At 32.7% G+C, this 230,686-nt stretch carries 218 protein-coding genes, 5 tRNA genes, 1 other RNA gene and 1 pseudogene (2 of these 225 only partly in view); 118 read left to right on the top strand and 107 right to left on the bottom strand.

Features of this window, described 5'->3' with window-relative positions; translation table 11 throughout:
• From IPJ91_01475 to IPJ91_01440, 8 genes are all read left to right on the top strand, one after another.
• Positions 1-52 carry the end of a PQQ-like beta-propeller repeat protein gene (locus IPJ91_01475; protein QQR93810.1) on the top strand. Its footprint begins 2,468 nt before the window's first position, so only the last 52 of its 2,520 coding nucleotides appear in the window; its start codon lies off the left edge, out of view; the stop codon is at positions 50-52.
• A gap of 11 nt (positions 53-63) precedes the next feature.
• A complete protein-coding gene (locus IPJ91_01470; protein ID QQR93809.1) occupies positions 64-1,191 on the top strand; it encodes a DNA repair exonuclease in 1,128 nt (375 codons plus the stop codon).
• Between the two features lie 9 nt (positions 1,192-1,200).
• Positions 1,201-3,339 carry an AAA family ATPase gene (locus IPJ91_01465; protein QQR93808.1) on the top strand — a complete coding sequence of 713 codons (2,139 nt, stop codon included), beginning with the start codon at positions 1,201-1,203 and terminating at the stop codon, positions 3,337-3,339.
• 58 nt (positions 3,340-3,397) lie between these two features.
• A complete protein-coding gene (locus tag IPJ91_01460) occupies positions 3,398-5,017 on the top strand; it encodes a hypothetical protein (protein ID QQR93807.1) in 1,620 nt (539 codons plus the stop codon).
• Positions 5,018-5,041: 24 nt separating this feature from the next.
• Positions 5,042-5,458, top strand: a complete 417-nt coding sequence (locus tag IPJ91_01455) for an NUDIX domain-containing protein (protein ID QQR93806.1) — start codon at positions 5,042-5,044, stop codon at positions 5,456-5,458.
• A gap of 10 nt (positions 5,459-5,468) precedes the next feature.
• The gene (locus IPJ91_01450) at positions 5,469-6,089 is read left to right on the top strand and encodes a hypothetical protein (protein QQR93805.1); all 621 of its coding nucleotides are present in this window, start codon (positions 5,469-5,471) and stop codon (positions 6,087-6,089) included.
• Between the two features lie 220 nt (positions 6,090-6,309).
• Positions 6,310-7,110, top strand: coding sequence for a ParB/RepB/Spo0J family partition protein (locus IPJ91_01445; GenBank protein QQR93804.1), 801 nt, complete (start codon positions 6,310-6,312; stop codon positions 7,108-7,110).
• A gap of 20 nt (positions 7,111-7,130) precedes the next feature.
• Positions 7,131-7,520, top strand: a complete 390-nt coding sequence (locus IPJ91_01440) for a hypothetical protein (protein ID QQR93803.1) — start codon at positions 7,131-7,133, stop codon at positions 7,518-7,520.
• 8 nt (positions 7,521-7,528) lie between these two features.
• Here IPJ91_01440 and IPJ91_01435 read toward each other — a convergent pair whose 3' ends face one another.
• Complete coding sequence (locus IPJ91_01435) at positions 7,529-9,469, bottom strand: DEAD/DEAH box helicase (GenBank protein QQR93802.1); 1,941 nt, start codon at positions 9,467-9,469, stop codon at positions 7,529-7,531.
• 85 nt (positions 9,470-9,554) lie between these two features.
• Between IPJ91_01435 and IPJ91_01430 the strand changes: the two genes are divergently transcribed.
• From IPJ91_01430 to IPJ91_01390, 9 genes are all read left to right on the top strand, one after another.
• Positions 9,555-10,199, top strand: coding sequence for a superoxide dismutase (locus tag IPJ91_01430; protein QQR93801.1), 645 nt, complete (start codon positions 9,555-9,557; stop codon positions 10,197-10,199).
• Between the two features lie 59 nt (positions 10,200-10,258).
• Complete coding sequence (locus IPJ91_01425; GenBank protein ID QQR93800.1) at positions 10,259-12,628, top strand: hypothetical protein; 2,370 nt, start codon at positions 10,259-10,261, stop codon at positions 12,626-12,628.
• Between the two features lie 96 nt (positions 12,629-12,724).
• Entirely contained in the window at positions 12,725-13,459 is a 735-nt protein-coding gene (locus IPJ91_01420; GenBank protein ID QQR93799.1) for a hypothetical protein, read from the top strand.
• Between the two features lie 12 nt (positions 13,460-13,471).
• The gene (locus IPJ91_01415; GenBank protein QQR93798.1) at positions 13,472-13,990 is read left to right on the top strand and encodes an RpiB/LacA/LacB family sugar-phosphate isomerase; all 519 of its coding nucleotides are present in this window, start codon (positions 13,472-13,474) and stop codon (positions 13,988-13,990) included.
• 27 nt (positions 13,991-14,017) lie between these two features.
• Complete coding sequence (locus IPJ91_01410) at positions 14,018-14,725, top strand: triose-phosphate isomerase (protein QQR93797.1); 708 nt, start codon at positions 14,018-14,020, stop codon at positions 14,723-14,725.
• A gap of 6 nt (positions 14,726-14,731) precedes the next feature.
• Positions 14,732-15,475 carry a hypothetical protein gene (locus IPJ91_01405; GenBank protein ID QQR93796.1) on the top strand — a complete coding sequence of 248 codons (744 nt, stop codon included), beginning with the start codon at positions 14,732-14,734 and terminating at the stop codon, positions 15,473-15,475.
• Positions 15,476-15,503: 28 nt separating this feature from the next.
• Positions 15,504-16,337: a transketolase gene (locus tag IPJ91_01400; protein ID QQR93795.1), complete on the top strand. Its 834-nt coding sequence runs from the start codon at positions 15,504-15,506 to the stop codon at positions 16,335-16,337.
• A 6-nt stretch (positions 16,338-16,343) separates the two neighbouring features.
• Positions 16,344-17,348: a hypothetical protein gene (locus tag IPJ91_01395; GenBank protein ID QQR93794.1), complete on the top strand. Its 1,005-nt coding sequence runs from the start codon at positions 16,344-16,346 to the stop codon at positions 17,346-17,348.
• Between the two features lies 1 nt (position 17,349).
• On the top strand, positions 17,350-19,251 hold the full coding sequence (locus tag IPJ91_01390) for a hypothetical protein (protein QQR93793.1): 1,902 nt from the start codon (positions 17,350-17,352) through the stop codon (positions 19,249-19,251).
• Between the two features lie 4 nt (positions 19,252-19,255).
• Here the strand turns inward: IPJ91_01390 and IPJ91_01385 are convergent, their stop codons facing one another.
• Positions 19,256-19,918 (bottom strand): hypothetical protein, encoded by a 663-nt coding sequence (locus IPJ91_01385; protein QQR93792.1) that lies wholly within the window; start codon positions 19,916-19,918, stop codon positions 19,256-19,258.
• A gap of 88 nt (positions 19,919-20,006) precedes the next feature.
• The gene (locus IPJ91_01380; GenBank protein ID QQR93791.1) at positions 20,007-23,789 is read right to left on the bottom strand and encodes a hypothetical protein; all 3,783 of its coding nucleotides are present in this window, start codon (positions 23,787-23,789) and stop codon (positions 20,007-20,009) included.
• A 150-nt stretch (positions 23,790-23,939) separates the two neighbouring features.
• Here IPJ91_01380 and IPJ91_01375 point away from each other — a divergent pair, with 150 nt between their 5' ends.
• Positions 23,940-24,491 carry a hypothetical protein gene (locus tag IPJ91_01375; protein QQR93790.1) on the top strand — a complete coding sequence of 184 codons (552 nt, stop codon included), beginning with the start codon at positions 23,940-23,942 and terminating at the stop codon, positions 24,489-24,491.
• Positions 24,492-24,557: 66 nt separating this feature from the next.
• Here the strand turns inward: IPJ91_01375 and IPJ91_01370 are convergent, their stop codons facing one another.
• The gene (locus IPJ91_01370; GenBank protein ID QQR93789.1) at positions 24,558-24,989 is read right to left on the bottom strand and encodes a DeoR family transcriptional regulator; all 432 of its coding nucleotides are present in this window, start codon (positions 24,987-24,989) and stop codon (positions 24,558-24,560) included.
• A 75-nt stretch (positions 24,990-25,064) separates the two neighbouring features.
• Positions 25,065-26,444: an aspartate--tRNA(Asn) ligase gene (gene aspS / locus IPJ91_01365; protein QQR93788.1), complete on the bottom strand. Its 1,380-nt coding sequence runs from the start codon at positions 26,442-26,444 to the stop codon at positions 25,065-25,067.
• Positions 26,445-26,863: 419 nt separating this feature from the next.
• On the opposite strand from aspS, the gene IPJ91_01360 reads away from it, so the two are divergent.
• A complete protein-coding gene (locus IPJ91_01360; protein ID QQR93787.1) occupies positions 26,864-28,477 on the top strand; it encodes a DUF559 domain-containing protein in 1,614 nt (537 codons plus the stop codon).
• Between the two features lie 32 nt (positions 28,478-28,509).
• Here the strand turns inward: IPJ91_01360 and IPJ91_01355 are convergent, their stop codons facing one another.
• Positions 28,510-28,890 (bottom strand): hypothetical protein, encoded by a 381-nt coding sequence (locus tag IPJ91_01355; protein QQR93786.1) that lies wholly within the window; start codon positions 28,888-28,890, stop codon positions 28,510-28,512.
• Between the two features lie 173 nt (positions 28,891-29,063).
• Between IPJ91_01355 and mraZ the strand changes: the two genes are divergently transcribed.
• From mraZ to IPJ91_01340, 3 genes are all read left to right on the top strand, one after another.
• Positions 29,064-29,492, top strand: a complete 429-nt coding sequence (mraZ, locus tag IPJ91_01350) for a division/cell wall cluster transcriptional repressor MraZ (protein ID QQR93785.1) — start codon at positions 29,064-29,066, stop codon at positions 29,490-29,492.
• Positions 29,492-30,508 carry a 16S rRNA (cytosine(1402)-N(4))-methyltransferase gene (gene mraW, locus IPJ91_01345; GenBank protein ID QQR93784.1) on the top strand — a complete coding sequence of 339 codons (1,017 nt, stop codon included), beginning with the start codon at positions 29,492-29,494 and terminating at the stop codon, positions 30,506-30,508. The genes mraZ and mraW overlap by 1 nt, the downstream gene beginning before the upstream one ends.
• 64 nt (positions 30,509-30,572) lie before the next feature.
• Complete coding sequence (locus tag IPJ91_01340) at positions 30,573-30,944, top strand: hypothetical protein (GenBank protein QQR93783.1); 372 nt, start codon at positions 30,573-30,575, stop codon at positions 30,942-30,944.
• Positions 30,945-30,949: 5 nt separating this feature from the next.
• Here IPJ91_01340 and IPJ91_01335 read toward each other — a convergent pair whose 3' ends face one another.
• The 3 genes from IPJ91_01335 to IPJ91_01325 form a co-directional block, all read right to left on the bottom strand.
• Positions 30,950-31,369, bottom strand: a complete 420-nt coding sequence (locus IPJ91_01335; GenBank protein QQR93782.1) for a DUF559 domain-containing protein — start codon at positions 31,367-31,369, stop codon at positions 30,950-30,952.
• A gap of 65 nt (positions 31,370-31,434) precedes the next feature.
• Positions 31,435-32,742: a DNA mismatch repair protein MutS gene (mutS, locus tag IPJ91_01330; GenBank protein ID QQR93886.1), complete on the bottom strand. Its 1,308-nt coding sequence runs from the start codon at positions 32,740-32,742 to the stop codon at positions 31,435-31,437.
• A gap of 48 nt (positions 32,743-32,790) precedes the next feature.
• Positions 32,791-33,987 carry a hypothetical protein gene (locus tag IPJ91_01325; protein ID QQR93781.1) on the bottom strand — a complete coding sequence of 399 codons (1,197 nt, stop codon included), beginning with the start codon at positions 33,985-33,987 and terminating at the stop codon, positions 32,791-32,793.
• 63 nt (positions 33,988-34,050) lie between these two features.
• Between IPJ91_01325 and IPJ91_01320 the strand changes: the two genes are divergently transcribed.
• The 10 genes from IPJ91_01320 to gltX all read left to right on the top strand — a co-directional run bounded on the left by IPJ91_01320 (position 34,051) and on the right by gltX (position 42,993).
• Complete coding sequence (locus IPJ91_01320) at positions 34,051-34,353, top strand: hypothetical protein (protein QQR93780.1); 303 nt, start codon at positions 34,051-34,053, stop codon at positions 34,351-34,353.
• Between the two features lie 27 nt (positions 34,354-34,380).
• Positions 34,381-35,331 carry a glycosyltransferase gene (locus IPJ91_01315; GenBank protein ID QQR93779.1) on the top strand — a complete coding sequence of 317 codons (951 nt, stop codon included), beginning with the start codon at positions 34,381-34,383 and terminating at the stop codon, positions 35,329-35,331.
• Positions 35,332-35,488: 157 nt separating this feature from the next.
• Positions 35,489-36,505: a pyridoxal-phosphate dependent enzyme gene (locus tag IPJ91_01310; protein ID QQR93778.1), complete on the top strand. Its 1,017-nt coding sequence runs from the start codon at positions 35,489-35,491 to the stop codon at positions 36,503-36,505.
• Positions 36,506-36,529: 24 nt separating this feature from the next.
• On the top strand, positions 36,530-37,849 hold the full coding sequence (locus IPJ91_01305; protein ID QQR93777.1) for an ATP-grasp domain-containing protein: 1,320 nt from the start codon (positions 36,530-36,532) through the stop codon (positions 37,847-37,849).
• A gap of 2 nt (positions 37,850-37,851) precedes the next feature.
• Positions 37,852-38,604 (top strand): hypothetical protein, encoded by a 753-nt coding sequence (locus IPJ91_01300; protein ID QQR93776.1) that lies wholly within the window; start codon positions 37,852-37,854, stop codon positions 38,602-38,604.
• Positions 38,605-38,653: 49 nt separating this feature from the next.
• Positions 38,654-38,734: transfer RNA gene (locus IPJ91_01295), tRNA-Leu, on the top strand.
• A gap of 134 nt (positions 38,735-38,868) precedes the next feature.
• Entirely contained in the window at positions 38,869-39,534 is a 666-nt protein-coding gene (locus IPJ91_01290) for a response regulator transcription factor (protein QQR93775.1), read from the top strand.
• A gap of 385 nt (positions 39,535-39,919) precedes the next feature.
• Entirely contained in the window at positions 39,920-40,240 is a 321-nt protein-coding gene (locus IPJ91_01285; GenBank protein ID QQR93774.1) for a PLDc N-terminal domain-containing protein, read from the top strand.
• 473 nt (positions 40,241-40,713) lie between these two features.
• Positions 40,714-41,301 carry an ATP-dependent Clp protease proteolytic subunit gene (locus IPJ91_01280; GenBank protein ID QQR93773.1) on the top strand — a complete coding sequence of 196 codons (588 nt, stop codon included), beginning with the start codon at positions 40,714-40,716 and terminating at the stop codon, positions 41,299-41,301.
• Positions 41,302-41,415: 114 nt separating this feature from the next.
• Entirely contained in the window at positions 41,416-42,993 is a 1,578-nt protein-coding gene (gene gltX / locus IPJ91_01275; protein ID QQR93772.1) for a glutamate--tRNA ligase, read from the top strand.
• Between the two features lie 330 nt (positions 42,994-43,323).
• On the opposite strand, the gene IPJ91_01270 is transcribed toward gltX, so the two are convergent.
• Positions 43,324-43,932 (bottom strand): Ltp family lipoprotein, encoded by a 609-nt coding sequence (locus IPJ91_01270; protein ID QQR93771.1) that lies wholly within the window; start codon positions 43,930-43,932, stop codon positions 43,324-43,326.
• A 334-nt stretch (positions 43,933-44,266) separates the two neighbouring features.
• Here IPJ91_01270 and IPJ91_01265 point away from each other — a divergent pair, with 334 nt between their 5' ends.
• On the top strand, positions 44,267-44,434 hold the full coding sequence (locus IPJ91_01265) for a hypothetical protein (GenBank protein ID QQR93770.1): 168 nt from the start codon (positions 44,267-44,269) through the stop codon (positions 44,432-44,434).
• A gap of 167 nt (positions 44,435-44,601) precedes the next feature.
• Here the strand turns inward: IPJ91_01265 and IPJ91_01260 are convergent, their stop codons facing one another.
• The 8 genes from IPJ91_01260 to IPJ91_01225 all read right to left on the bottom strand — a co-directional run bounded on the left by IPJ91_01260 (position 44,602) and on the right by IPJ91_01225 (position 50,982).
• Positions 44,602-45,543 (bottom strand): hypothetical protein, encoded by a 942-nt coding sequence (locus tag IPJ91_01260; protein QQR93769.1) that lies wholly within the window; start codon positions 45,541-45,543, stop codon positions 44,602-44,604.
• 187 nt (positions 45,544-45,730) lie between these two features.
• On the bottom strand, positions 45,731-45,892 hold the full coding sequence (locus tag IPJ91_01255; GenBank protein QQR93768.1) for a hypothetical protein: 162 nt from the start codon (positions 45,890-45,892) through the stop codon (positions 45,731-45,733).
• A 149-nt stretch (positions 45,893-46,041) separates the two neighbouring features.
• The gene (locus IPJ91_01250; GenBank protein ID QQR93767.1) at positions 46,042-46,491 is read right to left on the bottom strand and encodes a hypothetical protein; all 450 of its coding nucleotides are present in this window, start codon (positions 46,489-46,491) and stop codon (positions 46,042-46,044) included.
• A 233-nt stretch (positions 46,492-46,724) separates the two neighbouring features.
• Entirely contained in the window at positions 46,725-46,940 is a 216-nt protein-coding gene (locus tag IPJ91_01245) for a hypothetical protein (GenBank protein ID QQR93766.1), read from the bottom strand.
• A 235-nt stretch (positions 46,941-47,175) separates the two neighbouring features.
• Complete coding sequence (locus IPJ91_01240) at positions 47,176-47,622, bottom strand: hypothetical protein (protein QQR93765.1); 447 nt, start codon at positions 47,620-47,622, stop codon at positions 47,176-47,178.
• A gap of 352 nt (positions 47,623-47,974) precedes the next feature.
• Positions 47,975-49,177, bottom strand: coding sequence for a hypothetical protein (locus tag IPJ91_01235; protein QQR93764.1), 1,203 nt, complete (start codon positions 49,175-49,177; stop codon positions 47,975-47,977).
• Positions 49,178-49,545: 368 nt separating this feature from the next.
• Positions 49,546-50,019: a hypothetical protein gene (locus IPJ91_01230; protein QQR93763.1), complete on the bottom strand. Its 474-nt coding sequence runs from the start codon at positions 50,017-50,019 to the stop codon at positions 49,546-49,548.
• Between the two features lie 273 nt (positions 50,020-50,292).
• Entirely contained in the window at positions 50,293-50,982 is a 690-nt protein-coding gene (locus tag IPJ91_01225) for an amino acid racemase (GenBank protein ID QQR93762.1), read from the bottom strand.
• A 130-nt stretch (positions 50,983-51,112) separates the two neighbouring features.
• Between IPJ91_01225 and IPJ91_01220 the strand changes: the two genes are divergently transcribed.
• Positions 51,113-51,964, top strand: a complete 852-nt coding sequence (locus IPJ91_01220) for a site-specific integrase (GenBank protein ID QQR93761.1) — start codon at positions 51,113-51,115, stop codon at positions 51,962-51,964.
• Here IPJ91_01220 and IPJ91_01215 read toward each other — a convergent pair.
• The gene (locus IPJ91_01215; protein ID QQR93760.1) at positions 51,947-53,806 is read right to left on the bottom strand and encodes a tRNA uridine(34) 5-carboxymethylaminomethyl modification radical SAM/GNAT enzyme Elp3; all 1,860 of its coding nucleotides are present in this window, start codon (positions 53,804-53,806) and stop codon (positions 51,947-51,949) included. The two genes, IPJ91_01220 and IPJ91_01215, sit on opposite strands and share 18 nt — an antisense overlap.
• A gap of 45 nt (positions 53,807-53,851) precedes the next feature.
• Here IPJ91_01215 and IPJ91_01210 point away from each other — a divergent pair, with 45 nt between their 5' ends.
• Complete coding sequence (locus IPJ91_01210; protein QQR93759.1) at positions 53,852-54,562, top strand: class I SAM-dependent methyltransferase; 711 nt, start codon at positions 53,852-53,854, stop codon at positions 54,560-54,562.
• A 26-nt stretch (positions 54,563-54,588) separates the two neighbouring features.
• Here IPJ91_01210 and IPJ91_01205 read toward each other — a convergent pair whose 3' ends face one another.
• On the bottom strand, positions 54,589-55,041 hold the full coding sequence (locus tag IPJ91_01205) for an RNA methyltransferase (GenBank protein QQR93758.1): 453 nt from the start codon (positions 55,039-55,041) through the stop codon (positions 54,589-54,591).
• 26 nt (positions 55,042-55,067) lie between these two features.
• A complete protein-coding gene (locus IPJ91_01200; protein ID QQR93757.1) occupies positions 55,068-55,910 on the bottom strand; it encodes a CPBP family intramembrane metalloprotease in 843 nt (280 codons plus the stop codon).
• Positions 55,911-56,429: 519 nt separating this feature from the next.
• Between IPJ91_01200 and IPJ91_01195 the strand changes: the two genes are divergently transcribed.
• The 21 genes and pseudogenes from IPJ91_01195 (at position 56,430) to IPJ91_01095 (ending at position 81,467) form a co-directional block, all read left to right on the top strand.
• A complete protein-coding gene (locus IPJ91_01195; protein ID QQR93756.1) occupies positions 56,430-61,466 on the top strand; it encodes a hypothetical protein in 5,037 nt (1,678 codons plus the stop codon).
• Between the two features lie 386 nt (positions 61,467-61,852).
• Positions 61,853-62,110 (top strand): hypothetical protein, encoded by a 258-nt coding sequence (locus IPJ91_01190; protein ID QQR93755.1) that lies wholly within the window; start codon positions 61,853-61,855, stop codon positions 62,108-62,110.
• 11 nt (positions 62,111-62,121) lie between these two features.
• A complete protein-coding gene (locus tag IPJ91_01185) occupies positions 62,122-62,658 on the top strand; it encodes a hypothetical protein (protein QQR93754.1) in 537 nt (178 codons plus the stop codon).
• A gap of 22 nt (positions 62,659-62,680) precedes the next feature.
• Positions 62,681-63,055: a hypothetical protein gene (locus IPJ91_01180; GenBank protein QQR93753.1), complete on the top strand. Its 375-nt coding sequence runs from the start codon at positions 62,681-62,683 to the stop codon at positions 63,053-63,055.
• A complete protein-coding gene (locus tag IPJ91_01175) occupies positions 63,052-66,240 on the top strand; it encodes a leucine--tRNA ligase (protein ID QQR93752.1) in 3,189 nt (1,062 codons plus the stop codon). The genes IPJ91_01180 and IPJ91_01175 overlap by 4 nt, the downstream gene beginning before the upstream one ends.
• A 26-nt stretch (positions 66,241-66,266) precedes the next feature.
• Positions 66,267-66,827 carry a Sua5/YciO/YrdC/YwlC family protein gene (locus tag IPJ91_01170; protein QQR93751.1) on the top strand — a complete coding sequence of 187 codons (561 nt, stop codon included), beginning with the start codon at positions 66,267-66,269 and terminating at the stop codon, positions 66,825-66,827.
• Positions 66,827-67,483 carry a hypothetical protein gene (locus IPJ91_01165; GenBank protein QQR93750.1) on the top strand — a complete coding sequence of 219 codons (657 nt, stop codon included), beginning with the start codon at positions 66,827-66,829 and terminating at the stop codon, positions 67,481-67,483. The genes IPJ91_01170 and IPJ91_01165 overlap by 1 nt, the downstream gene beginning before the upstream one ends.
• Entirely contained in the window at positions 67,471-68,625 is a 1,155-nt protein-coding gene (locus IPJ91_01160; protein QQR93749.1) for a tRNA-guanine transglycosylase, read from the top strand. Before IPJ91_01165 ends, IPJ91_01160 begins: the two co-directional genes overlap by 13 nt.
• A 135-nt stretch (positions 68,626-68,760) precedes the next feature.
• Positions 68,761-69,441, top strand: a complete 681-nt coding sequence (locus IPJ91_01155; protein ID QQR93748.1) for a hypothetical protein — start codon at positions 68,761-68,763, stop codon at positions 69,439-69,441.
• Positions 69,438-69,683 (top strand): hypothetical protein, encoded by a 246-nt coding sequence (locus IPJ91_01150; GenBank protein ID QQR93747.1) that lies wholly within the window; start codon positions 69,438-69,440, stop codon positions 69,681-69,683. Before IPJ91_01155 ends, IPJ91_01150 begins: the two co-directional genes overlap by 4 nt.
• An 87-nt stretch (positions 69,684-69,770) precedes the next feature.
• Complete coding sequence (locus tag IPJ91_01145) at positions 69,771-70,085, top strand: hypothetical protein (GenBank protein ID QQR93746.1); 315 nt, start codon at positions 69,771-69,773, stop codon at positions 70,083-70,085.
• 52 nt (positions 70,086-70,137) lie between these two features.
• Positions 70,138-71,154 (top strand): annotated as a pseudogene (gene tsaD, locus IPJ91_01140) (tRNA (adenosine(37)-N6)-threonylcarbamoyltransferase complex transferase subunit TsaD).
• A gap of 56 nt (positions 71,155-71,210) precedes the next feature.
• The gene (locus tag IPJ91_01135) at positions 71,211-72,779 is read left to right on the top strand and encodes a tetratricopeptide repeat protein (protein ID QQR93745.1); all 1,569 of its coding nucleotides are present in this window, start codon (positions 71,211-71,213) and stop codon (positions 72,777-72,779) included.
• Positions 72,780-72,796: 17 nt separating this feature from the next.
• Positions 72,797-73,354 (top strand): nucleotide exchange factor GrpE, encoded by a 558-nt coding sequence (locus IPJ91_01130; GenBank protein QQR93744.1) that lies wholly within the window; start codon positions 72,797-72,799, stop codon positions 73,352-73,354.
• 27 nt (positions 73,355-73,381) lie between these two features.
• Positions 73,382-73,999, top strand: a complete 618-nt coding sequence (infC, locus tag IPJ91_01125) for a translation initiation factor IF-3 (GenBank protein QQR93743.1) — start codon at positions 73,382-73,384, stop codon at positions 73,997-73,999.
• 18 nt (positions 74,000-74,017) lie between these two features.
• Positions 74,018-74,218: a 50S ribosomal protein L35 gene (locus tag IPJ91_01120; GenBank protein QQR93742.1), complete on the top strand. Its 201-nt coding sequence runs from the start codon at positions 74,018-74,020 to the stop codon at positions 74,216-74,218.
• Positions 74,219-74,222: 4 nt separating this feature from the next.
• Positions 74,223-74,567, top strand: a complete 345-nt coding sequence (gene rplT / locus IPJ91_01115; GenBank protein QQR93741.1) for a 50S ribosomal protein L20 — start codon at positions 74,223-74,225, stop codon at positions 74,565-74,567.
• Between the two features lie 8 nt (positions 74,568-74,575).
• Positions 74,576-74,980, top strand: coding sequence for a hypothetical protein (locus IPJ91_01110; protein ID QQR93740.1), 405 nt, complete (start codon positions 74,576-74,578; stop codon positions 74,978-74,980).
• 108 nt (positions 74,981-75,088) lie between these two features.
• Positions 75,089-76,117, top strand: a complete 1,029-nt coding sequence (gene pheS / locus IPJ91_01105) for a phenylalanine--tRNA ligase subunit alpha (protein ID QQR93739.1) — start codon at positions 75,089-75,091, stop codon at positions 76,115-76,117.
• A gap of 210 nt (positions 76,118-76,327) precedes the next feature.
• The gene (pheT, locus tag IPJ91_01100; GenBank protein ID QQR93738.1) at positions 76,328-78,739 is read left to right on the top strand and encodes a phenylalanine--tRNA ligase subunit beta; all 2,412 of its coding nucleotides are present in this window, start codon (positions 76,328-76,330) and stop codon (positions 78,737-78,739) included.
• Positions 78,740-78,989: 250 nt separating this feature from the next.
• On the top strand, positions 78,990-81,467 hold the full coding sequence (locus IPJ91_01095; protein QQR93737.1) for an ATP-dependent Clp protease ATP-binding subunit: 2,478 nt from the start codon (positions 78,990-78,992) through the stop codon (positions 81,465-81,467).
• A gap of 72 nt (positions 81,468-81,539) precedes the next feature.
• Here the strand turns inward: IPJ91_01095 and IPJ91_01090 are convergent, their stop codons facing one another.
• Complete coding sequence (locus IPJ91_01090) at positions 81,540-82,226, bottom strand: thioredoxin domain-containing protein (protein ID QQR93736.1); 687 nt, start codon at positions 82,224-82,226, stop codon at positions 81,540-81,542.
• 88 nt (positions 82,227-82,314) lie between these two features.
• Here IPJ91_01090 and IPJ91_01085 point away from each other — a divergent pair, with 88 nt between their 5' ends.
• The 7 genes from IPJ91_01085 to IPJ91_01055 all read left to right on the top strand — a co-directional run bounded on the left by IPJ91_01085 (position 82,315) and on the right by IPJ91_01055 (position 90,760).
• On the top strand, positions 82,315-82,761 hold the full coding sequence (locus IPJ91_01085; GenBank protein ID QQR93735.1) for a DUF1003 domain-containing protein: 447 nt from the start codon (positions 82,315-82,317) through the stop codon (positions 82,759-82,761).
• A gap of 281 nt (positions 82,762-83,042) precedes the next feature.
• Positions 83,043-84,296, top strand: a complete 1,254-nt coding sequence (locus tag IPJ91_01080; GenBank protein QQR93734.1) for a tyrosine--tRNA ligase — start codon at positions 83,043-83,045, stop codon at positions 84,294-84,296.
• 111 nt (positions 84,297-84,407) lie between these two features.
• Complete coding sequence (locus IPJ91_01075) at positions 84,408-84,794, top strand: hypothetical protein (protein QQR93733.1); 387 nt, start codon at positions 84,408-84,410, stop codon at positions 84,792-84,794.
• Positions 84,795-85,114: 320 nt separating this feature from the next.
• The gene (locus tag IPJ91_01070; GenBank protein QQR93732.1) at positions 85,115-86,443 is read left to right on the top strand and encodes a M20/M25/M40 family metallo-hydrolase; all 1,329 of its coding nucleotides are present in this window, start codon (positions 85,115-85,117) and stop codon (positions 86,441-86,443) included.
• A gap of 19 nt (positions 86,444-86,462) precedes the next feature.
• Positions 86,463-87,698 carry an aminopeptidase gene (locus IPJ91_01065; protein ID QQR93731.1) on the top strand — a complete coding sequence of 412 codons (1,236 nt, stop codon included), beginning with the start codon at positions 86,463-86,465 and terminating at the stop codon, positions 87,696-87,698.
• Between the two features lie 541 nt (positions 87,699-88,239).
• The gene (locus IPJ91_01060; protein QQR93730.1) at positions 88,240-88,905 is read left to right on the top strand and encodes an ABC transporter ATP-binding protein; all 666 of its coding nucleotides are present in this window, start codon (positions 88,240-88,242) and stop codon (positions 88,903-88,905) included.
• A 169-nt stretch (positions 88,906-89,074) separates the two neighbouring features.
• Positions 89,075-90,760, top strand: a complete 1,686-nt coding sequence (locus IPJ91_01055) for an FtsX-like permease family protein (GenBank protein QQR93729.1) — start codon at positions 89,075-89,077, stop codon at positions 90,758-90,760.
• Positions 90,761-90,893: 133 nt separating this feature from the next.
• Here the strand turns inward: IPJ91_01055 and IPJ91_01050 are convergent, their stop codons facing one another.
• Positions 90,894-91,295 (bottom strand): hypothetical protein, encoded by a 402-nt coding sequence (locus IPJ91_01050; GenBank protein ID QQR93728.1) that lies wholly within the window; start codon positions 91,293-91,295, stop codon positions 90,894-90,896.
• A 246-nt stretch (positions 91,296-91,541) separates the two neighbouring features.
• Here IPJ91_01050 and IPJ91_01045 point away from each other — a divergent pair, with 246 nt between their 5' ends.
• Entirely contained in the window at positions 91,542-93,626 is a 2,085-nt protein-coding gene (locus IPJ91_01045; GenBank protein QQR93727.1) for an ATP-dependent DNA helicase RecG, read from the top strand.
• 83 nt (positions 93,627-93,709) lie between these two features.
• Here IPJ91_01045 and IPJ91_01040 read toward each other — a convergent pair whose 3' ends face one another.
• On the bottom strand, positions 93,710-94,171 hold the full coding sequence (locus tag IPJ91_01040; protein QQR93726.1) for a hypothetical protein: 462 nt from the start codon (positions 94,169-94,171) through the stop codon (positions 93,710-93,712).
• Between the two features lie 101 nt (positions 94,172-94,272).
• Between IPJ91_01040 and IPJ91_01035 the strand changes: the two genes are divergently transcribed.
• A complete protein-coding gene (locus tag IPJ91_01035) occupies positions 94,273-96,075 on the top strand; it encodes a M3 family oligoendopeptidase (protein QQR93725.1) in 1,803 nt (600 codons plus the stop codon).
• Positions 96,076-96,538: 463 nt separating this feature from the next.
• Here the strand turns inward: IPJ91_01035 and IPJ91_01030 are convergent, their stop codons facing one another.
• Positions 96,539-97,111: a hypothetical protein gene (locus tag IPJ91_01030; GenBank protein QQR93724.1), complete on the bottom strand. Its 573-nt coding sequence runs from the start codon at positions 97,109-97,111 to the stop codon at positions 96,539-96,541.
• A 216-nt stretch (positions 97,112-97,327) separates the two neighbouring features.
• Between IPJ91_01030 and IPJ91_01025 the strand changes: the two genes are divergently transcribed.
• Positions 97,328-99,934 carry a DNA gyrase subunit A gene (locus IPJ91_01025; protein QQR93723.1) on the top strand — a complete coding sequence of 869 codons (2,607 nt, stop codon included), beginning with the start codon at positions 97,328-97,330 and terminating at the stop codon, positions 99,932-99,934.
• A gap of 11 nt (positions 99,935-99,945) precedes the next feature.
• Here IPJ91_01025 and IPJ91_01020 read toward each other — a convergent pair whose 3' ends face one another.
• Positions 99,946-100,536 carry a hypothetical protein gene (locus IPJ91_01020; protein ID QQR93722.1) on the bottom strand — a complete coding sequence of 197 codons (591 nt, stop codon included), beginning with the start codon at positions 100,534-100,536 and terminating at the stop codon, positions 99,946-99,948.
• Between the two features lie 120 nt (positions 100,537-100,656).
• On the opposite strand from IPJ91_01020, the gene IPJ91_01015 reads away from it, so the two are divergent.
• Genes IPJ91_01015 through IPJ91_01005 form a run of 3 tightly spaced genes read left to right on the top strand, consistent with a single transcriptional unit; the run spans position 100,657 to position 106,441 of the window.
• A complete protein-coding gene (locus IPJ91_01015; protein QQR93721.1) occupies positions 100,657-103,941 on the top strand; it encodes an ATP-dependent helicase in 3,285 nt (1,094 codons plus the stop codon).
• Between the two features lie 12 nt (positions 103,942-103,953).
• Positions 103,954-105,825 carry a hypothetical protein gene (locus tag IPJ91_01010; protein ID QQR93720.1) on the top strand — a complete coding sequence of 624 codons (1,872 nt, stop codon included), beginning with the start codon at positions 103,954-103,956 and terminating at the stop codon, positions 105,823-105,825.
• Positions 105,826-105,871: 46 nt separating this feature from the next.
• Complete coding sequence (locus tag IPJ91_01005) at positions 105,872-106,441, top strand: RsmD family RNA methyltransferase (protein QQR93719.1); 570 nt, start codon at positions 105,872-105,874, stop codon at positions 106,439-106,441.
• A gap of 7 nt (positions 106,442-106,448) precedes the next feature.
• Here the strand turns inward: IPJ91_01005 and IPJ91_01000 are convergent, their stop codons facing one another.
• The 4 genes from IPJ91_01000 to rpmH form a co-directional block, all read right to left on the bottom strand.
• Positions 106,449-106,796: a hypothetical protein gene (locus IPJ91_01000; GenBank protein QQR93718.1), complete on the bottom strand. Its 348-nt coding sequence runs from the start codon at positions 106,794-106,796 to the stop codon at positions 106,449-106,451.
• A gap of 205 nt (positions 106,797-107,001) precedes the next feature.
• Complete coding sequence (locus IPJ91_00995; protein QQR93717.1) at positions 107,002-107,418, bottom strand: hypothetical protein; 417 nt, start codon at positions 107,416-107,418, stop codon at positions 107,002-107,004.
• 77 nt (positions 107,419-107,495) lie between these two features.
• Positions 107,496-108,791 carry a tRNA-dihydrouridine synthase family protein gene (locus IPJ91_00990; protein QQR93716.1) on the bottom strand — a complete coding sequence of 432 codons (1,296 nt, stop codon included), beginning with the start codon at positions 108,789-108,791 and terminating at the stop codon, positions 107,496-107,498.
• A 4-nt stretch (positions 108,792-108,795) separates the two neighbouring features.
• Positions 108,796-108,981, bottom strand: coding sequence for a 50S ribosomal protein L34 (gene rpmH / locus IPJ91_00985; GenBank protein QQR93715.1), 186 nt, complete (start codon positions 108,979-108,981; stop codon positions 108,796-108,798).
• 163 nt (positions 108,982-109,144) lie between these two features.
• On the opposite strand from rpmH, the gene IPJ91_00980 reads away from it, so the two are divergent.
• The 7 genes from IPJ91_00980 to IPJ91_00950 all read left to right on the top strand — a co-directional run bounded on the left by IPJ91_00980 (position 109,145) and on the right by IPJ91_00950 (position 116,662).
• Positions 109,145-110,032, top strand: coding sequence for an alpha/beta fold hydrolase (locus IPJ91_00980; GenBank protein ID QQR93714.1), 888 nt, complete (start codon positions 109,145-109,147; stop codon positions 110,030-110,032).
• Positions 110,033-110,270: 238 nt separating this feature from the next.
• Complete coding sequence (locus tag IPJ91_00975; GenBank protein QQR93713.1) at positions 110,271-112,412, top strand: polyribonucleotide nucleotidyltransferase; 2,142 nt, start codon at positions 110,271-110,273, stop codon at positions 112,410-112,412.
• 125 nt (positions 112,413-112,537) lie between these two features.
• Positions 112,538-112,851: RNase P RNA component class A (rnpB, locus tag IPJ91_00970), an RNA gene on the top strand.
• Between the two features lie 13 nt (positions 112,852-112,864).
• On the top strand, positions 112,865-113,173 hold the full coding sequence (locus tag IPJ91_00965) for a hypothetical protein (GenBank protein ID QQR93712.1): 309 nt from the start codon (positions 112,865-112,867) through the stop codon (positions 113,171-113,173).
• A 153-nt stretch (positions 113,174-113,326) separates the two neighbouring features.
• Complete coding sequence (locus IPJ91_00960) at positions 113,327-113,878, top strand: LemA family protein (protein ID QQR93711.1); 552 nt, start codon at positions 113,327-113,329, stop codon at positions 113,876-113,878.
• Positions 113,879-113,919: 41 nt separating this feature from the next.
• Positions 113,920-115,917, top strand: a complete 1,998-nt coding sequence (locus tag IPJ91_00955; GenBank protein QQR93710.1) for a DUF2207 domain-containing protein — start codon at positions 113,920-113,922, stop codon at positions 115,915-115,917.
• 34 nt (positions 115,918-115,951) lie between these two features.
• Positions 115,952-116,662: an N-acetylmuramoyl-L-alanine amidase gene (locus IPJ91_00950; protein QQR93709.1), complete on the top strand. Its 711-nt coding sequence runs from the start codon at positions 115,952-115,954 to the stop codon at positions 116,660-116,662.
• On the opposite strand, the gene IPJ91_00945 is transcribed toward IPJ91_00950, so the two are convergent.
• Both IPJ91_00945 and mutL read right to left on the bottom strand, forming a co-directional pair.
• A complete protein-coding gene (locus IPJ91_00945; GenBank protein QQR93708.1) occupies positions 116,649-117,254 on the bottom strand; it encodes a DUF192 domain-containing protein in 606 nt (201 codons plus the stop codon). The genes IPJ91_00950 and IPJ91_00945 overlap by 14 nt on opposite strands.
• 18 nt (positions 117,255-117,272) lie before the next feature.
• A complete protein-coding gene (gene mutL, locus IPJ91_00940) occupies positions 117,273-119,093 on the bottom strand; it encodes a DNA mismatch repair endonuclease MutL (GenBank protein QQR93707.1) in 1,821 nt (606 codons plus the stop codon).
• Positions 119,094-119,184: 91 nt separating this feature from the next.
• On the opposite strand from mutL, the gene IPJ91_00935 reads away from it, so the two are divergent.
• Positions 119,185-120,357 carry a hypothetical protein gene (locus IPJ91_00935; protein ID QQR93706.1) on the top strand — a complete coding sequence of 391 codons (1,173 nt, stop codon included), beginning with the start codon at positions 119,185-119,187 and terminating at the stop codon, positions 120,355-120,357.
• A gap of 20 nt (positions 120,358-120,377) precedes the next feature.
• Here IPJ91_00935 and IPJ91_00930 read toward each other — a convergent pair whose 3' ends face one another.
• The 14 genes from IPJ91_00930 to IPJ91_00865 form a co-directional block, all read right to left on the bottom strand.
• On the bottom strand, positions 120,378-121,112 hold the full coding sequence (locus tag IPJ91_00930) for an SDR family oxidoreductase (protein QQR93705.1): 735 nt from the start codon (positions 121,110-121,112) through the stop codon (positions 120,378-120,380).
• Between the two features lie 15 nt (positions 121,113-121,127).
• On the bottom strand, positions 121,128-122,885 hold the full coding sequence (locus IPJ91_00925; GenBank protein ID QQR93704.1) for a hypothetical protein: 1,758 nt from the start codon (positions 122,883-122,885) through the stop codon (positions 121,128-121,130).
• Positions 122,886-122,976: 91 nt separating this feature from the next.
• Positions 122,977-123,345, bottom strand: coding sequence for a YraN family protein (locus IPJ91_00920; protein QQR93703.1), 369 nt, complete (start codon positions 123,343-123,345; stop codon positions 122,977-122,979).
• Positions 123,346-123,420: 75 nt separating this feature from the next.
• Positions 123,421-123,720, bottom strand: a complete 300-nt coding sequence (rpsP, locus tag IPJ91_00915; protein ID QQR93702.1) for a 30S ribosomal protein S16 — start codon at positions 123,718-123,720, stop codon at positions 123,421-123,423.
• 185 nt (positions 123,721-123,905) lie between these two features.
• Positions 123,906-124,592: a ribonuclease III gene (gene rnc, locus IPJ91_00910; GenBank protein ID QQR93701.1), complete on the bottom strand. Its 687-nt coding sequence runs from the start codon at positions 124,590-124,592 to the stop codon at positions 123,906-123,908.
• 209 nt (positions 124,593-124,801) lie between these two features.
• A complete protein-coding gene (nusB, locus tag IPJ91_00905) occupies positions 124,802-125,248 on the bottom strand; it encodes a transcription antitermination factor NusB (GenBank protein ID QQR93700.1) in 447 nt (148 codons plus the stop codon).
• Positions 125,249-125,256: 8 nt separating this feature from the next.
• Complete coding sequence (gene rpmF, locus IPJ91_00900) at positions 125,257-125,433, bottom strand: 50S ribosomal protein L32 (protein ID QQR93699.1); 177 nt, start codon at positions 125,431-125,433, stop codon at positions 125,257-125,259.
• Positions 125,434-125,526: 93 nt separating this feature from the next.
• On the bottom strand, positions 125,527-127,293 hold the full coding sequence (locus IPJ91_00895; GenBank protein QQR93698.1) for a hypothetical protein: 1,767 nt from the start codon (positions 127,291-127,293) through the stop codon (positions 125,527-125,529).
• Positions 127,294-127,599: 306 nt separating this feature from the next.
• Positions 127,600-127,671, bottom strand: a tRNA-Glu gene (locus IPJ91_00890).
• A 21-nt stretch (positions 127,672-127,692) separates the two neighbouring features.
• A complete protein-coding gene (locus IPJ91_00885; GenBank protein QQR93697.1) occupies positions 127,693-129,057 on the bottom strand; it encodes a transcription termination/antitermination protein NusA in 1,365 nt (454 codons plus the stop codon).
• A gap of 154 nt (positions 129,058-129,211) precedes the next feature.
• Complete coding sequence (locus IPJ91_00880; GenBank protein ID QQR93696.1) at positions 129,212-129,802, bottom strand: hypothetical protein; 591 nt, start codon at positions 129,800-129,802, stop codon at positions 129,212-129,214.
• A gap of 112 nt (positions 129,803-129,914) precedes the next feature.
• Positions 129,915-130,505: a hypothetical protein gene (locus IPJ91_00875; GenBank protein ID QQR93695.1), complete on the bottom strand. Its 591-nt coding sequence runs from the start codon at positions 130,503-130,505 to the stop codon at positions 129,915-129,917.
• Positions 130,506-130,512: 7 nt separating this feature from the next.
• Positions 130,513-131,550 (bottom strand): type IV pilus assembly protein PilM, encoded by a 1,038-nt coding sequence (gene pilM / locus IPJ91_00870; protein ID QQR93694.1) that lies wholly within the window; start codon positions 131,548-131,550, stop codon positions 130,513-130,515.
• Positions 131,550-132,278: a type II secretion system protein gene (locus tag IPJ91_00865; protein ID QQR93693.1), complete on the bottom strand. Its 729-nt coding sequence runs from the start codon at positions 132,276-132,278 to the stop codon at positions 131,550-131,552. The genes pilM and IPJ91_00865 overlap by 1 nt, the downstream gene beginning before the upstream one ends.
• A 253-nt stretch (positions 132,279-132,531) precedes the next feature.
• On the opposite strand from IPJ91_00865, the gene IPJ91_00860 reads away from it, so the two are divergent.
• From IPJ91_00860 to IPJ91_00825, 8 genes are all read left to right on the top strand, one after another.
• On the top strand, positions 132,532-133,095 hold the full coding sequence (locus IPJ91_00860) for a winged helix-turn-helix transcriptional regulator (GenBank protein ID QQR93692.1): 564 nt from the start codon (positions 132,532-132,534) through the stop codon (positions 133,093-133,095).
• A 13-nt stretch (positions 133,096-133,108) separates the two neighbouring features.
• A complete protein-coding gene (locus tag IPJ91_00855) occupies positions 133,109-133,573 on the top strand; it encodes a HEPN domain-containing protein (GenBank protein ID QQR93691.1) in 465 nt (154 codons plus the stop codon).
• Positions 133,570-133,926: a hypothetical protein gene (locus IPJ91_00850; protein ID QQR93690.1), complete on the top strand. Its 357-nt coding sequence runs from the start codon at positions 133,570-133,572 to the stop codon at positions 133,924-133,926. The genes IPJ91_00855 and IPJ91_00850 overlap by 4 nt, the downstream gene beginning before the upstream one ends.
• Positions 133,927-133,952: 26 nt before the next feature.
• Positions 133,953-136,730 (top strand): hypothetical protein, encoded by a 2,778-nt coding sequence (locus IPJ91_00845; GenBank protein ID QQR93689.1) that lies wholly within the window; start codon positions 133,953-133,955, stop codon positions 136,728-136,730.
• A gap of 74 nt (positions 136,731-136,804) precedes the next feature.
• Entirely contained in the window at positions 136,805-138,268 is a 1,464-nt protein-coding gene (gene secD, locus IPJ91_00840) for a protein translocase subunit SecD (protein ID QQR93688.1), read from the top strand.
• 12 nt (positions 138,269-138,280) lie between these two features.
• Positions 138,281-139,183 (top strand): protein translocase subunit SecF, encoded by a 903-nt coding sequence (gene secF / locus IPJ91_00835; protein QQR93687.1) that lies wholly within the window; start codon positions 138,281-138,283, stop codon positions 139,181-139,183.
• Between the two features lie 106 nt (positions 139,184-139,289).
• On the top strand, positions 139,290-139,793 hold the full coding sequence (locus IPJ91_00830) for a type II secretion system protein (protein QQR93686.1): 504 nt from the start codon (positions 139,290-139,292) through the stop codon (positions 139,791-139,793).
• Between the two features lie 70 nt (positions 139,794-139,863).
• Positions 139,864-140,469, top strand: a complete 606-nt coding sequence (locus tag IPJ91_00825; protein ID QQR93685.1) for a hypothetical protein — start codon at positions 139,864-139,866, stop codon at positions 140,467-140,469.
• Positions 140,470-140,497: 28 nt separating this feature from the next.
• On the opposite strand, the gene IPJ91_00820 is transcribed toward IPJ91_00825, so the two are convergent.
• The 3 genes from IPJ91_00820 to tadA form a co-directional block, all read right to left on the bottom strand.
• Complete coding sequence (locus tag IPJ91_00820; protein ID QQR93684.1) at positions 140,498-141,721, bottom strand: type II secretion system F family protein; 1,224 nt, start codon at positions 141,719-141,721, stop codon at positions 140,498-140,500.
• A 32-nt stretch (positions 141,722-141,753) separates the two neighbouring features.
• Positions 141,754-142,806 (bottom strand): PilT/PilU family type 4a pilus ATPase, encoded by a 1,053-nt coding sequence (locus IPJ91_00815; GenBank protein ID QQR93683.1) that lies wholly within the window; start codon positions 142,804-142,806, stop codon positions 141,754-141,756.
• A 62-nt stretch (positions 142,807-142,868) separates the two neighbouring features.
• Positions 142,869-144,881: a Flp pilus assembly complex ATPase component TadA gene (gene tadA, locus IPJ91_00810; protein ID QQR93682.1), complete on the bottom strand. Its 2,013-nt coding sequence runs from the start codon at positions 144,879-144,881 to the stop codon at positions 142,869-142,871.
• Positions 144,882-145,018: 137 nt separating this feature from the next.
• Here tadA and IPJ91_00805 point away from each other — a divergent pair, with 137 nt between their 5' ends.
• From IPJ91_00805 to IPJ91_00795, 3 genes are all read left to right on the top strand, one after another.
• The gene (locus tag IPJ91_00805) at positions 145,019-145,744 is read left to right on the top strand and encodes a hypothetical protein (GenBank protein ID QQR93681.1); all 726 of its coding nucleotides are present in this window, start codon (positions 145,019-145,021) and stop codon (positions 145,742-145,744) included.
• Between the two features lie 288 nt (positions 145,745-146,032).
• A complete protein-coding gene (locus IPJ91_00800) occupies positions 146,033-148,012 on the top strand; it encodes a DNA gyrase subunit B (GenBank protein ID QQR93680.1) in 1,980 nt (659 codons plus the stop codon).
• Between the two features lie 115 nt (positions 148,013-148,127).
• The gene (locus tag IPJ91_00795; protein ID QQR93679.1) at positions 148,128-148,784 is read left to right on the top strand and encodes a YdcF family protein; all 657 of its coding nucleotides are present in this window, start codon (positions 148,128-148,130) and stop codon (positions 148,782-148,784) included.
• On the opposite strand, the gene IPJ91_00790 is transcribed toward IPJ91_00795, so the two are convergent.
• Both IPJ91_00790 and IPJ91_00785 read right to left on the bottom strand, forming a co-directional pair.
• Positions 148,779-148,973: a hypothetical protein gene (locus IPJ91_00790; protein QQR93678.1), complete on the bottom strand. Its 195-nt coding sequence runs from the start codon at positions 148,971-148,973 to the stop codon at positions 148,779-148,781. The two genes, IPJ91_00795 and IPJ91_00790, sit on opposite strands and share 6 nt — an antisense overlap.
• 47 nt (positions 148,974-149,020) lie before the next feature.
• Entirely contained in the window at positions 149,021-149,857 is an 837-nt protein-coding gene (locus IPJ91_00785) for a hypothetical protein (GenBank protein QQR93677.1), read from the bottom strand.
• A 228-nt stretch (positions 149,858-150,085) separates the two neighbouring features.
• Here IPJ91_00785 and IPJ91_00780 point away from each other — a divergent pair, with 228 nt between their 5' ends.
• The 12 genes from IPJ91_00780 to IPJ91_00725 all read left to right on the top strand — a co-directional run bounded on the left by IPJ91_00780 (position 150,086) and on the right by IPJ91_00725 (position 161,148).
• A complete protein-coding gene (locus IPJ91_00780; protein QQR93676.1) occupies positions 150,086-151,585 on the top strand; it encodes a hypothetical protein in 1,500 nt (499 codons plus the stop codon).
• 106 nt (positions 151,586-151,691) lie between these two features.
• Complete coding sequence (locus IPJ91_00775; protein QQR93675.1) at positions 151,692-152,072, top strand: cupin domain-containing protein; 381 nt, start codon at positions 151,692-151,694, stop codon at positions 152,070-152,072.
• Positions 152,026-152,832 carry a hypothetical protein gene (locus IPJ91_00770; GenBank protein QQR93674.1) on the top strand — a complete coding sequence of 269 codons (807 nt, stop codon included), beginning with the start codon at positions 152,026-152,028 and terminating at the stop codon, positions 152,830-152,832. The genes IPJ91_00775 and IPJ91_00770 overlap by 47 nt, the downstream gene beginning before the upstream one ends.
• Positions 152,822-153,961 (top strand): redox-regulated ATPase YchF, encoded by a 1,140-nt coding sequence (gene ychF, locus IPJ91_00765; protein QQR93673.1) that lies wholly within the window; start codon positions 152,822-152,824, stop codon positions 153,959-153,961. The genes IPJ91_00770 and ychF overlap by 11 nt, the downstream gene beginning before the upstream one ends.
• 127 nt (positions 153,962-154,088) lie before the next feature.
• Positions 154,089-154,364, top strand: a complete 276-nt coding sequence (rpsF, locus tag IPJ91_00760; protein QQR93672.1) for a 30S ribosomal protein S6 — start codon at positions 154,089-154,091, stop codon at positions 154,362-154,364.
• 75 nt (positions 154,365-154,439) lie between these two features.
• Positions 154,440-154,970, top strand: a complete 531-nt coding sequence (gene ssb, locus IPJ91_00755) for a single-stranded DNA-binding protein (protein ID QQR93671.1) — start codon at positions 154,440-154,442, stop codon at positions 154,968-154,970.
• Positions 154,971-155,004: 34 nt separating this feature from the next.
• Positions 155,005-155,253 (top strand): 30S ribosomal protein S18, encoded by a 249-nt coding sequence (locus IPJ91_00750; GenBank protein QQR93670.1) that lies wholly within the window; start codon positions 155,005-155,007, stop codon positions 155,251-155,253.
• Positions 155,254-155,371: 118 nt separating this feature from the next.
• Positions 155,372-156,022, top strand: coding sequence for an alpha/beta fold hydrolase (locus tag IPJ91_00745; GenBank protein ID QQR93669.1), 651 nt, complete (start codon positions 155,372-155,374; stop codon positions 156,020-156,022).
• Positions 156,023-156,170: 148 nt separating this feature from the next.
• Complete coding sequence (locus IPJ91_00740; GenBank protein QQR93668.1) at positions 156,171-157,790, top strand: hypothetical protein; 1,620 nt, start codon at positions 156,171-156,173, stop codon at positions 157,788-157,790.
• Positions 157,791-157,823: 33 nt separating this feature from the next.
• Positions 157,824-159,188 carry a S41 family peptidase gene (locus IPJ91_00735; GenBank protein QQR93667.1) on the top strand — a complete coding sequence of 455 codons (1,365 nt, stop codon included), beginning with the start codon at positions 157,824-157,826 and terminating at the stop codon, positions 159,186-159,188.
• A gap of 66 nt (positions 159,189-159,254) precedes the next feature.
• Positions 159,255-160,586: a trypsin-like peptidase domain-containing protein gene (locus tag IPJ91_00730; GenBank protein ID QQR93666.1), complete on the top strand. Its 1,332-nt coding sequence runs from the start codon at positions 159,255-159,257 to the stop codon at positions 160,584-160,586.
• A 187-nt stretch (positions 160,587-160,773) separates the two neighbouring features.
• Positions 160,774-161,148 (top strand): hypothetical protein, encoded by a 375-nt coding sequence (locus tag IPJ91_00725; protein QQR93665.1) that lies wholly within the window; start codon positions 160,774-160,776, stop codon positions 161,146-161,148.
• 301 nt (positions 161,149-161,449) lie between these two features.
• Here IPJ91_00725 and IPJ91_00720 read toward each other — a convergent pair whose 3' ends face one another.
• The 17 genes from IPJ91_00720 to dnaB form a co-directional block, all read right to left on the bottom strand.
• The gene (locus tag IPJ91_00720; GenBank protein ID QQR93664.1) at positions 161,450-162,595 is read right to left on the bottom strand and encodes a tyrosine-type recombinase/integrase; all 1,146 of its coding nucleotides are present in this window, start codon (positions 162,593-162,595) and stop codon (positions 161,450-161,452) included.
• Positions 162,596-163,121: 526 nt separating this feature from the next.
• Positions 163,122-163,787 carry a hypothetical protein gene (locus IPJ91_00715; GenBank protein QQR93663.1) on the bottom strand — a complete coding sequence of 222 codons (666 nt, stop codon included), beginning with the start codon at positions 163,785-163,787 and terminating at the stop codon, positions 163,122-163,124.
• A 190-nt stretch (positions 163,788-163,977) separates the two neighbouring features.
• A complete protein-coding gene (locus IPJ91_00710) occupies positions 163,978-165,345 on the bottom strand; it encodes a hypothetical protein (protein ID QQR93662.1) in 1,368 nt (455 codons plus the stop codon).
• A gap of 40 nt (positions 165,346-165,385) precedes the next feature.
• The gene (locus IPJ91_00705; GenBank protein QQR93661.1) at positions 165,386-168,598 is read right to left on the bottom strand and encodes a right-handed parallel beta-helix repeat-containing protein; all 3,213 of its coding nucleotides are present in this window, start codon (positions 168,596-168,598) and stop codon (positions 165,386-165,388) included.
• A gap of 146 nt (positions 168,599-168,744) precedes the next feature.
• On the bottom strand, positions 168,745-169,767 hold the full coding sequence (locus IPJ91_00700; GenBank protein ID QQR93660.1) for a hypothetical protein: 1,023 nt from the start codon (positions 169,765-169,767) through the stop codon (positions 168,745-168,747).
• Between the two features lie 53 nt (positions 169,768-169,820).
• Positions 169,821-170,768, bottom strand: coding sequence for an RluA family pseudouridine synthase (locus tag IPJ91_00695; protein ID QQR93659.1), 948 nt, complete (start codon positions 170,766-170,768; stop codon positions 169,821-169,823).
• Positions 170,765-171,661 carry a hypothetical protein gene (locus IPJ91_00690; GenBank protein ID QQR93658.1) on the bottom strand — a complete coding sequence of 299 codons (897 nt, stop codon included), beginning with the start codon at positions 171,659-171,661 and terminating at the stop codon, positions 170,765-170,767. The genes IPJ91_00695 and IPJ91_00690 overlap by 4 nt, the downstream gene beginning before the upstream one ends.
• 112 nt (positions 171,662-171,773) lie before the next feature.
• On the bottom strand, positions 171,774-172,757 hold the full coding sequence (locus IPJ91_00685) for a hypothetical protein (GenBank protein ID QQR93657.1): 984 nt from the start codon (positions 172,755-172,757) through the stop codon (positions 171,774-171,776).
• Positions 172,758-172,821: 64 nt separating this feature from the next.
• Positions 172,822-173,391: an elongation factor P gene (gene efp, locus IPJ91_00680; GenBank protein ID QQR93656.1), complete on the bottom strand. Its 570-nt coding sequence runs from the start codon at positions 173,389-173,391 to the stop codon at positions 172,822-172,824.
• 275 nt (positions 173,392-173,666) lie between these two features.
• Positions 173,667-174,089: a hypothetical protein gene (locus IPJ91_00675; GenBank protein QQR93655.1), complete on the bottom strand. Its 423-nt coding sequence runs from the start codon at positions 174,087-174,089 to the stop codon at positions 173,667-173,669.
• A gap of 69 nt (positions 174,090-174,158) precedes the next feature.
• On the bottom strand, positions 174,159-174,302 hold the full coding sequence (locus IPJ91_00670; protein ID QQR93654.1) for a hypothetical protein: 144 nt from the start codon (positions 174,300-174,302) through the stop codon (positions 174,159-174,161).
• 130 nt (positions 174,303-174,432) lie between these two features.
• A complete protein-coding gene (locus IPJ91_00665; protein QQR93653.1) occupies positions 174,433-175,056 on the bottom strand; it encodes a hypothetical protein in 624 nt (207 codons plus the stop codon).
• 31 nt (positions 175,057-175,087) lie between these two features.
• The gene (locus tag IPJ91_00660) at positions 175,088-175,453 is read right to left on the bottom strand and encodes a hypothetical protein (protein ID QQR93652.1); all 366 of its coding nucleotides are present in this window, start codon (positions 175,451-175,453) and stop codon (positions 175,088-175,090) included.
• A 63-nt stretch (positions 175,454-175,516) separates the two neighbouring features.
• On the bottom strand, positions 175,517-176,281 hold the full coding sequence (locus IPJ91_00655) for an aquaporin family protein (protein QQR93651.1): 765 nt from the start codon (positions 176,279-176,281) through the stop codon (positions 175,517-175,519).
• Between the two features lie 98 nt (positions 176,282-176,379).
• Positions 176,380-178,458, bottom strand: coding sequence for a beta-propeller domain-containing protein (locus IPJ91_00650; protein ID QQR93650.1), 2,079 nt, complete (start codon positions 178,456-178,458; stop codon positions 176,380-176,382).
• Between the two features lie 76 nt (positions 178,459-178,534).
• On the bottom strand, positions 178,535-179,551 hold the full coding sequence (gene prfA / locus IPJ91_00645; protein ID QQR93649.1) for a peptide chain release factor 1: 1,017 nt from the start codon (positions 179,549-179,551) through the stop codon (positions 178,535-178,537).
• A gap of 97 nt (positions 179,552-179,648) precedes the next feature.
• Positions 179,649-180,965, bottom strand: coding sequence for a replicative DNA helicase (gene dnaB / locus IPJ91_00640; protein QQR93648.1), 1,317 nt, complete (start codon positions 180,963-180,965; stop codon positions 179,649-179,651).
• 166 nt (positions 180,966-181,131) lie between these two features.
• Between dnaB and IPJ91_00635 the strand changes: the two genes are divergently transcribed.
• Complete coding sequence (locus IPJ91_00635; protein ID QQR93647.1) at positions 181,132-182,019, top strand: HemK family protein methyltransferase; 888 nt, start codon at positions 181,132-181,134, stop codon at positions 182,017-182,019.
• A 32-nt stretch (positions 182,020-182,051) separates the two neighbouring features.
• On the opposite strand, the gene IPJ91_00630 is transcribed toward IPJ91_00635, so the two are convergent.
• On the bottom strand, positions 182,052-182,606 hold the full coding sequence (locus tag IPJ91_00630; protein QQR93646.1) for a hypothetical protein: 555 nt from the start codon (positions 182,604-182,606) through the stop codon (positions 182,052-182,054).
• 27 nt (positions 182,607-182,633) lie between these two features.
• Positions 182,634-183,386: a class E sortase gene (locus IPJ91_00625; protein QQR93645.1), complete on the bottom strand. Its 753-nt coding sequence runs from the start codon at positions 183,384-183,386 to the stop codon at positions 182,634-182,636.
• Positions 183,387-183,744: 358 nt separating this feature from the next.
• On the opposite strand from IPJ91_00625, the gene IPJ91_00620 reads away from it, so the two are divergent.
• Both IPJ91_00620 and IPJ91_00615 read left to right on the top strand, forming a co-directional pair.
• Positions 183,745-184,176 (top strand): DUF4430 domain-containing protein, encoded by a 432-nt coding sequence (locus tag IPJ91_00620; GenBank protein QQR93644.1) that lies wholly within the window; start codon positions 183,745-183,747, stop codon positions 184,174-184,176.
• 44 nt (positions 184,177-184,220) lie between these two features.
• Positions 184,221-184,751 (top strand): hypothetical protein, encoded by a 531-nt coding sequence (locus tag IPJ91_00615; GenBank protein QQR93643.1) that lies wholly within the window; start codon positions 184,221-184,223, stop codon positions 184,749-184,751.
• A 291-nt stretch (positions 184,752-185,042) separates the two neighbouring features.
• On the opposite strand, the gene IPJ91_00610 is transcribed toward IPJ91_00615, so the two are convergent.
• Positions 185,043-186,326, bottom strand: a complete 1,284-nt coding sequence (locus tag IPJ91_00610) for a hypothetical protein (GenBank protein QQR93642.1) — start codon at positions 186,324-186,326, stop codon at positions 185,043-185,045.
• Between the two features lie 130 nt (positions 186,327-186,456).
• Here IPJ91_00610 and IPJ91_00605 point away from each other — a divergent pair, with 130 nt between their 5' ends.
• Both IPJ91_00605 and IPJ91_00600 read left to right on the top strand, forming a co-directional pair.
• Positions 186,457-188,592, top strand: a complete 2,136-nt coding sequence (locus IPJ91_00605; GenBank protein QQR93641.1) for a site-specific DNA-methyltransferase — start codon at positions 186,457-186,459, stop codon at positions 188,590-188,592.
• Positions 188,593-188,604: 12 nt separating this feature from the next.
• Positions 188,605-190,938, top strand: a complete 2,334-nt coding sequence (locus tag IPJ91_00600) for a DEAD/DEAH box helicase family protein (protein ID QQR93885.1) — start codon at positions 188,605-188,607, stop codon at positions 190,936-190,938.
• A gap of 231 nt (positions 190,939-191,169) precedes the next feature.
• Here the strand turns inward: IPJ91_00600 and IPJ91_00595 are convergent, their stop codons facing one another.
• The 9 genes from IPJ91_00595 to IPJ91_00555 all read right to left on the bottom strand — a co-directional run bounded on the left by IPJ91_00595 (position 191,170) and on the right by IPJ91_00555 (position 202,959).
• Entirely contained in the window at positions 191,170-192,792 is a 1,623-nt protein-coding gene (locus IPJ91_00595; GenBank protein QQR93640.1) for an ATP-binding cassette domain-containing protein, read from the bottom strand.
• A 40-nt stretch (positions 192,793-192,832) separates the two neighbouring features.
• Complete coding sequence (locus IPJ91_00590; GenBank protein ID QQR93639.1) at positions 192,833-194,086, bottom strand: MFS transporter; 1,254 nt, start codon at positions 194,084-194,086, stop codon at positions 192,833-192,835.
• A gap of 14 nt (positions 194,087-194,100) precedes the next feature.
• Positions 194,101-194,568 carry an HIT domain-containing protein gene (locus IPJ91_00585; protein QQR93638.1) on the bottom strand — a complete coding sequence of 156 codons (468 nt, stop codon included), beginning with the start codon at positions 194,566-194,568 and terminating at the stop codon, positions 194,101-194,103.
• 4 nt (positions 194,569-194,572) lie between these two features.
• Positions 194,573-194,959 carry an HIT family protein gene (locus IPJ91_00580; protein QQR93637.1) on the bottom strand — a complete coding sequence of 129 codons (387 nt, stop codon included), beginning with the start codon at positions 194,957-194,959 and terminating at the stop codon, positions 194,573-194,575.
• Positions 194,960-194,993: 34 nt separating this feature from the next.
• The gene (locus IPJ91_00575; GenBank protein QQR93636.1) at positions 194,994-196,289 is read right to left on the bottom strand and encodes an MFS transporter; all 1,296 of its coding nucleotides are present in this window, start codon (positions 196,287-196,289) and stop codon (positions 194,994-194,996) included.
• A gap of 78 nt (positions 196,290-196,367) precedes the next feature.
• Positions 196,368-197,837, bottom strand: coding sequence for a hypothetical protein (locus IPJ91_00570; protein QQR93635.1), 1,470 nt, complete (start codon positions 197,835-197,837; stop codon positions 196,368-196,370).
• Positions 197,838-198,043: 206 nt separating this feature from the next.
• Positions 198,044-198,370, bottom strand: coding sequence for a 50S ribosomal protein L31 (gene rpmE / locus IPJ91_00565; protein QQR93634.1), 327 nt, complete (start codon positions 198,368-198,370; stop codon positions 198,044-198,046).
• Positions 198,371-198,442: 72 nt separating this feature from the next.
• The gene (locus IPJ91_00560; protein ID QQR93633.1) at positions 198,443-201,508 is read right to left on the bottom strand and encodes a hypothetical protein; all 3,066 of its coding nucleotides are present in this window, start codon (positions 201,506-201,508) and stop codon (positions 198,443-198,445) included.
• Between the two features lie 125 nt (positions 201,509-201,633).
• Positions 201,634-202,959, bottom strand: coding sequence for a hypothetical protein (locus IPJ91_00555; GenBank protein QQR93632.1), 1,326 nt, complete (start codon positions 202,957-202,959; stop codon positions 201,634-201,636).
• Positions 202,960-203,128: 169 nt separating this feature from the next.
• On the opposite strand from IPJ91_00555, the gene IPJ91_00550 reads away from it, so the two are divergent.
• On the top strand, positions 203,129-204,745 hold the full coding sequence (locus tag IPJ91_00550) for a L,D-transpeptidase family protein (GenBank protein QQR93631.1): 1,617 nt from the start codon (positions 203,129-203,131) through the stop codon (positions 204,743-204,745).
• Between the two features lie 99 nt (positions 204,746-204,844).
• A complete protein-coding gene (locus IPJ91_00545; GenBank protein ID QQR93630.1) occupies positions 204,845-205,768 on the top strand; it encodes a hypothetical protein in 924 nt (307 codons plus the stop codon).
• Between the two features lie 38 nt (positions 205,769-205,806).
• Here the strand turns inward: IPJ91_00545 and IPJ91_00540 are convergent, their stop codons facing one another.
• Positions 205,807-206,664: a class I SAM-dependent methyltransferase gene (locus IPJ91_00540; GenBank protein QQR93629.1), complete on the bottom strand. Its 858-nt coding sequence runs from the start codon at positions 206,662-206,664 to the stop codon at positions 205,807-205,809.
• Between the two features lie 180 nt (positions 206,665-206,844).
• Here IPJ91_00540 and IPJ91_00535 point away from each other — a divergent pair, with 180 nt between their 5' ends.
• Positions 206,845-207,705 (top strand): glycosyltransferase, encoded by an 861-nt coding sequence (locus IPJ91_00535; protein QQR93628.1) that lies wholly within the window; start codon positions 206,845-206,847, stop codon positions 207,703-207,705.
• A gap of 99 nt (positions 207,706-207,804) precedes the next feature.
• Here the strand turns inward: IPJ91_00535 and IPJ91_00530 are convergent, their stop codons facing one another.
• Entirely contained in the window at positions 207,805-208,350 is a 546-nt protein-coding gene (locus IPJ91_00530; protein ID QQR93627.1) for a hypothetical protein, read from the bottom strand.
• A gap of 469 nt (positions 208,351-208,819) precedes the next feature.
• On the opposite strand from IPJ91_00530, the gene IPJ91_00525 reads away from it, so the two are divergent.
• From IPJ91_00525 to IPJ91_00515, 3 genes are all read left to right on the top strand, one after another.
• Entirely contained in the window at positions 208,820-208,963 is a 144-nt protein-coding gene (locus tag IPJ91_00525; protein ID QQR93626.1) for a helix-turn-helix transcriptional regulator, read from the top strand.
• A gap of 70 nt (positions 208,964-209,033) precedes the next feature.
• A complete protein-coding gene (locus IPJ91_00520; GenBank protein QQR93625.1) occupies positions 209,034-209,723 on the top strand; it encodes an amino acid racemase in 690 nt (229 codons plus the stop codon).
• 3 nt (positions 209,724-209,726) lie between these two features.
• On the top strand, positions 209,727-210,308 hold the full coding sequence (locus IPJ91_00515; protein QQR93624.1) for a hypothetical protein: 582 nt from the start codon (positions 209,727-209,729) through the stop codon (positions 210,306-210,308).
• Here the strand turns inward: IPJ91_00515 and IPJ91_00510 are convergent.
• Together IPJ91_00510 and IPJ91_00505 are read right to left on the bottom strand one after the other, a co-directional pair.
• A complete protein-coding gene (locus IPJ91_00510) occupies positions 210,295-210,654 on the bottom strand; it encodes a hypothetical protein (GenBank protein QQR93623.1) in 360 nt (119 codons plus the stop codon). The two genes, IPJ91_00515 and IPJ91_00510, sit on opposite strands and share 14 nt — an antisense overlap.
• A 146-nt stretch (positions 210,655-210,800) precedes the next feature.
• Positions 210,801-211,409 (bottom strand): DNA-3-methyladenine glycosylase, encoded by a 609-nt coding sequence (locus IPJ91_00505; GenBank protein QQR93622.1) that lies wholly within the window; start codon positions 211,407-211,409, stop codon positions 210,801-210,803.
• Positions 211,410-211,472: 63 nt separating this feature from the next.
• On the opposite strand from IPJ91_00505, the gene IPJ91_00500 reads away from it, so the two are divergent.
• Positions 211,473-211,658 carry a hypothetical protein gene (locus tag IPJ91_00500; GenBank protein QQR93621.1) on the top strand — a complete coding sequence of 62 codons (186 nt, stop codon included), beginning with the start codon at positions 211,473-211,475 and terminating at the stop codon, positions 211,656-211,658.
• Positions 211,659-211,864: 206 nt separating this feature from the next.
• Here IPJ91_00500 and IPJ91_00495 read toward each other — a convergent pair.
• A tRNA-Gln gene (locus IPJ91_00495) sits at positions 211,865-211,938 on the bottom strand.
• Between the two features lie 219 nt (positions 211,939-212,157).
• Between IPJ91_00495 and IPJ91_00490 the strand changes: the two genes are divergently transcribed.
• The 3 genes from IPJ91_00490 to IPJ91_00480 all read left to right on the top strand — a co-directional run bounded on the left by IPJ91_00490 (position 212,158) and on the right by IPJ91_00480 (position 213,848).
• Positions 212,158-212,595 carry a hypothetical protein gene (locus IPJ91_00490; protein ID QQR93620.1) on the top strand — a complete coding sequence of 146 codons (438 nt, stop codon included), beginning with the start codon at positions 212,158-212,160 and terminating at the stop codon, positions 212,593-212,595.
• Positions 212,596-212,633: 38 nt separating this feature from the next.
• Positions 212,634-213,314: a hypothetical protein gene (locus tag IPJ91_00485; GenBank protein QQR93619.1), complete on the top strand. Its 681-nt coding sequence runs from the start codon at positions 212,634-212,636 to the stop codon at positions 213,312-213,314.
• A 201-nt stretch (positions 213,315-213,515) separates the two neighbouring features.
• Positions 213,516-213,848, top strand: a complete 333-nt coding sequence (locus tag IPJ91_00480) for a hypothetical protein (GenBank protein QQR93618.1) — start codon at positions 213,516-213,518, stop codon at positions 213,846-213,848.
• A 12-nt stretch (positions 213,849-213,860) separates the two neighbouring features.
• On the opposite strand, the gene IPJ91_00475 is transcribed toward IPJ91_00480, so the two are convergent.
• The gene (locus IPJ91_00475; protein ID QQR93617.1) at positions 213,861-214,517 is read right to left on the bottom strand and encodes an SdpI family protein; all 657 of its coding nucleotides are present in this window, start codon (positions 214,515-214,517) and stop codon (positions 213,861-213,863) included.
• Between the two features lie 38 nt (positions 214,518-214,555).
• A complete protein-coding gene (locus IPJ91_00470) occupies positions 214,556-215,365 on the bottom strand; it encodes an SDR family oxidoreductase (protein ID QQR93616.1) in 810 nt (269 codons plus the stop codon).
• A gap of 77 nt (positions 215,366-215,442) precedes the next feature.
• On the opposite strand from IPJ91_00470, the gene IPJ91_00465 reads away from it, so the two are divergent.
• Positions 215,443-215,856: a DUF1801 domain-containing protein gene (locus IPJ91_00465; protein QQR93615.1), complete on the top strand. Its 414-nt coding sequence runs from the start codon at positions 215,443-215,445 to the stop codon at positions 215,854-215,856.
• A 105-nt stretch (positions 215,857-215,961) separates the two neighbouring features.
• Here IPJ91_00465 and IPJ91_00460 read toward each other — a convergent pair whose 3' ends face one another.
• From IPJ91_00460 to IPJ91_00390, 15 genes are all read right to left on the bottom strand, one after another.
• Positions 215,962-216,129: a hypothetical protein gene (locus IPJ91_00460; GenBank protein ID QQR93614.1), complete on the bottom strand. Its 168-nt coding sequence runs from the start codon at positions 216,127-216,129 to the stop codon at positions 215,962-215,964.
• On the bottom strand, positions 216,126-216,308 hold the full coding sequence (locus IPJ91_00455; GenBank protein ID QQR93613.1) for a hypothetical protein: 183 nt from the start codon (positions 216,306-216,308) through the stop codon (positions 216,126-216,128). The genes IPJ91_00460 and IPJ91_00455 overlap by 4 nt, the downstream gene beginning before the upstream one ends.
• A 585-nt stretch (positions 216,309-216,893) precedes the next feature.
• Entirely contained in the window at positions 216,894-217,484 is a 591-nt protein-coding gene (locus IPJ91_00450) for an NUDIX hydrolase (protein ID QQR93612.1), read from the bottom strand.
• Positions 217,438-217,908 carry a DUF559 domain-containing protein gene (locus IPJ91_00445; GenBank protein QQR93611.1) on the bottom strand — a complete coding sequence of 157 codons (471 nt, stop codon included), beginning with the start codon at positions 217,906-217,908 and terminating at the stop codon, positions 217,438-217,440. The genes IPJ91_00450 and IPJ91_00445 overlap by 47 nt, the downstream gene beginning before the upstream one ends.
• Positions 217,909-217,965: 57 nt before the next feature.
• Positions 217,966-218,841: a VOC family protein gene (locus tag IPJ91_00440; GenBank protein QQR93610.1), complete on the bottom strand. Its 876-nt coding sequence runs from the start codon at positions 218,839-218,841 to the stop codon at positions 217,966-217,968.
• 58 nt (positions 218,842-218,899) lie between these two features.
• Positions 218,900-219,166: a YdeI/OmpD-associated family protein gene (locus IPJ91_00435; protein QQR93884.1), complete on the bottom strand. Its 267-nt coding sequence runs from the start codon at positions 219,164-219,166 to the stop codon at positions 218,900-218,902.
• A gap of 209 nt (positions 219,167-219,375) precedes the next feature.
• Positions 219,376-219,576: a DUF4287 domain-containing protein gene (locus tag IPJ91_00430; protein ID QQR93609.1), complete on the bottom strand. Its 201-nt coding sequence runs from the start codon at positions 219,574-219,576 to the stop codon at positions 219,376-219,378.
• 12 nt (positions 219,577-219,588) lie between these two features.
• Positions 219,589-220,041: a VOC family protein gene (locus tag IPJ91_00425; GenBank protein QQR93883.1), complete on the bottom strand. Its 453-nt coding sequence runs from the start codon at positions 220,039-220,041 to the stop codon at positions 219,589-219,591.
• 21 nt (positions 220,042-220,062) lie between these two features.
• On the bottom strand, positions 220,063-220,326 hold the full coding sequence (locus IPJ91_00420; protein ID QQR93608.1) for a hypothetical protein: 264 nt from the start codon (positions 220,324-220,326) through the stop codon (positions 220,063-220,065).
• Positions 220,327-220,360: 34 nt separating this feature from the next.
• Entirely contained in the window at positions 220,361-221,290 is a 930-nt protein-coding gene (locus IPJ91_00415; GenBank protein QQR93607.1) for a sodium:calcium antiporter, read from the bottom strand.
• Between the two features lie 172 nt (positions 221,291-221,462).
• The gene (locus IPJ91_00410) at positions 221,463-222,827 is read right to left on the bottom strand and encodes a deoxyribodipyrimidine photo-lyase (GenBank protein QQR93606.1); all 1,365 of its coding nucleotides are present in this window, start codon (positions 222,825-222,827) and stop codon (positions 221,463-221,465) included.
• A 3-nt stretch (positions 222,828-222,830) separates the two neighbouring features.
• Complete coding sequence (locus IPJ91_00405; protein ID QQR93605.1) at positions 222,831-223,199, bottom strand: hypothetical protein; 369 nt, start codon at positions 223,197-223,199, stop codon at positions 222,831-222,833.
• Positions 223,186-223,347: a hypothetical protein gene (locus IPJ91_00400; GenBank protein ID QQR93604.1), complete on the bottom strand. Its 162-nt coding sequence runs from the start codon at positions 223,345-223,347 to the stop codon at positions 223,186-223,188. Before IPJ91_00400 ends, IPJ91_00405 begins: the two co-directional genes overlap by 14 nt.
• 25 nt (positions 223,348-223,372) lie before the next feature.
• Entirely contained in the window at positions 223,373-224,122 is a 750-nt protein-coding gene (locus IPJ91_00395) for a molybdopterin-dependent oxidoreductase (protein ID QQR93603.1), read from the bottom strand.
• Between the two features lie 84 nt (positions 224,123-224,206).
• Positions 224,207-225,484, bottom strand: a complete 1,278-nt coding sequence (locus tag IPJ91_00390; GenBank protein ID QQR93602.1) for a hypothetical protein — start codon at positions 225,482-225,484, stop codon at positions 224,207-224,209.
• Positions 225,485-225,576: 92 nt separating this feature from the next.
• Between IPJ91_00390 and IPJ91_00385 the strand changes: the two genes are divergently transcribed.
• Positions 225,577-226,518, top strand: a complete 942-nt coding sequence (locus IPJ91_00385) for a hypothetical protein (protein QQR93601.1) — start codon at positions 225,577-225,579, stop codon at positions 226,516-226,518.
• A 109-nt stretch (positions 226,519-226,627) separates the two neighbouring features.
• Here IPJ91_00385 and IPJ91_00380 read toward each other — a convergent pair.
• The 3 genes from IPJ91_00380 to IPJ91_00370 form a co-directional block, all read right to left on the bottom strand.
• Positions 226,628-226,698: transfer RNA gene (locus tag IPJ91_00380), tRNA-Gln, on the bottom strand.
• 8 nt (positions 226,699-226,706) lie between these two features.
• Positions 226,707-226,790, bottom strand: a tRNA-Leu gene (locus tag IPJ91_00375).
• Between the two features lie 152 nt (positions 226,791-226,942).
• On the bottom strand, positions 226,943-227,596 hold the full coding sequence (locus IPJ91_00370) for a hypothetical protein (GenBank protein QQR93600.1): 654 nt from the start codon (positions 227,594-227,596) through the stop codon (positions 226,943-226,945).
• A gap of 172 nt (positions 227,597-227,768) precedes the next feature.
• On the opposite strand from IPJ91_00370, the gene IPJ91_00365 reads away from it, so the two are divergent.
• Positions 227,769-228,206 carry a hypothetical protein gene (locus IPJ91_00365; GenBank protein ID QQR93599.1) on the top strand — a complete coding sequence of 146 codons (438 nt, stop codon included), beginning with the start codon at positions 227,769-227,771 and terminating at the stop codon, positions 228,204-228,206.
• Positions 228,207-228,237: 31 nt separating this feature from the next.
• Here IPJ91_00365 and IPJ91_00360 read toward each other — a convergent pair whose 3' ends face one another.
• Both IPJ91_00360 and IPJ91_00355 read right to left on the bottom strand, forming a co-directional pair.
• Complete coding sequence (locus tag IPJ91_00360; GenBank protein QQR93598.1) at positions 228,238-228,696, bottom strand: hypothetical protein; 459 nt, start codon at positions 228,694-228,696, stop codon at positions 228,238-228,240.
• Between the two features lie 85 nt (positions 228,697-228,781).
• Positions 228,782-230,686, bottom strand: partial view of a hypothetical protein gene (locus IPJ91_00355; GenBank protein ID QQR93597.1) — the 3' portion only. The gene runs 681 nt beyond the window's last position; the window shows 1,905 of its 2,586 coding nt (coding positions 682-2,586); its start codon lies off the right edge, out of view; it ends in the stop codon at positions 228,782-228,784.

Genomic DNA, 230,686 nt, shown 5'->3' with positions numbered 1-230,686 from the left:
AGATACAAATAAACTATACAAAGTGAAGTTTGAAATACCAAGTTATATTTAAATAACTATATATTGAAAATCATACACACTTCCGACATTCATATTGGAGCAAAATTTGCTTGGATGGGAGAAGGCTCATCAAAACACAGAAATTCGATCAAAAGTAGTTTAGAAAGAATTGTAGATTTAGCAATAAATGAAGCTGTGAGCTTTATAATATTTGCTGGAGATATTTTTGACACTTCGTATCCTTCCGATATAAGTATAAATTTTTTTCGCGACCAACTATATAGACTAAGTGATAACGAAATAAAGTCACTCATCATACCAGGGAACCATGATTTGCTTGAAGAATCTTCTGTTTGGACAAATGAAGTTTGGAAAAGTGACAAAAACATTTTTGTTTTCAAAGATAATACTCCAAAATTTTTTGCTGAAAGTAAGGTATGGATTTACCCCAGCGTAATAAAGAGCAAAAAATCAAAAGTTTCCCCACTTGCACCAATTGTTTCTGAAATAAATAAGAATGCCATTGAAAATGATCCAAACTTTCATATAGTTATAGCTCACGGTTCGTTAAATTTATTTGGAATTTCTGACAACTTTCCAATTTCTAAAGATGAGATTGAAAAAACAAAAGCAGACTATATAGCTTTGGGAGATTGGCATTCTACTTTGGATATAGGCACAAATGTGAAGGCGTACTATTCTGGCTCTCCTGATTTTATAAATTACTCTGAAAAAGGAAGTGGGAATGTTTTATTGATTGAATTTGAAAATAGTGATTACAAAAAAATTGTAAAAGTAAAGATTGTACCAATCAATTCAAGAGAATTTATTTCTCTAAAACTTGATCTTGATATCTTTGATACTGCAGAAAAAGTTTCTGCAAAAATCAAAACCTATACAAACAAAGAAAAGAGCAATGTAATTACAATTAGTTTTGTAGGGGTAAGTAAAAATGGGATTAATTTAGAGGAAGTTATCGAGCAAATCAGAAATGAATTTTATGTCATCAAGTATACTGTGAAAGAGGAGCCATATACTTCTATGAACTTTGATTTTGAACATTTATTTGAAGAAGGAACTATATCTTCAGAATTTATCAAGCTACTTCAACAAGATATTGAAAATAATCCTGACAACATGGATCTAGCAAGAGCTTTGAATTTAGGTATCAAGTTATTGAAAGGAAATTAAGTTACAAAAATGAAATTTACTAGTTTGCATCTTCAAAACTTCAAAAGGTTTGCTAATTTTACAGTCAAGTTTAATTCGCTTGAGATTATTTACGGTGAAAACGAGAAAGGGAAATCGACTATAATTGCAGGAATACTTTCTGCACTCTTCGTTGATGCATCAACAAACTCGAAAGTCTTTTTTGAAAAAGTTAAGCATTGGAAAAACGAGATGAAACCAATTGTGGAATTGGAATTTGAGTATGAAGAAAAAAAGTATAAACTTAGTCGTGATTATAATCAAAAAGCAAGTAAATTGACAAATTTGACTGACAATATTGAAGAAAGTTCAGCAGATCAAATTAAAAAGAAGATAGATACCTTTTTGGGAATACAAAATGATTTTATATATCGTGCTGTCGGAATTTTGAATGGACATGAAATGTCAAACTTAGATGATGTAGCCAAAATCAATGATGCCTTGAGTAAAATTGCCTCTGGAAACAAAGATGAAGGTGATATCAATAAAGTTATCTTGAATATTTCAAATGAAATAAATGATTTGACAAGAGGAGTTAGCCGTGCTTCCAATAATCCTGGACCTATCAGGCAATTAGAAGAAAAAATTGCAAAACTTGATTCAGATATAGATATATCAAAGTCTCAATTTCAAAAGTATATAGAAAGTATAAAAATCAAGGATGAAAGTAGTTTGAGACTTGATAAAGTTAAAGAAAGAATTGAAGTCTTAGCTAAATCACTAGAAAACAATAGTATTCTTGAGGCTGGTAAACAAAAGCTATTTGAAAATGAGAATCTCGTGAAAGTAATTCAAAAGGAAATATCTGAGGTTAGTCTGTTGAAACAACAATTTGCTGAACTTGAACGAGATTTAAAATCGATTGATTTTGATATTGATACTTTCAAAAGAAATGAACTAGAGATTGCCAGCATCAAAGAGAAAATTGAGATTACTAAAAATGACATCACCGACTTAGAATCTAAGTTGAATAGTAAAAAAACTTATTTCGAAGAAAGTAGTAGATTTAAGCAGAAAGAAAATAAACTTATACTTTTAACGGGATATTCATTTACAATTATAGTAAGTATATTTTTAATTATTTTGAAATGGTGGCCATTGTTAATTGGAAGCATTATCTCTATCCTGATTTTACTAACTTATCAATTTCTAAATAAAAGGACACCTAAACTTGATAAAGGAAGCCTATATGATCTAGAAGATAAAATTTCCGACAAAAAAAACAACCTGAAACAACAAGAAGTTAACTTAAAAGATTTATTTAGGGAGATGGGTATTTCTTCAGAAAATGAATTTTATGAGAGGAAAATACAAATAGAGTCAAAAGAAGAAAATATCTATCAAATATCAAATTTCCTTAATAACAAAATACAAGCCTCTAGTTCTGAGAATTTAGTTCAAAATGTCGAAAGCTATCTAGTCGAAAAGAAATCTGAACTTGATAACCTTCTGTTGAAAAAAAGAGAAATTGAAATTAGTGAAGTTGAAAAGTATCGAGATTATGAATTTAGTTCTGAAAGAAGAGTTGAAATTGATACTGAACTTGATAATTTATATGATGAAAAGGCAAAACTAGAAGAACAAAAAGTTATTGCGAAAACTCGTATCAATGATAGTGAGATAAACCAAGAAAAGATAAATTTGCTTGAAGAAGAATTGTTATACAGCAAGGAAATTTATGAGAAGTATAGAGAAAAACTTCGCAGTTTGGAACTTGTCAGATTTTACCTTGACAAAGCTAAGAAGAATACTTCCAAAACTTTATCTACTTTATTGAAGCTTGAAATTGATAAGTACTTACCTAGAATTACAAACAACCAATATACTGAATCTAGGTTAGATGATGAATTCAATTTACAAGTATTTTCAATTATTAAGCAAGATTGGCTTACTACAGATGTTTTGTCAGTAGGTGCAATTGGTCAAATTTTTATGCTATTGAAGATTGCTTACTTTAAAATGTTGACAAATGAAAAGCAATCTCCTATCATTATGGACGACCCATTTATTACATTTGATGATACTAGGAAGCGAGAATCTTTAAATATATTGAAGGAAATCTCTGAATCAAACCAAGTCTTGATCTTTACTTGTGACAAATCACTACCCATTACACAAAACATTGTATAAATATTTTTTTCTGAACTTTTCGATCCTTTTGCTTTTTTTTGCCTTTTCCATCAGTCTAATGGCACAAAGTGTAAATGACCTAGATACAAAATTGATCGAAAAGCAAAGTGAACTCAATAGTTTATCAACAAGTTTGGATGAATTGACCAACGCTATCAATACTATAAGTACTTCTACAAATATAACTCAAGGTGAACTAAACGCAATTGATAAACAAGTAAATGAATTTCAGAGTTTAGTTAATGCAAAGATAAGTGAAATTGATGCCTTAAATCAAGAAATAATTTATAAGGAGAATGAAATTAGAGATAAATTGAATCAAGTTAATTTCAAGATAAATAAAATTTATAAACTATCAAAAATAACTGCCAAAGAATCCCTATACTTTGATTTGAAAGTAAGCCCAAATTCACAATACACAAAAAATCTTATATATACTGATATTAACTATGTAAATCAAGCAAGTATTGAGATTGACAAGATCAAAAGCTTAGTTTCCTCATCTGAAGAGATTAAATCTAAGTTGATGAGTACTATAGTTGATCTAAATAAAAAAAGAGATGAAATCTCTGTAAAGCTAGCGAATATAAAAGCACAATTAAACCTACAAAGTCAAACTAGATATCAGGTGATATCTCAAATAAACTCTTTGAACAAAGACATTTTAAATATTACCGAAGAACAAAAAAGGATTCAGAAAGAAGAGGCTGAGAAATTATCTCAACCAGCACCAATACCTATAGACGTACAGACTTTTGTGAACGGTGAAATTTATTTTAGTGGTAGGGGTCGTGATTTGTATGATGGTCATGGAGTAGGTATGTCACAATGGGGAGCTTATGGGGCTGGAATCGAAGGCTTTACAGCACATCAAATATTACAAAAATACTATACTGGAATTAGCATTGAAAAATATAATGCAAATTTTGAAGTTACCGTTCCTGGATATGGGACAATGGATGTTGAAACTTATCTTGCAGGAATTGGGGAGGTTCCAAGTACAGCATGTGATGCCAATCAAGCAAATGGTTCTTGGAATTGCTGGCCTAAAGAAACTATAAAAGCTCAAGTAATTGCAGCTAGGACTTATGTGATTGCACATTTACAAAAAGTAGGCTCTGGTGCAACAGTATCAAATGGTCCAGACTTTCAAGTCTATGTTGGAGGTAATGCAAAGGCTTGGGCAGTAGAGGAAACTAGTAAAGAAGTTATTAAATATAATGGAGGTCTAGTTACTGCTGTATATTCTGCAAGTCATCAAGGACAAAGTGAGAACAATGAGCTTGTTTTCACCAGGGCTTCAGTAGCCACAACAAAAGAAGGACTTGTTGGTACACCTTATCCTTATTTGAGATCAGTAAATGACTCAGCCTTTGCATATAGAAATCAAACTTACAATTTTAGCTGGAACACAATTGCCTTTACAAAAGCAAAAATTGGAGAAATTTTTCAAACTTTAGGCAATATTGACATTGGAAATTTACAACAAATAGAAATTTTTACTGGTGGATCAAACAGGGTATGGGCAGTTGGGTTGATTGGCGATAAATCTAAAAAATATGTAGCAGGTTGGAGGTTCAAAAGTGAAATAAATGATTATATATTTGAAAATTATCCTGAAAGTCAAAGATCTTATTTATATTCTACGGAATTTAGATTGGTTGAAGTACAAAATTGATGTAGAACTTGATATAATCTTCTAATGTCTAAAACCAGTTGTAGAGGAATAATAATCAAAGATAATGCAATTTTACTTGTCAAAAGAGTTTTGTACAAAAAAATTTTTTATGTTTTACCCGGAGGTACAGTAGAAGAAGGTGAGACTTTTGAAGAAACACTTACTAGAGAAGTAAAAGAAGAAACAAATTGCACCGTAGAGATTGTTGAATTTTTGTTTCAGTTAAATTCAAAGGCAGCACAAAGAATAAGCAGAATATATCTTTGCAATTACATTGAAGGTACCCCAGAATTACGAAAGGATTCGGTTGAATACGATAGGCAAAGTAAAAAAAACAAATATATACCGACATGGTATCCATTGATGCAAATTTTCAAAATAAATATCTTGCCTAAGGAAGTGAAAGATTATTTACTGCAGAATTATATATTGAAAGTATAATTTTAAATTTATGAGCAACGAAACTATCGAAGAAGTAAAAAGAATTTTTCCGAAGAGAAAGAATTCTTTATCTACTTGCGAAAACCCAAAAGTCGATTTCGAATCTCAAAATAGGGATGAACAAGTTTATATCTTGTCCAGAGCAGCATTTGTAACGAATCTCGGGTGGATAATTGGTTCTATTTTGGAATTAATGTTTCTAGCTATAATTGTATTTATTTTAACTAAGTTGAAAATTCCTTATTTAGGTGTGGTTCCAATTCCTTATATTATAATAATTATAATTCTTGGCTTTTCACTTATATTGGACAACATTGTGACGCATTGGATTAGATGGTTTTACAATTTATACATTGTGACAAATGAAAGAATAGTTGATTATGACTTTACACCTGGAGGTACTTTCCGAATAGCTGAAGCAGGCTTACTAAATATTGAAGATGTTTCTCAGACTCAAAGTGGATTTTTGTCAAATCTTTTTAATTACGGAAATTTGCGAATACAAACTGCATCCGAAAAATCTTTTTTTCTTATGGAGAGAATTGCTAATCCTTCATATTTGAGAGATAAAATACTTGATCTCAAAGATGCAGTACAAAAAGATCACCAACATTATGAGCATAAACAGTGAACAAATAATCATTCTTGCGATAAAAGTAGTAGTTACATTGATATCATTGTTTTATATTTTTCTTGCATTAAATTCATTAAGACAATTATATCTTGTACACAAATCTCTAAAAACAAAAACTGGTACTTTACTGATTTTTTTGAAAAGTATTGTAATTGTCTTGCTTGTAATCTTCCTAATTCTTCTAATAATAGCATAGATAAAAGTATTAAAGTAGTTGATGAATACAGATTCATATATTCAAAAATTGAACATAACTGACATTGTGATAAATGAATTAGGCCAGATTCCTAAATATTCAACCTTGGAGCTAGAAAATGATGCTTATGATATCAAAAAGAAGGATAGTACTGTTCCTTTTTTAGTCAAATCAATAGCTAATCAAAAGTATGAACTTATTGCTTCTGCAAAAAGATACAAAATTGCACAAATAGCTGGTTTTTCTATTTTAGACGCTATAGATATATCTATTGAAAATTATAATTTACTTGAATTGGCGATTGTGCAAAATCTTCAAGAACTTGATTTAAATATATTTGAAGAAGCAGAATTACTAAAAATATTGGTTCAAGGGCGAGACATTGATGTATACAATTTAGGGCTTAGAGTTAGCTTATCTGATTCGTCGATAAGAAACAAAATTAGATTATTGGACTTGCAAGACGAGATCAAAATGGCTGTTTTAAAAAAACAAGTATCGGAGGGACATGCTCGAGCTTTAGTCGGCATAAAAGATAAAAGTAGCCGAATGCTTGCTTTTGCTACTGTTAAATCCAAAAATTTAACAGTCAGGCAGGTTGAAAGCTTGGTTAAAACTATCAATCAAAATAAGAAGAGTAAAGTTTCTTTAAATGCTAAAGGTATAGAATTAACGAATAAATATGCAAAGCAATTATCCAAACGAACAAATGTAACTTGTAAAATCAAGGCAAATAGATTTTCCGAAGGTGGAAGTATTGTGATTAAATATAAAAACGAAGAGATGCTTAAAAATATTATGAAGTTAATATCTGTGGAGTAGTTTTAATTTTTTTCTAAAAGTTGAATAAGAACATCTCAATAAAAAGCATATTGGTACTTATTTTCGCAATTGTAGTGATTGTTTATAGTCTGAATCTAACTTTGCACACTATAAGAAATGGACTTGCAAGATACGATATTTTGCAAACTGAAAGAAACAATTTGTCAAAATTATTAGAAAAAAATACTCAACTAAAAAACGAGTTGCTACTAGCAACAAAGGTTGAAAAGAAACAGTCTGAAGTACTTGAGAAATACAATATAATTGATCCTGAAGCAAGAATTTATATAGTTGAATTTCCACAAGAGATAAAATACATTGATCTACACACAGAACTCGAGAAATATAATCAAGAAATAGATAATGAGCCAAAAATGCAAAAATGGCTTAGAAAACTTATCAAAAAATAGCTTTTATATCATTTGTTAGAATTCATTTTTGCTATTTCCTCTTCTAAAAGCTTCAAATACATTCCATAACCAATTAAATTGATATTACCTGATTGTTCTTTACCCAAAATATTTCCTGCCCCTCTAATCTCTAGATCTCTACTTGCAATTATAAATCCTGAGTTGAGAGAAGATGACCCAACTAATACTTCTAATCGCTTTGTATAATTCTCCTCATCTTTTTTAAATTTAAATTTACGGTGCTTGGTCGTTGGAAATTTTATAACTTGCCTATAGTCAGGCTTTTGTTTATAAAAGAGATAGCAATATGCTTGACTTTCCGATCTTCCGACTCTTCCTCTAAGCTGATGTAGCTGAGACAGCCCAAAGTTTTGAGCATTGTTGATAATGATAGTATTTACATTTGGCATATCTATCCCATTTTCAATTATAGTAGAACAAAGTAAAATATCATATTTATAATTATAGAAATCTTCCATAGTTTGTTCTAAATTCAAATTGACTTTCTCGTGCAATACATTGTTTTCCGAAAAAGCTACTGCTATTCTTAATTTGGGTACTAATTTTTCTAACTTATGTTTGATCGTAAATATAGTTTTGATATCATTATGAACAAAGTATAGTTGTCCTTTTCTTTTCAATTCGAATTCTATTGCATATTTCACGATATTCCAATCAAGTTCATACAAAAGTGTCTTTATATCCTTTCTACCTAAAGGAGGTGTTGAGATAATTGAAATATCTTGTATCTTTGACAAAGCTAGGGATAGTGTTCTAGGAATTGGAGTTGCACTCATAGACAAAATATGAACTCCAAACCTTAGTGACTTTAGTTTTTCTTTTTGTCTAACTCCAAACTTTTGCTCTTCATCTACAATCAATAATCCTAAATTTTTGAACTTTACATCATTTGACAAAAGCCTGTGAGTGCCAATTACTATTTCAACTTTGCCATTTCCGAGGTTTTGAATATTATCAAAATTTTCTTTAACAGAATGAAATGAAGAAATCATCGATACTTTTATGCCAAACTTTTTGAAGCGATCATAAAATAGTTTGTAGTGTTGAGCAGCTAAAATTGTTGTTGGACAAAGCATTGCAATTTGAAAACCTGATTCAACAACTTGAAAAGCAGCTCTCATAGCTACTTCCGTTTTCCCAAAACCAACATCTCCAACTAAAAGTCTATTCATAGATTTTTGTGAATGTAAATCTTCTTCAATGTCTTGAATAGACTTTTCCTGATCATAAGTTAAAGAATATGGGAAATCGTCACAAAACTCTGTATATAATTCTGTTGTAGTCAAAATGTTTGGTGCATCAGTTAGGCTTCTCAGTGCATCTTGAAGGACAAGCTCCTTCGCAAACTTCGCAGTATCTTCCTTGACTTTTTTCAATATTCTTTTCCACTCACCACCAGATAATTTCGTGACTTTAGGTTTTATACCTTCTGGTCCAAAATATCTTGTGAGTCTATGTATTTGAGAATAATGAACAAATAACTTATCCTCAGCTGCATACTTCAATTCAAAGTAAAATTCACTTCTCTTCATTGTAATTCCTATATACTCAGCCACGCCATTATCTTCATGAACCAAGTAGTCTCCAGGTTCAACTTGTAGTTGTAAATAAACTATAAAATCAATCCAGTTCTCAAATTTATTGATCGCTGCAGAGATTGCATCTTTTGAATGCAATTTCGTAAACTGTTCAAATGCAGATTTACTTTGTTGGAGTTCAAGATACTTTTGCTTAAGTATGTCATCAGATTCATCGTTGACATCTATAACTTTGCAAAATTCAAGTTCTTGATCAAAAAATGAAACTACATACGGAAGTTCCGTTAACTTTGGCCAAAATTTTATAATATCACCCTTTACTTCAAATTCAGCATAATCTGATACATTCTCCACTTTTGTAAACTCTAGCTTCAACAATGTTTTTTTCAATTCATCAAATAAAAGCACGGGAAATTATATCAAAGACTTGTGTTATAATTATTGAAAATTATTAGCTATCTTGATATAAATAAATATGTTAAATCTAACACCGTTACCTAAATTACCCAAATCCTATTCCAATGTTATAAGCGAGCAAGTAGTTTTGTGGCATCATGACAAGCATCAAGCAGGTTATGTCACTAAATTCAATGACATAGTAGAGCAACTTGAGAAATCGGACAAATCAGCATCAAATGCAAATTATTCTGAGTTTGGAGAACTCAAAAGAAGACTTAGTTTCAATCATTCTGGAATTATACTTCATGAAAATTATTGGGAGGTTTTTGGAAACAAAGAGGATTTTACGGAAGTGAATTACGAGGACTTTGCAATTTACTCCAAAATTGTTGATGACTTTGGAAGTTATGATTTATGGAAGGAAGACTTTATTGCAACTGGAAAATCATCTTTGGGTTGGGCAATATTATTATTTGATAATTTTACTCAAAAGTTGATGAATGTTTCCGTCGATTTTCATAATAATGGAGCAATATGGGATTCTGAATTAGTAATGTGTTGTGATGTATTTGAACACGCATATTACAAAGATTATGGTCCTGATAGAGCAAGTTATCTTGAGAAATTTATTGAGAATTTAGATTGGCAAAGAATTGATGAGATCTTTGGATTTAGTTTATGCCATAATCACACAAATGATTGTCATTGTGATTGTAACTAATTCTTAACTCATACATAAATGAAATTCAAGTTTATAAATTAACTTAATCAAGCAATAAAGTGAACTATATCTATACTATACAAGATTCACAATTTAAAGAGAATTTTCCCAAACTTTCAAGGTCATATGAAATTCTTGCATTAGCAGAGTTTAATATTTTGGGAAGCTTCATAATAAGTAAAGAAATAGTTAAACATATTTTTCAAAAAACCGACTTGGAAGGATTTTGGATAGAATCTGTGAAAAGGTTTGATGTAGCGAAGCTACAACCAAAAGATTTGCAAGGATTTGCGACAGAATGTGTCAAAAGGATTTCTAATTATACCTTTGACGACAACTTTTTTGAACAATTAAATAAAGCTTACTCTGATGTTTCCGGCTTTTTAGACGCTGCAGTCAGTATAAACCAGGTAACAAATTTACAAAAAATTACAGTGAAGGCTGATAATGTCAAAGGAACAGACAATATTATTGTAGAACTTACGAAGTCTATCTTGCAAGATTTTGATCCAGAAGCATTATACTTCAAGTTCAAAAATGCAGTAAATTTCTTTGAAACTAACTACGACTTTCTTGTCACAAAATCTGTTCAACCTGAAGTTTCAGGTTATGCATATAACTTCGAATTAATAAATAACCTTAAAGATAGATACACTATAGAAGCAACATACGGACTGTCTACCTTGTTAGATAGAAAGGAACTGATCCCAGATCAATACATATGGGATACAGATGAAAAAAAAGTAACGGAAAAGTTTCTTTCGAAACAAGAGGAAATGGAAATTTTGGTAAATAGCGAGGAAAAAATAAAGAAAATCCCTATTTCAAAAAATTGGCAAGATAAACAAAAATTGGATGATAAGTTTATCAACAAGATAGCAGAAAAAGTTGACTTTATTAATGATGAAATTACAAAGTTATTTAAACTTAAATGGGTTTATGAATCTGGAAAACTTTATGGTTTGGTTCTTGAAGATTTAGGTGGATTGGACCCAGACTACAATTTATCACACTTGGCAAATCAATCAACTGAGAACCTTTCCTTATCAAGTAGTTTAAATAATGATGATGAAAACGATTTAGAAAATCTAATTGATTTTGATACTGAATTTCAAGATGCTCCTGTTGTAGAAAAAGACACAAGTATTTTTGATAATAACTTTGATAACGAGTTTATAGATGTTGAAAGAAATGTCAATGGTAAATTTGAAACAAAAACTATGATTAGTGACAGGGACAGTTTGCCTCTACAAACAAACAAGTCTGCGTTTCAAATCCTATATCCCAATAAATCAAAGACGACTAGTCCTCGGATTTTAATAAATAAAGATTCTCCTAATACTCAACCTGATTTAGGATTAGCAGAAAATCGTTTGGCTTACGAAAAAACAGATTCAGTTTATCAGGTATTGGCTAATAACTTAGAGCGTAAGGTAAATAATGAAGATAGTGATTTTCCTCAACCTGTCGAAGCTCTAGATGCAAATGAAGTTTTTTCTGAAAATTTCGCACAGGCCAAAGAGAATACAACTGAGTTTCATGAATCTGTCCTTATTGAAAAAATCGACAACAAAGAAATACCAAACAGCACAAAGGAATCTACTTTACCACAGAAAGTAGAAGTGGCAGAATCTACAAATACTCTTCGTAGACCTTTGAAAACAGCTACCAAGGTATACTTGAATTTGAACGGTAACGATAGACTCAGCGTGGATGAAGTTATACATTCAGATGGAGCATTTTTTTCTTTTGATACAGAAAGTGTCGATAACGAAGGTTTATCAATTATTTTGTCAAATAATTCACAAATTTACAACCCTAAACCAATTGTATACAAAGTTTCTGGATTAAATAAATTTATCAACTATTCAATCAACATACCTTTTGAAATTGAGAGGCAATTTAATTCTGTGTTAAGCGCTCGAAATCTTGATAATAATAAAAATTTGTTTGTTGTAATTCCAAATATTAAAACTAGCGAAGAACTAGTAAATATAAAAAGAACAATGTCTTCTATCGGACTTAGGAGAAGTTCTAACTTTAAGCTTTATATTTCTATCGACAATTTAGCTGCATTTCATAATCTAAGTCAAATAGTAGGAGATGGAATTGATGGTATAGTTGTGGATTTATTGGAATTAGGCAAGATTGCAATTGGTTCTAACGCAAGTGGAGATGCTTTTACCATCTATGATATTGAAACTCTTGGGATAATAAATTTTCTAAAAGATACGCTGAAAATTGCAATGAGCTCAAAAATTCCAGTTATTGTAAATTTTTCTGCAGTTAGTGGTGATAATATGTCGGTCAATTTGAAGAAAATAATCAACATTGGCATTCATGGAATAATTGTTTCTAACATTGATTTAACTGAAATAAAAGAGAGTATAGGTAAAATTGAAATTGAAAATTTGGTACAAAAAAAGTAAACTTTGTATTGAAGTTAGTAAAAACATATTGAAATTATTTATCCAATAATTTAGAATAAATTAAATCAGCAATATAAATTTTTAAACCTTAATATCATGAATAAAAAAACTGCCCTACTTATCGTATTTCTTATTGTTGCTATATCACTTAGTACTTTTTTTGCTTGGCAAATTTTTCAAAAATCAAAGACCGACACAAATGAACGAAATACAAGTACTAATTCATCTGCATCTTCTAGTATGCTAACGAAAAGTCAATCTTCTTATACTTCTAGTGCAAATAGTCTGTCAGGAAGCACGATGTCAAACTCGACTATATCTCTTTCTCAAACATCAAGTTTACATTCTTCCAAATCTTCTTCAAGTGAAACATCTATAAACATTCCTGAAGGCAAGGTAAGAGTATACTTTACAAAAAATGGATCAATCTTTGACTATGTATTGAGAGACTCAAGCAGTACAGATCCACTAGATAAAGTTGTTGATGCTATGAGCGCAAAGTTTCGTGGTCCAACAACAGAAGAAAAAAGTATGGGCTTTCAAAAAGATATAACAATGAATGGAGAAGGGAAGTGTTATGATACAGCTGGTAATTTATTGCAAGATTTAAATGGCAACCCATATATCTGGACACTGTCGCAGAAGGATTGGAAAGTCTATGTCAAGATGTGCAAGGATGTAGTACTTGGAGGATCAGTATCTGATAGTGTATTACAAGAGTCTATAAAAAAAACTGTGACAGATAATTATTCAGGAGTTACAGTTGTCATTTTGAACAAAGATGGAAACTGCCTTTTTGATGCAAGCGGATTAAATCAATGTGGTCAATAAAATTATTAAACCATGATATATATCGGAGCTGATCATCGTGGCTGGAAACTAAAAAATCAACTAGCAGAATTGCTACAAGAGGATTTTGGAATGAATCATATCGCAGATAATGGTGCTTATGCCGAAGATTTTGGTGATGATTATGTATATTTTGGCAAGAAGGTTTGTGAAAATGTCCAACAGGACAATTTTCATTATCTAAATTTATCAGTATTAAGAGACAAGTTTGATATTCATTGGCCATCATATGGGATTTTGATTTGTGGCTCTGGCGAAGGCATGAGTATCATTGCAAATAAATTCAAAGGTATACTTGCTTCACTAAGTCTAAATAGCAAATCTGCTGTCCTTGCAAGACAACATAATAATGCTAATGTACTTATTTTACAAAGTTTTGAAGAAGTAAATCCAACCATTTTATACCAAACAATTGTAAAGCCCTTTTTACAAACTACATTTGAAAATGAAGAAAGACATTTGAGAAGAGTTTTGGAAGTTATTGATTATGACTTCAATCAAAGAAACATATAGTTAACAAATATTCTTATTTGATAAAAGATGTTTATACTGAACTTAAAAAATTATAAATTAACAAATAGAACATATGAGGTTATTGATAAATTAAATGTTTTATTACGAAATTTTTCCAATGTAAATTTTCTAATAGCACCAAATATTATTTCAACTAGATTTTATGTTGAATTACTTGATAAACTAAATTCAAATATAAAAGTTTTGGGGCAACATGCAGATTTTATAGATACACCCAAAAGCACTGGCTTTATTAGTCCAGAATTACTTAAAAATCTCGGAACTTGGGGTACGATATTAAATCATGCCGAACATAATATCGATACAAATATACTTAGACATACTGTGAAGATATGTAATGAACTAGATCTCAAGACGATTGTATGCTTTGATGATGTTTGCAATACTGTAAAATATATAAGTTTGCATCCTACTTTTATATCTTATGAACCACGAAGTTTGATAGGCGGAGGCAATTCATTTTCATCAAAAAGTGTGATTGATCAAGAGATGCAAAATCTGATGTATTTGAAATCAAAATTTGATGAAGACAAGATAATTCTTGGTGCAGGTATCAAATCTGAGAATGATTTTATCAAAACATATGAACTGGGCTTTGCTGGCGTTATGATTTCAAGTGTAGTAACTGAGAACGAAGATTTTTTTGGCAAACTTGAAGAATTATTAAATTATGAAAATATGTATAGCAAAAGTTTTGCTAAGTCAATTTTGTAAATGAATATGTCCATACAAGAGAAAATAGAGAACATAAAAAACTTTTTACCCAAATCAAAGATTGTACCTTCTATATTATCAGATGATTCAGATTTTGTAGAACATGAGCTTCTTCGATATATGGATTACTTTGATGAGATTGAATTTGATGTTGTTACACAAGATTTTACAAAGATAGTAAATACCAAGCAATTTGACACGACACTAAGTATAAATGAATACAGTGAAGCCCTGCTTGAAACAGAACTTAGTAGTACAATAAAGCCGTATTTTCATTTAATGTCAAATAATTTCTTAGAGCTGCTTGAAGCTATAGATCCGATTGCTTTTGCAAATGCTGGATTTATTGTGCATCTTGATTCAAGTATATTTTCAAATTCATCTTGGATTCAAAAGTTTTCGAGATTTGATGATTGGGAAATTGGTATAGCTTTGAATCCTGATTCTGATGTAGAGAAATTACGCGAGATAAAGACTAAATGGAATGAATTTTGGCATGGATATGGTGAAACAAGAAAACTTTTTGACTTCGTTCAAGTTATGACTGTAGAACCTGGAGCTCAAGGAAAAGAATTTACACCTAGTCAATTAAGAAATATTCCAACAATCAAAGAACTTTTCAAAGAAGCCATTATCAAAGTGGATGGTGGGATAAATTTACAAAATTTAACAAGTCTTTCAAATGGTGAGCTTGATGCAATGAAATCTGTAAATGTTGCTATAGTTGGAAGTTATTTTCAAACTAATTAAAAAAGGCAAGTATCAAAATTTTCAACTAGTGTTTGACGAAAAACTTTTTAAAAACATCACGAAAAATATTCGCAAAAATATATTGATATCAACTCATTTAGCAGGAAGCGGTCATATAGCTGGCCCTTTGGGTGCCGTTGATTTGCTCGCATATTTATTTTTTTATGTATTGCGAAATCCTTTGTTGAAGAATAAGATTGTGGATTTGGAAAATAAAGTATTTGAAGATAAATTTATCTTAAGTGCAGGTCACTATGCTCCGTTACTTTATTCCATCCTAGCCGAGATAGGTTTGATAAAATTTGCTGAATTGAATAACCTGCGGTCTCTTGGTTCCATTTTGCAAGGTCATACCCATAGAAACTTAGATTATTTTATTGAAAATTCTTCTGGAAGCCTCGGTCAAGGAGTTGGTTTAGCGGTGGGTGAAGCTATTTTTTACAAAAAAACGAACAAAAAAAATCAAGTGTTTGTTTTGATATCTGATGGCGAAATGAACGAAGGTAGTGTTTGGGAATCCTTTTTGATTGCAAGTAAGTTCAAACTTGATAACTTAACTATAATTATTGACAGAAATAATATTCAACAATCAGGAAGATCAAATCATATACTTCCTTTAGAAGATCTAGAAAAAAAACTTATTGCTTTTGATATGAATGTATCAAAATTAAATGGAAACGATATTCATGACATTATCAAAGTATTTAGCCATTCGAACTTTTCAAATCAACAACCAAATGTACTATTATCATACACTACGGCAGGAAAAGGAGTTAACTTTCTTGAGAATAACTATGAATGGCATTCAAAAGTGTTAACTAAATCAGAATTAGAATTAGCTGTAACCGAGCTTGAAAATTAATTTACTATGTCTTTAAAATTATTACAAAATAGTACAAAATCTTCGCGAGATGGATTTGCAGATGCTCTTGCAGAATTAGCAGGAAATCAAAATGTTTGGGTAATTTCTGCAGATTTAGAAAAGTCATTAGGACTTACAAAATTCAAAGAACTTGCACCAGATAGGTTTGTAGAGTGTGGAATAGCAGAGCAATCCGCTGCTACTGTAGCTGCTGGCATTGCCATGGCAGATCCAAACAATATCGTTTATTTTGCATCATTTGCAGAATTCCTTCCTATGAGATGCGTGGATCAAATACGAATATCTATAGACCAGCAAAATCTAAATGTGAAACTTATATCCTCACATGTAGGATTGAGCTATGCAGCTGATGGGATGAGTGTTCAAGTTTTGGAAGACCTTGGTGTTATGCAAAGTTTTGTAAATATGCAAATTTTTTCTCCTGCTGATTATACAGAAGCAAAAAGTTTGACATTGCTTTCTGCAAATGAGTTAGGTCCAACATACATTCGCCTAAATCGCGAACCAGAAATTGCAATAGAAGTAAATCCTAGAGAACAAAAGTATAATTTGGAATATCCAGAAAGATTAGTTTTTGAAAGTCATCAAACTAATGAGAATCATAAGAAAAAAATCTTGCTAATAGCTCACGGTACAATGGTTGGTGAATCAATGAATCTTGCAAAATTAATTGATGAAAAGTTTGGATATCCAGTTTCAATATACAATTCATCAAGAATAAAACCTTTACTTGATAAAGATATCGCAAATTTAGTTTCAAATTTTGATGAAGTATATGTATTGGAAGAACATAATAGAATAGGTGGACTTGGTACAACTATCGCTGGATTTCTTGCTGAAAAATCATTGCTACAAGGCAAGATTTTTCGTATAATTGCACTTGATAGATATGGCGAAAGTGCAAGAACTACTGCTCAACTGAGAAAACACTTTGAATTTACAGCGACAGAGATATTTGATAGATACTTTTGTTCAAATTCATCAAGATAATATGAATAAATTTCAGATACTTTCTACAAAAACAAATATACAACTAAAAAAATTAGAGTTATTTTGGATCAAAAAAAATAAAATCCGAAATTTGTTTAGTATTTTGGTGATAATTTTTGTCTCACTATTTGTAGTAGCAACTAAGTATGAAAAGACTGTAAATGCTGCAGGTCTTTCAAATATGGTGATAGCTCAAGGAATGGATTATGCAAAATGTCAAGAACAAGGTGCAAGCAAGCCGTGGTCAAAGTGGATAGCTTATTCTGGACCTACTTTTGATACAAAAGAATTTGACAATTTGACAAGTATTGGTGATATAGCAATAAACTGGTTTACTATACCTTGCAAAGACACTATAGTTGTACCTGAAAATGAAATAGATGACTTTTTAGAAGCATATTACCCAACTTTCTATATACCCAATTATGCTTCTTACGATAGGACATCAAGTGGAGATTTTGTAATTACAGATATAAATGGAAGTAGTACTATTGGATTTATGGGAAATACCATGGCTAGTTTGTATCAAAACAAACCTGTCTCAACAGAGTACTTTGCAAATCAAACTTTGGCAAAGATAAACCCTGTGAAGTATACTGATGCTGCAGCTATTTTACCTAAATTTGTAACTTCTACAGGAGCCGAAATATTACAAGCAACTTCTAAAGCTTCAAGCTTAACTGTAAGCATTGCTATTAGCATTGTAATAATAATTATTATTATAGATGCATTGGCTATACTATTTAGGAAGAAAATCAATCCTGGAGCCTTAATAAGTCTATTAAATGGTATTCCTAGTCTTATAGTTGCTATTCTATTGATAATTTTTAGCTACCCTATTTCAGCACTTATATTAGATTCCGGAAATTTACTTACAAGTGGTTTACAAAGTTATGTATTTAACCAAGTTAAATTAAATGTTCCTGCAGGAGGTCTGCTTATTCAATATTCAGATAGTAAGAGTAATTCAGTTACAGTAAATATTCCCGATGTATATAATGGTATGAGTATAGGTCAAATATATGATGGTCAAACATATGTAAGTCTGTCTAAAGAAATTGACGATTATTTTCAATATCTAAGTGCAAATAGCTTGAATGTTTTCAATGTATTCGGAGTTGGTAATATTGGAGGCAAAATTGATACATTGTTTACCAGTAATAGTGCCGGCAGTATTGAAATATCGCCTATTCAACTTGGAAATACTGAGTTAACCGGCGTTTTGGTCCAGATGCTTAATAATATGCTTTCAGGATTCACAGGGGATAAGACAACTAAAACAACACCTCCTAGCCAATCTAATCCTGGGACTATGCCAGCTGGTGTGTCTGGTTCAACAACTACACAAGCTCCTTCTACTTCAAATACTATAAACTTTAGCGCAAATAGCCCAGGTGGATTGATTGCATTTATACTTGCTGCAGTAGCATTTTTTACAATGTTTAAGATATTTTTTGCATTAATCAAGTCTTTTGTTTACATACTTTTTTTGCCAGTATTGGCACCTTTATACTTTATTTCATCTGCTTTGCCAGGTCAAAATAAATTGATAACTAAATGGTTTAAGTCATTATTAGCTTCAGTACTTACATTTCCTATTTTTTATGCAGCTTCGATATTGATTGTATTTTTAGGTGCTGGATTTATTTCCTCCACGTCCAATCTGAATTGGTTTCCTACTGGTCTTGGTATTACAGGGAATACTGGCTCATCTACGATCAATTTGGTATACAGCTTAGCAGCATATGGTATATATTTGATGTTACCAAATTTACCAAAAATGATAGAATCAGCATTAGGCAGTACAGGATCTAGTTTTGATAAATATGGTTCATCAGCTATAGGTCAGACAAGATCAGTTCTAAGGAAGATCCCAATAGTGAATATGGTACCTGGTATATAGAGATTCATTGTGTTAATATATCTCGAAGAAAATCTGCATGTTCTGGATCTATTATTCCATTCAATACCAAGAAATTGACTAATTCTTTATGATAATTATTTTTTACTTCTTGTTCTCTTACTTTCAGTCCTTGATAGGTTCTGATAGTTTCAGCATCGATCCTAGCATTCTGATCATCAGAAAGCCGTCCGTTACTTCGAATCTCTTGGATATCTTGTTCATCAAAAAAAGGGTTATTACGGTTAGTAAGCATACTTAAAGCTGCAACACTGTTGCTAGACTTTGGAAGTGCTCCTTTAATCTGATTCATTACATCTTCATCACGCATTCTTTTGATAGGGATGTTATTAATCTCACTTCCAATTTTAACCCACTCAAGAACTTGATCTTTCAATATTTCAAGTTCCACATTCAAAGTATCCAAATCATTACGATCTGCTGTGGCTTCAGTAAAAGCAGGAATAGCACCTTTGATAATATTGACAGCTCCTTTAAATTGATTTGGAAAAACAACATAAGTAGAAAGTCCAAGTAGAAGAGCCAATAGTAGTGCTGTTGTAGTTCTTGGTGTCCGAGGAGTTTCTACATTATCAATATCCCAAACGTTATGCATTGCTTCTGTCAAAGTCAGTCCTGTTCCAACATTATCTAATTCACGTGGAAACACTGATTGTATTAAACGGACAGTTTCCTTAAAAGAACTTTTTCTCATAATATTAAATATTTACTAAGTTAGGATATATATTTTCATAATTTTACTCCTTGCCATCAAATTGCTTCAATACTTCCTCCCTTTCCTTTGTTGGATCACCTACTTTTCCATAACCCAACCTTCTTAAAAGATTGTTCATACTTCTTATTGCTGGACCAACCAATCCAAGTCTATATATGTTGTTCAAGCTCTTTGCAGCTTCAATATCATATGCAAAAAAGAAACTCCAATAAGTCATGTTGAAAAGAATTGAGTTGATAACAAACTTTAGTGAGTCTTCAGGAACTTGAACTGGCAAGGATGTCGAAGTGTCTGTAAATAAACTTCTTGCATCTTTTATATTTGGTATATTTGCAATGGAACGACGTAAAACAGTTGTTAATAATTTTATAGGAATACTAAGTACATCGGGATAAACTTTGTAAGCTAGTATATTTACCAATGAGATCACACTCCCGATAAGTCCTTGTCTTTTGAATAATGTACCTAGCTCACTATATGGAGTTAGACTATATGCAATTGGTGTAATTTGCTTAATACCCAATATTCCTTCATAACTATTTAGCTTACGAAAAGCTGCAGATATCTTACTTACCATAGGAATTGCAACAACTATTGCAACTAGTGGAGAGTTAACAATTCCAAGCAAGCCTTCTGTCACCATCGAGTGACCAAAGGCTAGTATCACACTATTTATCCCACCGAAAAGACCTATGACTGAAGCTCTGGCTAGTATATCTGAACTAAATCTACCTAAAGTTAACCCTATTTTTTCAAAATTGTTACTACTTTTTATGTCTTTAACTCTATCTACTACTGCTGATTCCTTCAACCTTACAAATGGCCCCATAAACAAAGATATCAAAGTCATATATGTAAAGATTGTACCTAAAGGAAATAATGATATATTAGCAGACATGATCGGATCAGCTATACCAAAAAAACTTTCAATACCAGACAAAATAGTTTTTACTACATTGGTATATAAGAAAACAGATAGAAATGGTGAAGCTATAGCTACTATGAGTTGTTGAGGATCTTTTGGATCTGGTAATATATCTCTAAAAAGAGATGCAAAGTTTTCTTTTGAAAATACTTGTACAAACCCTTGTCCCAATGCATTCTTTAATTTGGCCTTATCAAAGAATCCTTTTGCAGCTTCAGCAGCAAACTCACCCTTATTCCTTAAATAGGAGTTACCATAAACTGCATAAGCTTCTAGTGATTTTGAAAAGTTCTTCCATGTATAGTCTAACTGAGCAAACAAAATTGTGGCTGCGGTTTCTTTGGATATTCCTAGATAACTATATTCATAGTGTTTATCTCCACCTACTGTAGCAAAATCTAGTACAGATAGAACGACTATCAATGATGTAAGCTTATTTACTGCTGCATCAAAAAAACCCATAACATTAGCATTGATTGATTCTACAATGTTAGATATCTTATATGATGGATCTGCACCAGTCAATCTTTCAAAAAATGTGGCAATAACTGGTAGCATTTTTTTATAAAAATCTGTTCTATTTGTTGAATTTACTATATCACTAATTCTAAAAATAATTCCAGGGATAGAATCTCCTGCATCAGGAAATATATATGCTCCAATTTCATCGTCATAAAATATTTCTATTAAAGATGGATCAGATTTCAAAGCTATAATGAAATCTTCTATAGAGTGATATTTAATATCACCTAACTTTAGTTTCTGCCTGTCCTCGATAAACTTTTTTATAGCATCATGCATCACATCCTTTTTAGCTCCATAATTAACTACATACCGGGTTAATCTTACGGTAAGTTGCTGCTTTGTCAAGTATGCAAATGCATTTTCCTGCCATTGCCTAACTGCAGAAACCAATCCAAAAGAAGGATCAAAAGCAACTCTTTTGCCTTGCGCTCTTGCATCTACTATTGAATCTAAGTAACCAGATGTCAAAATATGTTGTATAGCTGCAGTATATCGCCATATCAACTTATCAGGATTCAAATCAACCATATTTAGAATACCATAAGGCAAATAACCATATTCATTTCTAGATCCTAACATCAAACCGAACAGATATGGTGAGACTTTTTCTAAATCTGAATCTGAAAACTTCGACCTTACAGAAACGAGTTCAAGAAAATTTCGTCCAGAAATATAAATATCCTTTTCACTTTTTCTAATTCTACTTATGTTATCAGCGCTATCTGTAATATCGCCTAAACCAATCTGTAAGGTGTAACCTTGTTGCCCTTCTGTTACCAAAAATGGAATATTATTTTCTTTAAGTAACTCAAGAAGACTCAGAATTTCATCATAAAATGTATTTGACGATCCTGTTGCTTTGAAGCCGGGGGCAACAAATATTCCACATGACTCAAGAAAATGTTTCAACGGCGAATTTGGTCCATAATTAATTATACGAAATGCATCAAAAACTTTCTCATAAGCAGCCATTAGTTCTGATGTTTTTCCTCCATAATTTTTAACGATATCTGATGCAATAGCACTTGCAATTTCAGTTGGTCTCATTGTCCCCTGTCGACCCAAGATAGTAGCTGTCTTTTCCAGTTTAGGTTCCCTTATAGCTTTGACAAACCCTTGATAGCCTACCCCTGTATAAACATTAAAGTTTTCATTAACAAGATGCTCAATTACTGGCTCTCTTCCATGAAGAGACAAAACAAAGTTGTTTTTCCCCTCTTCATCTCCATCAAAGGCAACGTCAACCAAAACACCATACCGATCGCTCCGGTTTTCAGGTGAATTAACTAAGTAGTCCACAAGATCAGGAAGATTCAAAGCTTTTCCATCAAGGGTTGGTCTGAGTCTACGGTTTAGACCTCTTATTGCACCTTCAGAGATAGATCGAGTAAACAAATCATGCAATCTATGAGATTCTTCAATCTTTTTTAAGGCTGAAGTATATCCAACTCCACCCCCATAACTGGGAAATATTTTGTTTAATACTTCCTGAACAATGACTAAAAGAGTTAAAGGTACTGGTTGAGCTGATCTCTCGTCATGAACTAAGCTATCTCCAGCAGACATAAGAGTCTGCATATTGACAATTAATGCATCGTTTACATGTGCTCTCAACAATCCATTTAAACGACCTATCTCATGCAGGCCATATATTATATCTCGGATATTGCAAGTCGATTCAATAGTAGTAACAGAAAGTCTTGGATCATTTTCGGGGTCTACTCCCAAAGAAGATTGGCAATCTTTGCCAAGCCTAGTTAAAAGCTCAGATCTATTTCGGTCAGCATTTGAAAATAAAACACTTAGATTAGTCAAATCAAAAGCAACTTTTTCAGGAATGTGCCAAAAAATTGCAGTATAGCCAGGCTTCGACTTGTAGGATTTATATGCTTTATGAGGTATGGTGAGATCTAATTCCCCAAAATCAAAAAAAAGTGCTTCTTCTAACTTCTTTTGTTTACTAGAATCACCCTCAAATAAGGATATAAGATATTTAGCATGATCTCCATATGTCGTAGATTCTCCAACTTTCTTAGCTATTTCATTTATCCTGCCATCCAATCCGACGGCACTATGAGTCAAAGCATCAGATACCAAAGGTATTATATCAATAAAATACAGAACTGCCTCTAATTGCTTCCGAATATTCTTGTCTTTCGCTCTTTCGGCTGCTCTCATAATTGTCGAAATACTTTCTGGTGCCCATCGAGGGACAGGTAGATTTGCATCCATTGAGTCTCCAAGAAAGGACTTTACTTCAGCAAGAATTTTTTCTGGATCACCGGAAGAGCCTGGCAAATATTTAACCACCTCATGCGATCCATATGTATTTTCAGGTCCTTTAATAAACGGCATTCAAACAAGTATATGTAAATAATAGCGTATAGATTATAACAAAAAGAGTTGATATTTACCAACAATAAATATAAAATCAAACATGAATTGTATGCCATCTTTTCTACAAACTTTACAACAATGACATTTACTTTTTTCACTAGCAAAAACATGTTTAAAATTTTTAGCCTTTACCTTGTCATAAATGCTATTTTTTTTGGTCAAATATATGCAGTTCCACCAGTGTTGACTATTGATAGTATTTGCAACGGATATGTTGATGCTACTTATGGAAATGATCCAAAAAGAGCATTAGACAAGTCAAGAGATCTTCAATACTGTCGTATATGTTTATCTGAAAATTCAGCACCAGGAAATACAAGTACTACTTCACCAACAGGCAATACTCAATGGACTTCAGCTGGATGTATATATTCAAATTTAGTAAATGCAGATAATGCGAAAAACAATATTACAACCTCTATACTTAGAATCTTTATACCAATTATACTTCTTATGGTCTTTGTAAAAATAGTTTTAGCTGCTATGAATGCAAAAACAAAGGATAACAAGAGTGAAACTTTCAAAGAAATACAAGATGCAATTCTTACTGGAATGCTTGTAATAACTATGCTAGTATTCGGTCTAGCAGGTATCCCATTTTTTATGAGAGAACTGCTTGGTCTTAGTCCTTATTTGAATGACCTACCAATTTTGATATAAAAAGAGCTTTTGATTCTAGAATTAGAATCAAAAGCTCAAAACAAGTTGATAAATTATCAAGTTTCATCAATCCTTCAAACCAAACTTTCTTCCTTTTCCAGCACCCATTCCAAATATCAAACCTTTTTGTTCTAGATCTTTCAAGTCGCGGAACGCGGTCATAGCTGATATGTTGAACATTGTACAATATTCTCTTCTCACAATATTTGGATACTTTTTGAGATAAGTCAAGATTTTGTATTGTCTCGAATTTAGAGTTTTGAAGACATTTGGCAATTTTTTATCTTCTTCTTTGATACTATCCAAAATTTCGTTTAGATTATCTGCAAAATTATCAAATTCAACATTTAGGTTGTATAGAAAACTTTCAAACCATTGTCTTTCTTTCGCATTCATGTCAGGAAATATTACCCTCGCTTTTTCCTGTAAATCTTTGTAAGAAGTTTTGAATTTTTTCAATTCATCAGTGATTTGTTTTTTTGTATTTGTGTCATTCATAATTTTGATTATAACACACGTATCTAGATATGCAAGTATTTATATACCACATATGTAAGTTTCATTCAAAATCTTCTAGTTTGTATCAATTCCCCAACTCTTTTCTGACTTCATTGGATATCCCGCTACCCGATTTAGATCACAAGGGAAATTTGTAGCTTCTCTGATATTATCAAGTTCAAATATTTGCTTGGTCAGTCGTTCTAAACCAAAACTAAATCCAGCTTCCGCAGGCATACCGTATTTGAATGCTTGAAGGTAGTGAACATAATGTTCAGGTTTCAATCCTTGTGCAATTAAGTTTGTATAAAGTTTTTCAAAGTTGTGAATTCTATGCGTACCAGACAACCACTCTAAACCTCTGCATTCGAGATCAAATGAAAGTGATTCATCAGGATCAGCTGTTTTATCAGTAACTGAATCTACCGTTCCAACTTCATTGTTCCAAGTATAAAAATTCTTATCCCTTTTGAAGTTCAATAGCCAAACAAAATCACTGTCAAACTTTTCTAGAATATACTTTGCAATTTCCCTTTCATCTTCAGGTTCCAAATCAAGTTCTTCACGATTGGCAGATTTGCCAGTTCTTTCTTCAATTATTTGCAACGCTTCTTTAACTTTCACTTTTGGAAATCTGCCAGAAGGTAGTTTTGGTAAATTCACACCATGGATTTTCAAATCTGCAACATTATGCTCTGCAATATAGTTGACGATGTCTCGAACTACTTGTTCTATGACTTGCAAGACTTCATCATAATTATTGACGAAACCCATTTCTCCATCCATTTGAACAATTTCCATAAGATGTCTGCTAGTATTGTGTTTCTCAGCACGAAATACTCTTGCTATAGTAAACACTCTTTCAAAAACTCCAGTCATAATTTGTTTGTAGATCTGAGGAGATTGTGCTAAGTATGCCTTTTCGCCAAAATAATTAACTTCAAAGACTGATGCTCCTGATTCGGATGGCACTCCTATCAAAACCGGTGAAACAAACTCTGTAAATCCTTGCCTCTCCATAGATTCCCTAAATGCTTTCATACATGATGCTTGAACTCGAAAGATAGCTTGCTGTTTAGGATGTCGAAGTACAATAGATCTAAGATTCAATGCAGTATCTAGTTCTACATTCAAGTCTTCTTTTGAAATATCGACTGGACTAGGGTAGGTAACTGGATTCAAGACAGTAACTTTTGAATTTGAAACTTCATATCCATACTTTGATTTCTCATTCTCTATAGCTTTACCTTCAATTTGAATTATTGTGCCTGTATATAAGTTATCAAGTTTACGCAGTTCTTCAGCATCTTCAACTACACATTGTGCCAGACCTCCTCTATCTCGAATAATGATAAAACCAAATTTGCCAAGATCTCGTACATTGTGCAGCCAACCTTGCAGCATGACTTCTTGACCTGTATTTTCTTTAAGTTGTGATGTGAGTGTTCTTTGCATAATTTTGAATACTTGGAATTAAGTTATAGTGATATTTTTTATAACAAAAAAAGGCCTTTACAAAATACTGAAACTTTCAATACTTTGTAAAGGCGAGATTAAAAATGTAATTCGCGGTGCCACTTTACTTTTGGATTATAAATAATCTAATCTTTCTCAATTATTTAATTTGTACTTTCTCCCTAAGTTGTCACTAACTTAGATCATAAAAATTATGTCAACCTAGTTGAAAAACCAAAGATTTTCCAACTACAATATCATCGAATGACATAGTCAAAGACAATATTGTTGGTTGACAAAGTCATTGTACCAAAAAAGAGGTATAAGTCAAGCATTTTTTGAGAAATATTGTAACTTTATCTAAAATAAGTTAAACCCCTATGGAAGTGGTATAATTTTTGTGTAAATTATTGAAACTTATGAATGTTATAGACAGCGGCAAAAAAACAATATTCGTTGCAATGTCCGGAGGAGTTGATTCTTCAGTAGTTGCAGCACTTTTGAAATCAAATGGAGATAATGTAGTTGGAGTTTACATGAAAAATTGGTCAGGTGAAGATTTTGGAATTCAAACTGATTGTCCATGGGAAAAGGATGTAGAAGATGTGAAGTTAGTTTGCGACAAACTTGGAATTGAGATGAAGATATATAACTTTGAAAAAGAATATAGAGAACAAGTTGTAAATTATTTTTTTGATGAATATAGAGCAGGTAGAACTCCAAACCCAGATATACTTTGCAATAGTAAAATCAAGTTTGGAACTTTTCTAAATAGAGCATTAGAGGAAGACGCTGATATGATCGCAACAGGACATTATGCAAGAGTAAAGTCAAGTACTGACAATATCACTCCAAATTTGGTGGCCTCCCTGTCAAGGGAGGTGGACAGCGAAGCGGGACGGTGGGTTAATTACAATACAAACTTGACAAAATTAAATAGACATCACAAACGAGCAACTAGGTCTGAAAATCATCTTTGGTATGACTTCTTATCAAAACTAGAAAATTATAAATTTACAAGACAAAAACCAATAGGAAATTTCATAGTAGATTTTTATTGTTCAAAATATAATCTTGCAATAGAACTTGATGGTGCAGAACACTTTACTACTGAAGGTTTAGAATATGATAAAGTAAGAACGAATTATTTAAATAGTCTAGGAATAAATGTTTTAAGATTTGAAAGTAATGATGTAGAGTATAATTTTGAAATTGTTTGCACTAAAATTAAAAATTATTTAACCTCCCAAATTTCGCAAAGCGAAATTTACCCTCCTTATCAGGAAGGCCCAACTGTAGAATTTGCTAATGTAAATAATCAATCTAAATCTGTTGAATATTTTTTACTAAAAGGTTTGGATCAAAACAAAGATCAGTCTTATTTTCTGTCTGATCTAAATCAATTTCAGCTTAGCAAAACACTATTTCCAATTGGTCATTTACAAAAAAGTGAAGTTCGAAAATTAGCAGAAGAGTTTGAACTTCCAATTGCAACAAAGAAAGATTCTCAAGGAATTTGTTTTATAGGAGATATTGATGTTGCTCAGTTTTTGAGGAATAATATCGCTTATAAACCTGGAATTATAGTAGATGAAGACAGTGGGCTTAAAGTAGGTGAGCATGATGGGATTGCATTTTATACTATAGGTCAACGAGAAGGTCTGAATAAAATCAAAGTAATTTCGCCACATCAAAAACCATATTTTGTAAGTAGCAAGAATTTAGAAAAAAATATTTTGTATGTAGTTCAAGGAACTGATAATCCGAAGTTATATAAAAATAGTTGCCAACTTGAAAACCTTCATTTCATAAATTCAAAATTATTCTCCTCCATTGGAGGAGTGTCCGAAGGACGAGGTGGGTTGGTTGATCTTGAAGTTGAAGTTCGCTATAGAGCAAAACCTGTTCGAGCAACATTAAACTTAGAAAATAATGAGCTAAACTTCGCAGAACCAGTTCGTGGAATCTCTTCAGGTCAAAGTGCAGTTTTCTACAATGGCGAAGTTTGCTTCGGAAGAGGGATAATTCAATAGCAAAATCTCAAATTATCCTCCCTTGTTGCATATCAAAAACCTTCTGGTAATTGGTATATCTTTTTTGGGTCTCCCTTTTCGAGATGTGCACCTAACGCAAACAAATTCGTCACAAGCTTTTGGTAGTCTGAAAGATTCGAGTTCTTCTCAAAATCATTAATATTCTCTTTCAAATAATGTTTAATCAGAGTATGCATGTGTTCAGGTAAATACATCAAAGAGGAATCTAACGTAACCCCAGCATTTCTGATTGAACTTCCAGATGCCTTTCCTGGTTGAGATATCTTACGTAATAACTCAGAATGTGTATAAGCGAGATTTAACGCCTCTTTTTCTCGCTGATCAACTCCATCCGTAAATATTTCACTTACAGGCATAAAATATTTTTTGGTTTTATTTCGTTTATATAGCATATTTAAAAAATCCTATATGAATTAAATTTCATATAGCAAAAAGAAAATATTTTAGTAATTATACTATAATGAACTGCATTTTGCAAATAAAATAAAATTTCAAAAAAACTATTATTTCTCTTGACATCATTTTCAGAAACTACTAAAATGGTTACCAGTGGTGATAAGTGGTGATGCTCATCGGAACTCAAGATTCTATTCTTGGCGACAAAAACAGAATAGCTATGCCCAAAAAGTTTTCCGATGAGCTTGGAAATAAACTTATCTTGACCCGTGGCTATGATAATTGCTTGATCGTAGTGAACGACAAAAACTGGAATAAACTTATCTCACAATTTGAAGCGGTTCCATTTTTGAATAGTGATGTAAGAGATGTAAGGAGATTTTTGATAGGTTCTGCAATAGAAGTTGAGCTTGATAGTCAAAGAAGATTTGTGCTTAGTGAAAATTTGAAAACTTATGCAAATCTGACAAAAGAAGTTTATTTCGTAGGACTTGGAGATTGGGTCGAAGTTTGGGACAAAACAATATGGAGTAAAAGAATGAATGAAATGAATTCAACTGAAATAGCAAACAAAGTTTTTGAAGTTATAAAATCCTGATGCATATACCTGTAATGCTCAAAGAAGCAATTGACAATCTTGATTTTTCAAAAAATGGGATTTGGATTGATTGTACGCTTGGTGGAGGTGGTTATTCACAAAGTATAATTAGCAAATTGCAAAAAATGCCGCTCCTTGGAAGGGTAAGTGAAGCTCGGGGTGGGTTAGGGAATATTCTTATTTCATTTGATCTTGATCAAAGTGCGATTTCAAACTTTGCAAATGAATTAGAAAAGCAAGGATTTAAGTTAGTCGATAAATTGTATTTCGGAATAAATAGATCTGAAATATTGATTTATAAGGTTTTAAATAATGGCTTAGAAGTAATCTTAGTTAATGAGAACTTTGCGAAAATAAAGGAAGTTATTGAATTTTTGAAACTAGATAATATTTTGAATAATTTAAAAATTAGAGGAATGGTTGCAGATTTAGGTTTGAATTCTGATCAACTTGATAATGAATCAGGATTTAGTTTTCAAAACTTAGATCAAGAACTTGATATGAGATTAGATAGAAACAGCAATGTCAAGGCTTTGGATATTTTGAAAATGGCTAGTGTGGATGAGTTAGTGAGACTGTTTGAAAAGTATGCAGATCTAAAAGGAAGTTACAAATTTTGTAAGCTGGTAAAAGATAGAATTAAAGACAACCGGGATCTGAAAGTAGGGGGCTTAGTTGAAATAATAAATATTGCTTTTGGCAAAAATAATGCAGTTAAGTTTAATTTGCATAGCAAAGTTTTTCAAGCGTTGAGAATAGTTGTAAATAGCGAATATGATAATTTAGAAGGATTGTTGAGTTCTGGATTTGAAGTATTAGGTAAATTTGGAGTATTTGAAGTAGTAACTTTTCATTCTGGTGAAGATAGAATTGTAAAGCATTTTTTTAAATCCTTTGAGGAACAAGGTTTGATCGGCAACGATCTGAAAGATCAACCTATAATCCCAAATGAAATTGAAGTTGAGAGTAACAACAGATCAAGATCAGCAAAATTTAGATTCGTAATAAAAAAGTAAGTTTCATAATCTCCCTCACGGGAGGGATCGACAAAAGTCAGTATTGGTAAGAAAAAAGTTTAAAATGTCACTTTATTTTCAACACAACACAACATTCATTCCAAGAAAAGTTCAGGAACAAACAAGGAAAGAAACCGAGAGAAAGCAACTTGCCCAACACAAACTCGTACGCCTTGCTATAGCAATTTTTAGTTTGATGATAGTGATGCAAATGTCTGTTTTTGCTGTTTTTGCAACCAAAGGAGAGGAAATTACAAAATTACAAGCTCAGCAAGTGAAACTTAATCTCGAAAACAAGGAATTAGAGTCAAAGATATATAATTTATCTTCAATTGAAAATCTACAAAATTTCGCAAGTGATATGAAGCTAGAAGTCTCCAAGAAAATTGTAAGTATCAAAGTTGATAGTGTAAATAATGTTGCATTGGGACAATAGGTGAATTATTCCTTTCCTTTTAGGAAAGGTGTCTCGCTTTGCGGGACGGATAGGTTAGTAGAATTTACTATAATTTGATTTAGATATTCATCAAGAAAGCTATATGATTTGAGAACATCAGAATTTGTTATTCTAATTATCTTTATTCCATATCTTTTTACATATTCATCCCTTATTATATCTTCATTACCCCTAAATTCGTGAGTTTCACCATCTACTTCAATATTTGTTTTTAACTTTTTGGAATAAAAATCTAATATATATGGTCCAAAACAAATTTGTCTACTAAAACCGTATCTATACTTTTTATTCAGAATCTTCAGAGCTACCCAAACAAAAACTTCATACTTATTCATAATTTTTCTATTCTGCCTTGCAAACTTAATGCTTGGTTTATAAATTATATGTTTGTTTTTTGCAATCATGTTTTTAACCTATCACCCCTGCGGGGAGCTTTCCTAACAGGAAAGCAACTTTCAAAGAAATCATTTTACTCAAACAATCCCATTTGAGGAATTTTTTCTGAATTTATTTTTTTATTTACTACCTTTTTGACTTTATTTTGACTATCTTCAAAAGATTTCAAAATTTCCTTAGCATTATTTATAACTTCATTTGGCATTCCTGCAATTTCTGCAACATGAACCCCGAAAGATTTCTGCGCTTTACCAGGAATTATTTTATGCATAAAAATCACTTGATCATTTTTTTCAGCAATTTGAACGGAATAATTTGAAATACCATCATACTTTTTCTCAAGTTCAGTAAGTTCTAGATAGTGCGTTGCAAACAAAGTTCTGCACTTCAGATTTTCGTAAATATACTTCATGACTGACCAAGCTATAGCAACTCCATCAAAAGTCGAAGTTCCTCGTCCAATTTCATCTAAAATCAAAAGTGAATTTGAAGTCGCATTATTCAAAATATTTGCAGTTTCATTCATTTCAACCATGAAAGTTGATTCACCTTTTGACAAATTATCACTTGCTCCAACTCGAGTAAAAACTCTATCAACTAGACTTAGCTCACAACTTTCAGCAGGAACAAGACTTCCAATTTGAGCCATTATAGCTAAAAGTGCAACTTGCCGAATATATGTGGATTTTCCAGACATATTTGGACCTGTCAAAATCATCATTGAGTTTTGACTATTCAGATTTAAATCATTCGAAGTAAAGTTTTCAACTAGTTTTTCAACTACTGGATGACGATTTGAAGTAATAGCTAGTACTTGCGATTTTTCAGTAAATATAGGTCTTGTGTAATTATTTTCCTTTGCAACTTCTGAAAAAGAAAATAAAGTATCAACTTCTGCTATAATTTGTGATACTTTTTGCAAAGTTTGAATATGTTGTATAAATTCTTCTCTAAACTTTAGAAATAATTCTTTTTCTAAACCAATCAACTTTTCATCTGCAGTTAAGATTTTCTGCTCCATGTCTTTCAATTCAGAAGTTATATATCTTTCACCCCCAGCAATAGTTTGTTTGCGGATATAATTTTCTGGAACTTTTGAAGTTTGCGAATTTGATACTTCTATGAAATATCCAAAAACAGAATTAAACTTCACTTTCAAGTTTGATATTTGTGTTTGAGTAATTTGTTCTGCTTGATAATTTAATATCCAATCTTTTGAATTTGTTGAAATATTTCGAAGTTCTGCAATTTCAGAATTATAATTATCTTGAAAAATATTTCCTTGATTTATCTCAAAACTTGGATTTGAAAGTAGGGATGAGCTAATTTTGTTTTTAATTATATTTAATTCATCAAAGTACTTAATTAATTTATTTAATATTAAACCTTCTTTTAATTCGCCTTGCTTATTTTCAGAATTTAATTTAGTTTAAGTTTGAATTAAATTTAATATTTCAGATATAGAACCATCTAGTGCTACAAAATCTTTCGGTGAAATTGTTTGAAGTCCAATTCTTCCGCAAATTCGCTCTATATCATAAATATTATCCAGCGAATTTGAAATAACTAATTTATTATCATTATCTAGTTTCAAAAAGTTTTCGACATTATCAAGTCTATTTTGGATTTGAGCTAAATTTGTCAAAGGTTTCAAAACCCAACTTCGAATCAGTCTTTTTCCCATCGGAGTTTTAGTTTTATCCAAAACTCCAAGCAAAGTAGTAGGTTTATCTGAATTTAAGTTTGATAAATTTATAGGTTCAATAAGTTCCAGACTTCGTATAGTTGCAAAGTCAAAATTCATATTTTCTGAAAAGTTATCAAAAACTAGTTTTGTGATATGGCTAAGTTCAGTTTTTTCACTAGTTTTGACATAATTCAATATAACTCCAGCTGCACCAATTGCAATTTTATAATTTTCAATACCAAATCCAACTAAATTTGCAAGTTTGAAATGTTGGATTATATTTTTATAGCTTATATCAAAGTCAAACTGGAATTCTTCGATCAAAGTAAGTCTTGTTTGGATGATCGGAGTAAGGAAGTACTTCAGTTTTTCTGGAAGTAATATTTCTCTTGGTTGCAAAGTTGAAATTTTGTCAATTATTTTACTTGGTAGTTTATTTTGAGCTAAATAATTTTGACTAGTTTCAAGTTCTATAAGTTTGAATTCTCCAGTTGAAAGTTCAAGATAACTCAAACCCCAAACAATACTGTTTTTATACTTAGAATAATTCAAAGCTAGAATAAAGTTTGATTCTTGTTCTTGTAAATTTTTCTCGTCAATCAAAGTTCCTGCTGTTACAACTTTTGTAACTTCCCTTTTCACGATTCCCTTGGCAAACTTGGCATCTTCCATTTGCTCAGCAATTGCAACTTTGTAACCTAAATTTACAATTTTTCCTAAATATTGGTTCAGCGCGTGATGTGGAATTCCAGCCATTGGTCGTTTTTTCTCACCTTTATCTCGACTTGTCAAAGTTAAACCTAAAACTTTACTCATTTCACGAGCATCATTATCAAAAACTTCGTAAAAATCTCCCATACGAAAAAATAAGATACAATCAGGGTATTTTGATTTCAGATCTAAATATTGCTGTTCTGCTGTAAGTTTTGGTGTAGACATTTGCCAAATTTTAGCACAAACAAAAAATGTTTGACAAATGATAGAGAAGTGATATAATAGGATATGGGAAAGTTCAAGAATATATTTAACTCTGTTATTGTGATAGTTATGTGTGCAGAATTAGGTTTAGCTGTAATCCGAGAAGTAAGGTACTTTAATGAAGCTCGCAAGATTACTTCAGGTGAGAATTGTATTCCATGGGGTGATAATGTTGCTTTCTATAGGCAAGGCAACGGTGCTTTAGGTATTACAACCTGGGCAGACAGTAAACCTGGAAGTTATGGACTAGCAGCTAATGAAGTAGATTCCGCACAAGTTGATGGGTTAGGTGTGCGGTTGGGAACACAACGTTGCAAGGAAAAATAAATTTTCCTTTTCTGCTATAATTTCGATATGCTTTCAATTATTATCACTGCTTGGCGCGAAGAAAAAACTATAGGAAACTTGATCTCTTGCATACTAAATCCTACTTTTCTAAACTATTTCCAAGATAACTTTGAACTAATCTTAGCTTGTCCAGATGATGAAACATATAATGCAGCAATGTATGAAATTAAAATGCTGTCAAGTAGAGTAGATTCCACAAAGTGGAGGACTGGAGGTTTAGAAAATAACTTCATCCATATCAAAGACGAAAAAAAAGGAAAACCTGCTGCACTAAATCAATGCTTCAAAATCGCAAAAGGTGAGTTTTTATTTTTGACTGATGGTGATCTGACTTACTTATCCGAAAATGCTATAGTTGATCTTCACAATAAATTGAAATCTAATGATAAACTTGGTGCAGTTACAGGTCATCCAATATCAGCTGATGAAAAAAATACATTATTTGGATATTGGGGAAATTTGCTTGCCGACACTGCAAATGAAGTTAGAGTTCGAAAAAGCGAAAGTAATAAGTTTTTCCCAGTTTCAGGCTACAATTTCATGATGAGAAATTTCAAATTAGAATTACCTTCAGAAGTACTTTCAGATGACGCTTGGATGAGTTATAAAATAAAGGAACTTGGATTTGAAATAGGATATGAAGAAAAAGCACTTTGCAAAATAAAGTATCCTCAAAATATGAAAGATTGGTATAAACAAAAAGTTAGATCGCTTGGAGGTTATGTCCAACTTCACGAACTTGGTATAATAAACAGTGCGAATAAGTCTCGAAGTTTTTGGGGAGAAATTGCGCTTGCAACTTATCCAATCAAATATGCAAAAAATGTGAAGGAATTTATTTGGAGTTTGCTACTATATCCAACTAGACTTTGGCTTTGGATAAAAATATTTTGGGAGAGAAAAATCATCAAAAAATCATTTGCCAAAACTTGGGTTAGGGTAGAAAGTACGAAATAGCAATTACAATCCTTCCTCTTAGGAAGGTGTCGAGCTATGAGCGAGACGGAAGGTTATGAAAAAAGTATAAACATTAAAAACACAGTTAAAGGTGTTAGTCATTTTGTAATTGAACATGGAAATATTGCAAATATAATTCAACCTCTCAAAAAAAGTTATGAACATTTGGAAATATCAAAATAATTATAAATACCAAATTGAGAAAGAGTTTCAATTAGAGCTTGATGAAACAAATACTAATTTTGTAACTAATCTTAATGCTGAAACTTTGAAAGAAATTGATTTTGAATTGGATAATTTGGTATTTTGGAACGAAACTATAAATCCTACAAATTCTTTTAAAGATCGATCTCTACTTTATCAAATTTCATATTATTTTCAGCAATTTGGAAGTAAAGATAATTTGCACTTTGCAATTTCAAGTTCTGGAAATGCTGCAATTGCTGCTGCAAATATCTGCAAAAAGTATAATATTAAGTTAGATATTTTTGTTTCAGATAAGTTGAATATTGGGAAACTTGAAAAGTTAAATAATTTCAAATCTGAGTTTATACAAATTCATCAAAGTTCGAAAGCGAAATCTGATTGTGTAAAGTTTTGCAATGAAAATCAAGTTTTGAATCTTCGAGCTTCAGAAGATGACATTGCAATTGAAGGTTACAAAAGTTTGGCTTATGATATATTTGAACAAAATTTAGATTTTGACAGCATTTTTATTACCTGCAGTTCAGGTACTGCTACATTGGGAATATATGAAGGAATGAAGGAAAAGCTTGATCTTGAGGGGCATTTATTGCCTCAATTTCACATTATCCAAACTCCTGTTTGCAGACCTATTGCGTCAAATATAATCGATCTCACAAACAAAGAATTGGGTATAGATGAAGAAGGAAGTCTTGTAACTTGTGTTGTTGACAAAGTAGCCAAGAGAAAAGATATTGTCACGAAACTTGTATTAGAAACCTCTGGAACTGCCTGGATTGTTGATAATGAAGACCTTGAGAAATCCAAAGCTTCATTAGATAGACTGTCACAGCACTTGATCTTGGAAGATAAGGCCAATATTTTGAATGATCTCACTTGGAATGCACTTTCTAGTTTTGCTGGTACTATGAGAGCAAAAGAAAAGGGATGGGATTTCAAAAACCCTTTGATTATAATTTCAGGCATATAAATTGGATTGAATAAAACTTTAGTTTTGAATATTGACACTTTCATAAAACAAAATAATTATCATGTTTTTTATCTTTGCAATGACCCTGAACGAGGTTTGGGTTTGAACTTCATTAGTGATAATTTTCATATTGTTTGTATCGATCATACAGATGTTTTTGAGAAACTTGATTTAGAATATCCAGGTCAACATTTTTGCTTAGAAAAGTTTACAAAGAATTATAATTCAATTTACAGAAGCACAAATGAACTTTTGAACAATTCTGATTCAATGGACTTTATAGATAGTTTTGACGGAGAAAAATACATTCAAGTCTTCAAAGTTTCACCTCAAATTGAAAACAGATGCAAAGATCTAAATTTGAGATTATTGAATAATTCTGCAAAACTTAGCCAATACTTTGAGGATAAGTTTAATTTGACAGATGTTTTGACAAATGCAAACTTAGATGATTTCATTCCGAATACTTACTTGACTGACATTTCTCAAGTTAGTTATGAAAATTCTAAACATATCGTTGTTCAACTAAATCGTGGCCATACTGGTGATGGCACTTGGATAATAAAGTCAAATCATGATTTGGAAGAAATTAAGGAGAAACTATTTCATGCCGAGGTGAAGGTTACTGAATTTTTAGAAGGCATCCCAGTTAATGCGAATGGCATTGTGACTCGGAATGGAACATATGTTGGAGGTTTAAATCGTCAAATTCAAGATAATACCAATAAAATCGCACCGCATCCCGGAGTTACTTTAGGAAATAGTTATGATTTAAGTTTTTTAAATAGTGAAACTAAAAGTAATATAATAAGTTTAATTCAGAAATTAGGAGATTTCATGTCTACGAAAGGTTACAAAGGATTTTTTGGAATTGACCTCATGATCCTTCCTCCTATGAATATACTGAATGATAATGAAGGGGCAGGTTTAATTAAAATTATTGAAATAAATGCAAGACAAACAGCAAATGTTGGATTTTTCAATGAGTTGCAATTTAGAAATAATATAAGTCCAACTTTGTCGGAACTAAATCTTGCTAGTTTTTTCAATATCAATACTTCTGGAGATGTTGATAATTATAACAATATAAACTTTTCAAATTTTGAAGCTGGACAAATTATAATCAGAAATTATTTAGGTAGAAGTATAAATTATTCTGATTTGAAGTTAGACAAAGAATTTGATAAATTCAAAATTCACAAAAGAAACGATAATCACATTATAAAAGAAGAACAGGAGATATTTCGAATGCAAAGTTTTTCTGAAAATCCACTAAATGAAAACGGGGACATTCGAAATAATTTGTTTGATTATATTGCAAATAAATTGGAGCTAATAAACTAAAAATGAAAATTTCATCATTGTCAAAAAACACAGAAAAGGTAATAGATGGTTATATCAATCTTAATTTAGGGAATAAAAAAGTTAGATGTCCATACTACATTAATTCAAAACACACAAAAATGGATTTGCGAACTTTAGTTGGAAAGGGAAATCCAAACGAAATCGAAGATGAAGTAAAAATATGGGCTCAAATTATGAAGTTTGATCTAAATAATTCTAGTGAATCACAAATTCGAGAATTTATGCAAAAGTTTGGAATTGGTGTTGATTGTTCTGGATTTGTCGCACATATATTGAACACCGAACTTAAGAGCAGAGGCATGAAGAGTTTGAAACACATTTTGAAATTTCAAAATAATGATGTTCGAGCCAAATTCTCAAGACTTCTAAAGGAAGTTGAATTTATCTCAGCCAATACTTTGACAAATGAATCAAACAGCGTAAAAATTAGACTAGATGAAGTCCAACCGCTTGATATGATAAGATTGCATTCAATTATTCCTGGTGGATTTCATATAGCACTAGTTACCAAAGTTGAAAACAATGAAATCACTTACATTCATTCATCAAAATTTTATCTTGATGAAAATGGTGTTAGATATAGTAAAATACGAATAACAAATCTAGGTTCAGAAGATTTGTCAGATCAGGAGTGGGTTGATGTAGATAAAAATGGAAAAAACTGGATAAAAGAAGAGTACGAGACAAACAAGGAAGATTCTGGTTTTAGAAGATTGAAGATATTTTCAAATTGAATTCATCTACACGATCAAATGTTAAGTAGTGTATATTATTGTATATATTGCCGAGGTGGCGAAATGGTAGACGCACTTGCCTTAGGAGCAAGCGCCGAAAGGCATGCAGGTTCAAGTCCTGTCCTCGGTATTCATGCTTCAAATACACTTTCTTCATTGAATCTTCATAAATAGTTTCTAAAATTTCACTGATATTTAATAAAATCTTTTTAACTCTGTCTATTTAATTTGCAAAATTATGACAGTATTAATTATTTCAAAACTATGAAAATACTTTATGCAGAAGATGAAGTCAAAATAAATATGTTGGTTGAAGAAGCACTTCAAAAAGAAGGTTATACAGTCGATGCTTGTATGGATGGAGAAAAGGCATACAAGTTATTTTGGCAAAATGATTATAACTTGGTGATTTTAGACTTAATGATGCCAGGGCTTACAGGCAGTGAAGTTATGAGGAAAATAAGAGAAAAGAACAAAAAGGTTCCTATATTGGCTTTAACTGCATTGAGTGATCTTGAGACAGTAACAGAAAATCTTGACAGTGGCTTTGATGATTATTTAGTGAAACCATTCAAAATTGAGGAACTAAAATCTCGTATTCGTGCTTTACTTAGAAGAAGTACAAGTGGTGAGACTATTTTGTCTCATCAAGGCTTGACTCTTGATCCGGTCAATAAAATTGTAAAACTTGATAATGATGAAATTGAACTAACCAGCAAAGAGTACAAAATCTTAGAATTACTTCTCAGACACAAAGGCAAGTACTTCAATCAGCAAGAACTGATAGATAATATTTGGGATATCAGTGCAGATATTGCAAGTAATTCTGTTGCTGTACATATAAAGAACTTAAAAAGGAAGGTTGAAAGAAAAAAAGACAAAATCGAAATCATTACATCTAGTAGAGGATTTGGTTATAAAATTGGTTAAAATTTCTCTTGATATTTTACAAAAATTGTAGTATAAGTAATTAAACTCATAACTTGTCTAAAGGTAGAGATATCTTTAGAGACTATACAAATATGTATAATATTTTCGCAGGAATAGTTGGTGGTGGCTACAGGTTATTTGCAGGAATAACAGGTGGTAATTACAGGTTATTTGCAGGAATAACAGGTGGCAACTAAACACCTATCTGAAACTATTCAATCAACAGATAAATTTTTCCATTTTCTAAGAAACATAGGTTTTATTGTTCCGTCTGCTTTTAGCTAAACCAAAGTCATTTTCTAAGAAATTTTCGACTTGTAGACAATATTTTATGAACTTTTATAAAAATTACTCCATGTTTTTTTAAGTGTGGAGAAATAATAATATGAAAAAAATACTTACTCTTTCAACAATAATACTTACACTTTTCATTCCGGTTGTCTCAGCACGAACTTTAAATACTGAAGATACTGTTGGGATACTCTTTTTTGCTGCTTATTGTATATTTATAATCGCTATGCTAATTTTTCAAATTGTAGTTTGCTTGTGGGTATATAGAGACGCGAAAAAGCGTATGCCAGAAAATGCTACACTTTGGCTAATAGCTGTTTTGGTAGGAAATATTTTTGGATTCATAGTTTACTTAATAATTAGAAAAGATCATCCAGTTATCATAAATCCGTCATCAACTGAAACAATAGCTTAACGACATTTTTCATTAAGGTTTGGGAGTATCAGAATGTCATATTGACAAGCACAGTGATTTCGGTTTTTGTGACTTCTTAAATAGCAGATAAGTAAGATAGTATTGTTATTGCAGTTTTGTTAGCAAATGTACTGCTATCATACCACTATACGGATATTTATTATAACTATGATATTTTCTTTTCATTTTTCTTTGTAATTATTCCTTTCTGAACATATTAGAGATGCTACAAGCGATTTCTTCAAAATGATATGCTATATTGCTCATTACCAAACTTATAGGACATTATGACCTTATTTATATATTTAATGATCCCAAAGGACCATCTAATTATATAAAGCTCAAACTTAACGAAAGTTTTTTAGCAATCAACCTTGCATTTTGCTAAAGCGTCGGTTATAATTTTGAACGATGCTTTGTTCAAAGCTTTTTATAGCATCAAATATTCAATAATTTATATTAAATTCTAAAATATGTCAACAGTACTCATACCAAATGTAATTGAAAAATCACGAGAAGGCGAGCGAGTTTATGATATTTATTCAAGACTTCTCAAAGATAGAATCGTGTTTGTAGGTGGCGAAATTGAAGATACTATGGCGAATTCTATAATAGCTCAATTACTTTTTCTAGAAAAAGAAGCACCAAACAAAGATATTTTTATGTATGTAAATTCACCAGGTGGTCATATACATTCTGGCCTTGCAATTATTGATGCTATGAATTTGGTCAAATGTGATGTTGCTACAGTAGGAATGGGAATGTGTGCAAGCATGGGTTCAGTTATACTAACTGCTGGGAAAAAAGGCAAAAGACACATGTTACCAAATGCAGAAGTTATGATACATCAACCCATTGGTGGTGCAGAAGGACAAGCAAGCGACATAGAAATCGCAGCTAAGCATATAATTCAAACCAAGAAAAAGTTAGTTGATTTTTATGTAAAACAAACCGGTCAAAAGGCGGAAAAAATTTCTCAAGATATTGATCGTGATTTTTGGATGAATGCAGAAGAAGCTGTGAAGTATGGAATTGTTGATAAGATAGTGGAAATTAAATAACAAGCAATTTGTTTAATATAAAACACTTAGAAGCTCATCTAAATATGGTGAGCTTTTTTATTTGATGTTATAATCGTTTAAATCATTTATGTTACAACTATTATTCTAACTTTTATGACAATCACTCGTTTCGCACCATCACCTACTGGAACTCCTGAATCAGTCCACTTAGGATTTGTCATCCGAGCTTTATGGAGTTATGCTTGGGCAAAGAAAAACAATGGTAAATTTATATTGAGAATTGAAGATACTGATCAGGTTCGTTCAAGAAAAGATACAGAAACTGCAATTATAGATATTTTGAGTGATTTCGGAATTAAGTATGATGAATTGTTTCGTCAGTCAGATAGAATTGCAAGGTATCAGGAAGTTGCAAGAAAGTTAGCTGAAATTGGAGCTGCATACTATGACTTTGATTCTGAGAAAAGAACTAAAGAAGAAATAAAATCTAGCTATTCTCATGCGATTAAAAAAGAAGATAATGAAGAAGTTGCTGAGGAATTTATGAAACTAAAAGAAAAACCTCAAGCAAGAAAATTTGCAGATAAATTTAAATCTGAAAATAATTGGCAGGAATATCTCAAACTTTGTGATGAGAAAATTAAAAATGGTGAATCTTTTGTAATTCGTCCAATGATTCCCTACTCTGGAAAAGTTAGTTGGGAAGATGTGATTTTGAAAAAGAAAGTTGAATTTGATTTCAAAGAAATTCAAGATTTAGTTTTACTCAAGTCAGATGGGTTTCCGACTTATCATCTTGCTGTTGTGGTTGATGATAGTGATATGCAAGTTACTGATGTGATGCGTGGTTTTGAATGGCTCTCAACTACTCCTATTCATTTGTTTCTTTATGACAGCTTAAACCTAACAAGACCAAACTTTTGGCATTTTCCAGTTATAATGGATCCAAGAACTGGCAAGAAATTTAGCAAACGTGATTTAGAAGGAATGTTTGGAGTTATGCCATGGTTGAAAAGTGGTTATTTGAAAGAAGCATTGTTAAATTATCTAATGTTGCTAGGTTGGGCACCTAAAGCTATAAAGAATGAAGCTGGAGTTGATGTTTATCCTGAAATATTTAATTTAGAAGAGTTTGTCAAGCAATTTGATGTAGATGGAATTCAAAAAGCAAATCCTACATTTGATCAAAAGAAAATTGATTGGTTTCAAGGAGTTTATATTCGAAAATTGACAATTGAAGAACTTAAAAGTGAGATCAAAAATTACGTCACAAAATTTGAACCTGAGAATATAGATCTTTTCACCCCTTCAGTCTCGCAAAATCGAGACATTAAAATTTTTGATGAAAAGCTTAAATTATTACAAGAAAGAACTACTTTACTTCAAGATTTTGTAGAAGAGTTAAAACTATTTGAAACTAATCCAGATTATACTAAGCTAAATTTGAAAGAAATAAAAGGTTTAGAAAATAAAGATAAAGCTTGGTTTGAGAAATATTTGCAAATTATAGAAAAAGATATTTTGGATTTTAGTTTGAGTAAAGAAGATTGGGTTGCGAAAGTAAAAAAAGTCGCAGAAGAAAATGGAGACAAAGCGCAAGATATATTTATGTTACTTCGAGTAATTCTTTGGGGAAAACAATTTTCACCACCTTTTCCTGAGACTATGTGGTTGATTGGGGAGGAGAAGTGTAAGGAAAGGGTCAAGCAGTTTAAAATGTTGCCGTTGTAAAATAATAAAAATTTGTTTCGTTATTTTAATTCTTCAACAACTTTCTTGTAAAAATTTTCAGAAAAATATGTCGGACAACGTTTCCGAATAAACGAAGTTCGTTTGAAACTTAGTGAAAACGAATTTGCGAAAATGCCGAGCCGAGGCATTTTCCGTTTATTCGGTGTTGTCCGAGGGTTTGATTTCTTTCCTTAGCTTTAAAATCTAAAAAGAGAAATCAAAAGCGCAACGTCCCCTTGAGTTCTCTTTTGTGAAATTATAAAAGATAATTTTTTGGCACTTTTTATCTCAATTCGCATTTTTTAACTCCATGGAAAAACAATAGACACACTAATCATTGAGATGCTGAATGGCATAGTCTGCCTCTACTTTTGTAAACTTTGCTCCATATTCTGAAATGAGCTGGTCACGAACTGCTGCTGTCGATAAGTGCATAGTATCTCGGTAAGTTTTTGCTTGAGAAAGCGCATTTGCGTTCCAATCAGCTTTTACATTATCAATTGCATATTGTGCGGCTTCTTTTGGAAACTTTCCACCATACTCTGAAACAAGCTGATCGTAGACGCCCTGCTTTGACAAGTGCATTGTGTTGGCATAAGTTTCTGCTTGGCTCAAAGCAGATTTATATTCAGCTGGCACGCTTTCTGCTACTTTAGTGTCTGCTTCAGCTTTTACATCTGCAGTAGACTTAGCCTCTTGTACATTGTTAGTGGTGGACGAGCTGTCAGAAGTATTTTTTGTTTCATTGCCACCCATAGCGCTTCCAATAATTCCAATTCCAATAATAATCAGTATACCAGTTATGACTTTGTGCCTAACAAACCAATTTCTCAAATCTGCGCCACAATGTTTGCATTTCTTTGCGCCAAGCTGAATAGCTTCTTTGCACGAAGGACACTTTATGGTCTGTCCTTGCGACTGTTCGTTGGAGTTTTCCATAGTAGTATTTGTTAAAAAATTATTAAATTAAAAATAAAAAGTTCCAAAAAATTTTCCTTATTAAAACTATTTCACAAAAGAGAATTTCGGACAACACTAGGTTATACGAACTTTGCTACATTATACACTAATATTTTTGCTATTTATAGTGTATTAATTATAAATCTGTCAGAATCACTAATCACGAAGTTCATCGAAATATTGAAGGTAAAGAGATACTCGCCAAATACTATTCGTGCTTATTTCTCGTGTATCAAAGACTTCCTTAAAGTTTTTATTGGGTTTAGCCATTGCGTTTTTAAAATTGAAATGACCTACGTCAGGAGAAGATGGTTTGTTTCTTTTTCTAGAAAAGTATGAACTCAAAGACATACATGATTTTGAGAATGCTAGAATAGATGGCTTTCAAGGAAGACCGAATAACTCAAAGTTAGTTGTATACAACCTCGAATCGCGAAGAATAGTAGGTGAGATTGAGGGTTTGAAAGTTAGAATGGAGTAGGGATATTGTTTATATATCCTATACTAAACTGCTAATCTTTATTTCAAACTTATAACAATTTGTGCATTAGCCAAATTTAAAATAACGCAACATTGACTTGACAATCCAATATGCTTTTAGCAGTAAAGTTCAATAGAAGTTTTTAGGCGTACTTTAAAAACATCTTCTTACCGTATTCTTTTTTGAAGTATTTTCAAAGTTAAAAATACTGCCAAACTAAAATACAATAGTAAAAATGATATTGAGTTACTTTTCAAAAACAGACCAAAGGCCTCATTGTTGAAATTCATAAAATAATATCTATATAAGAAATCCAAAATTGATAAACTTGAGAAAGCAATTAGGTATTTCCAAATATCAATCGTTTTATTAAATATTACTTTGTACTTGTTCAAATATGCATAAATCGATATTAGAATAATAAAAAGAATTACAAACATATTTATTATACTGAAAACCAGGTGAATTTGACCTGCAGTTGTTAACTTTTGATTCATATCTATAAATCCATTGAAATTATCACCTTCCCATACTTTATGCGTTTTAATATTAAAGAAAGTTGCTATGCAAAGTGATAAAAACAAGACAGCCTTAAAACGCCACTGCTTAAAGAATTTCTTAATAAACTCTTTATATTCAAACACTAGTTTAGCTGTGCTATAGTTTATTAACGGTAACAGGATTAAATCGCCTATATATATTGTTGGCACAGCTAGCAGTGGATAGTCTACTTTTGAATTCGTTAAAAATGAACCGTCTTTTAAAGACAAAACAAAGAAACTAACTATTCCAAACATCAAGGTTAGAATAGGTGCAAAAATTAGCTTGTTTACTTTAAAGATGTCTTGCACATTATTAGATAAAGACAACTCGTATTCATTACGAATATTTGTTTTTATAAGAGCTGTATTAACTATATAAAACCGATAAGGTATTAAAACTGAGAACAAAAATGTAAATAGCACAAAAAAATATACTAAGTCGTTTGCTAATATGAAACATAAAAAACTAAGTAAAAGTGAGTAAATAGAACCCATGAAAATAACCAAAATTGAAATAAAGTATCGTGGTTTCATCACTTCATAAGCTATGAAATCCGGACCAAACATTTTGTTACAACTTTTTTCTAAAATGTTTATTCTTGTTGCATTTATATATATTGATTCTAATTTACTAAGTAAGCATGACAATAAATAATACATAAGAATTGCAAAAAAAAGAAAAATTGTAAAGTATAACCATTGTGTATCAAGTGTAAATTGATTGAGATTTTTCAAGAATGCTCCTATATCTTTATCAAAAAAAGATGTAACCTATGACACCTAAAGATACTGCAAAATACAAAGATAGGTAAGTTGCGTATTTTTCATATGTGTGTATATATGATTTATTGTAGGAATGTCTTCTTTCATACTCTTCCAGATTGACTTCCTTAAAGTTTTTGTTAGGTTTAGCCATTGCGTTTTATAAAATTGAAAGGACCTACGTCAGAATTACTGATATGAGAGATCATTACAACCCTAGTTCAATACAATAAGAAACAAAGTACTTGTAGAAAGTAAATCCAAACCATACAAATCCTGCCAAACAATCATTATTTATAGACTCTACTTCACTTCAACCATTTCTATCTTGACAACCGGATAACATAATCCTCCATCATTACCACACAAAAGTCGATTGCTCATCAATCCTTTAGCAACAATGTTTTTATCCAATAGCTCTGCTAGATTTTCGTTCTTTCCATAACGGAGATAAATTCTACCTATTGCAGAAGATTCAATAAAGTATCCTTCTGGTGCGTCTGCAGATATCGTGAGATCAGCCTTATGATATTGAACCAATCCAGAAATTCTCAAATCACCTTGAAAGTAATTTTGGACAAAAAGATAAACAATTGTAATTAGAAGAAATATTAGTAATGCACTTAAAAATGTAATAAATGTCTTTTTCATAATGATATTATACCAATTTATGTTAGTAATTACAAAACATGTTTGAATATTTACAATCTGATACATCCCATCTTCCGTCATTTCAAAACCTAGTATTCTCAAGTTCCGATTGCTGAGATTACTTTCAAGCTATTATAACCCAAATTCTTGCACAGTTTCTTGCTTGAAAATATCGTCATTTGTTACATCTCCAATCTTAGAATCTATTTCATCAACAAGTTTGTTCGGGATATAATCTTTTCTTTGAAAAAGCAGAACACCCATCATGTCAAATAATATAGCATCAATGTTTTGTAATTTTTCATAAGTAGTAAGTAGGTACTTAAAATTTATTTCTATTTAAAATGATCACTATCACTAATAAGTGGACCATTCAAAGTTCTGAATTTCTTTTTTGTATTCCAAATTTTGACTAATTCATGAAAGTTTTTATCTGGTTCTAACATCAATTTGGCTAATTCATCAATTTCTTCAAAATCTTTTTCAGTCAATTTATCAAATTTGAAATAGATATAACTAGGCATTTGATTATAAAGAATTTCGTTATTCATTAAACTATGAAAATCATAAAATATTGCCCAAAGAACTGGCATAAGTCCAACAGAACCATCTGCATTTCTAAAGTTGTTGGCATCTAGTTTGCCCCCTCTTATTCCGAGCCATGTATCTGCTGCCCAATCAACTTTTTCGCAGGCATATCATACTGGTCAAAACCAATAGTACTGTCAAAAAATCCATCAGCGTCAAAAGTAATCCATTTTTGTTTATCTTTATCCCAGTATTGATTTATCCAATGATCCCAACTGCCTTTGAAAAATAGGGGGCAAATCCCGAACGGACTCTGCAAGGGACACCTTTTGACTTTAAAATTGAAGCCATAAGTATTGCCACAAAACGACAGGTGACAACAATTTTATTTTCAACTTTTCTGTCGGGCAAAAACCCTCGGTCATCAAATCTTAATAATTCTGCAATCATTGAAACGGTAGTAGGCAAAATATCATCTTCACATCTCAATCTATGCCAAGGATATCTTTTCATATCCCCATATCGTAAATCCCTGTTAGATTTTGTGTTGCCTTCTTTGAGTGTAACGCGATGAATAACTTGATGACTGATTAAATTGCCCAGTTCTTTGACATCATCTGGAAGATTTTGAAGAAATTCTTTGTAACAGCCCGGGTTAGTAAATGTGCCGAATTGTAAGTAATGATTTATGATTTTTTTGTCCATAATATTGATGAATTAGCAATCTATATAAATTTTTACCTTCACATTATTTTCTTTTTATTCCTGATTCAAATTATATATAACGTTTGCGGATATGAGAAGTTGCGACCAACGGGAGCAAAAATATGGGTAAGGGGCGAGCCGAACCCCGAACCGCATACACTGTGTTATACGCCCCGACGACCGAAGGGAGGAGAGCGCAGCGGGGCGCGACTGAAAGGAGCGAGTTCAAAAAATATTTTTCATTCAATTTCATTTTGACAGGCTTTTTATTCAATAATCATAAATTTGTTTTTTGTTTTGGATTTTGGGCGGAGGGGTTAGGGGTGAATGCCAAAAAACCAAAACTCCTTATTTATTCATGATTATCTGAATTTAATTTATCACCTCTCTTTAATTCCTCCCATGAAGTAAAACGAATAATATCACCATTCTCAAGTTCAATTCTTAGTCGTCTAGGTTTTTTCTCCATTTGTTCTTGTATAAATCTACCGGATTCTCCTATTGCATGATTAGTATAAACATCAAAACTTGCTTGTTCTCCTGTATCTTCATTTATGACAGTGCAAGGAATCATTACACTATCATTTTTTCTGTCCTGCTTATCAAAGACATTTTCTTCCAAATTTCCTTCAAATTCAAAAATTCCACTGGGACTACATACGAAAAATCTTACTTCGTCAGAAGTAATTGAATAAATATCTCTGGAGTCACCTAAAGCTTTATAAGCGCCAATATCTCCTGCGGAAAAAGGGTAATCAATTCTGTGCGTATGATAATCTGCAACCAAATCAGGGAAACTTCTATATGTTATAACACCAGTATCTTTGCTCATTCCTTGGACTAAAAAATACCTTCCTTGCTGATCTACGACTAAGTTCTTTTCAGCTTCGTCTTCAGTTTGAGTAAAAAATTGCGAGAGCTCATTAAGCGTTGGTTCACCCTCAAGCAAAAATGTTCCTCCGTAAGGAAGTTTCCTAATGATTCCCGATGCTTCTTCTAAACTCATTTTTCGAGATTCCATGGCTGAATAAAGTAGTTCTCTCTGAAATGCTAAAGCAGAGGCGAAAAGTACTGACGATAATCCTTCAGTGAAAGGCTTGGGCTTTCCGGTTCCATAAACATAGTCAAGCATTTTGGTAAGATCATCTTTTGAAAATTGTTGGGTAAAAGCCAAATCATCTAAAACTTTTCTAATATCTTGAAATTGCATTGCTAAAACTTCTTCGCCATTTTCTACTGCCGCATCAATATCAAGCCCACCTTCAGAAAAAGCCTTAATATCTTGTTGTAATTCAATCATTTGAGAAATATTCAGAACAGTTTGAAGCAAAACGGAAGGAGGTAGCTTTTCCAAACTATCAAGAGTAACCAGATTTCCTTCCTCTTGATAAAGGGCAATACTGTCGTATGTAAAAGTTTGTCCAAACCTTTCAAAGTGAATATCACTATTCCTTTTGAATGACAAAACTGGTGGTTTAGGACCACTTTCTGTTACTTCTGGTTGTATGCCAGTTTTAATATCATCTATTGGTGGAGTGTAATCTTCAAATCCCATAATTATGTTTAGTTAAATTATAAACCATTTTCGGAGCGATAGCGGAGAAAATACCGCTATCCCCATCAGCATAAATAAAAAAACAAATTTATTCCTCTTTTTAAAAGTCTGTCAAAATTCCTTACTATAAGAAAAATATTTTTTGAATTGCGTATAACGTTTCTGAGTATCGGAAGTTTTTTGCCGGATTTCTCAGTATTTACGTGTATCCTAGCACTTTTGTTTATTTACTGGAAGACATTCAGTTTCAGCATATTTGTTGGCAAAAAACTTGGGTGGAACAAAATGGACAGTCTTTATCTTTATTATTGAGTCCATTTTGTGGAACCGGATACTCAGTGTTAGGCGATGTAATTCAAAATTAATTTTTATTCTGGTATATTTATGTATATGTAATCAATATATGTATTTTTGAGGCTTCCTGTATTTCCAGAATATGAACTACCCTTAATTGAATTTTTACTTGGATAGGTAATATGAATATCGATATTTAATCCATTATATGATTCAAATGGTTCATTTTTACTTCCAATAACCCATATCGAATGTTCTGCATTCACTTCATATGCATTAGCGTTAGATATATTCATCTTTTTCGCTAAATCATATGCACCAATCTTTTTATCAATTACTGATATTTGTAAATTTTGATAATTTTCTGAATGCGAGTGTGTGGTAATTTTGTAAATATCTTTACTTAAATTTAATAATTCATACAGTTCAGAAGGAGTTTTATTAACTAGATTATTATTGGAAGATATCATGTTAATTGCTTGATAAACAATATCAACTTCATTTTTCTGCGTCGAATTGTTATTACAGCCTGATAAAAAGATACTCATAATTGTTATAGTGATTAAGAATAATAAAGTATGTTTCATAGTAAAAAGTTTTAAATTAATTTTGAATTATTTCGCCTAACGTTCCAGTATATGCGATGTTCCGCTACACCATTATTTTATCATTTTAAAAATTGTAGCGGAATATGGGTGAGAGCCTGCAAGGCTCTCACCGCATATACTGTGTTATATGACCCGAGCGTAACGCAGTGAAGCGAGAGCGCAGTGGGGCTTTAGCGTATTTTGATGGCAATTTTATAATAATTTTAAAAACTTTTATTTTAATAATTCCTCAACAGTTGCATCGGCAAATATTTTCATTGTGTCGAATATCTTTAAGGATGGATGTTGAGGGATTAATAATTGGAGGTCTGTGCATGCCAACACGACACAATCAACATTTTTCTTTTCAAAATCAGAAATAATTTGAATAAGTTCATCTCTATCTCTGTTATTCTGCATTCCAGTAACAAGATTAAGAATAAATTTACCCATTTTCGCTTGTTGAAAATCGTCTGGAGTTTCGTAACCAATTTTATTCTCAGCGAAGGCATTCTCGTATAATTTATTCTTAATCGTCGCAGAAGTAGAAACAATGCCTACTTTATTCAAATTATTTCTCTTGAGGAATTTTACCGTTTCTTCCACGATACTTAAAACAGGAGTATCGACAGCGTCCCTGATCTCTTTGATAAAAACATGCAAAGAATTACACGGCATAACAATAAAATCAGCACCAGCTTTTTCTAGTCTTTTTGCCTCTTCAATTAAAAAAGGAGGTATTCTTTCAAATCCAATGTTTTTAGCAATAGCTTCTTCTTCAATTTTGTATGGCAAAGGGACGCTGGCGATTATGATTGAAGGCCTATGAGTTTTGTCTTTTTTCTGGCACGAAAAAACTACATCTAGGTAAAATTCCGATGTTGTTTCTGGTCCAAGACCTCCAATTATTCCTACTGTTTTCATAATAATATTGTATCTTAATAAAAGTTTTTAAAACCTTCGTTTTTTATTGCCATCAAAATATGTCATATAACACTAGGTTATACGAACTTTACTAGATTATACACTAATATTTTTGCTATAATAGTGTATTATGAATCCGCCAGAGTCACTAATCACGAAGTTCATCGAAATATTGAAGGTAAAGAGATACTCGCCAAATACTATTCGTGCTTATTCTTCCTATATCAAAGACTTCCTCAAATATTTTGCAAACAAAGAAATTAATAGCATTTCCGAAAGTGACGTATTACAATATATTTGCTACAAAATTAATGAACAGAATATTTCTCAGTCTGCACAGAAGGGTATCATTAGCTCAATAAAATTATTTTATAAATATGTACTTAAACTGGAAATTCAAATTGATTATATTTATCCAGATAGACGAGTTTATAAATTGCCATTTGTTTTATCAGAGGAAGATATCAAGAAGATCATACAAAGCATCAAAAATATAAAACATCGGGCAATAGTTTCCCTGATTTATAGTGCAGGATTACGAGTATCAGAACTAGTGAAGATGGAAATAGCGGATATTGATTCCAAAAGGATGACAATATTGATTCGTGGAGGGAAAGGTAATAGAGATAGAGAAGTTATGTTATCTTCGAACATCTTATTATTGCTTCGAAAGTATTATGTAAAATATCAACCTAAGAAATATATTTTTGAGGGAAGAAGTGGTGAAATGTATAATGTAAGAAGTGTACAAGAAGTTTTTAAAAATGCATTATTGAGTTCCGAAGTAAATAAGCCTGCGAGCGTTCATACTCTTAGGCACTGCTTTGCAACGCATTTGATAGAAAATGGTATAGATATCCGGGTGGTTCAGGAGTTATTGGGTCATAAAAATATAAAAACTACACAAATATATACACATATTACTGATGCTCATAAAAGGAAAATTCAAAGTCCAATTGATAGGTTAGAAATTAACTTTTAGTTTTGTCAATTGATAAAGTCCATCTTCCGTCATTTCAAAACCTCTTTTGGCATAATATTCTCTAGTTCCAATCGCTGAAATTACTTTCAAGCTATTATAACCCAAATCTTTCGCAATTTTTTTTGCTTTTTCAATCAACTTAGTCCCAAGTCCAAGATGCTGAGCATCGCCAGAACTATCTTTGCTAATTTCCAAACTTGGACCATAAACATGAATTTCTCGAATCATGGCAGAAATATTATCAATAGGCAAACTCAATCTTAAAAACCCAGCAATAAAATCCCCCTTGCCCCCCTTTTTCAATGGGGGCTTTACATATTCCAAAAACAATTCTTTTGAAATTGTAGTTTGATATTCAACTATTTTCAATTCCAAATCGACAAAAGTTACTTTTTCCTGTTTAATTTCTCTTGCTCTGATATTTTGATCTTGCATATCATTATCTTGCATATACTTCTCAACGACTTGTCTTAAGTTAGTAAGTTTATTTCCAGCTTCAATTTCTTGACTTGGTATATCTCGAATAATACGAGTTAACCTTACATATTCTGGAGTTTCTGCAATCATTTGAGCGATTAATTCAACCAATTCTTGAGTTTCATAAGGTCTCCAGTTTCCGGCTTTATACTCATTCTCAAGTTCAGTATTTGCAATCAAACTTGTTGGGTAAATTTTTATTTCATCTGGAAGAAAGTGAGGATCATTAACGAGTAACTTATAACTTTCCAAGTCTAGCTTTGGAGTTGCACCAAGTAAATTTGGCATCATATGAACATGAATTTTAAAGCCCCAAAGTCGAAGTAATTCAAAAGCTTTCATAGCATCTTCAATATTCTCACCTCGTTTATTCAAACTTGAAATTTCATCATTTAGGATCTGAATTCCTAGTTGAACTTTTGTAGCACCAAGTTTTCGTAAAGTCAAAACTTCTTTTTGTGTAATTCTATCTGGTCTAGTTTCAAAAACTAAACCCACGCATCTACATTTACCTTTCGAATTTCGATTTTGTTCTTCAAACAAAATTTCCCATGTAGGAGAATTCATAAAATCTCCTGCAACAACATTTTCTTTTTCCCACGCCTTAAATTCTTGAGTTTGGAGAAGTTTGTTGTATTCAATAAAATTAGTTTTACTTTTATCAATTAAAGAGTTAACCCCTTCTGTCCTGCTTTGCTGGACACCTTCCCATGTGAAGGAGTAATTTTTCCTAATATCATCATTAAAATCATTTTCAAATATCTCACTTATATCTTGCTTTGTCATTAACCTCTCATCACAAATTCCATCTCCAAAATCATTCATAGCCTTGAAAAGATTGTAAGTAAACCATAGTTTATAATCTTCTTTATAACTCGTCCAAGTTCCACCAAGTACAAGCATTTCGACTTTGTCGGTTGGATGACCTATATTTTGCAAAGCTTTAAGTCTATTCCAAACTTGAGCGTATGGAGAAAACCTGAACATCAGAGCTCTTTGAGCTCCAGGTTCAGTTGCGATATAACTTTTTGGCATCCGAACATCATTTGGACAAAATATACATTGTCCAGGGCAAGCATAAGGTTTAGTCAGAACCGTAACTGTAGTAACTCCTGATTCAGTTCGCATTGGTTTGAGTTTGATTGCAGATTTGAGAGATTCTAATTCGTTTTTCAAAACCCCTTCAGGTTCGCTTCGCTCGCCAGCTTCCCCAAGGAAGCAATATTCACCTTTTACCCTTAGCAATACATCAATTTCTTTCAATATGTCATCTTTGCTGAATGTTGAATTTCCATCTCGACTATATTTTCTAACTATTTTGATATAACTCGCAGTATCTAGTTCGTTTTTCTCAAGTAGGCTCAAAAGTTCTGATATAATTTCATGAAGTTGGGTTTTGTTTAAGTCAGAATGAAAAATAATTTGTATTTAAATCCAAAATCAGCAAAAGAATTTTCAGATAGCCGTTATGCACCATGGCAAGGTTGGTATGAATTGATGCCTTATTTTAACATAATTCAAGCAGATGATACTTCAAAACCCCTTCCGACTTTCAGCCACCTTCCACAAGGAATGAATAAAAATATACTAGACATTGGATCTGGAAACGGTAGATTTCTGAACTTTTTGATTGATAATAATATTAGTTTTGAGAATTATACAGGAATTGATTATTCTGACACTTTGCTTGAGATTTCAAAAGAAAAATTTAATTTACCAAATGTTAAATTTCTTAAACAAGATTTCACTTCGGAAAGTTGGGAAATATTGCAAGATCAGAAGTTTGATATCAAAGTTGGTTTTGGAGTTACACATCATTTAGAAAGTGAAACAGCGAGGGACAATTTCTTCAAAAATATCAAAAATCATTCAAAAAATGGCACATTACTTATACTTAGTTTTTGGGAGTTTTGGAAAATACCTAGACTTATGAAAAAAGCAATTGAAATAAGTCCAAATCTATATAAACTGGCTTTTGGAAATAATGAAGCTGAAAGGATTTGTTACAAGTGGGAAGAGGAAGATATCGAGAAATACTTTGTAGTAAATAATTTTCAAATTGAGAAAGAGTTTGAAATGGATTGGAATAGATACTTTATTTTAAGTAGTATTACTTCTTGAATTTAATTGATATTTTTAAGGAAGATCTAATTTTTCATCGCAACATACGCAACAATTGCAAAGCTACTTCCTACATTGAAACTTTCTTTCATACCTTGCATTGAAATTTTCACTATATAATTGGATAACTTTAAAACTTCTTTATTCACACCATCTACTTCGTGACCAAAGACCAAAACATCATCATCCCTAAACTGAAACTTATTAAGTTCAACTGCACTTTCTCCAGTTTCTATACTAATAATTCTTTTTTCTGCTGACTTTAAATTATTAACTAATTCAAGCACATCTTTATGATATTCCCAACTTACAGATTTTTCTGCACCAAGTGAAGTTTTTGCTAACTTTGGATGTTCTGGAGTTGCAGTAATTCCACAAAGATAAAGCTTTGAAATTCCCAGCCCATCGCTGGTTCGAAATACTGACCCAACATTATAAAGAGATCTTATGTTATCAAGAATTACTTCAATTTTCTTCATATCATTTCATATATTTAGCTAACTACTCAAGTAATTAGTAGCTCCAAAAATGCCACCAATGTGCCAATTACAATTACAATTGCAAAATTGTGTAGCACATGAGCTACGATTGAATAAATCATTCCATATCTCATTCTGATGTATCCAAATAAATATCCTAACCACAGCTGCGTCAAAGTAATTATCGGTATAAACAAATATAAATACCATGGCATTGGCTTATAATTCAAAATATGTATAAGCCCAAATATTATCACCGACAAATAAAAAGGCACAAAGAAATACTTTGTATACAAATTTGTAATAAATGAATTTACAAATTTAAGATCAAAAAAAATGTACTTTAAAAAAACAAATAAAAACAAAAATGTTAATATGCCTACTAATAAGATTATTATACTTATGTTTGTTTGACTTAATGAAGTATATCTTTTGAAGAGAAACCCACCTGTAATAGGTATTAAAAAGTAACTAACAAATAATGCAAATGAAATTGCTTGTTGAGTTTTATCATTTTTCAGATGTAGCCTAAAGATTAATTCCTCAAAAATTGGAGCAATAATTACAATAAACAATAATCCTAACAAAAGAATTATTATGTCGTTTAAAAGTCGGCTAGGATCACCAAAAATATCATTTCGAATAGATAACTGATTTTGAAATTCAAAGTTCGCTATAAAAGCTATAATTGCCAAGGCTGTTAGTTGAAACACTGCAACAAAAAACGTAATAAACTGCCCCAAGAAAAATGTGCCTGAAAATTTCAATAACTTTTCAGACATAGAACTGAATTCTACATTATGCATTAAATTCTTCGGTCTAAATATATTGACAAAAAAATCCTTAAAAAAACTGAATTCTTGTTTCATAGCAACATTATATATTCAAAAGCTTGATAATTCAAATTGCAAAAACCTGCTTTTGAAGGTAAAAAATGTATTGATAGTTCGATTATTTTCGGACAAAAAACTTTCAGTTAAAAATGAAAATAGGACAAATAATAATTTAATATTAAAAAGTGTAGACCAAAAATTATTTACTGTCTTGTGATAACTTGATAGATCATTTGTAACAGAGAAATCATTCTATGGTCATCAAAACAATTGAATTGCGCATTGTTATCAAACTTTTGATTTGATAATATTTGAAAGCAAGAGTTCTGACATGAGTTGAATTATTCAAAAAACCATAATATAAGTTTTAACGACAACTGCAATACACTTAGTATTACATTGTTAAATTATCAAGGAACCCTAATCAACCTCTTGTCAATTTTAGCTTATCAAATTTAACAATGAACTTATACAGAAAGTTCATTACTTGATATTGCATCAAATATCTTTTAAAATAAAGCAAATACTTTTAGCCACACCTCAACAATTGCCTATATGAAACTAATTAAAATCACAGCACTAATTTTGATTATTGTAACCGTCTTTTTCACTGCATCAAGTAAACTAAACGAAAAGATTACTGCTGATGGTTCAACGACAACGGCTGGTATTGCTATATCTGTTGAGTATGATGGCAATTCTCCTTTTGACATAGATGATTTAATTGGAAACGATAGTTCAGCAAACAATTACAGAGTACGTGCTGGACAACTTATAGTATATAAAATTGATTTAAACTTAGTTGATTCGACGGGTAGTACTCAAGAACCTTATGCAAATCTAACTGCTACATTAAATCCACTACCACTAGGATATATTTGGACGGAAATACCTGTAGGGTGTAATCTTGGTTCAGGAGGCTCATTAACTGGAGATGGCATAAACACTCAGTCAATATTGATATGCAATACTGGGATTAGAAACACCGGTGAAATTACTTCTGTATACGGTAATGTGCGCGCTTTACCTAGTATAGTTGAGGGGACAACTATTACTTTAACTGGTACTGCATCAGCTACAGGAGCAACGCATGTCACAACTGCATCAGCACCTACAGTAACAGGAACTGCTACACCTAAAATTGATTTACAAAAAGGAAGTATAGAATATAGAGGTACAAAGTTGAAAGATGGCGTAGCTGGAACACTTTGGTACTATGGAATAGGTGTCAAATTGAAACCTGGGTCAGAAATACCTCAATTACCAATGACATTTACAGATGATATTTCAGGAATTAGCCCCAATGCAGAACTTGATGCATGTGGCGTAAGTACTTTTCAAGTCCAATATTTTCCATTTGGCAAGATTGGCAATTACTCAGGATCAACTGCGACAAATGCTGTCGAAGATTCAGGTACAATTACTTGTACTCCTAGTCTTGGAGATGCACAAATTATCAACATATCAATTTCTAGTACTCATACAAATCCTTCTACATTTCCAACTGTTGCAAAAAACGGGAATACTCTTTCAAGCAATGACATGTGGATTGTTTCTGACTATATAGCAATATTTATACCATTTACTGATCTAAATATCAATCCATCAACTGGTAACTATGAACTTGCAAATGTATTGAATATGTTTGAAAACTTTAGTCCGGTTGGCTTAAACTCAGGCAATGCTAACTTTGGTGGAGCTGGTGATCCAGGAACAGGTCTAACAAATGAAGATACACTTAATACTTCTTTGTATGGTTCAGAAAATGGATATGTAAATGTAATTACATTACCTCCAGGTGGTATAGTTGCCAAAAGAGATTATAAATATGTTGATAATATTAGCACTGCAAATTTGATCAGTGATGGTAACTTAACCGCTGGTTATCTATCGAGTATTGTGCCCGTTGGTTCGACAGATGCATCTGGAGATGGTGTTGTTCCAAGAGGTGGATTGTATTCTAGCAAAAATATTTTTTATCCAAATGGAAAAATGACTTATATTGCCGGTAGTATGTTATGTACCAAAATCGATAATAGATATGTAGAGGTCTACCCAATATCAGGCCATACTGCTGAAGGAGCAATAGTACATGTAGACAATCCGTCCCTACTAGATAGCTTCACTGATGTCATAGTTCAATATGGCACAGGAGGAGTAAATGGAGTAGGTATAAATTGGGCTAATGACAGTGCTATAATGTCAGCAAATTGCGAAAATAATCAGTCAACTGATGGATTATGGTACTCGGATTTAGGTTCTGTACCCGGTGGTAGTGCTGCAATTACAAAAATTAGAGTTCTATTTACCGAAGATTATACCATTGCTGAACAATTAAATTATCAAGAACAAGTCAGCAATGCTTCATTCGTTTTAGAAGTCCCTTATATCGTGAAGTCTACTGCCCCCTTAAATCAAAAAGTTGCCAATCACTTTGGGTTTAAAGACGCTGCATTACAATGGCAACCTGTAAATGGAGGTTGGATTGACAGCAACTATAATGTTGATACCGCACTTGGAAATGGTCTTGGTGACAGAATTACTGTAGTAGGTGCAAAAGTTCGTGTGAATAAGACTATAACAGATAGTGCTAAGAAAGATGATACATTGACAACAGACCAAGAGGCATTCTGGATGTTATGGCCAAACACTGAATCTATGGGTGCTACTCCACCTGGATTTGCACAAAATGTGGTACTGACAGATACCTTACCACAAGGGATAGCTTATATACCCGGAACAGCTTTATGCAACTTACCTATATCAATGGTTTTTCAAATAGCACCTATAAATTGCGAACCTAGCATTACTTACAATGTTGATGGTACTAGTACTCTCACTTGGAACTATGGGGATGTAGAAGTTGGTAAACTATTCAAATTTATTGCTTTCAGGACTGACATCAGCAATTTGATTCCTAGTGGAACTATGAAAACAAATAGTGCCCTAATATCTGCCGAGAATGATCCTTCTATGGAATCTTGGCGAACATCAACGGCTACATTACAAGTTATAAACACATCTGCATTTGCAGTTGAAAAGTCAACAATCAAGCCAATTGTTGAGCCATTAGATACAATTGAGTTTTCGTTGGGCATGACGAATCCGGGTCAAAATCCTGTACCTAGTACTGATCTTATAGATTGGCTTCCTTGGAACGGAGATCAGAGAACACCTGCTACAAATTATCATGGAACAACTATACTACAAAGTATATCTTACGAGTCAGGAGTTGTTCCTACAAACATACTCTTCACGAAACATGACAGAAGCACCCTGTCACTACCTAATGACCTTGATCCGATCTCTATCAACCCAGCCATTGTTTGGTGTACTCAATTGCAATTTGGAAATATAGGATGTCCAGCTACATTAAATGAAGTAACCGGGTTAAGAATTCAAACTGGTTTACTAAATGGAGGTGATAGTTCTATATACAAATTAGTTATGAAGCCTCAGACTAATTCTCCAAATATGAATGGTGATATTTTCACAAATCAATTTATACTTAGGGCAAGCGGACTTGCTTTACCTGCGGTATCAAATAATGTTTCTGTTCAAGTGCTTCTTGGAGAAATTGGAGATTATGTTTGGGTTGATAGTAACTTTAATGGGATAATCGATAGCGGGGAATTACCATTAGCTGGAGTACTTGTAGAGCTGATAGATATAAATAATACAGTTATTGATTCTGTTGTCACTGGGAATGATGGATTATATTTATTTGAAAATTTAGTACATGGAGATTATAAAATAAGATTCACGCCACCAGCTGGTTATACTTATACTTATCCAAATACTGGTAATGACACTGAAGATTCAGATGCTTCACTTGCAAATGGTATAAGCCAAGTTATTACTTTGGATATCGGTGAGTCAGATATAACTATTGATGCTGGATTTGTAGGTAGCAGTCCTAGCATTTCAGTCGTCAAAAGGATAAATGGCGATGATGCAAATTCTACTCCAGGACTATCTTACGAAGGTGGTTCTCAGCTAAACATTACATTTGAAATTACAAATACAGGAAATACAATTTTAAATAATATTCTTCTTGAAGATAATGTATTAAGCGAATCAGATATTAGCTGCCCCAAAACTACATTGATTCCTCGAGAATCTATAACATGTACTAGTGTATTTACTTTACCTAATAATGCAGGGCAACATACAAATATTGCAAATGTCACCGGCACACCCCCTACATTGCCAAATGGGAATCAGCCTGCAAATGTTACTGATTCTGACCCAGCAAATGCATTTGTACCAGCATTACCTGGAATAAGTTTAATCAAGTTGATAAATGGTAATGACGCAAATATTACTCCGGGAATTTACGTGTTACCGAACACTCCTTTAACTATCGAGTATCAAGTTGCAAATACTGGCAATGTTCAACTAAACCATATAGTCATAGCAGATGACATGATTGCTACTTCTCAAATCAATTGTCCTAGCAATGTACTTGCTGTGGGTGGAACCATGACATGTACTGCGAGCTTCACATCTCCAGCAAGTGGTATTCAGCATACCAATAGTGGGACTGTAATGGGAACTCCATCACCTACACCTAACAACTTACATCCGTCACCTATTAGTGACAGCGATCCTGCGAATGCATTATCTATCAATCCAGCTATAAACATTATCAAAAGAATAAATGGTGAAGACGCTAATGTAGAACCTGGAATATATATCAGTGCCGGAACCTTGATGGAAATTACATTTGAAGTAACTAACATTGGTAATATAACATTGAATGATATTGTAGTTTCTGACACTCATATAAATACTAGTGAGATCAACTGCCCCAAAACTATATTACTACCTATGGAGAGCATGATTTGTACAGCTACACTAATAGCTCCAGAAAATGGTCAGCATACAAATACAGGAGTTGTTACAGCAACACCATCCCCACTTACTGATGGTACGGTTCCTGATAGTATATCTTCAGATGATCCTGCGAATGCAATGGTTTCAAGTCCTAAGATAGGTTTGCTTAAGAAACTGATATCCTCGACTGATTTAGGTTCGAATCAATTCAAAATTAAATATGAATTAAGATTCAAAAATGTGGGAAATATGAAGTTGCATAACTTACAAGTTAAAGATAACTTGAGATTAGCTTTCCCAGTACCAATAGAAATAAGTAATGTTGTCGCAACGACTGATAATAATTTTCAAATAAATTCTCTTTACGACGGAGTAACAGATGACAATGTTTTGATTGGTACAGATAGTTTAGGGATATTAGAAGAGGGAGTTATAATCATTACTCTTGATCTCAAGATTGTGGGTACTAGTAGAAGTGTATTTTGGAATTCTGCAACAATAAAAGGCACTTCTGATCTGAGTGAGACCGTAATTGATATTTCAGATGATAATACAGAAAATCAAAGTGGTTACAATGGAAATAACAATAATGTGGGAACGGATCAACCAGATGACCTGAATAATAGAACCAATTCAGGTAATATTTTACCTAACAGATTGAATGATCCTACTCCAGTTCAATTTGAGATAAAACTAGCTGATACTGGAAAGAGAAATGTTATTTTCCTTTATCTAAACCCTTTGTTTAAATTATAGAAAAAAAGTTTGACATATATTTTATATCGTTGTTATAATAAGCACACTTTCGGAGGCCATGAATAATTATGTTGTAGTTTTTACAAGATAGAATAAATGGGAAACTCGCCGAATTTTAGTTCAGAAAGAAAGGTTAGACATAACTTATTAGACTCTGACAAGCTTTAAGTAAATTACTTGTAAAACAAATATACAAACTCAGAATACAAAAATGAGTTTCAAGTGAGACAAGTTACTTTCAATTTGGAAAGGTGAATTTGATTGTTAATTTTAAATACTGATCTCAAACTAAGGGTGGTACCTTGGAAATATTATTAAATTTTCAACCCTGGAGTATATGTTCTAAATTTAGTTTAGGATATGTATTTCAGGGTATTTTTTATATATTGAACAACAAACTAACTGAAATAGCTGGCTGGTATGGAGTAATTGCAACTTTGACAGCTTACACTATCAACAGCTGGCTTATCACGAACAAATTTGAACAAATTCCACTTGTACTACTAGCTATTTTCTTGAATGTTACTGCAAGTACAGGAATAATAATTGATACATTGAAAGACAAGAATCCACAACCGATAGTTATAAATATTTGTTGGATCATTATTACACTAGTATCTTTAGTCCAAATATTAACTAAGTGACTCTTTAACACATGAGCAAATCACGAATAGCAACTTTGATAGTAATAATTTTCATACTAATTATCATCATCATATATATAATTATACGAATATTAACTTCTAGTCTGTTTGATACTGAAAACAAAATTGGCATACCAAACTTTGACAAAAGTAATTTTGTGTTGGCAAATGAAGTAGAGAAAGTTTCTCTGTATGCGAAAGGCACTGGAGATCCAAGCAGTTATTATCAAGATTATTTTGACAGTATAAGAGTATTTCTTAAGTCTAATCTAAACAACGATATGAAAATTTCTGAACTTAAACTGATAAAAGAGAGTAAATATCTTGCTAAGAATAATAGTAGTGAAAAGCAAGATGATAATTCTTATGTAGTCTTCACTCTTGGAGAAAAGATGTGGAATACTGATTGTGCAGTTTTATACTTTGAAGGTAAAATGCAAAAGCTTGAAGTAACATCCTCAGATTGGATACCACCTCCATCCGATGCTTACATGTGCAAGGGTTTTAATGCTCCAGAGAATTTAGCTGAGATTTTGCAATATTTATAAATTAAGTTTTTACATTACCAATATGAGTATATTAGAAAAAATTCAAAAAATCATTACTCCAAAACCATCTTTTTATATACGAACAACTATGGGCCAAAAGCAAAAGATGAAATCAATAATTGGCTGCACATCAAAAGAAATAGTAAGTATTATGCAACAAACTTTGAACAATAACTTTGACGACCTTGGTATAGTAAAAGATACTTTTAAACAAATTACTACTATAGAAGATTTTGACAAGCTAAACAGGGAAGTTTTTGCCTCTGATGCAAAGTTTATAAAGCTTCATAACGATGAAGTAGGTTTTTATTTCGAAATATCAGATCAAACAACTACTATTGAAAAATTTTGGCAAAAAATCACTCAATCCTTTGAAACAACAATTAAATCAACATGACAAACAAATTCCCACACCAACAAATTGACTCCAAATGGAGAGAAGTTTGGAAAGAACAAAGACTTTATAAGCCAAACCTAAAGTCAGAAAAAGATAAATATTATGCACTTGTTGCCTTGCCTTATCCTTCTGGTTATGGACTACATGTAGGTCATATGTATTGCTTCAATCCGGTTGATATTTTAGCTAGGTTTGAACGAATGCGTGGCAAAGAAGTAATATTGCCCATTGGTTGGGATAGTTTTGGGCTACCTGCCGAGAATTATGCTATAAAAACTGGTATTCATCCAAATACAACAACACAAGAAGCCATAAGTAATTTCAAACGGCAACTAGATTTGGTCGGATTCTCTACAGACTGGGAAACTCATGAACTTGCTGCTCATTGGGAAAACTACTATAAATGGACTCAATGGATTTTCTTGCAAATGTACAAAGATGGTTTAGCATATAGAGCAAATGCTCCTGTAAACTGGTGTCCTAGCTGTCAAACAGTCCTCGCAAACGAACAAGTTATAAATGGAAAGTGTGAAAGATGTGAAAGTTTAGTTCTTCAAAAAGATATGGAACAATGGTTTATGAAGATAACGAATTATTCTGAAAGACTTTACCAAGATTTGGATGAAGTTGACTGGCCAGAGAGCACAAAAGCTGCACAAAAGAACTGGATAGGCAGATCTGAAGGTGCAGAAGTTGAGTTTCAAATCTTTCCTTCTAGGAAGGTGACGGAAGCGGAAGGTTCTAACGATGGAAATACTCTCAAAGTTTTCACGACTCGCCCAGATACAATTTATGGAGCAACTTTTATGGTAATTGCTCCTGAGCATGCTATGCTCGTTGAAATGCAAGATTTTATAACTAATAATCAAGACATTATAGATTATAAAAATCAAGCAAAGTTGAAATCTCAACTGGAAAGAGAATCTCAAATAAAAAAAACAGGAGTTGAAGTGAAAGGTATAAAGGCTATAAATCCAATGACAAAAGCTGAAATTCCCATATTTGTTGCAGATTATGTACTAAATACTTATGGAACCGGAGCCATAATGGCAGTGCCTGCTCATGATGAAAGAGATTTTGAGTTTGCAACAAAATACGGATGTGATATAGTTCAGGTCATAAAACGAATAGATGCAAAAGGAAATCTCGGCTGTAATAATCCTAATTGTAATAACTGCAAGGATAATTGTGAGTGTGAAGTTGATAGGTGTGAGAAACTTCCATTTTTGACAGATGATGAAAATTCAAGATTGATCCATTCAGATATATTGAATGGACTAACTGTTCCTGAAGCTAAAAAAAGGATTATAAAAGAATTTGAAAAACTTGGAATAGGTAGCACAAAAATAACTTATCGACTTCGTGATTGGTTGATCTCAAGACAAAGATATTGGGGTTGTCCAATTCCAATAGTTTACATTCCTGTCACTGAGGATAATTCCCAAAACAAAGATTATAATGAACTCAAAGAAGTAACATTTGATGGTAAAAAATACTTTGTAAAACCAGTTGATGAAAAATATTTACCACTCAAACTTCCAACTGATGTTGAATTTAAACCAACTGGAGAATCTCCAATTGCATATTCAGAAAGTTACAAAAAATTAGCTGAAGAACTTTACGGAGTAGGCTCTCGATTTGAATTTGACACTCTCGATACATTTATAGATTCAAGCTGGTATTATATGAGATATATGTCAGTAAATGACGATACAAAGGCTTTTGATAGTGAACTTTGTAATGCTTGGTTACCAACAGATCTATATATGATTGGTCCAGAGCATATAGTTTTGCACTTGATGTATTCTAGGTTTTTTACGAAATACTTTTTTGACAAAGGATTGATAAATTATTCCGAACCTTTTTATAAAATGAGACATCAAGGCATGATTCAAGGTCCTGATGGTAGAAAGATGAGCAAGCGATGGGGAAATATCGTGAATCCTAGCACAGTTTGTGAGAAGTATGGTGCTGATACATTGCGTGTTTATGAAATGTTTATGGGTCCGCTTGAGCAAAGCAAGAATTGGAGCGAAGAAACCGTAGTTGGAGTGAGAAGATATATTGATAGAGTTTGGAATTTTGCTGAACAATTGGGAAATACTAATGTCAAAGATAGTTATTCAGAAAAGGCTCAAGAAGTAATTCAAAAATATAATTTAACTTTTGAATCAATAAAAGAATCTGAAATTAGAGATGCCAGAAGAATTCAAGTTGAAGGTTGGTATGATAATAATATAAGTCCTGAAACTGGAATTGATATAGAAATTCTAAAAAATATTCAAGGAATGATAGTTCCTGATGAAAGTACCGATTTAACAAACATTATTCCAAGGTTTGCAAATTCCAACAGAAAAATCAGTTTAACAATTAAATCAGAAGGAAAAGTTATAGGTTGGTTAAGTAGCTTTCTATCTCAAGATAAAAATCAACATAGGAAACTAGTTCTATACATAGATAGAGATTTTAGAGCTAAAGGAATTGGAGGTGTTGCTATGGAAGTTATAATAACTAAATTTGCAATTCATGATTTGTATCTTGAGGTAGTTAGTGGAAACAATGCGATTAACCTTTACCGAAAATTCGGGTTTGTAGAATGTGGAGAAGACAAGTATATGTTGAAAGATAATGTTCATTATTTGCCAGTCATTAAAATGGTACGCTATGTCTCAACTCCAAAAGTCAAAGCAGAATTACAGAAATTGATCAAGTATGTAACTACAAACATTCCGGAATTGAAATTCAATACTTGTGTTGCTGAGTTTATGAAGTTCCAAAACTTGATTGAACAAGAAGGTATGACTATTTCAATTGATGACTTTTTGACTTACATGAAATTACTTGCACCGTTTGCACCATTCATAACTGATGAAATATACAATAATTTAACAATTAATATTGCTTCTTCTGTGGAATCTGTTGATCTAAGCGAGACTGAAGAGGTTAGTATTCATCAAACAAATTGGCCAACTTGGGATGAGAAACTTATATCTGAAGAGAAGATGGTAATAGGTGTACAAGTTAATGGAAAGCTAAGGGGAGAGCTTGAGTTGAGTGTAGATGATGACGAATTAAGTTTGAAGGAAAAAGTTATGCAAGATATGAATATAGCTAAATGGTTGCAAGGGGTAGAAATCAAAAAGTTTATCTATGTCAAAGGTAGAATTGTTAGTATAGTTATTTAAATGATTTTTACTGGTAATCTAATATTATGATTTTTAGTAAGTATAAAGTATTTGCCGGTCCAACTGAAACTGTGCCTGGATTATTTTGCAGGTATAGTGATCATAATTCAATTCAAACAATCTTTGAAATCAAAAAAAGAGATTATTCAAAACCATTACTTATACTTAGCAATTCACTTGATAAAGTAATTGAACTATATCAGCTGAATAATTATCAATTGGACTTCATACACAAAAATAATGTCAGCGACATGACATTTGTTGTGCCATTGAAAAGTCTCGTAGAAGTTGATAGTCATTTATTTATGGTAGATGGTTTGAAAAGATATTCTGGTTTTAGAGTCACACATGTTAAATGGTTGTCAGAACTCATCAACGAAATTGGCTTGATTGCTCAAACATCATTGAATCATTCTGGAGAAGATCCGATTATGAATTCTCATGACATACCACAAGATATAAGAAGCCAAATAGATTTTATTTATGAATTTCACTACAAATCTTTGCAAAAACCTTCAACAATAGTCAAACTTTTTGATAACCATTTTGAAATTGTAAGGTTAGGAAATGCTACAATTATTGAATAATGTTTTCACTGAAGTATACTCAAAACTTTTTCACAAATTCAGGTAAAGTCAAACTAATTCTTGCAAATCAAGATTCTTCCTTGCCAACTTTAGAAATAGGTGGTGGACACGGAGAATTCAGCAAATTTTTGAAACCTCACTCAATTATTCTAGAAAAAGATATCGAACTTGCTACAAACCTCAAAAAATATTATCCAAAGCTGAATATTTATAATGTTGATTTCTTTGATTTTGAATTGCCAGATTTTGATTATCAAGTACTTTCTAACTTGCCTTTTGCATTTACTTCAGAAATTTTGACTAAATTGATGAAAAATAGTCATTTTCAATATGGGGTTTTTATAGTTCAAAAAGAAGTTGCTGAAATGTTTATGGGAGTTTTTCGCAATAATCTAAAATCAATTGTATATCAAAATTATTTTGGCTTTGATATTCTGATGGATTTATCAAAAAATGATTTCAAACCAAAGCCAAGTGTTGAAACTCAGGTTATCAGAATCTCAAGGATAAAAAATCCGTTGATTTGTGGTAATATGGAACTTATCAAATTTGAAAAGTTAGTTAGAGAAATAGGCAAAGCAAGAATTGGAGAAGGTGATTTTTTGAAATACATCCGAAAAAATCTACGACTTTATACAGTCATATGTATCAATTGAAAAATAATTTCTCAACCCAAAATCCACCATTTTTCATGCCTGATGCAACTTATGGAGTTGTAAATTCAGTTTCTTGGTCAGATCTAAAACAAATTGGAACTTCTGCAATTGTGACAAATACTTTGCATAATTATCTAAACTATTTGAATAGAACTGGTAGAGATATGAGTTTAGAAGAATTGAAAAATTTAACGAATTCTCAAAAATATAACTTTAGGAATTTGACAAATTGGCAAGGTGGAATTTTAACTGATTCTGGAGGTTTTCAAGCATATAGTTTCGCAAAAAGAGGTTTAGGAAGAGTAACTGACGAGTTTTTCAAATTTAGCTCACCGATTGACAAAAGTATCCATAAACTAACACCAGAAAAATCAATTGAAATTCAGTTTGCACTTTATTCTGATGTCATAGTTGTACTTGATGATCCTCTTGAACCAGATTCTGAAATAGGTAGGATAAAATCATCAGTTGAAAGAACTGTTCGTTGGGCGAAGATTTGTAAAGATTATTTTGAAAAAAGACTAAAAGAAATAAATGAATTTGATAATAATTACAAACCTCTTATTTTTTGTGTAATTCAAGGTGGAGGAAATTTTGAACTAAGGAAATATTGTTTTGATAAACTTGCTGCAATCGGATTTGGTGGTTATGGTTGGGGAGGTTGGCCACTTGATAAAGATGGAAGTTTTTTGGATGAACTTGCTGAGTTTAATGCAGAACTTGTAAATAGCTTGAATTATGTTTTGAATGTGTCTCCAATGAAGAAAGTTTATAACTATGCAATGGGAGTAGGTGCGCCTCATGACATTATAAAATGCTTGAAGTATGGTTATGATCTTTTTGATTGCGTATTGCCAACTAGAAACGCAAGGCACGGGACTATTTATACTTGGAATGACTCGCTCTGTGATCATTGTAGTAATAATTCATCTCGTTCTAGTTTTGAAACAATCAGGATAAATTCAGCCAAATATGAACATGATGACAGAATGATAAATCCTAACTCAAAAAGTGAAGAACTTAGAACAACTAGTTTCAAATATCTAAGACAATTATTCAAAATCAAAGATAGTAATGCATTTAGAATTGCAAGTTTGCAGAATTTAGAGTTTTATAATGAGTTGGTTGAAAAATTTTGTTAGAATTTTGCAAATATATATAAAATCTTCATCATGTTCACATTAACTTTTCTCCTAACTTACCTATTAACTAGCGTAATACATCGCAATCTTATTAAACATTTAGACTTCAATGTGAGCTACTTTATTATTACAATCTTGAATTATATTTTATTTATCTCGATAGGTTTAATGTTTTTCGGTAAAAATGCAGCTATAGCAATCTCAATGTCAGTAGTTTTTGTTATTGCAGAATACTCGTTTAGTTATATTTATCACTTATTTCAAAAACACAGATTATATAGTTATGCCGATAATTCATTTGATTTGATTAAATATGCAAGCTTAGTGAATATTGGATATTATGCTGGAGGCGTTTTATTAATTATTGCAACAACTAATAATTTTATACCATCTGCAATTAAATTAAATATAAATCCAAATCAACTAATAATTCTCAAACTTCTTCTTTTGCTATTTTCAATAATGATTGCAACAATTTTTCTACTAAGTAAGTTTTATAATTTAGACAATGAAAAATTGAACTTACAGTTTAGATTTAGCAGATATTTTCTAAGTATAATTTTACCAATTATATTTTTGGGGGTATTTTTAACAAATATCTCAACCAATTTTTTATTTATATTTCTTATAGGTAGCGTTACCGGATCAATAGGAGAAGGTGCTCTTGGTAATACAATTAATTTAATAGTTAGTAAAAGGTATAAACATTGGGAATATTTCGATTATCCAATAATGAGAAGATATACATCAATATTAATGTTGCCTGTTTGGGGAATTGCTGCGGTTATAATATTTATGTTTATCAATATTTTATGAATCTTCAACTAACACACCTACATTCCGAGTTTGATAAGTTACACGAACTGCATGGTGATACAAACTTCAATTCAATATATGGAGCTGGTTGCACAGAAAATCCAAAATATGTTTTTGTCTTCATGAATCCAACTGCGAAAAATATTAGTTCACACAAAAGCTGGACAGGAATTCAGGCACCTTGGATTGGAACTAAAAATGTTTGGAAATTATTTCAAAGAGTTGGGATGTTAAATGAATAATATTTTAAGAATACTCAAAATAATGATGCTTGGACAGCAGAATTTGCAAAGTCATTGTATAATTATTTAGCTGAAAACAAAGTTTATGTGACAAATTTGGCAAAATGTACACAAATTGATGCCAAGCCGTTGAAAGATAAAGTGTTTAGAAATTATTTAGATTTGATGTATCAAGAATTATCAGAACTTAACCCAAGTAATACAATGTTATTTGGTAATCAAGTAAGTTCGATTGTTTTGAATAAAAGAATTTCAGTAAGTAAGTATCAAAATTTAGAATTTGAAATGTTAAATATTGGAGAAAAAGAAATAAAATGTTTTCCAATGTATTATCCTGTTGGAATGGGAATGATGAATATGCCAAAAGTAATAAATTCACTAAAGTTACTTATTGGCAAATGATTTTACAAAAATAATATTAACTAAATAGTTTGAATTTTTCATAAGATTTTTTATGCTAATTTTAGGAATCGAAACAACATGTGACGAAACTGCTGCATCAGTTGTTGAAAATGGTCAAATAATTTGGTCAAATATAATTGCTTCCCAAGCTGACTTGCACGCAAAATATGGTGGAGTTGTGCCTGAAATTGCTTCACGACTTCACCTCGAAAGATTACCAATAGTTATAGATGAGGCTTTACAACAAGCTAAAGTAATTATTGATAATATTGATGCTATCGCAATTGCGCGAAATCCCGGACTTCCACCTGCACTTTCAGTTGGCTATGCTTATGCTTCAGGACTTGCATTGTCAGTAGATAAACCACTTCTCGAAGTTGATCACCTCAAAGCTCATGTTTGGGCAAATTTTCTTGAATTCAAAGAATCTGATAATGTTGTTGCAAATAATAGATCTAGCATTACAAAGAAGTTGCCAAATCAAGCTCTTTGTCTTCTAGTCTCTGGTGGACACACTCAGTTGATATTACTCAAAAATGTAGATAATAAATTTGAACTGGAAATAATAAGTGAAACTGTAGATGATGCAGCATGAGAATGTTTTGACAAAGTTGCTAGAGTCCTTGATCTTTCATATCCTGGAGGAGTAAACTTAGAAAAATTGGCAAAACTTGGAGATGAAAATAAATTTGAATTACCACATCCTATGACCGGGAATGGATTTGAAGAAAATTTAAACTTTAGTTTTTCAGGTTTGAAAACTCATGTAGTAAAGTTAGCGAAAGAATTGAAAGAAGTTGAAAAACTTGAAGAAGAAAAAAGTAATGTAGCAGCAAGTTTTCAAAAAACTACAGTTGATATACTTTGTCAAAAAACTTTGCAAGCTGCGCAAAAGTATGGTGCCTCTCAAATTTATCTCGCAGGAGGAGTTGCAGGAAACACTAAACTTAGAGAAACTATGACTAGAGTAATGAATCAATATGATATAAAAGTAAGTTTTCCACCTCAAATACTCTGCACTGACAATGCTGCAATGATTGCTGGATTTGGATATCTTTTAGTTAATTAAACATTCAGAGAAATTTTGATTTAAAAGTATCCAACTTTTTAGTATTATTTCATCATATGAAAATGAAATTCAAAGCATCAAACTTCAAAAGCATTTTTTTTATATTTTTGATTTTAATAATAGTTTTCGGCTTCATAATTGGCACTGCTATTGTTCTCACGAGAGACAAAAATGTAATCACAGAGACGAATTATGATGATATAGCAAATGAATTATTGAAAAAGTATGATTACACATCAGCTGCCAAGGTTCTTGCAGAAGGCATCCAAAAACATCCTAACGACACGAACCTTTATCATAATCTAGCTAACATTTACTTAACTAAAAATAGAACAGATGATGCATTGCAAGTATTGAAACTTGGATTAGAAAAAAATCCTTCAAGTCTAACCTTGATGATGGAGATTCTTGACATCTATTATTTAGAAAATGACATGTCTAATTTGAATTTGTATTCAAAGAAGTTTTGGGCAAATGTCAACATTGAGAATGTTGAAAATCTTGTGAAAACAACTGATCTAAGTAAATCCGCATATCTTTACTTTTACTCTATGAAGGATTCAGATTTTGATGCTGCAAAGACAAATTTGAACAAAATAGTTATTGACTATCCTTCTTATATCAAAGGAGAATTTGAAAGAGAAATTTTTATAGTTTTAGCATTATCAAATTATACTATCCCTACTACAGCAATAAGTTATTTAGATAAAATTGAGGCAGGATATGTAGATGAAGAAGTTATTGAACTAAGAAAGTTATTTGAAAATCAAGAAATTAGCCAAAATGAAAAACTCATAAATATTGCAAGATATATGGCCAATCATTCGTTATCTATCCTTGCAAAAGATATAACTGAAAAATTTTCTGCTGAAAATCCGGAGTATTATGGTGGATTTTTGATAAAAGGTATAGCTGAATATCAACTTAATAATTTTCAAGATGCTATAAATGATCTAACAAAAAGTTTTGATTTAAATCCAACACCAGAATCTCAAATCTATCTTGCACAAGCTTTGGAAAAAGTAGGCGAGACTCAAAAGGCAATTTCGACTTACGATAAAGCTATACTCATGGATAGTAACAATGCAAATTTGAAAATTTATGCTGAAATGCTATTCCGAGCAAATCTCTACACTCAATCTGCAAATGTTTACAAAAAGATGAATTTTGCGAGCAAATCAAAAGATGATTTTGCAAACTATATGCGACTAAATTATATATTATTCAACAAAGTGAATGATTATGAAAATCTTTATAGAAACTCTGATGATATTCTTCGGTTTTGGCAAAATGCTGATGGGTATACAGAAAATTATTATTTAATTAAATTCTATAATATTTGGTCTTCCTATCAAATAAATGTTCTAAAAGAAGAAAATAAAAGCAATGCATCTTTTTATATCAAGGTTTTTCAAGATTTGTCAAATTTGGATAAAGAATATCCAGACATGGCTATACTGAACTATTATATTGGCATAATTTACAAAGATATGTTAAAATTTTCAACTACTGCTGATTCAATTGATGAGATATCAAAAGCATACAAAGCAAGACTTGAAAAAGTTCTAGATCTTGACAATACAGGTGAATTTGCAGCTAAGGCTGAATCCTTACTTAAACAATAGTTATAATTAATACTTTCATGGATGATATAAATTGTAATACGAACTTAGACTTTGATCAAACCGAACCAAATAATCTTCCATTAGACCAGACATACTTAGAGAAAAAGGTTGCTGATTTAGAGAAAAATTTGGAAGAGGAAAAGTATCAAAAGTTGAAAGCTTTAGCTGATTGTGATAATTTGAGAAAAAGATTTGAAGAAGAAATTGCAAAAGCAAGAAGTTTGGGAAATACCTTAATTTTTTCAAAACTATTGGAATTGTCAGATGATATAGAAAGAATAAGAGAGAAATCAGCAAACGAAGAGGATGTCCAAAAAGTAGTGCAAAATTTTGATATTTTGGGGGAAAAGATATTTCAATTTTTACATAATCAAGGAATAGAAGAGCTGCATATAAGTGAAGGTGATAAATTTGACGAAGAGAAAATGGAAGCTATAAGCTTGGTTGATGTAGATGAAGAATCAAAAGATGATACTGTGAGATTCATTGTACAAAAGGGTTATATGATGAAGAGTACAAATACAACGCTGAGACCTACGAAAGTTATCGTTGGTAAATTTAATTATTCAAATTAATGACAGGTAAATATATAATTAACATTAATGTATAAGAGTAACAATTCATTCTCAAATAATTTCAAACAGAATTCGAATTACAAAGGAAACAATTATAATCCGAACTATAAACCAAGATTCAACAAGCCATTTAAAGCTAGAGAAAATACATATGGTTTTAATAGAAACGAATATATTTTGGCAACAGAGGTCAGAGTAATTGATAGTGATGGAGAGAATTTGGGGATTTTGTCTACAGATGAAGCAAGAAGAATTGCAACTGAACAAGAACTTGACTTAGTTGAAATTTCTGCAAATGCAAAGCCACCTGTTTGTAGGATTGTGAGTTGGGATAAATTTCGATATGAAGTAAAAAAGAAACAATCTGAACAGAAACAACATACAACTGAAACAAAAGTTTTATGGATAGGGATTAACTCATCATCAGGTCATTTGGACCAAAAGATTGAAAGAGCCATTGAATTTACAGAGAAAAGAATGCCTGTGAAAGTAGAAATTCGAGCTAAAGGAGGAAGAATACCGCAAGGCAAATTTCAGGAGATAATGGATAAAATCCTTGAAAAACTGAAAGATAATGTTAAAATAGATCAACCTCCAAAATTTGAAGGTAATAGGAGATATACAGTTATTTTTTCAAAGAAATAGTTTTACAAAATTATCAAGATGAAACAAAAAACGCACAAAGGTCTTTCGAAGCGATTTCGAGTTACAGGCTCCAAAACAGAACAAAAACTTATGCATAGTGGTCAATTCGACAATCATCATTTGAAAGGAAAGAAGTCAGCACTGAAAAAAAATCGAATGACTGGCGATAAATCTCTAACAAAGACTGCACAAACAAAAACTATAATTAAATGGATATAAAAAAATGAGAGTAAAAAGAGGCATTTCAGCCCATAGAAAACACAAAAAAATACTAGGATTGACGAAAGGCTACTTAGGATCAAATCACAAGTTGATCAAAAGAGCAAAAGAAGCAGTATTGCATGCCGGAGATTATAGCTTCAGACATAGAAGGAGACGAACTTCTGTATATAGAGAAAGATGGATCAAAATGATTTCTGCAGAATTAACAAAGTATGATATGAGATATAGTGAATTTATAAATAAGCTTGGAAAATCTGATTTCAAGAGATTGAACAGGAAAATTCTTGCTACCCTAGCTCTTGATAAACCTGAAGTTTTTGGTGAAATAGTAAATAATGTAAAATAATTACTAAGATGACTACTAGAAAGGAAGAAAAACAACGCGAAAAACAAGAAAAAGTAGATGAAATAGTTCGCTTGTTTACAAATAATGTACAGCGTAAACCAGATTTATTGGAACTAGAAGCACATAGCTTTAATACAGGCGAATTAATAAATCCTGGAACAAAAGGAGTTCGAAAAGTTTTTAGTGAAGCTATAAATAATTTAGCTAGAATAGCTGCAGAATTTATTCTTTTGAATAGTTCAGTAACTTACAGACAATTGTTGCAAATACCTCCTGAGTCGTTTGAAATATTGGGGGAGGGTATAGATAAACTCACAGATCCTAAAGGAATAGAACATAAACCTACAACAAAATTTCAATTAATGCTACTAAAAGCTTTGGGAGCAAAATTAAGGGAATTGAATTTGATATAATATAATCGAATATAGTCGGTAGCTCGACTACACTATGTTGAGACTAAGGATCCCGCAACTGCGGGATTTTTTTGTCTATTGAAAGGTTTTATTGTTATAATCACCGCCATGTCAGAAACAACTGAACTACAAAATAAAGTAAGCCTCATAGACACTATTTCAGAACTAGATACCTTCGAAAAAGATACAATCGGTCCACAATCCGAACTAATGAAAAAGTTCAAAGATCTTACTCAGTTACCTGTAGAGCAAAGAAAACTGCTTGGAAATGAATTAAACAATCAAAAAAAATTGTTGCAAAATATCTTTGATACAAAGCGAGAAGAGCTAAAGAAGAAAGAATTGTCAATACAGCTATCTACTTGGAAGGATATAAGTCTTGCAATTCCGCAACATAAGATTGGCAAACTAAATCCACTCACACAAGAAAGATGGAAGATTGAAGATATTTTCCAAAAAATGGGTTTTGAAATTGCTTATGCTTTTGAGGTAGATAGTGAATACAACAATTTTGAAGCTGTAAATATACCTGAAGGTCATCCAGCAAGAGATAGTTGGGATACACTTTTTACAAATGTTGACAAAAATGTTTTGATAACTCATACTAGCTCACTTCAAAATAGGATATTGAAAGAGTTCGCTACGAAAATCGATGCACTTGAGAACGGATTTCTTGGAACTGCAGGTATTGGAAAATGTTTTCGACATGAATCCACTGATGCTCGACATGAACATACTTTCTTCCAGTGTGAAGGTGTCGTAGTAGGGAAGGGAATTAGGTTTAGTGATATGATAGGTATCTTGAAAACTTTTTTTGAAGCCTATTTCGAGAAAGAAGTTGAGATCAGAATTAGCTGTGATTACTTTCCTTTCGTTGAGCCCGGAAACGGCATTGAAATTAGATGGGATAATCCAAGTGAAAATATTTTGAAAATAACGAAAGGTACTGGTTGGTTGGAAGTTCTTGGTTGCGGAATGATTCATCCAAATGTTTTGAAAATGGCCGAGATTGACCACGAGGTTTATTCCGGCTTCGCTTGGGGTTTTGGACTTGAAAGATTGGTAATGATAAAGTATGCAGTCGATGATATTAGACTTTTTCATTCAGGAGACCGAAGATTCTTGGATCAGTTTTGAAAATGATTAAGTGCTAGACGCTTGATATATCATATATTTATCAAGTAAGCTAAGTCAGAGTTTATGTAATCAGCATTCAAGTTCCAAATACTTCACAGACCTAGCTAAGTGCATTATGATTATTGTAAATTATAGAATAGAAGGAAAGTAAATAATATTTAGTATCAAATAGATTTTATCTAATATTTTATATTTAATTGTTATATAAAAATGCTTATTTCAAATAACTGGTTAAAAACTTATATCCCGAAACTTACTAACGACACAGAAGAATTTAGAACACAAATAACACAAAAACTTGCAGAAGTTGAGGGATTTACATTCAGAAATGATAAATTGAACAAACTTGTTGTTGGAGAAGTACTTGAAGTTAGCGAACATCCAAAGTCAAAGAAGCTTCATATCTGCAAAGTTGACATTGGAAATGAAGCTGTGGACATTGTTTGTGGAGCCACAAATGTAAGAAGCAATTTGAAAGTCGTCGTTTGCAAAGTAGGCGGTAGTTGCTTGAATGAATTTGGAGAGAAGTTTGATATAGATGAAGCTGAGATTGCAGGAATCAAGAGTCAAGGAATGATTTGTTCTGAACGAGAACTTGGACTTAGTTCGGAGCATAATGGTATACTTGAACTGAATAATAATGAAATTGTAGGTACTGAATTAGTTACCGACGAAGACATCAAGGGCGAATTCAACCCTGATATAGTTTATGAAATTGAGAATAAAAGTTTGACACATAGAGGCGATTGTTTTGGGATAAAAGGTATAGCTAGAGAAGTCAATGCAATATTAGAATTAGATAATTTTGCAGAAATTGAATACAAGCTTCCTACAAAAACTACAAATCTTGATTTGGAAATCGAAATACAAACAGATAATTGCAAAAGATTTTCAGGAATAGTGATAAAAGGTGTCAGAGTTGGGCCATCACCAATTTGGTTGATGGATAGACTTGCTTCAGTTGGTATGAGACCGGTGAATAATATAGTAGATGCTACGAACTTTGTAATGATGGATTTAGGACAACCGATTCATGCTTATGATTACAGTAAAATCAAAGGAAATAAATTGATTGCAAGAGATGCAAATCTTGATGAGAGCATTCTTACATTAGATAATGTTAGAAGAGATTTGAATGAATCAATGATGTTGATTTGCGATGGTGAAAATACTCCAGTTGGCATTGCTGGCATAATGGGTGGCATGGATTCAGAAATTAGTAATGAAACAAGAACTATACTAATTGAGGCTGCGAATTTTGAAATGTTCAATATCCGAAGAACAAGTAGAACTCTAGGACTGAGATCAGAGGCATCAACTCGTTTTGAGAAGGGCCTTGACCCAGAACTTACAGTGCAAGCAATAAATGAAGTTGCTAGTTTGATAGTAGATATCGCAGGGGGAGAGGTTGCATCTGAAATTATAGATATTTATCCAGAGCCGATGAGTGACAAGTACGTGGAATTTGACTTCAATAGAGTATCGAGATTTCTTGGTATTAGTATGGACAAAACTGAGGCAATAAATAAGCTAAAATCACTAGGTATCAACACAGATCACGCAGCATATGTTAATGTCGATGGAGTCAACCCAGTTTTGAATACCAACTTTGTGACACTTCTTATTCCTACTTGGCGAAGAGATATAAACATTGAAGAGGATATACTTGAAGAAATTGGGAGGTTGTATGGTTATAATTTGATAGAGCCAACAATACCAAAGCGAAATGCTACTCCAGTTAAAACAAGCGATGTATCAAAACTGGAAAGGAAGTTGAAAACTTTCTTAATTGGACAAAGTTTTGATGAAATGTTAAGTTATACATTTGTAAATGATAATCTTTGGGAAAATAGCAACCTGAACTCAAACAGCCTTATACAAGTTCTAAATCCTTTATCACCGGAACTCAACAAATTACGAGATACACTTTTACCATCATTATTGGAAAAAGCAAGTATCAACAGGAGAAGGTTTGGATTTGAAGAAATAAATTACTTTGAACTTACAAGAATTGTGACAAACTCTATGATCGAGTCAAATGGAGTAATAAGAATACCTTCTCAACCTTGGAAACTTGGATTGCTAACTACAAATAAACTAGAGCAATTGAGTCATTATGTTCAAGAAGTTTTGGACATTAGTAATATATCTGACAATTATGAAATTGTAAGTTTTACTGAACTAGGAGACACGGATGATATACAACTTATCTTCAATCCATCACAAGCTGGAATTGTAAGAATTGGAGAAGATATTCTAGGTTACTTTGGTTTGGTGAACCCCCAAGTTAGCGAGAATTTCAAACTGAATGAAGTTGGACTTGCAGAATTGGATTTGGAAAAGATGCTGAAATATAGTGAGCGGAATAATCTGAATTTCAAACCAGTCAGTACCGAAGCTATCTCACAAGACATAACATTCGAAGTAGGAGACAGGTTTCAGATAAAGGAGCTAGTAGACTTCATAAAAGATAACTTTTTTGACATTGAAGTATCTCAAGTAAGTAGATTTGATAAAGATACCAAACATGCTGTTACAGTTAGAGCAACTTCTGAAGATAAGAATATAGTAGACTTGATAACAAAAGAAGTTGTAGAAAAATTGGGAGCACAAGTTGGATAAAATGAGTAACAACTATTTATTGTCAATTCACTTTACCTTTAATTATAAAGTTTGATTTTGAAGAAAATTGCTTACTGTATAGTAAAGCTAACTTGCTAAATCCATTATTTTATTTGAAACAATTTGCATTAGCACTGCTTCTTTGTGATTGCTAGTTTTTTACTTCCATTCTTCAAAAATAATGATAAAATTAAAATTAGATGTAATTTTACATTCAATTTATCAAACAATTTACTTTATTTAACAAGCTATGTTTCAATTCAATTTACTAGACCTTTTCTCAGATAGGGCAAAAGAAGCAATTCAAAACGCAGCCAAATACGCACTTGACTTTAGAATGCCATTTATAGATACAGAACATCTGTTGTTGGGAATTTGTAGTGATGATGTTGTAGATAGAGTATTGAATGATTTAGGAACATCATCTGAAGCTATAAGAAACCGAATAGAACCAAGCCTGACTCCTGGCAATGCAACGAATGCAAATCAAATTGAGATTTCACCTCGTGCAAAACAGGTTTTGGAACTTGCTATACAAAATGCAAGAAACTTGAATCATAGGTATGTAGGACCCGAACATATTTTGATAGGATTGCTTGAAGAAAATGAGGGGTTGGCTGCACAAGTCTTGAAGTCTTTTGGACTAAACCTTCCTGAAGTTCGAAACGCAGTAGAAAAAATAGTTGGAGCTGAAGAACTAAAGAAAAAAGAAGTTAGTGAAACGCCCACAATTGACAAGTATAGCCGTGATCTTACAGCACTTGCAAAGGCAGGGAAAATTGATCCAGTTATAGGAAGAAGCAAGGAAGTCACTAGAGTTATACAAATTCTTAGTAGAAGAAAAAAAAATAATCCGGTTTTGATTGGTGATCCTGGTGTGGGAAAAACTGCAATTGCTGAAGGTTTGGCACTTAGGATTTCTAGTGGAAATGTTCCTGAAGTCTTACTTGACAAAAGGGTTATGGCGCTTGATCTCGGGATGCTTGTTGCTGGTGCTAAGTTTCGAGGTGAATTTGAAGAAAGAGCGATGAAGATTCTTCAAGAAGTTCAGAGAGCAAAGGGAAAAATTATTTTATTTATCGACGAGCTTCATACAGTTGTTGGGGCAGGTGACAAAGAAGGTGGACTTGACCTAAGCAATATAATGAAACCACCATTAGCTAGGGGTGAGCTTCAGATGATTGGTGCAACGACGATTGATGAATATAGAAAATATATAGAAAAAGACGGAGCCTTGGAAAGAAGATTTCAACCAGTTCAAGTTGATGAACCAACAATTGAAGAAACTATAGCGATTTTGCGAGGAATCAAAGACAAGTATGAATCCCATCACAAAATTGAAATTACTGATGAAGCTATAGTTGCTGCTGCTGAATTTGCTGAGAAATATATTCAGGACAGGTTTATGCCGGATAAAGCAATTGATCTTATCGATGAAGCTGCAAGTAAAGTTAGGTTAGAAAAAATGGTAAAGCCTGAAGATTTGAAGAAGGTTGAACATGAGATAGGAAAAATGGAACAAGAAAGAGAAAGTCTTACAGTTTCCCAAAAGTTTGAAGAAGCAGCCGCTTTGAAATTGGAAATAGATGAAAAGCAAAAAGAGATTGAAAAATTGACACAAGAATGGATGAAAGTTCGAGGAACTGGAACTCCAAAATTAACTGAAGATGATATAGCTGAAGTTTGCTCAATGATCACAAAAATTCCAGTTAGTAGACTTAAACTTGACGAAAAGTTGAAACTAATTAATTTAGAATCAGATATTCACAAAAGATTGATAGGTCAAAACGAAGCTGTTCAAGCTGTCGCAAGTGCTATTCGTAGAGCCAGAGCTGGTTTGAAAAGTCCAAGTAGGCCAATTGCTAGTTTTCTATTTCTTGGCCCAACTGGGGTAGGTAAAACAGAACTTGCAAAATCAGTCGCTGCTGAAGTATTTGGAAGTGATGAAAATATAATCAGAATTGACATGAGTGAATTTAGTGAAAAATTCACTTCAAGCAAACTAATTGGAGCTCCTCCAGGTTATGTTGGTTATGATGAAGGTGGACAATTAACTGAAAAAGTTCGTAGAAATCCTTATAGTTTGATCTTACTTGACGAAATAGAAAAGGCAGATAATGAAATCTTCAATACTTTACTTCAGATTCTTGAAGATGGAAGATTGACTGACGGAAAAGGTAGAACAGTTAGTTTCAAAAATACTATAATTATTGCAACAAGCAACTTAGGTTCTGAAATTATTCAAGATTATTATAAATTTGGGAAAGTAAGTAATGCATTGGGTTTCAAAGTTAATGAAGATACGGACAATATCGAAGCGAAAAAAAGTAAAGTTACAAAAAATGATAACCCTAAATCAACTTGGGATTTTGTAGTCCAAGAAGTCAGAGAAGACATAGACAAATTTTTCAAACCAGAATTTATAAACAGACTTGATGGGATAATTATTTTCAAGCCACTTGCAAAAGATGAAGTACAACAAATAGTTAGGCTAGAACTCGACAAAGTAGTCAAAAACTTAGTATCTCAACATTTTGATATGAAATACGATGAAAAAGTCATCGAACAACTATTGGAAGATGGATTTAGTGAGGAATTTGGAGCAAGGGAAATAAGAAGAGTAATTCAAAGAGAAGTAGAAGATAAAATCGCAGAAGGGATTTTGCAAGATGAAAATGACTTTGAAGTGAAAGTTGGAAAAGGCAAGCTAAAAATTAAAAAGATATAAGAAACCATTTGCTGATAATATCGACAAATTTTTTCAATATTGTCAGCAAATTTTGAAAGAATAAATCACACTTTATAAATTCTTTAAAGCTTCATCTATAACTTTGCTTATACCTTCTAAATCTTGACTAGAGCTTTTTACAAGCTTCCCATTTACAAACCAACTTGGAGTCCAAGATACACCAAGTTTATTTCCTAGATCTATATCTTTTTGAACATTTTGTCTATATTTTGCAGAGTTCATGCTATTTAGAAATTCTTCCTTATTTACACCAAATTCTTCTGCCCAAAGTCCAAAATTATCTAGCGTGAAAGTGACTTCTCCCATATCTGTACCTTGTTCGACAAAAAGTTTGTTTGCATACTTCCAAAAAGTATCAGAGTTTGATAAACGAAACACTGTCTCAGCAGCTTCGGAAGCATCAACTGCAAGTTGACCATGAGATGGCAAAGGAAAATGTCTAAATCTAAACTGCACTTGATCTTTGTACTTTTCATAAAGTGCAGGTTCAATTGTCATATTTGCATATCTACATGCAGGGCATCGAAAATCACTAAAAATATCTACAATTATTTTAGGATCATTCGTCCCTTTTGTTATCTCAGACTTTGTGGCGTTCAATTCAGTTAGAACTTCTGAATCTTTATTTCCATTTCGAGAAATTAGATAATATATACCAAGTATTGACAAGATCACTGTCAAAAGTACCAATATCTGTGGTAAGTATTTTCTTAATTTATCCATATCTTTTTTATGCATATAATTTATAATCAAAATATTTTAGCACATACAAACTTTCTAATAGTAATAATTTGCAGTAAAAGTAGAATTTTCGTAAAATCAATATATGTTCAACCAAGAAAAACAAAGTCAAAAATCTGAAATTTTAGCTGATAAGGTTGGTCAAATACTTGGCAGTTGGAAATTTTTGATAATACATACTATATTTATCGCTTTTTGGATTATATTGAATTTGGTTTTGATAGCATCCGAAGCCAAAATTACAATTGATTCTCAAACCTTCCAAATTTTGAATTTAATTCTGGCAGTAGAATCAATGACTTTCATGCCTCTATTACTTATTTCTCAAAACAGACAGGAAAAAAGAAATCAAGTTCGTGATGATGCTGACTTTATAGCTGATTTGAAAGCCGAAAAACTTATAGAAAAAATAGAGTTTATAATTGAAGAACTGGCGAAAAAAGATAAACTCGAAATTCCACAAGAAAAGAATATAAAAGTTGATGAGGTTTTGGATGGGAGGATTCCGTTACCAAAAGTAATAAAGGTATAAAAAACTTGTTGCTAGTTTGTCTCAACGAAGCAAATTTTTCCTGTTTATGGACAAACCAAGAAGTTCAAAAGTGATCCTTTAAGACAATTTACACAAATTAATTATGAATTTAGCAAAAGATTTGTTGATACTTAATAATTTGTATAAAATAATTTACAAGAGTTACACTATTTGAACAAAAGTTAGTTTACATTTTTATACACTTTGAAACTATCACTAAACACTAATCAGTAAGCACTAAATAAATTGTCAAGCATATAAACATGCTACAATCAATAATAATGTCAAAAGATCTTACAACTCTAAAATCATTAACTCAAGAAATACTTGGAGAAGATAGACTTGCCGAACTTCTCAATCAAATTGCAAACGGTGAAAAAGTTTATCATTATATAGGCTACGAAGTTTCAGGTAGACCACACATTGGGCATGGGATACTAGGTATGATGGTTATAAAAGAACTTCAAAAACTTGGCATTCACTGTAGAATTTTCATTGCAGATTGGCATGCTTGGATCAACGGAAAACTTGGTGGAGACTGGGAATTGATTCAAAATACCGGAGTTGGACTTTTCAAAGAATATATGATTGCTGGAGCAAAATGCGTTGGCGTTCAGCTTGATGGAGATAATCCACTTGAATTTATAACAGGATCTGAACTTTATAGTGGAGAATATTATAAAAATAATCCTGACAAAATTCCTAATAATTTAAATGCCTCCCTCACAAGGGAGGATGTCTTAGTGACAGAGTCACAAAACAGGAAAGTTGCTCAAGATAAAGTTCTATCTCCACTTACATACTGGGAAACTCTTATAAAAGTCAGTAAAAACACAACACTTGCAAGAATTCAACGAAGTATAGATATCATGGGTAGGACTGAAGGGGAGGTTGTGAACTTCGCAAGTCTGATTTACCCTCCACTTCAAGCTGCAGACATCTTCTTTATGGACAACAAAATTGTCCACGGAGGTATGGATCAAAGAAAAATACATGTAATTGCAATAGATGTAGGAAATGAATTGGGGTTCAAACCTGTTGCTATACACCATGCATTGATACTTGGATTGCAAGCACCATCAACTGAAACGCTCCAGAAGGTCAAGAAAGGCGAGGAAATCTCTGCAACGGAAATTAAGATGAGTAAAAGCAAAGCAAGTACTGCAATTTTCATGGATGAGAACGAAGAGGAAATCAGAAGCAAGCTAAGAAATGCTTATTGTCCCGAAGGTGATGATACTCTCAACCCTATACTTGACTGGTGTGACAAGATTATTTTCAAACTTGATAATCCAAAATCAAAATTAAATAAGAAATTGGAAATAAAAAGAAAATTAGAATGGGGGGGTGATCTGACCTATACTGATTTTGCAACTTTGAAAGAAGACTTCCTAGCAAAGAAACTACATCCCGTAGATTTGAAAATTGCAGTAGCTGATTACTTTGTAGAACTTTTGCAACCAGCACAAGAGATTTTGAATAAACCTGGAGTTTTGAATATGAAAGAAGAGATAAAAGCAAAAACGGGAAGATAAAATTTGTTTTTGTTATTAAACCTATGTCCAAACAAACTCTTATCATCATCTCAATTTTTATAACAATACTCTTTTGGACTAATGTTAGCTTATTTTGTAGTTAGAGATAATATGCAAGCTCAATCCAAAATTTATACAACAAAAAATGGAATTGAATATAGCTTGATAAACTCTACAAATGAAATACAAGGAAATTGGAAAGTTAGTAAGCTAGAACGTGCTACTGAAACTTATAGGGGTGGGAGTTTGAAATTTGAAAACAATCAAGTAAACTGGCAGTTTTGCAATATAAGTGGTGGTAAAGTTGAAAGTGTGAGTAGTGGAAAAATCGACATTCCGCAAGCTATGAGTACTTTGATGTATTGTGAAGAGCAAATTTTAAACGATTTAGACGGACTAGTTGCCGACATAAATTCAACTTACTTGGTTTCAAAAGATGGCAAATTATTACTTTTAGAAAATCCTAAGTTTAATGTAGTCTTTGAAAAGGAAAATTGATCATGTATGAAATTCCTGTTGAATTAAAGATTTTATATAAACACTGGGGCAAGCATACTAATTTTCGTTTGAAAAGTAACTACAAATTTCACAACAAACATCTAGAATCTGAACTAAATTATTTCGCAGAAGAAAGAATCAAAATTTGGATAAAAAAAGATATTTTGAAGTTAGAACAACCTTGTAGTAATGATAAAAGTTTTCAAATATTTGAACTTTGTAATACCTTATTTATATTATTCAATAATGCAAATTACAGCGAAAAGTAGTATAATTTTTATCTATTCTAATCAAAAAAGTTTTAACAATTATTAACCATCATGCAAACATACCAAGCATTACTCCAGAAATTTATCTCATTCAAAACAATATCAAACGATACAAATATGCATGTTGAAATGATAAATTGTGTAACTTGGCTCAAAGAACTATTTGATAACGCAAACTTTGATACTGAAATATGGTCAGGATATGGAAATGACATACTCTTCGCAAATTACAAATCAAAAAAACCTAATGCTAAGACTATTTTGATATACGGACATTATGATGTTCAGCCAGCTGATTTAACTGATGGTTGGGATTTTGAACCATTTGAACTACATGAAAGTGAAGATAGGCTTTTTGCTAGAGGTGTTATAGATGACAAGGGTCAACTTTTGATCCATATTTACACAATATTGGCACTACTCAACAAAAACCAATCCTTGGATTTCAATATAAAGTTTCTTATTGAAGGTGACGAAGAAACAGGGAGTGATAAACTTGAATCATGCATTATTCATGAAAAAGACAAACTCACTGCAGACATAGCAATTGTCTCAGATGGCGAACTTAGAGGAATTGATAATCCAACAATTTCAGGTGGATATAGAGGGTTTTTGAATATGAGTATAAAAATTTTAGGTTTAAAAAATGATTTACATTCTGGTATTTATGGAGGACTAATACCAAATCCAGCAATCTTCCTAACCAAAGCTTTGAGCGATCTTATCAACTGGGACAATAGCCTCAATTTACCTGGCTTCTATGAAGGAATAGTACCTCTCACTTCTTTCGAAGAGACAGCAACCTCTGAAAATATACCTACATTCGAAGAAATTTATGAATTAACCGGCACACCTTTCTTAGTCGGAGAACTGGGTTACAATTACTTGAGAAGGACAGGATTTCGACCTACACTGCAAATTTCTGGTATTAAGGCAGGGTTTGTTGAAGATGGTTATAAAAACATTATTCCTGCTACTGCTGAAGTGAAGTTAAATATCAGATTAGTTGAGGGTCAAAACGAAAGTAAGATCGGACGTCTTTTAGAAGATTACTTCTTAGATAGATTAAATGATTTCCATTTGACAATAGATGTAAGGGAGGGTGCTAATGCAACTAAAATTAATTTTGATAATAAATATTTTCCAGAAATTGAGCGTTGCATCTCGAATGTTTATAAAATTAAACCTACTATAAATTACTCTGGTGGTTCTTTACCAGTTTCTGGCTACCTAAAAAAACATATAACTGAGAATTTGTTCTTCCTGAATTTGGCAAATGAAGATTGCAATATGCATGGAGTAAATGAAAATTTTCACAAAAGATCACTGCAACTAGCTCTTAGCCTATCAAAAGAACTATTTACAAATATATTTCAATAAAAAAAATATACTTTTCATTATGTCAACATACACTCCAAACCAACAAATACTATCAAACTTTGCAAATTTACTAGTCAACTTTGCCTTGAATTCTGGCGAAGGCATCAAAAAAGGTGATGTAGTAAATGTTTTGATGAACGAACATGCGAAACCAATTTTATTTCATGTTCAAAAAGCTATTTTAGAGAGTGGTGGACATATGTTACTCACTTACTTACCAGCCGAACTTGAGAGGGATCGAGATGAAACTAGGTTATTTTTTGAGATTGCAAACGAAGAGCAATTGAACTTCTTTCCAGAAAATTATATACAAGCTAAGATCAATCTCATTGATCATCTTATCTTTTTTTATTCAACAAATGATCATCATTACTACGATGGTATAGATCAGACCAAGTTGGCAATAAGAAGTAAAGCATGGAAACCATATACGGACTTTAGAGATGACAAGGAACTGGATGGCAAGTTTACTTGGACTTTGACAGATTACCCGACGCCTGCAATGGCTGAAGCTGCGAATATGTCTCTTCAGGAGTATTGGGAACAAATCATCAAAGCATGTCACCTAGATTTAGATAAAGATGAATGCATTGAGAAAAATAAAGAGAGCTTAAATCAAATAACTTTACTGAAAGATAAAATAAATAGTTTAAATATAGATACCATACATATTACAGGGACAGATATGGACTTGACTGTAAAAATCGGTGAATCAAGAAGATGGCTTGGTGGAACAGGAAGAAATATTCCTAGCTTTGAAATTTTCACTAGTCCCGATAACCAAGGAGTTGATGGTTGGATTAAGTTCAATCAGCCATTGTATAGACTTGGACAAATAATTAATGGTATAGAATTGCACTTTGAGAAAGGAAAGGTTGTCAGATATTCTGCCAAAGAGAATGAAGAAGCGCTATGTTCAATGCTTGAAACTGATGAAGGAGCAAGCCGTGTTGGAGAAATCAGCTTAACAGACAAAAGATTTTCAAGAATTGATAGAATTATGGCTACTACTTTGTATGATGAAAACTTTGGGGGAGAATTTGGAAACACACACTTGGCAATTGGGAAAAGTTACAAAGATACATACTCAGGAGATTTCGCAGATCTAACTGAAGAGAAATCTGAAGAGCTAAGATTCAATCAGTCAGCGATACATGTAGATATCATGTCAACTACAAACCGCAAAGTTACTGCGATATTGAAGAATGGTGAAGAAATTTTGCTTTACGAAGATGGCGAGTTCAAGATACTATAGCGTTTTTGTCTATTAGCACAGGAAATTCATTTGAAATTCAAAACACATAATACAATGTTTTGACAAGACAAAGAAGTTTTGAATTTATTTACAAATCTATAGATAAGACAAAAGTTCCAAGTCTGTACCCAACAGTAGTTGGAGTTATTGAACACAAAATCAACTTTTACTTTTGATAAGTGAAAGTATACACTACATTGTTATCTTTACTTTCAATTTAGTATCTTTGGTGCTTAGATATCTACTGTTCTAGGAATATTTATGTGCTATAGATTGTATCTGGTAGTTTATAAATTTGCCTCAAACAAAAAGATTTTACATTTTGATTGTATTGATTTCGTGAGTGATGATCTTTATCATACAGAAGTTACCCAATTTACCTTATAGGAACAGTTGAAAGATAATCGTTTCGCAGTCCAACAGAATCGCAATAAGAACTTAGTTTTGACTTGTTCCCCCCTTTTCATATATATTATATATAAAGATATAGTCTTATATTTCTAATAGATAATTTTGGCTATTTTAAAACAAATCATTAAGAATGCTACAAATTCGAAATCTCTCAAAAACTTACAAAGTTGCAAAAGTTGAAGTTCATGCTCTTCACAATATAACTCTTGAGATTGAACACAATGAATTTATCGCAATTGTCGGACCTTCAGGTTCAGGTAAATCAACTTTGATGCAAATGATTGGTGGAATTGACAAACCGACTTCTGGAGAAATCTCGGTTAATGGAAAAAACATAGCAGAACTGAATGATTCTCAACTCTCAGAATATAGAAACCTGACAATTGGCTTCATTTTTCAAATGTTCTATTTGCAAAATTACCTTACAGTTTTGGAAAATATACAAGTTCCTTTATTTTTTAGAAATATTACTAAATCTACAAGAGAGCTAATGGCTATTGAAGTTGCAAAGCAAGTTGGGATTGCAGATAGGCTAAATCATTTGCCAAAAGAACTCTCAGGCGGTCAAATGCAAAGAGTAGCAATAGCGAGAGCTATAGTAGGAAAGCCACAAATCATACTAGCTGATGAACCCACAGCAAATATAGACAGAACAAATAGCGATGAGGTTATGAAACTCTTCAGAAAGATTCATAATGAAAGTAACTCTACAATAATAATTGTAACACATGATGAAAAAATAGCTGAAAGTTGTGATAGGATAATTCGAATTGAAGATGGAAAGCTAACTACTTGAAACTTAGTTAGCACGAATTTATTTGAAATATCAATAAAAAGTACTAATGTAAAAATGTGTTTGTCTGCACACTAAATAGTGAATTGGCTTAAACTTTATAAACTCAAAAATGACACTTTCTATAATTATTATTAATATTACAATAATTACATAGATTTTCAAAACTAATATGATGAAAATAAAGGATTCATTTTCTATATCAACAAAAAAATTCAAAACAAAAAAACTCTCCAATATATTTTCAGGGTGTATTGTAATAATTGGAGTATTTATATTGACCAGCGGAGTAATCTTGTTGAATTCTATCCAAAAAGTTATTGAAGATGCACTAAAAGATATAGGTGACAAAAAAGCATTGGTTGCAATCTCACGAGTGACTTGCAACAATCCCTATGAACTAAATAGTTTAGTACACAGTCAATATGAGATAGATACAAATGGAGACAACTTTCAATGTACAAATGTTCCTTTATCATTTAACGAGTTTTCTTTTTTAGGAAAATACAATCCTATTGCATTCTACGAGTCAACCGTCACTTTCATAAACAAAAACAAGCTTACAGAACAAAATCCAGATCTCGAAAACCATAATCTAGTAACAAATATATCCCCTAGATTTGATGTACTAAATATATATACCGTTGATGATAAAAAGGCTTACATTTCAGCTGGGTCATATTTGTATACATATGAGACAAGTGGAGTATATGGTCCTGAATGGGGCATAAAGATATATCCCGATAAAGTATTTTTGGAATCTTTCCTATTCAAAGGTCAAACTATCCAAGAAAATGAAAGTAGGATTTTAGATGCCATAATACCCGAAAAGCTTTTAGCTAAAATTGATCCAGAATACAGCAAACTTTACATAGAAAATTATACTAAACCAACAAATGGAGGCATACCTATGGAAGATCTGAGCTCGATTAAAGATAAAATAAGCATCTTAAACAAAGCAAAAGAACACAATATTGGTAGAGTTATGGATATTGCAGCATTAGTCCCAAGTACTATATCTTCAACAAGAGACAAGAATGAACAGGGCATCTCAAGTGAATTCGTTGATAGTTATGAAATTCTTGATAATAGATTTAGTATAAGGATAGTTGGATACGATAGTTCAGATGAAAGTCATATTTTATTATTAGCTTCACAAGCTAGGAATAATGAAGATTTTGAAAAGTTTCTAAAAGAATATACATTAACTTGGAACAAATATTATATTGAATTTGCAAATACTCAAAGCAAAGAAAGTTTTCTAAATGATTATAGATTGAATAATGATGATTTTGGTTTCTCTGACATGGATATTCAAACGCTCGGTAATAATGTAAATATGAATGGCAAAGAATATACCGTAGCGAATGTGACATCCAAGTTTACCAGGACGAAGCAACTTTTAGATATGATTGAGAGATACCCTGTTAGATATATCGGGACATTTTTTTTATCTATCGCAATGATATTGATATTCATTATCTTAATGAGGTCTGTAACAGAAAGTACAAAAGAAATTGCAATATTTCGATCTTTTGGCGCAAGAAGACTTGATATAGCTGCTATATACTTTTCTTATTCTATACTACTTGTCACTATAAGCTTTTGTACAGCAGTTGTTTTGAGCTATGTACTAATGGTATACTTAAACACATCTAATATAAAATATGTACTAGAATATGCATTAAGAGCATTACTGAAAGATACCCAACTTGGAAACTTTAGCTTAATAAGTTTTCCACTAGCGAAAATTGCTGTGATATATGGAATTACAATGATTATGACAATGTTCACATCATTTTTGCCAATAATGCGAGCTATGAAAATCCAACCAATAGTTGCTATAAGAAATGAATAGATTATTTAGAAACATCAAAAAGTTAGGCAAGAAAGAAAAGGTTACAAAAGCCTTTAAGTGGATAATGGCTATCACAGGAATACTGCTGTTAGCCGTAATTCCTCTACTTTCAGTTTTTGCAGGCTAATGAAGATTAGAAGCCTAATTCTGCTTTGACTTCATCTTTTGTAAAAGTTTTGGGCTTGTCGAACTTTTTGTCTTCAACTCTTTTTTTGAAGAACTTTGATTTTGAAGGACCTATCTTTTTTGTCTTGTCTTTATTATGACTATGGTTTTTAGCATATTTGTCATTTTCGTTATACTTTCTGAATGATTGTCCAAATCTAGGGTTTTTCATATCTGAACCTTGAGTTGATTCTTGAAGTTTGTTATCTTCAAAACTAACCTTTTGATCCTTCATTCTTTCGCTGAATGATTGCTTTGTTGAACTAAACTTCTTGTTTTTATCTACTTTCTTTTTATATGACCCCTTCAACGATCCTTTTGGAGGATTGAATGAAGTGAAATCAATTTGTCCCATTGTGGTATGACCCATATTTTTCAATCATCTCAATTTAGCTTGAGGCTAAACAAAGATCAATTATAAACATTGTTTTATGAAAAGAGTATATCGTAAAAAAAGAATTTTTTCAAAGTTACTTAAAGAAGGTACAAAGCTTGATATCAAAACACTTTCAGTTTCTCACCTGAATAAAACTAAATACACTCGTTTGAAAGAAAACTCAAATTTGTTAGAATAATTTTGATGAATTTGCAGACCCCAATATACAAACTTCCACTTATGAACACTGAGTCCGTTTCAGCCATGAACAGTATAGGTATATTTGATGCATTTGACTTATTGAAGTATTTTCCGAGAACATACATGGATACTAGAAATGTAAAAAAAATTAAAGATATTGAAGAAGACGAGAATTGCTCTTTCATTGTGAAAGTTACGAATAATAAGCTCATTCGCACAAAGTACGGAAAAAGTTTTGTACTTACACAAGTAGAAGATGAAGACTATTCAAAGGCTGAAATATATTGGTTCAATCAAACTTTTATGTTGAAGGCTTTGGAAGTAGGGGAATACTACATAATGTATGGGAAACTAGCAAAAAACTCAACATTGAAATTAATTAAATTGCAAATCTCAGAATTTGAGAAATTGAAAGATGGTAGAAAATCAATGCATTTAGCAAAAATTACTCCAATATATAGAGAAACCAAAGGTATTTCAAGTAAACTTATCAGAAGCAAGATTCTTTATATATTGAAAGAATTAAGTATAAACGAATCAACTATACTTTCTAAGGCAAACATTATTCCAGATCATCTAAGCACACAAGTCAGGATTGACAATAATTTGATTAATTATCAAACAGCGATCTCAAACATTCACTTTCCCAAGAGTTTCGATATGCTTGATAAAGCAAAAAGGAGATTAGGCTTTGACGAGATATATCACATTCTTAAAAAAGCATATGAGCTGAAAAGCGAGAGAACAAAAATACAGGCAGTCAATATAAAGTTTAGTAATAGTAATTTTGAGAATTTGAGTGTAAAAGAATTTTTGTATAATTTGGATAATTATATAAACTTACCTTTTCAACTAACAAAAGACCAACAAACCTCACTAGAAGAAATATTGACAGATATAGCTAAGTCAACCCCGATGAGCCGTTTACTGCAAGGAGAAGTAGGTAGCGGAAAGACTATATTGTCTGCTATAGTTTCGTTTTTAGTACTTCAAAACTCACTGGATGTAGCTTTTTTATGCCCAACAACTTTGCTTGCTAAACAACATTATGAGAGTTTTGTCAAATTCAAAGATGCCCTGAAATTTAGCTTTGACTTTGATATAAATCTTGTAACTAGCATTGTAAGTAAATCTAAAGTTAGTAAGATTGACAAAAAAAATGACAAATCTAAAAGAACTCCAACTCTTTTCATTGGAACTCATGCAATTTTGTATCAAGCAGAAGAGAGACTGTCTAATGTAGGACTAGTTATCATAGATGAACAGCATAGATTTGGTGTAGAACAAAGAGAAAAACTTTTGAAATTTGAAAAAAATGGAAACCAAAATAGTAAAAAGTTTGTTCCTCATTACCTTATGATGACTGCAACTCCGATTCCTCGTTCAATTGGAGAGGTTTATTTTGCTGACCTTGATATCTCCAGAATCAATTCCCTACCATCAAAAAGAATACCAATTAGTAGCTACGTTGTGCCTGAAAACAAAAGAGTTGATTCATATAGTTGGATGAAGAATGAACTGCAAAATGGTGGTCAAGCATATATTATATGTCCGATTATTGAAGAATCTGAAACTTTGGATCTAAAAAATGTCAAAAAGGAATACGAGGTAATCAAAGGTGAGTTTGAGAATTTCAAAGTCGCTCTATTACATGGAAAACTGAAGGAGTCCGAAAAACAAGATATTCTTGAAAGGTTCAATGACCAACTTATTGACATCTTGGTAACTACACAAGTCATCGAAGTAGGAATTGACATACCGAATGCAAACATTATAGTTATAGAATCTGCAGAACGATTTGGACTTGCTCAACTTCATCAATTGAGAGGTAGAGTAGGTCGGGGAGATCGTAAATCTTATTGCCTCTTGTTCAAAACTCCATCTAATTCGACTCAACCTGCAGATGATTTTGAAATTTCCGAAAAAGAACAGATTCAAAATCTTCGTTTAGAGTATTTTTCGAATCATTCTAATGGGATGGAGCTTGCAGAATATGACATGCTAAATCGTGGAGTAGGGGACATCGCAGGCCTTGAACAATCTGGAATTCCAAAGTTCAAATTTGCAGATATCATGGATTTAGAATTAGTCAAACAAGTCAAAAAAGCGATTAAGAATGAATAGTGTGATAACTTTCTGTAATTATGATTAAGGTGGACTTAAATGACTCAATATAATTTATAATGCCATATTATTGAAAATAATATTTATCTAACTTTTGCAAATATCCGTCTAGCAATAAATATACTCAAAACTGCTATAAATGTTGGAACTAACAGATCGGGTAGTGAATTTTCTCCCAAAAAATACCTCAAGAACGCATATCCAGTTGCTACAATGGAAATCAAGAATCCCAGACATTTCATTTCACTCATGACTATAAATCCTATCACAAGTATCAACAGTACATATTCATTTGGCGTGTCCAAAACTTTCCATTGTAGTATTAGTGATATCAAACTCGATGAATGGTCACCAAAAATGAAATAGGTATACAACCTTGACAGTAACAATGACAATGGAACTGCCAACAAAGCTAGGATAGATATCTTCAAAGTTTTTTTTATGATAGAATAGACAAATATCAAAAGCACTACACCGACAATGGCAATCCATCCATTCGTTGATACTAAACTTGTAATTTGTTCAAGAATTTGTGTGACATTCATATACACATTATTTCAATATTGTTAAATGAATGCAATTATAAATTGACCATACCAAGAAAACCTGTCAAAGGTATTTTTATTTAATTATGATAACGAAAATAATGGACACAGACAACCTCGAAAAAGTCATGAAATATAGCTGGAATCTGAACCTACTATTTGACTCATATAACGATCCAGCTATTGATTTGGAATTAGAAAATTTGCTCAAAGGTTCTTCTGAATTTAAAGATAAATGGCATTTATACTTTGCAGAAAACACGAAGTATTGTTTGGATAGTGTGTTGGAATCTATCTTGGATTATGAAGCATACATATCAAAGTTCGGCATCACAAAAGCAGAACTTTATGCAGCTTTATTTTTGGAATTGAATCAAAATTCCAACGAAGCAAAGCTCTTGGACAAAAAGGTAGAAGCTACAAGAGAAAGAGCAAACAACAATACGATTTTTTACTTGCTTGCTATTTCTAGATTACCAAAGGAAGTTCAAATACAAATTTTGAATTCATCTGCATTTGCGAAATGGAAACACTTTTTGAACCGCTGTTTTACTGAAGGCGAACATTTGTTGAGTGAAAAAGAAGAGAAAGTATTGAATATGAAAGAATCCACTAGTAGGACAAATTGGATCAAGCTTACTACCGAATTAATTGATAACGAAGAGATGATAAGTTTGGATGAGTCAAATCAAGAAGTAAAAATGCCTTTCAATACTTTATTAAGTTTAACGACCTCAACGAATAAATCTGCCCGTGAACTTGCCATCAAAAATGTAGTTCAAATATTTGAGAAACATTCCAGTGTTGCTACAGCAGAGTTAAACTCAATTTTGCAAGACAAAGCGTCAACTGATGAACTGAGAAATTTTCAATTTGTTGATCAAGAGAGAGTTTTGGATGATGATCTTGAGAAAGAAATTGTCGATACATTGATTCAAGTTGTAAGTGAAAATTTTGATATTTCACAAAAGTTTTATAAATTGAAATCGGAATTGCTAGGCAAAGAAAAATTGGAGTATCCTGAAAAATCGATACCTATATCTGGAGTAGCTGATGAAACTTACGATTATACTGAAGCTTGCAGAATCGTTAGAAAAGTATTTGATAATCTTGACAGCGAATTTACAGAGATCTTTGATGATTTTCTAGACAGTTCTAGGATAGATGTGTATCCCAAAAAGGGTAAAGGTGGAGGAGCATTTTGCATGACAACCACTCCAAGTTTACCTATATGGATCATGCTAAACTACACAGGCAAACAAAGAGATATTTTGACTATAGCACATGAAATGGGTCATGGGATAAATGGTACTTTCACAAATCGTAAATACACAGACGACCCTTTGAATGCAAGTCATAGTACATGTACAGCTGAAGTTGCTTCAACTTTTTTTGAAGACTTTGTACTTGAAGAAATGAAAAGTACTCAAAAGCCAGAAGAGCTACTCTCTCTCAAATTTAGGCGACTAGATGATGAAGTTTCTACTATTTTTAGACAAATAGCTTGCTATAAGTTTGAACTAGAATTAAATGAAACTTTTCGTCGTACAAAGTATCTCAGCAACGAGGATATTGGCAGTATTTTCAAAGAGCATATGAAATCATATCTTGGAGAAAGTATAAATCTTGAAGGTTATGAGAACTTCTGGATACATTGGTCACATATTCGGATGCATTTTTATGTTTATAGTTATGCTTTCGGCCTTCTTGTTAGCAAGATTTTACAAGCTAAAGTCAGGGAGAATAGGCAGAATATACAGATGATCAAAGAATTTTTGAGTGCGGGTTCTGATAGATCGCCTAATCAGATACTTTTGGGATTAGGGATTGACTTAAGGGACAAAGCCACATGGGCAGTTGGACTCGAACAGATAAGGGCTGATGTAGAGTCTATTGACTTGTAGTGGATTTGTTACTAGTTTCACATCACATTTGCATTCATTCTACCATAAATATAGCCAACCCACAAAACCTACTCAATCAAGAATTTTAATATGACTGATTTGTCTAAATCTCATAAAGGGTCATGTTACTAAATTTAGATTACGTTAGATTATTCCTTCTATTATCATTTTACCCAATCAAGCCTTTTCATAATTAAATTTATAACCTTTGACAAGTACTAATACCTATAATACTGATCAACTAATAGTTATATCACTATACCAATCAAGCTGAAAATAAATGCATTTAATTGATCAATGCGATAGTTTTACTCATGAATAGATTTCTGTACTTGAAGTTATTTTCAAAAAGTCTCAATATAGATGTTATGATGGAGATTATAATGACCTCTCTAAAGATAGTTGAGATGGTTATCTCTAAATTAGCTGGATATTGTAGTTTAATCGAATTGAACTTCAAAAATTAGAAAATAAAGTTTACAATTCTCAAAACAAGGTTTTCACTTCCTGTATCTACCAAAACATTTGATTTAGTATAATTCTGTGGATCATAGTCTTGCACACCTCCAACTTCTCCATTATCAATTATACTACCTGAACTCGTAGATCTAGAATTTGAGGAACTTATAGATGATGTCGTCGAAGTGTCCGAAGATACTATGCTTGTAGCTGAGCTTGTTGAACTAGATGTATTTGAAATTGGGCAAAACGACTGATCAATAGAACAATAGCAATCGTCTTTATCCAGCTGACCATCACGATTTGAATCAATTGCAGGAATTATATCCTGTATGACTACTTCTGGGAATGCTTCACAAGGATGTTGAGTGTGATCGTTTGTACCTTCTCCATCTATAGAATCATTGTCAACTTCAATTAAGTTGAATCCACAACTTCCATATACATTAGAATTATTTACATGACAAATCCAAGTCTTGTGATCGTCATTACTCTTCCCATATACGATGTCTAGTGGTCTTAAAAAACTAAGGAGCATCAAAAATACAAATAAATTTAGACCAAAAAGTATTGGCATACCTGAAAAATTGCGTAATTTATTTCTGATCATAAAGATATAAACTACAGATATAACTTGGGGTATTATCTCGGTAGAGATGAGTTATTGTATTTAAATTATAACATACTTATGCAACTTGGCAATATATCAGGAGAAAGTACCTAATCTTGGGATTATAAGATGCAAATTGAAAGAGTTTGAGTTATAATCAAATTTGTAATTTGAGTCAAAAATATGGATACAAATACCCAAACACAAACAAACACAGAAAAAGGCATCATACAAACTTCAATCGTTGATGAAATGAAGAAAAGTTATATAAACTATGCTATGAGCGTCATAGTTGCCAGAGCTCTTCCAGATGTCCGAGATGGTTTGAAACCTGTCCAAAGAAGAATTTTATATGCAATGTGGAATTTAAATATGATGCCGAAGACTGCATACAAGAAATCAGCTCGTGTCGTTGGAGATGTAATTGGTAAATATCATCCACATGGAGATACTGGAGTTTATGATGCGTTAGTGAGAATGGTTCAAGATTTTTCACTGAGGTATCCACTTATAGATGGCCAAGGTAACTTTGGCTCAATTGATGGTGATGGAGCAGCTGCTATGAGGTATACTGAGGTTAGAATGGATGGAAATGCTGTACCAATAATTTCTGAAATTGATGATAAAACTGTTGATTTTGGACCAAATTATGATGGAAATTACGAGGAACCGTTGGTATTGCCTGCAAAATTACCAAATTTACTTTTGAATGGTGCAGAAGGAATTGCAGTTGGTATGGCAACAAAAATACCACCACACAATGTTTCTGAACTTCTTGCTGGGATTATAGCAACTATCAAACAAGGTAAAGCCTTCACTCAAGATAGTTTTGATGAAAACTACGCAAAAGGTATCAAAGTTACTTCTGACTTAGAGAAACTGAGTAATAGTCGGTATCACAAATTTGATTCAGAAATTACTATTGATGATCTATTTCAAGTAATTCCAGGACCTGATTTCCCAACTTCTGGAGTTATATATGACGCTCGTGAAATCAAAAACATGTATGCAACTGGTCGTGGAAGAGTTCTGATGAGAGGAATCGCAAAAATAGAAGAGAACAAAGGTGGAAAATTTGAAATAATCATAACAGAACTTCCATATCAAGTAAATAAAGCTCGTTTAGTTGGAAGAATTGCAGAACTAGTCAGAGAAAAGAAAATTGAAGGAATTTCGGACATACGAGACGAAACAAACAAACTTGGAATTCGAGTTGTGATTGAACTGAAAAGAGAAGCTAAACCAAAAGTTATTTTGAATAATTTATTCAAATATACTGAACTTCAAAAAACTTTCAATACAAATTTACTTTGTTTAGTCAGAAATGAACCAAAAGTTTTGAACTTGAAACAGTTTATGGAATTGTTTGTAGAACATAGACAAGAAGTTGAAGTCAGGAAACATGAATTTGAACTTGCAAAATCACAAGAAAGAATTCACATCTTGGAAGGTTTGATGATTGCTTTGAGTCATCTTGATGAAGTTATAAAAATAATTCGAAATGCCGAATCAGCTGAAGTTGCGAAAGGTCAGCTTATGCAAAAGTTTGAGCTAAGTGAAATTCAAGCAACAGCTATTCTTGATATGCAACTAAGAAGACTTGCACAACTTGAAAGAGGCAAGATTGAAGATGAATACAATAAACTCAAAGCAAGAATTGATGAAATCATAGAATTACTTTCAAAACCCGAAAAATTGTTGAGATTAATTTTGGTAGATTTTGAAAAACTTGCAACAGAATTTCAAGATAAAAGGAAAACGAAAATTATCAAAGGAACACTTGATGTCATGAGTGAGGATGAACTTATTCCGGAAGAAAAAGTTATAGTTACACTTTCAGAACAAGGATATATCAAAAGAATGAAAAGAGATACTTACCAAGTTCAGAATCGTGGAGGAAAAGGTAAAGTAGGTATGGAAGTTCGAGAAGAAGATGCGGTTTTACATATACTTTCTTGTTCAACTCACGACTATGTGATGTTTTTCACAAACAAAGGCAGAGTATTTGAAACGAAGGTTTATGATATACCTGAGTTTGGTAGAACTGCAAAAGGTCAGAGTATAGTAAATGTAATAAATCTTGAAGTAGGGGAAAGAGTTACTTCAATGCTAACTCATAGTAATGGCAAATTTGTAGATGAGGATATAACTCAAGAAGGTGAAGAAAAGGTTGAGGCTAAAAAAGATTATAAATTTTTGTTTTTTGCAACAAAGTATGGAACTGTCAAGAAAACTTCAATTGAAGAATATGAAAGTATAAGACAAAATGGTTTAATCGCTATCAAGCTTGACAAAGATGATGAACTAGTTTGGGTGAAACCAACAACAGGCACAGATACTTTGCTACTCGTGACCAAACTTGCGAAATCGATACATTTTCAAGAAAAAGATGTAAATCCAACAGGCAGATCCAGTATGGGAGTTATAGGAATCCGCTTTGCAAAAGAGGGTGACGAAGTGATATCTATGGATATAGTTCGAACTCTTGAGAATGTTATGCTGACAGTTACTGCAAATGGCTTTGGAAAGATCACCCGATTAGATGAATTCAAAGTACAAAATAGGGGAGGAAGTGGAATTTTTGCTCATGATGTAGATACAAAAACAGGCAATTTAGTAGCTGCTAGGATAATGGATCATCCAGATAAGGAGCTACTTATCACTTCTGAACTTGGGCAAATGATAAGGATACCACTAAAAGGTCTTCGAGAGTTAAATAGGCAAACAAAGGGAGTTCATCTGATAAGACTGGCTGCAGGGGACAAAGTTGCGGCAGTAGCTGTAGTGTAAGAATAGTAATATCAGTTTTTACTAAAGTAGGTACCTGGCATTTGGATTTCCCCCAATGTTGGTTCAGGAATGCCATCATTAGGATATTCCGTCTCTGTCTCAATCAAGCAATACCCATCATTCATAGGAATTAGTCTACCAACAAAAGGAAGCAGTGCTTTATTTAGATTAAAACTTAGTTGTATATTTGTAAATATTGATTCCGCTAAACCCAAAGAATCGAGAATCTCCATCGGTTTAAGTTTTGAGCTCTTGAATATATCCGGCAATACAAAGCCTAACCCTTCCTCTAATACTGCGCTCATTTTTTGCAAAAGTACTCTTTTAACCTCAAAGTGCATTGCTTGATTATGTATCATAATTTGCTCAATAAACTTACCTAATTCTACATCTTTGCCATGACGGCAGAGTTCATAAAACTGAACGAACACAAAAGCTGATGTAATGTTTCTATCTGCCTCCATTAATTCACCCCTTAATACTTTTGTTAATGTTTCTAGAAGCGGATTATATCTACTGAAATAAAAATCAGCCTGAGATTTTTTAATTTTCCACTGATTCTCAGCAAAAAGTTCTGCCAATGGACCTTTACTTTCTGTCATTTGAATTTTTCATGCTTTCTAACTAACTAGAAAACACCAATATTTAAACAAGTATGTGATACTATTGTATCACAACTAGTTCACCTTGTAAAGTCTACAGTTTCTTGCGATACTTTTTTCGTGAATCCAAATCAATATCTCGACAACTTTCAAACCCAACTTTCCAAACTAACTGGATCCCAAAAAGAAGCAGTTGAAACTATAAATGGTCCAGTTTTGGTTCTTGCAGGTCCCGGATCTGGAAAAACTACTGTACTAACTCTGCGAATTGCAAATATGCTACTTCACGACATAGAACCAGAAAGAATTCTTTGCCTGACTTTCACCAAAAATGGTGCTACAAATATGAAAGAGAAGCTGAAGAAGTTAATCGGAAATGATGCAAGTAAAGTTACAATTACAACTTTTCATGGATTTTGCTCAAGTTTGATTGCAAGGTACGACGAATTATTTCCAGAATTGAAAAACTTTGAAATGATAGATGAACTAGGACTTACTCAAAGTAGAATTTTGAGTGAGATTTTGAAATCAAAGTATTACCAAAGATTCAATGATTCTGAGTTTGGAGTAGGTCCTGGAAAAATCTTGGGAATGATAAGCGACTTCAAAAGAGAATTGATAACTCAAAAAAGCCTTGAAGATGAAATTATCTTTTTAAGCAAAGAATATGATAGTGCAAAAGTAACTTATGAAGCAAAAGAAAAAGTGGGAAATAAGTTGGTTATCAACAAAGAAACCTTGCTGAACTTGAACAGAAACTTGTCAACCTTGGTAGAATTTGCTGATATTTATGGAAAATATAATACTAAATTGAAAGAATTAAAATTGATAGACTTTGATGATGTGATTATTGAAATTTTGAATAAACTGAATGAGCCTGAATCTGAACTAAGACAAGCACTCCAAGAAAACTTTGAATATTTACTTATCGATGAATATCAAGATACAAACAAAGTTCAAAATGAAATTGCATTCAAACTTGCTAAATCATGGTTGGATAATCAGGATGGAAATATCTTTGTAGTTGGCGATGATGATCAATCAATATACAGATTTCAAGGTGCAAATGTAGATAATATCAAAGACTTTCTAGATCAATTTGCTGAAGCTAAAGTAATAATTCTGAATGAAAACTTTCGAAGCATTCAAGAAATAATTGATACTTCAAGAGCCTTGATCGAAAATAATACTCACAGTTTAGATAAGTTAGATAATAAATTTCAAAAAAACTTTGTTGCAACAAATTCTAATTCCGGAGTTACGCAAAAAATTAATGTAAAGTTTTATAATTTTTCTTCATCTCACGCCGAAGAAGATTTCATTCTTTCAAAATTGGTTGAAGAGCTTGATCAAGCAAAACCAGACTTTTCAAAGTATGCTGTAATTTATAGAAAGACCAAACATAGTCAAAATCTTATAGAACTACTTCGAAGAAGAAATATTCCGTATAAGATTCAAAGTGATGAAAATTTGATAAAAAATGCAGAAATAAATAACTTTTTAAAATTAGTAAGGTTTAGTGTGAATATTTTACAAGCTGACAAACAGGATTTATTTGAATTATTAAATTTAAACTATCTAAATTTTGACCAAGTAAAAGTTTTCAACTTATTCACAAAACTTAGCGACAAAAAATATAGGGAAGTTAGTTTAATTGACGCTTTGAATGATATAACCAGTGAATCTCAAAACAGCCTTTTTGATAAAGATAATTTGGACTCTCAAGTTTTGAATCTGATAGAAAACTTTCTCAAACTTCATAAAGAAATTGAAAATAAAGATGCAATTGAATTTTTGATTGATATTTTGAATTTCAAGTTTACAAATCAAACTTACTTTGAATTTTTGAGTAATAGTAAGGATTTTAATAACCTGACAAGCGATGCGATTTATAAACTAAATTTAGTTAATAGTTTTATAGATTTATGCAAAAAGATAAAAAGTAACTTTGGAAAAGTTACTGAAGATTCTGACAATGAAGATGAAGCAAAAAGTAATATTTTCAAAACAGACAATTTACTTTCAATTTTGACCGAAATGCAAGATAGAAATCTTTACTTCAAAGCTGAAGAGATAGATCTGAACGAAAACTCAGTTAAACTACTTACAGCACATGGTTCAAAAGGTTTAGAGTTCGAAACAGTTTTTTTGCTACATTGTGATGAAAGTTCTTGGAATAAATCTTTGAAAGATCTGAAGATCAGACTTGGAAAAACTGGAGACAATCTAAATACTATGGAAGAGGAAGAAATCGCTAATCTTGAAGAAAAAAGAAGACTTTTTTATGTTGCAATGACAAGAGCGAAGAAAAATTTGATTTTGATTTCAAGTAAATTGGATGAAAATGACAAAGCAAGAAATGAGATAAGTTTTATAACTGAAATTGAAAATAAACTGAAAGTTAAAGAAAATTATAATGCTTTTGAAAGAATTGATGATATTGAAATCAAAAAGATTGAAGGTAATCTTGCAGCAATAAATTTGACTAGAAATATTGTTACTAAGGATGACCTGGGTTTGAAAAGTGAGAATACTTTTAGCAAAGAAGAATATCTGCTATGGTTAAACTCAAGAAAGAAAAATCTAACTTTATCGGCAACTAGTTACAATAATTATCTTGAATGTGAGTATAAGTTCTTTTTGGAAAATATAGTCAAAATTCCTCAACATGAAAGGTTTAATATTGGAAATGTATTTCATAAAACTATGGAACTTTGGTTTCAAAGTTATATAAATAATAACGCAAATCCAGGATATGATAAATTAGTTGAAATTTTCAATGATGAATTGGAAAACAGTGAAGTAAATAAATTAGAATTAGAAAAATACAAAAGTTATTGGCAAAAAATTTTGCAAATTTACTATGATAGTTATGCAAAATCATTTGAAAAACCTAAATTTGTTGAATTATGGCTGAGTAAATTTGAATTAAATGGGATAAGTTTAGTTGGAAAAACTGATGCTTTATTTGAAGATGAAAATAATTTAGCTTTAGTTGATTTCAAGACCGGAAACAAGCATCACTCAAGAAGTAAAGATGGAATACTCAAAACGAACCTAGAAAGCAGAATTGATCAAATTGAATCAGACACTACAAGAAGCTATATGAAGCTGAAAAATCAGATGTACTTTTATAAACTTCTTGTCGATGCAGACAAAAGATTTGAAAGTGAATTGAAAACCTTCATATTTGACTTTATCGAACCAAAAGACATGAATGAGTTAATTCCAAGTTGTGATAGAATAGAGTTTGAATTTTCTCGTGAAGAAGTTGCAAACTTTACTAACTTTTTGAAAAGTATCATAGCTGAAATTTTGACAAAAGTTGAGTTTGGGAAAACGAGTAATAGGTCGGTTTGTCAAAAGTGCCAGTTTTATGAACATTGTTGGAAAAATATAAATTAAACTAAGAAAGATATGTCTTCATACAAAACTAGATCTACTGCACAAGTGTTTTTATTAGTATTTTTTGGCATCCTCAGTTTCATATTTGCAATACTACTTGCAAAAACTTCTACTTCGTTTGCAAAAGAAGAGATCCTAAATCTTGATACTAATGAAACTTACAGTAACAATGAGATCACACTTGGTTATGACACTGCAGAAGCGAATCGAGTCGTATACAAAGGTAAACTCCATGTGCCAAGACTTAGACAAAAAAGCATGATCATGTATATAGATGACTGCCTAGAAAGTATGAAACTAAATGGTGAAGAGGTAAATTTGGTTGATTACTTCAGAACAGAACAACTATGCTATTCAAACGAAAACATGCCTGTTTTTTTTACTGACAATTTGCCATCTGGAGTAAGTAATGTAGAATTTACAGTGAAAAACAAGCAAGGTGGAGTCGCATTGTACTTGATGAATTCGAGGTCTGATTTTGTGTATAGTGCTTTATTCTTTCTATTAGTTTTGTCTGCTTCATCATTTACCTACCTTTTATCTCTATTTATTTTCAAAGATAGAAACTATGGATTTGCTGTTGCATTATTTATAGCAATAGGACTTGGGTATTTAAGTATAACGCCTTGGCATGCAAGAACACATGATGTGCACGGACATCTAGAATTTATCCAGATCTTAGAAAGAGGAGATTTCCCAACTCCAACCTCCTGTTGGGAATGTCATCAACAACCACTCTACTACCTAATATCAGCACAAGCAAATAATTTATCCAGTTTACTAGGCATCAATGGTTTCAACGAACAAAATTTGATTTTACAATTACTTAGCTTAGGCTTTTTTACTTTGTTTGTATTGTTTGGACTTGCTACTCTTGAGCTAGCATTTAACAAAATCAATACTTCAACAAAACATGCCTATATTCTCGGTCTTCTGTTTGCCTTATGGCCAAGTGGCATTCTACATTCTGTGAGAATAGGAAATGACTCAATCGTATATGCAACTATTGCTATATCTACTTACTTCCTATATAGGTGGTATATAGAAGATAGATCAAAGTACTTGAGAATTGCAATGATTGCATCGTTTATAGCTGCTGCTTCGAAAGTAACTGGGATTGTAATGATGCCAACGATACTTGTTGTTATGACTATTAGGTACAATCTTTTTGCGCATTTGCATTTACTCAAATATCTTGATTTGAAAACTGCATTTAAACCAATTTTTAAGTTTCTGAAAAAAACTTGGATACTAATTTCAGTATTTATATTCTCTACCTTAGTTATAACTTTTGGTCCAACATTTTTGTCAACCAATGGAAAAGAATTTACTCATATGAATGAACCTGGTAACGAGAACTTTAAAATGCAAAAAGATATGAAGTACTTTGTCTACTTTGATTTGAAAGAGTATCTTACAACCCCAACTTTCCATACTTGGGATGATTGTTGTGGAAGAAATAATTTTTGGGTAGCAATTCCCAAAAGCTCTCTTTTTGGCGAATTTGGTATAAGTAACGAATTTAATAAAAGTATCATGACAAAAGTTATAAATTTATTGTCATTTGGACTCATAGTTTGTGGCTTGATTCAATTTTATCATTTGATGCAACAAAAAGATTTGATACTAGATTTACTTCCAATACTGATGGTTTCTGCTTTGTTGTTTGCAAGCGTTATCTACTTTAGATGGCAATATCCTTACTATTCCAATCAAGATTTTCGATATATGTATCCATTTCTGATTGGTAGCATATCAATACTAGGTATAAATGATCACACTAAGCACAAGAGCGTCATAAAAAAGATAGATTTATTGAGTATACTTATGATATTAAGCATTCTTATATTTTTCTCTAGTGCTATAATGTCAACCAAATACTAGCTTATTGGTTTCATCTATTTACAGTTTACGATGAAGTATCACAAAGATGCTTAGGATAATAACAGGAACAGCCAAAAACACAATGCTAGAAGTACCTAGTTCTGCACGACCTATGATGGACAGGGTCAAAACTTCAGTTTTTGACCAGTTAAACTTTTTGATAAATGAGAATGTAAGAGTGCTTGATCTATATGCAGGTTCTGGAGCGCTTGGTTTAGAATGTTTGAGTAGAGGAGCAAAGTACTCAAAGTTTGTTGAAATTACAAAAGAAGGAGTTCGAGCTATTTGGCATAATGCTGAGAAATGCAAATTTGACAAGGCCAAGTATTGGGTAGAGAAAGCTGATGCACTTGAATTTTGTTTTGATACTTTGCATAGAAATTATAAACTCAAAACAGATGATGAGAAAGAAGTATACAATTTGATATTCGTTTGTCCACCACATATAGACACAAACGACGAAATACTTAGATTAGCTGGAAAGCTATTGGAAGTTAATGGGTTATTAGTTGCTGAATGTCCATCAGAGAAAAGTTTAAATCAAAGCATTGAAAATCTGAAGTTTATTGAACTGAGACAATACGGAGGAACAAAGATATACTTTTATACTAAGTAATATGTATCTAGTGAAAGTTTGATAGATTTGGAATGATAGAACTGAAAACATATTGCCATTTAAATGTATACTCTCTCTTTAAGTCATCTAATTCTGAATGATGCTTCACAATTCGAGCATTTTCAGCTTTTGCAATTACTTTACTTCTAAAATTTATAAGCAATAAATTGATTAGGACACAATTACTACTATCAACAACTTGAATAGGTACAGATTTAGATAATTTCTTTTTGTCATATTCTATGAAAAGCAATGTACCTTTTGGAAGATGTAGTTTTACTTTTTCTGACTTTCCATCTGGGTTCATTTGATAGCATACAAGTTTACCATCATCATTGAAATAATGACTAAACATTAGAAAGTTTTGGTAAAACTGCAAAAAGTTTTGTGAATGCATATGAACGAAAATGATTGGGGAGTTGTTGATAATTTAAGTCACATAATTATAGCACTCAAATCGCAGATGTCAACTATTGGTAACTTATAACAAATTCCTATAACCCTGTAGCACTTGCTTTACCTCCTGACTTGAACTAGACAAAACTAACTGCTTTCGAAGTTCAATGACCTGCAATGAATTCTTTCAATTCAGCTTCTCTAGCAATGGGGATTTGGCCAGCAAAATTCAACAGTACTTTTGTCGCTTCATCACTAATTGGTATGCCTATACCTCCAAATACTTTTAGTAGATTTTCATTTTGGCTAACTGTTGCTAACGCTTTTCCTTCTTCAAAACTCGAAAAATTGCTAGATGGCACTTTAGCTGCAACAAGTTTTAGACCTCCTAACCCTAGAAATAGTGTCTCCAATGCCTTCCCATGTCCACAGAATTCAACTAAGGCAAATGTATCTCCATTTCCACTAGGATCAGATTTCAAAATTATTTGAGCATCTGCATGAGTTAGTATAACTTTTTCACAACCATGAAGAACATATGCGCCGAACCTAACAGTGTCTACTAGATTAAGTCTTTTCATATATTTTATGTCGACAGTTAGAGCAGGATTATTTAAAATATCATCATGATTATAACATTTAGTGAGAATCTGTCAACCTATTTGTATTTTGTTGCATTAGAGTTATATAACACTTGCTTTACCTCCTGACTTGAACTACACAAAACTAACTGCTTTCGAAGTTCAGATGCATTCGGAATGTCTTTTATATACCAACAAAGAACCTTTCTCATTGAAAAAAAATTAGTCTGAATACTCCCTGTCCCACTAACAGGGTCAATACTCTGCGAAGCGGAGAGCGGGTTAAAGTTATCAAAAAGTTCACAATGTTTCATAATTTGTTCAAACTTGTCAATTGCCTCATCTTGCCTCCCTGCTAAAGTCGATACTTCCCACAAAGCGAAGGGAGAGTTCAATGCATTTCTGATCTGTCTAAATATTTCAGGTTTTCCATAACTTCCCCTTCCAATTAGTAATCCATTAGCTTTTGTAACCTCCACACAACTATTAGCAGATTCTGCTGTTCCTATGTCTCCATTTGCAAGTAGTGGTATGTTTCCTTGTTGACATAGTTCAACTGCATTGGCAATTTCTTCCCAGTTTGCACTTCCTGCGTAAAGTTGTTTCAAAGTTCTTCCATGAAGTGCTATAAGATCTGGCTTTGCTTCGAGAATCTGTGGAATCCAAGTTTCAGTTTCAGGTTTATCATAACCAATTCTAGTCTTCACACTAACTGTCAAGTTTGTAGAATTTTGAATAACTTTTTTGAAATCAATTTCCCAACTAATTGCCAACTTTATAACTAGCTTTAATAACTTCGACCAATTTATACTAGGCAAAGGTGCAGGATTTGAATAAGTAGAATTTATTCTTCTGTAAGTTAAATCAGAGATAGCGGCTAATTTTAATATCTCTAAATTTTCAAGTAATTCATCATAACTATGAAGCTTAGAAATAATTGGAATAATGTCATTTTGAAAGCTTGATCTTGCTCTTTTGACTTCTGCAATGATTTGTTTTGCAATTTCTGGAGTTCGGATCAAACCAGCTCCAGCTCCACGATCTGAGATTTTTTTAGCTGGACAACCCATATTTACATCCACTCCATCAAAACCTAAAATGTAGCAAAGCAATGCAGCAGGAAAGAAGTACTCAATTTCATGACCATAAATTTGAGCTAAAATTGGCCTTTGAAATTCTGTGTAACGAAACGCATTCCAAAGTTTAGGAACTGCAAGTGAAAGCCCATGGACATTTTGAAATTCAGTGTAAAGTAGATCCACATCCCCTTCTGCCTTGCACATTTCTCGATATGCGCAATCCGTAATTCCATCCATTGGAGAGAGTCCAAAAATATATTTTTTCTCAGAAAGCAAAGGTAGAATGAAATTCACAGAATTATTTGATACGAGCGTTGGGAGTCTTTTGCTTCAACCTATATTCATCTGAAATAGTAAGTATCTTTCTGCCTTTTGCAAGTCTTCTTTTCAATACATCTCTTCCACCCTTCGTCGCTATCCTAGCCCTAAACCCAAGTTTTTTGAGTGCTTTAAGTGTATGTGGTTGATATGTTCGTTTTGTCATTTGGCAAATTCATTCCTTATTTTACAATGGAATCGATGATTCAATAAATTAGCTTACCCATTTTAGCATGAAACTGAAAAAGTAACAATACAAAATTATCAAAAAATCAGATACTTCAAATACTTCACCTATAAATCATTATAATTGATAGAATATCTTTGACATGAAAGATATTGGTAAAAAAATAAGTAGAAAAGATACGAAATTAAAGTTGATATTTCTTGGACTCAGTTTAGTGGTTTTCTTTGTTATTATATGTAGCAAAAGTACTTTCAAGCAGGAATATGACTATATAGAAACAAACATTTCAAAGCAAGAAGTGAGAGACCTTAGCTACCTAGACGAGAACTTGAGCGAATCAGATATTTCTTCGGCATCACTGACAGCAGATGGTTCTGAAGCACAAGTTACTTTATTTACTGAACGATTTGAGTTAATTGATGGGCAGTATGCCTATATAGCAATTCCAAGTAACTTGAATGGTGAAGAAACTGCTAAAGTTGTGATATTCTCTCACGGCTCTGGTTCTGAAGTTACAAACGATATTGGGGATCCATTTGTACGAGGACTGCAAGAATATGGAGAATTCTTTAGCCAAAATGATTTTATTTTTCTAGCATCAAATCAACATGGCGATAATTGGGGAAATAAAAATTCAATTAATGACATTACCAGTCTCCTTGAATATATAAACAGTGAAGTTACCAACATTAGGGAGATCTACTTGATAGGCTACAGCATGGGAGGCCTTCCGACTATGAATTATGCAACTACATTTCCTGACAGGGTCCAAAAAATTGCACTTCTTGCCCCTACTATAAACTTTGATGAGTGGAGTAAAGATAGAGTGGATAAAACTTTGGAAATTCCAATCAAGATTTGGCACGGCACAAAAGATGTAAATATACCTATATATGATTCTTTGAGCTTTGTAGAAACTATGCATAAATATGGGAAAGATAATGTCGAATTCAAAGAACTGTATGAACAAAATCACTTCAGTATTGATGTAGAATATAAAAATGAAATATTACATTATTTTTTGCAGTAATTATCTGTCGGCTGTTATAATAAACTAGATAGCTACAAAGCTAAAGATCGAATTTGACAACAATTTTAGCTTTGCATAGAGTTATCAATTTCAGACTAACAACTATTTAATCTTTATTCACTTTAAAAATAGTATTTCAATATCCAAATAATCTAATTGTAAGTTATCAAAAATTATAACAATGATTTTATTTGTGTATTGAGTAGCAATATTATTTTGAAGCGAAAATACAAAAAAAATGTTAAACCAAATTATTACTCACACAGCCTCAGTCAACAATCAAAATCTCAAGTTTGAAACAGGCAAACTTGCTTTCAGAACAGACAGTTCAGTATTTGCAAGCGCAGGAGACACTACAGTTCTTGTAACCTTGACAGTTGACAAGAAAAAATCAGATGCAGATTTCTTTCCCCTTACCGTAGAATTTGTCGACAAACATTATGCAGTTGGTAGGATTAACCAAAATAAATTTATAAAAAGAGAAAAACAATCAGATGATAGTATTTTGAAGGCTAGAGCAATTGATAGGGCAATTCGACCATTGTTTCCTAAAACATTCAAGCAACCAGTACAAATTATCATTACACTCTTGACATTTGATGGAGTAAACGATCCAATCGTGCTTGCAATGAATGCAGTTTCTGCTTGTATAATGAATTCTTCAGTCCCATTTTCAGGACCAATTGCAACTGTAAGAGTTGGCAAAGTAGGTGATAGTTTGAAAGTCAATCCAACTACTCTAGAGATGAAAGATAATGAAATAGATTTATTGTTTTCAGGTTTTAGTGAACAAGTTTCCATGATTGAGGTAGGTGCAAATCAAATTGGAGAAGAAACAATGAAAAAAGCTTTTGATATTGCTATAGATGGATTTTCGGTGATGGAACGGTTCCAAAAGGAATTTGTAGAAAAAGTGCAAGCTATAGCAAATAAGAAAAAACTTTCAGTTGTAACAGAAGAAGTTAACTATCATAGTGTCATTGAAAAGCTAGGTTTGACCGATGAAGAGTTTGAAAGGGACCTTAAATTAGCGCTATATACTGATGACGACGAAGCATATACTATCAAAATTGATGAGATCAAAAACAATCTAGTGGCAAAGAGAGATAATTTGCCTGATGATATAAAAAGTGAAATAAGTAATGTTGTGATTGACGAACTTATTTTTAAAAATTCTAAGAAGATTACAAGACATGGCATACTATCTGAAAAGAGGAGATTGTCAGGCAGAGAAATGGATGAAATTCGAAAAATAACAATTGAAGCTGGTGTACTCCCTATAGTTCATGGGTCAGCTCTTTTTTCACGAGGTATAACACAAGCTATGAGCATTGTAACTCTTGGCTCACTGCAAGATTATGAAATTGCTGAAACATATCAGGGTGAAGAAGAAAGGTATTATATGCATCATTACAATGGACCTTCTTATTCTTTAGGTGAAGCAGGAAGATTTAATTTGTATCCTGGAAGAAGAGAGATTGGACACGGTGAATTGGCGGAAAAAGCTCTAAGACCAGTAATACCTGAAATAGCTGCGTTTCCATATGTTATCAGAGTCGTATCCGAAGTTTTGTCTCAATCTGGAAGTAGTTCAATGGCTTCTACATGCGGCTCAACAGTAGCTCTCATGGATGCAGGAGTTCCTATCAAAGCTCCTGTTGCTGGAATTGCTATTGGTCTTGTAGTTGATGACAATAATATGAATAATTACAAACTAGTTGTTGACATGGCAGACAAGGAAGATTTTTTTGGAGATATGGATTTCAAAGTTACTGGTACAAGAATGGGAATAACAGCCATCCAGATGGACAATAAACTTGGTGGAGTAGATATAAAAATCATTAAAGAAGCTCTTGATCTTGCATACTCAAAAAGAATTGAGATACTTGAAAAAATAGAGGAAGTCTTGGTTGCACCTCGCGAGGTCTTGAAGGATAATGCTCCCCAAGTTAGACAAATACAAATAAACCCAGATAGAATAGGTGAACTTATAGGTCCAGGTGGAAAAAACATCAAAGGAATTACTGAAAAAACTGGAGCTGAATTGAATATTGACGATAATGGCTTAGTTACAATTATGGCAAATTCCAAAGAGTCGTTGGTAAGTGCATTTGACATGGTTGATGGCACTGTAGGCGAACCTGAAGTTGGAAAAGAATATGAAGCACAAGTAGAGACGATCAAAGAATATGGAGTTTTTGTAAGTTTCAGAGGTGGTAATACACAAGCACTTCTTCATATATCTGAGTTTCCGAAGATTCTTGGACAAAATGGACTGCCAATGACCAAACAATATAGAGTAGGTGAAAAAATTCAAATAATCGTCAAGGGAAAAGATAGAGAAGGCAGGTGGAGTATAGGTCTAGTAAATCATGACTAGTGTTTACAGTAATTTCGAATACATTGGAACTTTCGAATATATTTGAATATACCTGTATTAGACTGCAATGTTTTTTGATATTTAATATATTGTCCAAAAGTAGTACTTTGCTGTATAATCAACATCAGCTCATTCAAGCAATCACGGCCCATAATAATGGGGTGAGGAAAGTCCAGACATCAACTTTGTGGTTGAAAGTAATTTGAACCATTTGCACTGTGGAAGATTAGAATTTTTTTAATTGACACAGCGGGGAGTAATCTTCGGGAGAAAAGGGCAACAGAAACATACCGCCTTCGGGTAAGGTTGAAATCGTGAGGTAAGAGCTCACGCATTATTGCAGCAATGTAATAGTGGGGTAACCCCTGCAAGATGCAAGACTAAGTCGCTCAGAGAAATGATTGCATAAACAGAATCTGGCTTATGAATGAGCTATAAAATTTACCAAAAAAATGAAAAAATTCTTCAAGCTAGCAATTATTTTCATTCTGACTTTAATTGCATCGATCTTTACAACATTTGCCAATCTGATAATGATAACAAGTCTAAATAAAGAAATAGGTTATATAGGAGGAGCTGTTTTACAATTAATTATTCAAACTGTTCTTTTTCTTACTAGTTATATTTCAATGATTTTATCAGTTAAGAAGTTAGACATTGACTTAATTGCCAAAGTTTCAATTTTGCTAGTTTACTTTATAATTCTCATTTTTATAGCACTATTTATAAACTTATTGTTCTTGGTTGGTGCAAACACATAACTTCAAATACTAAAGAATGCCAATGATATTCATGTCATTCTATTGCAAAAGGATGTATAATTAACTTGGTTCAAATTTTATTTAAAAAAAATTAGTTCTGTTATATATTGTTGTAGGAAAGATCTTCAGCAATTAGACAGAAGATAGAAATTTATGCCATTACTTATAGCACTCGGAGTCATCATTTTACTTTTTGTATTTTTTGCAATTGCAACTTACAACAAACTTGCTACTGCAAGGCAGTTAATAAAAGAAGCTTTCGCTGGCATTGATACAATGCTCAAGAAACGATTTGACATGGTTCCAAATTTAGTTGAAACAGTGAAAGGCTATGCGAAACATGAAAGTGAGGTCTTTGAAAAAATTGCACAACTTCGTTCTGGTTATATGAATGCACAAACTCAGGATGAAAAAATGGAAGTTGCCAATCAGTTTAGTTCAACTTTGAAAACACTTTTTGCAGTTGCAGAAAATTATCCCGAATTGAAGGCAAATACAAACTTTCAACAGTTACAAACTACTCTTGAAACTATGGAAACAGAAATTGCAAACAGTAGAAAGTATTACAATGGAACTGTAAGAAATTACAATACTTCACTAGTTACTTTTCCACAAAATATACTAGCTGGGATGTTTGGTTTTAGAGAAGAGAAATACTTTGAAACTCCTGAAGAAGAGAGACAAAATGTATCCGTGAAATTTTAATCTCTGAGTAGATACTTTTACTTTGTCATAACCTTTATAATATGAAACAAGTTCGAATACTTAGAATTGTCGTTGGGATAATGTTCTTTTTTAGTTTTTGTATACTAGCTACAGGCCTTTTATTTTCAAACCCAAAATCCTCAAACACGGTCAATGTAATTTCTAGATTCTTGAGGTTACCTGGACAAAGTTATTGTTATGAAAGTTCACTTAGTAAGTCTACTTCATCAGATGTAGATACAATACACAAAGTAGTCGTTAATGCTGAATTAAACCAAGATGGAAGTTTCACCATTGATGAAAAAATTCAAATATATTTAAATGATGGGAAGCACGGAATATACAGATATATTCCAACTTTGACTGAAGGAGTTTTTTTTGAGAATGGTCAAATCTCTTACTATGTTGCAAGGGCAAATATTGACAATCTTCAAGTGTATCGTGAAAATGCAAATGACCCAGTTATCTATCGCACTCAAACCTCAGAGATATGCAATAAGTCGGGCATATCTGCTGCTCAAACTTTTGAGTATGCAAGAATCGGAGATGAAGATGCAACACTAAGCAAAGGTCTTTATACTTATCATGTAAAGTATTTAGTACAGGATGGATTGATAAAAACACCGACAGGTAATACTGCTTTGTATTGGAATTTTTGGGGAAATAAATGGAATGCATACGTTCAAGAATATACACTAAATCTTAGTACACCTAAAAACTTGAATCTATCTGAAAGTAACTGCTATACAGGACTTTATGGAGAAACTGGTAGTCAGAATTGCGATATACAAACTTTGGGTAATACAATTTCTTATAATGTAGATGATTTGAAACCTTACGAAGGTGTAACTATCCTTGCTAGTTTCATAGAAGACTCAGGATCTAGTGCACTTGCTGTGAATGTAGGAAAAAAGCTTGAAAATTCTCCAAATACTATATTTCAACTCATCATTGATATTCTTGTAATTTGTACATCGTTTTTACCAATTGCTGTTTCATCCCTGATTCATAAACTTACAAGTTCCAAAGCATCAGACAATGTAATAGTTCCAGAATATACGCCTCCTTCAGATCTATCCCCTGCTCAAGCAGGAGTAATGGTAGATGAATCCGCAGGTAAATCTGATTTGGCTGCAATTATTATTTCATTGTGTGTAAAAGGTTGGATGAAAATAAAAGAAGATAAAGGTCCTTTCGGAATAGGAAAGTCTTATTCATTTATGAGCATACCTGATACATCAGTTGAATCTAGTGCAAAGAGTAAAATACCTCTTTCTCTTGAAGAAGAATCTCTTTACTATTACATTTTTAATTCAAAGCAAAATCATCAGATAGGAAATTTCATCAATCAAATAATAGATTCAACATGGCAACTAGATACTGTACACACTAATATTCAAGAGGTGAAATTGAATGATTTGAAATATACTGATTTTCCACAAATGTATCAAACATTGCATTCAAGTTTATATTCATGGGCAATTTCCAAAGGTTATTTCAAAGAATCTCCAAGTTTATTGTTCCAAAAGTTTGGAGTAGGTTTTGCGATATTGATATCTGTCGTTACCAATTTTTTTATTCCAAATATAATCTCAGTTATAGTACTTATACCATCAGCTATTTTTGCTATATATTTGCTGAATAAAATTAGTGTTGTAACTGAAGTTGGTAAGCGAATTCAAGAGAAGGTAAAAGGATTTAAAATGTATCTTGGCACAGCTGAAAAAAATCAAATTGAATTTCTAAATGACCCAAATAAACATGATATTGAAACATTTGAAAAGTATCTTCCATACGCCATGGCATTAGGAGTTACCAAGATTTGGACTGATAAATTTCAAGATACATTTACTGAACCACCAACATGGTATGTTGGAACGAATTTGATAAACTTTAGTGCATTTAATGCTACAGACTTCACAACAGCTCTATCAGATTCCTTATCTACAATATCATCTACTGTAAGTTCATCAACCGGCAACGGAGGAGGTGGTTTTTCCGGTGGTGGCGGAGGGGGCGGCGGTGGTGGTAGTTGGTAATTTGAATAATTACGATAAAGTTTAATCTCAAATCATGAATATTAATGAACTAGACATTAAAATATTTGAAACTCCGACATGGTATTTGCAAATATCCGAATACCTCAAGTATTTTTTTAATGACATTACTAAAGAAGACTATGCAAATGAAATATGGGTAGAAGAAAAAAGGAAATTTACAAATATTATTGCCGACTTATTGAATGAAGATAAAATCTCTTTAGGTGAAACTGGTCCTAATCATGACTTAGATAGAACCGATATCGATACCGTCGTGATCCATCATACATTAGGAGAAGAAAACGCTACTTATGAATATTTGAATGCACTTTCATTATTGCGTCTTTATGTACCAGAATTCTCAAGACCTTCCAAGGATTACTTTGGTACGCCTATTTGCTCCAATCATATATACAAAGGTAGGCAGACATTTCTTGGTTATCATTATTTAATCTGGAATGATGGCTCGTTTGAACAAATACTAGAAGATAGTTATGTCGGCTGGCATGCTGGTGATTGGAATATGAACTGTAGAAGTATAGCAATTGCTCTTGTAGGAGACTATACATGTAAATATCCAACGAATGAGAGCATCAACACACTCGATAAGATACTCTACAAACTGAAAAAGAAATATAATATTTTAGAAGTACTTGGACATTGTGATGTACTTGTAGGCGCCAATGGTCCAGGCGAGACTTTTCATGGACCCAATGGTTGGCGTAACGAACTTACAAATCTATAAGTATATGTGACCCGATTTGTATATTTAGTTTATTATTCAGATCTTGCTGAATCTCAAGAACATACTTTGTGGGCTTTGTACTTGAAACACCTGCTAGATTCAGTGGAGTTGCATCTGCTATATTTACTACTTGGTAATTTTCATCCATAAATATAATTGTTAGTGGTAAGTATGTGTCTTTCATCCAGAAATTTCTGACCTGATTATCCGAAAAGGTAAAGAGCATACCATAATTTACCGGTAGCTCTCTAAATTCCATCATTCCTTCATTTTGTTCTGAAGTGTTTGTAGCAACAGCAATTTGAATCTCACTATCAGCAATTTTTATTTTCTTATCAAAGCAGGTTACTTGCCAAGATCTATCATCATTACATATACAATCTGATTCAACTCGCATAGAGGCACAAGCAACTGTACTATTGTGGATATATGCCAAACTTTGCATACTCCTTATATATTCCTGTCGCAGTTGGTATGTACGAATTTGTGAACCATATTTGTTCCACATAAGGTAAGAAAGAAAAATTACAATCAAAATAATGTAGACAATGATTTGAATTTTTTGTTTCGTTGTATACTTTGGTATTTGCATATAATTTATCATATTTTTTTACCCAACTCTTCCAAACTTTTTCTCAAGTTCATACTTAGTGAGTTCCCAAATAACAGGTCTGCCATGTGGACAGGAATAGGGCTTTGCTGTTTGAAATAATTCTAAAACTAGCTCATCTATCTCAAAGCGAGACATTTTGTCTCCACCTCTATACGAACCATGGCAAGCTATTGTTGCCATTAGTCTATCATAAACCTCTTCCAATTTCACAATTTTATAATCAATCAAATCAGACAAAGATTCAACAACTAAGTTTTGTAGATCTTTTGTAGTCAAAAAGTTTGGTAATTCTTGAATCACAAATTCATTATTCAGATTTTCTATGCTTATACCAAACTTTAAAAACTTATCAAGGTTTTCTGTCAATAAGTTTTTCTGTTTCTGGTCAAGATCTAGTTTGTATGGCAAAAGTAATCTTTGAGATTCAAACTGATTGCCGTCAAATTTACGCTTTAGTTTATCAAAGGTTATTCTTTCTGCTGCTGCATGTTGATCTATTAGTAAGACTTTGTCAGAATACTCCAAAAGTATATATGTTTGTAGCAATTGAATAGCCGATATATATTTAGTACTTGCTATATTAGATTGACTTGGACTGTACATCGAAGATAACTCAAATTGACTGTCATAAAAATCATTGTTAGTTTGTCTCAACGAATGCAAATTGTCCAAGCTAGTTGACAGATTGGAACTTTGCTTTGAGGAACTATAGCCAAAATGTGATCCAAATTTATTTGAATAGGTTAATGAAGTACTTTTGCTCTTAAGGTCAAATGGTGTATTATTCAATTTTTCAATGCTACCTTGATCGAGTTTGATTTGCGTGTCCAATTTCAATTCATTTGTTAAGATTTGCCTAACTGTAGTATAGATAATTGAAAACATCTCCCTTTGATCCTCCCATCGCACTTCAAGTTTTCTAGGGTGAACATTTACATCAACCGTTTCTGGTTTGACTTGCAAATGAATTACAAACTGTGGCTTCAATTCCTGTGGAACAAATCCTTGATATGCATTTTTTACTGCAGTATTTATTACTTGATCTGTTATAAATCTATTATTGACGGAGAGAAGTTGCATAGCACCTCGATTTACACAAGCTGAAGGTTTAGAAAGTATAAAATCAATGTCAAATTTCTCGTTGTTGAAATTCTTAACAATGTATTTTTGTTTATCTAAATTAAATATATCTGAAACTCTATGAAAATTATTTTGTGCAGCAGTTAACTTGTAAACCATTTTCCCATCAATTTCTAAGCTAAAGCCAATAACAGGGTAGACAAATGCAATATGTTCAAAAGCTTCTATAATTTTATTTTCTTCTGTTTTGATTGTTTTTAAAAATTTTCTACGAGCTGGAACATTGTAGAAAATATCTGCTATAGTGATACTTGTTCCTACAGCTCGATTTGAATAATTTTTTGAATCAATTCGTCCATTTGTGATTTCACACTTAGTTGCTAGTTTTGCACTTGCAGTTCTAGTTTCAATTACAACTTTGGAAACTGCTGAAATCGATGATAATGCTTCACCACGAAATCCATTGGTATGAATGCTAAATAAGTCATCAATTGAGGAAATTTTGCTTGTGGAATGTTCTTGAAAAGCAAGTTCAATTTGGCTTTCTTCTATACCTGAACCATTATCAATAATTCGAATTTCAGAGATTCCACCATTTTTCACTTTGACTTGTATATCGCTAGAAGCTGCGTCAATAGAGTTTTCAATAAGTTCTTTGACTATAGAAGCAGGTCTTTCTACGACTTCACCAGCTGCAATTTTATTTATCAATTCTTTAGATAGCTTTTGTATTTGCATGTAATTATTATAACAAATACAAACTTGAAGTTTATGATATACTTTATTTTCAACCTTTTGATTACTTTATATAAGATAATCTACTATTATTATGTCAAGAAACTTCTTTTTCTTTGGGGCTACCGGAGATCATGCAAAACTCAAAATCATTCCTGCCTTGTTTCAGTTGTTTGAAGAATGTCATTTCTTAGAAACAAAGTTTTTTGCAATAGGTCGTAGTCAGAAATCAAAAGAAGAACTTGATGATATATTGAAAAATTCAATTAAGAGTTATTTCAAAAAAGTAGATCAAAAGGTATTGCATAACTTTCTCATGACTTTCAAATATCTACAAACAGATTCTTCAAACCAAGCTAACTACAGAGATTTGGGCAATTTGATAGACCCATTGAGTCAAAATATATTTTATCTATCAATTCCCCCACAGAATTACTTGCGAACATTGACCAACTTGGAAGTTCTCAAAGAAAAACTAGTTAATTCATCAATCGTATTGGAAAAACCATTTGGACTTGACAGTCATTCTTGCCAAGTTTTGAATGCGAAACTTTCACAATTATTTGATGAAAATAATATTTATAGAGTGGATCATTATCTTGGTAAGCCCAAATTGAATAAAGTTTTGTTTGACGATGATACAAGACAAGTTTTTAGGGACATTATGAATAGAAAGAATTTGACTCGTATAGAAGTTGAAATTTTGGAGCAATTTGGAGTTGAGAAACGAGCTGAATTTTATGACAAAGTAGGAGCTTTGGTTGATGTAGGACAAAACCATTTACTTGAGGTTTTGGCAATGATTCAAATAACTACGAAAGACTTTGATTTTGAAAACTATGCACGACTTAGAGCCAAAGCTATTTCGGATTTACACTATTCATCTAGCAAAAGAGGTCAGTACAAAGAGTATACTGATATTGAAAATATCGAGAAAAGTTCTCAAACAGAAACTTACTTTGAAGTAACTTTTAGATCAGACAAGTTTCAAAATATAAAGTTTGTGATTCGATCTGGTAAGAGACTAAATGCAACTAAAACGAATATAATATTTAAATTCACAAATAGCGAAAACTTCATTTACAATTTCAAAAATGATAGTGCAGTAAGTAATGAATACCACTTTTTGTTGCAAAAACTATTGGATTGCAATAAAGTAAATTGTAATTTCTTTGTGTCAGTAGAAGAACTTGCATTCCAGTGGAAGCTAATTGATGAAGTGAAAGATATTTGGAATAAGGACAATGTCGAATTAGAAATATATTAAACTTTACTATAAAATAATAACTAATAACAAATCTCTTCAGTTGAAGTTTGAGATAGCGATTTGATACCTATCTCTGGTATAAGAATGCTCGAATCTAGTTTGATAATGTATCGCAAGACTTCAGCTGCCTTCTGTGGGTCAAGAGCTTTGCTCAAATCATTGATCGATTGCGACTTTTGGAAGATTGATGTTTTCATCTGTCCAGGGTAAAACCCAGTTACCCTGATGCCATACTTAGCAAGATCAACTTGCAAACATTTCGTAAAACCGGTCACAGCCCATTTGGAAGAATTGTATAAACTTCGCTTATGTCTATGATACAAGCCTGATTGTGAACCAATATTAATTATGTAGCCAGACTTTTGTATTTTCATAAATGGAACAACCGCATGGGTCATAAACTCAACTCCTTTTATATTTGTATCAACAAGAATACTTATTTCATCATATGTATTTTCATCAATGTCTCCATCAAATAAGATACCTGCATTATTGATAAGTATATCTATCTTAGAATACTTTTCAATAACGAAATTGACAAAGTTTTGGCAATCAATATCAGATCGAACATCACAAACATAGCCATCTATCCCTAGTTGAACCATTGTTTTACTAACTCTATGTATATTCCTGCCACAGATAACGACTTTATAGTTTTCATCTTCAGACATCAATTTAGCTACTAACAAACCAAAACCATCAGTAGCTCCAGTTATCAGAATGATCTTTTTGTCTTCTGTGGCAGTTTTATTCACTTTTTTCAATAAATACTATGGATATATTTCTTCAAACAGTTTCTCTAAATCTTTGACCATATTTAGAACTTTCATATCCGCTTCAAACATTATTGGATTGTCACTACTATGAATGTATAGATCAATCTGTCTAGCCTCTTCTTCGCTAAACTTCAAATTGTATTTCAAACTATTGTCACCATCAGCAGATGATCTATCTATTGTAAGCTCAGTCTCCTTTAATCCATCCATACTATATTCTGCATTATTCTCACTATCTAAGCTAAATTCAAAACTATCATCATAGAAATCCATATCTTCGAAATTCAATGTTTGATCATAGTCATCGTAAGTATTCTCAACTTCGACATTATTTGGTTTGATACTTTTGGTATCAACTGTTACTGTCATAGTTTGTGTATCTACACTTAGATCAGCATAATCATCTATTATCAAACTTTCTTGCATTTTGAATGCGTATGTTTTGTTGAAATATGCAAAATCAGCAGATTTCTTTTCTCCCTTATAAACTCTCATTTTATATACACCACTTTTTTCCAAATTTACAACTGGAGGTAGCGAGTCATTCCATAAAACTCCTGAAACTATAGGTACAAATGAGATCGAATTACTCTTGTCTTCGATTTCTCCATTTTTGTATGTAAATCTATTACCATTTGGATCAGTAATTTCAAATTCATTATTCGTAGAAAAAATGATTTGATGCTCAATTGCTAACTTTTGTTCGTTATCAAAGTTTACTTCGTCAGCTGAAGTTGTAGAATTTGAACTAGTCGATTTTGATGTTGCTGATGAAGTTTCATCTTCCAAATAGTTATGTGAGACCTCGCATTTATCTCCACAGTCTGGTTTATTTTTCATCAAGTCAGTTCTAACTAAGAGTAATGTTTGCGTAAAGTCATCGCCCGAGTATTCCGCCTCTGGATAACCAGGATTTATTGTAGCGTAGTAGCTCCATGTATTTGAACTTGTATTTACATCGACATATCTTTCAATTCCTGGCAAATTGTTGTCATAAATACCTATCTTATACTTGCCTGATCCAGCATCTATAACTCTAGTTGGTGTAACTGCATGACCAGCCTTGTAACCTGGTTGAAATACAAGTAACATATAGCCATCTGCAGGAAATGGTTTTGAAAGTATATTTATAACTTCTGCAGGAGTTGAATTGATTGGCTGTGTATAACTATTTGAAATAAATTGATAGCTTGCCCACTTAGCAATTTCTGACTGCAATTCTTTGTTACTTTGAGACAGGGCATATGCATTTGAACCACCAAATTTCGAAGGTGAGACATATCCACTCTTCATAAAGTTACTCAAAATAGTAAACCCAGCACAATGACCAATTTGCAAATTGTTGTTCACTTCAAGCATCCAAGTTTCTGCTACATTATTTAGTTTGCAATTCTCTCTACTACCATTCAAACATACATTTTTGCCAAACATATCATACATTTGAGCTGGAGTTAAATTTTGCATTCCGCTTTCATTTCCATAGTTTTGGAATGCAAATCCATTTACCTTTGGAAGAAATTGCCCACTGACAAATGGTTCTTGACTAACATTTGAATAGTCCAAAGAAGCATCTGGATCAAAGGTATCATCTCCTACTGCTTTGCTAGAGATAGTTGAGTTCTCTTTGTATAATTTTGTAGAAACAGATGCAACGATTGCAAAAATTATGCAACAAAATACTATTGCAACTGCGCCAACTACAAAAAATACCAATCTTTTGTTTGATTTGGCTGGATTGTTTGTTGTATTCATATTGTTAAGGATAAATTAAATAATTGTTCATAACAAAGTTAATATTAATAACAATTAGTATTTAACATTGCTAGAAATTCACAACACAAAGTTAGTTTATCAAAAAATCCTTGATAAATTCAATAGATTTTATTTGCAAAGATGGACTTTCAAGTTCTATGCCTACAAAGTCAAATCCAAAGTTATCATCGTAGATACTTTTTCCATTACGAGTAAGCCATACAGTTGCTATATGTCTAAGATGCACTATTTTTTTTCGACTGATCATTTCAACAGGCTTGACAATTGAATTGGCTGAAGTTTTCACTTCTATGAATCTATAAGACTCATCCTTCATAGCAATTATGTCAATTTCGCCACCAAGTGCAGTGAAGTTTGTTTGAAGAATTTGGTATTGGAGTTTTTGCAAGTATTCGGCAGCCAGCTTCTCTCCTAAGTAACCAATTTGTTTGCTTATCACGCAGGAATGATAACAAAAAAGAGACTTCAAAATAAGCCTCTTTTTGATGTTTATTTTTGCAGTTTATGATCTTTCCTACCTTTTTTTCTTTTTATCAGATTTTTTTTGTGTCGTTTTCTCTCCTTGCTTTTTTGGAGTTAGAACTCCAGCTTTCGCAAGTATATCGTAAACAGTTTCGGTTGGCTGTGCACCTTTACTCATCCACTCTTTGACCTTGTCTTTATCAAGATTTACAGTTGCAGGATTTGTCATAGGGTAGTAGGTTCCTACTTGGTCAGTATACCAACCTTGTCTTGGTGATCTTGCTTCTGTTACAATTATTCTATAATGTGGGTCTCGTTTTTTTCCGAAACGCATTAGTCGTATTTTTAGCATATGTGTTATAAAAGATAATAACCCTTCAGGAGTAGGGTACTAAATAATATGAGGGATACTTTCTGGTGTACCGATTTTGAATTATAACACAAAACTCAAACTCATCAAATCAAAAAAAGAGCATTATTAAAATGATGATAATCATACTATATATTAAGTGATTATGCATCTAAACTACGAACAAATTATATAATCAAACCATCCACTGCCACTCTTGCTGCCTCAGTTTCTGCAGATTGTTTTGATCTACCCAAACCAACGCCTCTAAGCTCACCATTTACATATACTCCAGCGGTGAATTCTTTGTCATGATCTTTGCCTTTTTCTGAAATAATTGAGTATGTAGGTGTGAATTTCTCTTTTTCTTGAATATAAGATTGATAGTATGTTTTTGGATCTGTGAACAAGTTTTTCGCAACTATATCATCTATCCTAAGAAATAAGTTTTTGCTCAAGAAAGCCTTCACTTTGTCAATACCTAAATCTACAAAAATAGCACCAATCAAAGCTTCAAACATATCTGCTAGTATAGCAACAGATACTTTCTCAACATCTTCTGATCTACCCATTCTCAAAAACTTGTGTAGCTCAAGCTCTTTCGTTACCTCGGCTAGTATCTCAGTTCTAACTAGCGAAGCTCTAAACGAAGTCAATTCTCCTTCTTGTTTGTCAGGAAACTTTTCAAACAAAAATTCTGAAGTAAGTAATTCCAAAACAGCATCACCAAGAAATTCTAGTCTTTCATTTGAATTCGGGTTTTCATTCTTGTGTTCATTCAAGTATGATCTATGTGTAAGTGCATCTAGAAATATTTGATGATTTTTTATTTCAATTCCCAGAATGTGATTGAGTTTTTGCAAAGTGTCTTTCATTTGTAGTTGTGTTTTAGTATACTTTTTATCTGCGAAACTTATATTTTATAAGAATTTTGAGATATGTAATAGTTGGTTAAATCCTCTATCGAAATTCAATCTTGACCGCCAAGGACGAAACTTTGAATAAAGGGACTAGGAAGATTAAATCATACTCACAAATAATTAATGTTACACTGCTCAAAAACTTTTAGCATGCGGAATCATTATCAACTTGTTACCTTAGCTTCTTTTTTGAACATATTGTCGAGTATGGCATTTACAAAGGCTCCGTCTTCAATTCCTCCAAATTCCTTTGCCAACTCAATCGCCTCATTTATGATGACTTTATCTTCAGCTGTTCTTGCGAAATACTTTTCACAAACAGCTATTCGCAATATACAAATGTCTATCAAGGGCAAAGTGTCAATGTTTCGCTCAGTAGAATAAACCTGAATCTTTGAATCAATTGTTGCAAGATTTTTGCTTACACATGAAGATAGTTTCTCATACAGTTCTTTTGCATAATCTTGAAACCCATTTATCTGAAGTAGTGACTGAAAATCTATATCTGATTGGTCAAAAACCTGTATAGATTTATTCTTGACATATCTTTCAAATAACTTTTGCAAAAGAAGAACTCTAGTCTTATGTCTTAGATGAAGAGGTTTTGCCATGTGAAGGACTATTTTACCTTGAATACCTTCTTACCTTTGTAGATACCTGCAGATGACGCTCTGTGAGGCAAAGTCTTTGTTTTGCTTACATTTTCTACAACAAGTTGTGGTAGAGAAATTTTGTCAACTGATCTTCGTTTCAAGGTCCTTGATTTTGATGTTTTTCGTTTTGGTAATGCTCCCATTTTCTTTTATTTAATAATTTAATTTGTCATATAGTTAACTCCACTGATTATAATAAACATTTCTCACTTTTACAAATAAATCTGAAACAAAAACTAAAGTTTCAACAATCGCTTCAATTTGTTCGTTAGATAGTATGTCTCTTCTATTCTGAAAAAATATCCACTAACAAAGTATATCAGCAACCCTACAATCATTGTAATAGAGGTAGATATCAGTAATTCCCATACTGTTTCCGTCGCATAGCTTACTTCGTAAAATTTTGATACCCAGAACATACTGAAAGTCATCAAAACTCCAGTTGAAAACTTATTGACAAGAGTTATCCAAAACTCTTTTTTGCCTAGCACAAAGATTTTTTTGTTGATGAAATAAAGAAATATAAAGAATGCAAAAAAATTCACAAGTGAACTAGCCAAACCTACACCCCCAATAGCAGCAAGTCCAGGATTTCCTTCGCTTGTGACATGCAGAGATTTGCCAAAATTGGACAAATCCCAATTTATACTACTAAATACCAATGTGTCACTGTGTGAGAAGAAGTTTGTAAAGCCTATTGCTAAGAGTATTCCAAAAAACACAATAAAAAGATTGATAAGGAATGGCAGCAAAGTTCTTTTCGTGGCAAAAAAAAGTTGAGAAAACAAAGTGTTTGCAATTACAAATATCAAGCCAACGGCATAAAACATGATTATCCAGGCTATAGACAAAGTATCAATCCATGGCAATGGATTACTTGGATACATTCCGTAAGTCATACGAACCAACGGAACTCGGAGAACTATCAAAATCGCTGCAACAGGTATAGATAGATACATCACTTGGCTAAACAAGGTTAGAAAAACTTCTTTTACTTTTTGCATATGTCCATTGGCAAATTCTCTAGACATCTTTGATAATGCTACTATGGAGAATGTATAAACTATCATCGAAAAGGGAATATTTACAAGTGAACTAGCTCCTCTTAGTTGGTTTACTGCATTTACAGATATATTTTGGACTATTAACTTCTCCGCAGAAAAAAGTACCTGATTTGATGCAACTCCAAGCATTCTAGGTATACCCAATTTTGCCATACTAAGAGTCTCAGAAGTAAGTCCTATAAAACTTTTGAACTTAGTTTTGAAATGACTAATTTTTTCAAATGATTCATTATGTATTTTTTGAAGAAGTTTTTCTTCTTTGATTTGAGGGAGCTGAATAGTTAAATGTAACAACGATGCAATCAAAGAACCCAAAAACAGAGCAATCAAATTATTGAAGTTATTCAAAAAAAGAACTATTCCAATCAAAATACCTAGGTTATATATCAAACCTGTAAGTTGTGGGACAATGAATTTGTATAGTGTTTGTAAGCCTGCCATAAAATAGGCCGATATACCTAGTATAATTTGAGGGATCAAAAGCAACCTTGTATATAAAATTACTTTGGAAATATCATCAGTCGAAAAGGTTCTTTCTCCTAACAATGCAGGCAAAAATAGAGGAATGAATATAATAATAATCACAGCTAATACAACATAAATGAAAGAGAGAAACCTTAAACCATCTTGAAACACTTTTGTAAACTCAGTATCTCCTTTTCTAGCTCTCACAGAATTTAGAGTAGGGATCACCGCAGCTGTGATTGACCCCAGAAAGATAACAGAACTTAGAAATTCTGGAATAATAGAAGCAATATTGTAAATTGCAAAATCCGTCGAACTTGTACCAAGCTTATTTATCAAAAGTACCTGGTTTACCAAACCTATGAGCTTAGTGCTGATACTTATTATCATCATAGAAATTGACAACATCAAAGTGCTTTCAGTATCTATTTTATGAAAGAATTTTTTTGTTTGATTTGCAATCATCAAAAACATTTTGGGATTGTTTAATTAGCTACATCAAATGCTATTACCAACATAGTTTTTTGTATCAATTATTCTAAAAGACCTTAAAAAGATTACGTGATTATTTCTGAAATATATACAAATGGAAAATAATCAACTGTATTTGTCATCAACAAAATTTGTGATTCATAAATATCTTTGGATATTGTAGTAACGAACCTAATATAAAACATTATCTCAATTTAAATATACATACTAGATCTTGGATATGATGTTATTTCTGACTTATTTTTTATCGAATAACTTATTTCCAGGAAATGGTTTGTTTTCCAAAATTAGCTCCACGGAGAATCGAACTCCGATTTCTGCCTTGAGAAGGCGGCGTCCTAACCGTTAGACGATGAAGCCTCACCCTACTCGAGTAGGGATTTACAAAACATTCACATTTTGATTGGTTTCGACTTGTTGTGTTTCACCTTGTATATCAATTTTTATACCTGTAAGTCTTGCAGCAAGCCGTGCATTTTGTCCTTCCTTCCCAATTGCTAAGGATAATTGTTCGTCTGGCACGATAACTTTCGCTGTATTTGGTTCAATTGCAAAATCAGTCAACTGGACATCATTTGGCTTACTAATCAAAAATCCTTCATATTCATATAGTTCAAATGAATTATCAATTTTTTGCGTAGAATCTGTGTTATCAGATATTTGAATCCCTTCTGCTTCAGCTTTTTCTGCTTGGTCTACGACTTCTTCTTCGATAGGAGTTTCTTCATCATTGTTTGTATTGGTAACATAGGTAGTCTTATCAATCTTTTTCGCCGCTTTCAAAAGTTCCTCCCAGGTAACTCCATTCTCAAAATATTTAACTTTGATTGTTTGGGCTGGAGAAAGCGAGTTTGCTACGAAAAGATCATCATTTGGATCCCACAGTATGATATCTACCTTCTCTTCAAATTTACCAAATCTGAGCTCATTTGTTATGTTGTTTATTCTTACACCTCTTTGACCTACACAAGAGCCAATTGCATCAATACCGGCCTCGTTTGACCAAACTGCGACTTTTGATCTTGAGCCTGCTTCTCTGGCTACAGCTTTGATCTCTACAGTATCAGATTCAATTTCCGGAACTTCCAACTTGAACAACCCCTCCAAAAATAAGCTATCTCCTCTGCTTACTATAAGCCTTCTATTTTCGTTTTCACCTTCTATTGATTTGATTACAACTTTTATTTTATTTCCTGATTTGTAAATTTCACCTGGAATCTTGTCTTCTGACCTCATAGTAGCTAGAGCCTTGCGAATTTCTACGATGATTCTTTCAATCTCATTGGTTTCTTTATTGAATTCAACTCTTTGAATAACACCCGTTTCAATACTTCCTATACTACCTTCAAAGGTTTTCAGTATAGTGTCCTTTTCAATATCACGAACTTTTTGATAAAGTATTGATCTAGCAGATTGAGCAGCAATTCTACCAAAATCTCCTTCCTTACTAACATCAACATCAATAATTTCACCAACTTTCGAACTTGGCCTGATCAGTATAGCTTGGATCAAAGGTATCTGATGTGCATCATCATTTGTAATGTCAACAACTTCCTTTTTTGCAATAACTTTGATTTTGTCTTCTTTACTATCAAAGTATGCTTCAATATTATCTGTATAACCGAGCATATCTTGATAATTTGATACTATTGCATATAGTAAAGAGTTCATAACCTCATCAGGATTTATACCTCTTTCCGCAGCAATTTGATTTATTGATAATATAAGGTCAGATTGAATTGCCATAGTTTATATAGTTAAATTTTAAGTTTGTTAATTTATAAAATAATATATATAAAAAAAGCGAGATATCTCTACCTCGCAAAATCAAAATAATTATCTGTGACAATTGTAACATAGATCTTAAGATAATCAATATGAATTTTTCAATTATCTTTAATTAGTTTACAATTGCTCGCTCTCTTATTCCCTTTACTACATCTTCATCAATAATATTCCCAATAAAATTTTCTTTATTTAGTTCAAAACTTTCAGAAAAATTTACCCGTAGAATCAATATACTTCCCGTCCAAACATCCGCTTCTTTTGATAGCCTCACCAACTTCACCATATTGAATGTCGTATAATGTTGAATTTTATCTAATAGAACAAATACATCTTCAACATTACCCTTTACTTTTAATTCTATAGGTACATTTCTCATTAAATCGTTGTTAAATTCAACATTCAGATCTTCAAGAAAATCTTTGGAAGCCTTTGTAATAGATTCTCCAGCTCGAAAATCTTCCAACTGTAGGTGATAAGATGATACCAGTGAGTCAAATTCTTCTTTGACGACCGAAACTGTTCCAGAATTAGTAGGTATCCATCGATTCAAAAGATTTAGTGCATATGTTATATCTCCAACTTGGTTACTTTGAATACTCCTTATGTCTTTCCTATACTCAACTACTTGATTTTCATATAGTTTTTTTGAGGATTGCTCAGTTCTGATTGCGTTATAGGTAGGGATAACTTGAAAAACTAACATACTTGGCCATAACATTAGAAAAAGCAATGGTAGACTGTAGAATAAAGTCCTGCTAAAATAAGATTTTTGAACAATTTTTTTGTTCTGAAATTCCTCAATATTTGTTATTTTGCTAGATTTTCGATTTAACACTAAATTTGATTGAAGTTACAACTCTTCCACTCTCTGAATTATAATTTGATCTTTGATATTCAAAAGAACCAAATAATTTTTTCAACTCTTCAGAAACTTTGATACTATTTATAAACATTGCAGCTGAGTCGTAATCGTCAGTAATGAAAGAATATGTAAAATTATTTCCATCATAAAAGATACTTTGAAATTCATAGTTATCTCTCAAGCTATCAAATACCGCTTTCATTTTGTCATAGACATCCGCTTGCAAATTGTCTGTCAATATATTTTTCTTAAGCAGATTCGTCTTCCCAGCCAACTCGACATAGCCCTCTTGTTCTAGAGTTAAAAGATTAAGTTCGTTTTTAAAATATCTAGCTTCGTCTTGTGCCTTTTTGGATTCATTCAAAACTTTCCAATAAAATAATATAAATCCTACAGCAATGAGACAAGTCAACATAAATAAAAATATATTTACGACCACCAAAGTATCCTTATTCAAAATTCGTCTTCGACCTTTTTTCAATTGAGAAGAACTTTTGATATCGCCAAGGTTGATATTTCTTTTTTTTATCAAATTTATTCCCATTCGTACATTAATTATCAACTTTCAAACCCAGTCCTACCGAAACATTAAAACCAATACCAGAATAGCTCTTTATTCTATCTTTTAGGTTAGAACTTAAAGACAGACCTTTGAAAGAGTTGAGTAAAAATGATGGGATATTTAGTGAAGTATTTGAAGCATCAATAAGACCAGGCATTCTACTTCCATCTCCAACATAAAAAATCCTAGTAGGCACAGCCTCTGGCAGGCGAGCTTTGAAAAAATTTATTGTTTTATTTATTTCAACAAACATAAGATTTACGGCAGGTTCTATCACGTCTGCAATTTTCCCATTCACAACTTCTTTATTCATGCCATAAGTCCTCTTTATCTCTTCTGCTTTAATATAATCAATACCAAAGGAATTTTCTATAGTTCTAGTTATTGCATCAGATCCTATCCCTACAGTTTGCGATGAAAGCAAAATACCATCACGGGCAACAGAAATTTCCGTGCCATTGGACCCAACATCTACTATAACAACAACTTCACCTTGTTGAGAAAAATTCTTTATGGTACGTGCAGTGGCGATAGATTCAGTCTCAAGTGCCAAGATTTCTAAATCTGCATACTTACAAATCTTTATAAATCTATTTACATTTGATTTTGAAGTTGCAACCCAAAAAATATCAAGTTTCTTTTCGTTATTTACATCCCTTTCTCCAATAATCATCTTATCTATCTGCATTTCTTCCAATGGATAAGATATATATTTCTTTGCTTCGTAGATAATCGCTTCATTCAAAGCATCTTCCTCTAGCTTTGGGAATCCTATTTCCAATCTGGAAGTTACTGATATCTCAGGCAAAGCTGCAACAACTTTTCTTGTGTTGACTTTGCTTTCATGAAATAATTCCTCGATTTTACTCGCAAGCAGTTTCTGTTGATTCTCATCATCAGATCCCATAGTGCCATTCGGAGTATCAGTTTCGCCAAGAGCTATAAGAACTGGCTTTCCCTTTCTCCATTCTATTTGCGATATTTTGATTTTGTAATTGCCTATATCTAGACCTACGAAATTTGTCATTATGTATTCCAACCAGGCACATCCTCTGGAATGTGTGAATCAAAGCATGAGTACATTGATTCTTGGCCTGTAATTTCTTTAATTAATTGCTCCTTGCTGTTTATATATATTGTTCTTGATTTTGCCAATGCATTAGTTGATAAATCTTCATCCCTGCTTGACAACCTAAGACACATCTTATATACAAGATTATTTTGTACAATAAACCTAGATTGATAACCGATAAATGTAATGCAATTTTGACATTCATAACTGCCCGTGAAATTATCGGAGAAAACTTCAATTTTAACTGATTTCAAATCTAATTTTGCAAATTCATTTATCAAATTGAACTGCCTTCCATTTATATCGAAAATTGGTATTGAATTTGAATCCAAAGATGCATAAGGAAGAACTTTTGTTTCATAGTCCTGTTCGTTAATGTCTCCAATAAATCCGAAAGTATAAACAAACGGAGGCTTCCAAATGTTATCGAGATTAGTAGAGTCTGGAATATAATTTGAATTTGCATAACTCTGTAATGATTGGAGATTATTAATTAAATCATTTGTCGCACTTTCCAATATAGTATTTTTGTAAAATTTACCAAGTGCATACAATGACACAAGAATAATTACAGAAATCATAGTCATTACTACAATTATTTCGACCAAAGTGAACGCCTGACGATTCCTCATCTTAGAAGCAAGTAGATATTTATCTTTATGAAGTTTAGTGTGTTTGAACATTTAGGCAGTGATCGATAATCTTAAAAGTAATTTTAAGTATTCTGACTTTTAATTGCAAGCACTTTTATCACCTTGATACTTGAGAATCAAATTTGATTGTGCCATAATTCTGAAATATTTACTAAACTATATAAACTTGTTGGCTTGTCTTTTAATGTTGTATATAATATAGATAATTACAGATTATTAAATATCTTTATTTTTGTTAAGCTTTATTATAATTAGTTTAGACTTTTTACCTAGAATACTTTGTATGTTAGATAATTTACTTACTTCAAAAACTAGGATTGAAATACTGAAATTATTTTTACTAGATAACGATGTCGAACTTCACTTACGAGAAATAGCTAGAAGAATTGAAGCTGAACCAAATGCTGTCAAAAGAGAACTCGAAAACTTGCAATCTGTCGGAGTACTAAAGTCTAAAAAAGATCTTCAAAGAAATTTATTTTCTTTAGGTAATTTCCCACAATGTAAGTCTTTGAGAAACCTTTTTTGGATTGATTACATGATATGTGGTGATGTTATTTCAGAAAATGCACTCAAAAATCTTCAAAAGTTGATTATAACGAAAAATTACTTATATAATGCAAAACAACTAAATAAAAATTCAGAAAATGAAATTGACATAGCATTCGTTGGAGAGATAGAAATAAATATACTCGAAGAGTTTATGCAAAAAATGGAAAGAAAGTATGAAAGAATACTAAATTATACAGTCATGAGTATGGAAGAATGGAATATGAAGCTGATGCGAAGAGAATTGCAACTCATGGGTTGGCTTTTGAATGATCACATCGAATTGGATATAAATTAAAAAGTGCTTAGTATTGACATCGTCATGTATTAAGATTGACAAAGTCATAGCTTACCTTACACCTCTAAACAAAACTTCAAAAAGATGGAATGTCTGGCTAAGACAGGCAGAATTTGATATCGCTGCATCTAGAATTAGTTTCAACAATCATTTTTTTGAATGGTCATGTTACCAATCAGAACAAGCAGTAGAAAAGGCATTGAAATCAGTTTTGGTTTTTTCAGGTTATAGACCACCAAAGGTTCATAAAATTGCATTACTTGTAGCTATGTGCAATTCAGCAAACAGCAACTTCAAACACATTCAATTTAGATTTAAGACAATTGAAAGTTTGACTTTTATATCCAGGTATCCTTTTCTAGTTCCAGGAGAACAAGGAACCCCACATGAATATATCTCTGAGAGAGATGCTGCAGAATCACTTGAAGAAGCGATAGATATTTTGGACAAGATTCGAACATTATTATATGTGAAATGATAACTGACAATCATATAAACAACACAGATCTAAACCTGATCGTTGAAAAAATAATTCAACTTATCACCTCTTGTTTCGATACAAAAAAAATATATTTATTTGGAAAATATGCCAGACTGAAGAGGTTTCCGCAAAATGGGCCATCAGAGATCGACATTATAGTTATAGCTACTACTGATTTGAAGTTTAGAGATAGAATTAAATTGGTTCGGGATTATGATAAATCATATCCACCATTAAATCCATTGATATACACTGAAGAAGAATTTTTGGATTTACTTGCAAACGGTGAGGGATTTCTTGAAGATGCACTTGAAGAATCTATATTAATTTGGGAAAATAATAACAAATAATTTATTACTATAAAAACAAAAACACCATGAGTGGCTATAATTACAAAACTAAATTCACTTATCTACTTACTTTTTTGATATTGACAGGATCTATTTTATTAAACATTAAGCCAAACAAGTTGATAGAAGTAGTTCAAGCTACAGAAACAATATTACCTCAAGGACTAAATGTGAATGCATTGTATACATTTCAAGCTTATAATGCTCGTGGAGCTGGCACAAATCAAAATTTTGGGATCTATGCAATGAAGTATTATAGAGATGAATTGTACATAGGGATAAGTGGCTGTGCACCGAGTGAATGCTCAGCTGGCTTACTTGCTCAGTACGATGGTAGCACAACATTAGTGCCCATAGTTGAAGATAATAGTGGCGTCACACATAATGTGTATGATGATGATGGGATTCATGATATAGATGTATACAATGACAAGATGTACATAGTTGGTACTGACCCAGGTAACGGTGATGGTTGGGAGCTAGGCAATGTGTATACATTCACTCCTAAAGAAGGAATAATCAAATTTAGAACTTTGCCAAATGTAGTTCATTCATTAGGTCAAACCCACGTGGGAAATGATTGGTATATAGCAAACGGGAATATCGATGATGCACAAGTCAATGTATTTAGTAACATACTAGTTAGTTCTGATGGTGGTAATTCATGGACATCATTTGGCCAACCTAGCGACTATAGGACATATGATATTGCTGACTTAGATGGTACTAAATATGCTTTAGTTAGGAATCTTGCAAATTCTTATACTGATTATAAATTGATGCGCAATGTAGCAAATACTCCAAATGATTGGCAATCAATAAACTTTGGCCAATTCATCCCATATTCACGACCTCATCCATTTGCCCGCCTGACAAGATTGGAAGATAAGATAATAGGAATTACAAGTTCAAACGGCATATTCTCGATAAAGAACTCTAGTGCAAATGCAACCCTCCATACACTTCCTGGAGGAAGACTACCAGTGCAACAATACAATCCTATAGCTGTAGATAACGATGGTTATGTATATATAATTACTACAAATAAAGAAGTAATTCGAACAAAGAATCTATACACATGGGAACTTGTAGCCAATATTCCTGCAACAGGATCTCTTGCTGCTCTTACATACAATGACAATACAAATGTGCTTGCAGTATCTAGTATAGGTACTGATGCAAATGTATGGTTACTGAACTTGAATGAGATACAAAGTTTGCCAGTAATAGGTACAGATCCATATCTAACAAAGATCTCTGGAATCAGTTACCTTGACCAAGACAAGGATGGTCAGTATGATAGTGGAGAAACAAAACTAGAGAATGTAGCTATGAATTTGAAATCATTATCAGGAGAGCTTCTAGAGACTACACAGACTGATATCAATGGGTACTATGAATTTGTATATATGCCTGTAACTAACGATCTTAATAATTACTATGTAGAACAAGTACAACCTGATGGATTGGTTTCTATACAGATACCTACAAACAGATTTGATTTCAGTATCAATGCATACAATACATCCATTCCTAATGTTAACTTCGGAGAGTCTATACCAGCGAATATAAGTGGAAGAGTTTACAGAGAGGACAGAAATCCACTTGAAGGAATATCAGATGTCGAAGTACTTTTGATGGATGGTGAAAATCAACTCGCTACTTCTAGTACAGACAAAAATGGATACTATAACTTTGATTCAATAGTACCCGATCAGTATACGATATTAGAAAGACAACCTAGTACATATTTTGATGGTAGTATCAATTCTACAAATTCAATCACAGTCGATCATCAAAGCACGGATACAGCAAATCAAAATTTCAGCGAACGCAAAGGATCTATATATGGGAGAGTATATCTTGACTTAAATAAAAACAATCAACTTGACTTAAATGAATCTGGCATTGCCAATGTTAATCTAAATCTTTATAATCAAAAAGATTTAATTCAAGAATATTTAACTGATGAAAATGGATCTTTTGAATTTAGTGAATTATCACCAAGTACATATTTACTAGAAGAAATACAACCAACTGGCTTCATATCTACACAAAATGGAAATGGCATTGAGGTAGAATTATACACAGATAGTGATCAATATATCCCATTTGGAGAAAGTAATGTCCTTCCATCTTTATCTGGCTATGTATATATAGACAAAAATAATAATGGGCAGAAGGACAACAATGAAGTTGGAATACCTAAAGTTGAAATTGTTTTGGAAGGCACTTATAGAGTGGGTATCAGCGGTCCGACTATATACTACACAGAAAAAGCCTATACAGACAAAAATGGATTTTACATTTTCTATAATGTAAGAAAAGGTCAGTATAGTTTGCGAGAAATACAACCAGGATACATTGACGGCAAAGATACAATAGGAAGTTTGGGAGGTATTACAGTCAATGACCAGCATTATGATATACAAGTTACTGCATACAATGGAGAGAATTACCTTTTTGGAGAAATCAACAACAAAATATCCGGAATTGTTTATAATCAAAACACGAATGAACCTATCAGAGATGTTTTATTAGAACTACGAACAGAATCGGGTGAAGTGCTTGGAATCACGACTACGAATGAATCTGGTTATTATGAATTTGATGAAATGCCTGCAGGTAACTATTTAGTTGTTCAAACTCAACCAAAAGGATACTACAACGGTGATATCAATCCTACCAACAAAGTTAGTATTAATTACGAACTTTATGATGTAGAGGTAAACTTCTCTGAAGTAAAGGGATTAGCTGATACGGGGCGGAGTATCAATTGGTTTAAACTACTAGAAGGATATTAGTATTATTTTCAAAATAGAGCATAGAAAACTCTATTCTGAGTTGATAATGATAATTTATATGATAGAATTTGCACATGTCAAGATCAAAAATATTTTTGTACTTACTAACTATTATTACCTTTGTAAGTCTATTGATAATCTTTCCGGAGACACGGATTAAAAGAGACATCGTCTTAAATGACTTATCTCCAGTATCGAGAATCTTTGCATTTTTAGCTTCAAAAAATTTTATTGACAATCAAAAGATTTATGAAGTAACTACTCAAAATTCTAATGACTCGAAAAAGATATATCCTATAGACAAAACCTTAAAAACTCCTATTGGTAATCCAAGTTTCAACTTAGGTTTAGATTTACAAGGAGGTACTTATGTAGCGCTCAAGGCAAATATGTCTGAGATTCCTGATGAAAATAAACTGGAAAGCTTACAAAGTGCCAAAAAAATAGTAGAAAATAGGATAAATCAATTTGGCATAAACGAAACAAATATATTTACATCTATCAATGGTGATGATTATAAAGTCATCATTGAGATACCTGGCAGTGGTGCAAATGTTGAAGAAAAGATTGCAACATTGAAACAAGCTGCAAATCTTGAATTTTGGCAGAAGAAAAGTTCTGACTTGGTTGATACTTCAAGTCTATCACTTGAATATGATATTTACTTAAATTATGAAAAAACAGATATTACTGGAAAAGATTTGAAAACAGCAAATGCAATTCTTGCTCAAGAAGGAGGTTTGAATACTGACGGCACTCAAAATTATTGGATCCAATTGGAATTTACTGAAGAAGGAGCAAAGAAATTTGAAAATGTAGCTAGAAATAATTTGGGGAAAGTAGTTGCTATAATGTTTGATAACCAAATCCTGTCAGCTCCACAAATTAACCTGGATTACTTTTCTAGTGGTGGGTCTTCCAACAGACCAGTTATACAAGGTAGTTTTACTCAAGAAGAATCAAGCCAGATTTCAAACCTACTTAGAGCTGGTGCTTTGCCAGTTCCATTAGAATTAGCGGAGGAAAGATTGGTGGATCCTACGCTAGGAAAAGATGCACTAGAGAAAGTTTTTGTAGCCGGTGGAGTAGGGATATTCATACTTATTGTATTTATGATTATTCTTTACAAAAAGCTTGGAATTATCGCCTCGGTTGCTTTAATTTTATATACTATATACAATCTTGCGATTATAAAGTTACTTGGCATTACCCTAACATTAGCTGGAATTGCTGGTTTCATACTTTCGATAGGGATGGCAGTGGATGCAAATGTACTTATATTTGAAAGAATCAAAGAGGAAAGAAAGCGTGGTGCAAGTATGAATACATCTATAAAACTTGGTTTTGCACATGCATGGACATCTATAAGAGATTCCAATACTAGTACGCTGATGACTTCTCTCATATTATTTTTGTTTGGTAGCACTATCACAAAAGGCTTTTCTGTCAACCTTTCACTCGGAGTTATAGTATCTTTGTTCACTGCTATATTTATCACAAGAAGGCTTTTGAGGGTAGCTAGAGGTTTGTCTTCATAAATTTAATAAAATATGAAATTTAGCTTTACAAAAAACAATAAAATTTACCTGTTTATAACTATCTTGCTTCTTATACTAAGTATAATATCTATAGCAATTTGGGGACTGAAATTGAGTATAGATTTCAAAGGTGGAACAATTATCGAATATAAACTGCAAGATATAGAAGTAGAAGAATTTAGAGAATATATAGATAGCTTAGCAGATAAACCAAAAAAAGTTTTTTTTGGCAATGGTAACTTCAAAGCTCTCTACGATCCTTTGGATGAAGAGAATATAAAAGCTATCAACCTATCCCTGTCAGAAAAGTTTCCCAATGCGATAAAGATCAGCTCGGAAACAATTTCAAGTGATACAGGAAGATCGCAAGCTGTATCTGCCATGACTGCAATATTTATTGCTTCTGCTGGTATAGTATTATACTTGACATATACATTTCGGGAAGTTCCAAAACCTTTCAATTCATTTCAATTTGGGATTTCCGCAATACTGGCTCTTCTACATGATGCTCTAATAGTCATTGGTATATTTGCTATACTTGGACATTTCTGGGGAATCGAGATTGACCTTCTTTTTGTTACTGCAATCCTTACAGTAATTGGATTCTCTGTTCATGACACTATAGTCGTATTTGATAGGATAAGGGAAAAGGCAATGCTTTCAAGGAAATCAAGAGAGGTGAAGCTTGATATGTCTCAAACTATAGACGAATCTTTGCATGAAACATTAGCTAGATCAATCATCTTGACCCTAACTACAGTTATAGTTCTAGTAGCTATGTTCCTACTTGGTCCTGTAACTTTGAAATGGTTTATTGGAGCACTCTTGATCGGTATGATTTCTGGGACTTATAGTTCTATATTTGTTGCAAGCCAGCTTTTGCTTCTATTTCAAAGTAGAAGGATAAAGAAGTAAATTTGGCTAAAAAGTACTTGACTTCATTTTTGATAATTTGTATAAACTATATGAATTAACCTTTACTCAGAAAACCCCTTTTAATTCATCTGAGAAATAAATTCTTATGACAAACACAAAAAAACTTTTACAAACAAATTCCGCATTCACCTTAGTTGAACTTTTGGTCGTTATGGTTATCATAGCCATATTGGTAGTTGCAGGTTTGGCTGGGCTAAACTATGCACAAAGAGCAGCTAGAGATACTGCTAGACTTGCTGATACAAGATCTGTAGTTACATATATACAAGACTACTATAGACAATATAAACAATATCCTACAGCTCTTACAAGGTCTGGTCAGATTATTTATGCTACTATGCCTTCTGGAGGAAACTATGGTACCGGAATTACAATGAGTACAAAAGGTCTAAATGCTATAAATGTTCTGGCACCAAGTGCTACAGCACCAACTACTGCAGCCGTAAACACTAGCTGTGGCACATCTACAGCTGATTCTTGGAGAGTAGTTTATCAACCATCTTCTAATACGAATCCACAAACATTCTTTCTTTATGCTTGCCAAGAAAGTGGTGGTTCTTCAGAGAATTTGTCACCAGCAAGTAATTAAATTTCTCTGAAATTAGTTTTTAAAAGACATCCAGTTGGATGTCTTTTTTTTTTGTGTTAAGATCTAATATATGAAAAGTTATTTTGGCAATAAAACTCTTTGGCTATCATTTATAGCATCTGCAGTGATGTTTTTGTTTGTAAATCACCATCTTTTTACAAAAATAAGTTCTAACTTAGTCAATTACATAGTAATTTTTCAACTGCTTTTTCTTGTATTTTTGTCAATATATGACATTATTTACTATGAAATAAATGATGCTCTTGCTGTTACCTTTATAGTTTTCTTTGGGACATTGAATTTTTTATCATTATTTTTACCTGCTAATTTTGGTGAAACTTTTAGTTATCAAAATATTTTAGGAGCAATTATATATTCTCTATTTTTTGTACTACTGATCATTTTGACAAAGGGTAAAGTAGGAGGTGGAGAGATAAGAGTAGGTGCAATAATTGGTTTGATTTGTGGAATATATGGAGGCTATCTAGCAATTCTTGTAGGGTTTATACTAGGAGCAACATTTGGAATATTTCTTTCTGTATTCAAGTCATTAATGGACAAGTCAAACTTCAGAAACAATTTGAAAACTCGATTACCATTAATTCCCTTTCTATCAACTGGTGTACTTATTTACTTTCTATATGGAGAAAAGATAAAAAGCTTGGTTTTCCCATAAGTAAACTACCTTCCAGAATCTTTAATCGCTACTTTATGACACTTGCCATTTTAAATATTGGCAAATATACCGCCATTGCAAGAACGCCAACCATTATAGCAACGATAATAAGTATAAATGGTTCAAGAAGCTTGGATAAATTATCCGTCATATTTTTTACTTCAACCTCATAGTAATCTGCCATATCTGCCAAAACCTTGGCTAGCTTACCAGTCTTTTCACCTGTATCTACTATATATACCAGAACATTCTCAAATGCCTTGGTCTGAAACATCGCAGCTGAGACGGAAGTTCCTTTCTCTACATTATCAACAACTTCAAAGATTGCACTTTTGTACAAAGAATTGCCAACGGCTCCAGCAGTAATTCTTAGTGCTTCAGAAATGGTAACTCCAGAACTTAAAAGCACTGACAAAATTCTAGTAAACTGAGCTAAATCCAAATTTCTAGTTAACTTTCCAAGTATAGGTACTTTCAATATTACTTTATCTGTTACTATTTTTCCTGATGCAGTCTTCCTGTATGATCTTAAATAGATCAATGATATGATCGATATGACTGTAAGAATTATACCTCCATAACTTTTTGCTGGATTCAAAAAATTTGATATTCCAACCATAACTTGAGTAAGTTTAGGAAGTTCTGCTCCAAATGAATCGAATAATTTCGTCATTTCAGGAATCATGAAAACCATAAGTATAATTACTGCAAATATTATAACTACAAAAACTATGATAGGGTAAATCATTGCACCTTTGATTTTTGCTACAAATTCTCTATTTCTTTCAATATCCTTTGTTATTTTTTCAATAACTTCTGGTAATTTACCTGAAGATTCACCAGCATTAAGCAGGTTTATTTGCACATCGGTAAATAGTTTTTTGTGCTTACGAAATGATTCACTCAATGAATTTCCATCTTCAACATTTTTCTGTACATCTGTCAAAATGGTCTTAAGGGTGAAATTTTTTGCTTGCTTAGCAAGTATTTCCAATGCTTCTGCAATTGGTATACCTGCTGTAACCATTATAGAGAATTGCTTCATAAAAAACACTTTATCTTTAGAAGGAACACCTGTCATATCTATCCTAGTTAATGATCTCAGATCAAAATCTGACTTTTCCTCTATATGGACAACTATATAACCATCTCTTTGTAAGTTTGAAAGGAGTTCTTGTTTTGATTTTGATTCAATTTCTCCTGAGGAACTTTTTCCATCCAAATCAATTACTTGATATATGAAAGTTTTCATGTATGTAATAAATTGTTTAATATAAAATATCTTTAAATTGTTTTCATCAATCTAATTATCTCACCTGGATCTCTAGCATACTTTTGCCCATCTTCTACACTTATTTGTCCAGCTCTTATAAGCTCAACAAGCGATTTTTCTATAGTTATCATGCCAAAATCACCAGATGTACGGATTGTATTGTCTATCTGAAATTCTTTGCCTTCACGAATCAGACTAGCAATTGCCGGAGTTTGAATCATCAATTCAATAACAGCTCGTCTGCCACCCCCAAACACTGGGACCAACCTTTGTGATATCACTGCAGTAATTGTTTGAGCAAGCATAGCTCTAATTTCTCCTTGTTCAGTTGCAGGAAATGTATTGACAATTCTTTGTACTGTTTCTGATGCTGAGTTTGTATGTAAGGTAGAAAATGTCAAATGTCCAGTTTCAGCTATCTTCAATGCTGACTTGATAGTTGATGCATCTCTCATTTCCCCGATCAAGACTACATTCGGATCTTCTCTAAGCATTGCACGCATTGCCATATCCCAATCATAAGTGTCTTGGTACAGCTCTCGTTGCCTCACTATTGAAGTCACCTTTGGATAAATATATTCGATAGGATCTTCCAATGTAATTATATTTCTTTTATCTCTTGTATTTATTTCCTGTATCATAGCAGCCAATGTAGTAGATTTTCCACTTCCAGTAGGTCCGACTAAAAGAACAAAACCTTGCTGAACTTTTGTAATCTCCTTGAAAATAGGTGGCAACATAAGTTCATCCAACGACTTAATTGTGTTTGGCAAATGGCGAAATGCTGCAGAAAGTGTATTTTTGGAATAGAAATAGTTTATCCTAAATCTATCACCACTTTCTAAACTATATGCAAAGTCCAAATCTTTTGATTCAAAAAATCTTTCTTTTTGCTCTGGAGTTAATATACTCATACACATTTCTACCAATTCATCGCTACTAAGTATCTTTGTCAGGGGTTCTAACTGACCATCAATTCTTATATATGCCTCATACTCTGCTATAAGGTGTAGATCTGAAGCATTTTTTTCTATTGTTGTTTTGAGTAAATCTATTAGGTTCATAATTTTCTATCCTAAATTTGAAACTGTTCGTATATTTTTTAATAATACAATTATTTTATAATTTAATTCTGCACTCTCAAAACCTCTTCAAATGTAGTTATACCATCCAACATTTTCATAAAGCCATCTTGTATCATTGTTATCATTCCATTATCTTTTGCTACTTGCTCTATTTCTGCTGCTGTTCTATGTTCGACAATCATTTTAGATATCTTCTCATCAACTTTCAGAACTTCAAAAATCCCTATCCTGCCTTGATAGCCAGTATTGTTGCAGCGTTCACAACCTTTACCTTTGTATAGCTTAATTGAATTTTCTGTAGTATTTACCGAACTTTCGCCATCATCTTTCGGTATATTTCGTTGAATACCTTGATTCCAATTGTCATAACCTTTGATACCTGCCAATACCTCATGAATCCTCTTTGTTTGCTCAGGTGTTGGTTCGTGTACAGTTTTACAATGTTCGCAAATTTTCCTAGGCAATCTTTGTGCCATTACCAAATTTATAGTTGAAGCAAGTAGAAATGGTTCTATATCCATATTTAAAAGCCTAGGAATCGCAGCAGCAGCAGAATTAGTATGTAATGTTGCTAAGACAAGTCTCCCAACTAGAGCAGCTTGAGTTGCCAATTGTGCAGTTTCTTGATCTCGAATTTCTCCTACCATGATAACGTCCGGGTCTTGTCTCAAAAATGCCCTAAGACCATTAGCAAAAGTTAGTCCTACTTCAGCATTTATTTGGACTTGATTTACTCCATCCACTCGTACTTCGACTGGATCTTCTAATGTGACTATATTTACCTCAGGTTTATTGAGAATAGCAAGAGATGAAGATAAAGTTACAGTCTTACCTGAACCAGTTGGTCCGGTAACTAGAATAATCCCTTGCGTTCTTGACAAACTCTCCTTATACAATTTGTATGCATTTCCCCTTAAGCCAGTCTCTTCCAAAGGAAAGACTCCAGATGTTTTGTCCAAAAATCTCAACACTATCTTTTCACCGTAAATTGTCGGCATTATAGAGACACGAAGATCAACCTTCGTTTTACCGAACTGTGCTTCAAATCTTCCATCTTGTGCAATTCTATGTTCGTCAATTTTCAGGTCTGACAAAATCTTGATTCTAGATACCGCAGCATTTGTAATTTCCGAAGGAAGATCTAATTTTTCCATCAAAATACCATGTATTCGAAACCTCACAGAAAGTTTCTTCTCTCTAGGTTCTATGTGACAATCAGAAGCACGAAACTTCATGCCATATTCCAAGATCATAGATACTATCCGAGCTATAGGTGCATTTTGGACACTTCTAGCCAAACTATCTTCATTTAGTAATTCTTCTTGTAATTGAATTACATTGTGTTCAACATCTTCAAGTGCCTTTCCGACATCCTGCTTGATCAAATTATCATTACTATATTTAGATTCAATAAGCGACCTGATAACACTTTCTTCTGCTATAAATGGAATTATCTTTCCATTTATCATTGCTTCGATAAACTTGACCTTTTGCTGATCTATAGGGTCAAACATTGCGACTTTCAAAGCCTCTACTTCTGAGTTACCTTGGTTAGAAATTACCGGAGAACTTATAGTTCCGATTCCAAATGCCAAAATAGTTTGACTTCTAGCAAGATCTGAATCTATCTTTGTCACAATACTCTTTTCAATGTCCAAAGATTTCAAATCTACATACGGAATATTGTAAATTTTTGACTTTGCAATCGTGATATCCGTTTCATCTGATAAATTGTGATCTTTTATATAAAATTCTTCTGGGACTCCATTTTTGACTATCTCTTCCTTTGAACTTGAGTAATCATTCTCTCCGATCTTTCCGTTAGCAAAAAGTTGATCTAGAATAGGTGTAAACGAGGAAATATTTGGATTATTATTCGCAGTTGGATTTTGTGTAGCAACAACATTTGGTTTGCCAAAATTCGCTAAGTTTGATGGAAATTGATTTGGCAATACATTTGTATTCGCTCGATTCTGGAATGATTGCGTAGATTTTCCAGTAGTGCTACTACCTATATCAGGTTGATTGTTTTGAATGGGCAGATTTGATATCATGAAACTTATATATTTTATACTAGATTACCTAATGATTTCAATTACTTTTAGTGCTAAATTTATCACAAAGAATGCTTCACACTTATCCAGAACAACTTTTAAATGTGTTAGAAGTTTTTTAAATTCAACAGAAGATAGTGTCTAAATGGAATTTCCTAAAACTAAATTTATCAGCAACAGTCCTTTTAAACGGAACAGAGATTTCACAAAAAGAGGAAGTCTATACAATTTTTGAGGAAATATTTGACATACCGGCTATCTTTGATAAAGATGGATTGATTCAAAATGAACATCCTGATTTCTTTCAAATATCAAAAAGCATGTATGGAAAGAACAATATACCAGTTGATACAATCAGATATTTCTTGAAAAATGAAATTTATAGACCATTTTCAAACCGCAAGAAACTATTCTTAATATGGAATTCAGAAGACCTTGAAGTGGAAGCTCAAAACACTCTTTTGAAAACTTTGGAAGAACACAAAAGCTCAAATATTTTCGTCCTAACGACAAAAAATAAATCTGAATTACTACCAACTATCATTTCTAGGTGTCAAGTATTTGATCTAGTCCATACTAGTAATAATGCAGTTCATTCTAAATTGGAAAGTTATACTGACAAAAACTTTTTACAAAAAGAGATAAACAGAATCACCAAAATTTCAAATAGTACAAAGAAGTGGGAGGAGGGCGGAAATCTTTTGGATATACTTATAGCGAATGTCAAAAACGACGCTACAAGCGACGAAAAGTATCAAAAAATTGAGTTTTTGCTCTTTTGCAAACAATGTGTTTCATCTTATGTCAATTTGAAGCTAGTATTGTGGAATGCTATGAATGTAGCTTTGCAAGAGCAGTTATAAGGCAGTTATAAAATTCATATTTTTTTGCTAAGTTTTCATTGACAATCATACATTTCATAAGCCTTCGTATAAGTAACACAGGTAAATAAGTGACTTTCAAAAGCTGATAACCACATATACCTCTAACTATGGTAAAAAGTCCATAAGACTTTGATGTTGGCTATCTATCTTTTCCAAATATATATTGAATAGATTAAATTCTTGTAAAACATTTGCTATAATATCTAAGTTCAAAAGTACCTTGCATACTTTTTTAAAGCAAGATTATCTAACTTACTAAATTCAACAATGGCAACAACAAAAGGTAATAAAAATAACGATTATACAGGTGACAACATTACAATTCTTGAAGGGCTTGAAGCTGTAAGACTAAGACCAGCAATGTATATAGGAGATACCGAAGAGAAGGGACTCCATCATTTGGTATATGAAATAGTCTCGAATGCAATCGACGAAGGGCTTGCTGGTTATGCGACAAGTGTGAAAATAACTCTAGAAGCTAATGGTGGTATATCTATAGAAGATGATGGTAGAGGTATTCCTGTAGATATCAATACAAAAACTGGACTTCCTGCAGTTGAAGCAGCAGCCACTCTTCTACATGCTGGAGGAAAGTTTGATAGAGGAAGTTACAAAGTTTCGGGCGGATTACACGGAGTAGGTCTAACTGTAACAAATGCTCTGTCAAATGAAATGAGCATCACTGTATGGAGAGATGGATTTGCAAATGAGATAAAGTTCAGTAGAGGAAAAACTACACAAAAACTGACCAAAACCAAAACTCAGGGTAATCAGCAAGGAACGAAAGTCTATTTTTTGCCTGATCCAGAGATATTTCGAAATGCACATGAATTCAATTTGAAATCAATTTTTGAAATGGTCCGACGGCAAGCTTACCTAACAGCTGGAATGAAGTTTGTGATAATAGATAGCAGAACCGAAAATGCGAAAGAAAATGACAAAGACAATATTGAAAAGTATCTGAAAGGAGCTAGTTCATTTACATTTTTCTTTGAGGGTGGAGTGAAAAGCTATGTGATGCACTTGAATTTAGGAGAAAAAATACTAAACACACCTTTCTATGTAAGAAAAAGCGTAGATGGAACAGAAGTAGAGGTTAGCTTGCAATACAAAGAGGAATTTGACGAACAAGTTCTTTGTTTTACGAACAACATCCTCAATCCAGAAGGTGGAACTCATTTACAAGGATTTAGAATAGCAGTTACAAAAGGTATAAATGACTATTTTGAGAAAAATAAATCTGAGAGGGAAAAAGATTTGAAGTTGTCAGGTGAAGATGTGCGAGAGGGTTTGACTGCTGTGATTTCAGTCAAAGTTGCAGAGCCTCAATTTGAAGGTCAGACAAAAATGAAGCTAAACAATCCAGAGGTCGTTCACCAAGTTCGAGCAGTCGTAGAGGAAGGACTAAAAGAATATTTTGATCAACATCCAAAGGATGCTCAAAACATCATTAGTCGGGCAGTATTGACTAGCAAAGCTCGTGCTGCAGCAAAAGCAGCTAGAGAAGCAGTAACTAGAAAAGGTATACTAGATGGAGGCGGGTTACCAGGAAAACTAGCTGATTGTAGTAGCAAATTCCCTGCAGAAAGCGAAATATTTATTGTAGAGGGAGACTCAGCTGGCGGTAGTGCGAAACAAGGAAGAGACAGAAAAACACAAGCAATCTTACCGCTTTTTGGAAAGCCTTTGAATGTAGAAAAGGCCAGAATTGACAAAGTGGTTGATCAAGACAAGTTGAAAACTTTGATTATCTCTTTGGGTGCAGGGATTGGAGACACTTTTGACATAGCGAAGTTGAAGTATCACAAGATTGTCATTATGGCAGATGCTGATGTTGATGGAGCGCACATTGCGACTTTGTACATGACTTTCTTTTTCAGATATATGAAGCAAGTTGTAGAGCAAGGCTATCTATACATTGCTCAACCACCACTATATAGAATTGAATTGAATAATGGTGAAGTGATTTGGGTACAGGATGATGAAGATAAAGAACGAAATTTGAAAGAATTGGCAGAAAAGGGTAGGGCAGTGAAATCAGTTCAAAGGTTCAAAGGTTTGGGAGAGATGAATTCTGATCAATTGTGGGAAACTACTATGAATCCGAAAAACAGAACACTCAAAAGGATAACAATCGAGGATGCAGAAGAAGCAAATAAAATTTTTGATATTTTGATGGGCGAAGAGGTTTTGCCTAGAAAAAAGTTCATACAAACACATGCAGCTGAAGCAGAATTGGATGTATAGACAGTCGAAATTACTTTATGAATTTGAAAAATTGTTTACTAGACTGCAACATTCTAAGCTTGCAGAAAGATTTTTTGCATACTTCAGTTTTTGACTCAAACACAAGTAAAACATTTTGACAAAAAAGTTAGTTACAAAAACACTGCAATTTCTTTTTTTGTTTGTCCTTAGCATTGGTTTATCATATCTTTGGTTGAATCTTCATACATACAGCAATTATAAAGATAGAATTTACTCCAACCCTTCTGATGTAGCCCAAACTAAAGTTGCTCTCGTGCTTGGTGCAGGATCAAACATACTTGAAGACAGAGTTGATGCTGCTAGCGAATTATACCATCAAGGGCAAGTGGCGAAACTTCTGATGAGTGGAGACAATAGATTTGTAGATCACAATGAACCAAGTATGATGAGGTTGATGGCTCAAAACAACGGAGTAAGTGATCTTGATATATACAGTGATTATGCAGGACGAAGAACATATGATAGTTGTTGGAGGGCAAGAAATATTTTTGGGCTTGATGAAGTTGTGATTGTTACTCAAAGCTGGCACTTGCCCAGGGCTATGTATCTATGTGAAAGTTTTGGGATGAAAGTTTATGGATATGCTAGTGATCCGGGGAATGCTGGAGTAACTCCAGGTAGGCTTTATAGCAAAGTAAATTGGAATTACTGGAAGTTGAGAGATAGTATTTCCTTGTTTCAGGCTTTTTTTGAAATCAACTTTTTTCCACCTACTGATGTAGTAGGTGGAGAAAAGATTGAGATACTATGATTTGACTTCAAGTAATTCAGCTGGACCTGGGAAAATTTTTCCCATCTGTTTAGGATAAGCTTTTTCGTACATGTACACTTTGTATAAAGGATTTCGTGACATCTCTATTATTAGCCTTTTTGCGAATGTGTTCAAGCCGTCCGAACCAATAGTTCTACCTAAATTTACCAATGCTTCTACTTCTGACACACTTGCAGGTGTCAAAACACCCTCTCCCCAAATTCTATCATCTAACCTTAATGATTTCCCAATGTTCCAGGATATGCACTAGGTAGTAGTGATTCCTTAGGCATTCTATAGAGATAACGGGGAGAGCGAACAGTAGCAATGCCAGATACTCCACTAATCAAGACTATCTCTCGAACATTACCCACCGTACCCACCTTTAGGACCTCTGTCTGTACTTTTTGAATCGATTGATTTCCCCAAAAAATGGAAAGGTCATTTGGAAAAATGAGCGCATTCTGCTGACCTGTAGCCTCAAAATCTATTGGCGGTAATGCTAGTGCCGTCTCAGCTATTTTCTGCGCATTGGCGAAAAGGGGTCCATATAATCCAAGTAAGGACTGAAACCAATCTTGTCTCATAGCTTGACGTATATCGGTTATTCGCTCATAGCCAAACTGCATTTGTAGATATCCTGCCCAATCATCTTTGCGAACAACTACATGCCGTTCATAAGTGCCTGTTTGAGCTAAAAAATGACTCGTGTCACGATAGTAACCACCATTTTTGAAATCACTCCATGATGGTAAGCTCGTGAATTGTCCTACTGGAACGGATTTTCCATCGATTCCGTTGCTGATCACGGCTACTGTGTTTGAATCATCTTGTATAATATCCTCAAGATATCTAGCTGGAAGACATATGTACTGAGTATTACTAGATGAATCCGCAAGAAGGTGATCAATGTTCATTACTTTGATTTGGATGTTACGAGGTCCATTTTCTTCGTTCGCTTTGTTCATGCCATCAAAAGTTGCCGCTATAGCACCTCGCAGTGCTTTGTGTTCGTAATATTCGCTTAACTCCTCTTGGGTTACTGGAGTAGTGTCTAGTGATAATTCTGCCATATTATTTTGATGTAAAAAATGTAAATAAAATTGGTAGGCTGTGTAGCAGTGAAGAAACACTAGTATGTTATCATGAGTTCGCAAAATTGTCAAGCTCATACCAACAAAACAAGATGATCGCCTTGTTGAATGCACAAAATACAAAATATGACTTTCATTCTCTTGAAACATCCTGTAAAATATTTTTCTGAAAACATCAATTTGTATTAGATTGAAATTGTACACCTTATGACATTTACTGCCCACAAACTAGACATATTGACCAATGACCAATATATCTGCCTGCTAAACAAAGCAGATGCAGACAAGTATGGAATCGTTGCAGGTGATAGTTTGTATATCACAACCCAAACACACAAAACTGGTATCACTCTTTTTGTTGATATTACCAACAATCTTGTAGAAAGAGGTGTAATCGGGCTTTTCAATGATGTTTGGTTGAACCATAGGTTTCACGAAGGCGAAACTGTAGAAGCTCAAATCTCACACGATGGAAAAAGCGCCAAAATCATTTCAGAAAAATTGCAAGGCAAGAAACTCGACAAGCATGAGATTGAAGAAGTGATCAATGACATAGCCAAAGGTGAGATCAATCCTGTCCTAACTTCAGCTTGGGTATGTGCAGGTTTTGCACCCGGATTTGACGAACGAGAAATCTATGACATGACGCTAGCTATAGCAAATAGTGGCGACAAACTTTCATGGAATGGCAAAATCGCAGTTGACAAACATTCTATAGGCGGAGTAGGTGGCAAAGCTATCACTCCGATTGTTGTATCTATACTTGCAAATATCCCCGGAATCATAGTTCCAAATACTTCAAGTAGAGCGATAACTACAGCATCAGCTACAACCGACATGCTTGAAAGTATCATGAACATGAGTTTCAGTTTAGATGAATTGTACAAATTTATAGAAAATGAAAATGCATTTATGGTATGGGGAGGTGGGATAGACTTGGCTCCTGCTGATGACAAAATTATCAAAGTACAAAAATTGATAGGGATAGAAAGTAATGACAAAGTTATCAGTTCGATAATAGCAAAGAAAATAGCTCAAGGTATAACTCACATGGTTCTAGATATACCTTATGGCAAGTATGCCAAAGTGAAAACAAAATCAGAAGCCATCGAGTTTTCACATGCATTTAGAAAATTGGCTTCAGACTTTGGAATTCAGGTTGTAGATCATATTCGCCAAGTCTTTGGTATAGACGGAAATGCACTTGGACCAAATCTAGAAATTCGAGAAGTATTGAGAGTATTTGAGGGAGATCTTGATGCAAGCAGAGATATAATTTCAGATAGTCTGCTTATGGCAGCCAAAGTTGTAGATCTGGTTGGGATAGTTCCTACCGGAAGTAGTATAGATTTTGTGAAAGATATTTTGACAAGCGAGAAAGCAGAGTCAAAATTTAGAGACATCGTCAAAATGCAAGGTGGAAATTTTGATATATCTTCAAAGAAAATGAAACTAGGTCATATTCAGGTGGATATAACTGCAGATAAATCTGGCGACATAGCTTATATAGTCTCAAGGAAGGCTTTTGAGATTTGCAAAGCTTTGGGTAATCCCCATGTGAAAGAAGCTGGTATTTATTTTTGGAAAAAGACAGGTGAAACAGTGAAAGTAGGGGATACACTTATGACTCTTTATGCTAAAAATGAAAGTAGAATGAACTTGGCACTCAAAGTTCTTGGGAAGAATGATCCATTTGAAATTGTTTAATCTGTTTTAAGTGATATAATCAGATACAAACTTTATTAACTTGTTAATTATCAATTTAATTATCATTGACTTACTATCAATGTAGTAAGTGAATTCAGTAAAAACTATGGACACATCAGCAATTTTCTCAACAAATTTAGAAGAAGCTACAATTCAAAACACAAACTTTCGAACTGTGATTTTTACTGGCAATCATTTGCAGTTGGTATTGATGAGCTTGAGACCAGGTGAAAACATCGGCATAGAAACTCATTATCATGTAGATCAATTTTTCAGAGTAGAGAAGGGAGATGGGAAAGCAGTCATCAATGGAACAGAAGTTGAACTCAAAGATGGGGTTGCTTTTGTTATCAGAGCTGGGGAAGAACATGATATAATGAACAAATCAGATACAGAAGATCTGAAATTATATACAATTTACGCTCCTCCAAATCATCCTGATGGGACAATACATACAACAAAGGATGATGCCGAGGAAGATGAATAAAAATCTTATGACACGCATCAGGAATTACACCGAACAAAAAGTTTATCAAGGAGTTCCATTAAATACTTTTTCTGACGGTAGGATATTTGAGATGTATAACTTGGTTGAAAAAGGACTTAGGGTATTTCATCTATTCTTACCAAAAGAGGGTAGCACCCAAAACTCTGAATCTGGATTGACATCCATGAGATTTGGCAAATTTGATATACACATACTTTGTAACAAGAAAGCTCCAAAAGAAATACAATCAGAGATTGTTCGAATTCAAAACGAGATTAAGGGTCAGCAAAATTTCGCTGCAGACTTCTTAAGTTATTTTGATCGTGAAAATAGAAATACAAATTATGTAGCTATTGTTGTTGATAAATCGGGAAAAACCAAAGGAACGATTCGAAGTTCTGGTGAAGAAAGAAATCCCAGAATACATTTCCTAAATACAGGATTAAATACATCCATGAATAATATAAATGATATGTTTCTCGGCGCTCCTCACAGCATTTCCACTAGAAGATTTAGCCTTGGTCCAAAAGATAGTCCTAGTTTTCTTCTGTACTATGGTCATGACTACACACATAATCGGCCTAGCGGAGATGAACCTGCATCACTACCCATTGATGAAGAGGACCTGAAATCGCTGTATAGTCACCGAAGAACAGATATGCCAACTGAATATGTAGTAGTAGAATTATACACTGGAGGAGCAGAGAGACTTAAAAGACTACTTCTGAAGAAATTAGGTGAATGGCTACATGGCTCTTAAACTTGGCATTGTTGGACTTCCAAATGTTGGAAAGTCCACACTCTTCAATGCCTTAACCAAAAACCAAGTTCCTGCAGAAAACTATCCATTTTGCACTATTGACCCAAATATCGGAGTTGTCGCAGTTCATGATCCTAGAGTTGACAAATTATCTGAGTTGTCAAATTCTGCAAAAACAATCTACGCAACAGTCGAATTTGTAGATATAGCTGGAATTGTTGCTGGAGCTAGCAAAGGTGAAGGACTTGGAAATAAGTTTCTGAGCAACATTATGGAAGTTGATGCTATAGTACAAGTAGTTCGAGCATTTGAAAATAGAGATATTGTCCATGTCAACGAAAGCGTCAATCCACATCGAGATATCGAAACTATAAATACAGAACTTATTTTGAAGGATATTGAAATTCTGGAAAAAATAATTGAAAGAACGAAAAAGGAGTTGAGGGTCAGTCCAAAATACAAAAGTTATATTGCATTTCTCGAAAACATACTTGCTGGACTAAACGAAGGAACTCTAGCACAAAACATAATAGAAAGTTATTTTGAGCAGAACAAAGAAATGCAAAATGATGAAATATTTAAAGTTGAGTACAAGCAATTGCAACTTCTGACAAATAAACCGTTTTTGTTTTTAGCCAATGTATCAGAAGAAGACATAAATTTGAGCGAAAATAAATTACGCCAGATTCTAGGATTCCCATCCAGCGGAGGGGTGAGCGAAGCTCGAGGTGGGTTACTTGCTATCTCGGTCAAACTAGAGTCAGAAATTGCTATGTTGAATGACGAAGATAAAGTTGAATTTATGAAAGAATATGACATGGACGAGTCAGGCTTGGATAAATTGATTCACGCTAGCTACAAGCTGCTTGGACTAGAATCTTACTTCACAACAGGTACAGATGAGACTAGAGCTTGGACTATAAAGACTAGCACAAATGCCAGAGATGCTGCTGGAGTAATTCACACTGACTTTGCAAAAAAGTTTATAATGGCTGAAGTTGTGAGTTATGATGATTTTGTAACTTTAGGTGGGTTCAAAGCTTGCAAAGAAGCCGGAAAACTTAGAATGGAGTCAAAAGATTATATAGTGCAAGATGGAGATATTTGTGAATTTAGAGTAGGAAATTGAAGACTCAAAACATTCTACCGACATATTTAATTTAGTACAATTACTGCCAACCTAAATAATTATTGAATTTCTCACAAATCTTGCTATAATCCCATAGCTCTATTAACAAATATAAAAGTTTATCAATATGAAATACGAAATTGCATTTATTATCAAATCTCAATTGGAATCTACACTAGATGACACTTTGGTTAAAATAGAAACTGAGATCACAACCCTGATGGGTGAAGTTACAGAAAAAGCAACATGGGGCAAAAAAAGACTTGCTTATCCGATAGAGAAGAATGTTGATGGTTTTTATTATATATGGGAATTTACTATTCCATCATCCAAAGTAGGGTTGCTCAGAAAGTTTATGGAAAGCAACAAAGATATAGTGCGTTCGATGATCACAAAATTGTAACTTGAAATAGCAAAATATAATTATCTTTAGATATTGATTCCTAATTCTAAGTAAATTGGGAATGAAACAAACAAAATGTCAACATCACGATCAATGAACAAGGTCATGTTAATTGGAAATCTTACAAGAGATCCTGCATTGAAACAACTTCCAAATGGTGCAATGATTTGTACATTTGGTATTGCTACAAACAAATCTTGGAAAGATGCTACTGGACAACTTAGAGAAAAAGCAGAGTTTCATAATGTAGTAGCATGGAATAAGTTAGCTGAAATTTGTTCAAATGTTTTATCAGTAGGTATGTTGGTATATGTTGAAGGTGAAATTGTATCAGAAGCATGGGAAACAAACGGAGTCAGAGTTGTAAGATATGAAATTAGGATAGAAGATATGAAAATCATGGATGCAAAAGAAAAGAAAGGTGTGGGTATGGAGCAGGCAATGTCAAATGCTAAAGTTGATACTGCAAATATGCCAAGTACAGTTAACGAAGAGAATCCTACACTAGAGCCTGTAGAATCACTATCAGCAACAGATATAGAAGTCCCTGCCAAAGAATCTGATATAGCTTCGATTTCTGAATCAGAAGATGAAAAATTGTTTTAGTTATTAATTGTAAAAATTCAAAAATTATAAAAGTATGTCTATATTGAAAAAAGCAAAATACAAACCATGGAACAAAACTTGTCCATTCGGTAGAAATCCAAAAAAGATAAGTTATAAAGATATTGAAACTTTGAAAAAGTATCTATCTCCACGAGGGAGAATTTTTCCTAGTCAAATGACAGGTGTTTCAGCTATTTGTCAACGAGCACTAGCTAGGGAAGTAAAAAAAGCAAGGCATATGGCATTGTTACCTTTTGTCAATTACGATGCAACTGCTCAATAAATGTATTTGCATCGGATTTTGAAGTTATTTTAATACTTTACTACTCTTTCTATTTAAATTTAGGAGGAATTTGATAATTCCAAATATAGGAACTTCTTCCTTCTCTTTCTCACTATTGATGGACACCCATTTGAAATACAAAATCTTTGATTGCACATATCAAAGAAATTTGGATACTCAAACTCTAGTTTTTTTGCATGGTGGTTCTTACGATCATGGAAGATATATAAATATTGGGAATATACTAGCCCAACATTATAATGTAGTATTGTTGTCAATTCCGGGATTTGGTGGCTCACCTAAGGAACAAGGCCCATATACACTTGCCTCCATAAGAGATACTTTATTGATATTTCTAGAACAATTAGAGATAGCCAATATCGTCCTTGCAGGACATTCACTTGGTGCAGGACTAGCATTTGATTTAGCTCATCATTTAACTGTAAGTCAAGCAAAAATAAAGGTCGAGAAATTGGTCCTGATTACACCTCAACTTGCTCCTTTGGATTTAAGCTTATTGCAAGTAGCAAGCCTGTCAGTTTATCAAGACTACATCAAGGAACGAGGAGCGGGCAAGTCAATCATACCTTTATGGAGAAATTTCCGAAATTCTTTGCAAATTTTGCAGTTTGCGCAACAGTTTGATCTAGATCTGCCAAACCTAAACTTTCCTCAACTATTTCCACCAACACTAGCCTTCATCGCAAAAAACGATCTTTTGATAAATCCGTCTTTTATTAGACTTTATTCCAGAAGTCGAGATTTATGAATGGTCAAATCGTGGACATAATGCTTACGCTTTTGAAGGTACCGATATTTTGAATGCTTTGCTTAAAAATTCTGATAAATAATGATACCTTCCATGATTGTTTGCATTTTGGCTTTAATGTTTTTTGTATAATTGCTAAAATCTTTCAATGCCCAATAGTATAGTTAGACAAAGCCAAGTTACTGCTTTGATCTCCACAAATGAGATTTCTTTGACTTCCGAAAAAGGAGATATCATTTGCAAATTTGAACCTACGAATTTTTTTGATGGAAATGAACTCAACATCAAAAGGTTGAAAGATTTCCAATCACTCCTTGAGTCTTCTCAAGTTGGAGATAATATTTTAGAATACTTTTTAAACTGCCAGTTCTCTGAAAAAAATCCAAAAGTCCTAAACTACTATTTTGAATTTATAAAGTTTTTTTTTAACACTCTAAATCATAAAAGCAGTAACAAAGTTGTCATTAGTGATAGCAGTATCAAGTTGATTGGCAATATTGTTGAGAAGTTTGGAACTGAACTTTCCTTTTTTATTTTAGACGCACTTATTGATTTTCAAGGACATGTCAACGTTGAGAATAAGATAAATTTCATATACACAAAGACAGAAAGAAACAACAATAATAGTATAATAGGAATAGCAAACATTGAGGTAAATAATGGCAAACATGAATTGTTTGGTATACAAGATGAGATTATTGTAAGAGATATTGAGGAAAAATATGATATTAATTTTCAACCAAATGAATTGTATGTAAGAGATGTCAGAGTATACAATTTGAAAAATATCCCTAAAGGATTTTTTTGCATTTATGATAAACCACAATTTATTTCACAAACTGCCCAAGACAAATACTTGAGTGCTAAACTCACATTAGAAAGGCTTGTCAATAAATTTGGTTTGAGCAGTAAACTGCAAGTTAGCAATTCAAACAAACTGCCTATTTATACTACATTTGCAAATAGTATAAAATACCTTCAAGACACAACTATCAAAATTCTTCCGAAGAAAGAATTTAAGTTATTGCATGAAGTGTCAACAACTATAAACTCAAATGACATTTTAGCAGAAACAAGAGAAGATGCAGTTGTAGAAAGCATCAATTTGTACGATACTTTCCCCAAATGGGATGAATCACAAAAAAAGGCTTTGACTGTAGTGCATGGGGAAGTTGTAATAAGCGATACATTGCTTGCTAAAAAGAAAGTTGTTGGTGGGATAGGCTTGATTGAAGTAAAAAATGCAAATTCTGGAATTGTTGATTTATCGAAATTAAAGAATGGAATTCTCCAGATTATTCTTAAAAAGACAGGTTATATAAAGCCAAATACAAATTGCAAAATTGAATCTGTTGTAGCAAATGACTATATAGTTTTGAAAGGGAAATGTGCAAATATTAGTTTACCTTTAAAGTTACATGGACTTGTTGGTGAACAAAGTTATCTTGTGCATGTATTACAAAGTTTTGATGACATCAAAAGAAAAGATTTATCAGCTCTCGACAATCATTCGTTAGTTATTTATTTGGGTAATGTAAATTCTTCTATACTTTTTGATTTGATTAGACTTGGGTTTACAAATATAGTAATACCAACTATAGACATCAATACATTAAATAACATAAATTCGATATCTGAACCTTTTACATTATTTACACTTTATGGATTTGGTCAGAAAGATTTAGATAGTAGAACTAAAGATAGTTTGTTAAAATTTGATATGAAATACGCCAACATCATAGGTTCAAAATTGAAAGTATTGATCTAAAATCATAATTATATTTAATTAAATAATTTTACAATGGATTATCAACAAACATACAACACAAACTTATTGAGTAACAACGATGCTTCAAAAAGTCAAACTGGTGAAAAAAAATGGCTTTTTTGGATCATCAATCCTATGTTATTTCTTATCATTGGATCTATTTCATTTTTAGCTGGATTCTTTATCAATAAATCACAATTTCTTGGCACAATGAATCTTGGTGATGTCTTGCTCACTAAGCAAGATGAAGTAGTTTGTACTTTCAACAGAAACAATCAGGCCCCAGCTCAACCAACAAATAATAATTCTAACTCTACATTCGTATCAACTAAATTTCAGAATATCTTTAGTATACTAAATACAAAGTATGTAGATAAAAGTATTGACCAAAATAAGCTGGATGAAGGAGCTATAAAAGGAATGGTTGATGCTTTAAATGACCCAGCTACAATGTATTTAACTAAAGATGAAACTTCAGATTACAATCAATCACTAGGTGGTGGCTTTGAAGGAGTAGGTATGGAACTTGGTTATAGTGATGGTTGGATTATAGTCAAAAAACCGATACCGGATTCACCTGCCGAGAAATCTGGTATTTTGGCTGGTGATTATATAGCCAAAGTTGATGATTATATTGTCAAAAAAAATGACAACATTACAGATGTGGTTTACAAAATTCGTGGACCAAAAGGAACTACGGTTAAAATAACAGTAGTTAAAGATACTACCGGTACAAGTGAAAATGTAATTTCTATAGTCAGAGCTCCGATAGAAACTAAATCTATGGAAATAGTTGATGAAGGAAATGATATATACCGACTAATAATAAGTAGATTTACTGACAATACCTACGAAGAATTCATATCAAACTGGAAATCTATAGCTACTGAATTGAAATCCAAAAATCCCAAAGGGATCATACTTGATCTCAGAGGCAACCCAGGTGGATTTTTGGATGCAGCACACTATATTGCAGAAGAATTTCTACCGTTGAATACAGTTACACTTCATGAAGCAGGGAGAGATGGAATTTCAAAAACTTACAAAGTTACACGAAAGGGCGAATTTCTAGATACACCTATGGTAACTTTAGTCAACTCTACTTCAGCTTCGGCATCAGAGATACTAGCTGGAGCTTTGCAACAAAATAGTAGATCGCAGTTGATAGGTGAAAATACTTTTGGGAAAGGAACTGCTCAGCAAATCTTGGATTTACCAGATGGAAGTAGTCTTCATCTAACAGTAAAAAAATGGTTATTGCCAGACAAGAAAAATATTAACCATGAAACTCCTATTGTCCCAGATTTGAAAGTTGATATCACAGTTGATGATATACGACTAGGATTGGATAAAGTTCTTGAAAAATCTAAACAAGAATTGCTAAATCCTTCACTTTAATTTAATTTTGATTCTTTATAGTGCTTATTGATTATTATTTATAAAAGTTATATTTTAGTTAATTATATGGACACACAAAATGCAAATCATTTTAAATCACAAGGGAAAGTAAAAAAATATCTCTCATGTAGTTGTATAATGTTTGTTCTTTTATTTTTCACAATAATTGCTGGATTTATATCTGGTTTTTTCAATGGAATGGTAAATTTGGTGAAACCAGCAGATGCTATCATTAGATATGGAATCTCAGATTCATTCGATGGAAGTGCAAGTCACAAAATACTGTGCAAAGCAAGCATGGCTGGCTCTCCACATTGGTTCAATCTTGATTGTAAATGTATAAACTCAGAAGGAGAATTTGGATGCACTGCAAGTAATTCAAATAATAGTGGTGGAAATGAAGAGGACAATGAATCAAATGGAACAAAATCAAGCTCTGATAATTCTGCATTATCCCAAAGAGAAAATGAAATAACTTCAATTATTGAAACATCAAGTCCAGCAGTTGTCACTGTGGTTGCAAAAACATACTATCAAGATTATTTCAACGATCAATTAGTCGAAAGGTCAAATAATATTGGTTCTGGCTTCATCATTTCTGCTGATGGTTACATTATCACCAACAAACATGTAGTTGATGATACGAATTATGAGTATGAAGTGCTGATTGCTGGTGAAAAAGAACCTATCCAGATAGAGAATTTTGCCTTAGATCCAGATAACGATATTGCTATTCTCAAGGTAAACAAATCAAATTTACCATTTCTTAAGTTAGGTAATAGCGATACTTTGAAAAAAGGACAAACTGTCATAGCTATAGGTTCACCATTGGGTGATCTTACTGACACAGTAACAGTTGGTGTAGTATCTGGTTTAAATCGCGATATTAGTGTTAGTGATACTTACGGACAAAGTATGGAAGCAATAAGGGGTGCCATACAAACTGACGCTGCTATCAATCATGGTAACTCAGGAGGTCCATTGATTGACATTAATGGAAATGTTGTTGGCGTCAATGTTGCTACTTCAGAAAATGCAAGTAATGTTTCTTTTGCTCTGCCAATAAGTATCGTTCAAACCAAGTACAGTGAATACAGACAATTTGGTAAGTTTTTGAGCCCATATATCGGTATCAATTATAAACAGCAAGCTTTCTTATTACCTGATGGGACAAATATCTATGGTGCTTTGATAACCCAGATATCTTCTCAGAGTCCAGCTAGTAAAGCTGGTTTAAGAAGAGGTGATTTGATTGTTGAAGCTGACAAAAGATCACTTGATAATATCAATCTTCAAATAATTATACAAAGCAAGAAGGCAGGTGAAGAGTTGAACCTCAAAGTATATAGAAATAAAGAATTTGTAAATTTACAAGTTGTAGTTGAAAACAGACAATAATCACTACAAGCGTACTTAATTAGGCATTTTCTGATTGTTAAAATATAACTTCTTTGCTAAAATCGAAATGATTTTTGCAAGAATTATTTTCTCAACTTTCATCAAAAATCTTTTTATTTAACTTATACAAGTATGGTGTTAGGTGATTGTTCGCGAACACTTAAGCTATAATTGTAATTTCAAAGATATGGATCTAAATCAAATTGCACAAAAAGTATCTGATGCTGCTGATGATCTAAAAAAGAAAGTCACAAATGCTGCTGATGATTTAGGTGATGCTGTAAAAGGTGCCGTAGATGGTGCTAAAGCAAACCTAAACAAAACTGATGATGCTGTTCAACAAGTTGCTGATGATGCACAAAATGTAGTAGAACAAGCTACAGATGGTGCTAAAGAAGTAGTTGAAGAAGTAGGGGAAGAAGTCGAAGAAGCAAAAGATCATGTAGCAGATGTTGCAAACGAAGTAGTTGCAGAATCAGCTGAGGCTATGAATGTGGCTGATGATGTCGCAGAAAAAGTAGGAAATGCACAAAATGATGCTAGTGATGTAGAAGAGGTATAAGATATTTCCGTGTAACCGCTAACAAAAAGAGAGGGACTTGTTCCTCTCTTTTTGTTTTTATTGAGAGTAACTTTTCACTGGAAGTTCAGAAGAGTAGGGTAGAGATTAGGGGATTCATCACTTCTTAGTCTACATTCACCACCTGATACTTTAAATTTGTATTTTTATGTCAAAATCAAAATTAGGTTATTAATTTTTACTTTTTGACAAATAAATCTCTGCAAAGATTTGTTTAACTTATTTAATCATTTCACTTTGAAAAATACTCCGTATAATATCGAACTATCTAAATTTACTTAAATCAGTTTAGTGGATGAAACCTTTTGTGAGTTTCTTCGGCAAATCTATCAGAAGCATGAACATATCTCGTGGTAGTAGCTAGACTTTCATGACCAAGAAGTATTTGAACAGCAGCAGAGTTTGCGCCTTGCTCGATAAGGTATGTAGCAAATCCGTGTCTTAATGAATGGGCAGATGTTGGAACAATTATCCCTAGTAGCTTTCTATACTCTACAATCTTTTTCTGAAGATAATCAACGGTTAATCTATAGTTTCTAGTTGCATCAACAGGTTTACTCCTATTTCTATATTGAATGAATAATGCAGGCAGTTTATCATCTCTTAGCTTTAGGTACTCTTGCAAGTGCAACTTAGCACGATCAGTCAGATAAACAAACCTTTGTTTCTTACCTTTTCCAAGTATATATATCCTTGAAACTCCAACATTAGCATCTTCTTTACCTAGCGTAACTTGCTCTCGGTTCAATCGCATTAATTCTGATATACGCATACCTGTAGAAAAGAGTAATTCTAACATAGCTCGATTCCTAAGCTTAATCTCTTCAATTTTTTCAAATTGATTTGGCGCTTCAATCAATTTTATCAATTCATCAAATTCGGCAACTTGAGACTCTTTTTTCTCTTTTTTCAACAGTTTGACGGCATCAGATGATAATGGTGAATTGTAGTCAAATTCTTCAAGAAACTTCAAATATGATCTAAGTGCCGAAAGCATACGATTAATTGATTGAGTAGATAATTGATCCACTATGCCCCCGTTTTGGTGATAATTATTGTCATTATTCTCATTTATATAAAAGGAAGATTCTTCCGAGCCTCTAAAATCGTTTTTAAGCCCTTCAGTACTTTCTAGTTGATTATTTATACCTCTTTGAATTGTTCTTTTTCTAGTATTACTATCTTGATTAAATTCAAGTTCCAAATTTCTTACGTTTTCTAGTAAATTGATATGTTCCTCAGTTTTCAGTACTGCTTTATATTCCGTTATATTTATCTTCTTTAAATTCAAAAAGTCTAGTGCTTTATAAATTAAAAATGATTCAAAATAGCATAAATCTCGCAGATAACTCTTGGTAGTCTTGACAGAGTAATTTGATGATTTAAGATGAATTATAAATTCTTTTTTATAAGGTAACTTTGTACTCATTATTAGTTATTAGTTTAACCATCCAATAAGATATGTATATTATATAGTTTTTTGTACCAAGTTTCCGAAAAAATAATTATAAAAGAGAGAAAAGCATAAGTTTTGTGAAATTGGCTAATAATAGAAGTTTACAAGGATCTAAAAATTATTCACGCACAGTACAAGCATAACGATTAATATCTCTTACTTATAGATTTTTGTAAGCATGTAAACTTATCCACAAAACTGTCAACCTGCTCTATTTTGACCCTTTTCGCTTCGTATAAGAGTGATTATACGGAGTTACTCTGGTTAGTGCAAGTGTATCGTATTTGCATCTTGCACATCTCCCCTGTTAGAAGTTATCGAAATTTAGATAAATATTAAAGCTAGAGATTTGATAATTATTTTATTGCAGTTACCACATGTTGATATCTACATAATTAACAATGAATATCTATTTATATACATTTTAACAATTAGATATACCACCTATTCTACTCTATTTTAAAAGTACAAAACATAGAGAGTCTTTTTTTTGAAAACATTAATTGAATATTTTATATATTCCCCAGTCAATATTTATCACAACTACAATCAAAATAAGAGCAAAAGAACCTATGTATTCAATTAAGTTTTTCAGCCTGTACTTGCTATTTTCATCATATACAATGCTTATCAATATATAGTACAAGATCGTCAATAGAAGTGAAAGTATTTGTGGAGAGAGTTGAAATAACATTACACCCAAAGAGGTATTTATAATTGCAAATGCTATCAAAAGTAATAACTGAGATCTTTTTGTACTATTGATTTTGTGTAGAAAGCTTAATGATTGATAACAAAGAAGCAAAACTATAATCGCAAAAGCAAACAATCTATAGTATAAGTTGAGATTTACAGAAAACAAACTTACAACAATGAAGTACAGAGTTAATATTGAATATATATAGTTTACACTTTTCGCTGCTCTAGCAAGAGGTATATCTTGCTTCAAAGCAATAGCAAGTATGTTTGTATTCAACAACAAACTATATATACCAAAAACTTTGAAACCTATCAAAAAAACACTCAAAACTCCTCCGCGAATCGAATTAACGACTAAGTCATCATTGACAAATATAATTCTACTAAAATAAGAAAGTGAAAGCGTAAACAAAAAAGGTAGAATAATCAATACAAACAAATCTTTGAGTCTAATATTATGCAACACTTGAACGATCCAGTAAATCGATATAATTACTATACTCGACTCAATTATAGATATGCGCAGATACCCATAATTACCTAGAAATCCATAGAATGTCAATATATCTAAGACAAAAATAGTCAATATGGTAAGATATATCTTAAAACGAGTATTTACTTTCAGTATGCTTACAGACATTCGGAATTATAACATATCAAGATTTCACTATAGACCTTTCAAAACTCCCTACCTTTGTTAACATTGGTAAACCAACTATTGCTATTAAAGCCAAACCTACAAACAAATATATCATCCATTCATTACCTCCAAACGAATCAAGAATGCCTGTTGAAGGAAGAGCTGATGATACTGATGGAGAACTAGTACGAATCGCTCCGATACTACTAATACTTGAGGTAGCAGACATACTAGATGATAAAGATGATGATCTCGATGATGATAAAGACGAGTTAGACGATGATAAACTACTACTTCTCGTGCTTCTTCTGGGTTCTGCCGAAGTCGCCGGATTTGATGATAAACTGCTAGTTGCAATTGCACTTTCATTTAACTGAAATGTATATGCTTTCACACTTGAAGTTGAAATGCCTATCCATGTAGTTGATGTTATACCAAATGTTGAAGAATCAAGTACAGATATTTCAGTTATCCCTTTCTGAGTACTTAATGCTCGCAACTTCAGTCTTGCAAATGTGCCTGTGCCATTGAACCCACTTTGATTACTTAGGCTAACACCACTTTGAATTTCTAATGTATTTCCATCTACAATTCTTGACTGGAATATGCTTGTTCCAAAATCTGGAATACTACCTACTAAGCCCTCAATACTTACCTTCGTTGGATCGAACCTTAGATATACTTTTGCTCCTTGTACATTCTGATTTACAGTACTTATAGCTATATTCACATAAGTATCATCGTAATTAGTTATATTTGCTGGTGCTGGTGTAAGATTAACAATTATAGGAGTAGCAGCAGAAGCATTTCCCAGATTATATACATACGCTCTTATACTTTGATTTGAAAATCCAGTATTATTGCCGCCAATTTCCAAACTGGACTGATCAGTGATAGATAACGAAGCTGTACCTGAAGTTTGTCCAGTTAATGCTTTCACTTTTATCCTAGCTACTATACCAGTACCTGTATATCCTCTACCTGTAATCCCTCCTTGTTCATTTTTTTCTGCCAAACCTGCCTGTATTTCGAAAGTATCATTTCCTGCACTTTGAGAAACAAAAGCCACTGGAATTTCACCCTGCGAAATTTGTAAAGAGACTTTAGCTGGATCATACTTCAAGAATACTGACGCTGCAGTAACCTCCGTTCCACCTGTATTTATATACAAATCAATATTTGTATCTTGTGTAGCCGAAATATTTCCAGTACTAGGTGTCAGGTATACACTTACATTACTTGCACTTGATTTAGAGGGAGCAAGAGATGGTAATACAAGCACGACAAATAATACAACCAATGTCAATACCCCTACTGCAAGAAATATTAACAAGGTCAGTAACCTCTTATCTAGTTTAATGTTGGAACCGAGCAGTTTTGACATAAATTCAAAGTTTACTTATAAATTAATTTTTAATAATTAGTTAAGGTCTAAATTCTGTTTCTAATACTGTCACATCACAGCTTTTTGTAACAGCATATTGGTACAAAGCATTTCTAAACATTACAAAATCTACTATATCAACTTTTCGATCTGAGTTGAAATCTGCTATTGAATCTCGAATGCCAGCTTTTATTGGATAATTTGCAAATTCGTTCAAGAATAATGTAAAGTCGCCAAGTATGGTTACCTTATTATCTCTATTTAAATCATATTTTGTACATTGTACTTGTTGACTAGTAGTACCGTTTTGAGATCCAGATAAGCAACTTATCAGTTCCAAGGTTTGAGTCCATCCACATTGCCCATTTTGTTGAACCTCACATTTTGCAGTTCTATAGCATGCATATTCTTCTTTGTAGACACAAGTTGAATTTTGATTCGTATCACTACATATTTCACTATTACAACCAGATACAATACACTTAGATGCGCTTGTTGTAGGTGTTGTAGTTACAGGAGATGGTGTAGTCGTTACATTTACAGTAGGTTCCAACATCGCCTCAGTGATACCAGGACAACCATTATTTAACTGTTTGAAATCTCCTCCTTGATTTTGTGTTAAATTATTCTCCTTTGAATCCTGCTCTATCTTAGAATTTCCACCATCGCAAACTAGTCCGTACTTATCTTTGTAGCTTACAGTATTATTATTTCCACGAATCTCAGTTTGATTTAATTTCAATTTACTATTATCCCCAATATTTATACCCCGTCCATTCCCTGTGATTTCAAGACTTAGCAAATTTGCAATGGAATTGTTCCATAATGCAACTCCATTTCTAACATTGTTGTTTGAGTAGCTATCAGTTAGATTCAATTTACTATTATCCACTGCGATAAATCCACTTCCTTGATTTCCTGATGAATTCAAGTTTCTACCGTTTAATGTTGAACTTCCAGACAACGCAAAGCCATGACTTGTATAATTTTTCACTGCCACATTATCAATCTTGACTGTTACACCGTCTTTCACATAAATGCCTCTAGTTCCAAGTGTGTCCGTTTGACTTCTTGCACCTTCCAAAAAAACAGCGACCTCGTTGTTTCTCATCGCTCCCATTATATTTACATTTTTAGTTACATAGTAAGCAACCTTGACTACTTGCCCGACTTCTTGGACATTGGTTGTTGTTGTATTTTCGTATACACCAGCTTTGATATTTATCGCTCCACCTGCTTTGACATTGTTCAATGCATCTTGAATACCACTAGCTCCAACATATCCCGATGTACAATCCCTAGATGAACCTTCAGTAGGACAAACTGTGATTGTTGATAATTCTGGTTGCTCAGTATTATTTGTACCAAATGTCCCTGTTGCAGATGTTGCAGGTGTAGTATTTGTAATAAGAGCAAGTCTAATAGTGAGAGAAGCATATATAGAGTCTACATTAGTTGCTCGACCTCCTAGAAAAGAGATGTTTGAACAATTGTTACCTGATGCCGTAGTCTCCGGAGTTCTATAGTCATTATCATAAACCCAACTACATCCATCGCCGAAAGTTGTCCTAAAATTCCAAGTAGCTTCTTCAGTTGTACTGCTTTGCGTCCTAAACAATAACTGTGGATTTTTGCCATCGTTATAACACTGATCTGGTCTAACCCTCAAGTTTGTATTGCTACTATCTCCTGACATACTTACAGAAGTGAAAGAGAAATCTACATGTCTAGTACCTTCACATTGTACTTCTTGAGAATATGCTGTATCTTTCATTCTTTTACCATCTGAACCTACCAATACAACATGAAGTCCGTTTGTGTATGTAGCCCTCCCAGTCAAAGTTTCCAGTGTAGTCCCCGGACATCCTCCATTTGTACTCACATAGTTCCCACCACCATTCTCAGAAATTGTATTGCCTATTGACTCAGGTGTGATTCTAGCTGAAGAATTACTACACAATATACCATTTATCGTATTCGCTTGTATCTTTGTATTTTTTAAAGTTAAAGTGAGTTTAGCTCCGTCACTTAGTATTATGCCAGAATCTAAGTTAGCAAGAATCTCACTATCTTCTATTTTTAATTCAGAAGAGGTTGCTATCCATACCCCTACTCTTCTATTACCAATTGATTTCACATTGCGAAGCATCATTTTTGATTGTTGCCCAGCAAAAAAGCCATGTCCAGTCGAGAACAGTGTGCCCTGAAGGCTATTATTTTCAGATACTGATTCAGTGACTACCATACTCGATGTATCCCAAGAGGAAATGCCTGAATGTGCATTCTCTTTGGATATTGAGTTTGTTATTGTCATACTTGATGTATCTCGAGAGAGAATACCATGAGAGGTGAATTTTGCAACAGTCAAATTTTTTATCTCTACTTTACTCACTCCTACACTCACTATACCTCTCACCCCATCTGTTACATTGTTTGATGGATCACTCCCATCAAGCACTACTCCTTCTCTTGATTCCCCTTGGACTGTCAAATCTTTGTCTCTTATCAAGTAAGCTACTTTTCTCGTTCCAGTTGTATCTTGAAATTGAACATCAGTAGCTTCAGTATTTTTGTACACTCCATTCTTTACTTTGATCGTTCCTCCATTTTGTATGTCATTTATCGCCTTTCTCAATCCATTCCCTCCGACATATCCAGCTGTACAGTCAGCAGAGCTAGATACTGTAGGGCACACTGTGATTGTTTGGATAGTTCCTAAACTTGCTGTTTGCCAAACAGGTGACTGACAAAGTGTAGTTCCATCACATTTCACGCCTTGACCAGAAGAATTCTCCTTAGGATCACTCCATGTATTACCACTTCTCACATCGGTACACCTCCACTTCGTTTGATCATTAGTATCTTTGCTGTCCCCCTTGACATAAGTTTGTATATCTATACAGCTACTCGCTGGCGAAGGTTGAGCTGGACATACTGTATTGTCGCACTTCTTTGTCTGATTTAGTCGTTGCACAATAGAGCCACTGACTACAGTTACTTTCGAACATTCGCCTTGACTATTGGTTACAGGAAAATTTTCACAATAAGGAGCCGCCTGCACCCACCAACCATCTTTGTCTTTGACGACATTATAGTTACCAGCATTAGACTCGTCTAGATTTATGTCCCTTTTTGATAAAGTCAAAGAAATGGTTATTATTAGGAAAAACATAACTAGTCCTAATAAAAAAAACATGACTAATTTGCCGTTTCTTTTATTCGCGAAGTTTGAAAAAGTGATATTTGTGTTCATAGTATTTACACTAGATTAGATTACACTTGAAAATGTACTATTTAATAAATACTCTATGATAAGAAATTTTCAAATTCATTGCAAGCAAATTGTATGTAAAAATATGTGAAATTTGTTACTACCAAAGATTGAAAATAAGCAGGTATTTATTTTCGGACAATCAGTAGCATATCGGAAGTCGTCAAACCGTTAAGTGATTGTTTTCGAATCTCAAGATCAGGTAAAATATTGCTTATCAAGGTGATTGTAGATTGGTAATTCTCAACATCTTCTACATAAAGTACATTTCTTTCAAAACTATAGTCAAAGTTCCCTATTTTGCTTACAAAGACTCCTGAATTTGCAAGTAAACCTGCATAATACTGTGCCAAACCTCCTTTATCAGAAGAATTCACTATCTCAACTCTTGCTTGTTCTTTTGAGATATCATCGCTTAAAAATCTATTGTCTAGATCTGATTGTATAGATAGGTTTGCATCGATAGTTGAGAACAAATTGTACCCAACAATTCTTTGAGCTTCGTAGAACTCTTCAACGCTTAGATTCGTTTGCATATCGCTATTGAAAGCTTGAATATAGTTAACAATGTTTGTCATATTTTTGAATTTCCTGTCCAATATATGCCAAAATTCTTTAGGTGATAGATCCATAAGTTCGCTACTTTGATAGCTACTAGGTTCAATAACTATAATCCTGTCAATATACAAAGATAACTTTTCTCTAATCAAGTTTTCAAATTCATATAAACTTTTAGCTGCAAAAAGGTCTGGATTACTTGAGTCTAATGCATCTGTAAAATTGAGAGTCACGATACTTTGCTCTTTTGGATCAAACTTTGAGATAAAAAACTTTGTTGCAATCCTTGAGTCATCGGATTGTTCGAATATTATCACTGCAACACGAAACGAGTTTCCTGGGATAATTTGATTGCGTGTAGTAAATGGATTGCTTAACTCAAGTTTGGATACAATATTTTTAGAAGAAAACTGGTTGAATAAAACTATCACAGCAAGAAAAAGAATGATTACAAAAGTTAGTATCTTCAAGCTAACTTTTTGACTTTGCGAAAGATTTCTTAAGCTAATTGTTAGTTCTCTAAATTTGCCTAATATAAAGAAATCTGGTTTTTTCAAAGAAAAGTGGCCTACTGGAAATCGTTCACGCTTCATATCCTGCTTTTTGTACTTGGAGTAATTTCTCAACATCACAAGCGAGAACCAAATTATAAAAAAATATCAAATTCACTTGGTATCTTTGTTTCAAAATTTTGATTTTTACCGTCAACCTGAATTGACAGTTTCCAACTATGAAGCATAAGCCTAGCAAACTTTTCTCCAGAATAGTCCAGATCACCTATGATGGGGAAATCTATAGCTTTCAGATGTGCTCTTATTTGGTGAGTCCTACCTGTGACAGGAAAGACTGACAATGTAATATATGCCGGATTCTCGTTGTAATGACGGAATTGAGTAAGGGAAAACCTTCTGTCAGCAGTTTTCAAATTCAACTTGTCCCTATTGACAGTTTTGATTTTGCCAACTTTTGTTTCAAACAAATATTGTATCTTTCTATTCCTTTTGTTCCGACCTATCATCCCTTCAATTTGAAATCCATCTTCTGCCACAGTACCATACTTTGAATCAAGAGCTGGATTCAATTTACTAGAAACTACACAAAGGTATGTCTTACTGACCTCCCTATTTTCAAACTGTTTTGCGTAAACTTCTCTAGATTTTGGAGTTTTTGCTACTAAAACTATCCCTGAAGTCTCCTTGTCTATCCTGTTCACCATAACGGGCTGTGAATCTTCTTTTAGATAATGTTTTACTGCATTTAACAAAGTGCCGGATTCCTGTCCTGCTCCAGGATGGACAACTACACCTTCTTCTTTGTTGATAACGAGCAAATCATCATTTTCGAATATAATTTCAAATGGAATGTTTTCTGATAGAATCGTATCCCCTACTTTATCTCGAAATTCAATTTCTACTTTGTCATTATGAATTATTCTCTTGAGTCGAGAATCTGACACTATATCATTTACAGCAACCATTCCAGATTTGATAAGTTTGGACATATACGATCTTGAATATTCAGGATAGGTTATCAGAAGATAATGCTCCAAAGTCATATTGTGATATTCTTTTTTGACTGTCGTTATATTGTTCATTGAAAATTACTTTTTTTATCATTCACTTCTTTCTTATTTGACCTCAAAAACTTCAAGTCTCCAGCTTTTGTATATAGAGAAGTAAACAAATGCCTTTCTAACAAGTTATTTCTCTTCTTTTGACTTACTGCTGCTTCCACTGTGGAATCATTTGCTGTTGAATTGTTTAATTTTCTTTGCATGAATCTTTCAAATTTAACTTTCTTTGCAACTTCAACCAATTTATCTTCATCGGCTGTTTCCCTAAGTGAGTTTCGAATATCCTTGTCAAATTGGACTTTTTCTTTTCTAGCAAACCAACCTATCCAAAGAGCAACTATAACTATAAGAAAAAAGACTATATAATCCATATCTGAAAGTGATTCCAAGAAGAATCCTTTGCCGAGTTTACGATAAATCAAAACTGTAAGAGTGCTTACAAATATGAAAACAGGCAATATCAAAATCCTAACCGAAGCAAAATATGAATAATCAACTACTTTACTTTTTTTATAATTTTTTCGTTTGTACAAAACTATAAGAATGAAAGATATGAAGAAACCTGAAACATTGATACCAGAATATATATCAAAAAAATTCCACGGAAGAACTTTCAAAGACCATTCAGTTGCAATTTGATATGTATAAAGATCTTCTATATATATCCTTGGAATTACATTCCAGGGGAGGTTAGATACTTCTGTAAAATTGAAAACAAAAAAAATGATACGAGACAGGATTAAACCTAAAATTAAGACTTTAAATAATTTATCATAGTACTTTATATACTCTATATTCAAACGCTTTGCATCACGAAAGATCAGATATAGAGATAGGAGCAAGGAAAGTATAAGTATCAACCAATTGGATACCAATATATTTTTTATTACAATAATTATACTGTCAATTTCCATAGGCTATATCATATCAAAGGATGTATGAATTGACAATATATAAATTAGTAGCAACCTATCAAGAATATGCAACTTAAAGTTATTTATAAACCGAAGAAATAGTAATTAAGCTCTATTCAAAACTAACAAAATTTTTCAGTCTTTGCCAGAGCGAAAGTTTCTGTGTTGCTGCATCTTTGACCTCGTCAATGTCAGCTCCTAGTTTATCTTTTTTTAATTCCCCATCCTTTGTCTCAACTTCACTCTGTTCTCTTGGTAGCTCTGTACCTACTATATCTTGGTTTGATGTCTCTACATCCAAAACTTCTTCTGGACTTTCTGAACCCTGTTTTTCAGAATCATTTAAACTCTCTGCAGTATGAGCATCTGCAGGTAATGTATCAGAAGATACTTCTACATCAATTGCATCATCTTCATCTGCAATTCTTTGCTCTACAATATCGATCTTAGCTTCCAAAGAACTTTCATTTATACTCTCATTAAGTTTTTTGACTTGTTCAGCTATCTCTTCGACATCATTTTTTAGTTCCTGTACTTCGTTACTTTCAGCTTCAAGTTTCTTTAGTTCTTCAGCATTGGCTAGTTCAGAATTCTCTTTCTCAGCAGTATCTTGCTTAAGTTGTAATTCCTCTTTTTCCCTGTCCTTCTTGATATCTTTTTGTTCTACAGGATCAGGCATTGGCAAAGCTTTGTCAAGTCTACCATATGAATAAAGATCAAACTTGGCGTAGTTTGCGTGAACGATCTCCCATTCTTTTATTGTCAATTCAGGTCGCATAATTGCATACAAGAGCAAAAAAGCAAAACCTATTCCGGGAATTCCACAAAGCATTGTTATAACTAAAGCAGTATACCAATGTACATACCTCCTTCTTGCATCAAGAAAAACCCATATCGTCATAACCAACCATATAAAAATTAGTATACCAAGACAGTATTTCGCAACTAAGTTGAAATCCAAAGTTTGAATTTTGTCAATTGTAGTCAACACTAGGTTTGCTGAAGATGTACTAAAAGATGTCAATGAACTTGTAGTAGAAGTTGTAACTGCAGGTACTATATCCTGGCTTATGGTTGTTTGAGCTAATAATGGCATTTCATAAAAATCGCAGTGGTTGAATAAAAATAGTTAATCAAATATAACAGTAATCTGATACTTTCTAGTCTACTCTAGCTTGGTATGTAGCATCATCAGTTCGAATCTTCAATTTATCTCCATTTTTTATAAATAAAGGCACTTTCAATTTGAGTCCAGTTTCCAATTCTGCATCTTTCAAAGCGCCAGAAACTGTATCACCTGCAACTCCATTTTCAGTATAGACGACCTCAAGTTCAACAGATGCCGGTAACTCAAAACTCACAGGCTTTTGATCTAACCAAACAACTTGAACTATCAATCCCTCTTTCAGAAACGCTGCTTCAAAAGCATAATCTTCTAGCAAAAATTCAAATTGAGAGAAATCACTGCCATCCATAAAAAACAAGCTTTTTGCATCTTTATAGAGAAACTGTGCATTTCTCTTTGCTATGTCTGCTACTTCAAGTTTATCTCCGTCAGTATAAGTAAACTCCAATACCTGTCCTGTAACTACATTTTTTACTTTAACTCTTATAGTTGCATGACCCCTTCCTCTTTTGTTATGTTCATAACGCAAAACCTTAAATGACTCTTCATTTTGCTTAAAAACGGTGCCATTTCGGAGTTCTGTTGGATTTAAATAAACTGCCATATGAAAAAAATTTCGTAAATTTGTAGTAAATCAATTTGATATAATTATCAAACTCTGCAATGACTCTTTCGACCAATACAGCGAATTATATCAAGGAAATCAAAATTTACAAGCACTAAATATTCAAGTTTAACTATCAACAGCAAATGCTCTGATAATTATACAAATAACCGTGATGGACCTAGTGAAGATTAAATCTCAGAGGTTGTAACTATTACAATGTAATTGCGAATATGCAAGGCAATTGCAAAATAAATGTAATTTGAAAGTCTAAATTATCCAATTCCACCACTTTGCTCAGCATCAACAGCTATCTGTTGATTCTTCTTTGCAGCTTCTTTTTGTGCCATTTTTTGCTTTGCTACAACACCTGCTAGAGATTTCAATTGCACTTCCAACCCTTTCTTTTGAGCCTTCAATTGAGCAAGTTGACCTTGATATTGTTGCAACTGTTGTTGCATTTGCTGTATCTGCTTTTGGTAATTTTGTATAGCAGCCTTATATTGCTTTAATTGATCTTCTCTTTGTTCTTTTGCTTCCAGATGTTGCTTTAGAGCTTCCCTGTATTGTCTCAACTCTTCTTTCAACTGTTCCTTTTGTTGCTCAGGTATATCAGGATTGTAGAGTGCATTTTCAAGATTTGCTATTTGGGCTTTGAATCCAGCAATTTTGGCATCTATTTCGTTCAATGACTGCATCGTTTCCTTCTCACCATTTTGAAGTCTCGCTACTTCATTTTTATGCTGTGATATGCCAATTTTTAATTGCTATACGGCTTTTGTCAGTTCCTCTATGTTCTTGCCATACTCGGTTTTTTGTTTTTTCATCCCTTCTATTTGAGATTCAATCTGATTCCCTTGATTGTCATCACCTTTATAGTTCTTGTTGTGTTGTATGAATTTGATTATCATTATTTTAAATTAAGTAATACTCTATCCGATCAATGTTTTTCAGCTAATATACATTTGACATATCAAAAAAGCAGACTAAGTTTTCAGAAGAAAACAAAATCTGCTTAATTAATTTCCATATCAATGTAGTTTAGAAAGACATCAAGTAATTTTCCTTATAACCTAATAATACTTCTTCCATCTTTTTCATAAGGTCAGGGATACAACTCATCAAGTATTGTAACAATTGGTCCTGAGTAGCACCGTCTTGTAGCATTTGATCAAATTGCTTTAACTGATCTTCATTAAGCATTGGTTCAAAGTGACTTACTAAATTTGAACCAAAATCATCATAAAGTCTTTCTGATTCCGTTTTCAAAAAATCTTGAGTTACTTCTTGATCTTTATATTTTTCCTTTACAGCTTGATTCATAAATGCCAATACATTTGGATCTCTATCCAAAACTGCTGGATTTAGTTGACCATTAACCATCATTGGCTGATTTGCAACAGGATTCATTTGTGCTTGAGGTTGCTGCATTTGTTGCATAACAGGTTGTGGACTTTGTGGATACATACCAACTGGCATTTGATTGTAGTTTGGCATAGGAGCTTGAGGCATCATCGGTCCTACTTGTTGAGCAGGTTGTTGCCATGATTGCATTTGTTGCATCATTTGCAGTTGCTGATTGTACCATGCTGCATATTGTTCAGGACTCATCGGAACTTGCATTCCTGGATTCATATTTGTTGGTTGAGGTGTGTTTGGATTCATTGTATATATTTTTAAGAAAAAATCTAAATAATTAATATATTAAATTGTTATTTAAGTAATGAATAACTGTCGAAAACATTGTACTACATGACATCATCAAGAGTAAGACTGCTAGCAAAATCTTTTGAAATCTATTGAATTTTATACTGAAAAAAAACGATAAAAACAAGAATGCCACTGCTGTCAAAAAGGAAAATATTGTGAGTATAAAGAACAATGCTTCTCTATCATAATTACCATTCCCAGCGGTAAATCCTAAACTCAAGATAAACAAAGTTGCCAAAAATTGAAAAAATACAATAATGCTTGTGAAAAACCAAGAAATCATCCCAGTTTCCTTCGTTTTCTCGACACAACAATCCTTATGATTTTTATGATCTATATTTTGTGATTCCATAATAAAATTTATTTTTATACTTTTATTTCTAACTTTTTAATAATTAATTGGGATAGTTATCAATTAAGCATTCACTGTTTCTGTTTTTTGAACATTGGATGCCTTACCTACTCTCAATACCATTCTTTTGTTGTCAACAAAAACTTTTGCCATAACTCCAGCTACTAGTCCTCCAAGTAATTGAGGAAGCAAATAAACACTTAGTAAATTCAAATTTGCATCATTAGCAAAATATTTTGAAAAATCACTCGATGCATGGACCAAGTTTGTTCCAAATGCAATTGCAGGATTCAAACTGCCTCCACTAATATTTGACATCAAAAGTATAGAAGCAAATATCAATACACCTAATGTTAGGCCGGTAAATTGATTTGACTCTTTTCTCTTATTGTAAGCAAGTGCCATTACTGAAAAAACCAACAAAGCAGTAAACAGGAATTCAAAAAATGCAGGAATCCACCAGTGCGTAGCATCTGAAACACTAGATAAAGGATATTGCGTATATGCATAAGCAACAACTGCACTATATGTAGTAACTTTCGATATAGCATAAACCAACCATGCTGCTAAAGATGCTCCGAGTACCTGTGACGCAACATATCCCAAAAACCTCTTCCAAGTTATCTCACCTTTCACCAAAGCACCAAAAGATATTGCTGGGTTGAAATGTGCTCCTGAGTATTCTCCAAAGACATAAACCATAGTAGCAAAAAGGCCTAAAGCTACAAATGCAACTACAAAAGCACCGTTTGGTAATGCTAATAATATTCCTAATGTAAATAAAAATGTTGTAAGAAATTCTATAAATAATGCTTTATATTTGTCCATAATAGTAAATTTATATTATTAAATAATTATTGATAAAGACAGTATCTGTATTTTCTAATCTTTTTTAAAATAAATCAAGTACTTTTCTAATTATTTTGTTATTTTGAATTGTTGTATTCCCCTACCTTATCAAAAGTCTTTTCTGAAAAAACTCTTATTTCCCCATTGTTTGATAAGATATAAATATAGTCATTTATATATATCGCTCTATCTACATTGTATCCATCTATAGCTTTTTGTAGTTTCAATTCATATTTCTCATCAATCGTAAACAAGTATCCACCCTGATAACCGGGTATGAAGAGCAAATTATACTTAGGATCAAAAACGAAAGCATGAGGGTTGTACAGAGATTCTGAACCGTATTCATTCAATATATACTTACTCACTTCACTTGGTTCTGCAGAATTAGTTACATCAAATACTGATAATTTCAGATTTGAACCCTCCATTCCGACACCAAGAATGATATTTTCATCAATTTCATGCAAGTACCCAGAATATCCCGGTATTTTGAACTCTCCAATCTTTTGAGGGCTTTTCGGATCGGAAAGATCTATTATATAAAAAGGGTCAGTTCTACGAAATGTTACCAAGTACAATTTATCACCTATATATCTTGCAGAATATATTCTTTCTGTTAATCCTAGTCCTGTCAGTTCACCAGTTACGTTTAGATCTTCGTTCAATACATAGACATCATTTTCTGATAATGATCCATTGTTCGATGGCAGAGCAATTAATGATTCAGCAGTCTCATTGAACCTTCTACTAGGTTGCATCTGCGGCAGAAAGAAATTGGTTGATAAATCAATAGTTGTAGCAACTCTTAAATTTCCTTTATATTCATCTATTGCATATTGATTCAAAAGCTGACCCGGGAACCTACCTTGAGCGATTACTGACATATTCTTCAAGTCAATTTTCACTACTTTTGTTGCAACTAGACTTCGCATATTTCGCTTTGCATATTCTGCCATCTTATTATTCAAATCATTCGACATCTTCAATGAAAGATCAGAGTCTAGTGAATCAAAGTACTTGCTCATCAAATCATAAATTTCATTCAATTTGGAAGTTGATGAAATATCATAATTCAATATCTTCTCAATTCGCAAAATCACCTGATTTGAAAATATACCTACTCCATCAGTTTTAAGAAAATCAAGTATAATGTATGGGTAGTTCTGTTCTTCTGGGTAGCTTAAGTAGATATTATCTTGATTCATGTAAATTAGCGCCGAATAGTTTGTCATTGCAGAAAATGTACCTTCTACTTTCGCAGTCTTAAGATCAAACTTAGTTATAGTAGTCAAGTTATTCGAATTATATGTATTTTTTGGGAAGTAAATACTCGTACAATCCAAATTTAATTGCTCATTTGCTATTTTATACAAAGGCAATACACAATTTTCATAATTGGCAGTATATTTGCTAGTCGTTACAACAAGTTTACCTTCAACGATCCTAGCTTCCTGATATGACTGATTCTCATCCAAGTCAATTTGCCATATTTTTTGAATATTTGTTGGATCTGACACATTATAGCCTACAATTTTTTGTTCCGTAATTTCCTTACTATCGTTATAGTTAGTAAAATCAAGCACAACCAAAATATCATTATAAAGAAGCATATCACCTCCTGTTTCCAATTCTGCAACTTGCTTTAGATCCTCAACTGGTAAAGCATTTAGTACATTCGTCTTGAATTGATAAGGGAAGTAGAAATCAGGATAAATTTTACTTTCTAGCCAATTCCGTGTGCTTTTGTCTTGATTTTCTACAGACAGAAATATGCTTTTGCCGTTTGTTTTTACTTTGTCAGGCTCATCTATCCCAACCACTCTTGTATTTGTTTCAGAATATCGATCGATAGAGATTGGTGCTGATTCGGCAGGAGTGGCAGTCAAATCATTTAGGGTAACTTTCATTCCTCCATCAAAAGAGTATTTCCTTGTCTCGTAAACTTTTGCTAGATAATCTCTGAATTCCAATTCATTGCTAAACTTCTGAAAGTTAGTCAGAAAAATCAAATCCCTGTTTTGATTTTCTATCCCGACATAGTCATAATTACGGGTTTCAAAAACTTTCTTTATCAAAATCAGTGTACCTGTACAGAAAAATAATAAAAGCAGTAAAAAAAGAAAGAAAACTAAGAACCTTTGTTTGTTGTTCATATTATTTGAATATAAAATTTCAAAAAAATTAAGAATAATTTTCGAATAATTACTTTATATCAAAATTTGAAAAACATTACAAAATACCTTCCAAATGTCCCTCCAAAATTGAATCAAGGTTGTACCAAGATTTCTTTGTCCTGTGATCAGTAAGTCTATTTTGAGGAAAGTTGTATGTTTTGATTTTGTCTGACCTATCTCCAGTTTTTATTGAGGTTTTACGAATATCTGTAATGTTACCCTCCCTTTTTTCCAGTTCAATTTCATATAACTTTGATCGAAGGATAGATAATGCTGCCTCTTTGTTTTTCAATTGAGATCTAGAATCTTGACAACTAATTACGATTCCAGTTGGAATGTGCGTGAGCCTTACTGCAGAATCAGTAGTATTGACACTTTGGCCTCCTGCTCCAGAACTTCTAAAAACATCTATCTTCAAATCTTGTTCATTCACCTCTACTTCATCCTGTTCTATTATTGGTAGCACGACTACTGATGCAGCTGAAGTATGTATCCTGCCAGCTGTTTCTGTTTTTGGTATCCTTTGGACTCTATGAACCCCTGATTCACTTTTGAATGTTCCAAAAGCATTTGCACCAGATAGTTTGAAAATGATTTCCTTAATACCTCCTGCACTAGCTTCGTTCATATCCATAATTTCTACGACAAGATCTTTAGTAGTCGAGTACTTTGTATACATCCTATACAAATCTCCTGCAAAAAGCGCAGCTTCTTCTCCTCCTGTTCCAGCCCTGATCTCGACTATACAATCGCCAAAATCTTTTGGATCGTGAGGTTTCTCTAGTTCAGTTAGTTTTGCTTCATTCAAACTCTTCTCTTCTTCCAGAGTAGTTATTTCTTCTTTTGCGATTGTTGCAATATCATAATCACCTGAAGACATCAGTTCCCTACTCTCTTTAATTTCTTTTTCAATTCTATCCAAAGTTTCATTTATGCTTTTAATTTCTTTCAAATGTGAAAATTCAGCATTCAATGATTTCAGTCTTGATGGATTTGAATATAGTTCTTGAGATGGAGAGAGAAGTATTGCTTCCAACTCTTCAAGCCTTTCTGATTGTACTTTGGTTAACATAACACGGACATTATAACAGAAGAACTTCTCAATATACTAATTACATCCATGTTCTGTCTTGTCAATTCTTCAATTATACATACCTTTGGGAATAAATTTACTTCTTCTCTCTATAACTTGCTTCTTCTTTCATAAATTGAAGTTCAATCTCTCCTGTTGGACCATTTCTATGTTTAGCAATTATCAAAGTTGCATCATCAGTAGCACCATCTTGATTCTCACCCCTAGTAAACATTGGTCTATGTAGAAACATAACTATATCTGCATCTTGCTCAATAGATCCTGATTCACGCAAATCAGAAAGTTGAGGTTTGGAGTCAGCACCCCTTTGAACTACTGACCTTGAAAGCTGTGATAATGCTACAACTGGAACTTGGAGTTCTCTAGCTAAATTTTTCAACTCTCTACTTATCTCAGAAACTTCCTGCACCCTATTCTCTTTTCTATTTCCTGCAATCAACTGCAAATAATCAACAACTATTATATCCAAACCTTCATTCATTTTGAGTTTTCTTGCCTTCACTCTCATTTCTGATATATTGATACCTGGTGTTTCATCTATAAATATATCTGTCTCAGCTAATTTTTCTTCTGCTTGAGTTATTTTGTGCAAAGCTACTTCAGATATCTTGTTTGTACGGAGGTTGAACACTGCAACTCCAGATTCTGCAGATACCATTCTTTGGATTAGTTGTTCAGCAGCCATTTCAAGAGAAAAGAATGCAACTTTCTTGTTTTCTTTGATTCCCATATGCCTGACAAAGTCCAATGCTAAAGATGTCTTTCCCACAGAAGGTCTTGCTCCGAGAATTATCAGATCAGAACCTTGAAATCCGCCAAGCATTTTGTCCAATGTTGCAAAGTGCGTCCGAATCCCCGGATACTCACCTTTATGTTTGTGTAGCTCTTCTATTTTTTCATAATATTGCAATAAAAGATCAGAAACTTTTGCGAAATCAGACTTGATGCTTTGCTCGCTTATAGACATAATGTCTTGTTGAGCCGTATTTACTACATCTGACAAAGATTTCGTTTCATCTCTAGATAATGTTGCAATATCACTACTTTTGGATATTAGCTTTCGTCTGATAGATGATTCTTTGACTATCTTTGAGTAGTCTTCAACTTGCGATGCAGTAGGAAGTAGACTTGCCAACTCTATCAGTTTCTTTTTTCCTCCAATGAATTTAAGTCTATCTCGTTTTTTCAAAATATCTGCAAGATTGACCAAATCAATCCTTCTTCTGTCATTGAACAATTCCAGGTAACATTCATAAATTTCTTTCAATCTATCATCATAAAAATCTGACGATTCAAGTATCGGAGTAATTCTGTATATGGCTTCTTCATCAACCAACGCACATGATAAAACATATTCTTCTACTTCTGTATTGTGTGGTAGAGTTGGGGTCATATAATTGAAATAATTGTTTAATTTATCAAGACTCTATTTCTATATTCAAATTAAGCAAATGCAAAATAATGGTATAATGATATCAACAACATTATCAAGTCGATAGATTAATTTTCTCTGTTAGATTATACTATAAAATTCGAAATCAGTTTCCAAGTTTTTTGAAATGGACAACATCACAAGAATTCTGACAAAAGACAATCTGAAGAGGAATGGCTATAACTTGATTGCGAATCTAAGCAATATTGAATTTCACGAGATCTGTCAATTTGCAATTAATGAAACTAAACAACGTCCTGAATTAAAAAGTCCGGAAAAAGACAGTGTAAACTTCGATACTATAAACTTAGTTTTGAGAAACATTGAAAGAAAACTTGATATGCAAGTTCCTGTTGCACAAATAGTAGGAAGTATAAAAATCGGAAATCTAGAGTTGCAAATCACTCCAGATGTTTTGATTCCTAGAGTTGAAACCGAGGGATTGATTGAACTTGGCAAAAGTCTAATATTTGGAAAGATGCAAAGTAATAATTGTAAACCACTCACCATACTCGAGGTTGGGATTGGCAGTGGATACATCTCTTTGGAAATCGGTAAAACATTTGAGGCATACAAAGTTGTACATTTGATAGCTATCGAAAAGTCAAGACAGGCAGCTAGAGTTGCACGGAGTAATTTGCGATCTAACAATATCAAGAATGTTGACATTGTTGAAACAAGCATAGAAGAGTTTTCAACAGACACAAAGTTCGATCTAATCATCTCAAATCCTCCGTACATACCTACTCGCTCTAAGCATGTCTCTAGAAAAGTGAAGCTAAACGAACCTACAATGGCACTTTTTGCAGGACAAGAAGGGTTAGATCTAGCAAGAGAGATACTTCAGTTTGGGAAAACTCATTTGAATGAAAATAGTCATATACTACTCGAGCTAAACTCAAAATCACAAATTTTGAAATTGGAGAAAGAATACAAACACTACTTCAAATTTCAATCATTCAAAGATACTTTTGGGAAATGGAGATATACACAGGTAGAACAATTAATAGACTAAGTTAAAGTGATAAATAGTTAGAAATTGCAATTTCATTCCAAAGTTATTACCTTGACCTCTTGACTATCACTCTGTGTGAAATCACTATCTTTCACTTTCAACTTTTTGATTTTCTCAATTTCTGAACTATATTCTTTCTCAAATCCAGCTAATCCATTACCCAGATCAAGCAACAAGACTTGTTTTGGCTCCATGTCTTGTATCATTTCAACTTTATTGTCAAATAAGCTCATACTTGATATTTCAAGCACGAGAAGATCTACATTTCCCAGTTCCTCTGAAATAGTTTTAGGTATAGCATTTATAGTTTCTGCTAAATAGCACACACCGATATTTTCAATGATAATTTTTGCAATGTCAAAACCTCCACTATTCCCACTATCATAAGCATATACAGAAATATCTTTTATTTCATATTCACCTGCACCAGAAACAACAAACTTTTCATGACTTTTGTAATCAAAGCTTTGATCATTAGTCAGAATAAATGCAGTATCTTGCTCAACTTCAGAACTTTCAGGATTGAAAAGTATATGATTTAACTTGTCTTCAAATTTATAACCCTTTTTTAACTTTGAGATTGTCATATTGTCTATAATTTATAATCAAATTTATTAAATGCTACTTGCACTACTTGTCGTTGATTTACTTGAACTTACAGTCGTTGAGTTTTCATGCATATTTATCGGCTTTGCATACTTCACAAGCCTGTGACTATTTATGCCAACCGGCGTACATGTATACAGTGTAAGTTGAGGTTCATCAGTTGGATTTTCGATTCTAGCTTCAGTAGGCAACACAGTCTCCTCTGTGCTGATTTGATAATCATACTCCTTACCATCCCAATATACTATGATATAGTCACCTATTTTCACTTTATCTAAATTATAAAAAGATGATTGTTCTTGAATTTCTTGTGGCAAAAAACCATAGCCAAGCCTATGACCAGTCAAAACCATATTTGAGCCTTTGATTGGATCACCAGTTCCCGGTCGCCACCAAACACCATATGACAAAGTACTTTCATCTACACCCTCGAGTATAGGCAAATCGACATTGATACTAGGAATAACCAATCTTCTTCCTTCTGGTATGCCTTTTTTATTATCAACAACTTTCTCACTATTTTTGTCCGCTTGCTCTTTGATCAAGTTTTCGATCTGAGTATCGTATGTTAAGTAAACCTTTCCCTTGTCAAACAAATTATATTTGATTCTTGGCAAAAAAGGAGAAACTAAAAAATACAGTCCTACAAAAAAAATTATTGATATCAGTATCTTCAATAAATTTCTTGAAATTGAGAGTTTACCTATCCTCACTTTGTTTGATACTGGTTGACTTAAATTATCTCTAGTTTGCATGGTCATATTTAGAAATTTGAATAATAAAACTTCCAAAAGAAATTTCAAGAAAAATTATACTACAAGTTTGCATTAGTATCTAGTTCTATTTTGACATTTGAAAATTTCAGATAACCACTCTTGATTTTAGTTTCTTTTTAATTCTTTGTGCGTGAATACAGATTTTTAATTAATAATTAATTTTACTTCTCTTTTCGACAAACCTGAACGCAGAGTAATTTCACTTGCAATAAAACTATGCGTATACTAAAATATGCCACACATTCAATATATTGGACATACAGAGCTTATATATACAACTTAATGTACGTAAAGGATAGCGAACAAATTTCAATTAATTATTCAACACTTAACAAAAATTTCTATGGAAAATATTTCATGTCCAAAAAACTTTAAAAAAATTACCCTGATTGTTGCATTTGTGATTTTCGCAATAGCTGCAATATTTTTTCTGACAAACAGAGATAAAACTTTAGAAACTATAAATGGAGCAAGCAAATCGAGTTTATCAACAAGCCAGACTTCTGAAGTTATTTCTGAAGGCAAAACCTTCACTTTCACTAATGGCATAGAGGGTGCAAATGCTTTCGTAGCAACACAAAATGTATTTGAAATAAAGTTTGAAGACTATCCGGGCATAGGAAAGTTTGTAACTTCAATCAATGGCATCATTGCAAATAATAACGGCTATTTTTGGTTGCTAAAAATAAATGGTGAAGATGCACAATCTGGAGCCGAAGATACAATTTTGAAAGCAAATGATAAAGTTGAATGGGTATATACCAAAATTGATTAAGATTGATAATAATAGATACTCTAATAGTTACTGAAATGTACCAATTGTCAAAAAATACAACAAGTAAATTCCCCAGTTTCAAAGATCTTTTTGGAGCTTTCATCGTTTTCTTTGCAAGGTTTGTGAACTTCATGCCAAACTTCTCCCCTGTTGGCGCTTTCGGTTTCTTTGGCAAAAATCCCATACCTTATTTTCTAGTCATTGTTGTGTTCGACATTATTTACAAGGGCTTTTATACTGGATTTTTGTATACTTATTTAGGATTTTTCCTTTACTTTGTACTTGGACGATATGCAAAAGAAGATACAAAAAAACAAGTTTTACTTTTGCCACTAGCATCTATACTTTTTTTCTTGGTTTCAAATTTAGGAGTTTATCTAAATTGGTACCCAAAGGGCTTTGACAATCTTTTACTTTGCTATGTAAGTGCCCTACCCTTTTTCAAGATGACTATACTGTCTGACTTGTTTTTCGGATACGGGTACTTGATAGTACTAAAATTTATCAGAGTTGCTCAAGACAATACAAATCTACCTACATTACTTAGAACAAAACTTATACAATCAAATGACTAAATTTCAAACTAAAAAGATGAGTATCATAATACTTATACTGTTTTTAATTACATTCTTTCTCCCACTTTCAACGCCTTGCGTTGGCTATGGCAGTACTTGTGCATCAGCGCCAGACAGTAATGGTGAATATCACACTTCCACTACAATCAAACCTTTGGGCTTTCGACTACTCGAGCGAGTTTTTGATGTAAATTTACCAGGCATAAGCAAAGATATTTTTCATAAATTATAAGTTTTGATCTTTGAATGTAGGCATCTAATTATGTCTATATTCTTTTCACCATTTCAAACTCAAATAAACCTCTTCGCATCAAATATTGTTGCATTGTCATCTCCATAACTATTTACCGGATCTTGCGAAGTCCAGTTCGCTTCATTTGACTTGTAGTTCTCAACTTCAGCACTGCTCTTGACTATATTTTTACCATATTTTTGGTTTATCTTGTCAACCGCTTTCATCATATTGCTCTTTTTGTTTTTCAATTTCAAAGTTTGCTCATTATCAAAAAGTTCAACTTGATCAAAACTTCTGTCAGTAAAATTTGTCAAAACTACTCCCATTTTTTTGAATCTTGTATTTGGTTTATATGCTCTTTGAAGTAAAACTTTGCAGTGTTTGATAAGTTCTGGAGTAAAGTCGGTTGGAATGATTTTCAATTCTTCATACATACTATATTTTTCAGCTTTTTCAAATCGAGAAGTTGAGAGGTAAACTGAAATTTTGCCACAAAGTGAATTTTGAGAGCGAAGTTTTTCTGAAGCTCTACTTACAAACTTTGCTAATTTACTTTCAAGCACTTCATATTCAAAAATCGGAGTTGTAAATGATCTGGAAAACAAAATCATCTTTCTCGCTTCAAACTTTTCATTTATTTCAATTACACTAATTTCATTCAGTTCTTGAACAATTCGAACAAGATTAATATTTCCAATTTTCTGAGCCAGTTTGAGATCCATTTGCCTCAAATCTTCTGCATTATAGATATAGTTTACTTGCAGTTTTAAGTTTAACTTATAACCAACTCCCCAAATATCTTCAATTGGAAAGTTCTTCAAAATACTACTAAACTCAACATCTCCAAGTATATCTTTGTCTAAAACAAAAAACTTGTAGCCTTTTTTGGCTAATTTACTAGCAATTTTACATAAAACCTTAGTTTTTGCAATTCCTATAGAAACTGGAATTCCTGTTTGATCCCATATTTTATCAATTATCTTTTTACTAAATGTTTCATAATCTTTTTCATAATTTGAAATAGTTACAAAAGCTTCATCAATTGAGTAAATCTCAACAACAGGAGAAAATTCATTCAAACATTTCATAACTGATCTTGAAATTTTGACATAATATGGAATATCAGTAGGAATGACTGCAACATGATTTTTCTCAATCAAATCTTTTATTTTGAAAATTGGATCACCAGTTTTGATACCAAGTTTTTTTGCTTCATTTGATCTAGCAATAACTGCACCTTGCAAACCTGAAGCTACAACTATTGGTTTATCGATCAGACTTGGGTTTCGTTTCCGTTCACAACTTGCGTAGAAATTGTTGCAGTCGATTAGGGCGAACATGGGGAAATTATAACAAAATGCATGATCGATCTCTGTTTGCAATATTTTACTGAAAATAATAGAATTATATTATACTTATGTATCGACTTATCTATAAAAATATAATAAAAGATTTTACAAAAGAAAATTCATGTCTAAATATCAAGACTTATCCAAAGAAGAACTCTTAAAACTTGTTGAAAAACAAGAAAAAGAGCTAAAAACTAAAAAGTATGGGCTTGTTTGGGATAGTGAAAAAGAACCAGAACAAGTTGTTTTGGATTGTGAAAATAATATTCCGATTTTACAGAGAATAAAAGAAAAAGAAATCAAAACTGATGATAGTGATGATAATATTTTGATAGAAGGAGATAATTATCATGCTCTTACTTGTCTCAATTATACTCACAAAGGGAAGATTGATGTAATTTATATTGATCCTCCGTATAATACTGGAAATAAAGATTTTGTTTATAATGATAAATATATAGACAAAGAAGACGGATATAGGCATAGCAAGTGGCTAAATTTTATGGATAAAAGATTAAGACTTGCTAGAAATTTACTAACAGAAAAAGGAGTTATTTTTATTAGTATTGATGACAATGAGTTTGCTCAGTTAAAATTGTTGTGTGATGCTGTGTTTGGAGAGAATAATTTTTTAAATCCCATTATTTGGCACAAGAAAACACAACCATCTTTTTTGACTAGAGAAGTAATAAATGTAACAGAATATGTGTTAGTTTATAAAAATTCAAATAATAAATTAGAATTTAAAGGAGGGATGACTGATCCTAATAAGCATATAGAAATGTTAAATAAATCAAATTCTATAGCTGTAAGATTATTTAAAAAAGAAAAAACAATAATAGGCTCTAAATATAATGGAGAATTAAAATCTGGAATTTATGGGAATGGAGAACTAAAAGTTTATCTCAAAAATGATTTAATTATTGAAAATGGAATTGCAAATGAAGACATAATTTTAGAAGGAAGATTTAAGTGGTCTCAAGAAAAAATAAATGAAGCAATTAGTAGTGATAATGGAATTATATATATAAAAAGCATAAAAACATTAAGAGCGACATTAGAAATATCAAATAGAGAAGCTGGAATTAAAGCACCAATTAGTTTATATAGCAAATATATAAATGATGGAGCGACAAATACAGATGCTACAAATGAATTAAAAAATTTGTTTGATGGAATTTCTCCTATGGATTATCCCAAACCAACAAAATTAATTAAATATCTTATAGAGAGTATTACTTATGAAAATAAAAATTCTACAATCTTAGATTTTTTTGCTGGGTCAGGCACAACAGGACAAGCGATTTTACAATTGAACAAAGAAGATAATGGGAATCGTAGATTTATTTTATGTACTAATAATGATTTAAACGGAGTAGGAAGTGAACTTGCAGAAAAAAATCCAAATGAAGACAAAGAAAAATTTGGAATTTGCCAAAGAGTAACATATCCAAGGTTAGAAAAAGTTATCAAAGGTTATAATAAAAATGGAAATGGAGAATTTATTGAGGGTCTAAATGGTAATCTTCAATATTTCAAAACAGATTTAATACCAGTAGAAAGAATTGATAATATTAATGATCAGCAAAGAAATAAACTTACAGAAAAAGCAGGACAAATGATAGCTATTAAAGAAAATACTTTTGAAGAAGTAGAAACAAACCAGTGGTATCAAATTTTTGAAAACAAAGATAAAAGCAGAAAAACAGCTATATATTTTCGTGAAAATATGGATGAATTTGAAAGTTTAGTAAAAAAAATAGGTAAGACAAAAACAGTCTTGTATGTTTTTAGTTATTCAAGAATTGATAAAAAAATATTTAATTATCTTGGTAAAAATATTGTTTTGGAAGATATACCAGAACCAATATTAGAAATTTATAAAGAAATCAATTTAACTTTAAGAGAAAGTGTAAGAAGGTTTAATTTAAATAATGAGATAATAAGGGCTAAAAAGCATATAGATAATTCAAATAAAGAAGATGGAGCCAGAGTTCTGCGAATATGTATGGAACACATCACTCATGAAATATGTTTTAAAAATTCCATAGAATTTGAAGGTAAAAAACTATCTAATCTTAATGATGAAATTAAGAGAATAAATATTTTTGATAAAATATTTTGGGAGAAAAACAAAACTTTTATCGTTATCGGAAATAATGCAAGTCATGGAGATTATACTGGTTTTGATTTAAAAGATTTGCAAGATTTTTATGATCATATAATAAATATGATAAACACTTTTAATATTAAATAAAACACTATGTCTATACATTTAAAAGATTTTCAAGAATCGGCAATAAATCAATTAAGTCTTACTTTTTTGGATTTATGGAAAACGGGAAACTATAAAATCCCTCTTATTTTTAAAGCTCCAACTGGAGCAGGGAAAACCATAATGATGGCAGAATTTTTGAGATGTCTTGATGATAATTACCAATTTCATGAAGATAAGGCATATTTATGGATCTCTTTTGGTGGAGATGAGTCTTATACTCAATCAAAAAATAAACTCTATCATTACTACAATGAAGGTACTGATATGAATTTGAAAGATATAAATAATTTAAGCGAAGGAAAACTTTATAAAAACAATATTTTCTTTATCAACTGGGCAAAAATAAAAGGAACAGATAAAGAATCAAAAAAATTAAAAAAACCAAACGAACACACAGAAGGAGAATTTGGAGTTTTTGATGAATTTATTAAAAAAACAAAAAAAGAAAGAGATCTTGTTTTGATAATTGACGAAGCACATACGGAAACGAATACAACACTTGCAAATGAAGTTATTGAACTTATAGATCCAAGAATTATTTTAAAAATTACAGCAACCCCAAAAGACTTGCCAAATATTAGTGAAATAAATCAAAAGAAAGCAGGTTTTGTAGAAGTTTTGGAAGAAGATGTGATCAAAAGTGGGCTGATAAAAGAAAAAATCATTATCCAAACAGAAGAAGAGATTATAAAACTTGAAAATAAAGAACTGAGTGAAGATGAAATAATGCTTGAACTTGCTTTCAAAAAAAGATTAGAACTAAAAAAATATTATGACGATTTAGAACTTGGAATCAATCCTCTTGTTCTTATACAACTTCCAAGTGATGAAAAAGAAAAAGAAGATGTAGCAACAAACAAAAAAGATATGGTTTTGTCGTTTTTGAAACAAAAAGGAGTAAAAGAAAATGAAATTGCCATTTGGTTATCAAACGAAAAGAAAAATCTTGAGTTAATAGAAAAAAATAATAATGAAGTTAATTTCATGATTTTCAAAGTAGCTCCTGCGACTGGTTGGGATTGTCCGAGAGCTGATGTTTTGGTTATGTTTAGAGAAATTGGAAGTCCTTCGTTTCATACTCAAATAATAGGGAGAATAAAAAGAATGCCTGAAGGCCATCATTATGAAAAAGAAGAACTAAACAAAGCATATATTTACACAAATTATAATAAAAGTCATATTAAAGATATAAAAGAAGTAGAAAACGGAAACAAATCTCCGATTTATTATACAAAACTTAAAAAAGATGTTTTACAAATTAGACTTGAAACAATTTTTCATCACAGAACAGATTTTAATACTTTGACACCTCCTCCTTTATGGCAAAAATCTTTTAAAAAGACTTTAGATGAATATTTTGGAACCAAAGATAATTTAATTATAGACTTTTCTGAAAATATTACAGCAGTAAAGGGGAAAATAAATCTTTATCAAGAAAACGTAAATAATCAAATAATCGTTGATGCAGAAATTGAAAGTTTTGATAATTTTGTAAAAGAAATTAAAGATAAAGGTAAAAACTTAGATTATCATTTTTCACAATTAGATATTGAAAGACTTTATAACTTACTTTGTTTTGAAGAACTAAAAAAGCAGCAACTTGACGAAGCAAAATACAATCCATCAAGATCATGGGGGCAATTAAAACAGGCTTTAAATGTTTGGTTTAGTACAAGGTTTGGTTTAGATAGAAGTGTTTGGTATAAAATAATTGTAAATGAACTTTTAAATCCAAATAGCGAGTTAAAAAAAGCTATTCACAAAGCACTTATTGATTTTAGAACAACTTATAATATTGAAATAAAAGAAAAAGAAGAAAAAGATATTTTTGATACTCTAATTCCAGAGCAAGAAATGAGTTATACAGAAGATTTTGAAGAGTTAAAAGCATCAAAAAATGTTTATGAAAAATTTTATATTAAAAAAGTTTACAAAGGAAAAGATAATGAAACTAAATTTATTGAATTTTTAGAATCACAAGATATTGATTGGTGGCATAAGCAAGAAGATAGTGGAAGAAATGTTTTTGCTATTGAATACTACGACACACAAGAAAAGAAAAACCGGCTTTTTTATCCAGACTTTATTATAAAAAAAGAAAACAAAGTTTATTTGCTTGATACAAAATCAGGAAGTACTGCAATGTCACAAGAAACAGCAGACAAAAATAAAACACTTCAAGAATGGATTAAAGCGAAAAAAGCAAGTTATGATTTTGAAATTATGGGAGGAATTGCCGATTTTAAACATCCTAGTTGGAGAATAAACAAAAAAGAGAATTATGTTTATGAAAACGAGCGCGATTGGGAAAATTTAGAATTTTAGGTTTTTACTAATGAGCATTTTCATCAATTACAGGCGGAGACTTGAGAGGAATATTGTCTAAATAATTAGAAAAAACAGAATTGAACTGAAAGTGAAAAATTATAAAAGTTCCATATTCAAAAGTTTCGAATGAAATTACCAAAGAAGAATTTGAACAAAATATGACAATATATAATAATAATTCTGGACAAATCAAGTTTGGAGATTGAGTTCCAAACTGTAAAACTATTGTCATCTGATCTTTCTCAACCACTCTCCAGTATAGCTTTTTTCACATCTTTTCACATTATCTACACTTCCTGCAACTATTACTTGACCACCTTTATCACCACCTTCTGGTCCTAAGTCAATTATCCAGTCTGAAGTTTTCACTACATCCAAGTTATGCTCAATTACAATTACAGTATTTCCTTTTGCGACAAGCGAATGAAGTACAAGAAGCAAGTTCTCAACATCTGCAAAATGAAGTCCGGTTGTAGGTTCATCAAGTATATAAACAGTCTTTCCAGTTTGCCTTTTACTAAGTTCAGTTGCAAGTTTCACCCTTTGAGCTTCACCTCCAGAAAGTGTAGTTGCTGATTGACCGAGTCTGATATAACCAAGTCCAACTTTCTCAAGAGTTTTGAGTTTATTTTCTGCCCAAGGAATCTTTTCAAAAAATTTAACTGAATCTTCAACTGTCAACTCAAGAATTTGCGAAATATTTTTGCCTTTATAATCAATCTGCAAAGTATCTTCATTATATCTTTTACCATGACATGCTTCACATTCTACAAAAACATCAGGCAAAAATTGCATTTCAATTTTCAAAACTCCATCACCCTTGCATTTTTCACATCTACCACCTTTTGTATTGAAACTAAATCTACCTGGACCATAACCTCGGATTTTTGCTTCTTTAGTTTCTGCGAAAATATCTCGAATATAGTTGAAAACCCCAGTATAAGTTGCTGGATTTGATCTTGGAGTTCTACCAATTGGGCTTTGGTCTATAACTACAACTTTGTCTATATATTCGAATCCAGTTATTGCTTCGTGCTTACCAGGAATTTCTTTACTATCATAAATATCTTTCATCAAAGACTTAGCCAAAATATCATTAACTAAAGTTGACTTACCAGATCCAGAAACTCCAGTAACTGAGATAAATTTGCCAAGTGGAAATTCTACATCGATATTTTTCAAATTATTCTCACTTGCTCCGATTACTTTTATAGAATAATCCTTTTGCCTTTTCAAAACATCCGCTTTTTTGAGTGAAGCTAATTCCGGAGCTTTCTTTGCAACTTTTTTTGTCATGAATTGTCTTGTCCCAGCTTCATTTTCAAGATCAGTCAAATCTTTATCGAATGTCGCAACTTTAGCTAAGATATTATCTTTATTTATACTTTTTCTACCTGAAATATAGTCAGATGTTAGAGAATTTTCTACTTTGTCAAAATCATCCAGTTCTCCATTATAAATAATTTCTCCTCCATGTTCACCGGCTTTTGGTCCAACATCAACTATCCAATCTGCATGTTTGATAGTATCTTCATCATGTTCGACAACTACAACTGAATTTCCTATGTCTCGAAGATGAAGTAAAGTTTCGAGTAACCTTTCATTATCTTTTTGATGAAGTCCGATACTTGGTTCATCAAGTATGTACAAAACTCCAGTCAAACCTGAACCAATTTGTGAAGCAAGTCGGATTCTTTGAGCTTCACCACCAGAAAGCGTTCTAGCAGTTCTTGATAAAGTTAGGTAACTTAAGCCAACTGAATTTAGAAATCCAAGTCGGGCTTTGAGTTCTTTCAAAACTTCTTTGGCAATTGTTTTTTGTTGAGAGCTTAAATTTGCCATTAAACTCATTGTTTGAGATTGATGATTTGCTGGTATCTATAACCTGGAATCATTCTTCAATTTTAAACTTCTGCTCTTTATAACTAGTTGCAAAAATTAGAAAAGCCACAAAAATCACTCCAGCTCCAACTATAAGAGGAAGCTCGTTGCTAATATTTGCTATGTATGCTGCCAAAATTGGAGGAATTGCTTGAGCAAGACTTCCGATGCTTGCATTGATTCCCAAAACTTCGCCCTGCTCCTTTGGATCTGCTGAGTTTGAAACCAAACCTATCAAATTTGGAGTTACTATTCCGTTGAATATAGCAAAGACAGGAAGGACTAAGTAAAGATAATTTGAATTTCCTGCTAGGTTTGGAAATACTTTTGGATACAAAAGCAGTAGTAATCCAAGTGAAGTCAATGGTAATGCAAATTTGACAAGTTTGCTTGCTGGATACTTTTTGACAAGAGGCCTTACTATTGCACCTTGAGTTATAGCAATCCAAATTCCTATATATGCAAACAAATCTCCGATATTACTAAAAGTGAAATTGAAAGTTTGTATGAAGTAATAGTTCGAAAAGCTAGTGAAAAAGTTAAACCCAAAATTAAACAAAAAGCTAACTAGTAAAATCACTGTTAAACTCTTGATCGAAAATGCTTTCTTGACATTTCTAAATGCACTAAAAAAGCTAACTTTTACACTCTTGGACTTTTCTTTCAATGTTTCTGGAAATACAAAAAATACCGAAAGTATATTTATTAAACAAAGAACTGTTGCAAAAAGAAGTGGTGTGATGATTTTGTCTAAACCAAGGATTTGATAATCTGCCAGTCTTGCACCAATATATGGACCCAAGACAAAACCGAGTCCAAATGCCATGCCAATTATCCCAAAGTTTTTGGCTTTGGTTTCAGGGGTTGACACATCAGCTATTGCGCTTTGTGCAACAGATATATTTCCACCAGTGATACCATCAAGTGATCTTGCGATAAATAGTAACGGTAAATTTGCATTTACAATTCCTAGTATAAAAAGAGACCGTGCAAAAAGACTCCCAATCAAACTTATAGCTAAAAGTGGTTTTCTGCCATACTTATCTGACAATTCTCCGATTATAGGTGTTGCGATAAAAGCAGCTATTGGGTAGCTCGCAATCAAAAATCCATAAACAATATTCCTTTGACTAGGTTCGATAAGTGGAAAAAACTTGCCAAATGGTGATTGTATCAAGCTTGACAATATAGGAATTGCTATTGAAAAACCAATCAAGTCTATAAAGACTGTTAGAAAAATTGTAAATAATGGAGATTTTTTCATAATATTAAAAAAGGTTAATTAAATTTAAATAATTGTTTTTGATATTTTTTCAAAGTTGATAATTCTTCTATTTTAGATTTAATTTTAGCTATATCTTCTTGGGTTAGTGGTTTATTATCTTTCCAATTTTCAAAATCTTCTGTATAAATCACAAAAGGTTTTCCATAAGGCTGTTTGGTTGCAGATTTTGCTCTGCCATATAAATGTAGGTGAAATTTATGATTATAATTCCCGTTATCTTGATAATTTATTCTTCCTATTTCAATTCCTTTTTCAGTTAAAACTTTTGTCATTGCTTCACCAACTATACTTGATAACCAAATAAATTCAACTAATTGTGCTGGGGTTAAATCTTGTCTTGATTCTACTTCAATTTTTGGTGAAATAATTATATGGCCTCCATCAAGCCTATCATTATGCGGAACTTCGGGTGTAGTATAAGTTTTAACTATAAAATTTTCTGTTTCATAAATTACAGCCATAAATTTAATTATTTAAAATTTCTCTTATCTTCTTTTGTACTTCATCTAATTCTTGTTCTGAAAATTGTTTTATAGAATCATTGTCTTGATCCAAGAATGCTGGTACTAAATGCAAATGAAGGTGTGGAACTTCAAAACCATGAATTGTATAAATGATTCGATCAGAATTGGTAGCAAGTTTTATAGCTTTTGCAACTTTCTTTGCATATACAAACATGTCAGAAGTCAAACTATCTTCTAAATCTATGATTTGATCAACTTCAACTTTTGGAACTAGTAGACTATGTCCAAGGTTTACTTGATCTTTTGCAAGAAAGACTATGAAACTTTCGTTTTCATCTACAATTCTTGCTGGTATTTCTTTGTTGATGATTTTTATAAAAATTGTCATATAGTAAACTTAAATTTGAACTTAGGCAAATACTTCATTTTTTCACTTTGAAGATTTTCTCTGTTTTTTGGTTTTCATAAAATGTAGAAAGTATCAAAGCTCCAAAAATCATAGATGATCCGCCAATTATCAAAGGCAGTGTATTTGAAATAATTGAAGAATAAGCTGCCAAGACTGGCGGTATTGCTTGTGCAAGATTTTGGATCGAGGTATTTATACCCAAGACTTCTCCTTGTTCATCTTTTTCTCCTGCATTTGAAACAAGTGCTATGATATTTGGTGAAGTAAATCCATAAGATGCCGCAAAAAGGGGAACTAGTAAGTATATAAGTTTATCATGCTGTCCAACAGATGGTAGTATAGAAGGAATGATGGGAGTCATCAATCCAAATCCTGTAAGGATGAGTCCGAAAATCACTATAGTTCTGGTGCTAAACTTTTTTGACAGTGGCTTTACTAGCAGACCTTGACCCACAGCAACCCAAACTCCTATATAAACTAGAATATTTCCCATATCAAGAAGTGAGAATTGATACAGTCCAATCAAGTACACATTTATGAAACTTACAAAGAAATTGAAACCAAAAGTGAAAAGAAAGCTTGTTATCAATATAGTTTTTATTCCTTTAGCTCTAAACGCCTTTTTTATTGTCATAAGAGCACTCAATTTATTTATCTTCATATCACTCTGTATATATTGGTTTGTTTCACGAAACTTGAATACAATCAAGATCAAAGCTATGAAGCAAAGTACTATACCAAGCATCAAAGGTGTTGCGACTCCTACCATTCCACCAATTTGTATATCCGACAGCCTTGAACTTACAAAAGGTCCCAAAAGAAGACCCAACCCCATTATCATACCTACATAGCCAAAGTTTCTTGCTTTGTTTTCCTTTGATGAGATATCTGCAATTGCACTATTTGCAACTGTTATGTTACCTCCAGTTATACCATCGAGAACTCTCGATACAAAAAGTAATGGTAAATTCAGAGTAAGAATACCTAAAAGAAAAAATATCCTAGAAATAAATGAACCAGCTACACTAATAGCCAGAAGTCGTCGCCTTCCATATTTATCAGACAATTGCCCGATAACTGGAGAAGATAAAAACGAAGCAAGTGCGTAACTTGCTAGCAGAAAGCCGTAGAGTAAATTCCTATCAGCTGGATCAACTACATTGTAAAAAACTCCATAAGGTGACTGAATCATACTTGCAAGTATAGGTATAACTAGCGTAAATCCGAACACATCTAGAAAAACTACCAATAGTGTTATGAAAAAAACTATTTTGTTGTTTGTTGAAATACTTTTTTTATGTTTCTTCATTATATGAATTGTATATAAGCTAATTTACTTGTCTTGCAAAATTTCAAAATACCCTATAGTTACATTCGTTGAGAATAACTAGCTTGCTATTGTATCTATCCAGCTCAATGCCTCTGCAATATTCATATTACTGACTTCCCAAATATTTTTTTCTCCTACCTTGACTGATAAGGCAAATTTATTCAATCTCTTCCCTTCACATTCGTGACAATCTACATCACGAAAATATTCCTTAAGTTCATCTCTTATGTAGTCACTTTGAGTTTCTTTGAAACGACGAGAAATATTTGGTATCACACCCTCATACTTACCGTTGAAGCTATGCCCTGACTCCATTGTCACTTTATAAGTCATATCTCCAGTTCCATACAAAATCAAGTATAGCTTCTCTTTTGCCAATTTTCCCATCGGTGTTTTCAAATCAACTTTATGTTTCTTTGCTACTTGTTCAAGCATCGTTCGGTACCAACCTCCATTCATGTCCCAACTTCGACTCCACGGATAAATCGAACCTTCGGAAATAGTAAGTCTTGGATTATAAACCAAGTTTGGATCTATTTCCATTATGAAGCCAAGACCGTTGCAACTAGGACAAGCACCAACTGGAGAATTGAATGAAAACAAGTTTGGCTCAAGCTTTGGAAAAGCTGAACCATCTGACATAACCATTGATTCTGACATCACGATATCTTGATCTGTGTCAATAATGTTTACAGCTAGTTGTCCGTCCCCCTTTGAGAGTGCGAGTTCTACGGAATCAGTGATTCTTTTCCTTTGTTCACTTTTCAAAGTACCTAGAGCTTCACCGTCTTCTTTTTCAGCAGCAGTTCCTGTTGTATTTAGAACCAATCTATCTATAACTAAGTCAATATTGTGAGTTTTGTAGCGATCAAGCTTGATTTCTTCTTCGAGACTTTTCAGATTTCCATTTACTCGAACTCGTGTGAATCCTTGCGAAAGAAGTTTTTGAAAAAGCTCTTCATATGTTCCTTTTCTATTTTTGACAATCGGAGAGAGAATCATAATCTTCACCCCAGAAACATTCGATTTGCCTAATTCACTTGTATCAACTTTTGATCCTTTTTCTTGCACTTCCTGTGTGAAGCTAACAAGCGAGGGAATATTTATGATTCTTTCGACTATTTCTTGGACTGTTTGTGATTCCAATTTTGCTTCAGTAGTTGGATCATAGGCTGTCCCTACTCTTGCAAAGAGTAATCTCAGATAATCATAAATCTCAGTTATAGTTCCTACTGTCGATCTTGGATTGTGACTTGTTGATTTTTGATCTATCGAAATAGCTGGAGAAAGTCCTTCGATATAATCTACATCTGGCTTTTCCATCATACCTAGAAACTGTCTTGCATAAGAACTTAGTGATTCAACATATCTTCTTTGCCCTTCAGCATACAATGTATCAAAAGCCAAACTTGATTTACCAGAACCTGAAACGCCGGTAAATACTATCAGTTTATTTTTCGGGAATTCTAGAGAAACATTTTTTAGATTATGAACTCTGGCCCCTTTTATTTTGATTTTATCTAGCACGAGTGTGATTATATCAACAAACAAGGAATCTAACAACCTAGATATCTTATCTCAAAGTGAAATTCGTGTTTTTGCGAAAGCTTCTTTAGTAAATATAGCAAGAAAAAGTTATGTCTATATAATACCGCATATAATACTATGTAATATATGGTAATTAAGCGATTGTGAGGCTGTTTGAAAGTTTTGAAGACAGTCAAAAACAAAAATTATTTTGCTTTCAACATATCTTTCAAAGTTATCTTCTTTGTGTCGGTATCTACAGACTTTGCTTTGGATCTTTCTATTCTTGCTTTCAATTTCTCTTTTTTTGCTTTCAGTTCATCAGCATTTTTCGCACCTTCTTTTCTTCTAGTATACTTATCAGCAAGACCTTCAGTATCGATAATTTTTTGTGCTCCAGTCCAAAACGGATGATTTGAAGAGTGTATATCCAAATGAAGTTCTTCTTTGGTAGATCCTACAGTCCCGACCAATTGACCTCCTACAAAAACCTTTGCTTGTTTGAAATATTGTGGGTGAATGCCTTTTTTCATGAAGATGATTATAGCACAATTTGATACTAACTCAAGAAAAAATATAAGCCAGCGAATTACTTCGAGAGAAGTTTACAAAAAAGGATCATACCCTGTTTCTCTTATATTGAAAGGAGGTACACCTTTTAGTAAGTTTTTGAAGTCAAATAGATAAGCAGGATCATAGATGATGCTTTCAGCTGGGTACAAGAAATTTTGCACCAATATCAAATCTCTTCCAAAATGCGACTTACATTGTATACCACTTTGTCTCAGAGTTCCATCAGCATTGTATATAGGAGCTGATCTTTGGTTTGGACAAAGTCCCGATACTATCACTGAACCTTTGATCTTCAGTGAATCCCATATCACAGTCTCTCCATCTGCTACATTCGGATACATATCTGGATAATCTGCCACAAATTGAGTTTGACCGTTATAGTCAACTCCATTTATATTGTGACTTTCACCATCATCCGGCATAGTGATGAACTTGCCATCTACAAAGAAAGTTGCATCTATTGTATCGCTTGAGGGTTCTTGAGTCACTGTTTTGGAATCAAACATTGACCTACTCTTGCCACCATAGATTATCACATCACCTTTCACTACAAACATTATAGTATTGCCATTTCTCTTCTCTATATTTTCATCAATAGTCAAGTTACCATCAACAAGAAAAATGATTGGTTTTGTACTTGCATATATAGGTGAATTCCTTTCGTCATTATGGTTTCTCATTTGCAAGTTTCCATTTACTTCAACTACTATAGCTTTTGCATTCCCAATACAGTCACTATCTCTTAGTAAAGTGTTTGATTCATTATCAAGCCAAGTTTGATGTCCATTCCCATCAGTCCCGTGCAATAAGTAATCTTCTATGCTTTGATTAAATATCCAAACATTGTTGTAGTTTGGATTCGTTTTGAGGTACAGTGATTTGTTTGAATCATTACCACAATATATTTCGGATCTTTTGTCATACCTATTTACTGTTCCAAACAGATTTTTGAAGTAATCATACAATGATTCGTATCTACCTTTCGTGAATTTGTATACATCAAGAAGACTTTCACCATTTGATGCAAAAGTCATATCGTTTTTACTCACATTTTGACCTAGGTCTATATTTTCTGATCTTGCTATATATGTAGTAAGGTCAGTATTTTGAGATCCACCATACCGTTCGGCTATACTTTTTGGAATGGAAAAGTTTATCGATGGAAGTTCGTAAGGGTGATTTTCAAACTGATTGAATGCTCCTTTTAGAAATAAATTTCCTCCAATCGTATTCATCCATGGATTGCCAACTGACAAAGTAGATACTGAGTTATCACCTCCTCTCCAATTGCAAAACATATCGACTGCGCTCCAACTTTCTGCATAGAAATCCAAAACTCCACTCTCCCCATTGCCCCATCTGAAACTTATGGGACTCCTCATTGGTTGATCTGGTGGCCTTAAAGTATAGACTACAGACAGATTGTTGTCTCGATAGAACACAGGATTTGAAACACTGCCTCCACTATATATATACTTGAAATGATATCTCGAATCATTATCACCAGAAAAGTATCCTGGCCTTATGATGACATCGCTACCCAGAAGTGGATTATTTAGATCAATTCCACTTCCTGCAGAATAACTATAATAATTGAAACTCGTGATCAAATTTCTATTTGCACCAACACCAGGTAATCCTCCAGCAAAACCAAATCCTCCAAAATTGTACTCCGCCAGAAACTGATAATTTAGTGGAATCGTAGTATCAAAGTTTATTGGTCCAGCAAAACCTGTATGTTGAACTATACCTGATGTATCAACTGCCTTATAGTCATACTTAACTTGTCCTGATCCAAGTATAGTATTTGGATCACAACTTACCGGATCTGGATTTGTGAAACATCGTGTATTTGTGATTTTGAAATCAGATGTTCGCGAAAGTGCTGGTCGAATTGTATCTACTAGCTGTTTGATACTAACGGTTGCAGTATGCTCACCTTGATAGTCCATATTGTTTGAGCAAGCAGTTCCACCAGGACCAACACCACATTCCGAAACAAATGCACTTCCTCCATCACCAACAGTTATAGTTATAGTATCTTCTGATCTATCTATCGCATCATTTGGATAAGTCACAAAGACTGAGAATCGAATTTCAGTAGCAGAACCTCCAGGAAATCCAGGAGCCGTAGGATGTCCCAAAGTAGAAGTAAGTGATTGTATGTTCCATCTTGCATTATCAAGATCTTCCCTTCCCGATCTACATATAACTTCAAACTCAGCTGGATTGTTTGGGCCCATTGCTTCATTTCTACACATAGGAACTGAAGCATACGCGTCAGAATTTCCCGAATAACCTGTATTGCTACCTGCCCTCCTGATTTCACATGCAACTCCAGAATTCACACCTATCATACACTCATCATCTACATGACTTTGTAGTATGCCGTCAACCCCAACTAGTCCACAAGTATCACAAGTTCTGATTTCATTTCCAGGCACAAAACCAGTGCCAGCATCAGGTATACATATCCTATCCGTGGTAGGATTTTGCCCAAAACATGTGTTTCCGAGTACACAACTATAATCTGGCTCACAATACTGCAATGGTGCACACCTGCCTTGATATGAGTTTGGTGGACATCGATAAGTTGGACCTATCCATTGACAATCAGTCGCCGGGTGGATCTGCGCATTGCAAATCGCATTACTGTTTGGATCTATTCGTATCCAATGCCCAGGGACATCAACGATTGTACAAGCGATACAATCACTGCCACAGCCGGTAGGCAGAGATGTCGTCGTTCGGGTTGTCGTGCTTGTCCTTGTTCTTGTCGTTGTGCTGGTTCTCGAGTAGCTGGTTCTCGATGAAGTAGAAGTGATCGGGATGCAGGTGGTTCCGGTCGGATCAACCATCTGACCGGGTGGACAGACCATTGCACAGACTTGGCCTCCAGGTCTTTCACCGATAGGACAATACGAGATCAAAGCATCTACGCACTGTATCTGATTGCAATAAATCATTTTCGTGACGATCTCACCCGGAGCAGAACACCGTCCTGGAATAGCTGCATCCTGCTCAGTACAACATTCTCTCCATATTGGAGTATTTGGACGAGGTTTGGAACCATACTCACAATATTTATTGCAAGTCATTATGGCATCGCTACAGACAGGATTACTAGCCTCTATTTTCGTGGAAAAGAAGAAAAATATCGTGAAAAGAGCGAGTATGAAAACGAGAAGCTGGGTTTTGATCTGGCAGTGACTAATCAATTTATCTAAGGTACTTGAAATTGTTCTATCCTGAAATGTTCCTCACCATCAAAAAATTTTTGGTTCATATTTTTTACTATATCTTGCATGAGCTTTGCGTTATATTGAGCTGCCAAAAAATCCAACCAGATTTCAAGTATCTCTTTTTGTGGAAGTCTTTTGAGTTCTTCACTAATTCCAATCTCTACATACTCAAAGATCGCTTCTTCAGATATAGATCCAACTGCTTCTTGATTGGCCACTTCACTAACGGAAACTAAATAGGTTGCATTACTTGCTATTCCACCATTGATATTTGTAAATGGCGACATCCGTGGCAATTTTTTTTCACCGTTGAGGGCGTCGATAAACTCTAAAACATTATCAAGGCTACCCAGATAGATTGAAATGTAGTATTGCAAATCACTGAGCTTCACTCTGCCTGCAATTCTCACATCAGCGTTCTTGCCTGCATCAAGAACTTTCAACAACCCACGATTGAGAAAATAGACCATATCCTGCCTTTCTTTGTCAGAAAGTGGAGTACTTGCCTCAGTCAAAGCTTCGGCAAAAGTCCTGGTATCAGGAGTACCATCAGCCGGTCTCACTTCAATTTGAATGGAGATTGGTGAAACTTCCCTAAGCACCATCCTGCCCTCCTCATTTTCGACAGGAACCCTAATTCCCTCGTAGCTATTCGCTACTGCCACTACCGGTTCCAGACCAATTTTCCACAAAGCATCCCGGATAGCAGACCATATCTTCTCGATATCTACCGGTTCAACCTCCCGTGCTTCCACGACCAGTGGCATTGTCTCGGATAGCGCGACTGTGTCTGTGATCTCGGCGGTGGTGGTGATTGGTCCACCAGTACCAAACTCTCCTGCGATTTCAGTTGCTTGTTGCTCTGGAACTGTTTGAGTATATATACCTTTAGGACCTACTTGTGCAACATCTACTAGAGCTTGCTCATTGGTGATTGTCAATGTAGTAGTAATTTCTTGAGCATCACCACCCTCTTGAATGGGTGGCATTTCTTCTGTGATTGGAGCTACAACCTGCGTTTCGCTTCCTTGCTTTGTGCAACTAGCAACTGACAAACCTATAATAAGGCTGAGCCCTATGTTTGTAGCAAAGCGTTTTGGTTGACGAGAAGCCTCCATAGCTATACCTCGAAGCTGATATCCTGCCTCATCTATAGCTGATCCCATTGCTTGATAGGCACTTTTTGCTGAATTCGCGAGATGTCTAGCAAGTACCTTCATACCACATCTCACTGTTTCAAACATATGACTACCTTCTTGGGAAGCGAAAAAATCATATGTATTTTGGATCACCTCACCTCCTTGCATATATTATATATAATCCACCGACCTATTTCCCAAGTCAGTGCAAATTGATTTTAGATAAGAAATTATACCAAACTTCAAACCAATTGCAAAACATTTTTTCAAAGATCAGAAACCAAAAAATACGCTTCTATCCAAATAACTCTAGCAAAATTTGTGGAAATTTTGTATATTGACTGAGACTATATCTTCAATTGCAAATGAAGAGCTTTGCAGCAGACAAAAGAAATTGGGCAAAAAGAAAAGAAAATCAAAGCAAAACAAAAAACTACGCCAACAAAGTACTTCAAATCACAATCCGATCGAAACTACCACTACCCTAACTCCAGAAGTAAATATAGTGTTGACAAGCCCGACAGTAAGTACAAAACAAATTTCACAAAAACCTCCTCCCAACAAAAGCGAAAATCAAAAGACTTTTGCTATACTTCTGTCAATCTTGATACTTCTACTGTTGCAGTTTGTTTTTGTCATAAGTATATACTATCTTGCAAAGGAAAAGTACAATGAGCTAAACAGAGAAGATACAAAGTACGATGTTTCCCTCAGCTACTACAAAACCAAAGGATTTGACCTAACAGAAGTAGACAGAAAGATCGCCGAGAAAAGAACTGCAAAAGCTGGGTATTTTTTGAACTACATACTTGACCAAAGTTTTTTTGAAAAACTCAACAACGAACTAGCACTCAGTATAGAAAGTCAAAAAGCAAATTTGTTATCTCCAATTCAAAATCTGCAAAAGAAACTCGAAACCTCAAAGTCTGTTTTTGATGAGATACAAAGTCAAGAAAATTCTATCTTGAACTACCGAAACAAAAAAGATGAAGCTAGTGAGACCAGGACAAGAGACATTAGTCCCAACTTAGGTTCCGTAAGATTGGAAGCAAAGTACAGTGAGATATTGTCTTTGCTCAGTCAAAATGAGCTTCAACAAGCTACAGAAAGCACAAAGGCACTGAACGAAGAATTGACAAAAAGATATGAGTATCTTGAGGACATCGTGAATTTGATCAAAGTTGGAGGAGAAACTTACACAAAGTATGATGAACTAAGTTTTGATACATCTACTTACAAAGATGAATTTCTAGCCATCTATACAAACCTCGTATCAAATTTCAACGACGAAAACTATACAAGCTTAGAAGAAAGTTTTGATCAAGTAAATCAGCTTGTGGTAAGTCAAAAAACTCAGCTTCTTGAAAGTTTGAGGGAAGAAACTCAAAATTTAGTTAGAAAGTACAATTCACTTTTCGAAATTTGCACATTTTATGGATGTGATCTTGGGACCAAAGTTGACATTGACACTTCAGATGAATTTGTAAGTTACAGAGATGCAAAATCAAACTTCGAAAAAGCTAGAGAAAGTTTTGATAGCTATGTGCTAAGTAGAGGTGGCAAAGAAAACAGCAAAAGAATTATAACTGATGTAAGCAGTCAATATACTTATGTGATTGAGAACTATGAAATTATCCGCAGTTTTGCAAGTTCGACCGGAGAAGCCAAACATCCTACGAAATACGGAGAGTTCAGCGTTTTTGACAAAATACCAAATGCATGGGGTTATTATGAAATATGGATGCCTTACTGGCTCAGCATTTACTATGCAGGAGGATCAGTAAATGGTATACATGGGATACCTACAAGTCCTGAAGGAGCGAAGTACACTTCTTGGGCAGCATCAGTTGGTAGGTATCCTGTAACTTATGGATGTGTGATGCCAAGCGATGCAAATGCAAAATGGTTGTATAATTGGGCAGAAATTGGAACTAGTGTAAGTATTGTGAAATGATTTTTTTATGGTATAATATGGTGTAATTAGTTTAGATATTTGTTTAACTATTTATTTTCAAAGGCTATATTCAATATTATGGAAATACCAAGATCAGAGATGCCCCCAACAACAGAAAAACAAGGTTATGGAAATCAAAGTTTTCAAAAAATAGCAGCAGTACTACTACCTGCATTGCATTCACTGGAACTACATGGAACCATTCGAGAAACAGTGCGACTTCAACAAAGTGACCTGGAGTTTGCTATAGCAGCCACTGGGTATGTTATAGCATTAGTCCTTGTAGGTTATTGCTCATATCTTCGCTCGAAAAATACTGATTTAAGAAGAGAATTAGATGAAGCTCAAAAGAATCCATTAAACAAAACTAACAATAATGATAATCAAGCTGCAAAGAAACCTACAAATAAAGTAAGCCAAGAACCTGTCGCAAAACCTACAAGTCCGCAACCTTCTAAAAGTAGACGTGGAAAAGAATTAACTCCAGCTCAATTACAAACTAAAGAAACAGGTGGCAGGATGAGAGTAATTACTACATGGTTAAAAAACAATTATCCAGAACTTCAGAATGTGAATCCATCAGTTGACGAATTGGCCAATATAACTCAAGACTTAAGGAAATTTTTGGAAGAAGAAAAGCCAAAAGTGTATGCAGCTCTCCAAGAAAAAGGTTCTCTAGACAATCTGAGTCAAATAATCTTGACACTTACTGAATACCATCAAGCACAGCAGAAAACAAATGGCGTAAGAAGTGAAATTGACGCACTGACAAAGTCTTTGCATGACAGAAGTGGAATTTCCCTCTATCGCGAAGTAATAAAGAAAGGATACAACAAAACAGGTGCATTAACCGAGAAATCTATACAAGCTCTCCTGGATGATAATGATTTACTATCAACACACGATTGGGTCGAAGAGTATCTATTGACTAAATTGAAAATAATAGAGCTTAAAAAAACTTTATCAACAGATATTGCAAATCAAAAAACCTTGAAAGATGCCCTCAAGGCACTTGGACTTTGATTGACAGATAGAAAATAAACCACATAGGGATAGCAGAATTAGGTATACACCAGCACCCTACCCTCCACATTTTTAGGCTCAGTTTTGAAAATTTCCGCAATATCTAGATCGACTTCTTTGTCAACCACTTCTTTTTTATCGTTTGTTTTCCTCAACACAAGATATATACTTGGACCGAAATTAAGCGAGTCAAAAAAGAAACTTAATACTTTGTCCAATTTCATCCAAAATTCAGGTCTCTTTTGTGAAAAACCCTTTGGACCAGAACGAAAGTTTTCGATAGACCTCTTTTCAATCAATTCAAATCCTGCGTTTCTTGCTATATCAAGTATGTATGAAATTGGATAGTTTTGAAAAAATGTTTTGCCTGCACCTGCAGTTTGTTGTATTGGCTCTTTTTTGAAAAACTTAAAATTTAGCCGAAACATATTTTTGAGTATCGCTTTGAAATGAAATTTGTTTGCAACTTCATAAACAAAGATTCCATCTAATGACAGTACCCTATATACTTCTTGCAAAAATTTTGCTTGATCTTGAAGATGATGAGATACCCTCACTGTCAAAATCAAATCAACTACACTATCCAAAAATGGCATTGCATAAGCATCAGCTTGAACCAAGATTGCATCACTTTTGCAATTTTGCAAATTCAATAAACTATAGTCCAAAATTATCCTTTTTTTGAAATACTTCGAGGTGGTATCATCAAGCCTACCAAAAGATCCACCTACATCAACTATTATCTTATTCCTAGCAGAGTAGTATGGCAACAACGAGTCAAGATAATCTTGTTCTACCATATTTTCATAAAAACGACCTTCCCAATATGTCTGATAATCATAATTTGCCTTATCATAATCTGTTTTTGCCAGATTTTCATCATTTGTCTTTGTCATAAGTGTAATTGTTAGCTTACTATTTTTGAAATGTAATAAGTGAATTTGCTATGTAATTGCGTGAACTGATAATGTCAATTCAGATTTGATTCATTCTACTAAACATTAGTTACAAACTCAAGCAATTGCTTTGAAAGAAATTACCAACAACTATAAAGCATTTGGTATAATTTCAAACTAATGGTTCACCTCATTATCCCCAACTACAACGGTTCCAAATATTTACGAAATTTACTGACTAGTGCGATTACCTATCACTTTGGCAAAATAATTATCTCTGACGATTGTTCTACTGATGATAGCAAAGAAATTATCAAAGACTTTCAAGCCACATGTCCAAATGAAATCTATATGGTCGAAGGTCAATCAAATTTAGGACCAGCTGGAAATAGAAACAGGGTTTTGAGTATGTATCAGCACGGCATTATAAATAATAAAGATATTTTGCTGTTTGTTGATGTTGATATGGAGATAATTGAAATGAACTTGGATAGCTTACAAAAGTCTTTTGAGCAAGAAAGTATTGCAGTTATTACTGGCAAGGTACTCACTAAGGAAAACAAACAGCATTATTGGAATTTCGGTTACAGACTCCACCCTGTCCGTTCAACTTTAGAAGCCATGTCTTTGATGATATATTTTCTCTTTCATCAAAATGAAACTTTGCTGAGAGTACTTCATAATTTATTTCGAAATATTTATATCTTTTCGATTGAATCAAATTCAATTCAATCACCACTGTCGATTGACTGGGGAATTGAAAGCAACTTTGCTATTCGTGCTGATATCTTCAAAAAGATAGATGGTTTTGACGCACAAATGCAATATCATGAAACTCAAGACATTTCGAAAAGGATAAACGATCTGGGCTTTCAAATTTTTTATGATCCACATGTAGTTACAAAACATCTAGATATGGATACTTTTGGAAACTCCAGACGAGCGAAAGATATCAAAAACGCCATTTATTTCTACAAGAAGCATTATGGCAACCTTGATAAATTTCTGAAGTATCTTTTGAACTATCAAAAGTATAAATGAATAATGATCCAAATCTCAGTAGCTATACTTATAAATCAAAACTGCCTAACAACCTAGTGCAAGTTCCATTATCACCAATTTCAAATACTCCGATACTATTTATATCAAAGTGCGGAAGTCCCAATTAACTTTTCTTTTGACTTCAATCGCAATTGAAATATCTTTGAATCGACCGAGTGTAATGTGAGGTTTGCACTCTCTCATCACACCTGGATATCCATAAGTTAGAATGTTACGAGTCTGATTTTTCGGCAAAGAATTCAAAGTGTCAACATCCAAATACTTTGTTCGTACAACTCCGTTTCTAAGAGGATTTATCAAAGAAACGATTTCCTTGTGTAGTTCAAAGACTTCATCATTTAGAAAGAAGCTTACTACAATATATCCGTTTTCAGCTTCTAGTTGTGTAAAGGTAGTATTTATTGCTTTGTGGTTGATGCAATAAGATGCCAAGTCACTACAAACTTTTGATTCTGCCTCTATTGGAAATTCAGGAAAGTAGAGCGTTGCATGAGGATAATAGCCTACTCCATCCAAAGCAAAGAGCATCTCACCACAAAGATTGAATTGATCAACAATTTGAAAGATATAGTTTTCTAGCTCTTTCGAGGGGCGGATAGCAATATTCAACCTTTTGGTTTGCATAGCAATATTATACAATATAATAGCTAAAAGGAATATCTGCAAATAATTTTTTAGATCACTTGCGATCTTGTCAAGCAAATCTCTGTCCCTCCTGAATGAAATCCGAACTTTTTATCAAGAAAATCTTGATACTGAATTCTAAAAACTGACTCGGTTTTGCCAAACTATTTTTCTGGGGAAAATGATTGGCAAAACCTCGGCTTATGTCCCGCCCGCAGGAGGGGTCTGAGGAGGAATGCGGGCGGGTTTCGGAAATGCCTTTTTCAAAATCGCCGCCATTCAGATTTCGCTTCGCGAAATACGCCGCAGAAAAATCCAATACAACAAGAGGTGTCGTGTTCGCTCCAACCCACCCATGCGCACACGACATCAGTTTTACTCCCTTTAAATTTGAATAAATCCATAATTTTTGATATTATGATAATGAAAGTGTATCAAAGCACTTTCATACTATCAAGATAATGCAAGTATGGCAACTGAAAACAATATCGATGGAAATATAAAGAAACATCGGACGAAGCTAGAGCTTTCGCAGGAAGATTTTGCCCAAAAGTCCGGTGTGAAATATACAACCCTCACTAAAATTGAAAGTGGAGTTATTAAGACACCTTGAGTTGTAATTATGGGCAAAATGGCGAAAGCTCTCAGTGTTTCCATTGAGGATTTATTGAAATAATAAAATTATGAAAACGATAGGAATAATTGGTGGATTAGGGCCAGAAACAACTTCCGAGTTTTACCTCGATATTGTTTTCTCATGCCAGAAAAAAGATAGAACTGCTAGACCCTCCGTAATTATTGCGAGTGTCCCTTTGCCATATCAAATTGAAGAAGATGCAATATCAAAAAATGTTGGGATTGAAAGGTGTTTGCCATTTTTAATTACTGAAGCCCAAAGATTGGAAAAGGCAGGAGCGGATTTTATTGTTATGCCGTGTAATTCACTCCACATTTTTATCCAAGACATTAGAGATTCTGTTAAAATTCCTGTTCTAAGTATTGTGGAGGAAACTGTAAAATTTCTTAAGAAAAATAATTTTAACAAAGTTGGCATAGTTTCCACATCAACAACAATTAAGAACAAATTATATGAGAACGCTTTTATGGAAAGTGGTATCGGCTACGAAACGCCAGATGATTTTCAGCAAGCAAAATTAGGTAAATTTATCCATAATCTCGTTACTGGACAACAAAATACCAAAGATAGAGGTGAACTTATTAAAATTATTGGCGATTTTGAAAATAAAAATGTAGATTGCGTGGTATTGGCTTGTACCGATTTGCAATTGTTGATACCCCAACACCAAAACTTAAAAATTTTCGACACCATGAAAATTTTTGCAGATACTTCAGTTGAAGAAATATTAAAATAATTTATGACAAAAGATTTAATACAAAATTCAAAAAATCTTCACGATATAGCTAATGAAATTTTGGCGAAAACTGAAGCTATTAAAATCTTCTCAAATTTAGGAAAAGTTGAGATAATCGGCAGTCTTCGTTTGGACTTAATGTATCGGAGCGATATAGATTTACTTGTAATTTCTGAAAATATCGATAAAGAAAAGGCCAAAGAAACGACAAAGAGCTTTTTGGATAAAGGTATTTTCCAAACAGTCGCCCTTGCCGATTATCAAACTTTTCCAGCATATGATATACCCCTCGGTTTTTATTGGGAGTTGATAATTCCGCATGGAGGCACAAATTGGAAATTTGATGTTTGGTATTTAAAACCAGATGAGAGATATACAAATTTAGTTTCAGATTCAATCAGCAAATTTGAGAAAATTTTATCTGAAAATCCAGGAAAAAGAGAAACGATACTCAAAATCAAAGAGGCATATTTTGACGGAGTTAAATACAAAGACAAAGTAAAAAGTTTTGATATTTATACCGCTGTTTTAGAAAATGGAATAAATAGCGTAGAAGAATTTGCTGACAAAGTTAAAATTCATTAAGATTTTTAATACACTTTTGCGTCTCATGTTCGGTAATAAAAGGAAGCAATGCACTGTATGGTCCCCAATCCTGACCAATAATCATAACCTTGCCATCAATACGATTTTTCCAATCAAACCATTTATTCGGAATATAGTCATGTAAAGCAAATTGATTTACATATCCGATATTAACTTGTCTTCCATTTCTGAATTTGTAAGACTCTGTTACTCGATTGTTTTGTGATAAATCACTCCACAATAGTTTCAGGTCATTACTCTTGCTATTGATCATATTTGATATTTTACCATTGATATATAACAACATTTCAGCATGCGAGATACGGTCTGATTTAACTTCTTTCATGTTATGCCTTTTATCAACTAAATCATCGCCTATTGATAAAACAGCACCCGCAAGGGAAATTACCTGAAAGTGAAGATATTTTTGCTTCTTCTAGAGCTAATTTCATAAATTTTTTGTCATTTTCGGAGAATTCATTCATAATAATATTATTTTGAAACATATTTATTATCCTTTATATAATATCGTAAAGGTAACTCAGTAGATTTCGAAATACCAATACGTTTTGAATTTAGTATTTCATATTTAGTATTTATTGAGTCAGAACAAATAGAGATTTTTGAAGTATTATTACAAACATCCTCTCCATTTAATGACTTATCAATACCAAAGGCCTGACAAAATCTCCCAGGCCCAGACGTCAATTTATACAAATCAGAGGTATTACGGTTAGCTTTCATTATATTAATGCCAACCAAAGGTTCGACTGCTCTTATTAGAATACTACTTGGAATATTTTCTACATCACATACAATGTCCATACAAAAGTATTTGTGAATGCTATGCACATATGCATATCCTGCGTCACCAAATAGTACAGAATTACGGTTTGTTTTTCCTATATATGAATGAGCCGCTTGATCTAATTCACCTAGATATACTTCCAATTCAACAATTCTTCCTGCTAAAACTTTATTTTCAAATCTTCGTAAGATTACTTTGCCAAGTAGTTCAGATGCAATGTCCACAGGGTTTCGTCTAAAAAAGTCTCGGTCAATTAATTTAAGATCTTTAAACTGGAGTTGTAAATCATACATATTTCTATTCTACATCTTCTAATCAAAATTTGAAACATCAACTAAATTATTATTCATAAAAATATGATTCAAGTATCAGAATATTATTTAGAGCTGGTTCGTACTATTTTTCAAAAGTACTATAAAAAACCTCTGACACAGGAGCAGATTGAACAGTTAGCTGAAAACATATTAGCTTTCAGCAAAGTAATTATGGAGTTCTATCTGAAAAAGCAGGAACTTTATGGTGACAAATACGAAATAGGTTAAAAGAAGAGATAATTTCTCGCTCGAACCCAGAAGATATCTCAATTATGTCGATAAATACTGGCTCGAACAAAATGAAAAAGAAAAAATTATATTTATTCCACATTGGGTAGTGATATGTAGCTCGAACCGATTTTGCAAATGCGAAAACGTTGATTTAGTATGGCTCGAACCTATGCACTGCATAGTCCCATACAGGGAGTACAACTTGGCTGCGGGACCTGGATTCGAACCAAGATAGTCGCTTCCAGAGAGCGGTGTCCTACCATTAGACGATCCCGCAAGAACTTGTGAGATTATAACTTATCGCACCTTAATTTTGAACATAAATACTTAAGCTGAACTCAATTTCGCCTACGCTTTTGATAACTATTAACTTTATACAGTATAAATGTCTCTGATAATATGCTAAAATATACAATTGTAGCACGAAAGTATCTTGATACCATTGAAGCTACAAAAATAATTTAACCATAAGTTTGTTCAAAGTACTTTATACAAAATGAACGCCAGAATTACATTAGCTAGACACTACATCAAAAAGAATTCTATTTTGATCCTACTGCTTGGGATCTTGATACTTTCAGTTGTCCTTATAGTTAGCATTTTCTATTTGCAAAATCTTGGGTTGAAAAGAGAATTGTCCGAATTGAAATCCACCAATGAATCTTTGGACAAACGAGTAAGTGCAAGTGAAAAGGTGATAAATGAAGTGCAAACAAAGTTTTTGCCAAATTATTCTACTATCCTTAGTTCTTTTCAAGAAGTATTTACTTCTATGAATGTTTGTGTGGCCGCAGTTACCAAAGAACAAATTGCCGAATGTGAGTCAGTAAAGGCAAAAATAGAAACTGCGAAAAACAACTACACTGCAAAAATCGACGAAAACCTAAAGATCATCAATGAGAATAAGCTAGCAGAACAACAACCTGAGCAGTGATTTGCAATTTATACTTTGATTTGCTAGACTGTATAATCATGTCAAAAGATGTCGATGAAAATCGTTTGAAATTTCGCTCAAACATCAAAACAACTTCCAAAGTATTCATTAGATCAGTTTTCATATTTGTATTTGTAATTGCCGGAGGTCTATTTATCTCATTGAATGATAAATCAGATTCTATACTTGCAGAAGAGAATGTTGCTGAGCATTTGAAAAAGTTTACACTACCTGATCTAAATCTAGATACAACAAGGATAGAAACTGCGAAAAGTTACTTACAAGAGCAAGAGAAAATCAAAGCTGAACAAGCTGCAAAAGCTGAAGCTGCTAGAATCGCAGCTGAGAAACGAAAAGCCGAAGAAGCTGCTCGGAAGGCTGCACAAGCACGGGCTTTGCAGTATTCAAATGTTGCTACTGGTGAAGTTGCTGACATGATTCGAGCTACATTTGGTGCCAATGCAGACAAAGCAATAGCAATAGCAAATTGTGAAAGCCACTTAAACACAAACAATGTAGGAGACTTAGGCTTACAATATTGGCAGAACGGGGTTTTGTATGGAGCAAGCTATGGATTATTTCAAATCCGATATCTTCCAGGAAGACCAGATCCAAATTGGCTACTAAATCCGCAGAACAATATCAGCAAAGCTTTTGAAATGAGCGGAGGTGGTACAAACTGGTCAGCATGGAGTTGTGCAAGGCAACTTGGTATTTAGGTTGGTCATTACTAAGGTAATATTTTAATATTATTTACTTTTCAATAAGTTGATATCTTACTAGGATTTTCGTCACATTGCAAACTACGATTTTTATATTTAATCTTTGTATAGTTTAATCTTGCTTTGTCTTCTATTTATTACTTTTGACTCTATCAGATCATTATTGACAACATCATTTTCTTTGATATAATGTCACATATGTCAAATATTAGTCTGTTGAAAGAAGAATTTATTGTAGGGATTCCAATCCCTAGAGACCCAAATGATCCTTCAAATATGTTACCTGAACAAAATTTTGAGAATTTATTGAAAAAAGTTATACACGAGTTTAAGTGTAAGGGTTCTGTTGCTCATGGTCTTAGTGGAACTGTGGAAGTTAGAAAGTTAATTACTTATAGTGTACCCTCTGAGGGGGGTATGATAGAACTTTGTAATTTATTAACAGAGGCAAGGATTGTTTTTACAGCTGTTCTGATTCGCACATTTTCAGAAAAAAATATTGTATGCTCTTATCCACCATCAGATGATTGAGATGTAACTTACTTATATCACAGTTAATTTTTTCCATTCCAAATATGAGTACAACACTGTAAATAACACTGACAAAACTAATGGTACAAATACAAACAAGAAGCCATATTGTGGAACTATCAATCCAAACAATCCTACTATACCCCCCAAGATCATCGCCCTACTTCCAAATTTATGAGTTTTTCCCCACACTTCATCTGAACTAATCGTCCAAGGAGTTCTGATACCAGCAAAATAATTTCGTTTCAAATCTTTGATACCAGAACCTATTGCTATGAACAAGGCTGAAAAAATTACAATCATTACTTTTGCAAAGTCAAACTTTTGTCCAATATTTTGAAGAAGCAAAATGATATGGATAACAAGAAGAAATTTGTATATGCTAATAATTATGAAATTGTAACTTTTGTCAAAGCTTTTATAATTCTCTTTCAATGGATCGACCCTTGGTAAGAAGTAAAACAAAGGAAAAAAAAGCAACATCATAGCAGGAATCATAAATGCACCAATCGCTTTGGATGAATACCCGTCAGGATTTCCAGACATTCCCCAATGAGTGATCACTTGCTCTGGCAGTCTAGGAAAGAAATAACCCGAAACTAGAAAAGACAAGACGATAATTGCACTTATAAGTATCGTTGAAAATTTAGTAGTTAAGTACTTTTGCATTTGGTTAAATTATCACCTTGATAAATACATGCTTAAATCTATCTTGTGATCATGCTTTCAGCAACCTCCCAAAGTCTATCTTGCAAGGCCTCATCAAAACTCATTTTGTTTGGCTTGACTACATCACAATGATTGAAGTACTTCCCCGAGATATTTCTTGCATCATCACTTGTTGCAAGAAATATAGTAGTTTTCGCACCTCTTTCTGGACTAATGAAAAACAAATTTGTAATTGTCTTAAATATATTTGATTGATTTCTGAAAATATCTGTTTTGATATAGCCAGGATGAAGGCAATTGATTGAAATAGATGGATACATTCTAGCAAGTTTCATTGTCCATAAATTTATCATTAACTTTGTATTGGAGTATTGGTTTGAAGAAAACTTTTGCAAATTGTCAAAATCAACTTTTCCAAACTTGTTTGCAACAGAACTCACATTGACTATTCTTTTGTCTAAATTTGGATTATCCAAAATCAATGGCAAAAGTTCTTGAGTTAGCAAGAAAGGTGCTAGAAAATTCACACCAAATGTTTCTTCAAATCCATCTTTGGTTTCTTTGTACTTTTCATTCAAGATCCCTGCATTGTTTATCAAAACATCTATAAATTTGAATTTAGTCCTTACTTCCTGTGCAGCTCTTCGAATTGAATTCAAACTAGTAAAATCACATTCAATTAGTCTAATCATCGAGCCTGGCTTCAATTCCTCAATTGTGTTTTTGACCTTTGCTCCTTTTTCTAGGTTTCGGACTAAAAGTATAAGTTGAGTACTAGGATTGGCTAGAGCTTTGGCAGTTTCAAAACCTATGCCAGAAGTTGCACCGGTGATTAGAATTGTTTTCATAGGAATATTATAAAAGATTTTCAAGTAGATTCCAAGTTATTGCGAAACTTCACTATGTTTTTAGTATAATTCTAATAATGAAAACCACTTTTCAAAATACTGACGAATACATCGCGAATTTTCCAAATGACATTCAAGTGATCCTTAGTAATATCGGAAATATTATCAAAAACGAGGTGCCAGAAGCTCAAGAAGTAATAAGTTACCAAATGCCAGCTTTTAGATTGAAAACCTCATCTCAAACTAATCTTTCAAACTCGTCATCCCTAGCAAAGACCCAAGATTTAGTTATTTATTTTGCAGCATTCAAAAAACATATAGGGCTTTTCTTTGCTCCAACTGAAGAAGTGTATAAACATTTTGAAAAAGAGCTGAGAAATTACAAAAAAAGCAAAGGTGGCATCCAGCTTCCACTTGATAAGGATATAGATTATGAACTAGTTAGAAAGATTGTGAAGTTTAAGAAACTATCTATAGAATATGCGCTTTGAGATTTTGTGAAATCAACCAATATAACTTCTAGGCAGACAAATAATTAACTTTCCTAATCTTTCCTTGTTTATGGCATTACCACAAAACATGTGTAACTTGCCAATTTAGTTGGATTCACCAACTATGTCTTTGCAAGCTTCAGGATCGGATTTTGGATACTTCTTATCAATTCGTGCTATAGACATTTCCATCAATTCTTCAAAACTAATTTCAAGTTCGTCTAGCACCAAATTCAAGTACCAAAGTAAATCTCCCAACTCTTTGTAAATCATCTCATTGTCATAGTCTTTCCCCTTTTTGCTTTTTTTATCAAGTCAAGAATCTGACACGACGATGTACTTAGTCCAATAACTCCATAGTCCAATCTAGGACTACTCTTGCCTGTGTGAAAGTCATTATATGTCTTCCAATCAGTTCTCAATGCTTTTTTCTTGTAAGTCTTGATATCCATCTTTTGATGGCTGCAATTACCTTCTCTTTCACTTTTATGAGTTTATCAAAGATAAATAATCTTATCAAACTTTTGAAAAAAATATAAATAAATTAGAGAATGTTGAAATCTAACGCGAGAAAGTTATTATCTCCAATATCAAGACGAATGAATGTCTGTTATTATTGCTGTATTTTGAACCTTGTAATCTTATGCTTTTTCAAGTTAGTTCGTACTATTGACCAGTATACATGGTGCTTCATCATCGACTTAATAACGATCCACTCAATGGTGAAATGTAGATTCAGGTAAGCTTTCTCGACATTTTATCTGTTTCGATTGAAGAATTTCATATCAGAAACTTTGATTTCTGAGGTTCGATAAAAGTGGTTGTGGTGAATTTTTTGTGCCTAAATTTCTGTTTTCAAAACTATTTAATCACCGCCTAAATCTATACCATCCCACTCAACTACGACAAACCCATCACCTCTTCTTTCAACCTGAATTAAGTTCTGTTCTTTTGTTGGAATATAACTATTGGTAGCTACAAATTTCATGAAAACTCTAATAAACTGATCTGGATTAGGTTGAACTAATAGCTTAGCTTTATACTAAAGATCGTAGCTTTTCTATCATTTTCACAAAACCAAAATCATTGTTGTAGTCATTAGTATCAGCAACATTGACCCATTGCATTTCCAAAGATTCATGTGAGACTTCGAACTTTACATCAGCTTCGGTAACAAAAAGAAATCTAACATCTAAATGATAATGATCAGGCTCGCCTTTTGTGTGGTTTGCAGGAATCAATTGAATATCAACATCGAAAATATTTTCATCGTAAACTTCAGCAGTCAAAATTCCTGACTCTTCTTCAAGCTCTCTTTTTGCCACTGATAATAAATCTGCATTTCCATCAGCGTGTCCACCGAATTGAATCCATTTATCCAAACTTAAATGATGGTTCAATAGAATCTTTGAAAAATCTTTTGAGGCCAATAATGCAGAACCTGTAAAGTGAGATGGAAGCGTTGTTCTTTCAAATGGTCTATCACAACTGTTCAGATAGCTTAGCATAAGAAGTTTATCCGCTTCTTCTTTAGGATGTTTGGGAATATAGTTTATTAGCAAATCAAAAAGCTTTTGGCTCTCAAGATTTGTGTTTGAGTTGAATTGTGGATATATGAGGTTGTACATAATTATATTCCTTTCCTTTTAGGAAAGGTGTCTCGCTTTGCGGGACGGATAGGTTAGTAGAATTTATTATAATTTCATTTAGATATTCATCAAGAAAGTTATATGATTTGAGAACATCAGAATTTATTATTCTAATTATCTTTATTCTATAATTTTTTACATATTCATCTCTTTTAAAATCTTCTTTATCCTTGAACTCGTAAGTTTCACCATCTACTTCAATATTTGTTTTTAACTTTTTGGAATAAAAATCCAAGATATATGGTCCAAAACAAATTTGTCTACTAAAACCATATCTGTATTTTTTATTTAGAACCTTCAGTGCTACCCAAATAAAAACTTCATACTTATTCATGATTTTTCTATTCTGCCTTGCAAACTTAATGCTTGGTTTATAAACTATATGTTTATTTTTTGCAATCATATTTTTAACCTATCACCCCTGCATGGAGCTTTCCTAACAGGAAAGCAATTCAAAGCACTATTCCTTATACAAATCCTTTATAACTATCTTTTTCATCTCCAGCATTGCTTGAGTTGCATAATTTGCTTTTTCGGGGTCAGGATTTGAAGTTGCTTCGTTTAGTTCTTCAGGAATTACTTGCCAACTAACTCCATACTTATCTTTACACCAACCACATTGAGATTCTTCTCCTCCATTTGAGATAAGTTTATCCCAAAAAAAATCAACTTCTTCTTGACCTTTGCAATTTATGATAAATGAAATTGATTCATTGAAATCAAACTTATGATCTAATCCACTATCATTTGCAAGAAATTGTTCTCCACATAGTTTAAACTCAGCATGAGATAAATTCTTTGAATTCTCTACAAATGGATTTTCTCCATATTCATAAAGTTTGCCTATTTCAGAACTTGGAAATAATGAAGTATAAAATTCTATAGCTTCTTTTGCTTTGCCGTTATTTTCATGAGTGAACATCAAACTTGGTGAAAGTGAAGGTACTGGTTCTGAGTTAGTTAGCATAACTTGCCAGCTAAGTCCAAACTTATCATTGCACCAACCATACTTAGGTGCAAAATCATAACTTTGATATTCCATCATTACTTCTCCTTCTTCTGTTAATTTATCCCAAATCTCATCCAATGTCTTTTCATCATTATGCCAAATTGAAAGAGAAATACTTGGATTGAATACAAATTCAGGTCCAGCTGCCATAAAAGTCAATTTTCTATCAAACAATTCAAATTCACCTATCTCAATTCTTCCACTTGGAGTATCAGCGATAACTTGAGTTTCACCTAATCGTTTAAATTTGGGAAAAATACTTTTGTAGTAATTTATTTTTTCTTCTAAGTTTTTATCAAACCATAGAAATGGAGTTATACTTTGCATATTTTGAATTTTTAGATAAGGTAAACAAATTGCGCAATATTTGAACTTAATTAAGTTTTTATTTGAAATACTTTGCTGCGTTTGGATTTCTATGTGGACATCCAGGCCAGCAACATGGCCTTTTTTGACCTCGCGCTAATTGATCTTCAGCTCTTGCATATCTTTGTAACTTACCTTTTTCTGTTTTTGTAGATGTTAAAAAACAAATCCATTCACTTCTTGCAAGCGGTGTGATTGCCTCCCAAGTCTGTCTTACTTTAGCATTACTCAAAATAACTTTTGCAAAATCTGCAGGTGGTGTTTTGTGCGGTACATTTTCCTTCATGAGAATTGTTGTTTTATATACTTTACCCAATTTATCATAAGTTGTCCAAATTCCTACCTGTTTGCCATCTTTGAAACTTCCTGATCTAAGTATACTTCCATCAATTCTATAAAATTCCCAGTAACCCTCTTGCTTATCATTCTTCATAAATCCCTTTGCCCAAATTGTCCCGTTTTTGTGAAACTTTACAAATTCTTTCATTTATTTAATTAGCTTTTACTTTTCAATACTGCATAAATTGCTCTTGCATGTCCTAAACCAAGATCAAATTCTGACTTTATATACTTTATAATTTCCATCGGCCTTTTTGATTCTGATAGAATGTTACTACTTTGAATGTGCAATATAATTTCATCTAATGATTTTCCAGTTTTTTGTTCGATATTTGTAATGTATGATTGAAATGACATGTTTTTAAAAAGTTATTTCTTTGCAACTACATTTATCATCCAATTTAAACCAAATTTGTCAGTAAATGAACCCCAATAATCTCCCCAAAACATATCTGTCATTTGCATTTCAACTTTACCACCTTCTGATAGCTTTGAGAATAATTGATCTGCTTCATACTTAGTATCAGGTTCAAGCATGATGTAGAAATTATTCCCTTGAATGACTTTGAAATTCGTGCTTTCTGGATCGTCAGTTCCATGAAGCATAACTCCTCCTAAAAGTGGAAGTTGAACATGCATTATTAGTTTTTTTGTAACTTCATCGAGTTCTACTTGACCTTGTTGATGTGGAATGTCTCCAAGCCTTGTAATTTCTCCAACAAAATCAGTTGCAAAAACTGATTTATAAAAGTTGAAAGCTTCTTCAGTTTGGTTTGAGAAATTGAGATATATTGATGTGCTTGCCCTTGATTGATATTGTATTTATTGAATTTATAGTTTGAATTATTTGTTGTTATTCTTCCATCTAGGAGCAAACTTTGTCATCCAAGCATATACTTTGGCTTGAAATCTATTCATCCCATTTGCAACCATCGCTTCGTAAGTAGCTTTTTCAAATCCCTTCCAGTCGCCTTCGTAAGTAAATTTACCCTCTTTGTAGCAATAACTGCAATATTTGTCTGAGCCACTATTTCCTTTGTCTTGAGATAAAGGCATAAAGCATGATTCACATTTTTTGTTGTTTGTGTTTGTTTGAGTATTTGACATTTGATTATTTTAAGGTTAAGTGAAATTAAAATTATTATTTGATAATGAAACTAGCAACTACATATACTGTATATATTATCATCAATACCATTCCTTCTTTCCTATCAAGTTTCCTATCTGTACTGAAAAAATAGTTATACATTACAAGCAAAATCATCATAGTAAACGCTGTCAAATAGTATGCTGGGGTTATCTCAAAGGAAATGGGATGGATTATAGCAAGCAAACCAACAACAAGAGTACTTGCAAGCGCAGATCCTGTAATATAATTTGTAGATAGTTTATCGCTCTTTCGTTTCACTGCAGTAAATGAAACTATCAGTTCAGGTAGATTTGTAAATATAGCAAAGAAAATAGATCCAACGACAAATGTATCTAATGCAGTTTCGGCGAGAATCTGACTTGCTATTTGGACAACAAAATGAGAACTAACTGCAATTATTGTTATACTAAATATGGTTATGAGTATTGCTTCACCTACCTTTCTTGGATTTACATTTTCTACTTCTATATGTTGGTCATGATTGTATTTGACAAAGTATAGATAGATCATGAGGACTATATACAAAAGTATTATTGCAATCCCATCTCTTGTAGCAAGTTTACCATCTAAACCAAGTATCATAGGAAACAATATCAAAAAAGATTTAGGAAGCAAAGTTTTCAAACTACCACTAGTCTTGATTTCACTATTCATCAGTAAATTGACTGGTATCACAAGTCCAAATAGAATTATTATTCCACCAAACAAATTTCCTAATGAGACAGCAGCTATCCCATCATTTATAGCACTTAGTCCAACAAAAAGTTCAGGCAGAGTAGTGATCATGCCAAGTAGCACTCCAAAGATGAAAAGAGGGATATTTAGTATCGAACTCAAAAAACGAAATTTCTGAACTACCAAGTCAGAAGCGAAGGCTAGTAGCAAAAAAATTCCTATAAGTATCAAGATATTCAGAAACATAGTTTCTATTATAAAACAAATCTATCCAAGTTACATGACAATTATGTTCGTAGAATTGATTATTTACAAACTGAATCAATTACAAGTCGAGTATTAGCAAGCACACTTACTCTATACAAAGTATATTAGAGTTTTATAAGTTACCCAAATAGCAAATAAGTTTTGTAGAAAGTCAAATACTCGTGCTTTGATATCTTTCCAAAGCTCTAACTCGCTCAAGTTTATGATCTATCATTTTCTCTAATTTATCTCGCTCTTTCAAATATTTATCTCTATAAATTCTTTTCGGATCATATTTTTCAGCTTGTTCATCTGGGTTGAAGATTCTGAAGTATGGCGCGGCATCAGTGCCAACTCCTGCACTCCATTGCCAACCTCCATTATTACTTGCTAAATCCCAATCAAGTAGTTTCAATTTGAAATAATATTTTCCAAGTCGCCAATCTATATGTAAATCTTTAGTCAAAAATGAAGCTATAATCATTCGAACACGATTATGCATCCAATATTCTAAATTTAATTGTGCAATTCCTGCATCAACTAACTCAAAACCAGTTTGGGAGTTTATAAACTTTAAAAAGTTGTTATATGCTTTAAGTTTAATTGAGTTATTTTGGAATTGAGTTTTCAAAACTGGAATTTCATTTTGCCAAACTATATCCTCAAAATTCAAATCCCAGTTCAGCTTTCTATACTTTTCTTGAAAAGCTAATTTTGCAACTTCAGGATAAAAATTCAAAATCATTTTATAAAACTCTCTCCAAATAATTTCAGATAAGTAACTTTCAACTCCAGAGAATTTTGGATTTAATTTTAAACTACGAAAATCTTTCAAATCTAAATTACTTTCAAGATAAACTTTTACAATTTCACGAATTACATACCGGATCGAAATAACTCCAAATTTAAGTAAATGAGAAATTTTGCTAGTTCCATTTTCAGCTATCAAATCCCTACTTTTGTGGTAATCGTAAATTTTTGAACTTAGAAACTCGTCAAAACTTTCAGTATCACTTTGCAAGAAAATATCATTTGAATAATTTTTCAAATCAATGTCAATATTTAGTTTATTTAGCCACTCAGTTTTATAATAAGTTAAAACTTTGTAAGGTAATTTTGTTTTTGAATTAATAATATCTGGAAAGATTGTAGAATCTTTGAATAAATTAAGCTCAGAATCATGCAAGTTTAATAATTCTGAAACTAACTTGTCTCGTGATTTAGAGTAAGGAGAATAATCTTCATTTGCAAAAACTTGCAATGTTTTGTACTTATCTAGTAATGTGGCGAATATTTGAGTGGGCTTGCCGGTTGATTCAATGAATTCAAACCCATGTTTCTCAACTTCGGATTTTAGAAAGTCTAACCTTGAGGTTAAATATTTTATTTTAATATTATCAGAATTGAAAGAAGTAATATTTTTATCCCAAATCCAAAGAAATTTAAGATCACTTTTATTTTTAGCTAGATCCAAAGATACCGATAATGCATGATTATCCCAAAGTCTTAGATCAGATCGAAACCAGTGAATGTACATTATTTATGAATTAAGAATTTTTTTTATTTTAGAATTTAGCGATGGGATATTTTCTTTTTGAACATTTGCCAAAAGTTGTTTGAATTTCTTGTATTTGATTTTGTCTATTTGGAACAATTCTTCTGTTGTTGTGATTGAAAAAGCTCTAACTATCCTACTTTCCTTTTTGTTTTTAAGTATTTCAGTTAGAAAATTCCAAACATTTTCTAGTTCTTGTGGAGTTAAATTTAACCTTGGAATTATTTGAACTAAATGCCACTTAAATTCAATATCTAAATCTTTTTGGATTAAACTCAAAAAATAATCTTTGTGCAAATCAAGATCATGCTTATTTTTCCTACTTATCTTTTCGATTAAATCAATCACTTTCATCTTTACAGATCTTTTTTTTTGAATTTAGTAAATCAACTAGTTTATCAAAGTCTGCTTGAGAAATATCCAAATTCAAAATTTCTTGGCTTTCACCTAAAGTTCTGAGATCAGACCCTTGTAAAAACTTACTAAATTTATTTTGATCCATCTTAGTTTTAGTTAAATTAAATTATTTAGTTAATCTTTTTATTACTTTTGTAAACTTGAGCTTTTGTGTATCGAACCTTATCACCATCAAAATATCTGTCATTTACAAATGGATTTGCAGTATCAGAATAACCTCTAACCTCCCAAAAACCTAGTTCATGTTTTGTTGAAAATCGAATTTTATTCAAAAACTTTGCACTTTTCCAAAAATAAAGATCAGGAATGAAATTTCGAACTGGTCCGCCATGATTTTTATCTAATTTCAAAACTTGTTTTTCAATATCAGTATTTGCAGATAAAATTAGTAAGCAAGTTGTGTAATAAATTCTTTTCTTTTCCTTATCAAAATATGAATGTGGAGTTTCAGGATATTCTTCAAATTCATAAGGGAAATATAAAAGTCTTTTTTCAGGATCAAACTTCACACTTGTTGTATAACCTATTTCATCATCACTTTCAAAACTTACACTAATTGCAGTTTGCTTTGGATTTACAAACTTGATAATTTCATAAAAATCTACTCCAAATAACTTTGCATTCGACAAGCTCCAAGTTGTGACGCAATGAATATCTGAAATAAGCTCGGTTTTTGATAATTTTTCTAGTTCAGTATAAGTAAAAATAGTAGGCTTTTCAACTTCACCAATTATTTGTAGTTTGTAGTTTTTTGTATCAATCTCTGGTGCTTTTCCTGCAGTGAGTACTGGCCAATTTATTTGACCTAGTAGATTTTTTTGAATTGTATGTTGGCCAATTGGTCGATAACTTGTTGACATAATTTGCATAGGCATTTACTTGTTTTATCATCAACTATGCCGAGCTAAAAACTTAAGAATCAGAAGGTTTTTCTTTGATATCCATCAAATACACCCATTGTATTTCCGTTCAAACAATGAGTACCCACATCTCTCTATTTCTTTAGTGTAATAGAAATCTATAAGATCCTTAATATCAGTACCTGGCTTTTCAAATTCGATTTTCTGAACAAAAATACTGCTAATAATACTACTGCTAACTAAAAGTAAAATAGTAACAACTGACAAGAAAACTTTTTTATAGTTTAGCTCCATCCATACCAAAACGGCAATTGAAAGTGAGAGAAGAATCCCTATCAAGTATCTCTCGTGATAAAAACTAATTGGCAAAATCGGTAATGATCCTAAACAAACAAGTAGAAAAGTAGCACTTAGGAGCTTGAACATCCAATTTATACTTGTAACCTTTGAGCTTTTTGAAATAAAGTAGATCAATATAGCAAAAGATATGTATATAGCTATTTCTAAGTACGAAATGACATGATATATATAGTCTTGCAAAAATGAACTTGCGCCACCTGATTTCCCTGGATCAATTCCAAACAATAAAACTAAAATAGAATTTGGTAAACTGTGAAATGTGAGCTTAGGTACCCAAGCAATACTGAAGTTTGGAAATATGAGTACTTGTAGACGAATCAAAATTGCACAAGTTACTACAAACATTATCTCGTACCTACAGTTCTTTATACACCGTAGAAAAACAGTTTTCATATTCCTACTTGATTTGGTCAAACTCAAAGCCTGAAATATAATTTCTGCTAGTAGAAAAAACATACCAATATATGAAGTCATAATTAGTAGAAATCTGGCTAGCCACAATTTATTTGAATATATACTATCTCCGAGTACAACAGCTTTATAGAAATAATGTATGTAAATAATAGTTGCAGAAGCTAGCATCGAATACATTCGAAATTCCGTAGAATAAACTAAAAATAGTGGATTTATAGCCAACACCAACATTATCAAGTATGCTGACTTGTCTTTCATAAACTCTTTTGTGAATTTATAAGTGAAAACCAAGAACGGAATTCCAAAGATTATACTAGAAGAACGAAGAAATGTTTGATCTGGAGATAAATATCCCCAAACCTTCGTCAATATATAGTAAAGAAAAGGTTTGCCATCACCAATCATGAGCATCAAAGCCCTACTCCAATTTGACTTTATCAACTCCATGGTAAAAAGTTCGTCATACCAAAATTGCTGACGCAAAGCTATAAGAGCTAGCGAAACCAATATATATATAGCAATTATGACTACCAAAAATCTGTGAGTTTCGATAGTATGGATAATTTTTTTGCAATTCAACTTTTTCATAAATAGTTATTTTCAAGTATGAGTTACCGAGGTTTCTGAGTATGTAATGAAACAATTATATGCTATGAATCAGATTTTTTCCACATGTTATAATGAATTTAATGATAAGCATTTACAAAAAATCACAAGGTAATAATGACGCTAAGTTCAACCAAATCGCCGAAACTTTACCAAACTCATGGCTAGATATAACAAATGCAGATAGTAATGATTTTCGAGAAGTTTTGAAACTTTGTCCGAACTTGGTACTAGAAGATATTGATGATGTACTTGATGAGTCAGAAATTCCAAGAATCGAGAAGCATGATGATACTATAGTTGTCATATTGAGAGTTCCGGAAAGGCTTGTTGGTGACAAGAACATATTTACAAAGACATTTACTATAATTATCAGTCCACAGTACTTCATAAGTATCTCACCTATAGATACAGAGCTGAAAAAGTCTGTTTTCAAATCTAACCAAATATATACAAGTCAAAGAGCAAAGTTGTTGATCAGTTTCCTTAGCGTAATATCTGAAGATTATATTTTCAATATAAGGGATTATACAAAAAAATTCAGACAACAAAAATTATCTTTGGAAAGCGTGAGTGCCAAAGATGTTGGTAAACTTATTGAAGTTGAAGAAGTGCTGACTGAATACAAGTCAATATTGATTCCCTTGAAGTCGATTTGCGAAAAAATAAATAGTGGTTCATATATACAAATTCATGAAGAAGATATGGATTTACTAGATGACATGAAAAACAATATTGATCAAGCTACAGTATCATGCGGTTCTATACTTGAAGGTATAAAGTCTCTAAGAGATAGCTATCAAATCGTATTTACAAATGCTTTGACAAAGAAAATCAATCTACTCACTGCTTTGACATTGATTATCACAATTCCAAATGTCATCACCAGTTTTTATGGTATGAATGTCCCTTTACCAATGCAATATCATCCGTATATGAGCTTGATCATACTTGGGATATCACTCTTAGCTATATCAATATTCATAATATTCGTCATTCGAAGGATTATTGGATAGTGTTATTATTTTATATAAGGGAGTACCAATAAACACGTAGTAGTGCAAACAAATGTTAACTCAACTTAAATTTCTCAATATCTTTAGAAGCATTGCACTGAGAGTAATTCTGCGGGACCTGGATTCGAACCAGGATTCTCGGCTTCAAAGGCCGTTGTCCTACCGTTAGACGATCCCGCATCATTTCATACCGAGAGAGGGAATCGAACCCTCATGATATTGCTATCGCGGGATTTTGAGTCCCGTGCGTCTACCTATTCCGCCATCTCGGCATACTTTTGAAGTAATTGAAAGTAAAAAATTATAATACGAAAGAAATCATTTGGCAATGAAAATCATAAAAATGTATAGCAAACAAAAAGTAGAAGACTGTGAAACTTTGTATATTGTGCAATCACAATTTGCAAGAATCAAGCCTTGGCAATTATTTGACAAAGAGAAATACAGATATAGATACAAGCGTCCCAATCAAGAACAAAACCAAATCTCTGAGATAATCTCTACTTTCACTTTTCAAAAACTTCTTAAATACACCCAAAAGCAAGAGAAAACCGATCAATGCAAACATTATCCATGAAAAAACATCTACAAAATATATTTCAGATAGCAAAGCGTGGACAAATACCAAAGGAACAAGCAGCCAAACTATAGAATGTAGCATCTTCCAATTTCGAAACTTCCTCTGTACAGAGAAAAGCGATGTAGAGAGCATCAATAGCATTATCAAATTTGCAAGTGATCCCGGGAGTGTCTCTCTTGTAAGTAAGTTGATCAATTTGAAATCATACTTTTGCCATATAGTAAAAGAAGAGTGTATCAAAGCAATGCTACCAGAAACAATGCCAAATACTCTTCTGTTGGATGCAAGCACAGAGACAAACTTCTTGAGCTTAGGATTTTGTATTGTTTTGACAATATTTATCGGAACTAAAGTTAGGAACAAAAAAAGTATAGATAACCATGCAGTTGATCTTATGAACCCAAAACTATTTTTTGTAATTACAGGGTATACAATAGCTAAACCTAGACTTACTGCAAGATAGATTGAGATTTTTTGGGTTTGATTTAGTTTCGACATAAATTTTTGAAATTTGATAAATTTCTCATGAATTAAACTTCAAATTATTATATACTTATCTATAAGCTTTTATCAATTATTTGATCAGATAAAGATCTGTAACTTGTTTGCGTAATATAGTTTTGAGTATTTGAAGTGCATTTTCTTACTTGATCAATTTGACAATTCAATCATGAACAAAAAAACACTAACCATCATCACAATCATAATTTTTCTTATAGTAATAGCTATATCTATCGGTGGATTGTTGTATTTACGAAACAACACTGAAAGTGAATCAGCAAAGTCAAAGAGTTCTGCACAATCGAAAAGTTCTGCTATAAGTTCGTCACAATCTCAAAAATCCCTAAGTACTTCTAGTGCTAACTCAAAGTTATTGACTATAACAGAAACTGAATTAGCTAGACATAATTCGCAAGATGATTGCTACATCGCAATATCTCGCAATGTCTATGATCTCTCCAATTTTCGACATCCTAGCCCAGATGATTTTACAGTGCTTTGTGGTATAGATATAACGAATTCAACACATCCTGGAGCTGCACCTTTTACAACCTCAAAAGTATTAAATCAAATATCTAAATACACCATTGGGACTTTAGGGAATTGAAAAGATTAGCACAACTTTATCACGAGACATACTAAATAGGATTGCAATTGACAAAGTCAAAATTTGATACAGTTACTCTTTGCATATCTCCTTTGTGTGATTTTGGAAATCTATACGAGCTAGATTTCTTTATATTTTCATTGAATCGCCCTATCTTGTAGTATTGCAAACAATCCACTCTTTGTCCAAAATCACTTATCATTCCGATATAACTAAATTTTTTGTCAATCAAAACTTCTATGCCTGTACCGTTTTTAGAGTAAAAGGTCTTTGTATTTTCATCGCTTAATTTATCTTCATTTGTCATTTGAAAGTATTTGTATTCAGGATATGTTGATTTTATGTTACGAACAATTTGATTTCGCTCTCTTGATATGACATCACCTTGAAAAATGAATTTGGCAACTATGGATATAACTCCAGTCAACAGAAGTAGACTAAGTATAATGTTTACGATTACTGATAATTTGAGTTTATGTTTGTCTGACATGTCTTATAAAAACTTTGGTATGTACCTTTATTCTCAAGGAGTGCAAAGCCACTCCTTGGTTTTGAAAGATGTACTCGCATACTTGCTATTGCAAGTCTTTGTCTGTCAATATCTTGAACTCAGCCTCACCTTTTTTCAGTGTATCTTTGAATAAAGATACTTCTTCGCCATCAAAATACATAGTATAAAACTTCTGATCAAATATGAATGCTAAAGAACATAGAGTAGAGTTTGCTTCTGACGAGTTCTCTGTAAGTAATTTAGCATTGATTGTTTTGTTGCCAAACTTTATAACTACATCTTCTAATTGAGGACCATTTTTTAGATTTGAATTCATCATTGTTTGATAGTTTAGATCGACATCTTGTGTCAAAATTTGTACATTAAATCCAAAGATATTTCGATAATCACTTTGCCACAACATATCTTCTACAGATCCATTGTGGGATTCTACATATGACAAATTGTATGAATATGTGCTAATTGAATCACCCCCTACTTTAGTCTCACTTTTGTATCCTGAAAATGTTTTCTTGCCTTCAAAAGCAACATTGGGAACCAAGAGCTTTACTTCTGTCATTTCATTTGGATTTGTATAATCTTTACTCTCGGTAATTACAATCTTTATCTGATCGTCTGAGATAGTTTTGAACTTTATTGAATTATCTTTCAACAATTTGCTCATAAATTCATTTGTGAATTTGAGATTATCCTTATTGTCTAATCTGGAGTCACTTAAATCTATCTTCACGAAATATGTCATATTCTCATACTCAAAAAGTACGAAATCACTTCTGTATGTATTTTCGCCTTCATAGCTATATGTATAAACTTTCCAAACTCCATTTGTAGATAAAACTTTGTCATCAAGCATTATCCTTAAATTCTCAATTACTTGCATATCTACAGAAGAAGTCTCTCCTGCTAACTTTGTAACATTGTCTATATTAACATCGTCTATAGATTTTGAGCTTGTCATATCAATACTCTGCATACTTGGAAAAATCTTACTTTCATCCAAATTTACTCCATCAAAAATGCTCACTTCAATTCCTGACAGTAAAGATGAACTTAAACTATAATTTGACAAATTGAATGAATACTTAGCTTCAAGATAATCTTCTGTTGGATTTTCTAAATATTTGCTAATCTTCTGTTCAATTCCATACATTGGATTGAAATCTTGGTTACTATAGAGGTCATCATAGATATAGTCTTCTTGTACTACAGAATCTTGCAAGTAGTATCCAAAGTAATTCATATCTCCTAGTTCTGGTAGAGAAAACACTAGAAATTTGCCTGATACATCTGAGATCTTTTGTGACTTAGGATTGTCAATTGTCCCAGAGTCGATAGATATTGGTTCTCTCTGAACGGTTTTCAACTCAATTCCAGCTAACTCTTTCATATCTATAGTACCATTTTCAATTCTTTCGTATGAGATAAGTCTTACTTCACTTTCGAGTTGCCCATTTTTATAGTTTCTTTCAATTGTTTTTCGGAATGTAGAAGGGTTTATATAGTACTTACTACTGTAAGAATCAGCTTCTTTGTAGAGCGTATAATTGCCAACCTCAGTTTCATATACCAAGTACTCTACTCCATCTACTTTCTCCATATAACTTTTGTACATACCTGCATTTGCTGGATTCAAAACCTGAATCATAAATGCCAAATCAGGATCTGACCACAATTGACTTATCATATCTAGCTTTTCACATTCGTCCTTGGAATAACCTTCGGGGCAAGTATTTTCCAAAAGTCCATTTTCTTTCCAAAGTTCTTGAATAGCATACTTACCTCCCATGTACTGGATACTTTCATGTCCTTTGTCTGTAGACATGTAGATATTTATAATGTTTCTCAAGTCACCCATTGACATTATACTTTTAGAATTATTTCCTTGTTTGTACTCCTTCCAATTCATAGTATAAGTATAATTGTGATACTGCTTCATGTAGCTAGCAATTTCAGGATCTTGCATCATTTC

It is taken from the genome of bacterium, assembly GCA_016699595.1.
GTDB lineage: Bacteria > Patescibacteriota > Dojkabacteria.
The sequence above is the reverse complement of the archived record's forward strand: the minus strand, read 5'-3'. Positions and strand labels throughout refer to the sequence as shown.

What these genes read in the sequence shown, in the direction of transcription:
- IPJ91_01465 (QQR93808.1), top strand. Translation starts at nt 1,201, where the DNA reads ATGAAATTTACTAGTTTGCATCTTCAAAACTTCAAAAGGTTTGCTAAT.
- IPJ91_01460 (QQR93807.1), top strand. Translation starts at nt 3,398, where the DNA reads ATGGCACAAAGTGTAAATGACCTAGATACAAAATTGATCGAAAAGCAA.
- IPJ91_01455 (QQR93806.1), top strand. Translation starts at nt 5,042, where the DNA reads ATGTCTAAAACCAGTTGTAGAGGAATAATAATCAAAGATAATGCAATT.
- IPJ91_01450 (QQR93805.1), top strand. Translation starts at nt 5,469, where the DNA reads ATGAGCAACGAAACTATCGAAGAAGTAAAAAGAATTTTTCCGAAGAGA.
- IPJ91_01445 (QQR93804.1), top strand. Translation starts at nt 6,310, where the DNA reads ATGAATACAGATTCATATATTCAAAAATTGAACATAACTGACATTGTG.
- IPJ91_01430 (QQR93801.1), top strand. Translation starts at nt 9,555, where the DNA reads ATGTTAAATCTAACACCGTTACCTAAATTACCCAAATCCTATTCCAAT.
- IPJ91_01420 (QQR93799.1), top strand. Translation starts at nt 12,725, where the DNA reads ATGAATAAAAAAACTGCCCTACTTATCGTATTTCTTATTGTTGCTATA.
- IPJ91_01415 (QQR93798.1), top strand. Translation starts at nt 13,472, where the DNA reads ATGATATATATCGGAGCTGATCATCGTGGCTGGAAACTAAAAAATCAA.
- IPJ91_01410 (QQR93797.1), top strand. Translation starts at nt 14,018, where the DNA reads ATGTTTATACTGAACTTAAAAAATTATAAATTAACAAATAGAACATAT.
- IPJ91_01405 (QQR93796.1), top strand. Translation starts at nt 14,732, where the DNA reads ATGTCCATACAAGAGAAAATAGAGAACATAAAAAACTTTTTACCCAAA.
- IPJ91_01395 (QQR93794.1), top strand. Translation starts at nt 16,344, where the DNA reads ATGTCTTTAAAATTATTACAAAATAGTACAAAATCTTCGCGAGATGGA.
- IPJ91_01390 (QQR93793.1), top strand. Translation starts at nt 17,350, where the DNA reads ATGAATAAATTTCAGATACTTTCTACAAAAACAAATATACAACTAAAA.
- IPJ91_01380 (QQR93791.1), bottom strand. Translation starts at nt 23,789, where the DNA reads ATGCCGTTTATTAAAGGACCTGAAAATACATATGGATCGCATGAGGTG.
- IPJ91_01375 (QQR93790.1), top strand. Translation starts at nt 23,940, where the DNA reads ATGTTTAAAATTTTTAGCCTTTACCTTGTCATAAATGCTATTTTTTTT.
- IPJ91_01370 (QQR93789.1), bottom strand. Translation starts at nt 24,989, where the DNA reads ATGAATGACACAAATACAAAAAAACAAATCACTGATGAATTGAAAAAA.
- aspS (QQR93788.1), bottom strand. Translation starts at nt 26,444, where the DNA reads ATGCAAAGAACACTCACATCACAACTTAAAGAAAATACAGGTCAAGAA.
- IPJ91_01360 (QQR93787.1), top strand. Translation starts at nt 26,864, where the DNA reads ATGAATGTTATAGACAGCGGCAAAAAAACAATATTCGTTGCAATGTCC.
- IPJ91_01355 (QQR93786.1), bottom strand. Translation starts at nt 28,890, where the DNA reads ATGCTATATAAACGAAATAAAACCAAAAAATATTTTATGCCTGTAAGT.
- mraZ (QQR93785.1), top strand. Translation starts at nt 29,064, where the DNA reads ATGCTCATCGGAACTCAAGATTCTATTCTTGGCGACAAAAACAGAATA.
- mraW (QQR93784.1), top strand. Translation starts at nt 29,492, where the DNA reads ATGCATATACCTGTAATGCTCAAAGAAGCAATTGACAATCTTGATTTT.
- IPJ91_01340 (QQR93783.1), top strand. Translation starts at nt 30,573, where the DNA reads ATGTCACTTTATTTTCAACACAACACAACATTCATTCCAAGAAAAGTT.
- IPJ91_01335 (QQR93782.1), bottom strand. Translation starts at nt 31,369, where the DNA reads ATGATTGCAAAAAACAAACATATAATTTATAAACCAAGCATTAAGTTT.
- IPJ91_01325 (QQR93781.1), bottom strand. Translation starts at nt 33,987, where the DNA reads ATGTCTACACCAAAACTTACAGCAGAACAGCAATATTTAGATCTGAAA.
- IPJ91_01320 (QQR93780.1), top strand. Translation starts at nt 34,051, where the DNA reads ATGGGAAAGTTCAAGAATATATTTAACTCTGTTATTGTGATAGTTATG.
- IPJ91_01315 (QQR93779.1), top strand. Translation starts at nt 34,381, where the DNA reads ATGCTTTCAATTATTATCACTGCTTGGCGCGAAGAAAAAACTATAGGA.
- IPJ91_01310 (QQR93778.1), top strand. Translation starts at nt 35,489, where the DNA reads ATGAACATTTGGAAATATCAAAATAATTATAAATACCAAATTGAGAAA.
- IPJ91_01300 (QQR93776.1), top strand. Translation starts at nt 37,852, where the DNA reads ATGAAAATTTCATCATTGTCAAAAAACACAGAAAAGGTAATAGATGGT.
- IPJ91_01290 (QQR93775.1), top strand. Translation starts at nt 38,869, where the DNA reads ATGAAAATACTTTATGCAGAAGATGAAGTCAAAATAAATATGTTGGTT.
- IPJ91_01285 (QQR93774.1), top strand. Translation starts at nt 39,920, where the DNA reads ATGAAAAAAATACTTACTCTTTCAACAATAATACTTACACTTTTCATT.
- IPJ91_01280 (QQR93773.1), top strand. Translation starts at nt 40,714, where the DNA reads ATGTCAACAGTACTCATACCAAATGTAATTGAAAAATCACGAGAAGGC.
- gltX (QQR93772.1), top strand. Translation starts at nt 41,416, where the DNA reads ATGACAATCACTCGTTTCGCACCATCACCTACTGGAACTCCTGAATCA.
- IPJ91_01270 (QQR93771.1), bottom strand. Translation starts at nt 43,932, where the DNA reads ATGGAAAACTCCAACGAACAGTCGCAAGGACAGACCATAAAGTGTCCT.
- IPJ91_01260 (QQR93769.1), bottom strand. Translation starts at nt 45,543, where the DNA reads ATGTTTGGTCCGGATTTCATAGCTTATGAAGTGATGAAACCACGATAC.
- IPJ91_01255 (QQR93768.1), bottom strand. Translation starts at nt 45,892, where the DNA reads ATGGCTAAACCTAACAAAAACTTTAAGGAAGTCAATCTGGAAGAGTAT.
- IPJ91_01245 (QQR93766.1), bottom strand. Translation starts at nt 46,940, where the DNA reads ATGAATAACGAAATTCTTTATAATCAAATGCCTAGTTATATCTATTTC.
- IPJ91_01240 (QQR93765.1), bottom strand. Translation starts at nt 47,622, where the DNA reads ATGGACAAAAAAATCATAAATCATTACTTACAATTCGGCACATTTACT.
- IPJ91_01235 (QQR93764.1), bottom strand. Translation starts at nt 49,177, where the DNA reads ATGGGATTTGAAGATTACACTCCACCAATAGATGATATTAAAACTGGC.
- IPJ91_01230 (QQR93763.1), bottom strand. Translation starts at nt 50,019, where the DNA reads ATGAGTATCTTTTTATCAGGCTGTAATAACAATTCGACGCAGAAAAAT.
- IPJ91_01225 (QQR93762.1), bottom strand. Translation starts at nt 50,982, where the DNA reads ATGAAAACAGTAGGAATAATTGGAGGTCTTGGACCAGAAACAACATCG.
- IPJ91_01220 (QQR93761.1), top strand. Translation starts at nt 51,113, where the DNA reads ATGAATCCGCCAGAGTCACTAATCACGAAGTTCATCGAAATATTGAAG.
- IPJ91_01210 (QQR93759.1), top strand. Translation starts at nt 53,852, where the DNA reads ATGAAAAATAATTTGTATTTAAATCCAAAATCAGCAAAAGAATTTTCA.
- IPJ91_01205 (QQR93758.1), bottom strand. Translation starts at nt 55,041, where the DNA reads ATGAAGAAAATTGAAGTAATTCTTGATAACATAAGATCTCTTTATAAT.
- IPJ91_01200 (QQR93757.1), bottom strand. Translation starts at nt 55,910, where the DNA reads ATGAAACAAGAATTCAGTTTTTTTAAGGATTTTTTTGTCAATATATTT.
- IPJ91_01195 (QQR93756.1), top strand. Translation starts at nt 56,430, where the DNA reads ATGAAACTAATTAAAATCACAGCACTAATTTTGATTATTGTAACCGTC.
- IPJ91_01185 (QQR93754.1), top strand. Translation starts at nt 62,122, where the DNA reads ATGAGCAAATCACGAATAGCAACTTTGATAGTAATAATTTTCATACTA.
- IPJ91_01180 (QQR93753.1), top strand. Translation starts at nt 62,681, where the DNA reads ATGAGTATATTAGAAAAAATTCAAAAAATCATTACTCCAAAACCATCT.
- IPJ91_01175 (QQR93752.1), top strand. Translation starts at nt 63,052, where the DNA reads ATGACAAACAAATTCCCACACCAACAAATTGACTCCAAATGGAGAGAA.
- IPJ91_01170 (QQR93751.1), top strand. Translation starts at nt 66,267, where the DNA reads ATGATTTTTAGTAAGTATAAAGTATTTGCCGGTCCAACTGAAACTGTG.
- IPJ91_01165 (QQR93750.1), top strand. Translation starts at nt 66,827, where the DNA reads ATGTTTTCACTGAAGTATACTCAAAACTTTTTCACAAATTCAGGTAAA.
- IPJ91_01160 (QQR93749.1), top strand. Translation starts at nt 67,471, where the DNA reads ATGTATCAATTGAAAAATAATTTCTCAACCCAAAATCCACCATTTTTC.
- IPJ91_01150 (QQR93747.1), top strand. Translation starts at nt 69,438, where the DNA reads ATGAATCTTCAACTAACACACCTACATTCCGAGTTTGATAAGTTACAC.
- IPJ91_01135 (QQR93745.1), top strand. Translation starts at nt 71,211, where the DNA reads ATGAAAATGAAATTCAAAGCATCAAACTTCAAAAGCATTTTTTTTATA.
- IPJ91_01130 (QQR93744.1), top strand. Translation starts at nt 72,797, where the DNA reads ATGGATGATATAAATTGTAATACGAACTTAGACTTTGATCAAACCGAA.
- infC (QQR93743.1), top strand. Translation starts at nt 73,382, where the DNA reads ATGTATAAGAGTAACAATTCATTCTCAAATAATTTCAAACAGAATTCG.
- IPJ91_01120 (QQR93742.1), top strand. Translation starts at nt 74,018, where the DNA reads ATGAAACAAAAAACGCACAAAGGTCTTTCGAAGCGATTTCGAGTTACA.
- rplT (QQR93741.1), top strand. Translation starts at nt 74,223, where the DNA reads ATGAGAGTAAAAAGAGGCATTTCAGCCCATAGAAAACACAAAAAAATA.
- IPJ91_01110 (QQR93740.1), top strand. Translation starts at nt 74,576, where the DNA reads ATGACTACTAGAAAGGAAGAAAAACAACGCGAAAAACAAGAAAAAGTA.
- pheS (QQR93739.1), top strand. Translation starts at nt 75,089, where the DNA reads ATGTCAGAAACAACTGAACTACAAAATAAAGTAAGCCTCATAGACACT.
- pheT (QQR93738.1), top strand. Translation starts at nt 76,328, where the DNA reads ATGCTTATTTCAAATAACTGGTTAAAAACTTATATCCCGAAACTTACT.
- IPJ91_01095 (QQR93737.1), top strand. Translation starts at nt 78,990, where the DNA reads ATGTTTCAATTCAATTTACTAGACCTTTTCTCAGATAGGGCAAAAGAA.
- IPJ91_01090 (QQR93736.1), bottom strand. Translation starts at nt 82,226, where the DNA reads ATGCATAAAAAAGATATGGATAAATTAAGAAAATACTTACCACAGATA.
- IPJ91_01085 (QQR93735.1), top strand. Translation starts at nt 82,315, where the DNA reads ATGTTCAACCAAGAAAAACAAAGTCAAAAATCTGAAATTTTAGCTGAT.
- IPJ91_01080 (QQR93734.1), top strand. Translation starts at nt 83,043, where the DNA reads ATGTCAAAAGATCTTACAACTCTAAAATCATTAACTCAAGAAATACTT.
- IPJ91_01075 (QQR93733.1), top strand. Translation starts at nt 84,408, where the DNA reads ATGCAAGCTCAATCCAAAATTTATACAACAAAAAATGGAATTGAATAT.
- IPJ91_01070 (QQR93732.1), top strand. Translation starts at nt 85,115, where the DNA reads ATGCAAACATACCAAGCATTACTCCAGAAATTTATCTCATTCAAAACA.
- IPJ91_01065 (QQR93731.1), top strand. Translation starts at nt 86,463, where the DNA reads ATGTCAACATACACTCCAAACCAACAAATACTATCAAACTTTGCAAAT.
- IPJ91_01060 (QQR93730.1), top strand. Translation starts at nt 88,240, where the DNA reads ATGCTACAAATTCGAAATCTCTCAAAAACTTACAAAGTTGCAAAAGTT.
- IPJ91_01055 (QQR93729.1), top strand. Translation starts at nt 89,075, where the DNA reads ATGATGAAAATAAAGGATTCATTTTCTATATCAACAAAAAAATTCAAA.
- IPJ91_01050 (QQR93728.1), bottom strand. Translation starts at nt 91,295, where the DNA reads ATGGGTCATACCACAATGGGACAAATTGATTTCACTTCATTCAATCCT.
- IPJ91_01045 (QQR93727.1), top strand. Translation starts at nt 91,542, where the DNA reads ATGAACACTGAGTCCGTTTCAGCCATGAACAGTATAGGTATATTTGAT.
- IPJ91_01040 (QQR93726.1), bottom strand. Translation starts at nt 94,171, where the DNA reads ATGAATGTCACACAAATTCTTGAACAAATTACAAGTTTAGTATCAACG.
- IPJ91_01035 (QQR93725.1), top strand. Translation starts at nt 94,273, where the DNA reads ATGGACACAGACAACCTCGAAAAAGTCATGAAATATAGCTGGAATCTG.
- IPJ91_01030 (QQR93724.1), bottom strand. Translation starts at nt 97,111, where the DNA reads ATGCCAATACTTTTTGGTCTAAATTTATTTGTATTTTTGATGCTCCTT.
- IPJ91_01025 (QQR93723.1), top strand. Translation starts at nt 97,328, where the DNA reads ATGGATACAAATACCCAAACACAAACAAACACAGAAAAAGGCATCATA.
- IPJ91_01020 (QQR93722.1), bottom strand. Translation starts at nt 100,536, where the DNA reads ATGACAGAAAGTAAAGGTCCATTGGCAGAACTTTTTGCTGAGAATCAG.
- IPJ91_01010 (QQR93720.1), top strand. Translation starts at nt 103,954, where the DNA reads ATGTCTTCATACAAAACTAGATCTACTGCACAAGTGTTTTTATTAGTA.
- IPJ91_01005 (QQR93719.1), top strand. Translation starts at nt 105,872, where the DNA reads ATGCTTAGGATAATAACAGGAACAGCCAAAAACACAATGCTAGAAGTA.
- IPJ91_01000 (QQR93718.1), bottom strand. Translation starts at nt 106,796, where the DNA reads ATGTTTAGTCATTATTTCAATGATGATGGTAAACTTGTATGCTATCAA.
- IPJ91_00995 (QQR93717.1), bottom strand. Translation starts at nt 107,418, where the DNA reads ATGAAAAGACTTAATCTAGTAGACACTGTTAGGTTCGGCGCATATGTT.
- rpmH (QQR93715.1), bottom strand. Translation starts at nt 108,981, where the DNA reads ATGACAAAACGAACATATCAACCACATACACTTAAAGCACTCAAAAAA.
- IPJ91_00980 (QQR93714.1), top strand. Translation starts at nt 109,145, where the DNA reads ATGAAAGATATTGGTAAAAAAATAAGTAGAAAAGATACGAAATTAAAG.
- IPJ91_00975 (QQR93713.1), top strand. Translation starts at nt 110,271, where the DNA reads ATGTTAAACCAAATTATTACTCACACAGCCTCAGTCAACAATCAAAAT.
- IPJ91_00965 (QQR93712.1), top strand. Translation starts at nt 112,865, where the DNA reads ATGAAAAAATTCTTCAAGCTAGCAATTATTTTCATTCTGACTTTAATT.
- IPJ91_00960 (QQR93711.1), top strand. Translation starts at nt 113,327, where the DNA reads ATGCCATTACTTATAGCACTCGGAGTCATCATTTTACTTTTTGTATTT.
- IPJ91_00955 (QQR93710.1), top strand. Translation starts at nt 113,920, where the DNA reads ATGAAACAAGTTCGAATACTTAGAATTGTCGTTGGGATAATGTTCTTT.
- IPJ91_00950 (QQR93709.1), top strand. Translation starts at nt 115,952, where the DNA reads ATGAATATTAATGAACTAGACATTAAAATATTTGAAACTCCGACATGG.
- IPJ91_00945 (QQR93708.1), bottom strand. Translation starts at nt 117,254, where the DNA reads ATGCAAATACCAAAGTATACAACGAAACAAAAAATTCAAATCATTGTC.
- mutL (QQR93707.1), bottom strand. Translation starts at nt 119,093, where the DNA reads ATGCAAATACAAAAGCTATCTAAAGAATTGATAAATAAAATTGCAGCT.
- IPJ91_00935 (QQR93706.1), top strand. Translation starts at nt 119,185, where the DNA reads ATGTCAAGAAACTTCTTTTTCTTTGGGGCTACCGGAGATCATGCAAAA.
- IPJ91_00925 (QQR93704.1), bottom strand. Translation starts at nt 122,885, where the DNA reads ATGAATACAACAAACAATCCAGCCAAATCAAACAAAAGATTGGTATTT.
- rpsP (QQR93702.1), bottom strand. Translation starts at nt 123,720, where the DNA reads ATGCTAAAAATACGACTAATGCGTTTCGGAAAAAAACGAGACCCACAT.
- rnc (QQR93701.1), bottom strand. Translation starts at nt 124,592, where the DNA reads ATGAAAGACACTTTGCAAAAACTCAATCACATTCTGGGAATTGAAATA.
- nusB (QQR93700.1), bottom strand. Translation starts at nt 125,248, where the DNA reads ATGGCAAAACCTCTTCATCTAAGACATAAGACTAGAGTTCTTCTTTTG.
- rpmF (QQR93699.1), bottom strand. Translation starts at nt 125,433, where the DNA reads ATGGGAGCATTACCAAAACGAAAAACATCAAAATCAAGGACCTTGAAA.
- IPJ91_00895 (QQR93698.1), bottom strand. Translation starts at nt 127,293, where the DNA reads ATGTTTTTGATGATTGCAAATCAAACAAAAAAATTCTTTCATAAAATA.
- IPJ91_00885 (QQR93697.1), bottom strand. Translation starts at nt 129,057, where the DNA reads ATGGCAATTCAATCTGACCTTATATTATCAATAAATCAAATTGCTGCG.
- IPJ91_00880 (QQR93696.1), bottom strand. Translation starts at nt 129,802, where the DNA reads ATGTTAGTTTTTCAAGTTATCCCTACCTATAACGCAATCAGAACTGAG.
- IPJ91_00875 (QQR93695.1), bottom strand. Translation starts at nt 130,505, where the DNA reads ATGGGAATAAATTTGATAAAAAAAAGAAATATCAACCTTGGCGATATC.
- pilM (QQR93694.1), bottom strand. Translation starts at nt 131,550, where the DNA reads ATGACAAATTTCGTAGGTCTAGATATAGGCAATTACAAAATCAAAATA.
- IPJ91_00865 (QQR93693.1), bottom strand. Translation starts at nt 132,278, where the DNA reads ATGTTCAAACACACTAAACTTCATAAAGATAAATATCTACTTGCTTCT.
- IPJ91_00860 (QQR93692.1), top strand. Translation starts at nt 132,532, where the DNA reads ATGTTAGATAATTTACTTACTTCAAAAACTAGGATTGAAATACTGAAA.
- IPJ91_00850 (QQR93690.1), top strand. Translation starts at nt 133,570, where the DNA reads ATGATAACTGACAATCATATAAACAACACAGATCTAAACCTGATCGTT.
- IPJ91_00845 (QQR93689.1), top strand. Translation starts at nt 133,953, where the DNA reads ATGAGTGGCTATAATTACAAAACTAAATTCACTTATCTACTTACTTTT.
- secD (QQR93688.1), top strand. Translation starts at nt 136,805, where the DNA reads ATGTCAAGATCAAAAATATTTTTGTACTTACTAACTATTATTACCTTT.
- secF (QQR93687.1), top strand. Translation starts at nt 138,281, where the DNA reads ATGAAATTTAGCTTTACAAAAAACAATAAAATTTACCTGTTTATAACT.
- IPJ91_00830 (QQR93686.1), top strand. Translation starts at nt 139,290, where the DNA reads ATGACAAACACAAAAAAACTTTTACAAACAAATTCCGCATTCACCTTA.
- IPJ91_00825 (QQR93685.1), top strand. Translation starts at nt 139,864, where the DNA reads ATGAAAAGTTATTTTGGCAATAAAACTCTTTGGCTATCATTTATAGCA.
- IPJ91_00820 (QQR93684.1), bottom strand. Translation starts at nt 141,721, where the DNA reads ATGAAAACTTTCATATATCAAGTAATTGATTTGGATGGAAAAAGTTCC.
- IPJ91_00815 (QQR93683.1), bottom strand. Translation starts at nt 142,806, where the DNA reads ATGAACCTAATAGATTTACTCAAAACAACAATAGAAAAAAATGCTTCA.
- tadA (QQR93682.1), bottom strand. Translation starts at nt 144,881, where the DNA reads ATGATATCAAATCTGCCCATTCAAAACAATCAACCTGATATAGGTAGT.
- IPJ91_00800 (QQR93680.1), top strand. Translation starts at nt 146,033, where the DNA reads ATGGCAACAACAAAAGGTAATAAAAATAACGATTATACAGGTGACAAC.
- IPJ91_00785 (QQR93677.1), bottom strand. Translation starts at nt 149,857, where the DNA reads ATGGCAGAATTATCACTAGACACTACTCCAGTAACCCAAGAGGAGTTA.
- IPJ91_00780 (QQR93676.1), top strand. Translation starts at nt 150,086, where the DNA reads ATGACATTTACTGCCCACAAACTAGACATATTGACCAATGACCAATAT.
- IPJ91_00775 (QQR93675.1), top strand. Translation starts at nt 151,692, where the DNA reads ATGGACACATCAGCAATTTTCTCAACAAATTTAGAAGAAGCTACAATT.
- IPJ91_00770 (QQR93674.1), top strand. Translation starts at nt 152,026, where the DNA reads ATGGGACAATACATACAACAAAGGATGATGCCGAGGAAGATGAATAAA.
- ychF (QQR93673.1), top strand. Translation starts at nt 152,822, where the DNA reads ATGGCTCTTAAACTTGGCATTGTTGGACTTCCAAATGTTGGAAAGTCC.
- rpsF (QQR93672.1), top strand. Translation starts at nt 154,089, where the DNA reads ATGAAATACGAAATTGCATTTATTATCAAATCTCAATTGGAATCTACA.
- ssb (QQR93671.1), top strand. Translation starts at nt 154,440, where the DNA reads ATGTCAACATCACGATCAATGAACAAGGTCATGTTAATTGGAAATCTT.
- IPJ91_00750 (QQR93670.1), top strand. Translation starts at nt 155,005, where the DNA reads ATGTCTATATTGAAAAAAGCAAAATACAAACCATGGAACAAAACTTGT.
- IPJ91_00745 (QQR93669.1), top strand. Translation starts at nt 155,372, where the DNA reads ATGGACACCCATTTGAAATACAAAATCTTTGATTGCACATATCAAAGA.
- IPJ91_00740 (QQR93668.1), top strand. Translation starts at nt 156,171, where the DNA reads ATGCCCAATAGTATAGTTAGACAAAGCCAAGTTACTGCTTTGATCTCC.
- IPJ91_00735 (QQR93667.1), top strand. Translation starts at nt 157,824, where the DNA reads ATGGATTATCAACAAACATACAACACAAACTTATTGAGTAACAACGAT.
- IPJ91_00730 (QQR93666.1), top strand. Translation starts at nt 159,255, where the DNA reads ATGGACACACAAAATGCAAATCATTTTAAATCACAAGGGAAAGTAAAA.
- IPJ91_00725 (QQR93665.1), top strand. Translation starts at nt 160,774, where the DNA reads ATGGATCTAAATCAAATTGCACAAAAAGTATCTGATGCTGCTGATGAT.
- IPJ91_00720 (QQR93664.1), bottom strand. Translation starts at nt 162,595, where the DNA reads ATGAGTACAAAGTTACCTTATAAAAAAGAATTTATAATTCATCTTAAA.
- IPJ91_00710 (QQR93662.1), bottom strand. Translation starts at nt 165,345, where the DNA reads ATGTCAAAACTGCTCGGTTCCAACATTAAACTAGATAAGAGGTTACTG.
- IPJ91_00705 (QQR93661.1), bottom strand. Translation starts at nt 168,598, where the DNA reads ATGAACACAAATATCACTTTTTCAAACTTCGCGAATAAAAGAAACGGC.
- IPJ91_00700 (QQR93660.1), bottom strand. Translation starts at nt 169,767, where the DNA reads ATGAAGCGTGAACGATTTCCAGTAGGCCACTTTTCTTTGAAAAAACCA.
- IPJ91_00695 (QQR93659.1), bottom strand. Translation starts at nt 170,768, where the DNA reads ATGAACAATATAACGACAGTCAAAAAAGAATATCACAATATGACTTTG.
- IPJ91_00690 (QQR93658.1), bottom strand. Translation starts at nt 171,661, where the DNA reads ATGGAAATTGACAGTATAATTATTGTAATAAAAAATATATTGGTATCC.
- IPJ91_00685 (QQR93657.1), bottom strand. Translation starts at nt 172,757, where the DNA reads ATGCCATTATTAGCTCAAACAACCATAAGCCAGGATATAGTACCTGCA.
- efp (QQR93656.1), bottom strand. Translation starts at nt 173,391, where the DNA reads ATGGCAGTTTATTTAAATCCAACAGAACTCCGAAATGGCACCGTTTTT.
- IPJ91_00675 (QQR93655.1), bottom strand. Translation starts at nt 174,089, where the DNA reads ATGCAGTCATTGAACGAAATAGATGCCAAAATTGCTGGATTCAAAGCC.
- IPJ91_00670 (QQR93654.1), bottom strand. Translation starts at nt 174,302, where the DNA reads ATGATAATCAAATTCATACAACACAACAAGAACTATAAAGGTGATGAC.
- IPJ91_00665 (QQR93653.1), bottom strand. Translation starts at nt 175,056, where the DNA reads ATGAATCCAAACACACCTCAACCAACAAATATGAATCCAGGAATGCAA.
- IPJ91_00660 (QQR93652.1), bottom strand. Translation starts at nt 175,453, where the DNA reads ATGGAATCACAAAATATAGATCATAAAAATCATAAGGATTGTTGTGTC.
- IPJ91_00655 (QQR93651.1), bottom strand. Translation starts at nt 176,281, where the DNA reads ATGGACAAATATAAAGCATTATTTATAGAATTTCTTACAACATTTTTA.
- IPJ91_00650 (QQR93650.1), bottom strand. Translation starts at nt 178,458, where the DNA reads ATGAACAACAAACAAAGGTTCTTAGTTTTCTTTCTTTTTTTACTGCTT.
- prfA (QQR93649.1), bottom strand. Translation starts at nt 179,551, where the DNA reads ATGTTAACCAAAGTACAATCAGAAAGGCTTGAAGAGTTGGAAGCAATA.
- dnaB (QQR93648.1), bottom strand. Translation starts at nt 180,965, where the DNA reads ATGACCCCAACTCTACCACACAATACAGAAGTAGAAGAATATGTTTTA.
- IPJ91_00635 (QQR93647.1), top strand. Translation starts at nt 181,132, where the DNA reads ATGGACAACATCACAAGAATTCTGACAAAAGACAATCTGAAGAGGAAT.
- IPJ91_00630 (QQR93646.1), bottom strand. Translation starts at nt 182,606, where the DNA reads ATGACAATCTCAAAGTTAAAAAAGGGTTATAAATTTGAAGACAAGTTA.
- IPJ91_00625 (QQR93645.1), bottom strand. Translation starts at nt 183,386, where the DNA reads ATGACCATGCAAACTAGAGATAATTTAAGTCAACCAGTATCAAACAAA.
- IPJ91_00620 (QQR93644.1), top strand. Translation starts at nt 183,745, where the DNA reads ATGGAAAATATTTCATGTCCAAAAAACTTTAAAAAAATTACCCTGATT.
- IPJ91_00610 (QQR93642.1), bottom strand. Translation starts at nt 186,326, where the DNA reads ATGTTCGCCCTAATCGACTGCAACAATTTCTACGCAAGTTGTGAACGG.
- IPJ91_00605 (QQR93641.1), top strand. Translation starts at nt 186,457, where the DNA reads ATGTCTAAATATCAAGACTTATCCAAAGAAGAACTCTTAAAACTTGTT.
- IPJ91_00595 (QQR93640.1), bottom strand. Translation starts at nt 192,792, where the DNA reads ATGAGTTTAATGGCAAATTTAAGCTCTCAACAAAAAACAATTGCCAAA.
- IPJ91_00590 (QQR93639.1), bottom strand. Translation starts at nt 194,086, where the DNA reads ATGAAAAAATCTCCATTATTTACAATTTTTCTAACAGTCTTTATAGAC.
- IPJ91_00585 (QQR93638.1), bottom strand. Translation starts at nt 194,568, where the DNA reads ATGGCTGTAATTTATGAAACAGAAAATTTTATAGTTAAAACTTATACT.
- IPJ91_00580 (QQR93637.1), bottom strand. Translation starts at nt 194,959, where the DNA reads ATGACAATTTTTATAAAAATCATCAACAAAGAAATACCAGCAAGAATT.
- IPJ91_00575 (QQR93636.1), bottom strand. Translation starts at nt 196,289, where the DNA reads ATGAAGAAACATAAAAAAAGTATTTCAACAAACAACAAAATAGTTTTT.
- rpmE (QQR93634.1), bottom strand. Translation starts at nt 198,370, where the DNA reads ATGAAAAAAGGCATTCACCCACAATATTTCAAACAAGCAAAGGTTTTT.
- IPJ91_00560 (QQR93633.1), bottom strand. Translation starts at nt 201,508, where the DNA reads ATGACTTGCAATAAATATTGTGAGTATGGTTCCAAACCTCGTCCAAAT.
- IPJ91_00555 (QQR93632.1), bottom strand. Translation starts at nt 202,959, where the DNA reads ATGCAAGGAGGTGAGGTGATCCAAAATACATATGATTTTTTCGCTTCC.
- IPJ91_00545 (QQR93630.1), top strand. Translation starts at nt 204,845, where the DNA reads ATGCCCCCAACAACAGAAAAACAAGGTTATGGAAATCAAAGTTTTCAA.
- IPJ91_00540 (QQR93629.1), bottom strand. Translation starts at nt 206,664, where the DNA reads ATGACAAAGACAAATGATGAAAATCTGGCAAAAACAGATTATGATAAG.
- IPJ91_00535 (QQR93628.1), top strand. Translation starts at nt 206,845, where the DNA reads ATGGTTCACCTCATTATCCCCAACTACAACGGTTCCAAATATTTACGA.
- IPJ91_00530 (QQR93627.1), bottom strand. Translation starts at nt 208,350, where the DNA reads ATGCAAACCAAAAGGTTGAATATTGCTATCCGCCCCTCGAAAGAGCTA.
- IPJ91_00525 (QQR93626.1), top strand. Translation starts at nt 208,820, where the DNA reads ATGGCAACTGAAAACAATATCGATGGAAATATAAAGAAACATCGGACG.
- IPJ91_00520 (QQR93625.1), top strand. Translation starts at nt 209,034, where the DNA reads ATGAAAACGATAGGAATAATTGGTGGATTAGGGCCAGAAACAACTTCC.
- IPJ91_00515 (QQR93624.1), top strand. Translation starts at nt 209,727, where the DNA reads ATGACAAAAGATTTAATACAAAATTCAAAAAATCTTCACGATATAGCT.
- IPJ91_00510 (QQR93623.1), bottom strand. Translation starts at nt 210,654, where the DNA reads ATGAAAGAAGTTAAATCAGACCGTATCTCGCATGCTGAAATGTTGTTA.
- IPJ91_00505 (QQR93622.1), bottom strand. Translation starts at nt 211,409, where the DNA reads ATGTATGATTTACAACTCCAGTTTAAAGATCTTAAATTAATTGACCGA.
- IPJ91_00500 (QQR93621.1), top strand. Translation starts at nt 211,473, where the DNA reads ATGATTCAAGTATCAGAATATTATTTAGAGCTGGTTCGTACTATTTTT.
- IPJ91_00490 (QQR93620.1), top strand. Translation starts at nt 212,158, where the DNA reads ATGAACGCCAGAATTACATTAGCTAGACACTACATCAAAAAGAATTCT.
- IPJ91_00485 (QQR93619.1), top strand. Translation starts at nt 212,634, where the DNA reads ATGTCAAAAGATGTCGATGAAAATCGTTTGAAATTTCGCTCAAACATC.
- IPJ91_00480 (QQR93618.1), top strand. Translation starts at nt 213,516, where the DNA reads ATGTCAAATATTAGTCTGTTGAAAGAAGAATTTATTGTAGGGATTCCA.
- IPJ91_00475 (QQR93617.1), bottom strand. Translation starts at nt 214,517, where the DNA reads ATGCAAAAGTACTTAACTACTAAATTTTCAACGATACTTATAAGTGCA.
- IPJ91_00470 (QQR93616.1), bottom strand. Translation starts at nt 215,365, where the DNA reads ATGAAAACAATTCTAATCACCGGTGCAACTTCTGGCATAGGTTTTGAA.
- IPJ91_00465 (QQR93615.1), top strand. Translation starts at nt 215,443, where the DNA reads ATGAAAACCACTTTTCAAAATACTGACGAATACATCGCGAATTTTCCA.
- IPJ91_00460 (QQR93614.1), bottom strand. Translation starts at nt 216,129, where the DNA reads ATGATTTACAAAGAGTTGGGAGATTTACTTTGGTACTTGAATTTGGTG.
- IPJ91_00455 (QQR93613.1), bottom strand. Translation starts at nt 216,308, where the DNA reads ATGGATATCAAGACTTACAAGAAAAAAGCATTGAGAACTGATTGGAAG.
- IPJ91_00450 (QQR93612.1), bottom strand. Translation starts at nt 217,484, where the DNA reads ATGTACAACCTCATATATCCACAATTCAACTCAAACACAAATCTTGAG.
- IPJ91_00445 (QQR93611.1), bottom strand. Translation starts at nt 217,908, where the DNA reads ATGATTGCAAAAAATAAACATATAGTTTATAAACCAAGCATTAAGTTT.
- IPJ91_00440 (QQR93610.1), bottom strand. Translation starts at nt 218,841, where the DNA reads ATGCAAAGTATAACTCCATTTCTATGGTTTGATAAAAACTTAGAAGAA.
- IPJ91_00435 (QQR93884.1), bottom strand. Translation starts at nt 219,166, where the DNA reads ATGAAGGAAAATGTACCGCACAAAACACCACCTGCAGATTTTGCAAAA.
- IPJ91_00430 (QQR93609.1), bottom strand. Translation starts at nt 219,576, where the DNA reads ATGTCATTTCAATCATACATTACAAATATCGAACAAAAAACTGGAAAA.
- IPJ91_00420 (QQR93608.1), bottom strand. Translation starts at nt 220,326, where the DNA reads ATGTCAAATACTCAAACAAACACAAACAACAAAAAATGTGAATCATGC.
- IPJ91_00415 (QQR93607.1), bottom strand. Translation starts at nt 221,290, where the DNA reads ATGTTTCTGAATATCTTGATACTTATAGGAATTTTTTTGCTACTAGCC.
- IPJ91_00410 (QQR93606.1), bottom strand. Translation starts at nt 222,827, where the DNA reads ATGTACATTCACTGGTTTCGATCTGATCTAAGACTTTGGGATAATCAT.
- IPJ91_00405 (QQR93605.1), bottom strand. Translation starts at nt 223,199, where the DNA reads ATGAAAGTGATTGATTTAATCGAAAAGATAAGTAGGAAAAATAAGCAT.
- IPJ91_00400 (QQR93604.1), bottom strand. Translation starts at nt 223,347, where the DNA reads ATGGATCAAAATAAATTTAGTAAGTTTTTACAAGGGTCTGATCTCAGA.
- IPJ91_00395 (QQR93603.1), bottom strand. Translation starts at nt 224,122, where the DNA reads ATGTCAACAAGTTATCGACCAATTGGCCAACATACAATTCAAAAAAAT.
- IPJ91_00390 (QQR93602.1), bottom strand. Translation starts at nt 225,484, where the DNA reads ATGAAAAAGTTGAATTGCAAAAAAATTATCCATACTATCGAAACTCAC.
- IPJ91_00385 (QQR93601.1), top strand. Translation starts at nt 225,577, where the DNA reads ATGAATTTAATGATAAGCATTTACAAAAAATCACAAGGTAATAATGAC.
- IPJ91_00370 (QQR93600.1), bottom strand. Translation starts at nt 227,596, where the DNA reads ATGTCGAAACTAAATCAAACCCAAAAAATCTCAATCTATCTTGCAGTA.
- IPJ91_00365 (QQR93599.1), top strand. Translation starts at nt 227,769, where the DNA reads ATGAACAAAAAAACACTAACCATCATCACAATCATAATTTTTCTTATA.
- IPJ91_00360 (QQR93598.1), bottom strand. Translation starts at nt 228,696, where the DNA reads ATGTCAGACAAACATAAACTCAAATTATCAGTAATCGTAAACATTATA.